This window comes from Brevundimonas sp. KH_058 (assembly GCF_057838505.1).
The window spans coordinates 1-224,098 of sequence record NZ_CM174469.1; the positions used below are offsets into that span (position 1 = coordinate 1).

At 65.9% G+C, this 224,098-nt stretch carries 220 protein-coding genes, 4 tRNA genes and 2 pseudogenes (1 of these 226 cut by a window edge); 95 read left to right on the top strand and 131 right to left on the bottom strand.

The window, feature by feature from the left end; translation table 11 throughout:
• The 5 genes from AC3ISA_RS00005 to AC3ISA_RS00025 all read left to right on the top strand — a co-directional run bounded on the left by AC3ISA_RS00005 (position 1) and on the right by AC3ISA_RS00025 (position 7,212).
• Positions 1-690: a P-loop NTPase family protein gene (locus AC3ISA_RS00005; protein WP_489178783.1), complete on the top strand. Its 690-nt coding sequence runs from the start codon at positions 1-3 to the stop codon at positions 688-690.
• A gap of 132 nt (positions 691-822) precedes the next feature.
• The gene (locus AC3ISA_RS00010; protein ID WP_489178784.1) at positions 823-1,326 is read left to right on the top strand and encodes a DUF3617 domain-containing protein; all 504 of its coding nucleotides are present in this window, start codon (positions 823-825) and stop codon (positions 1,324-1,326) included.
• A gap of 97 nt (positions 1,327-1,423) precedes the next feature.
• Entirely contained in the window at positions 1,424-3,640 is a 2,217-nt protein-coding gene (locus AC3ISA_RS00015) for an RNA degradosome polyphosphate kinase (protein WP_489178785.1), read from the top strand.
• Positions 3,640-5,127, top strand: a complete 1,488-nt coding sequence (locus tag AC3ISA_RS00020; protein WP_489178786.1) for a Ppx/GppA phosphatase family protein — start codon at positions 3,640-3,642, stop codon at positions 5,125-5,127. Before AC3ISA_RS00015 ends, AC3ISA_RS00020 begins: the two co-directional genes overlap by 1 nt.
• A 108-nt stretch (positions 5,128-5,235) precedes the next feature.
• Positions 5,236-7,212, top strand: coding sequence for a M61 family metallopeptidase (locus tag AC3ISA_RS00025; RefSeq protein ID WP_489178787.1), 1,977 nt, complete (start codon positions 5,236-5,238; stop codon positions 7,210-7,212).
• A 183-nt stretch (positions 7,213-7,395) separates the two neighbouring features.
• Here the strand turns inward: AC3ISA_RS00025 and AC3ISA_RS00030 are convergent, their stop codons facing one another.
• Complete coding sequence (locus AC3ISA_RS00030) at positions 7,396-8,076, bottom strand: type 1 glutamine amidotransferase domain-containing protein (RefSeq protein ID WP_489178788.1); 681 nt, start codon at positions 8,074-8,076, stop codon at positions 7,396-7,398.
• 121 nt (positions 8,077-8,197) lie between these two features.
• Here AC3ISA_RS00030 and AC3ISA_RS00035 point away from each other — a divergent pair, with 121 nt between their 5' ends.
• Positions 8,198-9,115, top strand: a complete 918-nt coding sequence (locus AC3ISA_RS00035) for a CE1 family esterase (protein WP_489178789.1) — start codon at positions 8,198-8,200, stop codon at positions 9,113-9,115.
• A 155-nt stretch (positions 9,116-9,270) separates the two neighbouring features.
• Here the strand turns inward: AC3ISA_RS00035 and rplL are convergent, their stop codons facing one another.
• Positions 9,271-9,654: a 50S ribosomal protein L7/L12 gene (rplL, locus tag AC3ISA_RS00040; protein WP_135193045.1), complete on the bottom strand. Its 384-nt coding sequence runs from the start codon at positions 9,652-9,654 to the stop codon at positions 9,271-9,273.
• A 62-nt stretch (positions 9,655-9,716) separates the two neighbouring features.
• A complete protein-coding gene (rplJ, locus tag AC3ISA_RS00045; RefSeq protein ID WP_372692063.1) occupies positions 9,717-10,232 on the bottom strand; it encodes a 50S ribosomal protein L10 in 516 nt (171 codons plus the stop codon).
• A gap of 318 nt (positions 10,233-10,550) precedes the next feature.
• On the opposite strand from rplJ, the gene AC3ISA_RS00050 reads away from it, so the two are divergent.
• Positions 10,551-11,258: a glutathione S-transferase gene (locus AC3ISA_RS00050; protein ID WP_489178790.1), complete on the top strand. Its 708-nt coding sequence runs from the start codon at positions 10,551-10,553 to the stop codon at positions 11,256-11,258.
• A gap of 6 nt (positions 11,259-11,264) precedes the next feature.
• Here the strand turns inward: AC3ISA_RS00050 and AC3ISA_RS00055 are convergent, their stop codons facing one another.
• From AC3ISA_RS00055 to AC3ISA_RS00065, 3 genes are all read right to left on the bottom strand, one after another.
• Positions 11,265-11,714, bottom strand: a complete 450-nt coding sequence (locus AC3ISA_RS00055; protein ID WP_372692061.1) for an NUDIX hydrolase — start codon at positions 11,712-11,714, stop codon at positions 11,265-11,267.
• 123 nt (positions 11,715-11,837) lie between these two features.
• Positions 11,838-12,899, bottom strand: a complete 1,062-nt coding sequence (locus tag AC3ISA_RS00060; protein WP_489178791.1) for an AI-2E family transporter — start codon at positions 12,897-12,899, stop codon at positions 11,838-11,840.
• 90 nt (positions 12,900-12,989) lie between these two features.
• Positions 12,990-13,406: a winged helix-turn-helix transcriptional regulator gene (locus tag AC3ISA_RS00065; RefSeq protein ID WP_489178792.1), complete on the bottom strand. Its 417-nt coding sequence runs from the start codon at positions 13,404-13,406 to the stop codon at positions 12,990-12,992.
• Positions 13,407-13,459: 53 nt separating this feature from the next.
• Here AC3ISA_RS00065 and AC3ISA_RS00070 point away from each other — a divergent pair, with 53 nt between their 5' ends.
• Complete coding sequence (locus tag AC3ISA_RS00070; protein ID WP_489178793.1) at positions 13,460-13,978, top strand: NAD(P)-dependent oxidoreductase; 519 nt, start codon at positions 13,460-13,462, stop codon at positions 13,976-13,978.
• Positions 13,979-14,072: 94 nt separating this feature from the next.
• Here the strand turns inward: AC3ISA_RS00070 and AC3ISA_RS00075 are convergent, their stop codons facing one another.
• From AC3ISA_RS00075 to AC3ISA_RS00125, 11 genes are all read right to left on the bottom strand, one after another.
• Positions 14,073-14,609 (bottom strand): DUF2059 domain-containing protein, encoded by a 537-nt coding sequence (locus AC3ISA_RS00075; protein WP_489178794.1) that lies wholly within the window; start codon positions 14,607-14,609, stop codon positions 14,073-14,075.
• Positions 14,610-14,716: 107 nt separating this feature from the next.
• Entirely contained in the window at positions 14,717-15,406 is a 690-nt protein-coding gene (gene rplA, locus AC3ISA_RS00080) for a 50S ribosomal protein L1 (RefSeq protein ID WP_159844895.1), read from the bottom strand.
• A 3-nt stretch (positions 15,407-15,409) separates the two neighbouring features.
• On the bottom strand, positions 15,410-15,841 hold the full coding sequence (gene rplK, locus AC3ISA_RS00085) for a 50S ribosomal protein L11 (protein ID WP_135193053.1): 432 nt from the start codon (positions 15,839-15,841) through the stop codon (positions 15,410-15,412).
• A 393-nt stretch (positions 15,842-16,234) separates the two neighbouring features.
• A complete protein-coding gene (nusG, locus tag AC3ISA_RS00090) occupies positions 16,235-16,810 on the bottom strand; it encodes a transcription termination/antitermination protein NusG (RefSeq protein WP_314120681.1) in 576 nt (191 codons plus the stop codon).
• Positions 16,811-16,823: 13 nt separating this feature from the next.
• Complete coding sequence (gene secE, locus AC3ISA_RS00095; protein ID WP_372692053.1) at positions 16,824-17,138, bottom strand: preprotein translocase subunit SecE; 315 nt, start codon at positions 17,136-17,138, stop codon at positions 16,824-16,826.
• A gap of 70 nt (positions 17,139-17,208) precedes the next feature.
• A tRNA-Trp gene (locus AC3ISA_RS00100) sits at positions 17,209-17,284 on the bottom strand.
• A gap of 95 nt (positions 17,285-17,379) precedes the next feature.
• Positions 17,380-18,714 carry a hemolysin family protein gene (locus AC3ISA_RS00105; RefSeq protein ID WP_372692052.1) on the bottom strand — a complete coding sequence of 445 codons (1,335 nt, stop codon included), beginning with the start codon at positions 18,712-18,714 and terminating at the stop codon, positions 17,380-17,382.
• 95 nt (positions 18,715-18,809) lie between these two features.
• Positions 18,810-18,944 carry a hypothetical protein gene (locus tag AC3ISA_RS00110; protein ID WP_372692051.1) on the bottom strand — a complete coding sequence of 45 codons (135 nt, stop codon included), beginning with the start codon at positions 18,942-18,944 and terminating at the stop codon, positions 18,810-18,812.
• Positions 18,945-19,244: 300 nt separating this feature from the next.
• Complete coding sequence (gene tuf, locus AC3ISA_RS00115) at positions 19,245-20,435, bottom strand: elongation factor Tu (protein WP_135193056.1); 1,191 nt, start codon at positions 20,433-20,435, stop codon at positions 19,245-19,247.
• Positions 20,436-20,499: 64 nt separating this feature from the next.
• Positions 20,500-20,573: transfer RNA gene (locus AC3ISA_RS00120), tRNA-Gly, on the bottom strand.
• 80 nt (positions 20,574-20,653) lie between these two features.
• Positions 20,654-20,737, bottom strand: a tRNA-Tyr gene (locus AC3ISA_RS00125).
• Positions 20,738-20,885: 148 nt separating this feature from the next.
• Between AC3ISA_RS00125 and rlmB the strand changes: the two genes are divergently transcribed.
• From rlmB to AC3ISA_RS00140, 3 genes are read left to right on the top strand one after another with little or no spacing between them, the layout of a single operon-like run.
• Positions 20,886-21,785, top strand: a complete 900-nt coding sequence (gene rlmB, locus AC3ISA_RS00130) for a 23S rRNA (guanosine(2251)-2'-O)-methyltransferase RlmB (RefSeq protein WP_489178795.1) — start codon at positions 20,886-20,888, stop codon at positions 21,783-21,785.
• A gap of 31 nt (positions 21,786-21,816) precedes the next feature.
• Positions 21,817-22,617, top strand: a complete 801-nt coding sequence (locus AC3ISA_RS00135) for a YjbE family putative metal transport protein (RefSeq protein WP_489178796.1) — start codon at positions 21,817-21,819, stop codon at positions 22,615-22,617.
• Positions 22,614-22,946 (top strand): rhodanese-like domain-containing protein, encoded by a 333-nt coding sequence (locus AC3ISA_RS00140; protein ID WP_489178797.1) that lies wholly within the window; start codon positions 22,614-22,616, stop codon positions 22,944-22,946. Before AC3ISA_RS00135 ends, AC3ISA_RS00140 begins: the two co-directional genes overlap by 4 nt.
• A gap of 6 nt (positions 22,947-22,952) precedes the next feature.
• Here AC3ISA_RS00140 and AC3ISA_RS00145 read toward each other — a convergent pair whose 3' ends face one another.
• From AC3ISA_RS00145 to AC3ISA_RS00160, 4 genes are all read right to left on the bottom strand, one after another.
• Positions 22,953-23,666: a 2OG-Fe(II) oxygenase gene (locus AC3ISA_RS00145; RefSeq protein ID WP_489178798.1), complete on the bottom strand. Its 714-nt coding sequence runs from the start codon at positions 23,664-23,666 to the stop codon at positions 22,953-22,955.
• A gap of 22 nt (positions 23,667-23,688) precedes the next feature.
• Complete coding sequence (metG, locus tag AC3ISA_RS00150; protein WP_489178799.1) at positions 23,689-25,392, bottom strand: methionine--tRNA ligase; 1,704 nt, start codon at positions 25,390-25,392, stop codon at positions 23,689-23,691.
• Between the two features lie 196 nt (positions 25,393-25,588).
• Positions 25,589-26,938, bottom strand: a complete 1,350-nt coding sequence (locus tag AC3ISA_RS00155; RefSeq protein ID WP_489178800.1) for an MATE family efflux transporter — start codon at positions 26,936-26,938, stop codon at positions 25,589-25,591.
• Positions 26,939-26,989: 51 nt separating this feature from the next.
• Positions 26,990-27,388 carry a DUF1489 family protein gene (locus tag AC3ISA_RS00160; RefSeq protein WP_489178801.1) on the bottom strand — a complete coding sequence of 133 codons (399 nt, stop codon included), beginning with the start codon at positions 27,386-27,388 and terminating at the stop codon, positions 26,990-26,992.
• 106 nt (positions 27,389-27,494) lie between these two features.
• On the opposite strand from AC3ISA_RS00160, the gene AC3ISA_RS00165 reads away from it, so the two are divergent.
• Positions 27,495-27,785, top strand: a complete 291-nt coding sequence (locus tag AC3ISA_RS00165; RefSeq protein ID WP_489178802.1) for an antibiotic biosynthesis monooxygenase family protein — start codon at positions 27,495-27,497, stop codon at positions 27,783-27,785.
• On the opposite strand, the gene AC3ISA_RS00170 is transcribed toward AC3ISA_RS00165, so the two are convergent.
• On the bottom strand, positions 27,782-29,659 hold the full coding sequence (locus AC3ISA_RS00170) for an acetyl/propionyl/methylcrotonyl-CoA carboxylase subunit alpha (protein WP_489178803.1): 1,878 nt from the start codon (positions 29,657-29,659) through the stop codon (positions 27,782-27,784). The genes AC3ISA_RS00165 and AC3ISA_RS00170 overlap by 4 nt on opposite strands.
• Positions 29,660-29,746: 87 nt before the next feature.
• On the opposite strand from AC3ISA_RS00170, the gene AC3ISA_RS00175 reads away from it, so the two are divergent.
• Positions 29,747-30,358, top strand: a complete 612-nt coding sequence (locus tag AC3ISA_RS00175; protein ID WP_489178804.1) for a TIGR02466 family protein — start codon at positions 29,747-29,749, stop codon at positions 30,356-30,358.
• A gap of 47 nt (positions 30,359-30,405) precedes the next feature.
• On the opposite strand, the gene AC3ISA_RS00180 is transcribed toward AC3ISA_RS00175, so the two are convergent.
• From AC3ISA_RS00180 to AC3ISA_RS00190, 3 genes are read right to left on the bottom strand one after another with little or no spacing between them, the layout of a single operon-like run.
• Positions 30,406-31,308, bottom strand: coding sequence for an enoyl-CoA hydratase-related protein (locus AC3ISA_RS00180; protein WP_489178805.1), 903 nt, complete (start codon positions 31,306-31,308; stop codon positions 30,406-30,408).
• A gap of 1 nt (position 31,309) precedes the next feature.
• Entirely contained in the window at positions 31,310-32,335 is a 1,026-nt protein-coding gene (locus tag AC3ISA_RS00185) for a hypothetical protein (RefSeq protein WP_489178806.1), read from the bottom strand.
• A gap of 11 nt (positions 32,336-32,346) precedes the next feature.
• Positions 32,347-33,939, bottom strand: a complete 1,593-nt coding sequence (locus tag AC3ISA_RS00190; protein ID WP_489178807.1) for a carboxyl transferase domain-containing protein — start codon at positions 33,937-33,939, stop codon at positions 32,347-32,349.
• 219 nt (positions 33,940-34,158) lie between these two features.
• Here AC3ISA_RS00190 and rpsF point away from each other — a divergent pair, with 219 nt between their 5' ends.
• From rpsF to alr, 8 genes are all read left to right on the top strand, one after another.
• On the top strand, positions 34,159-34,545 hold the full coding sequence (rpsF, locus tag AC3ISA_RS00195) for a 30S ribosomal protein S6 (RefSeq protein ID WP_489178808.1): 387 nt from the start codon (positions 34,159-34,161) through the stop codon (positions 34,543-34,545).
• A gap of 12 nt (positions 34,546-34,557) precedes the next feature.
• Positions 34,558-34,848, top strand: coding sequence for a 30S ribosomal protein S18 (gene rpsR, locus AC3ISA_RS00200; protein WP_372694448.1), 291 nt, complete (start codon positions 34,558-34,560; stop codon positions 34,846-34,848).
• Position 34,849: 1 nt separating this feature from the next.
• Complete coding sequence (gene rplI / locus AC3ISA_RS00205; protein ID WP_159850671.1) at positions 34,850-35,434, top strand: 50S ribosomal protein L9; 585 nt, start codon at positions 34,850-34,852, stop codon at positions 35,432-35,434.
• 419 nt (positions 35,435-35,853) lie between these two features.
• Positions 35,854-38,304, top strand: a complete 2,451-nt coding sequence (locus tag AC3ISA_RS00210) for a TonB-dependent receptor plug domain-containing protein (protein ID WP_489178810.1) — start codon at positions 35,854-35,856, stop codon at positions 38,302-38,304.
• Positions 38,305-38,465: 161 nt separating this feature from the next.
• Positions 38,466-38,831: a hypothetical protein gene (locus tag AC3ISA_RS00215; RefSeq protein ID WP_372694444.1), complete on the top strand. Its 366-nt coding sequence runs from the start codon at positions 38,466-38,468 to the stop codon at positions 38,829-38,831.
• Between the two features lie 144 nt (positions 38,832-38,975).
• Positions 38,976-40,466, top strand: coding sequence for a replicative DNA helicase (locus AC3ISA_RS00220; RefSeq protein WP_489178811.1), 1,491 nt, complete (start codon positions 38,976-38,978; stop codon positions 40,464-40,466).
• A gap of 37 nt (positions 40,467-40,503) precedes the next feature.
• Positions 40,504-41,223: a hypothetical protein gene (locus AC3ISA_RS00225; RefSeq protein WP_489178812.1), complete on the top strand. Its 720-nt coding sequence runs from the start codon at positions 40,504-40,506 to the stop codon at positions 41,221-41,223.
• 84 nt (positions 41,224-41,307) lie between these two features.
• Positions 41,308-42,354, top strand: a complete 1,047-nt coding sequence (gene alr, locus AC3ISA_RS00230; RefSeq protein ID WP_489178813.1) for an alanine racemase — start codon at positions 41,308-41,310, stop codon at positions 42,352-42,354.
• On the opposite strand, the gene AC3ISA_RS00235 is transcribed toward alr, so the two are convergent.
• The gene (locus AC3ISA_RS00235) at positions 42,348-42,977 is read right to left on the bottom strand and encodes a Yip1 family protein (RefSeq protein WP_489178814.1); all 630 of its coding nucleotides are present in this window, start codon (positions 42,975-42,977) and stop codon (positions 42,348-42,350) included. The two genes, alr and AC3ISA_RS00235, sit on opposite strands and share 7 nt — an antisense overlap.
• 185 nt (positions 42,978-43,162) lie before the next feature.
• On the opposite strand from AC3ISA_RS00235, the gene radA reads away from it, so the two are divergent.
• Genes radA through purF form a run of 3 tightly spaced genes read left to right on the top strand, consistent with a single transcriptional unit; the run spans position 43,163 to position 46,693 of the window.
• Positions 43,163-44,533 carry a DNA repair protein RadA gene (radA, locus tag AC3ISA_RS00240; RefSeq protein WP_426022960.1) on the top strand — a complete coding sequence of 457 codons (1,371 nt, stop codon included), beginning with the start codon at positions 43,163-43,165 and terminating at the stop codon, positions 44,531-44,533.
• A 31-nt stretch (positions 44,534-44,564) separates the two neighbouring features.
• A complete protein-coding gene (locus AC3ISA_RS00245; RefSeq protein WP_489178815.1) occupies positions 44,565-45,161 on the top strand; it encodes a CvpA family protein in 597 nt (198 codons plus the stop codon).
• 26 nt (positions 45,162-45,187) lie between these two features.
• Positions 45,188-46,693 (top strand): amidophosphoribosyltransferase, encoded by a 1,506-nt coding sequence (gene purF, locus AC3ISA_RS00250; RefSeq protein ID WP_372694428.1) that lies wholly within the window; start codon positions 45,188-45,190, stop codon positions 46,691-46,693.
• 11 nt (positions 46,694-46,704) lie between these two features.
• On the opposite strand, the gene AC3ISA_RS00255 is transcribed toward purF, so the two are convergent.
• Positions 46,705-47,019: a type II toxin-antitoxin system RelE/ParE family toxin gene (locus AC3ISA_RS00255; protein WP_372694426.1), complete on the bottom strand. Its 315-nt coding sequence runs from the start codon at positions 47,017-47,019 to the stop codon at positions 46,705-46,707.
• Complete coding sequence (locus tag AC3ISA_RS00260; RefSeq protein WP_372694424.1) at positions 47,016-47,273, bottom strand: CopG family ribbon-helix-helix protein; 258 nt, start codon at positions 47,271-47,273, stop codon at positions 47,016-47,018. The genes AC3ISA_RS00255 and AC3ISA_RS00260 overlap by 4 nt, the downstream gene beginning before the upstream one ends.
• Positions 47,274-47,343: 70 nt before the next feature.
• On the opposite strand from AC3ISA_RS00260, the gene AC3ISA_RS00265 reads away from it, so the two are divergent.
• The gene (locus AC3ISA_RS00265) at positions 47,344-48,099 is read left to right on the top strand and encodes an SDR family NAD(P)-dependent oxidoreductase (protein WP_489178816.1); all 756 of its coding nucleotides are present in this window, start codon (positions 47,344-47,346) and stop codon (positions 48,097-48,099) included.
• Positions 48,100-48,106: 7 nt separating this feature from the next.
• Here AC3ISA_RS00265 and AC3ISA_RS00270 read toward each other — a convergent pair whose 3' ends face one another.
• The gene (locus tag AC3ISA_RS00270; protein WP_489178817.1) at positions 48,107-48,991 is read right to left on the bottom strand and encodes an oxidoreductase; all 885 of its coding nucleotides are present in this window, start codon (positions 48,989-48,991) and stop codon (positions 48,107-48,109) included.
• A gap of 144 nt (positions 48,992-49,135) precedes the next feature.
• Between AC3ISA_RS00270 and AC3ISA_RS00275 the strand changes: the two genes are divergently transcribed.
• From AC3ISA_RS00275 to AC3ISA_RS00285, 3 genes are read left to right on the top strand one after another with little or no spacing between them, the layout of a single operon-like run.
• Positions 49,136-50,014 (top strand): AraC family transcriptional regulator, encoded by an 879-nt coding sequence (locus tag AC3ISA_RS00275; protein ID WP_489178818.1) that lies wholly within the window; start codon positions 49,136-49,138, stop codon positions 50,012-50,014.
• Positions 50,015-50,052: 38 nt separating this feature from the next.
• A complete protein-coding gene (locus AC3ISA_RS00280; RefSeq protein WP_489178819.1) occupies positions 50,053-50,754 on the top strand; it encodes a DUF2306 domain-containing protein in 702 nt (233 codons plus the stop codon).
• Complete coding sequence (locus tag AC3ISA_RS00285) at positions 50,751-51,569, top strand: LytTR family DNA-binding domain-containing protein (RefSeq protein ID WP_489178820.1); 819 nt, start codon at positions 50,751-50,753, stop codon at positions 51,567-51,569. The genes AC3ISA_RS00280 and AC3ISA_RS00285 overlap by 4 nt, the downstream gene beginning before the upstream one ends.
• On the opposite strand, the gene AC3ISA_RS00290 is transcribed toward AC3ISA_RS00285, so the two are convergent.
• The 9 genes from AC3ISA_RS00290 to AC3ISA_RS00330 all read right to left on the bottom strand — a co-directional run bounded on the left by AC3ISA_RS00290 (position 51,566) and on the right by AC3ISA_RS00330 (position 58,937).
• A complete protein-coding gene (locus tag AC3ISA_RS00290) occupies positions 51,566-52,192 on the bottom strand; it encodes a methyltransferase family protein (RefSeq protein WP_489178821.1) in 627 nt (208 codons plus the stop codon). The two genes, AC3ISA_RS00285 and AC3ISA_RS00290, sit on opposite strands and share 4 nt — an antisense overlap.
• A 106-nt stretch (positions 52,193-52,298) precedes the next feature.
• Positions 52,299-52,763: an NUDIX hydrolase gene (locus tag AC3ISA_RS00295; RefSeq protein ID WP_489178822.1), complete on the bottom strand. Its 465-nt coding sequence runs from the start codon at positions 52,761-52,763 to the stop codon at positions 52,299-52,301.
• A 4-nt stretch (positions 52,764-52,767) separates the two neighbouring features.
• Positions 52,768-54,390, bottom strand: a complete 1,623-nt coding sequence (der, locus tag AC3ISA_RS00300) for a ribosome biogenesis GTPase Der (RefSeq protein WP_372694408.1) — start codon at positions 54,388-54,390, stop codon at positions 52,768-52,770.
• A gap of 31 nt (positions 54,391-54,421) precedes the next feature.
• A complete protein-coding gene (locus AC3ISA_RS00305; protein WP_489178823.1) occupies positions 54,422-55,801 on the bottom strand; it encodes a PQQ-binding-like beta-propeller repeat protein in 1,380 nt (459 codons plus the stop codon).
• A 26-nt stretch (positions 55,802-55,827) separates the two neighbouring features.
• Positions 55,828-56,598 carry a tetratricopeptide repeat protein gene (locus AC3ISA_RS00310; protein ID WP_489178824.1) on the bottom strand — a complete coding sequence of 257 codons (771 nt, stop codon included), beginning with the start codon at positions 56,596-56,598 and terminating at the stop codon, positions 55,828-55,830.
• 79 nt (positions 56,599-56,677) lie between these two features.
• Positions 56,678-57,514, bottom strand: a complete 837-nt coding sequence (panB, locus tag AC3ISA_RS00315) for a 3-methyl-2-oxobutanoate hydroxymethyltransferase (RefSeq protein ID WP_489178825.1) — start codon at positions 57,512-57,514, stop codon at positions 56,678-56,680.
• Positions 57,515-57,571: 57 nt separating this feature from the next.
• The gene (locus tag AC3ISA_RS00320; protein WP_489178826.1) at positions 57,572-57,973 is read right to left on the bottom strand and encodes a hypothetical protein; all 402 of its coding nucleotides are present in this window, start codon (positions 57,971-57,973) and stop codon (positions 57,572-57,574) included.
• Positions 57,963-58,517, bottom strand: a complete 555-nt coding sequence (locus AC3ISA_RS00325) for an RNA polymerase sigma factor (protein WP_489178827.1) — start codon at positions 58,515-58,517, stop codon at positions 57,963-57,965. The genes AC3ISA_RS00320 and AC3ISA_RS00325 overlap by 11 nt, the downstream gene beginning before the upstream one ends.
• A gap of 24 nt (positions 58,518-58,541) precedes the next feature.
• The gene (locus tag AC3ISA_RS00330; protein ID WP_489178828.1) at positions 58,542-58,937 is read right to left on the bottom strand and encodes a DUF6249 domain-containing protein; all 396 of its coding nucleotides are present in this window, start codon (positions 58,935-58,937) and stop codon (positions 58,542-58,544) included.
• A 170-nt stretch (positions 58,938-59,107) separates the two neighbouring features.
• Between AC3ISA_RS00330 and AC3ISA_RS00335 the strand changes: the two genes are divergently transcribed.
• Positions 59,108-59,347 carry a DUF2188 domain-containing protein gene (locus AC3ISA_RS00335; protein WP_489178829.1) on the top strand — a complete coding sequence of 80 codons (240 nt, stop codon included), beginning with the start codon at positions 59,108-59,110 and terminating at the stop codon, positions 59,345-59,347.
• Between the two features lie 7 nt (positions 59,348-59,354).
• A complete protein-coding gene (locus AC3ISA_RS00340; protein WP_489178830.1) occupies positions 59,355-60,161 on the top strand; it encodes an endonuclease/exonuclease/phosphatase family protein in 807 nt (268 codons plus the stop codon).
• Here AC3ISA_RS00340 and AC3ISA_RS00345 read toward each other — a convergent pair.
• The 3 genes and pseudogenes from AC3ISA_RS00345 to AC3ISA_RS00355 all read right to left on the bottom strand — a co-directional run.
• Positions 60,154-60,501 carry an ArsC family reductase gene (locus tag AC3ISA_RS00345; RefSeq protein WP_489178831.1) on the bottom strand — a complete coding sequence of 116 codons (348 nt, stop codon included), beginning with the start codon at positions 60,499-60,501 and terminating at the stop codon, positions 60,154-60,156. The two genes, AC3ISA_RS00340 and AC3ISA_RS00345, sit on opposite strands and share 8 nt — an antisense overlap.
• Before the next feature lie 202 nt (positions 60,502-60,703).
• Positions 60,704-61,333, bottom strand: a complete 630-nt coding sequence (locus tag AC3ISA_RS00350) for a LysR substrate-binding domain-containing protein (protein ID WP_489178832.1) — start codon at positions 61,331-61,333, stop codon at positions 60,704-60,706.
• A gap of 70 nt (positions 61,334-61,403) precedes the next feature.
• Positions 61,404-61,583, bottom strand: a pseudogene (locus tag AC3ISA_RS00355) (LysR family transcriptional regulator); the annotation flags it as partial.
• A gap of 93 nt (positions 61,584-61,676) precedes the next feature.
• Here AC3ISA_RS00355 and AC3ISA_RS00360 point away from each other — a divergent pair.
• Positions 61,677-62,702: a zinc-dependent alcohol dehydrogenase family protein gene (locus AC3ISA_RS00360; protein WP_489178833.1), complete on the top strand. Its 1,026-nt coding sequence runs from the start codon at positions 61,677-61,679 to the stop codon at positions 62,700-62,702.
• A gap of 10 nt (positions 62,703-62,712) precedes the next feature.
• A complete protein-coding gene (locus tag AC3ISA_RS00365) occupies positions 62,713-62,874 on the top strand; it encodes a hypothetical protein (protein ID WP_489178834.1) in 162 nt (53 codons plus the stop codon).
• Between the two features lie 169 nt (positions 62,875-63,043).
• On the opposite strand, the gene AC3ISA_RS00370 is transcribed toward AC3ISA_RS00365, so the two are convergent.
• From AC3ISA_RS00370 to AC3ISA_RS00415, 10 genes are all read right to left on the bottom strand, one after another.
• Positions 63,044-63,760: a hypothetical protein gene (locus tag AC3ISA_RS00370; RefSeq protein WP_489178835.1), complete on the bottom strand. Its 717-nt coding sequence runs from the start codon at positions 63,758-63,760 to the stop codon at positions 63,044-63,046.
• A gap of 56 nt (positions 63,761-63,816) precedes the next feature.
• Positions 63,817-66,432 carry a TonB-dependent receptor plug domain-containing protein gene (locus tag AC3ISA_RS00375; RefSeq protein WP_489178836.1) on the bottom strand — a complete coding sequence of 872 codons (2,616 nt, stop codon included), beginning with the start codon at positions 66,430-66,432 and terminating at the stop codon, positions 63,817-63,819.
• 168 nt (positions 66,433-66,600) lie between these two features.
• On the bottom strand, positions 66,601-67,692 hold the full coding sequence (locus AC3ISA_RS00380; RefSeq protein WP_489178837.1) for a carboxypeptidase-like regulatory domain-containing protein: 1,092 nt from the start codon (positions 67,690-67,692) through the stop codon (positions 66,601-66,603).
• Positions 67,693-67,741: 49 nt separating this feature from the next.
• Complete coding sequence (locus AC3ISA_RS00385) at positions 67,742-68,812, bottom strand: LacI family DNA-binding transcriptional regulator (protein ID WP_489178838.1); 1,071 nt, start codon at positions 68,810-68,812, stop codon at positions 67,742-67,744.
• 351 nt (positions 68,813-69,163) lie between these two features.
• Positions 69,164-70,066 carry a 3-hydroxyisobutyrate dehydrogenase gene (gene mmsB, locus AC3ISA_RS00390; protein ID WP_489178839.1) on the bottom strand — a complete coding sequence of 301 codons (903 nt, stop codon included), beginning with the start codon at positions 70,064-70,066 and terminating at the stop codon, positions 69,164-69,166.
• Positions 70,067-70,094: 28 nt separating this feature from the next.
• On the bottom strand, positions 70,095-71,150 hold the full coding sequence (locus AC3ISA_RS00395; protein ID WP_489178840.1) for an enoyl-CoA hydratase/isomerase family protein: 1,056 nt from the start codon (positions 71,148-71,150) through the stop codon (positions 70,095-70,097).
• 52 nt (positions 71,151-71,202) lie between these two features.
• Positions 71,203-71,613 (bottom strand): type II toxin-antitoxin system VapC family toxin, encoded by a 411-nt coding sequence (locus AC3ISA_RS00400; RefSeq protein WP_372694361.1) that lies wholly within the window; start codon positions 71,611-71,613, stop codon positions 71,203-71,205.
• The gene (locus AC3ISA_RS00405; RefSeq protein ID WP_372694359.1) at positions 71,597-71,875 is read right to left on the bottom strand and encodes a type II toxin-antitoxin system Phd/YefM family antitoxin; all 279 of its coding nucleotides are present in this window, start codon (positions 71,873-71,875) and stop codon (positions 71,597-71,599) included. The genes AC3ISA_RS00400 and AC3ISA_RS00405 overlap by 17 nt, the downstream gene beginning before the upstream one ends.
• Before the next feature lie 52 nt (positions 71,876-71,927).
• Positions 71,928-73,067 (bottom strand): isobutyryl-CoA dehydrogenase, encoded by a 1,140-nt coding sequence (locus AC3ISA_RS00410; protein WP_489178841.1) that lies wholly within the window; start codon positions 73,065-73,067, stop codon positions 71,928-71,930.
• 7 nt (positions 73,068-73,074) lie between these two features.
• Positions 73,075-74,577, bottom strand: coding sequence for a CoA-acylating methylmalonate-semialdehyde dehydrogenase (locus AC3ISA_RS00415; protein WP_489178842.1), 1,503 nt, complete (start codon positions 74,575-74,577; stop codon positions 73,075-73,077).
• A 117-nt stretch (positions 74,578-74,694) separates the two neighbouring features.
• Between AC3ISA_RS00415 and AC3ISA_RS00420 the strand changes: the two genes are divergently transcribed.
• From AC3ISA_RS00420 to AC3ISA_RS00480, 13 genes are all read left to right on the top strand, one after another.
• Positions 74,695-75,585 carry a LysR family transcriptional regulator gene (locus tag AC3ISA_RS00420; protein ID WP_489178843.1) on the top strand — a complete coding sequence of 297 codons (891 nt, stop codon included), beginning with the start codon at positions 74,695-74,697 and terminating at the stop codon, positions 75,583-75,585.
• A 96-nt stretch (positions 75,586-75,681) separates the two neighbouring features.
• Positions 75,682-76,020, top strand: coding sequence for an energy transducer TonB family protein (locus AC3ISA_RS00425; protein ID WP_372694351.1), 339 nt, complete (start codon positions 75,682-75,684; stop codon positions 76,018-76,020).
• 118 nt (positions 76,021-76,138) lie between these two features.
• Positions 76,139-77,389: a TetR/AcrR family transcriptional regulator gene (locus AC3ISA_RS00430; protein WP_372694349.1), complete on the top strand. Its 1,251-nt coding sequence runs from the start codon at positions 76,139-76,141 to the stop codon at positions 77,387-77,389.
• Between the two features lie 274 nt (positions 77,390-77,663).
• Positions 77,664-79,871, top strand: coding sequence for a TonB-dependent receptor (locus tag AC3ISA_RS00435; protein ID WP_489178844.1), 2,208 nt, complete (start codon positions 77,664-77,666; stop codon positions 79,869-79,871).
• 73 nt (positions 79,872-79,944) lie between these two features.
• The gene (locus AC3ISA_RS00440) at positions 79,945-81,528 is read left to right on the top strand and encodes an alkaline phosphatase D family protein (protein WP_489178845.1); all 1,584 of its coding nucleotides are present in this window, start codon (positions 79,945-79,947) and stop codon (positions 81,526-81,528) included.
• 24 nt (positions 81,529-81,552) lie between these two features.
• Complete coding sequence (locus tag AC3ISA_RS00445) at positions 81,553-82,323, top strand: acid phosphatase (protein ID WP_489178846.1); 771 nt, start codon at positions 81,553-81,555, stop codon at positions 82,321-82,323.
• Positions 82,324-82,420: 97 nt separating this feature from the next.
• On the top strand, positions 82,421-82,816 hold the full coding sequence (locus tag AC3ISA_RS00450; RefSeq protein ID WP_372694341.1) for an STN domain-containing protein: 396 nt from the start codon (positions 82,421-82,423) through the stop codon (positions 82,814-82,816).
• Positions 82,813-83,808, top strand: coding sequence for a M16 family metallopeptidase (locus AC3ISA_RS00455; RefSeq protein WP_489178847.1), 996 nt, complete (start codon positions 82,813-82,815; stop codon positions 83,806-83,808). Before AC3ISA_RS00450 ends, AC3ISA_RS00455 begins: the two co-directional genes overlap by 4 nt.
• Positions 83,783-85,630, top strand: a complete 1,848-nt coding sequence (locus tag AC3ISA_RS00460) for a M16 family metallopeptidase (protein ID WP_489178848.1) — start codon at positions 83,783-83,785, stop codon at positions 85,628-85,630. The genes AC3ISA_RS00455 and AC3ISA_RS00460 overlap by 26 nt, the downstream gene beginning before the upstream one ends.
• A gap of 142 nt (positions 85,631-85,772) precedes the next feature.
• Complete coding sequence (locus AC3ISA_RS00465) at positions 85,773-88,580, top strand: M16 family metallopeptidase (protein WP_489178849.1); 2,808 nt, start codon at positions 85,773-85,775, stop codon at positions 88,578-88,580.
• Between the two features lie 145 nt (positions 88,581-88,725).
• Complete coding sequence (locus tag AC3ISA_RS00470; RefSeq protein WP_372694335.1) at positions 88,726-91,857, top strand: TonB-dependent receptor; 3,132 nt, start codon at positions 88,726-88,728, stop codon at positions 91,855-91,857.
• Between the two features lie 129 nt (positions 91,858-91,986).
• A complete protein-coding gene (locus AC3ISA_RS00475) occupies positions 91,987-92,613 on the top strand; it encodes an RNA polymerase sigma factor (protein WP_489178850.1) in 627 nt (208 codons plus the stop codon).
• A complete protein-coding gene (locus tag AC3ISA_RS00480; protein WP_489178851.1) occupies positions 92,610-93,578 on the top strand; it encodes a FecR family protein in 969 nt (322 codons plus the stop codon). The genes AC3ISA_RS00475 and AC3ISA_RS00480 overlap by 4 nt, the downstream gene beginning before the upstream one ends.
• A 395-nt stretch (positions 93,579-93,973) precedes the next feature.
• Here the strand turns inward: AC3ISA_RS00480 and copM are convergent, their stop codons facing one another.
• The 9 genes from copM to AC3ISA_RS00525 all read right to left on the bottom strand — a co-directional run bounded on the left by copM (position 93,974) and on the right by AC3ISA_RS00525 (position 104,730).
• The gene (gene copM, locus AC3ISA_RS00485) at positions 93,974-94,417 is read right to left on the bottom strand and encodes a CopM family metallochaperone (protein ID WP_489178852.1); all 444 of its coding nucleotides are present in this window, start codon (positions 94,415-94,417) and stop codon (positions 93,974-93,976) included.
• Positions 94,414-96,492: a heavy metal translocating P-type ATPase gene (locus tag AC3ISA_RS00490; protein WP_489178853.1), complete on the bottom strand. Its 2,079-nt coding sequence runs from the start codon at positions 96,490-96,492 to the stop codon at positions 94,414-94,416. The genes copM and AC3ISA_RS00490 overlap by 4 nt, the downstream gene beginning before the upstream one ends.
• Before the next feature lie 168 nt (positions 96,493-96,660).
• Positions 96,661-97,362 (bottom strand): methyltransferase family protein, encoded by a 702-nt coding sequence (locus AC3ISA_RS00495; protein ID WP_372694325.1) that lies wholly within the window; start codon positions 97,360-97,362, stop codon positions 96,661-96,663.
• Positions 97,359-97,961 carry a cation efflux transmembrane domain-containing protein gene (locus AC3ISA_RS00500; protein ID WP_489178854.1) on the bottom strand — a complete coding sequence of 201 codons (603 nt, stop codon included), beginning with the start codon at positions 97,959-97,961 and terminating at the stop codon, positions 97,359-97,361. The genes AC3ISA_RS00495 and AC3ISA_RS00500 overlap by 4 nt, the downstream gene beginning before the upstream one ends.
• Entirely contained in the window at positions 97,958-101,179 is a 3,222-nt protein-coding gene (locus AC3ISA_RS00505) for an efflux RND transporter permease subunit (RefSeq protein ID WP_489178855.1), read from the bottom strand. The genes AC3ISA_RS00500 and AC3ISA_RS00505 overlap by 4 nt, the downstream gene beginning before the upstream one ends.
• 11 nt (positions 101,180-101,190) lie before the next feature.
• Positions 101,191-102,408: an efflux RND transporter periplasmic adaptor subunit gene (locus AC3ISA_RS00510; RefSeq protein ID WP_372694319.1), complete on the bottom strand. Its 1,218-nt coding sequence runs from the start codon at positions 102,406-102,408 to the stop codon at positions 101,191-101,193.
• The gene (locus AC3ISA_RS00515; protein ID WP_489178856.1) at positions 102,408-103,661 is read right to left on the bottom strand and encodes a TolC family protein; all 1,254 of its coding nucleotides are present in this window, start codon (positions 103,659-103,661) and stop codon (positions 102,408-102,410) included. The genes AC3ISA_RS00510 and AC3ISA_RS00515 overlap by 1 nt, the downstream gene beginning before the upstream one ends.
• 57 nt (positions 103,662-103,718) lie before the next feature.
• The gene (locus tag AC3ISA_RS00520) at positions 103,719-104,021 is read right to left on the bottom strand and encodes a hypothetical protein (RefSeq protein ID WP_489178857.1); all 303 of its coding nucleotides are present in this window, start codon (positions 104,019-104,021) and stop codon (positions 103,719-103,721) included.
• A gap of 208 nt (positions 104,022-104,229) precedes the next feature.
• Positions 104,230-104,730, bottom strand: coding sequence for an Arm DNA-binding domain-containing protein (locus AC3ISA_RS00525; protein WP_489178858.1), 501 nt, complete (start codon positions 104,728-104,730; stop codon positions 104,230-104,232).
• Between the two features lie 615 nt (positions 104,731-105,345).
• On the opposite strand from AC3ISA_RS00525, the pseudogene AC3ISA_RS00530 reads away from it, so the two are divergent.
• Both AC3ISA_RS00530 and AC3ISA_RS00535 read left to right on the top strand, forming a co-directional pair.
• Positions 105,346-105,546: pseudogene (locus AC3ISA_RS00530) on the top strand (transposase); the annotation flags it as partial.
• Positions 105,547-105,640: 94 nt separating this feature from the next.
• The gene (locus tag AC3ISA_RS00535) at positions 105,641-107,482 is read left to right on the top strand and encodes a DUF885 domain-containing protein (RefSeq protein WP_489178859.1); all 1,842 of its coding nucleotides are present in this window, start codon (positions 105,641-105,643) and stop codon (positions 107,480-107,482) included.
• 639 nt (positions 107,483-108,121) lie between these two features.
• Here the strand turns inward: AC3ISA_RS00535 and AC3ISA_RS00540 are convergent.
• From AC3ISA_RS00540 to AC3ISA_RS00570, 7 genes are all read right to left on the bottom strand, one after another.
• A complete protein-coding gene (locus tag AC3ISA_RS00540; protein WP_489178860.1) occupies positions 108,122-108,454 on the bottom strand; it encodes a DUF1003 domain-containing protein in 333 nt (110 codons plus the stop codon).
• A gap of 261 nt (positions 108,455-108,715) precedes the next feature.
• Complete coding sequence (scpC, locus tag AC3ISA_RS00545; protein WP_489178861.1) at positions 108,716-110,233, bottom strand: succinyl-CoA:acetate CoA-transferase ScpC; 1,518 nt, start codon at positions 110,231-110,233, stop codon at positions 108,716-108,718.
• On the bottom strand, positions 110,230-110,829 hold the full coding sequence (locus tag AC3ISA_RS00550) for a DUF6544 family protein (RefSeq protein WP_489178862.1): 600 nt from the start codon (positions 110,827-110,829) through the stop codon (positions 110,230-110,232). The genes scpC and AC3ISA_RS00550 overlap by 4 nt, the downstream gene beginning before the upstream one ends.
• Before the next feature lie 83 nt (positions 110,830-110,912).
• A complete protein-coding gene (locus AC3ISA_RS00555) occupies positions 110,913-111,278 on the bottom strand; it encodes a hypothetical protein (RefSeq protein WP_489178863.1) in 366 nt (121 codons plus the stop codon).
• On the bottom strand, positions 111,278-112,369 hold the full coding sequence (locus AC3ISA_RS00560; RefSeq protein ID WP_489178864.1) for an Acg family FMN-binding oxidoreductase: 1,092 nt from the start codon (positions 112,367-112,369) through the stop codon (positions 111,278-111,280). The genes AC3ISA_RS00555 and AC3ISA_RS00560 overlap by 1 nt, the downstream gene beginning before the upstream one ends.
• Positions 112,369-112,593: a hypothetical protein gene (locus tag AC3ISA_RS00565; protein WP_489178865.1), complete on the bottom strand. Its 225-nt coding sequence runs from the start codon at positions 112,591-112,593 to the stop codon at positions 112,369-112,371. Before AC3ISA_RS00565 ends, AC3ISA_RS00560 begins: the two co-directional genes overlap by 1 nt.
• A 191-nt stretch (positions 112,594-112,784) precedes the next feature.
• The gene (locus tag AC3ISA_RS00570; RefSeq protein ID WP_489178866.1) at positions 112,785-113,618 is read right to left on the bottom strand and encodes a universal stress protein; all 834 of its coding nucleotides are present in this window, start codon (positions 113,616-113,618) and stop codon (positions 112,785-112,787) included.
• 199 nt (positions 113,619-113,817) lie between these two features.
• Between AC3ISA_RS00570 and AC3ISA_RS00575 the strand changes: the two genes are divergently transcribed.
• From AC3ISA_RS00575 to AC3ISA_RS00590, 4 genes are all read left to right on the top strand, one after another.
• On the top strand, positions 113,818-114,981 hold the full coding sequence (locus AC3ISA_RS00575; protein WP_489180132.1) for a glycosyltransferase family 4 protein: 1,164 nt from the start codon (positions 113,818-113,820) through the stop codon (positions 114,979-114,981).
• Between the two features lie 207 nt (positions 114,982-115,188).
• Entirely contained in the window at positions 115,189-115,434 is a 246-nt protein-coding gene (locus tag AC3ISA_RS00580; protein WP_489178867.1) for a c-type cytochrome, read from the top strand.
• A gap of 466 nt (positions 115,435-115,900) precedes the next feature.
• The gene (locus AC3ISA_RS00585) at positions 115,901-116,542 is read left to right on the top strand and encodes a cyclic nucleotide-binding domain-containing protein (protein WP_489178868.1); all 642 of its coding nucleotides are present in this window, start codon (positions 115,901-115,903) and stop codon (positions 116,540-116,542) included.
• Between the two features lie 26 nt (positions 116,543-116,568).
• Positions 116,569-117,117, top strand: a complete 549-nt coding sequence (locus tag AC3ISA_RS00590) for a pyridoxamine 5'-phosphate oxidase family protein (protein ID WP_489178869.1) — start codon at positions 116,569-116,571, stop codon at positions 117,115-117,117.
• Positions 117,118-117,119: 2 nt separating this feature from the next.
• Here AC3ISA_RS00590 and AC3ISA_RS00595 read toward each other — a convergent pair whose 3' ends face one another.
• Positions 117,120-117,437, bottom strand: a complete 318-nt coding sequence (locus tag AC3ISA_RS00595) for a hypothetical protein (protein ID WP_489178870.1) — start codon at positions 117,435-117,437, stop codon at positions 117,120-117,122.
• Positions 117,438-117,576: 139 nt separating this feature from the next.
• On the opposite strand from AC3ISA_RS00595, the gene AC3ISA_RS00600 reads away from it, so the two are divergent.
• The 5 genes from AC3ISA_RS00600 to AC3ISA_RS00620 all read left to right on the top strand — a co-directional run bounded on the left by AC3ISA_RS00600 (position 117,577) and on the right by AC3ISA_RS00620 (position 121,519).
• Entirely contained in the window at positions 117,577-118,617 is a 1,041-nt protein-coding gene (locus tag AC3ISA_RS00600) for a sensor histidine kinase (RefSeq protein WP_489178871.1), read from the top strand.
• Between the two features lie 11 nt (positions 118,618-118,628).
• Positions 118,629-119,348: an alternative oxidase gene (locus AC3ISA_RS00605; protein WP_489178872.1), complete on the top strand. Its 720-nt coding sequence runs from the start codon at positions 118,629-118,631 to the stop codon at positions 119,346-119,348.
• A gap of 12 nt (positions 119,349-119,360) precedes the next feature.
• Positions 119,361-120,059, top strand: coding sequence for a VIT1/CCC1 transporter family protein (locus tag AC3ISA_RS00610; protein ID WP_489178873.1), 699 nt, complete (start codon positions 119,361-119,363; stop codon positions 120,057-120,059).
• A gap of 28 nt (positions 120,060-120,087) precedes the next feature.
• Entirely contained in the window at positions 120,088-121,035 is a 948-nt protein-coding gene (locus AC3ISA_RS00615) for an L-lactate dehydrogenase (RefSeq protein WP_489178874.1), read from the top strand.
• 199 nt (positions 121,036-121,234) lie between these two features.
• Positions 121,235-121,519, top strand: coding sequence for a c-type cytochrome (locus tag AC3ISA_RS00620; protein ID WP_489178875.1), 285 nt, complete (start codon positions 121,235-121,237; stop codon positions 121,517-121,519).
• On the opposite strand, the gene AC3ISA_RS00625 is transcribed toward AC3ISA_RS00620, so the two are convergent.
• The 5 genes from AC3ISA_RS00625 to AC3ISA_RS00645 all read right to left on the bottom strand — a co-directional run bounded on the left by AC3ISA_RS00625 (position 121,516) and on the right by AC3ISA_RS00645 (position 128,013).
• Positions 121,516-122,184: a YoaK family protein gene (locus AC3ISA_RS00625; RefSeq protein ID WP_489178876.1), complete on the bottom strand. Its 669-nt coding sequence runs from the start codon at positions 122,182-122,184 to the stop codon at positions 121,516-121,518. The genes AC3ISA_RS00620 and AC3ISA_RS00625 overlap by 4 nt on opposite strands.
• A complete protein-coding gene (locus AC3ISA_RS00630) occupies positions 122,184-124,274 on the bottom strand; it encodes a copper-transporting P-type ATPase (protein WP_489180133.1) in 2,091 nt (696 codons plus the stop codon). The genes AC3ISA_RS00625 and AC3ISA_RS00630 overlap by 1 nt, the downstream gene beginning before the upstream one ends.
• A 20-nt stretch (positions 124,275-124,294) precedes the next feature.
• A complete protein-coding gene (locus AC3ISA_RS00635) occupies positions 124,295-126,631 on the bottom strand; it encodes a glycosyl hydrolase family 65 domain-containing protein (protein ID WP_489178877.1) in 2,337 nt (778 codons plus the stop codon).
• Complete coding sequence (locus AC3ISA_RS00640) at positions 126,628-127,380, bottom strand: HAD family hydrolase (RefSeq protein ID WP_489178878.1); 753 nt, start codon at positions 127,378-127,380, stop codon at positions 126,628-126,630. The genes AC3ISA_RS00635 and AC3ISA_RS00640 overlap by 4 nt, the downstream gene beginning before the upstream one ends.
• Positions 127,381-127,674: 294 nt before the next feature.
• Positions 127,675-128,013 carry a hypothetical protein gene (locus AC3ISA_RS00645; protein WP_489178879.1) on the bottom strand — a complete coding sequence of 113 codons (339 nt, stop codon included), beginning with the start codon at positions 128,011-128,013 and terminating at the stop codon, positions 127,675-127,677.
• A gap of 72 nt (positions 128,014-128,085) precedes the next feature.
• Here AC3ISA_RS00645 and AC3ISA_RS00650 point away from each other — a divergent pair, with 72 nt between their 5' ends.
• The 5 genes from AC3ISA_RS00650 (at position 128,086) to AC3ISA_RS00670 (ending at position 134,764) form a co-directional block, all read left to right on the top strand.
• On the top strand, positions 128,086-129,396 hold the full coding sequence (locus AC3ISA_RS00650; protein ID WP_489178880.1) for an MFS transporter: 1,311 nt from the start codon (positions 128,086-128,088) through the stop codon (positions 129,394-129,396).
• A gap of 49 nt (positions 129,397-129,445) precedes the next feature.
• Positions 129,446-130,681, top strand: coding sequence for a glycerate kinase (locus AC3ISA_RS00655; RefSeq protein WP_489178881.1), 1,236 nt, complete (start codon positions 129,446-129,448; stop codon positions 130,679-130,681).
• Between the two features lie 11 nt (positions 130,682-130,692).
• A complete protein-coding gene (gene pyk / locus AC3ISA_RS00660) occupies positions 130,693-132,150 on the top strand; it encodes a pyruvate kinase (protein WP_489178882.1) in 1,458 nt (485 codons plus the stop codon).
• Positions 132,137-133,309 (top strand): sugar diacid recognition domain-containing protein, encoded by a 1,173-nt coding sequence (locus AC3ISA_RS00665; RefSeq protein ID WP_489178883.1) that lies wholly within the window; start codon positions 132,137-132,139, stop codon positions 133,307-133,309. Before pyk ends, AC3ISA_RS00665 begins: the two co-directional genes overlap by 14 nt.
• 120 nt (positions 133,310-133,429) lie before the next feature.
• On the top strand, positions 133,430-134,764 hold the full coding sequence (locus AC3ISA_RS00670) for a carbohydrate porin (RefSeq protein WP_489178884.1): 1,335 nt from the start codon (positions 133,430-133,432) through the stop codon (positions 134,762-134,764).
• A gap of 630 nt (positions 134,765-135,394) precedes the next feature.
• On the opposite strand, the gene AC3ISA_RS00675 is transcribed toward AC3ISA_RS00670, so the two are convergent.
• The 3 genes from AC3ISA_RS00675 to AC3ISA_RS00685 form a co-directional block, all read right to left on the bottom strand.
• The gene (locus tag AC3ISA_RS00675) at positions 135,395-136,825 is read right to left on the bottom strand and encodes a recombinase family protein (RefSeq protein WP_489178885.1); all 1,431 of its coding nucleotides are present in this window, start codon (positions 136,823-136,825) and stop codon (positions 135,395-135,397) included.
• Positions 136,816-138,207 (bottom strand): recombinase family protein, encoded by a 1,392-nt coding sequence (locus AC3ISA_RS00680; RefSeq protein WP_489178886.1) that lies wholly within the window; start codon positions 138,205-138,207, stop codon positions 136,816-136,818. The genes AC3ISA_RS00675 and AC3ISA_RS00680 overlap by 10 nt, the downstream gene beginning before the upstream one ends.
• A gap of 150 nt (positions 138,208-138,357) precedes the next feature.
• Positions 138,358-138,768: a hypothetical protein gene (locus AC3ISA_RS00685; protein ID WP_489178887.1), complete on the bottom strand. Its 411-nt coding sequence runs from the start codon at positions 138,766-138,768 to the stop codon at positions 138,358-138,360.
• A 325-nt stretch (positions 138,769-139,093) separates the two neighbouring features.
• Between AC3ISA_RS00685 and AC3ISA_RS00690 the strand changes: the two genes are divergently transcribed.
• The 8 genes from AC3ISA_RS00690 to AC3ISA_RS00725 all read left to right on the top strand — a co-directional run bounded on the left by AC3ISA_RS00690 (position 139,094) and on the right by AC3ISA_RS00725 (position 146,801).
• On the top strand, positions 139,094-139,360 hold the full coding sequence (locus AC3ISA_RS00690; protein WP_489178888.1) for an XRE family transcriptional regulator: 267 nt from the start codon (positions 139,094-139,096) through the stop codon (positions 139,358-139,360).
• Entirely contained in the window at positions 139,360-140,622 is a 1,263-nt protein-coding gene (locus tag AC3ISA_RS00695; RefSeq protein WP_489178889.1) for a type II toxin-antitoxin system HipA family toxin, read from the top strand. The genes AC3ISA_RS00690 and AC3ISA_RS00695 overlap by 1 nt, the downstream gene beginning before the upstream one ends.
• A 315-nt stretch (positions 140,623-140,937) precedes the next feature.
• Positions 140,938-141,330, top strand: a complete 393-nt coding sequence (locus AC3ISA_RS00700; protein WP_489178890.1) for a response regulator — start codon at positions 140,938-140,940, stop codon at positions 141,328-141,330.
• 196 nt (positions 141,331-141,526) lie between these two features.
• On the top strand, positions 141,527-142,591 hold the full coding sequence (locus AC3ISA_RS00705) for a sensor histidine kinase (protein ID WP_489178891.1): 1,065 nt from the start codon (positions 141,527-141,529) through the stop codon (positions 142,589-142,591).
• Between the two features lie 182 nt (positions 142,592-142,773).
• A complete protein-coding gene (locus AC3ISA_RS00710; RefSeq protein ID WP_489178892.1) occupies positions 142,774-144,042 on the top strand; it encodes a hypothetical protein in 1,269 nt (422 codons plus the stop codon).
• A gap of 84 nt (positions 144,043-144,126) precedes the next feature.
• Positions 144,127-145,395, top strand: a complete 1,269-nt coding sequence (locus AC3ISA_RS00715) for a dipeptidase (RefSeq protein ID WP_489178893.1) — start codon at positions 144,127-144,129, stop codon at positions 145,393-145,395.
• A gap of 217 nt (positions 145,396-145,612) precedes the next feature.
• Positions 145,613-146,379 (top strand): IS5 family transposase gene (locus tag AC3ISA_RS00720; RefSeq protein WP_489180069.1). Its coding sequence is split into 2 segments (ribosomal slippage): positions 145,613-145,964 and positions 145,964-146,379, totalling 768 coding nucleotides; the frame shifts between segments, so codons are not numbered across the junction.
• A 125-nt stretch (positions 146,380-146,504) separates the two neighbouring features.
• The gene (locus AC3ISA_RS00725; RefSeq protein WP_489178894.1) at positions 146,505-146,801 is read left to right on the top strand and encodes a helix-turn-helix transcriptional regulator; all 297 of its coding nucleotides are present in this window, start codon (positions 146,505-146,507) and stop codon (positions 146,799-146,801) included.
• On the opposite strand, the gene AC3ISA_RS00730 is transcribed toward AC3ISA_RS00725, so the two are convergent.
• The 7 genes from AC3ISA_RS00730 to guaB all read right to left on the bottom strand — a co-directional run bounded on the left by AC3ISA_RS00730 (position 146,755) and on the right by guaB (position 154,093).
• The gene (locus tag AC3ISA_RS00730) at positions 146,755-148,008 is read right to left on the bottom strand and encodes a tyrosine-type recombinase/integrase (protein ID WP_489178895.1); all 1,254 of its coding nucleotides are present in this window, start codon (positions 148,006-148,008) and stop codon (positions 146,755-146,757) included. The two genes, AC3ISA_RS00725 and AC3ISA_RS00730, sit on opposite strands and share 47 nt — an antisense overlap.
• Positions 148,009-148,298: 290 nt before the next feature.
• Positions 148,299-149,855 (bottom strand): glutamine-hydrolyzing GMP synthase, encoded by a 1,557-nt coding sequence (gene guaA / locus AC3ISA_RS00735; RefSeq protein ID WP_489178896.1) that lies wholly within the window; start codon positions 149,853-149,855, stop codon positions 148,299-148,301.
• Positions 149,852-150,553, bottom strand: coding sequence for a 5'-methylthioadenosine/S-adenosylhomocysteine nucleosidase (locus AC3ISA_RS00740; RefSeq protein WP_489178897.1), 702 nt, complete (start codon positions 150,551-150,553; stop codon positions 149,852-149,854). The genes guaA and AC3ISA_RS00740 overlap by 4 nt, the downstream gene beginning before the upstream one ends.
• On the bottom strand, positions 150,550-150,930 hold the full coding sequence (locus tag AC3ISA_RS00745) for a lysozyme inhibitor LprI family protein (protein WP_372692898.1): 381 nt from the start codon (positions 150,928-150,930) through the stop codon (positions 150,550-150,552). The genes AC3ISA_RS00740 and AC3ISA_RS00745 overlap by 4 nt, the downstream gene beginning before the upstream one ends.
• On the bottom strand, positions 150,927-152,228 hold the full coding sequence (locus tag AC3ISA_RS00750; protein WP_489178898.1) for an RsmB/NOP family class I SAM-dependent RNA methyltransferase: 1,302 nt from the start codon (positions 152,226-152,228) through the stop codon (positions 150,927-150,929). The genes AC3ISA_RS00745 and AC3ISA_RS00750 overlap by 4 nt, the downstream gene beginning before the upstream one ends.
• Position 152,229: 1 nt before the next feature.
• Positions 152,230-152,631 (bottom strand): MAPEG family protein, encoded by a 402-nt coding sequence (locus AC3ISA_RS00755; protein ID WP_489178900.1) that lies wholly within the window; start codon positions 152,629-152,631, stop codon positions 152,230-152,232.
• 4 nt (positions 152,632-152,635) lie between these two features.
• Positions 152,636-154,093, bottom strand: coding sequence for an IMP dehydrogenase (gene guaB, locus AC3ISA_RS00760; protein ID WP_489178901.1), 1,458 nt, complete (start codon positions 154,091-154,093; stop codon positions 152,636-152,638).
• 127 nt (positions 154,094-154,220) lie between these two features.
• On the opposite strand from guaB, the gene AC3ISA_RS00765 reads away from it, so the two are divergent.
• Positions 154,221-154,772, top strand: coding sequence for a DUF2061 domain-containing protein (locus AC3ISA_RS00765; RefSeq protein WP_489178902.1), 552 nt, complete (start codon positions 154,221-154,223; stop codon positions 154,770-154,772).
• A gap of 4 nt (positions 154,773-154,776) precedes the next feature.
• Here the strand turns inward: AC3ISA_RS00765 and AC3ISA_RS00770 are convergent, their stop codons facing one another.
• Positions 154,777-155,502: an RlmE family RNA methyltransferase gene (locus AC3ISA_RS00770; RefSeq protein ID WP_489178903.1), complete on the bottom strand. Its 726-nt coding sequence runs from the start codon at positions 155,500-155,502 to the stop codon at positions 154,777-154,779.
• A 73-nt stretch (positions 155,503-155,575) separates the two neighbouring features.
• Here AC3ISA_RS00770 and AC3ISA_RS00775 point away from each other — a divergent pair, with 73 nt between their 5' ends.
• The 3 genes from AC3ISA_RS00775 (at position 155,576) to AC3ISA_RS00785 (ending at position 158,264) form a co-directional block, all read left to right on the top strand.
• A complete protein-coding gene (locus AC3ISA_RS00775; RefSeq protein WP_372692891.1) occupies positions 155,576-156,037 on the top strand; it encodes a peptidylprolyl isomerase in 462 nt (153 codons plus the stop codon).
• Between the two features lie 72 nt (positions 156,038-156,109).
• Entirely contained in the window at positions 156,110-157,210 is a 1,101-nt protein-coding gene (locus AC3ISA_RS00780; RefSeq protein ID WP_489178904.1) for a glycosyltransferase family 4 protein, read from the top strand.
• Positions 157,203-158,264 carry a glycosyltransferase family 4 protein gene (locus AC3ISA_RS00785; RefSeq protein WP_489178905.1) on the top strand — a complete coding sequence of 354 codons (1,062 nt, stop codon included), beginning with the start codon at positions 157,203-157,205 and terminating at the stop codon, positions 158,262-158,264. Before AC3ISA_RS00780 ends, AC3ISA_RS00785 begins: the two co-directional genes overlap by 8 nt.
• Here the strand turns inward: AC3ISA_RS00785 and AC3ISA_RS00790 are convergent.
• From AC3ISA_RS00790 to AC3ISA_RS00820, 7 genes are all read right to left on the bottom strand, one after another.
• Positions 158,204-159,430 (bottom strand): glycosyltransferase family 4 protein, encoded by a 1,227-nt coding sequence (locus AC3ISA_RS00790; RefSeq protein ID WP_489178906.1) that lies wholly within the window; start codon positions 159,428-159,430, stop codon positions 158,204-158,206. The two genes, AC3ISA_RS00785 and AC3ISA_RS00790, sit on opposite strands and share 61 nt — an antisense overlap.
• Entirely contained in the window at positions 159,406-160,593 is a 1,188-nt protein-coding gene (locus AC3ISA_RS00795; RefSeq protein ID WP_489178907.1) for an O-antigen ligase family protein, read from the bottom strand. The genes AC3ISA_RS00790 and AC3ISA_RS00795 overlap by 25 nt, the downstream gene beginning before the upstream one ends.
• A 35-nt stretch (positions 160,594-160,628) precedes the next feature.
• On the bottom strand, positions 160,629-161,543 hold the full coding sequence (locus AC3ISA_RS00800; RefSeq protein ID WP_489178908.1) for a glycosyltransferase family 2 protein: 915 nt from the start codon (positions 161,541-161,543) through the stop codon (positions 160,629-160,631).
• Complete coding sequence (gene glf / locus AC3ISA_RS00805) at positions 161,540-162,688, bottom strand: UDP-galactopyranose mutase (RefSeq protein ID WP_489178910.1); 1,149 nt, start codon at positions 162,686-162,688, stop codon at positions 161,540-161,542. Before glf ends, AC3ISA_RS00800 begins: the two co-directional genes overlap by 4 nt.
• The gene (locus AC3ISA_RS00810; protein ID WP_489178911.1) at positions 162,672-163,925 is read right to left on the bottom strand and encodes an oligosaccharide flippase family protein; all 1,254 of its coding nucleotides are present in this window, start codon (positions 163,923-163,925) and stop codon (positions 162,672-162,674) included. Before AC3ISA_RS00810 ends, glf begins: the two co-directional genes overlap by 17 nt.
• 101 nt (positions 163,926-164,026) lie before the next feature.
• Positions 164,027-164,440, bottom strand: coding sequence for a DUF2177 family protein (locus AC3ISA_RS00815; protein ID WP_372692882.1), 414 nt, complete (start codon positions 164,438-164,440; stop codon positions 164,027-164,029).
• Between the two features lie 10 nt (positions 164,441-164,450).
• A complete protein-coding gene (locus AC3ISA_RS00820) occupies positions 164,451-165,476 on the bottom strand; it encodes an SAM-dependent methyltransferase (protein WP_489180134.1) in 1,026 nt (341 codons plus the stop codon).
• A 337-nt stretch (positions 165,477-165,813) separates the two neighbouring features.
• On the opposite strand from AC3ISA_RS00820, the gene AC3ISA_RS00825 reads away from it, so the two are divergent.
• Positions 165,814-166,557 (top strand): CoA transferase subunit A, encoded by a 744-nt coding sequence (locus AC3ISA_RS00825; protein WP_489178914.1) that lies wholly within the window; start codon positions 165,814-165,816, stop codon positions 166,555-166,557.
• Positions 166,557-167,213: a 3-oxoacid CoA-transferase subunit B gene (locus AC3ISA_RS00830; RefSeq protein ID WP_489178915.1), complete on the top strand. Its 657-nt coding sequence runs from the start codon at positions 166,557-166,559 to the stop codon at positions 167,211-167,213. The genes AC3ISA_RS00825 and AC3ISA_RS00830 overlap by 1 nt, the downstream gene beginning before the upstream one ends.
• Before the next feature lie 22 nt (positions 167,214-167,235).
• Here AC3ISA_RS00830 and AC3ISA_RS00835 read toward each other — a convergent pair whose 3' ends face one another.
• The gene (locus AC3ISA_RS00835; RefSeq protein WP_489178916.1) at positions 167,236-168,015 is read right to left on the bottom strand and encodes a hypothetical protein; all 780 of its coding nucleotides are present in this window, start codon (positions 168,013-168,015) and stop codon (positions 167,236-167,238) included.
• Between the two features lie 76 nt (positions 168,016-168,091).
• Between AC3ISA_RS00835 and trmFO the strand changes: the two genes are divergently transcribed.
• On the top strand, positions 168,092-169,489 hold the full coding sequence (gene trmFO / locus AC3ISA_RS00840; protein ID WP_489178917.1) for a methylenetetrahydrofolate--tRNA-(uracil(54)-C(5))-methyltransferase (FADH(2)-oxidizing) TrmFO: 1,398 nt from the start codon (positions 168,092-168,094) through the stop codon (positions 169,487-169,489).
• A 16-nt stretch (positions 169,490-169,505) separates the two neighbouring features.
• Here trmFO and AC3ISA_RS00845 read toward each other — a convergent pair whose 3' ends face one another.
• A complete protein-coding gene (locus tag AC3ISA_RS00845) occupies positions 169,506-170,711 on the bottom strand; it encodes an MFS transporter (protein WP_489178918.1) in 1,206 nt (401 codons plus the stop codon).
• A gap of 66 nt (positions 170,712-170,777) precedes the next feature.
• On the opposite strand from AC3ISA_RS00845, the gene AC3ISA_RS00850 reads away from it, so the two are divergent.
• A complete protein-coding gene (locus tag AC3ISA_RS00850) occupies positions 170,778-171,269 on the top strand; it encodes a MarR family winged helix-turn-helix transcriptional regulator (protein WP_489178919.1) in 492 nt (163 codons plus the stop codon).
• 1 nt (position 171,270) lies between these two features.
• Here AC3ISA_RS00850 and AC3ISA_RS00855 read toward each other — a convergent pair whose 3' ends face one another.
• Positions 171,271-171,906, bottom strand: a complete 636-nt coding sequence (locus AC3ISA_RS00855) for a squalene/phytoene synthase family protein (RefSeq protein WP_489178920.1) — start codon at positions 171,904-171,906, stop codon at positions 171,271-171,273.
• Positions 171,903-172,919, bottom strand: a complete 1,017-nt coding sequence (locus AC3ISA_RS00860) for a polyprenyl synthetase family protein (RefSeq protein WP_372692873.1) — start codon at positions 172,917-172,919, stop codon at positions 171,903-171,905. The genes AC3ISA_RS00855 and AC3ISA_RS00860 overlap by 4 nt, the downstream gene beginning before the upstream one ends.
• A gap of 122 nt (positions 172,920-173,041) precedes the next feature.
• On the opposite strand from AC3ISA_RS00860, the gene AC3ISA_RS00865 reads away from it, so the two are divergent.
• From AC3ISA_RS00865 to AC3ISA_RS00880, 4 genes are all read left to right on the top strand, one after another.
• Complete coding sequence (locus AC3ISA_RS00865) at positions 173,042-173,800, top strand: tRNA1(Val) (adenine(37)-N6)-methyltransferase (protein ID WP_489178921.1); 759 nt, start codon at positions 173,042-173,044, stop codon at positions 173,798-173,800.
• 76 nt (positions 173,801-173,876) lie between these two features.
• Positions 173,877-174,350 carry a hypothetical protein gene (locus AC3ISA_RS00870; RefSeq protein WP_372692871.1) on the top strand — a complete coding sequence of 158 codons (474 nt, stop codon included), beginning with the start codon at positions 173,877-173,879 and terminating at the stop codon, positions 174,348-174,350.
• Positions 174,351-175,460 (top strand): tRNA guanosine(34) transglycosylase Tgt, encoded by a 1,110-nt coding sequence (tgt, locus tag AC3ISA_RS00875; protein WP_489178922.1) that lies wholly within the window; start codon positions 174,351-174,353, stop codon positions 175,458-175,460.
• A gap of 1 nt (position 175,461) precedes the next feature.
• Positions 175,462-175,767, top strand: a complete 306-nt coding sequence (locus AC3ISA_RS00880) for a hypothetical protein (RefSeq protein WP_489178923.1) — start codon at positions 175,462-175,464, stop codon at positions 175,765-175,767.
• 15 nt (positions 175,768-175,782) lie between these two features.
• Here the strand turns inward: AC3ISA_RS00880 and AC3ISA_RS00885 are convergent, their stop codons facing one another.
• Entirely contained in the window at positions 175,783-176,337 is a 555-nt protein-coding gene (locus tag AC3ISA_RS00885; RefSeq protein ID WP_489178925.1) for a hypothetical protein, read from the bottom strand.
• A gap of 112 nt (positions 176,338-176,449) precedes the next feature.
• On the opposite strand from AC3ISA_RS00885, the gene AC3ISA_RS00890 reads away from it, so the two are divergent.
• A complete protein-coding gene (locus AC3ISA_RS00890) occupies positions 176,450-178,879 on the top strand; it encodes a PAS domain-containing protein (protein ID WP_489178926.1) in 2,430 nt (809 codons plus the stop codon).
• Between the two features lie 93 nt (positions 178,880-178,972).
• On the opposite strand, the gene AC3ISA_RS00895 is transcribed toward AC3ISA_RS00890, so the two are convergent.
• Positions 178,973-179,049: transfer RNA gene (locus AC3ISA_RS00895), tRNA-Lys, on the bottom strand.
• Positions 179,050-179,143: 94 nt separating this feature from the next.
• Between AC3ISA_RS00895 and AC3ISA_RS00900 the strand changes: the two genes are divergently transcribed.
• From AC3ISA_RS00900 to AC3ISA_RS00915, 4 genes are all read left to right on the top strand, one after another.
• A complete protein-coding gene (locus tag AC3ISA_RS00900; RefSeq protein WP_489178927.1) occupies positions 179,144-180,226 on the top strand; it encodes a CaiB/BaiF CoA transferase family protein in 1,083 nt (360 codons plus the stop codon).
• A gap of 75 nt (positions 180,227-180,301) precedes the next feature.
• On the top strand, positions 180,302-180,568 hold the full coding sequence (locus AC3ISA_RS00905; protein WP_372692865.1) for a hypothetical protein: 267 nt from the start codon (positions 180,302-180,304) through the stop codon (positions 180,566-180,568).
• 46 nt (positions 180,569-180,614) lie between these two features.
• Entirely contained in the window at positions 180,615-182,408 is a 1,794-nt protein-coding gene (locus AC3ISA_RS00910) for an autotransporter assembly complex protein TamA (protein WP_489178928.1), read from the top strand.
• Positions 182,405-186,640, top strand: a complete 4,236-nt coding sequence (locus AC3ISA_RS00915) for a translocation/assembly module TamB domain-containing protein (protein WP_489178929.1) — start codon at positions 182,405-182,407, stop codon at positions 186,638-186,640. The genes AC3ISA_RS00910 and AC3ISA_RS00915 overlap by 4 nt, the downstream gene beginning before the upstream one ends.
• Before the next feature lie 149 nt (positions 186,641-186,789).
• Here the strand turns inward: AC3ISA_RS00915 and arsC are convergent, their stop codons facing one another.
• Positions 186,790-187,131, bottom strand: a complete 342-nt coding sequence (gene arsC, locus AC3ISA_RS00920; RefSeq protein ID WP_489178930.1) for an arsenate reductase (glutaredoxin) — start codon at positions 187,129-187,131, stop codon at positions 186,790-186,792.
• The gene (locus tag AC3ISA_RS00925; protein WP_489178931.1) at positions 187,131-187,673 is read right to left on the bottom strand and encodes a hypothetical protein; all 543 of its coding nucleotides are present in this window, start codon (positions 187,671-187,673) and stop codon (positions 187,131-187,133) included. Before AC3ISA_RS00925 ends, arsC begins: the two co-directional genes overlap by 1 nt.
• A 96-nt stretch (positions 187,674-187,769) precedes the next feature.
• On the opposite strand from AC3ISA_RS00925, the gene AC3ISA_RS00930 reads away from it, so the two are divergent.
• From AC3ISA_RS00930 to astB, 4 genes are read left to right on the top strand one after another with little or no spacing between them, the layout of a single operon-like run.
• The gene (locus AC3ISA_RS00930; protein WP_489178932.1) at positions 187,770-189,020 is read left to right on the top strand and encodes a hydrolase; all 1,251 of its coding nucleotides are present in this window, start codon (positions 187,770-187,772) and stop codon (positions 189,018-189,020) included.
• A 1-nt stretch (position 189,021) separates the two neighbouring features.
• A complete protein-coding gene (locus AC3ISA_RS00935) occupies positions 189,022-190,029 on the top strand; it encodes an arginine N-succinyltransferase (protein WP_489178933.1) in 1,008 nt (335 codons plus the stop codon).
• Positions 190,026-191,441, top strand: coding sequence for a succinylglutamate-semialdehyde dehydrogenase (astD, locus tag AC3ISA_RS00940; RefSeq protein WP_489178934.1), 1,416 nt, complete (start codon positions 190,026-190,028; stop codon positions 191,439-191,441). The genes AC3ISA_RS00935 and astD overlap by 4 nt, the downstream gene beginning before the upstream one ends.
• Positions 191,438-192,775, top strand: a complete 1,338-nt coding sequence (gene astB / locus AC3ISA_RS00945) for an N-succinylarginine dihydrolase (RefSeq protein WP_489178935.1) — start codon at positions 191,438-191,440, stop codon at positions 192,773-192,775. The genes astD and astB overlap by 4 nt, the downstream gene beginning before the upstream one ends.
• A gap of 106 nt (positions 192,776-192,881) precedes the next feature.
• Here astB and phhA read toward each other — a convergent pair whose 3' ends face one another.
• Both phhA and hspQ read right to left on the bottom strand, forming a co-directional pair.
• Positions 192,882-193,757 carry a phenylalanine 4-monooxygenase gene (gene phhA / locus AC3ISA_RS00950; protein WP_489178936.1) on the bottom strand — a complete coding sequence of 292 codons (876 nt, stop codon included), beginning with the start codon at positions 193,755-193,757 and terminating at the stop codon, positions 192,882-192,884.
• A 55-nt stretch (positions 193,758-193,812) separates the two neighbouring features.
• A complete protein-coding gene (hspQ, locus tag AC3ISA_RS00955; RefSeq protein ID WP_372692855.1) occupies positions 193,813-194,121 on the bottom strand; it encodes a heat shock protein HspQ in 309 nt (102 codons plus the stop codon).
• 146 nt (positions 194,122-194,267) lie between these two features.
• Here hspQ and AC3ISA_RS00960 point away from each other — a divergent pair, with 146 nt between their 5' ends.
• A complete protein-coding gene (locus AC3ISA_RS00960) occupies positions 194,268-195,368 on the top strand; it encodes a Ppx/GppA phosphatase family protein (protein ID WP_489178938.1) in 1,101 nt (366 codons plus the stop codon).
• A gap of 157 nt (positions 195,369-195,525) precedes the next feature.
• Here the strand turns inward: AC3ISA_RS00960 and AC3ISA_RS00965 are convergent, their stop codons facing one another.
• The 5 genes from AC3ISA_RS00965 to gyrA form a co-directional block, all read right to left on the bottom strand.
• Positions 195,526-196,401, bottom strand: a complete 876-nt coding sequence (locus tag AC3ISA_RS00965) for a peptidylprolyl isomerase (RefSeq protein ID WP_489178939.1) — start codon at positions 196,399-196,401, stop codon at positions 195,526-195,528.
• Between the two features lie 28 nt (positions 196,402-196,429).
• The gene (locus tag AC3ISA_RS00970) at positions 196,430-197,305 is read right to left on the bottom strand and encodes a peptidylprolyl isomerase (protein WP_489178941.1); all 876 of its coding nucleotides are present in this window, start codon (positions 197,303-197,305) and stop codon (positions 196,430-196,432) included.
• Between the two features lie 6 nt (positions 197,306-197,311).
• The gene (gene coaD, locus AC3ISA_RS00975; RefSeq protein ID WP_159850458.1) at positions 197,312-197,800 is read right to left on the bottom strand and encodes a pantetheine-phosphate adenylyltransferase; all 489 of its coding nucleotides are present in this window, start codon (positions 197,798-197,800) and stop codon (positions 197,312-197,314) included.
• A 53-nt stretch (positions 197,801-197,853) separates the two neighbouring features.
• Entirely contained in the window at positions 197,854-198,702 is an 849-nt protein-coding gene (locus AC3ISA_RS00980; protein ID WP_489178942.1) for an aminotransferase class IV, read from the bottom strand.
• 174 nt (positions 198,703-198,876) lie between these two features.
• Positions 198,877-201,657 (bottom strand): DNA gyrase subunit A, encoded by a 2,781-nt coding sequence (gene gyrA / locus AC3ISA_RS00985; RefSeq protein ID WP_489178943.1) that lies wholly within the window; start codon positions 201,655-201,657, stop codon positions 198,877-198,879.
• Positions 201,658-201,779: 122 nt separating this feature from the next.
• Between gyrA and AC3ISA_RS00990 the strand changes: the two genes are divergently transcribed.
• Complete coding sequence (locus AC3ISA_RS00990) at positions 201,780-202,355, top strand: superoxide dismutase family protein (protein ID WP_489178944.1); 576 nt, start codon at positions 201,780-201,782, stop codon at positions 202,353-202,355.
• A gap of 39 nt (positions 202,356-202,394) precedes the next feature.
• Here AC3ISA_RS00990 and AC3ISA_RS00995 read toward each other — a convergent pair whose 3' ends face one another.
• Entirely contained in the window at positions 202,395-202,928 is a 534-nt protein-coding gene (locus tag AC3ISA_RS00995) for a DUF1003 domain-containing protein (protein ID WP_489178945.1), read from the bottom strand.
• Between the two features lie 31 nt (positions 202,929-202,959).
• Positions 202,960-203,898: a DMT family transporter gene (locus tag AC3ISA_RS01000; RefSeq protein ID WP_372692847.1), complete on the bottom strand. Its 939-nt coding sequence runs from the start codon at positions 203,896-203,898 to the stop codon at positions 202,960-202,962.
• Between the two features lie 96 nt (positions 203,899-203,994).
• On the opposite strand from AC3ISA_RS01000, the gene AC3ISA_RS01005 reads away from it, so the two are divergent.
• Both AC3ISA_RS01005 and AC3ISA_RS01010 read left to right on the top strand, forming a co-directional pair.
• Complete coding sequence (locus tag AC3ISA_RS01005) at positions 203,995-204,273, top strand: hypothetical protein (RefSeq protein ID WP_372692846.1); 279 nt, start codon at positions 203,995-203,997, stop codon at positions 204,271-204,273.
• Complete coding sequence (locus AC3ISA_RS01010; RefSeq protein ID WP_372692845.1) at positions 204,270-204,650, top strand: type II toxin-antitoxin system VapC family toxin; 381 nt, start codon at positions 204,270-204,272, stop codon at positions 204,648-204,650. The genes AC3ISA_RS01005 and AC3ISA_RS01010 overlap by 4 nt, the downstream gene beginning before the upstream one ends.
• A gap of 4 nt (positions 204,651-204,654) precedes the next feature.
• Here AC3ISA_RS01010 and AC3ISA_RS01015 read toward each other — a convergent pair whose 3' ends face one another.
• From AC3ISA_RS01015 to AC3ISA_RS01110, 20 genes are all read right to left on the bottom strand, one after another.
• Positions 204,655-205,125, bottom strand: coding sequence for a DUF2269 family protein (locus AC3ISA_RS01015; RefSeq protein ID WP_489178947.1), 471 nt, complete (start codon positions 205,123-205,125; stop codon positions 204,655-204,657).
• Positions 205,122-206,423: an SDR family oxidoreductase gene (locus tag AC3ISA_RS01020; protein ID WP_489178948.1), complete on the bottom strand. Its 1,302-nt coding sequence runs from the start codon at positions 206,421-206,423 to the stop codon at positions 205,122-205,124. The genes AC3ISA_RS01015 and AC3ISA_RS01020 overlap by 4 nt, the downstream gene beginning before the upstream one ends.
• A complete protein-coding gene (locus AC3ISA_RS01025) occupies positions 206,420-206,875 on the bottom strand; it encodes a thiol-disulfide oxidoreductase DCC family protein (RefSeq protein ID WP_489178949.1) in 456 nt (151 codons plus the stop codon). The genes AC3ISA_RS01020 and AC3ISA_RS01025 overlap by 4 nt, the downstream gene beginning before the upstream one ends.
• Before the next feature lie 27 nt (positions 206,876-206,902).
• Entirely contained in the window at positions 206,903-207,403 is a 501-nt protein-coding gene (gene ssb, locus AC3ISA_RS01030) for a single-stranded DNA-binding protein (RefSeq protein WP_489178950.1), read from the bottom strand.
• Positions 207,404-207,566: 163 nt separating this feature from the next.
• The gene (locus AC3ISA_RS01035; RefSeq protein ID WP_489178951.1) at positions 207,567-207,989 is read right to left on the bottom strand and encodes a hypothetical protein; all 423 of its coding nucleotides are present in this window, start codon (positions 207,987-207,989) and stop codon (positions 207,567-207,569) included.
• Positions 207,989-208,660: a hypothetical protein gene (locus AC3ISA_RS01040; protein WP_489178952.1), complete on the bottom strand. Its 672-nt coding sequence runs from the start codon at positions 208,658-208,660 to the stop codon at positions 207,989-207,991. The genes AC3ISA_RS01035 and AC3ISA_RS01040 overlap by 1 nt, the downstream gene beginning before the upstream one ends.
• A gap of 73 nt (positions 208,661-208,733) precedes the next feature.
• Entirely contained in the window at positions 208,734-211,430 is a 2,697-nt protein-coding gene (locus AC3ISA_RS01045; protein ID WP_489178953.1) for an NHL repeat-containing protein, read from the bottom strand.
• A 60-nt stretch (positions 211,431-211,490) separates the two neighbouring features.
• Entirely contained in the window at positions 211,491-212,339 is an 849-nt protein-coding gene (locus tag AC3ISA_RS01050) for a flagellin (RefSeq protein ID WP_489178954.1), read from the bottom strand.
• Positions 212,340-212,475: 136 nt separating this feature from the next.
• Complete coding sequence (locus AC3ISA_RS01055; RefSeq protein ID WP_489178955.1) at positions 212,476-212,682, bottom strand: flagellar protein FlaG; 207 nt, start codon at positions 212,680-212,682, stop codon at positions 212,476-212,478.
• A 158-nt stretch (positions 212,683-212,840) separates the two neighbouring features.
• Positions 212,841-213,638, bottom strand: coding sequence for a flagellin (locus AC3ISA_RS01060; protein WP_372692835.1), 798 nt, complete (start codon positions 213,636-213,638; stop codon positions 212,841-212,843).
• A 113-nt stretch (positions 213,639-213,751) separates the two neighbouring features.
• On the bottom strand, positions 213,752-214,489 hold the full coding sequence (locus AC3ISA_RS01065) for a flagellin (RefSeq protein WP_372692834.1): 738 nt from the start codon (positions 214,487-214,489) through the stop codon (positions 213,752-213,754).
• 144 nt (positions 214,490-214,633) lie between these two features.
• Positions 214,634-215,452 (bottom strand): flagellin N-terminal helical domain-containing protein, encoded by an 819-nt coding sequence (locus AC3ISA_RS01070; RefSeq protein WP_372692833.1) that lies wholly within the window; start codon positions 215,450-215,452, stop codon positions 214,634-214,636.
• Between the two features lie 145 nt (positions 215,453-215,597).
• On the bottom strand, positions 215,598-216,341 hold the full coding sequence (locus AC3ISA_RS01075) for a flagellin (protein ID WP_489178956.1): 744 nt from the start codon (positions 216,339-216,341) through the stop codon (positions 215,598-215,600).
• 285 nt (positions 216,342-216,626) lie between these two features.
• Complete coding sequence (locus tag AC3ISA_RS01080) at positions 216,627-217,442, bottom strand: flagellin (protein WP_372692831.1); 816 nt, start codon at positions 217,440-217,442, stop codon at positions 216,627-216,629.
• Between the two features lie 369 nt (positions 217,443-217,811).
• Complete coding sequence (locus tag AC3ISA_RS01085) at positions 217,812-218,291, bottom strand: hypothetical protein (protein ID WP_489178957.1); 480 nt, start codon at positions 218,289-218,291, stop codon at positions 217,812-217,814.
• Entirely contained in the window at positions 218,288-218,671 is a 384-nt protein-coding gene (locus AC3ISA_RS01090) for a M15 family metallopeptidase (RefSeq protein WP_372692829.1), read from the bottom strand. Before AC3ISA_RS01090 ends, AC3ISA_RS01085 begins: the two co-directional genes overlap by 4 nt.
• Positions 218,668-218,937 (bottom strand): hypothetical protein, encoded by a 270-nt coding sequence (locus AC3ISA_RS01095; protein ID WP_489178958.1) that lies wholly within the window; start codon positions 218,935-218,937, stop codon positions 218,668-218,670. The genes AC3ISA_RS01090 and AC3ISA_RS01095 overlap by 4 nt, the downstream gene beginning before the upstream one ends.
• A complete protein-coding gene (locus tag AC3ISA_RS01100) occupies positions 218,934-219,089 on the bottom strand; it encodes a hypothetical protein (RefSeq protein WP_489178959.1) in 156 nt (51 codons plus the stop codon). Before AC3ISA_RS01100 ends, AC3ISA_RS01095 begins: the two co-directional genes overlap by 4 nt.
• A complete protein-coding gene (locus AC3ISA_RS01105; RefSeq protein WP_489178960.1) occupies positions 219,086-220,537 on the bottom strand; it encodes a DUF2793 domain-containing protein in 1,452 nt (483 codons plus the stop codon). The genes AC3ISA_RS01100 and AC3ISA_RS01105 overlap by 4 nt, the downstream gene beginning before the upstream one ends.
• Positions 220,538-220,681: 144 nt before the next feature.
• Positions 220,682-221,143, bottom strand: a complete 462-nt coding sequence (locus AC3ISA_RS01110) for a DUF4112 domain-containing protein (RefSeq protein WP_489178961.1) — start codon at positions 221,141-221,143, stop codon at positions 220,682-220,684.
• 68 nt (positions 221,144-221,211) lie between these two features.
• On the opposite strand from AC3ISA_RS01110, the gene AC3ISA_RS01115 reads away from it, so the two are divergent.
• Positions 221,212-222,168 carry an endonuclease/exonuclease/phosphatase family protein gene (locus tag AC3ISA_RS01115; RefSeq protein WP_489178962.1) on the top strand — a complete coding sequence of 319 codons (957 nt, stop codon included), beginning with the start codon at positions 221,212-221,214 and terminating at the stop codon, positions 222,166-222,168.
• On the opposite strand, the gene AC3ISA_RS01120 is transcribed toward AC3ISA_RS01115, so the two are convergent.
• The 3 genes in view from AC3ISA_RS01120 to AC3ISA_RS01130 are tightly spaced (each overlapping or abutting the next) and all read right to left on the bottom strand, a layout consistent with a single transcriptional unit that may run on beyond the window.
• Positions 222,143-223,360 (bottom strand): CCA tRNA nucleotidyltransferase, encoded by a 1,218-nt coding sequence (locus tag AC3ISA_RS01120; protein ID WP_489178963.1) that lies wholly within the window; start codon positions 223,358-223,360, stop codon positions 222,143-222,145. The two genes, AC3ISA_RS01115 and AC3ISA_RS01120, sit on opposite strands and share 26 nt — an antisense overlap.
• Positions 223,357-224,019 carry a CoA pyrophosphatase gene (locus AC3ISA_RS01125; protein ID WP_489178964.1) on the bottom strand — a complete coding sequence of 221 codons (663 nt, stop codon included), beginning with the start codon at positions 224,017-224,019 and terminating at the stop codon, positions 223,357-223,359. Before AC3ISA_RS01125 ends, AC3ISA_RS01120 begins: the two co-directional genes overlap by 4 nt.
• A protein-coding gene (locus AC3ISA_RS01130; RefSeq protein ID WP_372692821.1) for a DUF1285 domain-containing protein crosses the window boundary here: on the bottom strand, positions 224,016-224,098 show its 3' end. 463 nt of this gene lie beyond the right edge of the window; 83 of the gene's 546 nt are visible here — the last part of the coding sequence; the start codon falls outside the window, past its right edge; its stop codon occupies positions 224,016-224,018. Before AC3ISA_RS01130 ends, AC3ISA_RS01125 begins: the two co-directional genes overlap by 4 nt.

Below are 224,098 nucleotides of genomic sequence, written 5' to 3' on the forward strand. Positions count from 1 at the left end.
ATGACCGCGCTGAGCGCCCTGCCCCGTCCGACCGCCGAACAGCTGCGTCTGCCGCTGGAGCGTCATGTCGTGGGCGAGGCCTTCGTGACATCCGACAGCAATGCCGAGGCGGTGCGTGTGCTGGCGCGCTGGCCCGACGGCGCGGGGGCGGTGCTGGCCCTGCATGGGCCGGCGGGATCGGGCAAGAGCCGCCTGGCCGCCGACTGGGCCGAACGGGTCGGGGCCGTGCCGCTGAACGGCGCCGAGGCCGCCGTGATCGATCCGCTGGAGCTGGAAGGCCGGCCCGTGCTGCTGGACCGGGCGGCGGATGCGGACGACGAGAGCCTGTTTCACCTGATCAACCTGGCCAACAGCGGCGGGGGCGCGCTGCTGCTGGTTTCGCGCTCCGCGCCGCGTCAGTGGTCGGTGGACCTGCCCGATCTGCGTTCGCGTCTGGACGCCGTGCGCGCCGTCTGCATCGCCACGCCCGACGACGCCGTCCTGTCGGCCATCCTGCGCGCCCGGTTCGCCGAGCGCAGCATCACCCCGGCCGACGACGTGATCGACTATCTGGTGCGCCGCCTGGATCGGTCGGCCGACACCGCCGCCATCGTAGTGGAGCGGCTGGACGCCCTGCATCGCCCGGTCACCCGCGTCCTGGCCCGCCAGGTGCTGGATGCCATGGATGGCCCGCTCGACATCGAGGCCTGAAGCCGACAAAGCCCACATATCGGGATATGCACAGCTTTGCCGTGAAATCGCGCGTGGATTTTGAACGCACAGCTTGGCCTTGTCGTTGAGCCTGCGGAGCGGCAAAGCGCTCCACAAACAGGAAACGTCCAAATGCGTGTTCAGCTTGTCCTGATTTCCGCCGTCGCCCTGCTCGCGGCCTGTTCCAATTCAGAAGACACCAAGACCGCCGCCAATGGCGAGCCTGCTGCGGCCACGCCTGCCGCCTTGGCCGCGCCCGAACCGGGCCTGTGGCAACAGACGGTGTCCGGCGCCCAGATGCCACAACCGATGACGGTGAAAATTTGTGTCGGCGAAACGGCGCCGGGATCAAACCCCTTCAACGCCCCGCAAGCCGGCGTGACCTGTAGCGAGAACACGGTCAAATCCACGCCCGGCGGCGCCGAGTTCCATGCCGTCTGTAACGCCCAGGGCATGACCGTCACCTCGGACGGCAAGGTCACGGGCGACATGCGCACCGCCTACAAGGTGGACATCACCACCAGGACCACCGGCCCCAACGTTCCGCCCACGATGGCGGAAATGAAGATGAGCGTGGACGCCAAACGCCTGGGCGACTGCCCCGCCGGCGTCGCGCCGAACGCCGTGGTTCAGTAATCGAAGGGGATCGGGGCGACATCGCGTCGCCCCGATCATCTCACGATTTTCGACGCACCCGCTTGCGGCCGTCACAGACGCGCGCGAGAACCGGGTCATGACCGACGCCGCGATCGATGACGACACCCGAGGCGAGGAGGTTCCCGCCTCTCGCGCCCCCCAACTGGCGCTGAGCGAGGAGCTGATGGCCTCGCCGACCCGGTTCTTCAACCGCGAGATCTCGTGGCTGGCGTTCAACGAGCGCGTGCTGGAAGAGGCCGCCAACCCCAATCACCCGCTGCTGGAGCGGCTGCGGTTCCTGTCCATCTCGGCCAATAACCTGGACGAGTTTTTCATGACCCGCGTCGCCGGCCTGAAGGGCCAGCAGCGCGAGCGGCTGCGCGTCCTGTCGTCGGACGGCCTGACGCCCGGCGAGCAACTGGACCAGATCAACGTCTCGGCGGGCGAGCTGATGGCCGAGCAGCATCTGCGCTGGCGTCAGCTGAAGAAGGAACTGACCGTCGCCGGTATCGAGGTCGTCGATCGCCAGCGCATCACCAAGACCGAGCGCGAACGGCTGGAGCCCGAGTTCCTGAACCAGCTGTTCGCCGTCCTGACCCCGCTGGCTATCGACCCAGCGCACCCCTTCCCCTTCCTGCCCAACCTAGGCTTCTCGCTGGCGCTGAAGCTGAAGCGCAAAGGCGAAACCAAGACGTTTTACGCGCTCGTGCCGGTACCGACCCAGGTTCAGCGGTTCTGGCAACTGCCCACCGACGGTCGGTCCACGCCGGGGCATAAACGCTTCATCACGCTGGAAAACGTGCTGCTGCTGTTCATCGACCACCTGTTTCCCGGCTGCGACGTCATGGAGAAGGGCGTGCTGCGCCTGATCCGCGATTCGGACATCGAGATCGAGGAAGAGGCCGAGGACCTGGTGCTGGAGTTCGAGGAGGCGCTGAAACAGCGTCGCCTGGGCTCGGTCGTGCGGGTCAAGATCGAGGCCTCCATGCCTTCCGATCTGCGCACCTTCATCGTCGGCGAGCTGGAGGCCGCGCCCCAGGACGTGGTGCTGGTCGACGGGATGCTGGGTCTGGCACAGTTGTCCGACCTGATCCCCGGCGGCCACCCGGACCTGAAGTTCAAGGGTTATGAGCCCCGCTATCCCGAACGCGTCCGCGACAACGGCGGCGACGTCTTCGCGGCCATCCGCGAAAAGGATTTGCTGATCCACCACCCGTTCGAGAGCTTCGACGTTGTGGTTCAGTTCCTGCGTCAGGCCGCCCGCGATCCCAACGTCATCGCCATCAAACAGACGCTGTACCGCACCTCCAAGGACAGCCCCATCGTCGCCGCCCTGATCGAGGCGGCCGAGAACGGCAAGAACGTCACCGCCCTGGTCGAGCTGAAGGCCCGGTTCGACGAGGAGGCCAATCTGCGCTGGGCGCGGGCGATGGAACGGGCCGGCGTCCACGTCGTCTTCGGCTTCGTCGAATACAAGACCCACGCAAAGGTCAGCGTCGTGGTCCGTCGCGAGGGCGAGGCGCTGAAGACCTATTGCCACTTCGGCACCGGCAACTATCACCCGGTGACGGCCAAGGTTTACACCGACCTGTCGCTGTTTTCCTGCGACCCCGTGCTGGGGCGCGATGCGACCAAGGTGTTCAACTACATCACCGGCTACGCGACGCCCGATCATCTGGAGGCGGTGATCGTCTCGCCGTTGAACATGAAGTCCACGCTGATCGAACTGATCGGAAAGGAGATGTCGGCCGCCGCCATAGGCAAGCCCGCCGCCATATGGGTCAAGCTGAACTCGCTGGTCGATGTCGAGATCATCGACGCCCTGTATCGCGCCAGCCAGTGGGGCGTGCGCATCGACCTGGTGGTGCGCGGCATCTGCTGCCTGCGTCCCGGCGTGCCGGGTCTGTCGGAGAACATCCGGGTCAAGTCCATCGTCGGACGCTTCCTGGAACACAGCCGCATCGTCTGTTTCGCCAACGGCAAGGATCTGCCGCACGACAAGGCCAAGGTCTTCATCTCTTCGGCCGACTGGATGACGCGCAACCTGGACCGCCGGGTCGAGCTGATGACGCCGATCCGCAACGCCACCGTCCACGACCAGGTGCTGGACCAGATCATGGTCGCCAATCTGAAGGACGACGCGCAAAGCTGGGTTCTGGACGCAGAAGGGCGCTATACCCGCGTCTCCCCCGCCGACCCGGAGCGGCCGTTCTCGGCCCACAAATACTTCATGACCAACCCCAGCCTGTCGGGACGCGGCCGCAAGGCCAAGAGCCTGCCTGCCGTCCTGCGCTATGAGCGTCCGGGCCGTTGATGCCCACCGACACGCTTACCGACCGCGACATCGCCGCGATCGACATCGGTTCCAACTCGGTGCGGCTGGTGCTGTACAGGCTGGAAGGCCGCGCGATCTGGACCGTCTACAACGAGAAGGTTCTGGCCGGCCTGGGCCGCGACCTGCCGACGACGCGCAGGCTCTCGCCCGAGGGCGTCGTCATGGCGATGACGGCCCTGCGCCGTTTCGCCGCCGTGCTGGAAGGCGTCCGCCCCGACACGACCCTGATCGCCGCCACCGCCGCCGTGCGCGAGGCCATCGACGGGCCGGAGTTCTGTGAACGCGTCGCCGCCGAGACCGGCCTGACCATCCGCGTCCTGTCGGGCGAGGAAGAGGCGAAATACGCCGCCATGGGCGTGCTGGCCGGCGCGCCTCTGGCCCATGGCGTCTCGGCCGACATGGGCGGCGCCAGTCTGGAGCTGACGCGGCTGAACGGTCACGGCGTCGAAAACGGCCTGACCCTGCCGCTGGGGCCGTTCGCCCTGGCCGAGGGCAAGGGGTTCGACGCCGACCGCATCAAGGTCCGCATCGATCAGGCCCTGAAACCCGTCGCGGCACAGTTCCAGAGCGAGCGCCTCTATGCCGTCGGCGGCGCCTGGCGGACCCTGGCCCAGGTGCAGATGGCGCTGAAATCCTATCCGCTGAAGGTCGTGCATCAGTATCAGATGTCGGCCGAGGACGCGCTGGAGACCGCCCGGCTGGTCGCCCAGCAATCGGTCGCCGGCCTGACCAAACTGCCGGGCGTGTCCAGGAAACGGGCCGAGACCCTGCCCTATGCCGGACTGGTGCTGGAGGGGTTGATCAAGCACCTGGGCCTGAAACAGATCGAGATGTCCGCCTGGGGCGTGCGCGAGGGCCTGTTGTTCGAGACGCTGGACGAGGCGACGCGCACGGCCGATCCGCTGCTGGCCGGCTGCACGGCCCTGGGCGGACGGCAGGGCGTGGCCCCGACCCTGCCCGGCGCCTTGAACGGCTGGATTTCCGAGATCGTCGCCGCCCTGCCAGAGGTCTTTGGCGAGGAACGCGACGCGGTCCTGGTCGGCGCCGCCTGCCGTCTGGCGGACCTGGGCGCACGCCTGCATCCCGATCACCGGCTGGAGCTGGTGTTCGACCAGGTGCTGCGCGCGCCGGTCGCGGGCATCAGCCACGTCGAGCGCGCCTTTCTGGCCAGCGCCATGAACGCCCGCTACGGCGGCGGCCCCGCCACGCCCCAGCCCGAGATCATCGACCGGCTGCTGAACGGCGACGCCGCCAAACGCGCCCGCGCCATCGGCCTCGCCATCCGCCTGGCCTGCGACCTGTCAGGCCGCTCGCCGCAACTGCTGGCCAATGCGACCGCGCGGGTGAAAGGCGGCGACCTGCGCCTGACGGCGACCGAAGGCTATGCCGACGTCCTGCTGGGCGAACAGACGAAGAAACGCGCCAAGGCCCTGGCCGAAGCGATGGACCTGGGACTGAAAATCTAACGACGACCGTCTCCTCCCCGCTTCGCAGGGAGGAGACACAACGCCACGCTTGACGCATCGCGCCCCGCCCCCGACGGTGCGGCTTCCCCTGCCGACCCGGATGACCTGATGCCGCGTACCCGCCTGACCGCCGCCTGCCTCGCCGTTCTGATGACGACCGCCGCCGCGCCAGCGATGGCCCAGACCTTCCAGTCCACCCCTGTCGTCACCGATGCGACCCAGGCGCCGCTGGCCCTGCCCCGCGCCCAGCCGGCCATCCCCGCGCCGCAAGACAAGCCCTATCCCGGCGTCATCCAATACCGCGCCGACATCACCGATCTGGACCGCCGCATCATCAGCGTCAGCCAGACGATCCCCGTCGCCGGTCCCGGCCCGCTGACTTTGCTCTATCCGAAGTTCCTGCCCGGCAACCACGCCGCCACCGGCCCGATCCAGCTCATCTCCGGCCTGACCGTGACCGCCAACGGCCAGCGGATCGAGTGGCTGCGCGACACGCTGGACCCCTACGCCTTCCACCTCGATATCCCGGCTGGCGTCACCAGCATCGAGGTCGCCTTCCAGCAACTGACCCAGCCCGACAGCTCGAACTGGCGCGTGCTGATGACCCCGGCCATGGTCAATCTTCAGTGGGAGAAGGCCATCCTCTATCCGGCCGGCTATTTCAGCCGCCAGATTCAGGTCGCGCCGACCGTGGTCCTGCCCGCCGGCTGGAAATACGGCACGGCCCTCACGACCTCGTCTCAGGACGGCGACGTGGCGACCTTCGCCCCCACCGACCTCTACACCCTGATCGACAGCCCCATCTTCGCCGGCGCCCACTATCGCCGCGTGGACATCGACCCCAGCGGCGACCGCGTCCACCTCAACATCCTGGCCGACGAAGCCAAGGGCCTGGCCGCTACCGACGAGCAACTCAAACTGTTCGAGAACATGGTCCAGCAGGCCGACCGTCTGTTCGGCGCCCGCCACTTCGACGACTACGAGTTCCTGTTCGCCCTGACCGATCAGATGGGCGGCATCGGGCTGGAGCATCACCGCTCCTCCGAGAACACCGGCGCCCCCGACTTCTTCACCAACTGGACCAAGAGCGCCGGCGACCGGGGCCTGCTGCCGCACGAATACACCCACTCCTGGAACGGCAAGTTCATGCGTCCGGCGGACGAACTGACCGCCAACCACAATGTCCCGACCCAGAACACCCTGCTGTGGGTCTATGAGGGTCAGACCGAATACTGGGGCGACGTGCTGGCCGCCCGCGCGGGCCTGCATTCCAAGGAGGTGGCGCTGGCCACCCTGGCCAGCGTCGCCGCCTTCTATGACGAGCAGCCGGGTCGTCAGTGGCGCGCGCTGCAGGACACCAACAACCACAATCTGCTGGGCTACCGCGTACCGGGCCAGTTCACCTCGTGGATGCGCGGCACCGGCGACTACTACCGCGAAAGCCTGCTGGTCTGGCTGGACGCCGACACCCTGATCCGCGAGAGCACGAACGGGCGCAAGTCCCTCGACGACTTCGCCAGGGGCTTCTTCGGCCACGACGACGGCGAATGGGCGCCTCAGGGCTATACGTTCGAAGATGTGGTCGCGGCCCTGAACGCCGTCTATCCGCACGACTGGGCCGGGTTCCTGCGCAGCCGCCTCGACGCCGTCGGGCCGGACGCCAAGGCGCCCCTGGCCGGGATCGAGCGTGGGGGGTGGCGACTGACCTACACCGACACGCCGTCGGCGGCGGAGAAGGCGGTCCAGAGCGGCTGGGCCAATGACTTCCAGTATTCGCTGGGCTTCACCCTGACGGCGGACAAGCTGACCAACATCCGCTGGGGCGGCCTCGCCTTCGAGCAAAGGATCGGCGCCGGCTGGAGCCTGGTCGCCGTCAATGGCAAGGCCGGCTCGGCCGAGGTTTTGCGCGACGCCGTGACCGCCGCGAAAGGGACCGACGCCCCCATCGAACTGCTGCTGAAATCCGGCGACCGCTTCCGCACAGTGGCCTTCGCCTACCACGACGGCCTGCGCTATCCGCGCCTGGAGCGGATCGAGGGCACGCCGGACCGCCTCTCGGACATCCTCGCTCCAAGACGGCGCTAAGACCGTCTCCTCCCCATCGGCGAAGGCCGATGGGGAGGACAGGCGATCGCGTCAGCGAGCGCCAGGAGGGGGCGACACGGTGGCTGAAGCTCTTGGGGTCATCCCCACCGTCGGAGTCGCACCCTCCTGATCGCTAGCGCGATCTGTCCTCCCCACGCGCCTCCGCGCGAGGAGAGGTGAGTTTTACGCCTTCAACAGCCCCAGCAGGGCCTCGGCCGCTTCACGCGACGAACCCGGGTTCTGACCCGTCACCAGCTTGCCGTCGGTCAGCACATACGACCCCCAGTCCGGCCCCTTGGAATAGTCGCCGCCATTGGCGATCAGCACGTTCTCGACCAGGAACGGCACCACGTCCGTCAGGCCCACCGCCTCCTCTTCGGAGTTGGTGAAACCCGTCACCTTGCGGCCGTTGACCAGCGGTTTGCCGTCCGCACCGTTCACCGACTTCAGCACGCCGGGCGCATGGCACACGAAGCCGGTCGGCTTGTCCGCCTTGGTGAAGGCCTCGATCAGGGCGATGGAGTCCGCGTCATTGGCCAGATCCCACAGCGGCCCGTGACCGCCGGGATAGAAGACGGCGTCGAAATCATCGGCCTTCACCGACGACAGGACGACGGTCGAGGCCAGGGCGGCCTGCGCCTCGGCATCGGCCTTGAAGCGGCGGGTGTCGTCGGTCTGGGCGTCGGCGTCGTCGCTCTTGGGGTCCAGCGGCGGCTGACCGCCCTTGGGCGAGGCCAGCACGACCTCAGCGCCCGCATCCTTCAGCGCGTAATAGGGCGCCGCCAGCTCTTCCAGCCAGAAGCCTGTCTTCTTGCCCGTGTCGCCGAGTTGATCGTGCGACGTCAGCACCAGCAGGATGTTCATAGGGGATGGCTCCGTCTCTTGGGGTGTCCACAGATGGGAAGCCCTACGCCGCCCCTCAAGGCTGGCCTCCACGGCGAAATCCCCTCACCCTGCCGGCTGCATTCACCAGAGGCGAAGTCGCATGAAGCGTTGGATCGGACTGCTCGCCGCCCTGCTGGGCCTGATGACTTTCACCCAGGCGGCCCAGGCGTCAGCCCCCTGCGGCATCGGCCAGGCGGGCGCGACCCAGGCCGTCGCCATCGGCCGCACCGGCCGCACGATGCTGCTCCACCTGCCCGCCGGCTTCGATCCGAGCAAACCCGCGCCCCTGGTCTTCCTGCTGCACGGCAGCGGCGGCACGGGCGAGAAGATGCTGGCCTCGTCTCGGCTGGCGGAAACGGCGGACCGGCACGGCTTCATCGTCGCCGCGCCCGACGCCGGGATCCCGGTCGAGCGGGGCTTCGTCTGGAACATTCCCGGCGTCCCGACCATCACCGGCGCGGTTCCCGGCCCCAACGACGCCGACGACGTCGCCTATCTGACGACCGCCATCCGCTATCTGGCGGACCAAGGCTGCGTCGACGACAGCCGCGTCTATGCCACCGGTCTGTCGGGCGGCGGGCGGATGACGTCCTGGCTGGGATGTGTCGCCGCCGACCGTTTAGCCGCCATCGCCCCGGTCGTGGGCCTGCGCGCCGGCAATCCGAGGAAGGACCGCCCGGAAGAGCCCGATCCCGCCACCTGCCGCCCCTCGCGCCCCATGCCGGTCATCGCCTTCGCCGGCGACGCGGACACGACCAATCCGATTCAGGGCGGCGGCGCAGGCTATTGGCATTACACCATGCACGCCGCCGAACAGCGCTGGGCCCAGATCAACGGCTGCACGCAAATTCGCGACACCCGCTGGGTCGCCGATAAAGTCTATGAGGAAGGCTACGCCGCCTGCCGCGACGGCGCGGACGTGGTGGGCCGCATCACCGCCGGCGGCGGCCATAGCTGGGTCGCCGACAACGACACCATGTGGGCCTTCTTCGCCGCCCGCACCCGACCGCAAAACTGAGGTAAGGGCGCCCCCAAGACGCTTCGTTCCCAAGCCAAACGACTAGGCCCAAACGGCCTCAAGTAGCGCTCCGCGCGGTAGGCCCCACAAACAAAAAGACCCGGCGGTTTCCCGCCGGGCCTTTCCGATATTCAGCAAATGCCGAAAGTCAGATCTTACTTGATCTGGACCTTGGCGCCGGCTTCCGTCAGCTTCTTGGCGACTTCGTCGGCGTTCTGCTTGGAGACGTTCTCGACGACGTTCTGCGGAGCGCCTTCGACCAGGTCCTTGGCTTCCTTCAGACCCAGGTCCGAACGCACGCCACGGACTTCCTTGATCACGTTGATCTTCTTGTCGCCACCGTCCAGCAGGACGACGGTGAATTCGGTTTGCTCTTCGGCAGCTTCAGCCGGAGCACCGCCACCGGCAGCCGGAGCAGCCATGGCGACGGGAGCAGCGGCGCTGACGCCCCACTTTTCTTCAAGCAGCTTCGACAGTTCAGCGGCTTCGAGAACGGTCAGAGCGGACAGGTCTTCGACGATTTTGGCGAGATCAGCCATTGTCAGTTTTCCTTCGGAGGATTGGTTTTAGAGAGTGATGCAGAGATGAAAGGCTGGGCCGCTTACGCGGCTTCCTTGGTGGCGTAGGCGTTGAACACGCGAGCCAGCTGACCGGCGGGTGCTTGCAGCACGCCGGCGATACGAGTCGCAGGCGCGTTGAGCAGGCCGATGAGTTGGCTGCGGACTTCGTCGAGCGTCGGGAGCTTGGAAAGAACTTCCACGCCCTTTTGATCGACGACGGTGTCGCCCATGAAGCCGCCGATGATCTTGAAGCGATCATTGGCCTTGGCGAACTCGGTGGCGACCTTGGCGGCCGTACCGGGGTTCTCGGAATAGGCGATGCCCACGGGACCCTTGAACAGGGCGTGGAATTCGCTGCCTTCTTCGGCTTCGAGCGCCTTCAGCGCCAGGCGGTTCTTGACCACCTTGAACGCGCCGCCTTCTTTACGAAGACGACCACGCAGATCTTCCATTTCCGCAACGGTCAGACCCAGGTTTTGGGTCACGACCACGGAGCCGGCGTCGGCGAATACGCCCTTGAGCGTTTCGATCGACTCGGCTTTTTGAGCGCGGTCCATTGCGGTCTCCAGTCTTGGTATTCGCCGCCGGGCTTATTCCCGACGACGGATTGGCCAAAGCGCCGTGCATCGCTGCAAAGCGTTAAAGCCGGTCGTATTGTCCGAAGGATGCGTCTGACGGCGTCCGTCCCGGAATGCGGGCTGACAGCGCAGGGTCGCGTCCCCATCTCCCCACGGCGTCAGAGGGCTCTCTGACAGTTATGGCCTGGGTGACCCCCACGCCCCGAAGTTCTCGGACAGGACCGTCAAGGGAATGAACCAGTGACGGGAAGCGGCGCTCTTACAGGGACGGATCACGGAAATCAAGGCAGGGATCGCATGGCCTATGAACTCTATTACTGGCCGACCATCCAGGGCCGGGGCGAATTCGTCCGGCTGGCGCTGGAGGCCGCCGGCGCCGACTATGTCGACGTCTCGCGCCAGGACGACGGCGAGGCCATGATGGCGCTGATGGCCGACGCCGCCACGCCGCCCTTCGCCCCACCCTTCCTGCGCCTGGGCGACCGCACCATCGGACAGGTCGCCGCCATCCTGGCCTGGCTGGGTCCGCAACTGGACCTCAGCCCGAACGGCGACAGTGACCGCGCCTGGCTGAACCAGATCCAGCTGACCTTGGCCGACCTGGTCGCCGAGGCGCACGACACCCACCACCCGGTCGATCTGATGGCCTATTACGACGATCAGAAGCTTGAGGCCGCCAGACGCGCCGAGGGCTTTCGCAAGGATCGGATCGCCAAATTCCTGGGCTGGGCCGAACAGGTGCTGGACCGAAACCCGTACGGCTCGGACTGGATGGTCGGCGACCGCCTGACCTATGCCGACCTGTCGCTGTTTCAGGTGGTCGAAGGCCTGACCTACGCCTTTCCCAAGGCGTCGGCGCGCGTCCTGAAGACGACGCCCCACGTGGTCGCCGTCCGAGACCACATCGCCGCCCTGCCCCGCATCGCCGCCTATCTGGCCAGCGAACGCCGCATCCCCTTCAACGAAGACGGCATCTTCCGCCGGTATCCCGAACTGGACGGCTGAGGTCGCTCAATCTTCCAGGGGCGTGGCGTCGAAGTCGCGGATCAGAGTGGCCAGATCGGGTTCGTGCACCAGATCCGCCGCCTCGCTCAGGCTCATCCAGCGGCGCTCGCGCTGGTGCGCCTCGGGCCAGGCGCCCAGCTGGACCAGCACCTGAAGCGGATAGACCGAAACCACGCACTGGCGCGCGCCGCCGTCCTTCAGTCCCTTGGCGTAGCGGAAGACGCCGATGGAGGTCTGGTCCATCTCGCCTCGCACTCCGGCCTCTTCCATGGCTTCCTGAGCGGCCGCCTCGGGATCGGTCTTGCCGACCATCCGGCCGCCCTTTGGTATGACCCAGCGGCGCGTCTCGCGCGAGGTGATCATCAGTATCTGACGACCGTCTTCCGTCTGGCGCCACGGCAGTGCCGCGACCTGACGGGTCTCGGACCGCGCCGTGCGTTTGGTGCCCGACGGCATCAGGCGCGGTTCCGCGAGGATCGGGTCTTGGGACAGGCCATGCGACGTTTTGCACCAGCGAAAGGATCAGCGCGTTCCAAAGGTGATCGCGCCGCCTGCGTCAAGCGAACTGACGCAGGCGTCCTATTTTTCGCCGGGCGCCTTGGCATCGGGATCCCCTAGGACGTCCTGTCGATACAGCATGGTGATCAGGGTGTGCAGCACCAGCGCCAGCGGTGTGGCGAACAGCACGCCCAACGGCCCGAACAGGGTGCCGATCCCCACCACGGCGAAGATGCCCAGAACGACCGGCAGGTTCGCCACATTCTTCTGCACCATCGGCGTGATGAAGTTGCTCTCCAGCTGGGACACCACGACATAGAGGGCCAGGGTCATCAGGGCGGTTTCCCACCCCTGGGTCGCCCCCACCAGAACGGCCGGAACGGTGGAAACGATCGGCCCGACGATCGGCACGAACTGCGCAAGGCCCGTCAACAGGCCCAGGCCCAGGGCCGAGGGCACGCCGATGATCGTCAAGCCTACGCCCGTCAGCGTGCCGACCAGCACCATCGAGAACAGTTGCGCCTTCAGCCAGCCCTTCAACGCCTTGCCGCAACTGTTCAACACCTCGCGCAGGCGCGGCCGGCGGTCCATCGGAACCATCGACAGCAGGCCTTCGCGCGACTTTGCCGGTTCGATGGCCAGGAACACGCCCGCGACGATCACCAGCACCATGGTCGTGACGCCCGAGGCGAAGCCCAGCGCGAACTTCTGCGCAACCTGCAGAGCCTGGCCGGCGCGCCCGCCCAGACCTTGCAACTGCTCCAGCAACTGGGCGGCGTAGGGCTGGGCCTGGATCCACGACTGAACCTGGTCCCACCCCTGAGGCACTACGGCGGACAAAGCCACGACCTGCTCGGTGATCTGGGCGCCGAACAACGTCAATATTCCCGCCAGCACGGCCACAACGATCAGCAGAGACAGAAACACCGCCAGCGGATCCGGCGCCTTCAGCCAGCGCACGATAGGGTCGGCCAGCGCCCGCAGGATCACCGCCACCACGATGGCGCCGAAGATCAGCAGCCACAGCGTCTGCAACGTCACGATCAACTGGACCGCGAAATAGGCCGAGACCAGCACGATGGCGCCGAACGCCAACCGCCCTTTCCACGGGTCATGGCCACCCACGCCAGGCTTGTCGCCCATCAATTTTCCCAGTCCGAACATGTCGCCCCCTTCAAGGTCGCGACAGGAACGCAGTTCGAACGTGGCCGTTCGCCGCACCCGATAATAAAGTCAGTGGGGGTCGGGCGACCGCGCGTCATAGGCCGTTTGGGCCGCCGCGACCTGGGGCATCTGGGTCTCGGCCCAGTCGATCATCGACTGCATGGCGGCCATCAGGGTGCCGCCCAATGGCGTCACCGCATAGGTCACGGACACCGGCACCGTCGCCACGACGGAGCGCGACACCAAACCGTCGCGCTCCAGCGACTTCAGCGTCTGGCTCAGCATCTTCTGCGACACCCCATCGACCCGCTGCTTCAGCGCGTTGAACCGGATCGGCCCCTCGCCCAGCACGATCAGGATCAGGGTGCTCCACTTGTCCGCGATCCGGTCGAGCAGTTGCCGCGTCGGACAGTTCGCCGCGAACACGTCGCCGCGCGTCCAGGTTTCCTGAAGGTGACCAGGTGTGTGAAAGGTGCCGTCTTGCATGGCTGCATCCCATAGCGCACCTGGTATCCATTGTATACCTAGAGGAGCCTTCCATGAAAGTTACAGTCCTCGGCGCCAGCGGTCGCGCCGGCTCGGAAATCACCAGGGAACTGGCCGCGCGCGGCCATTCCGTTACCGCCATAGCGCGCAAGCCCGAGGCCATCCCCGCCGCCGACGGCGTCACACCCGTCGCGGGCGACGCCTCGGACGCCGCCGCGCTGGCTCAACTGATCAAGGGTTCGGACGCCGTCATCAGCGCCCTGCATTTCGACGTGCCCGCCGAGACGGTTCTGAGCGCGCTCAAGACCGCCGGCGTGCCGCGCCTGCTCGTCACCGGCGGCGCCGCAAGCCTGGAGGTCGCACCCGGCGTCCGCCTGATCGACACGCCCGAGTTCCCCGAGGAATGGAAGGTCTTCGCCCAGGGCGGCATCGTCTTCCTGGACGCGCTGCGCCACGAGACGGACATCGACTGGACGTTCTTCTCGCCCGCCGCCGTCATCGAGGAAACGCCCCGTCTGGGCCATTTCCGTACTGGAACAGATCGAGCTGGTCGTGGACGACAAGGGCGATAGCAAGATCGGCTTTTCCGACTACGCCATCGCCATGGTGGACGAGCTGGAAAACCCCCAGCACAGCCGCGCCCGCTTCACTGCGGCCTACTGAAAACTATTGCGCCGCCTGGCCGCGCGCTGCGACGGCCATGGCGGCCTTCATCTCACGCCTCTGCTCCGGCGAGCATTCCAATCGAATGCACATCTGGTCGCCCATATCGGCCATCAGTTCCGGCATGATGCCTTGGATGGCCGTCGCGATCCGGGGCGCCGCCGCATAACTTTTGCTCATCAGCGAGCGGCCGACGTCGCTCTGGTAGAAGGCGACGAGAGCCTGCAACTCCTCCAATGTGAAGATATCGGCGTAAATCGGCGCACTGACCTCGAACATCCGGGGCAACATGCTCGCGGTCGCCTCAGCCATCGCCTCGCGAACCTCTGCCGCCTGTTCCCCCGACAGGGTGGTCGATTCCGGCACCATCATCGCCATCATCTGACCCAACGACGCACCCAACTGCTCGCCCTGGATCAGCGCGATGAACTTGTTGGCCAGAGCCAGTTTTTCGGCCGAAACGTCGGTCGTCTCGGCCATGGCCGCCGGCGCGGTCAGCAGGGTCAAGGCCAGGAGCAGGCCGCCGATCAGTCGTTTCATCTTATCCCCCAGTCAGGCGCGCATCCTGACGGCTGGGACCATATCCGGGCAAGAAAAAACGGCGGGGATCGCTCCCCGCCGTTCTTCATTACCGGTTGTCTTTAGGCTTAGGCGCCCAGCGAGGACGGGTCGACCTTGAAGCCCGGGCCCATCGTCGAAGACAGGCTGATGCGCTTCACATAGGTGCCCTTGGCGCCCGACGGCTTGGAACGCACCAGGGCGTCCACGATGGCCTTCACGTTGGCTTCCAGAGCGTCCTGGGTGAACGAGACCTTGCCGATGCCGGCGTGGACGATGCCCGCCTTCTCGACGCGGAACTCGACGGCGCCGCCCTTGGCGTCCTTGACGGCCTGGGCCACGTTCGGGGTCACGGTGCCGACCTTGGGGTTCGGCATCAGGCCGCGCGGGCCCAGCACCTTACCCAGACGGCCGACCAGGGCCATCATGTCCGGCGACGCGATAACGCGGTCGAACTCCATGAAGCCGCCGGCGATCTTCTCGTACAGATCTTCGGCGCCGACGTGTTCGGCGCCGGCTGCGGTGGCTTCGGCGGCCTTGGCGTCCTTGGCGAAGACGGCGACGCGAACGTCACGGCCCGTACCCGACGGCAGGTTCACCACGCCACGGACCTGTTGGTCGGCGTGACGGGGATCGACGCCCAGGTTGACGGCGATCTCAAGGGACTCGTCGAACTTCGACTTTGCGTTTTCCTTGGCCAGCTTGATGGCGTCGGAGAACGGCAGCAGGTCTTGGCTGACGCCGGTGCGGGCTTTTTGAGCCTTGGTTTGCTTGGCCATGGTTTAGCCCTCCACCACTTCGAGGCCCATCGCGCGGGCGGAGCCTTCGATGATCTTGGTCGCGGCGTCGAGGTCGTTCGCGTTCAGATCTTTCATCTTCTTTTCAGCGATCTCGCGCAGTTGCGAAACCTTGACCGTACCGGCCGTTTCACGACCGACCAGCTTGGAGCCCGACTTCAGGCCCGTGGCCTGCTTCAGGTACCAGGTCGCCGGCGGCGTCTTGGTCAGGAAGGTGAACGACTTGTCCTGATAGACGGTGATCACGGTCGGAAGCGGGGTGCCCTTGGCTTCCTTCTCGGTGCGCGCATTGAACTCCTTGCAGAAGCCCATGATGTTCACGCCGCGTTGACCCAGAGCCGGGCCGATCGGGGGCGAAGGCGTGGCCGAACCGGCCGGCACTTGCAGTTTGATATAGCCGAGAATCTTCTTGGCCATTGGTCTCTCCTATGAATGACCCGACGAACGAACGCAGGGCCGGTGAGCCGTGGTGCGGCATGGCTGCCTCCCACGGATTTGCCGCCCCACGAACCGAGGCCCGCCGAGCGAAGGCGCGCGTGTAACAGAGAGGGGGCGCAAAGGCAAACGGGGTGGACGAACGTCACCTCCCCGTCGGCGAAGGCCGATGGGGAGGACAGGCGGCGCGGAGCGACGCCAGGAGGGGGCGACTCGGTCTCTGACGTGGGCGTGGTCATCACGGCTGACGGAGACGCCCCCTCCTGACCGCTACGCGGTCTGTCCTCCCCATGCGCCTCCGCGCATGGGGAGGTGAAACGAAAGAAGCCGCGCCCTTTCGGACGCGGCTTCAAAATCTCGACGGACGCGTGAGCCTCAGCCCGCGACCTTCTCCACCTGGGCGTATTCCAGCTCGACCGGCGTGGCCCGGCCGAAGATGGACACCGCGACACGCAGGCGGGCGTGTTCTTCGTCCACGCTCTCGACCGAACCGTCGAAGCTGGCGAACGGGCCGTCGATGACCTTGACCTTCTCGCCGATGTCGAAGCGGATGGTGGGTTTCGGACGTTCGACGCCCTCTTCCACCTGGCCGATGATGTTCTGAACTTCACGTTCCGAGACCGGCAGGGGCTTGGTGCCGCCCGCGGCGCCCAGGAAGCCCGTGACCTTCGGGGTGTTCTTGACCAGGTGATAGGCCTGGTCGGTCATTTCCATCTTCACCAGCACATAGCCGGGGAAGAACTTGCGTTCCGAGTTCACCTTGCGGCCGCGACGGATCTCGACGACGTCCTCGGTCGGAACCAGGATTTCGGAGAAGGCGTCTTCCAGGCCCTGCTGCTTGGCCTGATCGCGCAACTGTTCAGCGACCTTTTTCTCGAAGTTCGAGTAGGCGTTGACGATATACCACTTGTGGCGCGGATTGGCGGGCTTTGCGGGCGCTGCATCGGTCATGGGCGCGTCTTTCTCAGGATCCGAGAGCGATGATATAGCGGAAGGCGAAGCCCAGGCCGGTGTCCACGATCCAGAAGAAGATCGCGGCGATGATCACCATGATGAAGACCATCACCGAGGTGATCCAGGTCTCCTTGCGGCTGGGCCAGACGATCTTGCGGCCCTCGGCGCGAACCTGGCTGAAGAACTGGCCAGGGCTGGTGCGGGGCTTCTTGGGCTCGGGCGAATCGACCGTGATGGCGGCGGCGCCCGCGGCTTGTGGCTTGGCGCCGATCTGCGGCTTTGCGTTGCCCTGAGGCCGCTTGCCGGGAGTTTTGGCCTTGGCCATCAGTTGCTCTTCACACAATTGTTCCTGTCGCCCCAGATGGGAAATCCCATCCGGAAGCGACAGGGGGGATTGGCAGGAGTTGGGGGACTCGAACCCACGACCCCCGGTTTTGGAGACCGGTGCTCTACCAGCTGAGCTAAACTCCTAGACAACCGCTCGAACCCGGAGGTCCGTGCGTTCGCCAGAGGGGGGCGTATGCCCGACACCGCCCTGCATTTCAAGGGCGATGTGACACTTGCGACTAGTCTTCCAGATGCGCGGCGATGGCGGCCCGCTCGTCCTGGGCTTTGACCAGTTCCTTGAAGATCAGCTTGTCGATGCGGCGGTCGTCCATATCCACGACCTCGACCTCGAATCGGCCGACCTGCAGCACTTCGCCCTCGTCCGGCACGCGCGAGATCTGATGCAGAATCAGGCCGGCGACGGTGTGATAGCCTTCGTGCTCGCCGAAGTTCTCGCCCAGCTTGTCGGCCAGTTCGTCCAGATCGGTCTGGCCGTCGACCAGCCAGCTGCCGTCGGCGCGCTGATGGATCCAGGCCTGTTCCTCGTCGTGACCCTCGTTGAAGTCGCCGGCGATCATTTCCAGGATGTCGGTGGCCGTCACCACGCCTTCGAAGGCGCCGTATTCGTCGACGATGAAGGCCATGTGGACCTTGGAGCCCTTCAGGATCTCCAGCGCCTTCAGCACCGAGGTCGACTGGGGAATGAAGGCCGGTTCGGCGACCAGCGGCTCGATGTCGAACTTGCCATGCGTCAGCAGGCTGTCCAGCAGGTCCTTCTTGTGGACCACGCCCAGCGGATTATCGACGTCGCTCTCCCGCGCCACCACGATCCGCGAATAGGGGCAGGTGCGAATCTCTTCGCGCAGCATCTCCTCGGGGTCGTCCAGCGCGATCCAGAACACGTCATGGCGCGGCGTCATGGCCACCCGCACCGGACGGTCGCCCAGGCGCAGGATCTCTTCGATCATCACCTGTTCTTCGGGTTCGATCAGGCCGGCCGAGGTGCCTTCCGCCAGGATGGTCGCCACCTCTTCCTGGGTCACGTCCGAACCGTCGCGGTCCTTGACGCCCAAGAGCTTGAGGATGCCCGAGGTCGAGGCCGTCAGCAGCAGGACGAAGGGTTTCAGCACGATCGCCAGTTTGGAGATCGGGGCCGCCATCTTGGACGCCACCGCCTCGGGGAAGATCAGGGCGATACGTTTGGGCACCAGTTCGCCGATGATCAGCGACACATAGGTGATGCACACGACCACCAGGGCCGTGGCGAAGAATTCTGTGTAGGCGGTCAACGCCGGAAAGGCGACTTCCAGAATGCGGTCCAGCTCGCCGGCGATGGTCGCCTGGCCGTAAGCGCCCGCCAGAATGCCGATCAGGGTGATGCCCACCTGAACGGCGGACAGGAACTGAGTCGGTTCTTCGGACAGCTTCAACGCCGCCCTGGCCCCCCGGTCTCCCCGTTCCGCCCTCGCCTGAAGTTTGGATTTCCGCGAGGAGACGACCGCCAATTCAGTCATGGCGAACAAGCCGTTGAGCACCACCAGGAGCAGAACGACAGCAATAGCGATGAGTAACATCTAGGGGGTTTTGGGGACCGACGCGGCGCAACAGACGGCGTCCGCAACGCTACATTAGGGCAGGATCGCGTCCAGCGCCACGTTTTCCTTGAGCCTCAGCCCGCCCGCCCCGCCTCAACCGAGCCATAGGCCCCCGAAACCGGCCGCCCGTCCGCATCATACTGGGTCGCGCAAGCGCTCATGCCCAGGACGGTGCCGATGAAAAGACCCAGTCGGATGGCGCGTCGCATTTGGTTGCCGAAAAGTTAACGTCCGTTCCGAACGTAAACCCCGGTTCCCGGTTGCAGGCAAGACGGCTCGCGCGAGGCGCGAACAACCCATTCCCCTTCTCCTCCCCTCTCCCATTGGGAGAGGGCTTGAGCGACCGAGAGCACAGCGACCGGCCTTGCGCGAAAGGGTGAGGGCCGTCCGTACAACCGGTCCAAAGCAAAACGGCCCCCGAATCGCTCCGGGGGCCGCTCTGTTACGCTTACCGTGTCTCTTGGCCTCAAGCAGCGCGTGAGCGCGTCAGGCCAAAAGGATGTGTCTTGCTACTCGACGATCTTGGCGACGACGCCGGCGCCGACGGTGCGGCCGCCTTCACGGATGGCGAAGCGCAGGCCCTGGTCCATGGCGATCGGCGTGATCAGCTCGACGTTCAGCTCGGCGTTGTCGCCCGGCATGATCATCTCGACGCCTTCCTTCAGGTGAACGATGCCGGTCACGTCCGTCGTGCGGAAGTAGAACTGCGGGCGATAGTTCGTGAAGAACGGCGTGTGACGACCGCCTTCTTCCTTGGTCAGGATGTAGGCTTCGGCCAGGAACTTGGTGTGCGGGGTGATGGAGCCCGGCTTGCACAGCACCTGGCCGCGCTCGACGTCTTCACGCTTGGTGCCGCGCAGCAGAACGCCGACGTTGTCGCCGGCCTGACCCTGGTCCAGCAGCTTGCGGAACATTTCCACGCCCGTGCAGGTCGTCTTCTGGACCGGACGGATGCCGACGATCTCGACTTCCTCACCGACCTTGACGATGCCCTTCTCGACGCGGCCCGTGACCACGGTGCCGCGGCCCGAGATCGAGAACACGTCTTCGACCGGCATCAGGAACGGCAGGTCGACCGGACGTTCCGGCTGCGGGATGTAGGCGTCGACGGTTTCCATCAGGGCCAGAACGCGCTGTTCGCCGATTTCCGGGTTCACGCCGTCGGTCGCGGCCTTGGCCGAACCCTTGGTGATCGGAATGTCGTCGCCGGGGAACTGGTACGAGCTCAGCAGCTCGCGCACTTCCATCTCGACCAGCTCGAGCAGTTCTTCGTCGTCGACCAGGTCGACCTTGTTCATGAAGACCACCAGGGCCGGCACGCCGACCTGACGGGCCAGCAGGATGTGCTCGCGGGTCTGCGGCATCGGGCCGTCGGCGGCCGAAACCACCAGGATCGCGCCGTCCATCTGCGCCGCGCCCGTAATCATGTTCTTCACATAGTCGGCGTGGCCGGGGCAGTCGACGTGCGCATAGTGACGGTTGGCAGTCTCATATTCCACGTGCGCGGTGTTGATCGTGATGCCGCGCGCCTTTTCTTCCGGCGCAGCATCGATGTCCGCATAGGCCATAGCCTTCGCGCCGCCGGCCTTGGCCAGCGTCATCGTGATCGCAGCCGTCAACGTCGTCTTGCCATGGTCAACGTGACCAATCGTGCCGATGTTGCAGTGCGGCTTGTTCCGTTCGAACTTTTCCTTGGCCATGGCCAAACTCCTGATGGCCCGGGTCCGTCAGCGGAGGGGCGCGATGCTGATCTTTTTAAAAACCTGGAGCGGGTAGACGGGATCGAACCGACATCCTCAGCTTGGAAGGCTGCTGCACTACCATTGTGCTATACCCGCGCGGAGACTGCGGAAGTTCGCGAGGGAACGCCGCAGCCGATCCTCTTCGGGTCCTGATCCGTCGTATCCGTCAAGGCGCGTGGTGGGGGAAGTAGGACTCGAACCTACGAAGCTTACGCAGGGGATTTACAGTCCCCCCCCTTTGCCACTCGGGACATTCCCCCAGCGCGCCTTGTCGAACCGTCGGACCCCTCGTTTCCGCTATAAAGAAGCGGGACGAAACAAAAGCCTTCGGCTTGTCGCCTCCTCTAGGATAGAGGGGGCGCCCAGACCCGAAAGCCCTTGGGGCTCCAAATCGGAGGGCGTCTTATAGTGTCGTCGAAAACAGAACGCAACGACCGTAGAAGCGGTAAAAAACCGGTCTTCGGAAACCGGCCTGAAGGGCCGCGCGACAAGGGTCAAAAGCCCACCGCGCAAGGGTTTGGCGGGCGCGACGATGCGCCCCGCCCGCCCCGTGCGCCTGATCGGAACAAGTCGGACGCCGATAATTTTCTGTGGGGCCGCCACCCCGTCCTGGCCGCTTTGGCGAATCCCGCGCGTCGCGGCACGGGTCGCCTGCTGGCCACGGCCGAGCGCGCCGCCGAGATCGAAGACGGCAAACTGGCCCACGGTCACAAGATCGAGGTGGTCGAGGTCCAGGCCCTGACCCGGATGCTGCCCCCAGGCGCCGTGCACCAGGGTCTTGCCTTCAAGGTCCAGCCGCTGGAAGGCGTGTCGCTGGAAGAGCTGGCCGATCCGGCGCCCAAACCTGGAGAAGGGGGGATCATCGTCATGCTGGACCAGCTGACCGATCCCCAGAACGTCGGCGCCATCTTCCGCTCGGCCCTGGCCTTCGGTGCGCGAGGCATCATAGTCCAGGACCGCCACGCCCCGGCCCTGGCCGGCGCCCTGGCCAAGGCGGCGGTCGGCGCGACCGAACGCCTGCCCCATGCGCGGGTGACCAACCTGTCGCGCGCGCTGGAGCGGCTGGCCGACCTGGGCTGGCGCGCCGTGGGTTTGGACGGGACGGGCGAACAGACGCTGGAAGAAGCGCTGGATCGCCAGCCCACCGTACTGGTCATGGGGTCCGAGGGCGACGGCATCCGCCGCCTGGTCGCCGAACACTGCGACGTCCTGGCCAAGATCCCCATGCCGGGCGGTTTCGAGAGCCTGAACGTCTCAAACGCCGCCGCCGTCGCGCTTTATGAGGCGGCGCGCGCGCAACGCGGCTGACAGAAGGTCGCACCGGCGTTAGAGAGCGGAAATGGAATTTTTCTCGTCTCCCGAATTCGCCAGCCAGGCCGCCGCTCTGGGCCAGGTCCTGCTGATGGATCTGGTCCTGGCCGGCGACAACGCCGTCGCCGTGGGTCTCGCCGCCGCCGCCCTGCCCCAGGACCAGCGCAAGAAGGCCATCCTGATCGGCCTGGCCGCCGCCGTGGTCATGCGCATCGGCTTTGCGCTGATCACGGTCCAGCTTCTGGCCCTGGTCGGCCTGCTGCTGGCCGGCGGCCTGCTGCTGCTTTGGGTGTGCTGGAAGATGTGGCGCGAACTGCAGGAGCAGCGCACGCATAACCAGGCCGAGGCCGAGAAGGAACTGGAACTGGCGCTCAGCATCGAGCACGGCGCCGGCCCCTCGCCCGAGGAACTGGGCGTCAAGCGCAAGACCTTCGGCGCGGCCCTGCTGCAGATCATGGTCGCCGACATCACCATGTCATTGGACAATGTGCTGGCCGTCGCGGGCGCCGCGCACGAACACCCGTGGATCATGGTCTTCGGCCTGGTCCTGTCGATCGCCCTGATGGGGATCGCCGCCACCTATATCGCCAAGCTGTTGCACCGCTTCGCCTGGATCGGCTACGTGGGCCTTGTCGTCGTCCTGTACGTCGCCCTGCACATGATCTGGGACGGCGGGCGTCAGGTGATCGTGCGCACCGGTCATATGGAACAGTTCAACGCCTCGGCCCCCGCCTTCCTCGATATCGGTGAGAAGGAGGCCGCCAAACACCTGGGCCGGAAGCGGACCGAGACCAGTCCGACGCCGGCGCCTGCGGTTCCCGGCGCATGACGGTCGCCACGGTCACGGTCGAGGAGGCCGCCGCCTGGCTGCAAGCCGGCGAGGCGATCCTGATCGACGTGCGCGAGCCGGACGAGTTCGCCGCCGCCCGCATCGACGGCGCCATCCTGGCCCCGCTCAGCCAGATGCCCGCCGCCTGGGAGGCGCTGGACCTGCCGGCTGACAAGAAGATCATCGTCCAGTGCCTGAAGGGCGGCCGCAGCCACCAGGTCTGCGCCTTCGTCGGCCCGACCGGCCCGGAGGGTCAGCCCCTGTTCAACCTGACCGGCGGCATCCAGGCCTGGCATGCGGCAGGCTTGCCGGTCGTGTTCGCCGAATAGTCCTGATCAGCGGCCCCTGAGCCACCCCGTGACGGAAATCCGATCCGCCCCCGCCGATAGGGCGACCTGGGTCACCGAATGGGGCGCCGGCACCTTCAGCAGGTTCAGGGTGTTGAAGCGCGGCGTGAAGGCTTCGGCGACATTGCCGTCGGTTCCGTGGACGGCCAGCAGGCCACCCCACTCGATCCGCCAGGCCGGCGTCAGGTTCAGCACATAGGCGAGGAAGCGGTTCTTGCCGTCCGCATGGTCGTCATGCTCGGTCAGGAAATGTCCGGCGCGAAAGCGCGTTAGTTGCGCGTCCGCCAGGGCGATGCGCGGCTCGCCGGTCACGTCCCGCATCAGGCCCAGGAACGCCTCGCCGTTCAGGAAGGCCAGCAGGTCGGACCACACCGGCGCCGCCTGCCCCGCCTCGACCAGATCGTAGATCGGGTGATTGTCGTACAGATACTGAAAGTCGGTCTGGGCCGAGACCTGCACCGCCTGCCCCAAAGCCTGTTTCTGTCCCGGCTGCAGTGACGCCAGCCAGGCGGCGGGCAGATCGACATGCCCCGTCCCGCGTCGCGTCACGACATTGTAGTCAGCGGTCGTCGCCGCTTCATACAGTCCTTGAGCGTCGGCCGGGGTCAAGACGCCGTCGATCTGCGTCCGGCCTGTGCGCGCCAATCGCTCGCGAATCGCGGCGCGCCGTTCTTCGTTCAGGGGCGTCAGGGTCGGCGTCATCGCATATCCCCCACCCGCCCGATCAGGCGTCCGCGCCGCCGAAGCGTTCGGACCATTCTGCCACCTGGACGTCCTCGATCTTGGCGAACAGCACGCCTTGGGCGGCGACCGGCTGACCGACAGTCAGCACGTTCAGCACATCCTCGTCCGCGCCGGGCCAGCTCAGATCGCTAGCGCTCACCGAGGCCGCGATCTTCTCGGCCGAGAACGGCAGGATCGGCGCGGCCAGACGCGCGAACAGGGCCACCAGATTCAGGCCTGTGCGCACCCCCACCGCCGCGCGGTCGCGGTCGGTCTTCAGCGCCGTCCAGGGCGCCGCGACCTGCAGATATTCGTTGCCCAGCACCCAGACGGCGCGCAGGGCCTGGGCCGCCTTCCTGAACTCCATGGCCTCGAACTGTTCGGTCGCTTCGGCGATGCCCGCCTTGATGTCGGCCTCCAGTTGGATTTCGACCGGACCGGCCTCGCCGCCCTCGGGCACGACGCCGTCGAACTTCGACTCGGCGAACTTGACGATCCGGTTGACGAAGTTGCCCAGCACATCGGCCAGGTCCTTGTTGGTCGAGGCCTGGAAGTCCTCCCAGGTGAAGGCCGAATCCGCGTGTTCCGGGCCGTAGGCCGTCAGGCGCCAGCGCCAGTAGTCGGCCGGCAGCAGCTCCAGCGCCTGGTCCATGAAGACGCCGCGCTTCTGGCTGGTCGAGAATTTCCCGCCGTACCAGTTCAGCCAGTTGAAGGCCTTAAGCTGGTCCACCGTCTTCCAGGGTTCGCCCGAGCCGATGATGGTCGCGGGGAACGACACAGTGTGGAAGGCCACGTTGTCCTTGCCCATGAACTGGACATAGCGAACGTCCTCCGCCCCTTCGTCCAGCCGCCACCAGTCGCGCCAGGTGTTGCCGGTCGCCTCAGCCCATTCCTCGGTCGCGCCGATATATTCGATGGGGGCGTCGAACCAGACGTAGAAGACCTTGTCCTCCATGCCCGGACGCGGGAATCCGTCCTTCAGCACCGGCACGCCCCAGGCCAGGTCGCGGGTGATGCCCCGGTCGATCAGCCCCTCGTCCAGATGCTTGTAGGCGATGGACTTAGCCAGCACCTGCCAGCCGCTCTTGCCATCGACCCAGGCGCGGATCTCGGGCTCGATCTTCGTCTGCAACAGATAGAGGTGGCGGGTGTCGCGCACCTCCAAATTCCTGGACCCTGACACCGACGAATAGGGATCGATCAGGTCGGTGGGATCCAGCAGGCGTCCGCAGTTGTCGCACTGGTCCCCGCGCGCGCCGACATGGCCGCAGTGGGGGCAGGTCCCCTCGACATAGCGGTCGGGCAGGAAGCGGGCGTCGTCGATCGAATAGATCATCCGATCCACCCGCTCCTCGATCAGGCCGTTCTTCTCCAGCGCCTCGGCGAACTGCTGGGTCAGGCGATGGTTCTGCGGGTTGGACGACCGGCCGAACCAGTCGTAGCTCAGGCCGAACGCCAGGCCCGCAGCCTTCTGGATCTCGTGCTGTTCGTCGCAATAGGTCCGCACGTCCTGCCCGGCGGCGGCGGCGGCCAGCTCGGCCGGGGTGCCGTGCTCGTCCGTGGCGCAGATATAGAGCACCTCATGACCCTGGGCTCGCTTGAACCGCGCCCAGACGTCGGCCGGCAACATCGAGCCCGCCAGATTCCCCAGGTGCTTGATGCCGTTGATGTAGGGCAGCGCCGAGGTGATGAGGATGCGGGCCATGATCGTCCAGGAGTTCGGGGAAGCGCAGGGATATAGAGAGCGGAAGCGGCGACGTCACCTCTCCCTCCCCTTCATGGGGAGGGACGATCGCGCAGCGATCAGGGTGGGGCCCGAATGGGCTTGGGCGGAGTTCTAACTTCCCCACCCCGGCTCCGCTACGCTTCGCCGCCCCTCCCCATGAAGGGGAGGGAGAATTCTAAGGCAATCGACGCGCTACGCGGACAAATCGTCCCGTAAGCAGGGTCGAGGACGCCAGGCTGGCGATCACCACCGCCCAGACCAGGCCGTCGATGCCCATCTGGTGCGCCAGCACCCAGCCCAGCGGCATCATCACCGCCCCATAGGCCGCGAAATGCATGATGGTAGGCCACCAGACATCCCCCGCGGCCCGGTTCGCCTGGGCCGCCACGACCTGGATGCCGTCCGCTACGAAGAACAGGGTCGCCAGAACCAGGGCCGGCGCCGCAATGGCCAGCAGGGCCGGGTCGCGGTTGTAGGCCCCGACGATCAGATGCGCGCTGGGCCAGACCAACAGCGCCACGACCAGGGTCATGGCCGTGACCACCCCCAACCCGACCAGTCCCGCGCGCAACACCCCTCGCCCGTCGCCGGCGCCATAGCTGCGCCCCACCAGCACCGCTGTCGCCGACGACAGCCCCATGGGCAGCATGAAGACGATGGCCGAGACGTTCAGCACCACCGCCCAGGCGGCCGTCTCCGCCGTTCCGATCTGACCGGCGAAGAAGGTGAAGCCGGAAAAGGCCCCGACCTCGATGAAATAAGATGCGCCGGCGCCCAGGCCGACCTTGACCTGCTCGCGCGCCGCCTTGGGATCGTGCTCGGGCTTGTCGAAGATACCCAGCGATCGCGCCTCGGGCAGGCGCAGGATGTAGATGACAAGAAAGACCGCCAACGCCGCCCGGGCCCCGAACGTCGCCCAGGCCGAGGCGAAGGCGCCGTCGAAACCGATGCCCAGCAGGTCCGGCACCAGCACGATGTTCAGCGCCAGATTGACCCCGTTCGCCACCCACATGGCGACCATGCCGGGCTTGGGCCGGCCCAAGGCCTCCAGGAAGAACTGCCCTGTCACCGAGATCAGATAGAAGGGCATGGACAGGGCGAAGACGACCAGGGCCGGACCCGCGCCTTCCGCCAGTCCGTCCTCAAGCCCCAGCTTGCCCAGCCCCCAAGGGCCGATGGCGATCAGGGCGATCATGGAGATCACGCCGATCTGCAGCGAATAGGTCAGCCCGCGACGCAGCACAGAGCCGACGGCGTGCCGACGCCCCTCGCCCAGCATGCGCGCCGTCATCACCTGTACGCCCAGCATCAGGCCCACCGCCGTCGTCACCACGATCGACGTCGGCGCCCAGGCCAGCGAATGAAACGCCAGTTCCTTGCTGGAGAAGTTGCCCACCACGATGGCGTCGGTCAGACCCATGGTCATGATGCCGATCCGCGCCAAAATCACCGGCCATGCCAGGTTGAGCAGGTCGTGGAAGGCGGAACGGGTCTGGGGGCTGAGCGCGATCATCGGACGCGGCACAGGCCACGCGGACCCGCCGGGGTCAACTCCCAAAAACTTTGCGGGCTTGGCCTACCAGGCGCCCAGTTCGCGAAGTTGCCGAACCAGCTCCTCCGGCGCCTCGCCTGCATCCAGTTCGGTCAGATCGACGGGCGCGTCCTTGGGTTCAAAATAGCGCCAGCCCTGGAACGGGCGTCGCGCCATCGGCGCCGTGCGGACGACCCTGGGCTCCAGGGTGATCTCGCAGCGGCTTTCCTTGCCCTCGCCCAGGGTGGCGATGTCGAGCACCGGCTGACGGCAGACGATCGTGCCCTTCACCACCCAGTATAGCGACCCGCCGTCCTCGATCTCGGAGGCGCGTTTCGGCGTCATTCGCGTGTGGACCACCAGAGGCCCGCCCTTGGCGGCGCGGGTCTCCAGCCATTCGACGTCCGGCACCCCGACGCCCAGCTTGATCATGTGAAGCGGCATTGGCCCCACGTAGTGGCCCTTAGGCGCATTGGCCAGATTCTTAATCTACAGGGCCTAAGCATGATCGCGCGCCATCTCCCCTCGTCAGGCGCGACACAGGACCAGAATGTACGGATTGATTACCCGCCTGACGGCCCATCCCGGTCGTCGCGACGAACTTGGGCTGTGCCTGCTGGACCCCAATCTGAGACGCCCCGGCTGCCACAGCTACGTCCTGGCCCACGATCTGAACGACGCCGACGCCCTGTGGGTCACCGAGGTCTGGATGAGCAAGGCCATGCACGACGCCTGGTCGGCCAATATCCGCGAAACCCACGAACTGCTGCCGGCCCTCGGCCTGATCGCCACCTTCGGCGACACCGTCTTCACCCGCCCCATCGGCGGCGTGGGGCTTTAATCGGCCTTCACCACCGCCAGCACGGCCGCCTCGACCACCTGATCGCCCAGCGTCGCCACGCTCTCGACAACCCCGTCGAACGGCGCGGTCAGGGCGTGTTCCATCTTCATGGCCTCCAGCACCACGACGGGCTGTCCCTTGGTCACGGCGTCGCCCGCCTTGACCGGCGTGGCGACGATCTTGCCGGGCATGGGGGCGCGAAGGGAGCCGTCGGAGACGGCGTCTGCCGCGCTATTTCGGGGAGCACGACGCGAAACTTCATAGGCATCCCCCCCATAGAAGACGACGAAGCCGCCATCATTTTGCGGGCCATAACGGATCACCGGCTGGCTATTTAGATAGCCGCCTTGATATGCTGCGCCGTTAATAAAAAACGTGTGCTTCGTTACCGGAACCGCATTGAGGCGAAGGCCAACCACACCGTATTCAGTGTCCCATGCATCGGCTGAATTCACAGACCTCGAACGCCAGACCAAGTCGCTGGAATCGTTGATCACTGATTTCGGAATTACAGAGCGCGATAGATTCGCCTCTTCCGCCGCGATGAAGCCTGTATCCACGTCACCCGCCATGAAGCGCGGATGCTCCAGGCAGCGTTTCAGGAAGCCGGCGTTGGCCTTGACCGGCCAGACCTCGACCTCGCCGGCCGCCTCGGCCAACCGCGCCGCCGCCGCCTCGCGCGTGTCTTCGTGCACGATCAGCTTGGCGATCATCGGGTCGTAGAACTGGCTGACCTCGCCGCCCTGCTCCACGCCTGTATCGACGCGGATGCCGTCCGGCATGACGAAATGCTCCAGCCGGCCGATGGAGGGCAGGAAACCGTTGGCCGGATCCTCGGCATAGAGGCGCGCCTCCATGGCCCAGCCGTTCAGTTTGATCTGATCCTGCTTCAGCGGGATCGGCTCGCCCGCCGCGACGCGGAACTGCCACTCGACTAGATCGACGCCGGTCACGCTCTCGGTCACCGGATGCTCGACCTGCAGCCGGGTGTTCATCTCCATGAACCAGATGCCGTCCGCCTTCAGCCCGTCCGAGGCGTCGGCAATGAACTCGATAGTCCCGGCCCCGACATAGTTCACCGCCTTGGCCGCCTTGATCGCCGCGCCCGTCACGGCGGCGCGCACGGCCTCGCTCATGCCCGGCGCCGGCGCCTCCTCGATCACCTTCTGATGGCGGCGTTGCAGCGAACAGTCGCGCTCGTACAGGTGGACGACATCACCGTGCTTGTCGCCAAACACCTGCACCTCGATGTGGCGCGGGCGGGTGATGTAGCGTTCGATCAGAACACGGTCGTCGCCGAAGGCCGCAGCCCCCTCGCGCTTGGCGCTGGCCAGGCCGGCGGCGAAATCGGCCGGATCATCGACCCGCTTCATCCCCTTGCCGCCCCCGCCCGCGACCGCCTTGATCAGCACCGGATAGCCGATCCGCGCCGCCTCGGCGGTCAGGGTCGCTTCCGACTGGTCCGCGCCCTGATAGCCCGGCGTCACCGGCACGCCGGCCTGGATCATCAGCTCCTTGGCCGCATCCTTCAGCCCCATCGCCCGGATCGAGGACGGGTCCGGCCCGATCCAGATCAGGCCCGCCGCCGCCACGGCCTCGGCGAACTCGGCATTTTCAGACAGGAAGCCATAGCCGGGGTGGATCGCCTCCGCCCCCGTCGCCTTGGCTGCCGCCAGCACCTTGGCGCCGTCCAGATAGCTTTCACGCGCCGCCGCCGGGCCGATCAGCACCGCCTCGTCGGCCTCGCGCACATGCAGGGCGTTTGCGTCAGCCTCGGAATAGACGGCGATGGTGCGTAATCCCATCCGCTTGGCGGTTCGGAAGACACGGCAGGCGATTTCGCCGCGATTGGCGACAAGGACGGACTTGAACATGAAGCGTTCTTAGCCGGATCGTGCGAGGCAGGCGAGAGGCTGCGCACGACCCTTCTCAGGCGCCTCCGCAGGCGTTAAGCCCCTCCCATGTCCCTGCGCCCCCTTTTCGTCACCCAGGTCTATGAGGCCTCCCTCGCCGACGGCCGAGGCTGGCCCGACTTTAACGAGCAACTGATCGACGTCATCCGCATGATGTCCGACGAGGACGCCGCCGGGCGACAATGGTGCAAGGCCAACGCCTATCGCGGCTACACCTCCTACGGATCGCTGAACGACCTGCCCCAGCGGTTTCCCGAGTTCGCGGAGCTGAAGCGCCACCTGGATCGGCACGCCGTGGCCTACGCCAAGGCGCTGAACTTCGACCTGGCGAGGAAGCCGCGTCTCGACAATCTGTGGGTCAATATCCTCAAGCCCGGCGGCGGCCATACCGGCCATATCCACCCGCACGCCTTCCTGTCGGGCACCGTCTATATCGACATCCCGGACGGCGCCTCGTCGCTGAAATTGGAAGACCCCCGCCTGCCCTTCATGATGGCCCGCCCCTCGGTGACCGAGGAGGCGTCGGAGGCCGAACGACCGTTCGTCTATCTGAAGCCGCAAGCCGGCACGGTGCTGATGTGGGAAAGCTGGCTGCGGCACGAGGTGCCGACCAACCTGGCCAAGGCCGACCGGATATCGATCAGCTTCAACTACGCCTGAATCTTAAGGCTGAACCGGCCGCCGCTAACGACGGCCGGTCAACGCAATCAGACCGTCCAGTTGGCCTTGCGTTTTTCCAGGAAGGCCAGCACGCCCTCGCGGCCTTCGTCGGACACGCGGGCGCGAGCGATGCGTTTGGCGGTCTCGTCCAACAGCCCTGAGTCGATCTTGTGGTGGGCGATGTCGTTGACCAGACGCTTGGCCTCGCCCATCGCGCCGGGCGCATTGCCGGTCAGGCTGTCGCTCAGCATCGAGATGAACTCTTCTACCGAACCCTCGGGCAGGACCAGGTCGATCAGGCCGGTGTGGGCGGCGTAGTCGGCGTCGAAGCTGTTTCCGGTCAGAAACAGCTGGCGGGCGCGGCGGGCGCCGATGGCCTCGACGACATAGGGGGCGATGGTCGCCGGGATCAGGCCCAGCTTGACCTCGGAGAAGGCGAAGCGCGCGCCCTCGACCGCCACGGCCATGTCGCAGGCGGCGACGATGCCGGCCCCGCCGCCCATGGCGTTGCCCTCGACCACGGCCACCGTCAGGGCCGGAATGTCGTGCAGCGCCTTCAGCATTTTCGCCAGGCCCATGGCGTCGTCGCGGTTGTCGCTCTCGGACCAGCCGGCGGCGTCGCGCATCCAGTTCAGGTCGGCCCCGGCGCTGAAGGTGCCGCCCGCCCCGCGAATGAAGACGGCGCGCACGCGGTCTGCGCCGTGCAGGGTCTCGAACGTCTCGTGCAGGGCGGCGATGGTCGCGGCGTCGAAGGCGTTCTTCTTCTCTGGCCGGTTGATGGTGACGAAGACGATGCCGTCCGTCGTGGAATCGATCTGCACCAGATCGTCGTTCGCATCCGGCGCGGGGTCCGCGACCAGCGGCTGGGCGATGGAATTGATCTCGGCCGCCTCCGCGTCGGTCACATCCAGGGCGTTGAGATCGGTGTCGGTGGGTTTTTCGGCCATCATTTCAATCCTTGAACTCAATCTTGATCTTCTCAACCAGTTTGGCGTCAACGCATGAGCGAATGTTGTCGATTTCCGCCAAGCGCAAAATAATCTGTGCAGTAGCTCCTCTGATCGCGATCACCTGCGCGATCCGAAAGTCCCCAGGCACTAAACTAGGGGGATCAAGGTCTTCAAATATGGCCCCGACCTCACATAGCCAACGGTTTCCTGTTGCGTAGAGAAGCTCAAACGTTGCGTAGCCCTTTGCGTCGAAGGTCCGTGTCCCGGTCTCGGCTCGATCCATAATCGTCTCGCCGATCGCTGATTGCCAGTCTCGGTAAATCCATGCCTGTCGAGCAGATAAGATCTTACAGGCCTGATGCGCGGTGGTGTCGATGAGAATGGGCTGTGGAGCAAGTTCGCCTAATTCTCGTGCGAAGTAGCTTGCGACTTTAACCAACATTGCCGTCTTTTGATCATGTGGGAGCGCACAGATTTCGCTTCTTCGGATGACATGAGGCGGACTGATATTGTCCACCAAACTATCTAGATGCGCACCGATCCTTCCCGCAGCAGCTTCATCAGGGGCATCGAACTCCCAAAGCGAAGCGAGTTCCTTGACCATCCAGCTTTCGACTTCGTCGCCGTTAGCAAGGGCAGATTCGAACTGCAAAAATACTTCGTGTAGAGAGTATTTCTTATCCGTCACTTCCGCCAAGAGCGATTGCTCTGTGCGTATTGCCCAAATCCAGCCAATTAGCTTGGCAAGGCGATAGATAGAACTATTGAACTTATAGACGTGATAGGAAGTCGGCTTGCTTTCAGTGTGAAGGTATGCGTGACGTCCAGACGTAACGATCTCAGTCAGTCTATAGTATAGCCCCTCAGCAGATGAGCCTAATGCAGGCGCATAGCGCTCAAGAATATCTCTTTTTTGCTCACGCGACTTAAAAATCTTAGCGACTACCGGAGCCAAAATAGATTGGATCAGGAGGGTAAGGCCCGCAGCGCCTGCGCCGATTAGGGCGCCGGTAATCTCGTCGCTCAAAATCTCTTCTCCTACATCCTGAACAGGCCGAAGGTCGTCTCGGGGATCGGGGCGTTCAGGCTGGCGCTGATCGCCAGGCCCAGCACGTCGCGAGTCTGGGCCGGATCGATGATGCCGTCGTCCCACAGGCGGGCGGTGGCGTAGTAGGGATTGCCCTCGTCCTCGTACTTCTGACGGATCGGCGCCTTGAAGGCCTCGGCGTCGTCCGCGCTCCAGGTTTCGGCGTCGCGGTGGACGGTGGCCAGGACCGAAGCCGCCTGTTCGCCGCCCATCACGCCGATCCGGCTGTTGGGCCAGGTGAAGAGGAAGCGCGGGGAATAGGCGCGGCCGCACATGCCGTAGTTTCCGGCCCCGAAGCTGCCGCCGATCAGGACGGTGAACTTGGGCACTTCGGCCGACGCGACGGCCGTGACCAGCTTGGCGCCGTCCTTGGCTATGCCACCCGCCTCGTACTTGCCGCCGACCATGAAGCCACTGATGTTCTGCAGGAACAGCAGCGGAATCTTGCGCTTGCAGGCCAGTTCGATGAAGTGCGCGCCCTTCTGGGCGCTCTCGGAGAAGATGACGCCGTTGTTGGCCAGGATGGCGACCGGATAGCCCCAGACGCGGGCGAAGCCGCAGACCAGCGTCGAGCCGTACAGGGTCTTGAACTCGTCGAACTCGGACCCGTCCACCAGTCGGGCGATGACCTCGCGCACATCATACGGTGCGCGCACGTCGTCGGGGATCAGGCCATACAGCTCTTCGGCCGCGAAGGCCGGCGCGCGGGGTTCGCGTACATCCATGTCCACGGCCTTGGTGGTGTTCAGATTGGCGACGATGGACCGCACGATCTCCAGGGCATGTTCGTCGTTCTCGGCCACATGATCGACCACGCCCGAGCGACGGCCGTGGGTCTCGGCCCCGCCCAGTTCCTCGGCCGAGATCACCTCGCCGGTCGCGGCCTTCACCAGGGGCGGGCCGGCCAGGAAGATGGCGCCCTGGTTCCTGACGATGATCGTCTCGTCCGACATGGCCGGCACATAGGCGCCGCCGGCGGTGGACAGGCCCATGACGCAGGCGATCTGGGCGATGCCCTTGGCGCTCATCCGGGCCTGGTTGAAGAAGATGCGGCCGAAATGGTCGCGGTCGGGAAACACCTCGGCCTGGTGCGGCAGGTTGGCGCCGCCAGAGTCCACCAGATAGACGCACGGCAGGCGGTTCTGCTCGGCGATCTCCTGGGCACGCAGGTGCTTCTTCACCGTCATGGGGAAGTAGGCGCCGCCCTTCACCGTCGGATCGTTGCAGACGATCATGACCTCGCGGCCCGAGACCCGGCCGATCCCGGCGATGACGCCGGCCGCCGGCGCCTCGCCGTCGTACATCTCATGCGCGGCCAACTGACCGACCTCCAGGAAGGGCGAACCGGGGTCCAGCAGCCGCTCGACCCGGTCGCGGGGCAACAGCTTGCCGCGGGCGACGTGACGCTCGCGCGACTTGTCGGACCCGCCGCGCGCGGCCTTGGCCACATGGTCGCGCAGTTCGGCGACCAGAGCGCTGTTGTGCGCGTGCAGGGACTTGTATTTGGGGCTTTGCGGATCGACCGCTGACGTCAGCTTCGGCATGGGGTTGGTTTAGGCGGGGTCGCGAGGCGTCACAAGCACCTGCCGCCATCCTTGCCTCCCCGCTCCTTTTCCCCTATAGGCCCCGCCTTTCCAGGGCTTCGGTCCTGTCGCGGAACACCAAAGGGTTGGACGTTCGGTCCGGCCGCCGCGCCAGGAGCCATCGTGGGGATCGACTTACCCGGTCGTTTCCACGCCGATGCTCACAAGGGAGAATACCGCATGGCTCTTTACGAGCACACGGTCATGTCGCGCCAGGATATCTCGGCGCAACAGGCCGAAGCGCTGAACGACACCATCAAGGGCTTGATCGAACAAGGCGGCGGTTCCGTCGCCAAGATCGAGTACTGGGGTCTGCGCAACCTGACGTACCGCGTGAAAAAGAACCGCAAGGCTCACTATTCGCTGCTCGCAGTCGATTGCCCGCCGGCCGCCATGGCCGAGGTCGAGCGTCAGCTGTCGATCAACGAAGACGTGCTGCGTTGGCTGACCGTCCGTGTCGAGGAACTCGACCTGGAACTGTCGCCGCTGCTGGCCCGCCGCGAGCGTGAACGCGAGCGTGAGCGCGAGCGCACCCCGCGCGATGACGCCGCCGCCGACGCCGAATAAGGAACCCGGAACATGACCGATACCCCCATCAGCTCGGGCGCCCCGACCCCGGGCGCTCCGGCGGGCTCCGGCGCCGCCGGCCGCCGCCCCTTCTATCGTCGCCGCAAGGTCTGCCCGTTCTCGGGCGCCAATGCGCCGAAGATCGACTACAAGGACGTGAAGCTGCTTCAGCGTTACGTCTCCGAACGCGGCAAGATCGTGCCTTCGCGCATCACCGCCGTCTCCCAGAAGAAGCAACGCGAACTGGCCAAGGCCATCAAGCGCGCTCGCTATCTGGCCCTCCTGCCTTACGTGGTGAAGTGAGATGAAGGTCGTTCTGCTTGAACGCGTCGAGAATCTCGGCGCCATCGGCGACGTCGTGTCCGTCAAGGACGGCTTCGCCCGTAACTTCCTTCTGCCGCGCGACAAGGCCCGTCGGGCCACCGCCGCCAACCTGAAGGCGTTCGAACTCGACCGCGTCGCCATCGAGCAACGCAACGACAAGAACAAGGCCGATGCACAGAAGGTCGCCGACAAGATCGACGGCCAGACCTACATCATGATCCGTCAGGCCGGTGAAACCGGTCACCTGTACGGTTCGGTCGCCGGCCGCGACGTCGCCGAGGCCATCCAGGCCGAAGGCGGCAAGGTCGAGCGTTCGCAAGTCGTCCTGAACACGGCGATCAAGAACCTGGGCGTCCACGAAGTGCCGGTCCGCCTGCACGCCGAGGTCCGCGCATCGGTCAAGATCAACATCGCCCGTTCGATGGATGAAGCCGAGCGTCAGGCCAAGGGTGAGGACGTGATCCGCAGCCAGTTCGACGATGAGCGTCAGGCCGCCGAGCAATCGGCCCAGGAACTGATCGAAGGCGGCGCCGGTCAACAGGAAGGCTTCGGCGACGAAGCCTGATTGACCCCGGCCTTCGGGCTGGATCGCCAAGACATCAAGGGCGCGTTCCGCAAGGGATGCGCCCTTTTTGCTGCTTAAAAATTGAGCGTCGCTGCGCACACCCCTTCGGCGCAATCACTGGCTGACTCACCACAGGTGATAGATTTTCTATTGCTCGCCGCAGAAAACATGGCGCGCTGCGCTGATTGACCCGCCGCACCTTCGCCCTGATATGGCCATGACCGCCGGGATCTCCCCGACCGTGCGGTTGGAGACGGCGATGACGACTACCCCTTATCTCGTGGCGATGCCGCCCGACCGTGGGCGATGTTGCGGCTGAGGCCGCACGACACCTGAACTTCAGATCGACTTCAAAGCCCGCCGCCATCAGCGACGGCGATGCGCGCTCGCGCCAAAAACAAGCCTTAGGAAATCTCTCAATGCGCAATACCCTGCAACGGGCCGCCGCCCCGGCCCTGTTCGCGACCGTCTCAACGCTCGCCCTGCTGACCGCCGCTCCCGTCTTCGCCCAAACCGCTGAGCCGACCGCCGATGACGCCGCCCAGGTGGACGACATCGTCGTCACCGGCACGCGGGTCCAGAACCGCTCGCGCCTGGACACCCTGGCCCCCGTGGACGTGGTGACGGCGCAGGCGCTTCAGACGCGCGGCACGACCGAGTTCGCCACCGCCCTGGCCCAGGCCGTGCCGTCGCTGACCTTCCAGCGCCCGTCTGCCAACGACGGCACCGACTCGATCCGCCCGATCACCCTGCGCGGCCTGTCGCCGGATCAGACGCTGGTGCTGGTGAACGGCACCCGGCGTCACGCCTCGGCCCTGGTCAACGTCAACGGCGTCGTGGGTCGCGGCTCGGCCGCCGTCGACCTGAACACCATCCCGACCGGCGCCCTGGACCGGGTCGAGGTGCTGCGCGACGGCGCCTCGGCCCAGTACGGTTCGGACGCCATCGCCGGCGTGGTGAACCTGCGGCTGAAAGAGGCCTCCAGCGGCGGCGGCGCCAGCGTGACCTACGGCCAGTATTTCACCACGGTGAAGACCGCGCGCGGCGAACGCGACGAACAAGACGGCGGCACGGTGACGGCCTCGGCCTGGCAGGGCTTCTCGCTGGGCGACGACGGCTTCCTGACCCTGTCGGCCGAATATCTGAACCGCGAATCGACCAACCGCTCGGACTACGATCCCCGCGCGGCGGCGAACGGCGCGATCACCGCCCGCTTCGGCGACCCGGACGTCGAGCAATGGACGGTCTTCGCCAACGCCGGCAAGGGCCTGGGCAATGGCTGGGAGGCCTATGGCTGGGCCGGCTATCAGGACCGCGACAGCGAGGGCGCCGCCTTCCCTCGCCTGTCCGACAACGCCAACAATGTCGCCGCCATCTATCCGAACGGCTTCCTGCCCAAGGTGGCGATCAACTCGAAAGACGCCTCGCTGGCCGGCGGACTGCGCGGCGAACTGGCCGGCTGGAACACGGACGTCAGCCTGACCTACGGCCGCAATGCGCTGGACTTCCGCACCGAGGACTCGCTGAACTCGACCTACGGCGCCGCTTCGCCGACCAGCTTCGATTCCGGCAGCCTGATCTATGACCAGCTGGTTCTGGGCGCCGACTTCAGCCGTGAGTTCGAGGTCGGCCTGTCCGGCGGCCCGCTGAACTTCGCCTGGGGCCTGGAGCAGCGCTGGGAGAACTACAAGATCGAGGCCGGTCAGCCCGAAAGCTACAATCGCGGCCCGCTGGGCGCCAATACCGCCCTAACCGGCGGCGCCCAGGGCTTTGTCGGCTTCCAGCCTTCGAACGCCGTCGATGTCGATCGCAACAACTTCGCCGCCTACGCAGACGTGGAAATCCCCCTGACCGACAAGCTGCGTGTCGAGGGCGCCGTGCGGTTCGAAGACTATTCCGACTTCGGCGACACCCAAACCGGCAAGCTGTCGGCCCGCTATGACTTCACGCCCAGCTTCGCCCTGCGCGGTTCGGTCTCGACCGGCTTCCGCGCCCCGTCGTTGCAGCAGTCCCTCTTCACCTCGACCGCCTCGGTGATCCAGAGTGGCGTGGTGGTCGAAACCGGCACCTTCCCCGCCACCAGCGCCGTCGCTGCGGCCCTGGGCGCCCGTCCGCTGAAAGCCGAGACCTCGACCAACTATTCGTTAGGCGCGGTGGTGCGTCTGGGCCGGTTCGATCTGACCGTGGACGCCTACAAGATCGATATCGACGATCAGATCGTTCTGTCGGAATTGATCAACCGTTCCTTCTCGGCCGAAGTCGCCAATCTGCTAGATCCGCAAGGCATCCAGGCCGCCCGCTTCTTCCTGAACGGCGTTTCGACCACGACGCAAGGCGTAGACATCGTCGGGCGCTATCGTCTGCCGACAGACACGCTCGGCGACTTCGACTTCACCGTGGCGGCCAACTTCAACGACGTGTCGGTCAACAGCGTGCCGACCTCGTCGTCGGCGCTGACCTCGACACCGACGTTGTTCTCGCGTCAGCGCATAAAGACCATAGAGGACGGCACCCCGGCGTCAAAGGTCTCGGCGTCGGCGGATTGGAGCCGGGACAAGTGGGGCGCCACCGTCCGCGCCACCTACTATGGCGACGTGATCCAACCTGCGTCGCTGCCAGAAAACGACTATCGAACCGGCGAAAAGACCGTGATCGATCTGGAAGGCCGATTCCAGATCACCGAACGCGTCGGCCTGGCGATCGGCGTGGACAATGTCTTCGACGAATACCCGGACAATGTGCCGATCAGAAACCCGAATTCGCCCCTCGGAACTGACCTGACGTCCAACGGCGTGCTGGGCTTCCCCTACTATTCGCCGTTCGGGTTCAACGGGCGTTACGGCTATGCGCGCGTCAGCCTGAAATGGTGAGGTCGAGCTGACGAGCTATGAGGCAAGGGCGCTCTGCGGAGCGCCCTTTTCCTTGATCGGATTACGAAAACTTCAGCTTAGCCCCTCCACCGCGCCGCAGTTGCGACACATATCGGCGTTCAACCTTGGCCTTGCCAGAGGGGGCTCTGGAGGGGACCGACATGAAGACCAGAACCATCGCAGCAGGCGTCGTCGCGCTGTCGCTCATCGCCGGCGCGGCCCAGGCCATGACGGTGCAGGAGTTTCTGACCACCGCCAACGCCATCCCTCAGAACCCGACGGCCCTGCTGCGCTCGGACACGCGCCGGCTGATGGCCGAGTTCCGTGGCGCCGCCCGCACGGTTCGCGCCGAACAGACCGCCGCCACGACGGCCGGACGACCGCCCGCGACCTGTATGCCGGAAAAGGTCGGCTTCTCGCCGGACCAGATCCTGGCCCGCTTCAACACCATTCCCGCCGCGCGTCGCAACATCAGCGTGACTCAGGCGATGCGCGAATGGATGGCGGCGGAGTATCCCTGCCGATAGGGTCAGGCGGATCGACGATCCTTCGCAGGACGGACGAAGTCCGATTGAGGAATTCCGGTTCGTCCCCAGCCCCAACAATCTGTCCACGGTGCAGGCGACGTCCTCGTCTGACGCAGGCGTATGGGACGGCTAAAGCGTTAATCGATGAACGCCTTCGCCCCCATGCCCTTCTCGTCCTCGCCCATGGAAAACGGCGGCGTCAGTTCGATGCCGCACAATCTGGAAGCCGAGCAGGCGCTGCTGGGCTCGCTGATGTTCGACAACGCCGTGTTCGAACGTCTGAACGACCGGCTGCGGGGCGTGCACTTCTACGAGCCCTTCCACCAGCGGCTGTTCGAGGCGGTCGAGGATCACATCCGCCAAGGCATGCTGGCCGAACCCACCATCCTGATGGAGCGGTTCAAACAGGATCCGGCCTTCCAGGAGTTCGGCGGCCTGCGCTACCTCGCCGACCTGGTGGACCGCGCCCCCCCGGCCGCCAACGCCCCCGACTATGCCCGTGTCGTCTATGACCTGGCCCTGCGCCGCGACCTGATCCGCATCGGCGGCGAGATCATCAAGGAGGCCCCCAACCCCGAGACGCCCGCCGACGAACAGATCGAACAGGCCGAGCAGACCCTCTATTCGCTGGCCGAGACGGGCAAGCCCTCGTCCGGTTTCGTCAGCTTTTCCCACGCCTTGTCGGGCGCCGTTCAGATGGCGGCCGAAGCCTATCAACGCGAGGGCAAGCTGGCTGGTCTGGCCACGGGCCTGAACGACCTGGATCGCAAACTGGGCGGCCTGCACCCCTCCGACCTGCTGATCCTCGCCGGCCGCCCGTCGATGGGCAAGACGGCGCTTGCCACCAACATGGCCTTCAACGTGGCCCGCGCCTATCAGTGGGAACCGACGCCCGAGGGCCGCAAGACGGTCAACGGCGGGGTGGTCGCCTTCTATTCGCTGGAAATGAGCGCCGAACAGCTGGCCATGCGTATCCTGGCCGATGCGTCCGGCGTGTCGTCGGACAAGCTGCGCAAGGGCGAGATCGACGCCACCGACTTCGGCAAGCTGCGCGACGCGGCCGTCGAGATCGGCGAAAGCCCCCTCTACATCGACGACACCGGCGGCCTGTCCATGTCCAAGCTGGCCGCACGGGCGCGCCGCCTGAAGCGGACGGAACAGGGGCTGGACCTGATCATCGTCGACTATCTGCAACTGATCACGACCGGCAACACAGGCGGGCAGAAAAACCGGGTGCAGGAAGTGTCCGAGATCACGGGCGGGTTGAAGGCCCTGGCCAAGGAGCTGTCGGTGCCGATCATCGCCCTGTCGCAGCTGTCGCGTCAGGTCGAGCAGCGCGAGGATAAACGCCCCCAGTTATCCGACCTGCGCGAATCCGGCTCGATCGAGCAGGACGCCGACTGCGTGATGTTCGTCTATCGCGAGAGCTACTACCTGGGCCGCGCCGAACCGCGCGAGGGTTCCGAAGAACACCTGCAATGGCAGCAGGACATGGACCGCCTGCAAGGCCAGGCCGAGGTCGTCATCGGCAAGCAACGCCACGGCCCCATCGGCATCGTCAAACTGGCCTTCGACGCCGACACTGTCCGCTTCGGCAACCTGGCGCACGGCTATGAAGAGGTCAGTTACGAGTAGCTCTATGGCTGGACAAGCTTAGCTTTTGGCTTGAACGATGATCGCCATGATCACGACGTCCGCTTCTCCAAAATTTTCCCAGCAAGTCTTGGCCGAGTTCGGCATCTTTCCGCTTAAGGGCATCCTCTGCCTCGCCTCGATCAGCGCAGTGGCCGCAGCTTTCGGCCTGTTGTTTTGGAAACAGGACGTGTGGGGGCCCGGCTATGCCTTTGCCGTCGTAATCGCCCTTGGGTGGTTCGGCGTCCTTTACGCGACGGCATCGACGATGCTGGACGCTCGCCCTTCCCTTCTGGGCCTGGCGAAGTTTCTTTTGACGCTTGCCGCCATGGCCGTGCCAATTGGCTTGGCCATCTTTTTGGTAATCGTGGGGATCAAGGACTCCATTCCGGCAGCTTTCCTTTCGGGAGGTCTGCTATTGCTCGGTGGAATGGCGCACGTAGCTCTTTTACCCGCTTGGCCAATCACCCACGCCATATCGCAGAACTGGGTGAGCCCACTGGCCGCCTTGCGCGCGACAAAGGGTCATCGCGGCGGCCTGATCTTCGTGGCCCTGCTGCTCGGGGCCTTCAATCGCCTCATCCCCAGCATAGACACCACCGCAAGCTTTACAGCTGCATGCGTCATGGCCGTCGTGGGCGCGATTGGCAGCGTCGCATGGGCGATGGCCTTTGTGAGTATCTCGGTCGCATCATCGAAGCTCATGAGCCGAAACTTGGCGGCGAACCAACTTGGTCAGTCGAAGACGCGCGCGAACTGACACCCAGCCCGTTTCGACCAGCGCACCAAAACCCCATTTTGCGTCGCCTCTTCCATCGGCGCGGTGATGGCGCATAAGGACGCCATGACCGCATCGACCCCCGCCGTCCTCTCTGTCGATCTGAACGCCCTGGCGCGCAACTATCATACGCTGGAGGCCGTCAGCGGCCAGCCGGTGCATCCGGTGGTCAAGGCGGACGGCTATGGGCTGGGCGCCCAGGCTGTGGCGACGCGGCTGATGGCCGAGGGGGCGCGGACCTTCTTCGTGGCGCGGGCGGCCGAGGGCGTGCGGCTGCGCGCGGCCTTGGGCGCCGATGGTCCCGTCATCTATGTTCTCGACGGCTGCCACGGCGATGATGCCGGGATGCTAAAGGCGGCGGACCTGCGTCCGGTGCTGAACCATCCGGCGCAGATGCAGGCCTGGGCGGCAGCGGGCGGCGGCACGTGCGGCCTGCAGATCGACACCGGCATGAACCGGCTGGGCGTCCGGCCCGAGGATGCGCCCGAGGCCTTCGACGGCCTGGCCCTGGTCCTGACCCACCTGGCCTGCGCCGATGAACCCGCCAATCCGATGAACCGGCGCCAGCGCGACGCTTTTGCGGGCGTGGTGGATCGCTATCCGGGCGTGATCCGATCCTTCGCCAACTCCAGCGGTTGTTTCCTGGGCCCCGAGTTCGCCTTCGACGCCGTGCGGCCGGGCATCTGCCTGTACGGCGGCGGACCGGAGGGGCGGCCTGATCCCCGGATCGCGCCCGTGGCTGCCCTGACGGCTCAGGTGCTTCAGGTGCGCGACGTTCCGGCGGGCGAAAGCGTCGGCTATTCGCGCGGCTTTATCGCCAACCGCCCGATGCAGGTCGCGACGGTGGCGGCAGGCTATGCGGATGGATTGCTGCGGTCCTATTCGCCCCAGGGCGCGGTCTGGATCGCGAACGAGACCCGACCGCTGCTGGGTCGGGTCTCGATGGACGTCTGCGCGGTGGACATCACCGGCCTGGACGTCGCGGTCGGCGATCCGGTCGAGTTGTTCGGCCCGAACCGGCTGTTGGACGACGCGGCGGCGGCTGCGGGGACCATCAGCTACGAGCTGCTGACCTCGATCACCCCCCGCGTACCGCGCGTCTATTCTCAGTAGCCTGCGCCCATCGCGGCGAGACCGGCGGTCGAGGCGACGAAGGTCAGGGCGATAGCGCCGAGGATGGCGGCCATCACCATGCCCAGCACGATGCCGGCGATCAGGATGACGATGAAATAGACGACCTTCTTGTCTTCCGGCACCTTCATCAGGATCGGCAGACCCAGGAACAGAAGGACCAGGCTGTAGATGCCGCCGATGATCGACACCCATCCCAACAGCGGGATCAGGTTGAACACGCCGGCGATCCACGACGCGGTCGAGGCGTAGACCGCCAGCTTCATCGCCTGGACCGGATTGGGAGCGCCGCCGAAGCTGGACGCCAGGGCGTTGATGATGATGCCCAGAATGAAGACGCTGGCCAGCGACAGGCCATACGACACGATGGCGAGGACCAGAGCGCTGACGATCGAGGCATGGCCGAACACCACGCTGCCGATCAGCGTCGCGACCGGACCGATGGCGGCCAGGATCATCGCATAGCGGGTGAACAGGCTCTTGGTGGTGGCGAACTCACTGTCGATGCGCAGCCACTCGATCTTGGGCTGAAGCAGGATTCCCTTGACCCGAGCGATCAGGGCGGGATCGACGGCGGGTTGGGAATGGGTCGTCGGATCGGTCATGGCGCGCCTCGGCGATTGATGTGTGTCGAATGTTGACGTTGCGTCGCCTCAAGAAGCAAGGGCGTGCGACGGGTTCTCAATACCTTGATATGGCAAAGGTTGCGTGTACGACCGAAACTGTCGTGGAAACAGGCCATGCGCTGTCGAACAGGCGGCCCAGACCGTTCGATCTGCTAAGGAAGCCCATGGCTCGCGATTCCGCTCTCTATGTCTGTCAGTCCTGCGGCACGGTCCACGGCAAATGGTCGGGCCAGTGCAGTTCCTGCGGTCAGTGGAACACCCTGAGCGAGGAAAGCCGTTCGGCCCCGCCCGGCGCGATCAAACCCTCGGCTGCGACCTCGGCCCGATCGCGCGGCATTCAATTCGAGACCCTTCAGTCCGACACGCCCGAACCGCCGCGCATCACCACGGGCGTGGCCGAGTTCGACCGCGTCTGCGGCGGCGGCGTGGTGCCGGGATCGGCCATATTGCTGAGCGGCGACCCTGGCGTCGGCAAGTCGACCCTGTTGCTGGAGGTCGCGGCCAAGGCGGCGCTGAAGGGATCGCGCGTGGCCTATATTTCGGGCGAAGAGGCGGTTGAGCAGATCCGGGCGCGTGCCAAGCGGATGGGCCTGGCCGATGCGCCGGTCAATCTGGCGGCAGCGACGGCCCTGCGTGAAATCCTGGGCACGCTGAAGCGCGAGCATTTCGACATCGTCATCGTCGATTCGATCCAGACCCTGTGGTCCGACGTGCATGAAAGTGGCCCCGGCTCGATCACCCAGGTCCGGGCCTGCGCCGGCGAAATGGTGCGGCTGGCCAAGTCGCAAGGCGTCGCCGTCATTCTGGTCGGTCACGTCACCAAGGACGGCCAGGTCGCCGGCCCTCGCGTGGTCGAACACCTGGTCGACGCCGTCATGACCTTCGAGGGCGAGCGCGGCTATCCGTTCCGCATCCTGCGCGCCGGCAAGAACCGCTTCGGCGCCACCGACGAGATCGGGGTGTTCGAAATGGGCGACAGCGGCCTGCGCGAGGTCGCCAATCCGTCCGCCCTGTTCCTGGGCGAGGGCAAGGAGCGCGCGCCGGGCGCCGCCGTCTTCGCCGGGATCGAGGGCTCTCGACCCGTGCTGGTCGAGATGCAGGCGCTTGTGTCCAAATCCGCCTATGGCACCCCGCGCCGCGCCGTGATCGGCTGGGAAACAGGACGCCTCGCCATGGTGCTGGCCGTGCTGGAGGCCCGCTGCGGTTTCGGCTTCGGCGATCAGGACGTCTATCTGAACGTCGCGGGCGGCCTGCGCATCAACGAACCGGCGGCTGACCTCGCGGCGGCGGCGGCCCTGATCAGCTCGGCGACCGGCGTCTCCCTGCCCCAGGGCTGCGTCGTCTTCGGCGAGATCGGCCTGTCGGGCGAGGTCCGCAGCGTCGGCCGCGCGGAGGCCCGCCTGCGCGAGGCGCAAAAACTGGGCTTCGATCAGGTTCTGAGCCCGACTTTGACCGCCAAGACCAAGGGGGTGAAGGTGACGTCGGTGACGCGACTGACGGATGTGGTCGAACGAATCTCGCAGAACCGCTATTAGACCCTCGTAGCAGCCGCAGGATCCCGAACGCGTGACCGGATACGACGTCTTCGCCATTGTGGTGATCCTGTTTTCCGTCGCCGCCGGTTGGGTGCGCGGCGGGGTGCGCGAGGTCATCACCCTGCTCAGCGCGACCCTGGCCGCCCTGGTGGCGCTGATCAGCCTGCCATGGACAGCCGGCATCGGCCGGTCGTTCGTGGATCCCGAATGGGCCGGGTCGATCCTGGCGGCCGTCCTGACCTTCTTCGTCGTCTATTTCGGCCTGCGCCTCGTCGGCTCGATGATCTCCAAGAGCGCCAAGGACAATCCGCACCTGGGCGGCGTCGACCGCGTGTTCGGTCTGCTGATCGGCGGCATCCGCGCCCTGGTCCTGATCGGCGCCGTGCATCTGGTCGTCGTGGCGGCCCTGCCGGGCGAGCGGACGCCGCGCTGGCTGACCAATGCGGCCCTCTATCCGGTCAGCGCGATGGGGGCCCGCGCCATCCAGATCGTCCTGCCCAGCCTCGGACGCGGCGCCGACGCGATCACCCCCGTGGTCGATTCGTCCGTGCGCAGGGGATTTTCGGACGACGAAGCCTTGCCCCCGACGCAATCAGAGCCTAACTCGCCGCGCGAAGCCGCCCCTTAAGTTTCCCCGGTCATCGGAGCCCCACGATGCGCCACCATATCGCCGATCCCGTCGTCCACCGCGAGCACTGGCGCGAGCCGGAGGACGATCAGCTTCGTCTGGAATGCGGCGTCTGCGGCGTCTGGGGCGCCGATGCGGACGAGGGCTCGGCCATCGTCGCCCTTGGCCTGCACGCCCTGCAGCATCGCGGCCAGGAAGCCTGCGGCATCGCCAGCGTCAGGGACGAGCGTTTCCACACCGAACGTCACCAGGGCCTGGTGGGCGAGGCCTTCGGCGGCGCCGACCTGATGACCCGGATGCCCGGCAGCGCGGCCGTGGGCCACACCCGTTATTCGACCGCCGGCGGTTCCTTCCTGCGCAACATCCAGCCGATGTTCGCCGACCTGGACCAGGGCGGCATCGCCCTGGCGCACAACGGCAATCTGACCAACTTCAAATTCCTGCACAGCCAGCTGGTCAGCGAAGGCGCAATCTTCCAGTCGACCTCGGATTCCGAAGTCATCCTTCACCTGATCGCCCGCAGCCGCAAAGCCAAGATCGTCGACCGCTTCATCGACGCCCTGGCGCGGATCGAGGGCGGCTATGCGCTGGTCGCGCAGACGCGCACCAAGATGATCGGCGCGCGCGACCCGCTGGGCATCCGGCCGCTGGTTCTGGGTCAGGTCGGCGAGGCCTGGGTGCTGGCGTCCGAGACCTGCGCCCTGGACATGATGGGCGCCACCTTCGTCCGCGACATCGAGCACGGCGAGATCGTGGTCATCGACGACAGCGGCCTGCGGTCGATGAAACCCTTCCCGGCGCGCGTGGCTCGCCCCTGCCTGTTCGAATACGTCTATTTCTCGCGCCCGGATTCGGTAGTGAACGGTCGTTCGGTCTATGAGGTCCGCAAGGAGATGGGCCGGGGCCTGGCCCGCGAGCTGGGCGTCGATGCAGACATCGTCGTGCCGGTGCCCGACTCGGGCGTGCCGGCGGCTCTTGGCTATGCCCAGGAAAGCGGCATCCCCTACGAGATGGGCATCATCCGCAGCCACTATCTGGGCCGCACCTTCATCCAGCCCAGCCAGGGCGCCCGGCAGAAGGGCGTGCGGATGAAGCACAGCCCGAACAAGTCGGCTCTCGCCGGCAAGCGCGTCGTGCTGATCGACGACTCCATCGTGCGCGGCACCACCTCGCTGAAGCTGGTTCGCGCCGTGCGCGCCGCCGGCGCGACAGAGGTCCACCTGCGCTCGGCAAGCCCCCAGATCCTCTTCCCCGATTTCTACGGCATCGACATGCCGGAGCGCGCCCAGCTGCTGGCCGCCAACAAGACGCTGGAAGAGATGCGCGACCTGCTGGAGGTCGATTCGCTCGGCTTCCTGTCCATCGACGGCCTGTATCAGGCGATGGGCGAGACCGGCCGCAACAACGCCGCACCCCAGTTCACCGACCACTATTTCACCGGCGACTACCCCACCCGCCTGCTGGATCGCGAGATCGAGGAAGGCGGCCGCGAGTTCGGCGCCAAACAGTTGTCGCTGCTGGTCAGCGCGTAGGGCTTGTAGGCTTAGACTTCTTCGTCGGGCATCGGCGACCAATCGGTCCAATTCTGGGCGGTGTGATAGACGCGCAAGACACGCAAGCTGTCGTTCGCACCGCCGACCAGGCTGTAGATGATGATGTAAGACGTGCGCAGCACCGCCTTTTCATAGGTGCCTGATCGCTCGCCGGGACGACCGATCGGGCGACGCGCTAAAGCATCTATCGTGCTTCGGATACGATCCGCCACATCCTGCGCCGCATCGGGGTTACGTTCCGCGAGATAGTCGATGGCGGAATGGTATTGAGCCAGTGCGACCTGCGACCACTCGACATGCCTCAAACGGTTTTCCGATGCTTGTCGATAGTTGCCTGGATCTGACGCATGGCCTCTTCGTGAGCCACGACGCGCCCATGTTCGAAATCGTCGAGCGCGGCGTCGATAGCGATCTGCATTTCCATTTCACGATCAAGGAACGCTTCAAGGCCGCGTTCGGCGACCGCCGAAGGCGAACGCTGAGTCTGCTCGGCATAGCGGCCCAGCTTGTCCTTGAGTTCTTGGCTGACCCGGAGGGTGAGCGTCGCCGACTTCGCCATGATCGCCTCGCTTGAATGTCATGCAATGTAACACATTGACCCGTCGCGTCGCCACTCCTACCACCCGAGGATGACCGACGCCTTCCCCCTGCACGACCGTATCGCCCTCGTCGTCGGCGCCTCGCGCGGCATCGGCTATGAGAGCGCCCTGGCCCTGGCCAAGGCGGGCGCGCACGTCATCGCCACCGCCCGCACGCAGGGCGGGCTGGAGGAACTGGACGACGCCATCTTCGCCGCCACCGGCCGCCACGCGACCCTGATCCCGTTCGACCTGGTGGACGGCGGGGCCATCGACCGGCTGGGCGGGGCGATCTTCGAACGGTTCAAGAAACTGGACATCTGGGTCCATGCCGCCGCCACCATGGGGCCTTCGGGCCTGACGCCGGTGTCCCACGCCGATCCGCGCGAGTTCGCCAAGATCGAGAAGACCAACTTCACCGCCGTCTATCGCCTGATCCGCTCGCTGGAACCGCTGTTGCGCGCCTCCGACGCCGGCCGCGCCATCCACTTCACCAGCAGCGTCGCCAGCGCGCCCAAGGCATTCTGGGGCATGTACGCCGCGACCAAGGCGGGGGCCGAGGCCCTGGTGAAGGCCTGGGCCGACGAGATCGAGAGCACGCCTGTGCGAGCCAGCATCGTCGATCCGGGCCGCATGCGCACCGCCATGCGCGCCCAGGCCTATCCAGGTGAAGACCCGTCCGGCCTGCCCCACCCGTCCGAAATCGGGCCTCTTGTCGTCGATCTGGCCAGCGGCGACGCCACGCCCCCGCTGACGATCCGGTTCCGCGACTGGAAGGCCGGACCGACGACGGAAGCGCTGATCTAGGCCTAGGTCAGCCCCAGGCGCTGGCGCCCGGTTCCTCGCGGAAAGAGAAGTCGCCGTCGGTCGAGACCGACAGGTCGCGCCAGGTCTCAAGCTCTGTCGTCAGGCCAGCGATCTTGCCCTCGATCATGCCTACCGCGTCCGTTCCGGCCGCCCATCGCACGGGCGGATTTTCAGCATTGGCCAAGGTCACCAGCGCTTGACCCAGCTTGGCCGGATCGCCCGCCTGGTTGTGGCTGCGGGCCTCATAGAAGTCGCGCAGTGCAGCCGAGGCCTGGGCGTAGTCGGCAATGGGATTGGCGGCGTAGACGACCGAGGTCGCGTCCAGGAAGTCGGTGCGGAAGAAGCCCGGCTCGACGATGGTGACGTGGACGCCGAAGGGGCTGACCTCCTGGGCGATCGACTCGCTGAAACCCTCGATGGCGAACTTCGAGGCGCAATAGATCGATCCGGACGCCCCGCCCACCATGCCCCCCACGGACGAGACGTTGAACACATGGCCCGAGCGCTGGGTGCGCATGACCGGCAGGACGGCGCGGGTCATCTCGAACAAACCGAAGACATTGGTGTCGAACTGGCTTCGCGCGTCTTGGGCGGTCGTCTCCTCGAAGATGCCGAGATGGCCGTAACCGGCATTGTTGACCAGCACGTCGATGCGGCCGAAGCGGGCCACGGCGGCCTCGACGGCGGCGGCGATGGCGGCCGCGTCCGTGACGTCCAGCGCGATGGACAGGACCGCGTCGCTATCGGGGCCAAAGGCCTTGATCAGGGCGTCGCGATTTCGACCGGCGACGACGACGCGGTCGCCGGTGTCCAGGGCGGCGCGGGCGATCCCGGCGCCCAGTCCACGGGCCGCGCCGGTGACGAGCCAGGTCTTTTGAGTTGTCGATGTCATGGGAAGTCTCCTCTGTCTGACGGGACGGAGAAGACGCCGTTTCAGCTTCCTCGCGTTAGGGCGATCCGGGCGAAGTCTTGCACGATCCTGTCAAACTGTCCCCGCCCGCTTGCGCGCACGCGACGACGGGCGTTGGATGCGTCCATGAGCCTCTTGCCCGAAATGACCGACATCGTCGCGCGCCACGCGCCGTCGGATCTGTCGCGATCCGCCGTGCCGGGCCTGCGCCTGTATGGCAGCGACGCGCAGACGCGGATGATCGCCGTCGCGTATGATCCCATGCTGTGCCTCGTGGTGTGCGGCGCCAAACAGACCATCCTGGGAGAGACGGTCTATTCCTATCGGGCTGGCGATTGTCTGGTGGTGTCGGCGGAACTGCCGGTGTGCGGCAGCATCATCAAGGCGCCGTATCGCGCCCTCAGCTTCGACCTGAACCGCGCGACCATCGCCGGCCTGATGCTGGAGATCGACGCCCCCGGCACCTCGGATCAGCCGCCGCCGACCGGCATCCACGTGACTCGACTGGAGGACGAACTGCTGGAGCCCATGGCGCGCCTGCTTCGCCTTCTGGACCGGCCGGGCGAGATCGCCGTCATGACGCCGATGATCGAGCGCGAACTGGTCTGGCGCCTGCTCCACAGCCGGCACGCCGCCACTGTGCGCCAGATCGGCTCAGCCGAAAGCCGCCTGTCGGGCGTCAGCCGCGCCATCAGCTGGATACGCGCCCACTACGCCGAACCGATGCGGCTGGAGGCCCTGTCGGACATGGCGGGGATGAGCCTGTCGACCTTCCACCGCCATTTCCGCACCGTGACGACGATGAGCCCGCTGCAGTTCCACAAACAGGTGCGGCTGCGAGAGGCGCGCGCCCGACTGCTGACCGGCCTGGATGGCGCGGCCGAGACCGGTTTCGCCGTCGGCTATGACAGCCCGTCCCAATTCAGCCGCGAATACGCCCGCCAGTTCGGCCTGCCTCCGGGCAGGGATGCTGCAAGGATGCGCGAAACCCTGATGGTCGGCTGACCATTCGCCCCTGACGGCTGCATCCGGTCCCAGGCGCCTTGCTGCAGGTCGAGCGCAGCGGTCATGGGCCGGACATGACCCTGCTCCAGCCTTTCCTCGTCCTGCACATCTCGACCGGCATGGCCGCCGTCCTGGTCGGCTTCGCTCCGTTGTTGACCGCCAAGGGGTCGCGCGCGCATCGACTGTGGGGCCGCGCCTTCGTGGTGTTGATGACGACCCTGCTGGCCTGCGCCTGGGTGATGACGGCTTTGCGTTTCAACACCTACTTCCTGGCCCTGTCGGCGACGGCGTCCCTGACCCTGTTTTCGGGTGTGCGGGTGCTGGAGCGCAAACGGCCGGACATCCGACCGCAGGACCGGGCCAGGCCGCTGGACTGGGCGGCGACGCTGGGCGCGTTGGGCATCGGCGTCTGGGTGCTGGCCTTGATCGCCCTGGGCCGCTCGGACGGCCCGCCCGTGGTCTCTGCTGCCCTGGCTTATGGGGCGCTGTCTGTCGCAGCGTGGGATCTGTGGCGCTTTTCACGCCCCAGCGACTGGCCTTTTTCGCCCGACTTGTGGAGATACGAGCATCTGGTGAAGATGTTGAGCGCCCACGCGGCGGTGCTCAGCGCCTTCTCCGGCAACTTCCTGACCTTCCTGCCCCAGCCCTGGAGCCAGCTCTGGCCGACCGTCCTGTTCCAGTCGATGGCCGTGATCTGGACGGCGACCCTGATCCTGCGGCGCCGCGCCCTACAGGCATGAGGACGCCGTCGGTCGCCGTCGTCATGATGGGGTTCACAGCCTATTCCTATGCGGCGACGGTGGCGTCCGTCGCCTGGTACCTGCGACGGGATCGGCCAAACCTGACTCTGCCGACATCCTTGCTGTGGGCCGCCTTGACCTATGCGCCGTGGCTGGTCGTCGGCCTGATGGTCTGGCTGGTGATGCGGCGATGGGGCGCCGGTTGGAAGGCGGCGGGCGTCCTGACCGGGCTGATGGTCGCCGTCGTGCCGCTGATCGCCGCCCTCGGCGCACGGATCGACCTGACCTTCCTGCATCTGACCCCCACGCCGGATGACTGGATCAAGCGGATCATCGACCGGCTTCCGGTCGCCCTGCTGCTCTATACCGCAACCGTCGCCGTCGGCCTGGCCGCCGCCCAGTGGCGCAAGGCGCGCGAGGTTCAAGGTCGCCTCGACCACCTGACCCGCGCACTGGCCCTTGCCCGACAGGTTCAGCCCGACGACGCCCGCCTGCTGGTCTCGACCGGCAGAAGCCGCGCCTCGGTCGATCTACAGGCCGTGGAATGGTTCGCCTCGGCCGGCAACTATGTGGTGGTGAACTGGGACGGGCGCGAGGGCTTGGTCCGCGACACCCTTCAGGCGCTGGAGACGCGTTTGGACACGCGCCTGTTCGCCCGCATCCACCGCTCCACCCTGGTCAATCTCGCGCGGGTCGAGGGTGTAAAGCCCCTGTCGGACGGGTCATGGCGGCTGACGATGCAGAGCGGCGCCGAACTGGTGGTCAGCCGCACACATCGCGACGCCGTTTTGGTGCGGCTGGGTCGCGCGCCTTAGGGCAGCCGCGCCAGAACCCGCAGCCAGCCCTCGGCCTGGGCCAGGTCGATGGCCTCGAACAGCGGGATCGCCAGCAGGAAGACCATGCCGTCGCGGATGGTGGTCAGGAAGAAGGACGGACGCACCGACAGTTCCGCCTCGTCGCGCCACAGGGCGATGTTGGGCCAGAAACGCGGCGTGCGTGCCTTGTACGCCGCATAGTCTGCGCCGAAGGTCGCGCCCAGCCAGGCCTCTTCACGGCGCACCGTCAGATAGAAGACCGCCAGCGACGCCAGGGTGAACAGCACCGCCAGGGTCAGGCTGCCGCTCTGGGCGCCGATGCCGAAGGCGCCGAAGAAGCTGAAGATATAAAGCGGGTTGCGGCTGATCGAATACGGGCCGCGCGAGACGATCTCGGCCTTCTTGCGCCCGCCGATATAGAGCGAACACCAGGCGCGGCCGACGATGGCGAAGACGATGGCGGCCAGGCCCACGGCCTCGACGCCCTCATGCAGCGGACTGTCCAACCCGGTGACCGACTGGGACACCATGGTCAGTCCGACCAGTGCCAGCAGGGCGACAAGGACGGCGCCCTTGCGGATCTTCTGCACCGCCTGAAGGTCGAACACCTGGGTCGTGGTCATGAATCGCTCCGGATTGATCTCAAATCCAAGCGCCGCTTTCAACGGACGAGCAAGCGGTATGTTTGCGAGCGAAAATCGGTCTCGAAACGTCGGGGGACGGACGGTTTCAGAGGTTCGACAGAATATCCGCCAGTTCCGCCGGCCAGATCGTCTCGGTGGAGGCGAAGATGTCGGCGGGGCTCCACCACCGATGATCGACCAGAACGCCCTGCTCCTCCTCAGTCCAGCCGGCGGACGACAGGTCGAACGCCTCGGTGCGCAACAGGAAGAACCGCTGATCTACATCGGCCATCCGGCCGTCGGGCAGGCGGAAGCTGACGCGGACCTGGGCGACCTGGGGGCCGGGATCGTCAACGACCAGCCCCGTCTCCTCGAACAGTTCGCGACGGGCGGCGTCCTCATAGGTTTCGCCCGGTTCGCAGCCGCCGCCGGGCGTGGCCCAGAAGGCCGTGCCAGCCAGAGGTCCCTGGGAAAAGACGAAGTGCAACAGCAGCACCCGCCCCTGCCCGTCCAGGATCAGCCAGCGCGAGGTCGGCCGGTCGGGAAGGACGGGGGCGACCGCGTCGGTCATGCCGTCACTTCTTGGCGCCGCCCTTTTGGCCCGTACGAATCCGGCCGGAGCGCGAGACCTGACGGGCGCCGCCACGGGCGCCCTTCTGGACCGCGATGGACGAGCCGGCCTTCTTGGAGGCGCTGGATTTCAGCCCGGCCAATATCTTGGGCTGGGCCTTGCGAGTCTTCTTCTGCTCCAGCGCCTTGCCGGGCAGTTTGGACAGCGCTTCTTCCTTCTCGGCCTTCTTGATCACGCGGCGCGGCGCGGTCTTGGCGTCGCCCTTGTAGCGTTCCGGCCCGGACTTGGCGCCGCCCTCGGCATAGGGGTTCACGCCGCTGGACTTGACGTTCAGGCGGATCGGCGTGCCCGGCAGGTCGAAACTCTCGCGGATCGAGTTGACCAGATAGCGCTTGTAATGCTCCGGCATCGACTCGGCGCGATTGGCCATCAGCACGAAGGTCGGCGGACGGGCCTTGGTCTGGGCGATGTATTTCGGCTTGATGCGCTTGCCGTCCACGGCGGGGGGCGGGTGCCGCTGGGTGGCCATGGACAGCCAGGTGTTCAGGTCCTTGGTCTTCACCTTGACCGACCAGGTGTCATAGGCCTGAAGCACCGCCGGCATCAGACGTTCGACGCCCCGGCCACTATGCGACGACAGGACGACGAAGGGTGAACCCTTCAGTTGCGGCAGCTTGTCCTCGGCCATGCCCTTCAGCTTGGCCATGCGCGCCTGGGGCTCGTCTTCCAGGTCCCACTTGGACGCTACGTAGACCAGGGCGCGGCCTTCGCGCTCGACCAGGTCGGCCAGCTGCAGATCCTGGGTGTCGAAGGCGTCGTCCTTGTCCATCATCAGAATGACGACTTCGGCGAAGGTAATGGCGCGGATGGTGTCGGCGACCGACAGCTTCTCCAGCTTCTCCTGCACCCGCGCCTTGCGACGCATCCCGGCCGTATCGACCAGACGGATGTTCTTGCCCTCGAACACCCAGTCAACCGAGATGGAGTCGCGGGTGATGCCCGCTTCCGGCCCGGTCAGCAGGCGGTCGTCGCCGATCAGGCGGTTGATCAGGGTCGATTTGCCCGCGTTCGGACGGCCGATGACGGCGATGCGGATCGGCTTGTCCGGCTCGTCGATCTCTTCGATGAAGATGTCTTCCGAGGCTGCGCGGATGGCCTTGTAGAGGTCGGCCATGCCCTCGCCGTGCTCGGCCGAGATGGCGACGGGTTCGCCGAAGCCCAGGGCGTGCGCCTCGCCGACGCCGCCGCCGCTTTCGCGGCTTTCGGACTTATTGGCCAGCAGGATGATCGGCTTGTGCACCTTGCGCAGGCGCTCGGCGAAAATCCGGTCCAGGGCGGTGACGCCTTCGCGGGCGTCCATCATGAACATGACCAGTTCGGCGTCGTCCAGCGCAGCCTCGGTCTGCTCGCGCATCCGGGCTTCCAGGCTGTCGTCGGTGACATCCTCGTAGCCGGCCGTGTCGATCAGCGTCAGATCCATGTCGCCGATGTTGCCGTCGGCATAGCGCCGGTCACGGGTCACGCCGGGGCGATCGTCGACAAGCGCGAGGCGCTTGCCGACGAGGCGGTTGAACAGTGTCGATTTGCCCACATTGGGGCGGCCGACGATGGCGACCTTCAGAGCCATGTCGGCTTTCTAGCTTAGTTCGGGCTGAAAATCAGCGGATGCAGATCAGCTGACCGTTATCGGTCAGCACGTACAGGGCGCCGTTATAGGCGGCGGGCGCGATATAGGCGGGCGCACCCAGCTTCAAGGTCGTCTGCGCAGCGCCGGTCTTGGGATCAAAGGCCACGGCCTCGCCGAACGAGTTGACCATCACCAGGCGGTTGGACGCCAGCAGCGGACCAGACCATTGCGGCGTCAGTTCGCGGTCGAAGAAGCCGAACAGACCGCCTTCCTTGCGGACGCGTCCCTCGTTCAGCTCGCGCGTCCAGTAGATCTGGCCCGTGTCGCGATTGACGGTGATCAGCTGACCCGACTTGGACACGACGAAGACGGCGTCGCCGACCGGCAGCGGCGCGTTCACGCCCGTCACCGGCAGTTGCCACTTGGCCTGGCCCGAACGCAGGTCCAGCGCCGACAGGACGCCCGAGTGGCTGACGCCATAGACCATGCCGCGGCTGATGACCGGACGGCCCGCCACGTCGCGAACTTCCGACAAGGCGCTGGTGCGGCTAGTGCGCGACAGGGTTTCTTCCCACACGGCCTGACCGTTCAGGGTGCTCAGCGCGACCAGTTGGCCCGAGGCGAAGGGCGCGACGACGGTGTTGCCGCTGACGGCCGGGCTGGAGGCGCGCATGACGCGCGCCGGCTCGGCGATTCCGCGATAGGTCCAGTCCTGGGCGCCGGTGGCGGCGTCGAAGGCGAACAACTGGCTGTCCACATCGACTACGAAGACGCGGTTGCCCGACACCGTCGGGGCGCCGTGGATCGGGGCGTCCACCCGCTGGGTCCAGACCACCGCGCCGGTGTTGGCGTCCAGCGCCGACATCGAACGATAGCCCGAAGAGACGAACACCTTGCCGCCGCTCACGGCGACGCCGCCGCCGAAGCCGCCGTTGCGGTCACGCTCGGTGTTCTTGACGTTCACCTTCCACAGAATCTCGCCGGTGTCGGCCGACACGGCCGAGACGGTCGATTCGCCGTCCAGCACGAAAATCTTGCCGTCGGCGGCCACGATGGGCGCCATGACGTTGCCGACGCGGGCCGAGCCCTCGCCGATGTCGCGCTTCCAGGCGATCTGGAAGTTCGGCGCCGCGATGACGTGTTCGACCAGGTTCTCGGACGTACCGCCCGGCTGCGTCCAGGCCGTCACGGCCTGCGGACCAGGCAGGAAGAAGTCGCGGCCCGACAGGGCGGCCGACGGCGTCAGGCTCTGTTCGAACTCCAGCACAGAAATCCGCTGACCGGCAGAGGCGGTGGCTCCGGCCTCTTCCTTGCCGCCCAGACCGAACGGCAGGTTGCGACGCACGGTGCCGCAGGACGCGACCGTGGCGGCCACGCCGCAGATCAGCGCGACTTTCAGAACTCGGTTCATCGGGGGCGTCCTGTAAGGGGTCGTCACTATTGGGCGGCCGGCGCGGCGGCGGGAGCCGCTACAGGCGCCGAGGGGGTCATTGCGTTTGCTGCGCCGGGCGCGGGCGGCGTGGCCTTGGCGGCGGCGTCGATGATTTTCTTGATCGCGGCTGCGGTCCCGGCGTCGATGCTTTCGACCGCGATCTGGGCGCGCTGGCGGATCGAGTCCGGCACGTCCTGACCCAGTTGCAGCAGGACGAAGGCCTCGCGGGCTTCCTTGGTCTTGCCGTGCTGGAGGCGCGCCAGGGCCAGGGCTTCCTGGGCGAAGGCGCGCAGAGGGCGGTCATCCTCGGCCAGCGGCGTCAAGCGGGCCTCGATATCGGCCAGGGGCGCGGTGTCCATGATCAGGAAGGCGGCCTTCAGCGCGGGCGGATCCGACAGCAGCGGATCGCTGGACGCCTTGGCGGCTTCGTCGAACAGGCGGACCGCGTCGGGGAACTTGTTGGCGCTGACGGCCAGGCCGGCCTGCTGCTGCAGAGCCATGACCTTGTAGGCGCCGTTGCCTTCCTTGACCGCTTCCTCGAAGGCGGCGCGGGCGTCCATAGGCTTGTCGGCCCTCAGGGCCTCCATGCCGCGATCATAGGCCTCGGCGCCCTTGCCGGCCTTGCTGGTGTTCAGGCTGTCCCAGCCCCACCAGCCCAGGGCGCCGATCAGGGCGACCACCAGAACCACGCCGAAGACGGGCAGCCAGGTCTTGGCCAGACGCTTCACCTTTTCGGAGCGAAGCTCCTCCTCGACCTGCTCGAAGACATCAACCACTGAAACGTCGCCCCAAAATCGCTAAAAGCAAACCGGCGCGGACCCTAGAAGGTCGGCTCCTCGCCCGCAACGTCGTCCGTTACTGCGAAGCCGGCTTTTTCGAGAAGTAGGTCTCGACTTCGGCAGGAAAACGGCGGGTTTTCACATCGGCGGCGAAAGCGGCGGCCGCGCGGTCGATCTCTGTGCGCAGATCCGCGTATTTCCGCACGAACCGCGGCGTCCAGTCGAACATGCCCAGCATGTCGTTGATCACCAGCACCTGACCGTCGCAGGCGGCCGAGGCCCCGATGCCGATGGTCGGGGTGTCGATGGTTTCGGTGATCTCGCGCGCCAGCGATTCGGCGACGCCTTCGATGACGATGCAGAAGGCGCCCGCCTCTGCCGTGGCCCTGGCCTCGGCCATGACCCGTTCACGCTCGTAATCGGTGCGCCCCTTGGCCTTGAACCCGCCCTCGGCCAGGATCGCCTGGGGTCGCAGGCCGACGTGGCCCATGACGGGAATGCCGCGTTTGACCAGGAAGGCGACGATCTCGGCCAGTTCGATGCTGGTTTCCAGCTTCACCGCCTGGGCGCCCGTCTCCTGCATCACCCGCACGCAGTTGGCGTAGGCGACCTCCTTGCCGCCCTCGTAGGAGCCGAACGGCATGTCCACGACCACCATGGCCCGCTTGGCGCCGCGCATGACCGCCTGCCCGTGCAGGATCATCATCTCCAGGGTGACGCCCACCGTATTGGGCAGGCCGTGAACCGCCATGCCCAGGCTGTCGCCGACCAGCAGCACGTCGCAGTGCGGGTCCAGCAGAGCCGCCATCGGCGCGTCATAGGCGGTCAGGCAGACGATCGGCTCGCCGCCCTTGCGACCCGCGATATCGGGTACGGAAATCCGTTTGACGGTCTCTTGGGTATGGACGGACATCGCCGGGTCTCCTGACGTGAAGCGGTCAGATAGGCCCGCCGAACGGTGAAGTCACCTTCAGACGTCCTGCGACAACCGCGCCGCGCCCGCCGCCAGCACCGCAGCCATGGCCCCGGCCACGATCCAGAAGGCCAGAACGCCCGTGCCGCTGGACAGATCGACCGAGCCGACACCCAGGCCATCCAGCCCCGACTGGGCCGCGCCCTGCGCCGTCGCCGCCGCCGCGCGCAGCCCCTGGTCCAGCGTCGTCTCGCCGTTAGCGGCGAAGTTCACGGTCATACCCTCGCGAATCGCCAGCGCGCCGCCGACCAGCCCGGCCGCCGTCAACGCCAGCACCCGCCAGCGCGACTGCTTCTCCATCCGCGCTTGCAACGTCGCCAGGAACAGGGCCTCGTCGGCCAATCGCGGGCTTTGCGCGAACAGCCGCTCGATCGCGGGATCGAATTCATCAGCCGACATGGATCGACCTCCCGTCGCCCTGCGCCGGTTGAAGCCGCGCGCGAAGTTTATCCAGACCACGTTTGACATGGGATTTCACCGTTCCGAGCGGCAAATTCATGGCCGCCGCGATTTCGGGATGTGACATCCCCGCGCCATGGCACAGGGACACGCACACCCGCTCGGTTTCGTTGAGCGTCTTCAGCGCCTCGTCCAGATCCATCAGGCCGCCGCGATCGAACACGACATCCGCCTGATCCGTCTCGACCTCGGCGACATAGCGGGCCTCCTTGGCGACCCGCTTCAGATAGAGCCGCGCGGCGATCTTCTTGATCCAGCCTGCAAACGTCCCCTGCCCCCGGAACTCCGAGCAGCGCTGGAACCCTTGCAGGAAGGCGTCCTGCGCCACGTCGTCGGACAGGGACGGCGTGGCCCCCATGCGGCGCAGCAGCCCGCGCACCGCCGACCCATGCCGACGGACCAGTTCGCCATACTCGCGCCGTCCGCCGGCCGCCGCCTGGGCGGCCAGTTCGACATCGTGAAAGTCTGTAAGTGTCTTGACCATGACGTTTCCCCCTTCCGGCGGACGTCAGTCTTTGTTCGGGTTGAAGAAGCCCAGGATGATGAAGGCGATGCCGATGGCGGCGGGAATGCAGGCGATGCCCAGCAGAGGCCCCTCGCCGTTTCCTCCCCATTGGCTGGTGAACCCACCGACCGTGAACGCAAATCCGGCGATGCCCACGCCGCTCGCCAAGCTAAGGACGCCCTTGCGAATGTCCTTGCTGCGGGACGGCAGCCCCTTCTGGACGTCCTTGGTCATGGCGTCGATCAGCTCGGGCGGCAGAGTCTGGCCCTTGTCCACCGCATGGCGGACGGTCAACTGCACCTCACGCCGTTCGCGGTTCTTCAGATAGCTTGGCCCGACCACGACCGCGACGATCGAGGCGAAGATGGTGAAGACGATAAAGACCGGGGTCCATTCCATGACGGTTCTCTCTTTGTGTGCAGCAGCCTGATGCGGCGGCCTTCTGATCACAAGAGGCTGCAGGATGCGCCCACGGATGCGCCGCCTTACGTGAAATCTTCGTAAGGTCGCCGTTCCAGCCGCCGTCTGTTCGGTCTAGGATCCGAACATCAACCTCAGGAGCGCGTCCCATGGCCCATGTCACCTATCGCATCGTCGAACACGACGGCGGCTGGGCCTATACGTCCGGCGGCACCTATTCCGAGACTTATCCCACCCATGACGACGCCAAGGCGGCCGCCGTCCGCGCCGCGCGCGAGCAGCGGGTGCCCGACGAGACCGCCGCCATCGAATACGAGACCGCCGACGGCAAGTGGGTGACCGAGAGCGCCGACGGCCACGACCGCCCCAGCACGGACGTCGAGGGCTGAACACGGCGTGATCCAGCGCCGCACCCTGCTGGCCGCCGCCTTTGCGCCGCTGGCGGCCTGCGCCACGACCCCGGCGGCCCACACCGACGCCGGGCTGAGGCTCGTCACCTTCAACATCTGGCACAATCTCGGCGACTGGACCGCCCGCCGCCCGCTGCTGATCGCGGCGCTGAAGGCCCAGGACGCCGACGTCATCGCCCTTCAGGAAGTGCTGGAGGACGCCAACGTCGGGCTTGAAAACCAGGCCCGGATGCTGGCGCGCGAGCTGGGCGGCTATCACGTCGCCTTCGTCTCGACCGACCCCGAGGGGAAGCCGCGCCGATACGGCAACGCCCTGCTGACCCGCCTGCCGGTTCTGGCCGAGGATTCGATCAAGCTGGAGCCGCTGGACGACTTCCGCACCGCGCTCCGTCTTCGGGTCTCGGTTCAGGGACGGCCGGTCGATGTCGTCGTCACCCACCTGGCCTGGCAACTCGACGCCGGCCCGGTGCGCGCGCGTCAAATCTCGTCCCTGCTCAGCTGGCTGCCCCAGGAGGGCGTGCCGCTGATCGTCATGGGCGACTTCAATGCGACGCAGGACGACCCAGGCCTGGCCACCATGACCGGCCCGCGCTTCCTCAGCGCCCTGCCCCGCGGCTCGGTCGCCACCACCCTGAACCCGGCCAAGAGCCACCCGAACCGCGTCATCGACCACATCTTCGTCGAGTCGGAGTTCTTCGCCCCCGTCGAGGCTCATATCTTTGGCGCTGCGCCGATCAACGGCGAATACCCCTCCGACCACTTCGGCGTCGCCACGACCGTCCAACTCAGGTGAGCGCGGCGGCATAGACCTCGGGCTTGAACCCCACCAGCCGCCGATCCCCCAGGTCCAGCACCGGCCGCTTGATCATCGACGGCTGCGCCAGCATCAGCGCGATGGCCTTGGCCTTGTCGATGTCCGCCTTGTCCGCATCCGGCAGCTTCTTGAACGTCGTCCCGGCCCGGTTCAGCACCGTCTCCCACCCATGCTCGTCGATCCACAGTCCCAGCAGCCCCGCATCGGCCCCGGCCTTCTTGTAGTCATGGAAGACATAATCGACCCCCTGCTGCTCCAGCCAGACCCGCGCCTTCTTGACCGTGTCGCAGTTGGGAATGCCGTAGAGGATGTAGGTCATGGGTGTCTCGAAGGCCGGATTCCTGCGGGCGAGTTCATAGCTGATTTCGACACGTTGCCGACTTTGCGCCACGCCCCGCCATTGCCGTGCTTAACCTCAAAGGCATCGTTCGCAATTTCTGATGCTTGGCGGCACACAGCGAAATGTTTGTCGCGGCGGGTGGCGCGCAGGATTCAGGTGAAAAATCGTCGTACTTTCGCATTCACCTCAGAGCATCGATCAGGCTTCGGAGCGTCGCAGAGACATGGTGGCGGCTGCTGTAGTAGAGAAACAGTTCGCCTATCGAGCTTTCCCAGGATTCAAGGCATCGGACGAGCTTTCCACTATCGAGGTGTTCCTGGGCGAGATGTGTGAAAACAAGCGCCAACCCTCCTCCAGACAACGCCGTTTCTAGCATCATTCGCTGATCATCAAGGGTTATCTGCCCTGTGACAGGCACACTGAACGTTTCACCGGACCGTTCGAACTCCCATGGAAATACAACACCATTCGCAAGTCGATAACGGATACAGTTCTGGGACAGAAGATCCTTTGGCGTCTGAGGAAAACCCCGTTCACGGAAGTAGGCGGGACTTCCAACTACAACGAAGAGAAAGCTAAATTTCAAGCGAACGGCGATCATATCCGGTTGCAAACTTCGACCGAAACGAATGCCTGCATCGTATCCTTCCGCCACGATGTCTACCAATCGATCATCACAGGATACTTCTAGGGAAAGTCCTGGATTCGCTGCTGTCATCTGCGTCAGGAGAGGCGCCAGAATAGCATGCGCAACAGCGCGTGGCGCCGTCACGCGCAACGAGCCTGTAGGAGAGCCGCGATAGCGATTCAAAATCCTCCAGCGCACTCTCCACTTCCTCGAACGCGGGTCTGAGGCGCTGAAGCAAGTGTCGACCCGGTTCCGTCAGGCTGACAGCGCGCGTGTTGCGGTTCAACAAACGAACTCCGAGCGCATCTTCCAGGGTCTTTATGGTGTGGCTAAGGGCCGATCGGGTAACACCCCGCGCTATCGCAGCCTTCTGGAAGCTGAGCAATGTGGCGACCGAGACGAAAGCATCGAGCTCGTTCATACGCGTTTTCATGGTGAGCACAGCTCATCAGCGCGTCAAATTTGTCAAGATTATCGTAAGCGCTAGATAGGTTTAGATTGGCGTCATCAGAAGTTAGGACATGCCATGCGCGCTTATGAAATTGGAGAACGGGACGGACTCGACACCTGGATCCCGGTTGAACGCAACGAGCCTCAGCCTGCCGCTGGTCAAGTCGCGATCCGCGTTCACGCTGCGTCGTTGAACTTTCGAGACGTACTGCTCGCCAACCGCGGCTATGGTTTTCCAGTAGCCAGCGCCCGGACGATCCCTGTGTCGGACGGCGCGGGTGAGATCATCGCTGTCGGTGACAACGTAACCCGGTGGAAAGTGGGGGACCGCGTTGCTGTCAACGTCGTGCAGAACTGGATCGGCGGTCGCCAGCCCGACGACGCCTTTCTACACATGCTCAGTGGTGCGCGCGATGGAATGCTGGCCGATGTTGTGGTGCAGGACGCGAGCGCCGTTGTAGCGATACCTGAACATCTATCCTTCATTGAAGCTTCGACACTGCCCATCGCCGCTGTCACGGCCTGGAACGCGCTCTACGGCCTGAAACCGTTGCTTCCGGGACAGACGGTCGTAACCTTGGGCACAGGCGGTGTGTCTATATTCGCCCTGCAGATCGCGAGTGCGGCCGGGGCACGCGTCATCGCCACCTCGTCCAGTGACGAAAAATTAGAACGCGCACGCTCGTTGGGCACCACCGACACCATCAACTATCGAACGATCCCTGACTGGGATCAGGAAGTGCGTCGCCTGACGAACGGAGTCGGAGCCGACCACGTCATCGAGACAGGCGGCAAGGGAAGCCTTGCCCGCTCCATCGCCAGTACGCGCTCCGGAGGCATCGTAAGCCTCCTAGGTGTTCCTCCTGGGGAAACTATCGACGCGACCGGACTATTGATGAGCAGCGCGGTGCTGCGAGGGATGAATGTCGGCTCCCTTGAGATGTTCGAGGGACTGAACGCCTTTGTGACACGCACCCGCCTGCGCCCCGTCATCCACCGCGTCTTCGCTTTTGAAGAGTCGAAGCGAGCACTCCACGCCCTCGCCGAAGGCTCGCATATGGGCAAAATCGTCATTGATGTCAGCGGCCGCAATACACACTGAAGGAGCAGACATGGACATCCAACAACATCGCAATGGAAAGTCTGCTTTTCGCCCGCCACCTGAACAGGGTCAGTGTGATGTCGACGGCGTTTATCGCCGCTCCCATCCTAATCCCGCGACCAATCCGTTGCGTTTTCAGTCCCTTGGAATCCAGCAGCGTCAATCGACCTGACGCCCCTTCAAACCGCGCTATAATCCCGGCCGGTCTTTGAAAACGTCAGCGCGCTCGCAAATTGCACCTTCTTGCACTTTGCACTCGTTTTCGGGGTGCAGTGCAATTTCGTCCGCCGCCGATTTCAGACGAAGTGCACAGATTGCACCCTGTTTTTCGGGGCGGTCCGCTAGGCCGCCAACCCGGCGACCACGCCGATCACGATCACGATGACCGTCCCCAACGCCCCCGACAGGCCTATGGCTCCGAACAGGATCAGGGCCTTGCCGACGCCCGGCAGGACGCCGCGATACCACCGCCCCCGTCCCATACGCAGGAAGGCGGCGAAGCCCAGCACGGCCATCAGCAGGCTGGCGATCAGGGCGGCCGGTCCCGTCCCGAACACGAACCAGGACAGCGGCAGCATCGGCACGGTCCAGGCGTTCAGATAGGCGAACGACGCCCGGAACCCCCGGCGCACGCCCAGGTCTTCGGCGTCCCACAATCGAAACAGCGGCATGGCCGCCAGGGCGTAGAGCGGCGCCATCACTGGGATGGTCAGGAACGACATCCACCCGTCGGCGTCCGCCATGAAGGCGTCGCGCGACTTGCCGGCCTGTGCCAGCAGCGGGTTCAGCATCTCCGCCGGCATGCCCTCCAGATAGCCGCTCAACCCGCCCTTCAGAAAGACGATCAGCATGATGATCGCGTTCAGCGTCAGATACAGCTTCAGCGGCTTGGCGTAGCGCCCGCCGCCAGTTGGCCCCTCGATCATCCAGGCCTGCAGCACCAGGCGCGGCCGCACCAGCAGGTCGCGCGCCGTGCGCACCTCGGCCCCGCCAAAGCCCAGCGTATCCTCGGACAGGTCCCGGATCGCCTGTTTGCGCGTCGTCTCGCCGTCGGTCATCGGATTCTCCCCAGAGCGGATGCATACACCGCCCGGTTGACCGCGCAAGGCGAGGATCAGAACCGCTTCGTCAGGCCGATGCTGAAGACCCGCCCGCGCGGATCGGCCACTACGGGATCGTAACCCAGGGCGAACTGCGCCAGCGGCGGCGCCTTGTCGGCGACATTGACCACCCCGACCGCCAGATCGAGATCGGCGCCTATGATGCGGCTATAGAGCAGATCGACCGTCGTCTGGCTGGCGATGCTGGCGTCCGTGATCCCGCTGCGGTCGTTGGCGTAGGCGTCTGTATAGTGGACCAGAGCCGTGACCGCATGCGCGCCGCCGCTCCAGCCAACGGCGAACTCCCCGCGATTGCGCGGCAGGGACCGGCCGATGTTGTTCAGATTGGTCGAACCGACCCCCGAAACCTGGGCCGCCGAGGCGTTCAGCCGGATGTCATAGGCGTCCACATAGGTCCAGGTCGCCGAGGCCGTCGCCTCTCCGCCCCACAGGCCGTGACGATACCGGGCCGACATGTCGATCCCTTGCGTCTCGATGGACGAGGCGTTGACGAAATAGAGCTGGATGAAGGTCAGGGCGCCGCTGGGCGAGCGGGTGATGCGGCCCTGCGCATCCGTGCCGGTCAGGCCCGCCGTCGTATCGGCGGTCGCCTGGTTGATGATGGCCTGCGCCGATTCCTTGACCACCTGATCGGTGTAGTCGAACCGCCAGGCGTCCAGGCCCAGCTCCAGCCCTTCCATCAGCTTCCAAAGCGCGCCCAGGCTGAGGCTCTCGGACTTCTCGGGCTTCAGGTCGGCCCGGCCCGAGGTCAGGGTGTTGACGAAGACGAACGCGCCCCGGTCGAACACCGACGGTTGCGACGCCTGGGCGCCGGACTGCGCATAGACCGACGGGGCGCGGAACCCCTGCCCCCACGAGGCGCGCAGGGCCAGGGCGTCGGTGACGTCCCATCGAATGGCGGCCTTGGGACTGAACCGACCCTCGTCGCCGTCGTAGGACTCATAGCGGCTGGCCAGTTGCGCCTCGACCCGGTCGCCCAGATGGATGCGGGCCTCGGCGAAGGCGGCCAGCGCCTCCTGGTCGCCCTCGAAGTCGGGCGACACGCCCGCCGTCAGCAGGTCGCCTGCATTGACCAGATCGCTCCAGTCGTGGCGGAAGGCGCTGCGGCGATACTGGGCGCCGACCGCGACATCGACCGACCCGCCGGCCCAGGCATAGGCCTCGCCGCTGGTCGAAGCGTCTGCGGTCGTCAGGGTCGAGGCGCCACGCAGGCCGGTCGAGCCGATCAGGCTGTCGATCAGCGCAGCGCTGTTGGCCGTGCCGGTCCCCAGATAGGCGCTGCCGAACGGATTAAAATACTGACAGGCCCCGACGCCGGGCGCGCCGCTCGCCGGATTGCAGCCCGCCCCGCCCAGGCCGTTCAGGGCGTTCTGCAAGGCGCTGCCGATGGTGTCGGGCTTGTCGTATGCGACATGCTGACGGCTGCTGGTCGCGCTCAGGTTCCAGGCCCAGCCGTTGGAAAACCGCCCGTCCAGACCGCCGGCGATGCGCCAGGTGCGATAATCGAACTCGGCCTGCGACGCCCCCGCTTCGGCGCCCAGCAGACGCCCCCGGAACAGCACCGCCTCACCGAACGGATTGTCGGGATGGGTCGCCGGCACCGTCAGCGACCGCGCCAGGATCGGCAGCGACGGCGACTGGCGCGCGATGGTGTTCGTCGCCGACCACGCCGCCTGCAGCGACAGGGTCATCTCGCCCACGGGCCGACGATAGTCGGCGAACAGTTGCGTCCGCGTCTCCTCCGGCGTCAGGTCGAAGAAGTCGGAATAGTCCAGCCGACAGAACACGTCCGTGGCCGAGTTCCGATAGGCGCTGCCGAACGCCGGATTGCCACAGGCCGGATCGGGCGAGAACCCATTGCGGCTGGGTCGGAAATAGGAACCCGGCTGGCCATAGCTGGTCACGGCGGTCCAGGCGGCGCGGCCATAGCGTTCCGCCTGGGTGAAGTCCCGCTCGTCCGAGCTCAGGGCCGACCGGTGGAAGTGCGACGCCGCCAGCGTCAGGTCGCCGCCCAGCAGCTTAAACCCGCCGATGGCCTCGATCACGCTCTCTTCCGACCCGTCGGCGACGGCGTATCTGGCGCTGACCTCAGGCCGGTCCACGCCGCGCCGGGTGATGAAGTTGACCACGCCCGCCACCGCGTCCGAGCCATAGACGGCCGAGGCGCCGTCCTTGACCACCTCGACCCGCTGCAGCGCGATCATCGGCACGAGCGAGTTGATGTCGACAAAGGCCGAGCCATCCACCGCCACCACCGCGCTGTTGGTCCAGCGCTGGCCATCCACCAGGACCAGGGTCGAGCCGAGGCCGAGATTGCGCAGGTTGAACTGGGCCGTGCCCGAACTCTGCGGCTGGTTCAGCTGATCGACCTGGGCTTCCGAACCCGAGTTGGCGGTGACCAGGCGGACCAGTTGCGACGCGTCGGCGATCCCGGCGGCGGCGATGGTCTCGCGTCCCACCGTCTCGACCGGCGCGATGCGATCTCCGCCCGCGATCCGCGAACCGGTGACGACGATGTCCTCGACCTGAGACGCATCCTGCGCCTGCACGGCCGAGGCCGCCAGCCACGCGACCGAAGCCGTCGCCATCAGAAATTTGCGCTGCGTCATCTCATGCTCCCCGCGATCAGTGGCGGGCTTCTAGCCAGCGCCAAGGTTTTGCGAAAGACCATTTTTGCAGTTTTGCAAATTCGATTGCGGCTGAGACCTATCGCGCCATTGATCCGGCGATGTAACCGGTTACGGTGCGACAAAACAGAAACGGCCCAAGGAACGGGCCTAGGAACGGGCAAGGGAAGCAGGAAGCATGGCGAACGTCCGTCTGGTCGACACTGTGCCAAGATCCGCCGCAAAGAAGTCTTGATACTCGGTGCGGTTCAGGAAGGATTGAGCGATCCGTTCTTCGTCCTTGCGCTCATAGGCGCCGAAGAAGTGGAGACGATCCTGGATGATCGGTCCGCCCAGGCTAGCGCCGTATTGAAGACGCCGTACTGGGGCCTTTTCGCGGCCGTCACGCTCGGAAATCTGGTCCTGCGCGACCCAGTCCGGGTCCTGGTAGAAGACGAAGGCGTCGCCATGAAACTCGTTGGTGCCTGAGCGTGTGACAGCGGTGATGATGGCCGAACCGGCCTGCTCGTACTCGGCCTTGAAGTTCTGGCTGATGACCCGGAACTCTTGCACCGCGCCCTGCGGGAAGGGCGTGCCGCGGCTGTCGTCCTGACCGGCTACACCGCCGTCGTTGATCAGCGACTTGCGGTTCTGGCCATCGATGAAGACGTTGATCGCCTGGGCGGTTTGGCCGCCGGCTGAGATCGTCCGCTCGGTGTTGTCTTCCGTCACCCGCAGGCCGGGAGCCAGAGCGGCGAAGTTCAGGAAGTTGCGGCTGATCTGCGGCAGGTTGTTGATCTGCTGCTGCGTCACATTGGTGGCGACCTCAGGCGTGCGAACCTCAAAGACGCGGCGACCGGTGACGACAATGTCGCCCAGCTCCGTCGCGCCATCCGTCGCCGCGCCGGTCGTGGCGGTCGCCGCGACGTCCAGGTTCAGGGTTCCGACCTGGCCCAGGGCGAGGGTGACGGTCTCTTCCGCCGTCTGACCGTCCGCACTGGTCACCTGCACGCGGTAGGTGCCGGGACGCAGGCCCGACAGCACGTAACGACCGTCGCCGCCGACGCGCGAACGCGTGGCATACCCGGTGGAAACTTCGGTCGCGACGACCGTCGCGCCGGCTTCCGCCGTCTGACCGTCGAAGACGGCGCCACGCAGCGTCGTCGTTGCATTCTGCGCCTGCGCGGCGCCGACGAACGCCATGCTTATGGCGATGGCCGATGCGGCGGCCAGGGCGGCCTTACGCGTGTTGAACTGGTTCATCCTGAGCTCTCCCCTCCTGATGGGATCGGTTTTCAGCGACATGGCTGGCCTACCCTTTGTTGAACCTGGCGGACGATGCCGCCGCGGTGGATTGGCGTTCGACCAGGATCGGCCGAACGATTTCGCAAGCGGTGTCCGGGGCCTCGGCGTTCTGGCCGGCCTGGACGAGGCCGATCAGGCGTTCGACGCCTCGACGGCCGATTTCCGCGATATTGACGCGCATGGTGGTCAACGCGGGCCTCATCAGGGCGGCGATGGGCACGTCGTCAAAGCCGACGACCGCGATGTCCTCGGGGCAGCGGACGCCCGCCTCCTGGAAGGCCAGAAGCGCGCCGACGGCCATCATGTCGTTGGCGGCGAAGACTGCGTCGGGCCGCTCAGGCATGGCCAGCAACCGGGTCGCGGCGCGGTGGCCCGAGGCCTGGGAGAAGTCGCCCTCGACGATGATGGGGGCATGACCATCCAGCGCTGCGGCATAGCCCGCCGCGCGGGTATCGGCCTCGATGTTGCCGGCGGCGCCGCGAATGTGGGCGATGCGACGACGGCCGGTGGCGATCAGATGTTCGACGGCGGCGACGGCGCCCCCGTGGTTGTCGATCATGATGGCGGCGCGTCCCGCCTCGGCCTTGCCGCCGTTCATCAGCAGCACTGGCATGCGGCCCGCGAACTCGGACGCCAGGTTCGCGGCGCCCAGATGGGGCGACAGCACGATCATGCCGTCCACCCGTCCCCGCATCGACCGAACAGCGGCCAGGGTGTCATCGGCGCCGTCATGCGAACTGGAGACGATCAGGTGTTTGCCATGGGCGCGCGCGGCCAGGTCCATGCCCCGGATCAGCTCCGAGAAGAACTCGCCAAACAGGTCGGGCAGGATCACGCCGATCGTGTCGTTCTTGCTGGTCGACAAGCTGCGAGCGCCGAAGTGCGGGACGTAGCGCAGGCCCTCGACCGCATCGAGCACGCGCTGGCGCGTCGCATCGGAAGTGACGCCCAATCCGTTCAGCACGCGAGAGACCGAGGCCACAGAAACCTGCGCGCGTTCGGCCACGTCGCGCATGGTGGCGGCCTTGGCGAAGGGCGGGCCCTCCTGCCGTGCAGACGCAGCGCTGGGCGCGGCCATGTCCAATCGGATTCTCCCTGCTCCCTACCGTCCCGGCCCCTTATCGAAGATCCGTCGATAGATGATGTAAGCGGTTACATGACACAGGAGCAATGTGAGCCGCAAGCGCCGTTCAGCCACATTTTAGGCTATTTCTCGCCGAAGGTCGGTCATCGAGAACGACGGAAAGCAAGTAAAACGTTGTGGAAGCGAAGGTTTTTGCTCACGCCACACCTGCCTGCAAAAATGGCGGTGCGTGTCGGCCGCGCGTCTTGGCCGCACCGCAGGACGACAGAACGAATCGCTGGGCAGACATGAAAAAGGTCTGCATCACCGAACGATGCAGACCTCATTTCGACGATGCGTCGATCCTCAAGCGGGGTCGAGGTCCGCCAGCCTGCCGCGTAACATCTGCAGCATGGCGGAAAAGTCGCGACCGCCATAACCGATGCCGTCGAACAGGGCATACATGGCCTCGGCCTGTGCGCCCAACGGCGTCGAGGCGCCCGACTTCGCCGCCGCGTCCTGGGCAAGCTTCAGGTCCTTCAGCATCATGGCCGTGGCGAACCCGCCCTGATAATCGCGGTTTGACGGCGCGGTCGGCACCGGGCCGGGCCAGGGATAATAGCTGCTGACACTCCAGCATTGGCCCGATGACTTGGACGCGATCTCGAAGAAGCGTTCGGGATCCAGGCCCAGCTTCTCGGCCAGGGCGATGGCCTCGCAGGTGCCCAGCATGGAAATGCCCAACAGCATGTTGTTGCAGATCTTGGCCGCCTGACCGGCTCCGTGGTCGCCGGCGCGGATGGTGATGCGGCTCATGGGCTCCAGCGCCGCCTCGACCCGGTCGAAATCGCCTTCGTCGCAGCCGACCATGAAGGCCAGCGTGCCTGCATCCGCCGCCGCCGTGCCGCCCGACACCGGCGCGTCTGCAAAGGCGTAGCCAGCGGCCTTCGCCAGACCGGCGACCTTGCGCGCCGTCTCCACGTCGATGGTCGAACAGTCCAGCAGCAGGGCCGACGACGGCGCCGCGCCGATGATCTGTTCCGAATAGACCTTCAGCACATGCGGGCCGGCGGGCAGCATGGTGATGACGACCTCGGCGTCTTTCACAGCCTCGGCGACCGAAGCGGCCGAGCCGCAACCCGCCGCGCTGGCCCGCTCCAGCGCGGCGGGCGACAGGTCGAAGGCGGTGACCGCATGGCCCGCCTTGGCCTGGTTCGCGGCCATGCCGCCGCCCATATTGCCCAGGCCGATGAAGGCGATCTTGGTCATGGTCTCTCTCCCTATATCGGCGTCGCTGTCAGGGCAGCGGCGTCCATTTTTCATTGTCCGGCAGCGACGCGAACAGCGCGTCCAGCGTCGAGGGCGTAACGCCCGACAGGTCCGCCGGGGACCATTGGGGCGCGTTGTCCTTGTCCACGATCACTGCCCGCACGCCTTCCTGGAAGTCGTGGGTCCGCACCACGCGACCGCCCAGGGCGTATTCCATCGCCATGTTCTCGGCGAAGCTGGCCAGACCTGCGCCGGTGCGGATCTGGCGCAGCGACACCTTCAACGACTGGGGCGACTTGGTGTTCAAGAGCGCCAGTTGTGCCAGGCCCCAGTCCGAGCCGTCCGCCTCCAGGGCCGCGAAAATTTCCTCGACCGTGTCGAAGCCGAACAGCCGGTCGATGGCCTCGCGGTGGGCGTTCAGCGGCGCCTCTTCCGGCTCGGTCGGGCAGGCGTAACGGTCCGCTTCTTCAAGCGGATCGGTTGGATTCGACAGCAGCGCCCCTTTGAATCCTTCGATGTCGATCAGGGGGATGAAGTGGGTGTGGATGCCCAGCGCCACCGTGTCCGCCGCCTTCAGCCGCGCGCCCGTCAACGCCAGCCAGACGCCGGTCTGGCCGGGCAGACGCGGCAGGAACCAGCCCCCGCCCACGTCGGGAAAGAGGCCGATCCCCGTCTCGGGCATGGCGTAGGTCGTCCGCTCGGTCGCCACGCGGATGTCCGCCGGCTCAGAGATCCCGACTCCGCCGCCCATGACGATGCCGTCCACGATGGCCGTGATCGGCTTGGGATATTCGAACATCAGATGGTTCAGCCGGTATTCGGCCAGGAAGAAGGCCCTGGCCTCAGACGCATCGCCCGCCCCGCTCTCGGCGATCATGCGGATGTCGCCCCCGGCGCAGAATCCGCGCTCGCCCGCATGGTCGATCAATACCGACTGCACCGAGACGTCGTCGCGCCAGGACAGCAGCGCCTCCGTCATCGCCTCGCACATCGACCGGTTCAGCGCATGGATCGCCTTGGGCCGGTTCAGAGTGATGCGTCCGACGCCGTTCTCGATACGGATGATGATTTCAGGTTCGGTCATGACTTCGACGTCATCGCCATGTGTCCCTTTTCATTGATGCGTCTCATGACGGTCAGTCGCGCAGGTCAAAAACATCCACGCCGGCAGCCATGGCGGCCTTCAGCAAGCCGGCGTCCCGGCTCGCCAACCCACCGCCGTGACCAAGGGCGTGCAAGAGGTAGGCAGTATCGAACAAAGTCAGGTCGTGCTTCATCGCGGCGTCGATGAAACCGAACACGTTTTCGCTGGTCGGCGACGATGCAATCTCGATCCCCAGTCCCGCCAGACGATCGATCAAATCGCCGGGTTCGAGATTTGCGCGACGCGCCCGCGTTGCAATCAGGTTGCCTACCTCCCATGCGAATATGCCAGGCGCCGCGAAGCGGCGATCAGCGCTGCTGGCCAGAAAAGCGTCAGCGGCGGCCGAGGCTTGGCGCGGGAAAATCCAGGAGGCCGCCGCCGATGCATCAATCGTAACGATCATCACCGCGCGCGATCCGTTTCAATTCATCCCAACTGAGGTCGTCAAAGCCCGCCACGACCGGTTGAGCATCCCGACGCGCGAGAATGCCCTCGACCACCTGTCGCCACGTCTGTGGATCGCGCTGCGGAATCTGACTAATCGGTACAATCTTCGCCGCCGCGCGGCCATGTCGCGTCAGTACGATCCCCTCGCCTGTACGTTCGACTTCCGCCACGAGACCGGACAGGCCAGTCTTAGCTTCCAGTATCCCGACTTCACGCATCACAGGCTCCTGACCATTATGGTCAGAATAGCAGATGGCGCACGCAAGGTCATCATCCCCGCGCCATCTCCCGCGCGATGATCACGCGCATGATCTCGTTGGTGCCTTCGAGGATACGGTGGACCCGCAGGTCGCGCACGATCCGTTCCAGCGGATAGTCCTTCAGATAGCCGTAGCCGCCATGCAGTTGCAGCGCCTCGTCGGCGATCTGGAAACAGGCGTCGGTGGCCTGGCGCTTGGCCATGGCGCACCATTTGGTCTTTTCCGGGTGGTCGTTGTCGATGGCCCAGGCGCCGCGCAGCACCATCAGCCGCGCCGCCTCAAGGTCCGTCGCCATATCGGCCAGGCGGAACTGCAGCGCCTGGAACTCGCCGATCGGACGGCCGAACTGCTTACGCGTGGCCACGTAATCCTGAGCCGTCTCCAGCGCCAGCCGCGCCCCGCCCAGCGAACAGGCGGCGATGTTCAGCCGCCCGCCGTCCAGACCGGCCATGGCGTAGCGGAAGCCCGCGCCTTCCTCTCCCAGCAAGTTGGCGACCGGCACGCGGCAGTCGTCGAACTGGACGATGGCGGTCGGTTGGGCGTTCCAGCCCATCTTGCGTTCCTGCGCGCCGAACGACAGGCCGGGCGTCCCGGCCTCGACGACGATGGCGGACACGCCCTTCGCGCCCTCCCCACCTGTGCGGACCATGACGACATAGAGGTCGCTGGTCCCCGCGCCCGAGATGAAGGCTTTGGATCCGTTCAGCACATAGTGGTCGCCGCCGCGCACCGCCGTGGTCCGCAGCGCCGCCGCGTCGGAGCCTGAGCCGGGCTCAGTGAGGCAGTAGCTGGCGATCTTCTCCATACCGACCAGATCCGGCACGAACCGGCCGCGCAGATCGTCCGACCCGAAGCGGTCGATCATCCACGTCGCCATATTGTGGATCGAGATGAAGGCCGCCGTCGCCACGTCGCCGCGCGACAGCTCCTCGAAGATCAGTGCCGCCTCGACCCGGCCCAGGGCCATGCCGCCGTGCTCCTCAGCCGTGTAGATGCCGCAGAAGCCCATCTCGGCAGCCTGCTTCATCACATCCACGGGGAAATGCTTGTCCTCGTCCCAGCGGGCCGAGTGCGGCGCCAGTTCGGCGTCGGAAAAGGCGCGGGCCGCGTCCTGAATGGCGCGTTGGTCGTCAGTAAGGGCGAAATCCATAACGGCCTCAGCGCATCGTCGGAATGACGAACGAACTGTCCGAATGCTCCAGCGCCGAGTCCGGCCAGCGGGCCGTCACGGTCTTGGTCTTGGTCCAGAAGCGGACGCCCTCCATGCCGTGCTGGTTGATGTCGCCGAAGGCCGAGCGCTTCCATCCGCCGAAGGTATGATAGGCGACCGGCACCGGGATCGGCACATTGATGCCGACCATGCCGACATTGACGCGGGCGGCGAAGTCGCGGGCCGCGCGGCCGTTCTGGGTGAAGATGGCGACGCCGTTGCCGTACTGATGGTTCGACGGCAGGGCCAGCGCCTCCTCAAACGTCTCGGCGCGCACGATCTGAAGGACGGGTCCGAAGATCTCCTCCTGATAGGACGACATCTCGGGTTTCACATGGTCGAACAGCGACGGGCCGATGAAATAGCCCTTCTCGTGCCCCTGTAGGCTGAAATCGCGGCCGTCCACGACCAGTTCGGCGCCTTCCTGAACGCCCTTCTCGATCCAGCCGGCGATACGGTCGCGGTGCTGAGCGGTGACGACGGGGCCATAGTGGGCGCCCGCGTCGGTCGAGACGCCGACACGCATCGACGGGATTTCCGCTACCATCCGCTCGCGCAAAAGGTCAGCTGTTTGCTTGCCGACCGGCACCACGACCGGAAGCGCCATGCAGCGTTCGCCCGCCGAGCCATAGGCTGCGCCCGACAGATCCTTGATCACCTGATCCATGTCCGCGTCAGGCAGGACGATGCCGTGGTTCTTGGCCCCGCCCATGGCCTGGACCCGCTTATGGTTGGCGGCGCCGGTCTGATAGACATAGTGGGCGATGTCGGACGAGCCGACGAAGCTGACGGCGTGGACCAGCGGATGGGTCAGGATGGCGTCGACCGCCGTCTTGTCGCCATGCACCACGTTCAGCACGCCGTTCGGCGCCCCGGCCTCCAGCATCAGTTCGGCCAGACGCACCGGCAAGGACGGATCCCGCTCCGACGGCTTCAGCACGAAGGTGTTGCCGACCGCGATGGCCACGCCGAACATCCACATCGGGATCATGCCGGGGAAGTTGAACGGGGTGATGCCCGCGACCACGCCCAGCGGCTGGCGCATCGAATAGACGTCGATGCCGGGGCCGGCGCCTTGCGTATACTCGCCCTTCAGCGCGTGGGGGATGCCGCAGGCGAACTCGATCACTTCCAGCCCGCGCTGGATGTCGCCCTTGGAGTCGGCGATGACCTTGCCATGCTCGCTGGACAGCAGTTCGGCCAGTTCATCCATCCTCGCCTCGACCAGGCGCTTGAAGTCGAACATGACACGGGCGCGGCGCTGGGGATTGGTGCTGGCCCAACCATCGAAGGCGTTCTGCGCCGCCTGGACCGCGCGATCGACCTCGCCGGTCTTGGCCAGTTGCACGCGCGCCTGCACGTCGCCCGTGTTGGGATCGAACACGTCGCCGAAACGACCGGATGCGCCATCGAAGGCCGCACCGTCGATGAAGTGGCGAATGTCGCGCATGGCCTGGATCTCCCTGATCGTTCTTTTGTTTGCCTATGGCTATCACCCCGCACCGCAGGTCGATAATGCAAAGTTGCAGACAGCTTTCTGCATTTTTGCATGACGGGATCATTCGCCATGTTTGACTGGGACGACCTTCGCATCTTCATCGCCGCCGCGCGGGCAGGATCGCTGGGCGGCGCGGCCGTGCGGCTGGGCGTGGATGCGGCTACCGTCGGGCGACGCGTGGCGCGGCTGGAAAGCACGCTGAAATCCACCCTCGTCGTCCGGTCCACCACCGGCCTTCAGCTGACGGCGGCCGGCGCCCAGTTGCTCGACATGGGGCTGGAGGCCGAAAGCGCGATGGAGGCCGCCGCCCGCGTGACCCAGTCCGACACCCTGGCCGGCGTCGTGCGAATCAGCGCCTCGGAAGGGTTCGGCGTCAGCATCGTGGCCCCCGCCCTGCCCGCCTTGCGCCGCACCAGTCCCGGCCTGCGGATCGAGCTGGCGGCCACCTCCGGCTTCCTGTCGCCGACCCGGCGCGAGGTGGACATGGCGATCACCCTGGCCGCGCCTGACGCCGCGCGTCTGATCGTCGAGCCGCTGACGCCCTATCAGCTGGCCCTCTACGCCTCGCCCGACCATCTGGCGCAGCATGGCGCGCCCCGGACTGTCGACGACCTGGCCGCCTTCGACATCGTCGGCTATATCGATGACCTGATCTATGCGCCGGAGCTGCGATACCTGGACGAGGTGCGCCCCGGCCTGACGCCCCACGTCGCCTCGTCCTCGATCCGCGCCCAGAAGGAGATCATCGCGGCCGGCGGCGGCATCGGCGTCCTGCCCTGCTTCCTCGCCAAAGGCCTGGTGCGCGTCCTGCCGTCCGTCCTGATCGAGCGCCGCTTCTGGCTGGCCACCCACAGGGACGTTCACGACACCGCCCGCATGCGCAGCGTGCGAACCTGGCTGAAGACCTTGTGCGACGCTCGCCAGGCCAGCCTCAGACCCTATGCGCCGCTCGCGGGTTAGCGTCACAACAGTTCGGCCACACCTTCCAGGACAATTCCGCGTTCGAGGGAACAGAGGTCGCCGTCAAATCTTAATGTCAGGCGAGCGAGATTTGCCATGACCCTGATCCTCAGCCTGACCTTGATGACCACCCTGCTGGGCGCCCCCAATGCCCCAATGCTGCGTGACGCAGATCTCGAAGCTGCAACCACCCCGGCCATCGAGCGCACATCTGTTCAGCAGCCCGCCGCCGACCACTTCAGCGTCCGCCTGCGCTGCACGGCCCTGGCGTCCGGCCGCGTCACCGACTGCGTTGTCTTGGAAGAAAGCCGCCCCGGCCTGGGCTTCGGCGAAGCCGCCCTTGCCCTGATGAGCGATGCCGAGGTCACCCCGATCACTGAAAACGGCCGCGCCGTCGATGCCCCTTTCGAACGCACCATCGACTTTACGCCCTGATCTCTAAAACAGCGAGGTCGCTCCTGTTTGGTCAGGAGTTCGGTGCGCCTTCTGAACACGTCGTTGCAGTGCTCGATCGCACTCGACACACGCCAGTCTGCCCGGCATTGAAGCCCTCATGCTCGCTCCCGCAACGACCAGCCGCGCCATCGACGCCCAGCAGATCGTCGAAGCTGCGATCGCGCATGCGACCGCAGAGGGGCTGAACAGCCTTACCTTGCGCGATCTGGCCCAGGCCGTCGGCAAGAGCACGACCGTCATAGTCAATCTGTTCGGCGCCAAGTCCGGCCTGATCCAGGCGGTGGGCGAAGAGGCCCTGCACCGGGACGCGGCGTTTCACGACAGGTTTTTCCAAGCCGTCGCCGGCCTGCCCGTCGAACGGGACAACTTGCTGGCCTTGATCCAGCACTATCTGAGCCTGCGCGCCAGGTCTGAGGCGGGTTTCGTGCGGATTTGGGAAGCCCTGCTGCTGGACGCAGAAGCCGGGCCTGAACGTCGCGATCTAATGGCCCGGTGGGACGCGCTGCGGTGCGAGGCCTGGCGCAATCATTTGGCCGTCGATGACAGGTTGGCCGAGTTCGCCGGACCGCTCGTCGCCTGGCTGACCATGGAGCAGTTCTATGCCGGCGCGCTTTCGGGGCGCACCGACTATGCGATCATCGTCGCCGAGGGTTTGGGCGGTCTGGTCGATCACGTCTTCGGGCGTCCCGACGGCCCGGCGACCGCGACCTTGTGGCGGCGTGAAAATCTGGTGCTGCCCAAGGCGCCCGCCGAAGGTCTTGAGCCGGAGTCCATGCGGCGCAAACTTCTCGACATCGCCGCCGACCAGATGCTGGCCGGCGGAGTGACGACGGTCACCAACCGTTCGGTCAGCGTCGTCGCCGGCACCTCGACCTCGACCATCGCCTATCACTGGCCCGACATGCGGCGGTTCGTTCTCGATGCGGTGTGGCACAGCGTGTTCCGCGACATGCCCCGCTATCTCGCCGGTCAGCGGCCCGAGGGTGATCCCGCTGCGGCCGATCTGGACAGTTGGGCGCGCATCATGGCGCCGACCGTGTCGATCCAGCCGGAGGCCGAGGGCTTCTACGTTCGCTACGCCCGGCTGATCGCGAGCGCCTGTATAGAGGCGCGGCGAGACCCGTCCCTGCAGGATCTGGCCATGCTGCTGCGCGGGCCGGAAGGCGGGGGCACCTATTACAACAGCGTCGGCGTCTGGCCCTCAGAGTTCGACCTGAATCGTCTGGCGGCTACGCGCTTCGCCCTGTGGATCAAGGGCGCCGCCCTGACGGCGCGCGCGACAGGCGAAGACATCACGGCGACGGACTTACAAAGGGGTGCGTTGCGACTGGTTACGCGCCGCACGTGACAGAACACGCGTTATCCGAGAAATGCCGGCCGAATAGCCACGCCTGACAGAAACACTTCAGCTAAGCGTCACAAAAGCATCGCTGCTGCGGCCTAATGGCGCATCGTTGTCGAACAGTTGTTTTTCTGGCGCGGCGAAGGCGGCTTCAGCCTCCTCCCCTGCGCTTGTCGTCGCCCCGCCTGACCGCCGGATCACGACTGTTCGACAGCACCCCGAAACGCTTCGGCGCGCGAGGGAGGGGGTCTCCCCGCGCGTCGCCCGAAGGATGGTCAACATGCAACGTCTTCTCCTCGGCGCCTCCGGCGTCGTGCTCGCCTTTGCTGCTATGCCCGCAGCGGCCCAAACCGCTTCCGAGGCCCACACCGCGACGGTGCAGGACATCGTCGTCACCGCCCAGCGCCGCGAACAGTCCAGCCAGGACGTCGGCATAGCGCTCACTGTCGTCGGCGGTCAGGACCTCGACGAAAAGGGCGTCAACGTCATCAACGACATCGAAAACGTCGTCCCGAACATGGAGGTCGATAGCCAGTTCGGCAGCGGCCAGCCCAGCTTCCGCATCCGCGGCATCGGCACGCGCGAATACTCCTCGAACAACGCCTCGACCGTCGGCATCTATGTCGACGAAGTCGCCCATCCCTATACGATCACCACCCAGGGCGCGATGTTCGACATCTCGCGACTGGAAGTGCTGCGCGGGCCGCAGGGCACCCTGTACGGCCGCAACACGACCGGCGGTGCGGTTAACATCATCACCAATGCGCCGACTGTCGATCAACGCGCCGGCTTCTCGGCCGAATACGGCTCCTATGACCGCTACAAGGTCGAAGGCTATGTCTCGGGCCAGATCGCACCCGGCCTGTTGGGTCGTTTGGCCGCCGTCACCGAACAGGGCGGCGCCTGGCAGTACCACCGCACGACCGGCGAAAAGCTGGGCGATCGCGACAAGACCGCCCTGCGCGCCCGCCTGACCTGGGACGCCTCGCAGGACGTCACGGTCGATCTGTCCGCCACCTATTCGGTCGACAAGTCGGACGGCCTGGGCTTCCGCCTGCGCGCGCCCTACCCGGTCTTCGACGGCAGCGTGACCTACCCTGCCGATACAGCGCGCCGGATCACAGGCTGGCAGATCTCGCCGGCCCTTGCGGCCGTGTCCGGTCGCAGCCTGAACGCCAAGCCCGGCCGAGACAATGACGGCCTGGACCTCAGCGCCCGCGTGCGCGCCGACCTGGGCTGGGCCACGCTGAACACCATCACCGCCTATCAGACCTTCAGCCGTTCGGAATACAACGACTGGGACGGCACGCCGGCGGCGGAATCGGACGTCTACTTCTACAACGACATCAAGGCCTTCTCTCAGGAGGCCCGGCTGTCGAACGAGGCGGGCCGCCTGAACTGGATGGTCGGCGCCCACTATGCCGACGAAAGCGTCGACGGCGGCTTCTACACCGAGTTCCGCGGCGCCAACCGCAACCTGATCAACACGCCCTACGATCAGTCGGTCCAGGCCATCGGCGTCTTCACCCACAACAGCTTCGCCCTGACAGATCGCCTGAGCCTGATCGCCGGCCTGCGTTACGAGAACGAGGACCGCAGCCTGACCACGACCGGCACGCGCCGCCTGAACGTCGCCGTCGGCCCGGAGGCGACATTCGAGACCTCCCTGTCGGAATGGACCGGCCGCTTTGGCCTTGAATACGACCTGGCCGACAACGCCCTGCTCTACGCCAGCGTGGCGCGCGGCGTAAAGTCGGGCGGCTTCACCACCTACAACGGCCAGTCGCGGACGTCCTTCAAGCCGGAAATCGTCATCGCCTATGAGGCCGGCATCAAGTCGGACCTGTTCGACAATAGCCTGCGCGTCAACGGCGCCGTCTTCTACTACGACTACGAAAACCAGCAGATCCAGGGCAACGAATACAGCCGCGAGACGGGCCAGCTGGGCAAGATCACCAATGTGCCCAAGTCCGAAATCTATGGCGGCGAGATCGAGCTGACGTGGACGCCGTTCTCGGGCCTGACGATCAGCCAGAACTTCGGCTATAAGGAAGGCAAGTATAACGAATACTTCGCCATCGACCCCACCGCGACCAACGCCGCCAACCCGGTCAACGGCCCATGGGACATCATCATCTCGAACGACCGTTCGGGCGAACCACTGCAGTTTCCCAAGTTCAACTATGGCGGCTCCATCGCCTATGATTGGTCGATGGCAGGCGTCGCCCTGCGGGCAGAGACCAACTACAATCAGCGCGACGGCATCTACAACGCGTCCTCGGCCTCGGTCCTGCCGGGCTATTGGCTGTGGAACGCCAATCTGAGCGTTGGGCCCGAGAACGCCAACTGGCGCGTCGGCCTGTGGGCGCGCAACCTCTTCAACACCGAATACGAAGAGACCCGCAACAACTTCAACGGCGGCGCCCGCCCGACCAGTTCGCCGAACGAAGGCCGCACCGTCGGCGTGCGCCTGACGATGGACTTCTAGGCCAGGTCGCTATCGGCGGGTCGGTTCGTCCGGCCCGCCGCCCTCTTGCTTTCGCCTGCCGGGACCGTCGCCGATGCTGATGCTCAAACCTTCGTTGTCGCTGAGCCGCCGCGCCCTGATCGCGGGCCTGGTCGCCGCTCCGGTCGTGCTGCGTTTCGGCCAGGCGCAGGCCGGCGGCGCCTATCTGTTTCCGCTCGGCGTCGCCAGCGGTGATCCCTGGCCCGACGGCTTCGTCCTGTGGACGCGTCTGGCGGCCGATCCCGTCGCGCCCGATGGCCTGGGCGGCCTGTCGGCGCCCATCGAGGTCGTGTGGGAAGTCGCGACGGACGAAGGCTTTGGCCGCATCGCCGCCTCGGGACGCGCGACGGCGGACGTCTCTGCCGCCCATGCCGTTCACGTCGAGGTTCAGGGCCTGCGCCCCGGCCGCCCCTATTGGTATCGCTTCACCGCCGCCGGCCAGCAAAGTCCGGTCGGCCTGGCGCGCACCGCGCCCGCACCGAACGCCGCCGTCGACCGGCTGCGTTTAGCCGTCGCCTCCTGCTCGAACTGGGAGTCGGGCTATTTCAGCGCCTATGGCCACATGGCCGACGAGGCGCCGGACCTGACCCTGTTCCTGGGCGATTATATCTACGAATACAGCCGAACCGGCGCCCAGGCGGCCAATGTCGTTCGCCCCTATGGGCTGGAAGAGGCCACGACCCTGGCCGGTTATCGCAACCGTTACGCCCTGCACCGCACCGACGCCGACCTTCAGCGTCTGCATGCCGCCGCGCCGTGCCTGGCGGTGTGGGACGACCACGAGATTCAGGACGACTATTCCGGCATCTGGTCCAAGACACCGGGCGTCGCGCCGAGCGACTTCCTGCGTCGTCGCGCCGCCGGCTATCAGGCCTTCTACGAGGCCATGCCGATCCGCCGCACGCGGCTCGACGCTCGACTTCAGATGCCGATCCACCGCCGCATCCGATACGGAAATCTGGCCGAGTTCTTCATGCTGGACGGCCGGCAATATCGATCCAGACAGGCCTGCAGCGACGGCCCGAACGGCGGCAAGGGGCAGGTCGTCACCGACGCGGCCTGTCCCGATCGCCTGGACCCCTCGCGCACCTTCCTGGGCTTCGAACAGGAAAACTGGCTCTATGACGGCCTGGCCAGATCGCAGGCGCGCTGGAACATCCTGGGCCAGGACCTGGTGATGGCGGGGTTGCGGTTCGGAAACGGCGATGCGCAGACGCGCTACTGGACCGACACCTGGGACGGCTATCCCGTCGCCCGCGACCGCATGACCGAGGCTCTGGCCACCCTGAAGCCGCGCAATCCCGTCGTACTCAGCGGCGACTACCATTCCTTCTGGACCAACGACGTGAAGCGCGTCAGCGCCGATCCGTCGTCGGCGACGGTCGCCACCGAATTCGTCGGCACCTCCATCTCGTCCTCGGGCCCGCCCTACGACTCCCTGATGGCGAACATGCCAAACAACCCGCAGATCAAATTCTTCGACAGTCGCGTTCGGGGCTACATGTCCATGGACATCACGCCGCGCCTGATGACCACGCGGTACCAGGCCATCAGCGACGTCCGCGATCCCAGGGCGACCCTGTCCACCCTGAACACCTGGGTCGTCGAGGACGGCCGTCCCGGCGCCCAGCTCGCCTGAAATCCAACAGTCCCAGAGTTCCCAATGCGTACATTTTCCCACGCCCGTCTCCTGACGGCGACGGCCCTGGCGTTCGCCCTCGTCGGCTGCGCCAGCGCGCCTGCATCCGCCCCCACCTTCTGGACCGGCTTCCGCGACCATCCGCACGGCTATCTGGCAAAGGACGACGCCCCGAACGCTGCCGCCTTCCTTCCGCCTCCGCCGCAAGCCGGTTCGCTGCGCGAACAGGACGACATCGCCGTTTATCGCGCCACGCGCGCGCTGAAGGACACCCCGCGCTGGGCCCAGGCCCGCGCCGACAACGAGATCGAGACCCCCAGCGCGCCCCGCGTCTTCGACGAGGCCTTGGGCATCACCTTCACTCCGGAACGCATGCCCACCCTGACCCGCCTGCTGGGCCGGATGCTGGGCGACCTGGAGACCATCCAGACCCCCGCCAAGCGCGGCTTCATCCGTCCGCGCCCCTTCGTGACGGAGCCCGCCGAGACCTGCATCACGCCCGAGCCATGGTTGGCCGCCAGCGGCTCCTACCCCTCAGGCCACTCCGCCCTGGGCTGGGCCTGGGCGCTGGTCCTGTCCGAGATGGCGCCCGACCGCGCCGACGAGATTCTCGCGCGCGGCCTGGCCTATGGCGAAAGCCGGATGATCTGCGGCGTCCACTACGCCAGCGACGTCGAGGCCGGCCGCATCGTCGGCGCCGCCCTGTTCGCCAGCCTGAAGGCCGACCTGGCCTTCCAGTCGGATTTCGTCATCGCCGCCCGCGAACTGGCCGAGGCGCGCGCCGCCGCCCGCTGATCGGCCGACGCCACGAAGGGCCTCTCTGTAAGGAAACGGGTCGCCGCTTCGTTGGACTCATGCGCGATGCTCTTGGGTCGCCGCATGTTCGGGGCACATGGTGCATTGGTTGCGATCACTCACGCTGGTTCCCGCCGTGGCGGTTTGCCTACTCGGCGCCGCCCGTGACAGCGAAGCCTGGCGGTTCAACATCCCTGCCCAGAGCGCGATCGGCGGGCTGAACGCCTTCTCGCGCCAGGCGTCGACGGTCCAGATCCTGATGTCGCACGAAACCGTCAGGGCGCGCCGCACGAACGCGCTGAAAGGCGACTACACCGCGGATGCCGGATTGAGCGTGCTCCTGCGAGGCAGCGGACTTCAGTCTCGAAGAACCGGTCCATCAACCTATTCGATCGTGGTGGCCCGTGATCAACGCCGCACCTCTGCGACGCTACAAGCACGGCCGGGCGAGCACAGCCGAGTTTCCGTCCTGGCGAAAGGCGATCAACGATGACGATGCGTTCCGGGGGCTGCGCGCTCATGTTTCTCCTCGCCTGTTCCAGCCTGACGTCGCCCGCGATTGCGGCGGTCCGCAGCGATGCGTCCTCAGTCGTCGATGTGAAGCCGACACCGATCGCGGATGTCGTGCGAGAGATTTCGATCCCCTACGAGACCTTCACTCTTCCGAACGGGCTGCGGGTGATCGTTCAGCCCGATCACCGATCCAGTCTGGTGACGATCCAGGTCGACTATCTGGTCGGATCAACGTCCGAGCCCCCCGAAAGGACGGGTTTTGCGCACCTGTTCGAACACCTCATGTTCAACGGCAGCGAGAATGCGCCCGGCGACTACAGCCTGTGGTTCCAAGAGCTTGGTGCGGACTTGAACGGCGTCACGAGCGCAGACAGAACCGCCTATTACGAGCGAGTTCCGACGGCCGGTCTGGAACGAGCGCTGTTCCTTGAAAGCGACCGCATGGGCTATCTGCTCGGCGCCGTCAGCCAGACCACGCTCGATGAGCAGAGAGGGGTAGTCCAGAACGAAAAGCGGCAGGCCGACGATCGGCCGCTGGCCAGGGTGCGGGACCATGTTCGTGAAGCCGTCTATCCGGCCGGACATCCCTATGCGCACACCGTCTTCGGATCGATGTCGGATCTCAACGACGCCAGCCTCGACGACGTTCGGGCGTGGTTCAAGGCGCACTACGCGCCCGGCAATGCGATCCTGACCCTTGCCGGCGACATCGACGGCCCCACGGCGCGGCGACTGGTCGAACGCTATTTCGGCGCGATCCCGGCCGGCCCTATAAGCACGCCTCCACCCGCACCCGTGCCTGAGCCGTCCAGCCGTCGCGAGGAGACGATGACGGATCGCATCGCCTCGCCGCGCCTGTTTCGCGCCTGGGCCACGCCAGGAGACGACGACCCGCAAGCGCTCGCTCTCGACGTCGCCCTGGGCGTCATGGCACGGCCGTCGACGAGTGAATTCAAGAAGCAGCTCGACTGAAGGGGATTCGACCTTCAGCACCCTGACCGTAAGCTTCGATCTGGGTGATCGGGGCGGATTGATCGTCATCGAAGGCTCTGTCCGCGAAGGCGTGGATCCGGCCGTCGCCAGCGCACGCCTCGACGCCGCCATCGCCCAGATGCTGTCGCTCGGCGCGGCGCAGGACGACATCGACAGATATGTCACCGACCTTGTGTCCCAGCGAATCCGCACACTGGATTCCAGCGGCGCGAGTCTGCTGGCCGCCGCCATGCGCACGACGGGCGATCCGGCGAACTACCGGTCGCAGTTGGACGGGCTGGCCGGCCAGACACCGGCCAGCGTAACGACCGCCGCGCGTAAATGGCTGGGCCTCCCCGCCTATGCGCTCACCGTACTCCCAGGCGCGGCGGCGCCGTTCGAAGTGGTCGGTCCCGTTCGTGCGCCGACGAGTTCGACGGCCGAGACACCGGCGCCGCGTGTCAGCCGCGGCGGCCTGCCCCCGCTCGGCGCCTTCGAAGACCTCGCCTTCCCTGCGGCCGAACAGGCGCGCCTGAGCAACGGCATCGAAGTCATCTACATGAAGGGTTCCGAGACGCCGTTGACCCAGGTGGACGTCCAGTTCGACATCGGCGAATCCGAAGCACCGTCTGCCTCGGCTTCGCTCCTTCCGGTTCTGGTCGGTCTTTTCACCGACGGCTCTGCACAGCGCAGCGAAGCGGAGATGTCGCTGGAACGCGACGCTCTGGGCGCGACCTTCAACGTGACCTCGCAGGGCGACCAGACGCTCGCCAGCCTGTCGGCGCTGAGCCCGAATCTACAGTCCTCTCTGGACCTGATGGCGGAATCGCTGATGACCCCGTCGTTCACCGACCAGAGCCTGGATCGCCAACGACAGGCGCGACGCGACGCCATGCAGGAGGCGCGTCTGGAAGGCGCAGACGTGCAGGGCGCAATTTCCAAACTGGTCGAAGGACGATCCGACGCCCCGACCCAGGCGTCGGACAACGACTGGTCGCGCGAAGCTATCGTCGCCTATCACAATGCGTGGATCCGACCTGACAAGGCGACGCTCTATGTCGCCAGCGACAAACCTCTGTCGGAGGTTCTGCCGATGCTTGAGCGTTCTTTCGGGCAATGGGGCGCCGAAGGGCAGCCGGGCGTTCCGGCATCCCCGTCACGCTCGGCGCCGGCTGCGCCGGGCATCTATCTCATCCACCGCGCAGACTCGGACCAGGCGCTGATCTTCGGCGGCCAGGACATCGTCTTCCGCGACGACGACCAGCGGCTGGCCGCCACGGTCGCGAACAGCGCCCTGGGCGATAGTTTCTCCAGCCGCCTCAACACTGACTTGAGGGAAACGCGCGGGTGGAGCTACGGCGTGCAGGGACGTGTCGAGACGCGCCCGCACGGCGACCGCTATGTCGTTTCCGCCCCCGTCCAGCAGGATCGCGCGGCCGACTCCCTTGCGGCCATCCAGACCGATATCTCCGACTTCCTGACCACCGCCCCCCTTACCGATCAGGAGTTCCATCTCGCCGTGAACAATCAGGTCCGCGCCCTGCCCCTGACCTACAACGATGGACAGTCCTTCCTGGGCGCCATCCGGGAGAACAGGCGACTTGGACGGCCTGACGATTATCAAGGCGGCCTGGCTGCGCGGTATCGGGACATGACCGTCGATAAGGCGAGATCGGCGATCGCGGCCGCGATCCGCGCCGATCGCTTCATATGGGTGATCGTCGGCGACAAGGCCCTGATCGGACCACAGCTCGAACAGCGGGGACTTGCGTTCAATGTCGTAAATGACGAGCCCGGGACCGCGCTTCTTGCAGAACGCTGAAGTCAGCCAAGGGCTGCCCCTTCGGCCGTCACGATACAGAGCGGCTCGATAAGGAAAGCCTGTTCGCCTTCGTCGGAACTAGGCCCGCACGCCGGCATCGCCGTAGCAACAGAACGGGCTCATTTCGGGGAGCTTCTAGACCATGACTTTCAGACGCATCGCACTCGCGGGCACGGCGCTTGTCGCGCTCGGCCTGTCCCAACCGGCCTGGGCGTCGATGCAGGACGCCGTCCCCGTGCAGACGCTGGTTCAGTCTGTAAGCATTCCGTACGAAAGCTTCACGCTGGACAACGGCCTGCGGGTCATCGTCCACACGGATCGAAGCGTGCCCCTGGTGTCCTTCCACGTGATCTATGACGTGGGCGCCCGTCATGAGCCTGCAGGCAAGAGCGGCTTCGCCCACCTGTTCGAACATTTGATGTTCAGCGGAAGCGAGAACGCCCCTGGCGACTTCTTCACGCCCCTGAAGGCCGCAGGCGTCACGGCGAACAACGGCATGACCCAGGCGGACAAGACCAGCTACTACGAGACCGTGCCTACGCCTGCACTCGAACGCGTCCTGTTCCTGGAGAGCGACCGCATGGGTCACCTGCTCGGCGCCATCACGCAGCAGCGCCTTGATGAACAGCGGGCTGTCGTGAAGAACGAAAAGCGTCAGGGGGACAACGAGCCGGCCGGACTTGTCGAATACAAACTGACGGAGGGGCTTTATCCCGCCGACCACCCCTATGGTCACAGCGTCATCGGTTCGATGGCGGATCTGGATGCGGCGACGCTGGATGACGTCAAAAGCTGGTTCCAGGCGCACTATGGCCCCAACAACGCCACTGTGACCCTGGCCGGCGACATCGACGTCGCCACGGCGCGGCGACTGATGACCCAGTATTTCGGCGACATCCCATCGGGGCCGCGCGTCGTGTCGCCTCCCGTGACAGTCCCGACCCTGCCCGCCCGCAAAGACGAAACCATGACCGATCGAGTGTCCGCGACGACACTGGTGCGAGCCTGGGCGGTGCCCGGACGGGACGATCCTCAAGGCGTGGCGCTGGAAGCGGCGGCAGGCCTTCTCGGCGCGCTCGGCTCATCGCCACTTCAGCAAATCCTGGTTCGGGACGAAAAGCTGTTCACGGGCGCATCGGCAAGCGCGAGCCTTTCCGATCGCGGGGGCATGTTCGTCGTCGCCGGCGAACTGGCTGAAGGCGTCGATCCCGTCGCCGCCGGAAAGAGGCTCGACGCCGTGATCGCCGACTTCCTCGCGAAAGGCCCGACCGCGGACGATCTCCAACGCTACATCACCCTGGACGTGACCGGCAGCCTTTCGGGCATCGACGCGGTGTCCGACCGTGGCTACGCCCTAGCGGACGGCAGCTTCCTCAGCGAGGGACCGGACTATTTCAAGGATCGCCTGGTCAGCCTGGCGGCACAGACGCCCTCCGGCATTCAGGCCGTCGCCAAACAATGGCTTACACGGCCCGTGTATGCCTTGACCCTCGCGCCCGGCCCGCGCGTGGGTTACGTCGAGTCCGACGCGGCCGATGTCGTGGCTTCGACCAAGGCGGCGCCTCAGGACGTCGCCCCGCCGCGCGTAAGCGCCCGTGGCCCCCTGCCTCCCGTCGGCGATGCGCCGACCCTGAACTTCCCGCAGGTCGCGCGTCCGACGCTGAGCAATGGTCTTGGGGTGGAATACGTCCACCGCGCCGCCAGCCCGATCAGCTATGTCTCGCTGGAGTTCGACGCGGGTTCGGCGGCGGAGCAGCCCGGCCGCATCGGCGCGCAGACCATGCTCCTGGACCTGCTGGATCAGGGAACCCTGACCCGAAGCCAGAGCCAGTTCGCCAACGAGTTGGAACGTCTTGGGGGCGACATCCGTCGCGGCGCGTCGAAAGACCGAACCAGCATCACCCTGTCGGTCCCCACCGGAAACCTGCCGGCGGCCGTCGTTCTTCTGGCCGACATGGCCAGGAATCCGGCCTTTGCTGCGGATCGGATCGAGCTCCAGCGCACCAGTCAGCTGGCGGCCATCGCCGATGAGGCGACCGATGCTCGAACCCTTGGCGACCGCCGCCTCATCGGGCTGCTCAACGCCGCCTCTCCCTACGTCAACGATCACGGGGCGGGAGACGAAGAGGCGGTTCGCGCCCTGACCCGCGACGATCTGGTCGCCTTCCAGCACGCCTGGCTGCGGCCGGACAAGGCCAGGCTCTTCGTGGTCAGCAGCGCCCCACTGGACGTGGTCCAGCCCCTTCTGGAAGAGCATTTCGGCGACTGGCGTCCGACCGGACCCGCCGGCGTGAAGGACTTCACCCGGCCAGCCCAATCGGCGGCGCCGCAACTGGTCCTGATCGATCGTCCCGACTCGGCCCAGTCCGTCATTCTTGCCGGTCAGTACACCGGCCTGCGCAACATCGACGACATTCTCACCGTCGATGTCGCCAACGACGGTCTCGGCGGCGGCATTCTCGGCCGGCTGAACACCGACCTGCGCGAGCGAAAGGGCTGGACCTATGGCGTCAGCGCGGGCTTCCGCGCTCAGGCCTATGCGGCGAACTATATGGTCGCCGCACCCGTACAGTCCGACAAGACCGGCGCAGCGATCCAGACCATTCGGGAGATCGTCGCGAGCTACATCGGCGACCAACCGATGACCCAAACCGAGCTGACGCTTTCCGTCGATAGCCGAATGCGTTCGATGCCGGCTGAGTTATCGACATCGAAATCCATTCTGGACGCCCTGCGCTCGAATGCGATCTACCAACGTCCCGACAGCTATTTCTCGGATCAACTGGCTGCGCTCGGCGCCCTTCGTCTCGACGACGCGCAGTCCGCCATCCGAAACGTCGTCAATCCGGACAAGTTCGTCTGGGTCGTCGTTGGCGATGCGGAAAAGATCCTACCTCAGCTTCAGGATCTGAATCTGCCCATCCAGGTCGTGCGGTCTGACGCCGACTAGGGTGACGCCAGCGTGAAATGCGGGGTGCAGTCACACCCCGCATTTCATATTTTAACCTTTCGCGACATATTTTTGTAAGGAAGCATACAAATCCTTCGTCGATCTTCACAGGACAAGTACGTCCTGATGGATTTGGGGGCAAATCATGCGGTGCAGGGGTTCCATTCACGCCTATCTGGCGGCAGCCGTTCTGACCTCGATGTCGGCGGCTCCGGCCATTGCGGTCGCGCAGACCCGCACGTTTTCGGTGCCTGCCGCTCCCGCACAGATCGGGATCGGTATTTTCGCCGGCCAGGCCGATACGCAGGTTCTGATCAGCGAAGATGACGCTCGCGGCATCACCACCCGAGCCGTTTCCGGCGACCTGACCGTCGATCAAGCCTTGACGGCCCTGCTTGATGGCACCCCCCTCGACTGGCGCAAGACCGCCCCGAACAGCTATTCGATCGTCGATAGAGAGTATGTCGAGGCTGGCGCCTTGCCCGACATCATCGTGCAGGGCACGCGAAACTGGACCCTGAACACCGGCATTAGACGCAGCGCCGACGACAGCCAACCCTTCGTCGTCATCGATGGCGAGGCCATCCGGCGCTCCGGCGCCCCCGACCTCGAAACCTTCCTGCGCAATCAGTTGAGCGTCAACGCCTCTCCAGGAACCTCGGATCAGGCCGATTCCGGCTCACGCAACACCAGCAGCATCAATCTGCGTGGCCTGGGTTCGCGCGAAACCCTGATCCTGGTGGACGGGCGGCGGTTGGCGGGCACGACGAGCAGCGACGGAAGCCTGGGCCAGACCAGCATCGTCGGCATCCCCCTGGCCGGGATCGAGCGAATTGAAGTGCTCGCATCCTCGGCGTCCGGCATCTACGGCAACGGCGCCACCGGCGGGGTGATCAACATCATTCTTCGTCGCGACTACCGCGGCGCCGAGGTATCCACGACCTACAGCAACACCTTCAAGGGCGGCCGGGCCGGCAAGCGTTTCGACGCCACGGGCGGCCTGTCGCTCGAAGACGGGCGAACCAACATAACGTTCACGGGCAACTGGACTCAGACCGATCCCCTCTTCTATCGGGACCGCGAAGACCTGGTCCTCGCCAGCCGTCGGCAGGGCCTGGCGAACAATCCCGATTTTTATCGCTTCGCCGCCCCGCTGGGTACGACGCCGAATATTCGTTCCCTGGACTTCTCGCCTCTTCAGTTGGACCCGATCTACGGTGGCGCGACGCTGGGATCCTTCCGCACCTTCGTCCCGGCCGGTTTCCGAGGCGTGGCCACGGACGGCGTCGCGCCTCTGGTCGCCGGCATCGACGGCTATTCCTTGGGGCTTGCAGAGAATGCGGCTCCTGGGGGCGGAGATCGCGAGATGCTGTATGGCATCGATCAGATGGCGGCTTCCATCGCCGGCCGACGCGAGTTCACCTCGTGGCTCAGGGTCTATGCGGAAGCGGCCTGGACCCGTTCCGAAAGCCTCGCGCGAACGAACTCGGTGCCCCTGAACATAAATCTGGCGGCTGACGCACCCAATAATCCGTTCACGCAAGACATCCAGGTCACGGTGCCCTTCATCGGGGCCAACTACGAGTCCAACAAGTCCATCGCCGAAACCTACAGAGGCGTCCTGGGCGCGATTGTGAAACTGCCGGGTGACTGGCAGGCCGTGCTCGACTTCTCTCGTGGCCGCAACAAAACCTCTAGCGACCCCTCTCCCGCCAACATCGACCAAAGCAGCCTGATCCAGTTCCAGAACGGCAGTCAGGACATTCTTCGCGATGTGCGGCTGCCACCCGCTTTCAACTACGTCTACCAGCCGGTGCCCTACAGCTATAACAACGGTCAGACTCGTAACGACATCACCACCACGTCGCTGCAACTGGCCGGCCCGGTGCCGGTGAGCTTGCCCGGCGGCAAACCCACTGTGACCCTGCGCCTCGAACGGACGAGCCAGGACCAGGCCGCGAATTATGCCGCGCAGAACACCCAGAACTTCTCGGTCGTCAACTACTCGCCGCGCGGCCATCAGCAAGTCGACGCCGTCTATGGCGAAATCAATCTGCCGATTTTCGGCGAGGGCCGCACGCTTCCCCTGATTGAGGAACTGCTGCTCACCGTTTCCGCGCGTTACGAGCGCTACAGCGAGACCGGGTCGCCCGCCTTCCAGTGTTTCGTTACGGAGGGCCCCCTACCTTCGCTGAACCTGCCCTCGCTTTGCACTGCCCCCATTGTCGAGGCCACGACCGAACAGTCCAGTATCAATCCCAGCTACAGCGTCCGCTGGCGTCCGGTCGCAGGGGTCACCCTGCGGGCCTCCTATGCGACGGGCTATCTGACGCCCAAGCTGACGGATCTGGTCAAGGTTCCGCAGGAACGCCTCTACACCACGGCCCTGGATTCTCTTCGCGGCAACGAGGTGATCGGCATCGAGGACATCGACTTCCCAGGCAACTTCTATGTGCCGGGTTTCCGTGGAGGCAACACTGACGTCAAACCCGAGACATCTAAAACCTTGACGGCCGGGGCGATCTTCACGCCGGCCTTCGTTCCGGGTCTTCGAGTTTCGGTCGATTGGACGCGGATCACCAAGCGCGACAACTACTTCGATCCCAGCCAGCTGCTGTTCCCCGGCTTCACCCCCGGAGGTCAGGCCGCCTTCGACTCCTTCCTGACGCGTTACCCGGATCGCGTCACCCGCGCTGCGCCGTCCGATGGCTTTGCGGTCGGCCGCATCACCAGCATCGACGCGTCGATCGCAAACCTGGTGGGTTCGGAGAGCGAGTCCATCGACTTCGTAGCCAGCTACACGCGCAGTCTGTTCGGTGGCGATCTGAACTTTGACGCCAGCGCCACCTACGTCAGCAAGCTTGAGCTTCAGGAAGTGCCGCAAGGGCCCACCATCGATTACGCGGGTGTGATCAGCGACGACTTCCTGGGCCTGAGGGCCGGGTTCGGAACGATGAAGTGGAAAGGGGCTGCACGTGTGCAATGGACAGGCGAGAAGATCAGCCTTGCCTGGCAGGCGCGGTACTTCGACTCCTATTTCGTCAACGCAGACCGCAGCGTGTCGCTGAACCAGGGCTCGGCCACCATCGGCAGCCAGATTTATCACGATTTGTCGGGCTCCTATATCTTCGGACACGGCGTCACCTTGCGCGCCGGAGTGAACAATGTCTTCAACATGCGACCGCCGGTCGACAGCGTCTTTGCATCGCGAATCTACAGCACCTTCGGTGATCCGCGGTTGGCGAACTACTATCTTACCCTCGTGAAGAGCTTCTGATGGTCGATGCTGGCGAGCCCCCTGTCCGGTCGTTCGGTCCTATTGGCCGGACGACAGGGCTGAGGATCGACGGAACCTCCAGCAGATACGGGCCCAGGATTGACCTGCGGAAAGACAGGTGGCGCTGTCATGGCCGCGTCGGATAAGAATGGGGCGTCATCCCTCTTGGGACCGGGAGATTTGGTTGGTGTGAACCGGCAAGCGCCGACGACTGAGACGTCCCGCAACCGCCTCGCTGGCTGGGTGGCAAGGGAAGTCATGCCCCACGAGCCGGCGGTGCGGGCGTGGTTACGGCAACGTGGCCGAACACCCGAGGACATAGACGACCTCATTCAGGAGGCCTACGCCAAGCTGTCCAGCCTCACCGCGCTCGAAGCGGTCGCCCGCCCCGGCGGTTACTTCTTCCAGATTGTCCGCAACCTGTTGATCGACCATATTCGACGCTCCAAGGTCGTGCGCATCGACGCCGTCGGTGAAATCGGCGACCTGCCCGGCCATGCCGACGATCTGAACCCGGAACGGATCACCTCCGACAGAAACGAACTGGCCCAGGTGCTCGCGCTCATAGAGACCCTGCCGCCGCGCTGCCGCGAGATCTTCAAGATGCGCAAGATCGAAGGCCTCTCCCAGAGGGAGATCGCACAGCGGCTGAATGTGACAGAAAGCGTCGTCGAGAATGACGCAGTGAAGGGATTGGCCTTGCTGGTTCGGGCAATGGCGACCAGATCGCCTCATTTTGACGGAGGTCGACCGTGAGCGCGCGCGAAACTGCCGATCAGATCGGCGAAGATGCGGCCCGTTGGGTCATGCGGATCGACCGTGAAGGCCACACGCCGCAGGTCGAGCAGGAGTTGAAGGTCTGGGTGTCGCAAGATCCCCGACGCGCCGGCGCCCTGCTGATGGCCGAAGCCTCGTGGGGCATGCTGGACGATCTCGGACAGCCTCAACACCAGACGGACCACAAGCGTGGCGCCGGGCGACCCACGCTGACGCGCCGGACGCTCTGGACGGGGGCAGGCGGCGCGATCGCCGCCTCTCTCGGCGCCGCGAGCCTGTTTATTCTGCTAAATCAGGGACAGGTCTACGTCACAGAAGTGGGCGAAATCCGTCGGGTGCCGCTAGCTGACCGATCGACCATGGCGGTCAATACGGCCAGCCAGATCAAGGTCGAATACTCGGATGCGCGCCGCGCCGTCGTCGTGGACTCCGGCGAGGCCTGGTTCCAGGTCGCCAAGGACAAGACCCGCCCCTTCGTCGTCTCGGCAGGCGATGTTCACGTTGAAGCGGTCGGCACGGCGTTCTCGGTGAGGCGACGCGAGGCGGGCGCGGATGTGATGGTGACCGAGGGCGTGGTTCAGGTCTGGGTGGGCGATTCACGCGCAAACGCCGTCTTCGTCACGGCCGGCTCTGCGATCTACGCCGCGAACACGGCCCTGATCCGCCTGGAGCCCGAGATGCCGGCGCCCACGATAGAACGAAAGCTGGCCTGGAGAAGCGGCCGCCTAGATCTTCAAGGCGAAACCCTGCAGGCCGCCGTCGACGAGTTCAACCGCTACAACGCCACTCCCATCGTGGTGACCGATCCGGCCCTGGCGCAGGAGCGGCTGTATGGGGTGTTTCGTCTCGACGATGCGTCCGGCTTCGCCCAGACGGCGGCCGTGACGCTCGACGCCACCATCAGCGTCGACGGCAATCGCATTCTTCTGACGCGGCCCGATTAGGGCCTAACGCCGTGACCGGAAAAAACAACCGCACTCCATCAATGCCACTCACGAAGGATTGGACCGCACGCGCTCGGAGGGCGAGGCGAGGGCTCGGTCAGGGCGGCTTTGGGCCTTCAGTCACCCTTCCGTGACGCAGACCCCGCAGTGGCGCTGTGGTGCTCATGTGGGTGCCGTACCCAAAATGCAGCGGCGCCTTGTAGGCGCCGAGCAACCGAAGAGCCATGCAGAAGACGACGCCACCCACGAACAGGCTGACTCCTATGGCGATGAGCGTATCGAGCACCGGCCGCGGCTTCAGCGGTCGTTTCGGGCCGCCCCTCCGTCGTTTGCCGTAGCGGCCTTCTCGCCAATGAATGCTCCGGCCACGCACAATGAAGCGTGCCGGCCATGCGTCAGGGCCTGGCGTCGGGCGCGGGCGTGTCCTCATGACGCGCGAGGAGGATTCTCATGCGGATGATTTCGGCTTCCTGAGCCACGATGATCTCATCGGCCAAATTGCGCACGTCTCGGGCTTCGCCATACGCGACGGCGATTTTGGCCATCGCAAGCGCACCCTCGTGGTGGGCGATCATGCCTCGAAGGAAGTCGATGTCGGCGTCGCCCGTGTAATCGATGCTCATGGCCTGGTGCATCTGCGCGCTGGCCTCGCGATAGGCGCGGGTCGAAGCGTTGTCGGTCGGCGCGACGACGTGGCTCGCCTCGGTGTCGATCGGACGGGCTTCGACGGGCGGACCCGCCGATGGGGCTTGGCGGGTCTGGCGCGAGATCATGCCGAAGGCGAAGGCCGAAACGACGAGAAAGACGGCGATGACGGAGATCCATCCGAAACGCTTCATGCCGATGTCCTCGGAAGATCCGGCGAGACGACGGGGCCGGCCGAGATTGCGGTTGGAAAGGTTGGCCGGCTACGGTCGCGGTAGCCGAGCAGACGCAGGGCGTTAAACACCACCAATAGTGTGGACCCCTCGTGGAGCGCCACCGCCGGACCTATGCCGAGGCCAAGGATGGTCGCCGGCACCAGAAAGGCGACGACGCCCAGGCTGACGTAGAGATTCTGAAGAATGATCCGGCGGGTTTGTCGACTGAGGCCGACGGTGAAGGGCAGCTGCGACAGATCGTCGGACATCAGGGCGACGTCGGCGGTTTCAAGCGCGACGTCGGACCCCGCCGCGCCCATCGCGATGCCGACGGTCGCGGTGGCCATGGCCGGCGCGTCGTTCACCCCGTCGCCCACCATGGCGATCTTGCCGTCTGCAAGGAGGCGTTTGATGGCGTCGACCTTGTCTTCCGGCATGAGGTCGCCCCAGGCTTCCGTCAAGCCGACCTGTCCGGCGATGGCCTGGGCGGCCTTTTGGTTGTCGCCCGAGATCATGATCATCCGCCCCACGCCGAGGGCGCGAAGAGCCGTTAGCGTCGACCGTGCCGCCGCGCGAGGCGTATCGAGAAGCCCGATGACGCCGAGATCCCGCGTGCCGCGTCGCACGACCATCAGGGTCCGTCCCTGGAGTCGCAGCAGCGTCACGACAGAGGTCGCTTCGTCGCCGAGGGGCGCCACGCCGTCGACGCCGAACATCTCCGGCTTCCCGATCCAGATCGTCTCGCCGCCCAACTGAGCGGTCACGCCCTTGCCCGTCAAACTCTTTACGTCGCTCGCGACCGGGATCGCGATATCGCCCAACCGTTCGACGCCGTCGCGCACGATGGCCTCCGCCAGCGGGTGGTCGCTGAGCCTTTCGACCGCTATGGCGGCCGCCAGAAGATCGGCTTCCTTCGTCCCACGCACGGTCATGATCTCGGTGATGCGTGGGCGACCCTCCGTCAGAGTGCCGGTCTTGTCGAAGGCGATCGCGTTGAGCGAGCCGAGGTTTTCCAGAGGTGCCCCCCCCTTGATCAGAACCCCCGCGCGGGCCGCACGGGCGACGCCGGAGAGAACAGCGCTCGGTGTGGCGATCGCCAGCGCGCAGGGACTTGCCGCGACCAGAACCGCCATCGCCCTGTAGAAGCTGTCGCGGAACGGTTCATCGATGACGACCCAGGCGAACAGCAATACGAAGGCCAGAATCAGGATCACGGGCACGAAGATGCGCTCGAACCTGTCCGTGAAGCGCTGGGTCGGAGACTTCTGCGTCTCGGCTTCGCTCACCATACGGACCACCTTGGCCAGGGTGGTGTCGCTCGATTTGCGGGTGGTCTCGATCTCGATGGCGCCCGAGCCATTGATGGTGCCCGCGAAAACGAGAGACGCCGATCCGACCTGGGCCGGTCGCTCGCGCGCCGCAACAGGGTCTGCGACCGGCTGCTTGTCGACCGGCATGCTTTCGCCGGTGACGGGGGCCTGGTTGATGCTCGTGGTTCCGACCACGAGGAAGCCGTCGGCGGGCAGTCGTTCGTTCGGACGCACCACTACGGTATCGCCCACCACCAGCTCTTCGACAGGCAGTTCGACGACCTGCCCATCACGTCGTACATGAGCGGTTCGCGGAGCCAACTCGGCCAAGGCCTCGATCGCGCGCTTGGCGCGGCCCATGGCGTAATGTTCGAGCGCGTGGCCGATGCTGAACAGAAACAGCAAGAGCGCGCCTTCGGCCCAGGCCCCGAGCGCCGCCGCGCCAGCGGCGGCGACCAGCATCAGGGTGTCGATCTCGAAACGCTTCTGACGGAGGTTCTCATAGGCCTCCCGCACCGTGAAGAAGCCCCCGAAGATATACGCAGCCACGAACAGGGCGATGGGGATCCAGCCGGGAAGCCCTTCCACCAGTTTTTCGAGGGCGAAGCCGACGCCCAGGGTGAAGCCGCTGCTCAGGGCGAAGATCAGTTCGGTATTGGAGCCCAGAATGCCGCCGTGATCGTGGTCGTGATCGTGATCGTCGGACGCGCCTTCGGCATGGTCCGGTCGTGTCGTGCTGGTCATGAACAGAGTTCCGGCTTGGGGGCGGCCCTTGCGGGTCGGCTGTTGCAGTCGATCTCGGCGACCGACATGATCGAAAGAGCGGGATCGCGTCGTGGCTTGCGAAGGCGCGCCCTGCAAGTCGGCCTCGGCGTCATTCGCTCGGACGTCGTCATCCCGGCTCTCCCGACCTCAAGGCAGCGGCACAACGGCGCCGAAGCCGCCGAGTCGCTGAAGTTGTTCGAGCGCTCCGAACAGCGGAACCGCCAGGAGAAAGAAGAAGCCGTCACACACCGTGCGAACGAAGAAGACGGGCCGGACGAGGACTTCGGCTTCGTCTCGCCACAACGAGGGCTTGGGCAGGAACCGTGGAGTGCGCTCGCGATAGTTCTGATATTGGCTCCCGAAAGCATCCGTCAGGAAGCGTTCCTCGCGACCGACCACGATCCGAAAGACCACCCAGCAGGCGAACGCGAAAATCAGGCCGATGCTGAAGCTGCCCGATTGGGCGCCGATGCCGAACGCGCCGATGAAACTGAAGACGTACAGCGGATTGCGGCTGACCGAATACGGCCCTGCAGACACGATTTCCTGCTTTTTTCGACCGCCGATGTAGAGCGAACACCATGCCCGGCCGACGATGCAGACCAGGATGGCGATCAGACCCAACTGCTCGACAGGATGTTCGAGCACGGGCAAGGGTGCGACGAGCGTCGTGCAACCGACGAGCAGCAGACCGCCGACGAGAATGCCCGCCTTGCGCCACCTTTGGACGGATTGGATGTCGATCGTCGACCGTTGATCACTGTCAAGTTGAAGGGTCGCAGGAGTATCCACATTCACGTCCTGCCGCGCATCGGCAGGGACGCTATTGGATGGATCGTAGGGTATCATGTCGGCTCACCTGCGTCTGGAAGGTTTCTGGCCGCGTCGCGCAGGATATCGATGCCGCCCTTCACCGCGATGGCGGCGACGAGCACGCCGACAATCAGGTCAGGCCAGGCTTGATTGAGCCAGAGCACCAGCCCCCCGGCGACGAGGATGCCGCCGTTGGACGCGAAGTCGTTGAAGCTGAAGGTTTCAGCCGCCCTCATATTGATGTCGCCGCTCTTCTGGCGACGGATCAGTTGCAGGCAGATGAGGTTGATGACGGCTGCAACCAAGGCGAGAACGATCATGGTTGGGCCGATAGGTTCGGTTCCGACAAGGAAACGGCGACCGGCGTCCAAAAGGACGCCGGCGCCGAATATAAGCAGCATGACGCCGGAGAAACGCGCGGCCCCGCGTTTCCATGAAGCCGCACGGCCGACCGCAAAGAAGCTGATCAGATAGACTGCGGCGTCCGAGGCGTTGTCTACGGCGTTGGCCAGCAAGGCGCTGGAGTCGGCGGACCAGCCGCCGACCCCGAGCGCAACCGCGAGGCCTGCATTGAGCGCCAGAACCGTCAGCAGCGTACGCTGCTGCTGACGGTCGTCCTGATTGCGAGCAATCAATCTTCGATCCCTTCATCCTTGCGGTGACGGACTGCCTTGGCTGCAAAGGTCGGAAGGACCAGCAGGGTCAGGGCGGTTGCGGTCAGCAGCCCGCCGATCACCACGGTCGCCAGAGGCTTCTGCACCTCGGCGCCGGCGCCCTGGGCCAAGGCCATCGGGATGAAGCCGACGATGGCGACCATGGCGGTGGTCAGGACAGCCCGCAGACGACTGGACGCCCCGTCGATCGCGGCGTCACGCGGAGTCTGACCCAGTTGCAACCGCTCGCGAATGGCCTGCATCAGGACCAGACCGTTCAGTGTCGCCACCCCCGAGACGGCGATGAAGCCGACGGCGGCGGACACCGAGAAGGGCATGCCCCTCAGCAACAGGGCAAGCGCGCCACCGATCAAGGCCAGCGGGACACAGGCGAAGACCAGACCGGCCTCCGCGAACGATCCCAAGGCCATGAACAACAGCACCCCGATCAGGATGAAGACGATCGGAATGACCAGACCCAGTCGCTGCTCTGCGCGCTTCAGGTTCTCGAACTGCCCGCCCCAGGTCAGGCGAACGCCTGGCGGAAGCTGGATCTGATCGACCTTCGTCTGGGCATCCGTGACGAAACCGCCCAGATCGCGTCCCCGGACATTGGACTGGACCACCATCCGGCGACTGCCGTCGTTGCGGCTGATCTGGTTCGGACCTTCCGCGCTCTGGATACTCGCTACCGAGGACAGGGGCACGGTCACCCCTGTCGCGGTCACGATCGGCAGGGCCGCCAGGGCCGCCGGATCGTTACGCGCGCCGTCGGGAAGTCGGACGACGACATAGAACCTGCGATCCCCTTCGAAAATACGACCTGCCTGGGCGCCGCCGATCGCCGCCGAGACGGCTTCGGAGACGTCGGCCGCGGACAGGCCGTAGTTGGCCGCCGCGAACCGGTCGACGCTGATGGTCAAGGTCGGCAGGCCAGAAGCCTGTTCGACCCGGACGTCGGCGGAACCTGTCGTCTGGCGCAGGGCGCCGGCGACCTGATCTGCAACTCGCTGCATGGTGGCGAAGTCATCGCCATAGACCATAACGGCAAGGTCAGTACGCACGCCGGAGATCAGTTCGTTGAAGCGAAGTTCGATCGGCTGGCTGAACTCGAAGTTGTTACCGATCTGTTTGGAAGCCTCGGCTTCGAAACGTGCGATCAAATCTTCTTTGTTAAGCTTGGGATCCGGCCAGTCCTTGCGATCCTTCAGAACGATCACGCTGTCGGAGATGTTGGGCGGCATGGGGTCGACGGCGGCCTGTGCGGTGCCGGTCCGCGAGAACATGGTCTCCACTTCGGGCTGGGCGGTAATCACCCTTTCGAGGGTCATCTGCATCGCCAGAGATTGCTCCAGCGAGGCGGAAGGCACGCGAAGCGCCTGCATGGCGACGTCGCCTTCGTCCAGCGTCGGAATAAACTCCCGGCCAAGGGTCGTGAAGACCACACCACCGACGACCAGGGCGCCCAGCGCAGAGACCAGCACAATCATGGGACGATCCACGGCTGCGCGGATGGCGGGCTGGATCCAGCGGCGCGCAAAGCGAAGCAAGAACGTCTCATGTTCGTGGGCGTGGCCTTGCTCATCGACCTCGACCGTCTTGGGGTCACGCACCAGCAGCGCCGTCATCGCCGGCACGAAGGTGAAGGAGAAGATGAAGGCGCCGACCAGGGCCAGCATCACCGTTGCGCCCATCGGCACGAAGGTCTTGCCTTCGACACCTTCCAGCATAAGCAGCGGCGTGAAGACCAGCAGGATGATCAGCTGACCGAAGGCGGCCGGTTTGACCATCTGCCGCGCCGCCTGCATGGCGACGCCGAGCCGTTCGTGCCGGGTCAGCATCCGGCCCGCTTCCGCTCGACGCTGACTGAGCATCAGCAGGGTGTTTTCGACCACGACGACCGCCCCATCGACCATCAGGCCGAAGTCCAGGGCCCCCAGGCTCATCAGGTTTCCGCTGATCCCGAACCGGTTCATGCCGATGACGGCGAACAGGAAGCTGATGGGGATCATCAAGGCGGTAATGGTCGCCGCCCGGATATTGCCCAGCAGCAGGAACAGCACGACGATGACCAGCAGTGCGCCCTCGATAAGGTTGCGCGCCACGGTGGAGATGGTCGAGTTGACCAGGGCGCTACGGTCAAGGACCGTCACCGCCTCGATACTTGCGGGCAGAGACTTGCGAACCTCTTCAAGGCGTTCGCCCGCAGCCTGCGCAACAGTCCGGCTGTTGCCGCCGGCGATCATCAGGGCCGTGCCGAGAACAGCCTCGTGGCCGTCACGGCTGGCGCCGCCGAGACGCGGCGCCTGACCGATCTCGACAGTGGCCACGTCGGCGACGCGAACCACCAGCCCGTTTCGGTTTACGACGGGCGCCTGGGCCAGATCCTCGATGGTCGAGGCCAGGGCGTCGGTGCGGACCGTCAGCGCTTCGCCGGCGCGCTGGACATAGCCCGCACCAGCCTGGATGTTGGCTCGGTCGAGCGCCTGGATCAGATCGCTCATGCCCAGGCCGTAACTCGCCAGTCGAGCCGTATCGGGCCTGACGGCATACTCCTTCACATAACCGCCGACCGTGTCCACGCCGGCCAGACCAGGGGCCGTGCGCATCTGGGGCACGACGATCCAGTCCTGCACGGTTCGCAGATAGGTCGCCCGTTTCTCAGGCGTGGTCAGCAGGTCGCCTTCCGGGGTTAGATACCCCCCGCCCGCCTGCCAACCCGGCTTGCCGGGCTTGGCCAGATTGGCGCTGTTGAAGGGTTTGTAGTCGATGGTCCACATCAGCACCTCGCCAAGGCCGGTGGTGATGGGAGCCAGTGTCGGCTCCACACCGTCCGGCATCGCTTCACGCGCACCGGCCAGACGTTCGGCGACCTGTTGGCGAGCGAAGTAGATGTTCGTCTGATCGGTGAAGATGATCGTGACCTGGCTGAACCCATTGCGGCTCAGGGATCGGGTCGTGGTCAGACCGGGAATTCCGGCCATGGCCGTCTCGATCGGATAGGTGACCTGCCGTTCGATCTGTTCCGGCGCGAGCGCGGGGGCGACCGTGGTCACCTGGACCTGGCGATTGGTGATGTCCGGCACGGCGTCGATGGGAAGCCGTGTCAGTTCGAACAGTCCGTAAGCCGCGACGAGCGCCGTGGCCAGGACGATGAACCATCGGAATTTGACCGATAGCTCGATGATGAATTTGAACATGCGTCGCGCCCCTAGTGACCGTGCTCGGCCTCGCCCTTGGCGAGTTCGGCTTTGAGGAGGAAGGCATTGGTGCCGGCGATACGCTCAGTGCCTGTCAGGCCGCGCAGGATTTCTGTCCGCCCTCCGGCTTGCCGTCCGGCGAGCACAGGGCGCGCCTGGAAGCCGTTCGGAACCTGTACGAAGACGACGGCATTGCCATCGACAGTCTGGACGGCCTCCGTCGGCACAGTCAGGCCGCCGGCGGTCTGGTCGGTGACGATTGCGCCGGTGACAGCAGAGCCGGCCGGCGGAAGAGCGCCCCCGGTCGGTCGCGCCCTTATGACGGTCGCACCGCTTTCAGCGCCGGCGCCCGCCGCGACACCCGTGACGACAGCGTCGAAATCTCCAGCCGGGCTGCCGACCCGGAGAGGTGCGCCTGCACGAACCGTGGCCGCCAGCGCCGGCGGCGCGTTGAACACCATCTCGACGCGCGCCGGGTTGGTCACCTCGGCTACGACGCCGCCTTGGGCGACGAATCCGCCCGGTCCGACCTGAACATTCGTGACGACACCCGAGATCGGGCTCGTCACGCTGAGCCGCCCGGACGCATTGGGAGCCCCCGCAGCGCTTGATCGAGCCCGTGCGGCGCGGGTGTTCGCCTCGGCGCTCAAGAGTTGAGCGCGCGAGGCTTCGACTTCCTGGCGTGAGACAACGCCCTGATCGGCGAGGTTGCTGTTGCGTTGATACACTTGCCTCGCGGCCTCTGTTCCAGCTGCAGCAGCGTCGGCATCCGCTCTGAATGTCGCTGCTTCGCCGCTCACGATGCTGGCCAGGGGCTGTCCGACCCTTACCGACTGGCCAGGAGCCACGAGCACGCGCTCGACGCGGCCTCCGACAGACGCGGCAACTGCCGCCCGTGCGTCGATCATGGGTTCGACACGTCCGGAAAGTCGGGTTTCAGCCCCCCCTCCCCGGCCGACGCCGACGACAACCAGATTTGCAGCCTGGGCCTGGGCAGCGCTGAGGGCGACGAACCCTTCAGGCGCTTCGGCTTCGGCTCCGCCCTCGGCATGTGGGGCTTCGCCTTCGGCATGGCCGGCCTCTTCGGCGGCCGGTGCAGCCTTTTCTGCTGCAGCGGCGGGAGCCGGATCGGATCGACCGAAGGCCATATAAAGACCCGCCCCTCCAAGAAGAACGAGTGCGGCGACGCCGCCGATCAGCAGGGTTTTGTTGGATGTGCGCTTGCGCATCATTGGGCTCCTTGGAAGGGGGCGCGGCCGTCCTGGCGCGCGAGTTCGATTTCAGCCCGAACCCGTGCAAGACGGGCATCGACGGCAGAGGTTCTGGCGGCGACCAGAGCCGTTCGGCTGACCCGCAGTTCGAGCTGCGAGATCCGGCCGGCTTCGAAGCCGATGCGAGACAGTCGGTAGGCTTCGTCGGCAGCGGTCACGCCCGCGTCGGATGCCGCGACACGACTTGCCGATGCCGACAGTCGAGCACGAGCCGCCGCCCTGTCAGCCTGGGCATTCTGGCGCGCAGTCAGAAACCGAGCTTCAGCAGCTCTGAAATCCGCTTGCGCCGCTTCGATGTTGCCGCGGTTGCGATCGAACAGCGGCAGCGGCAGGCTGATGCCCAATGTGAGGGCGGTCGCATCCTCGACTTCGTAACGCCGCACACCGACGCTGGCCGTGACGTCGGGACGGCTGCGGATGCGCTCTATGGCTATGCGTCGCTCGGCAGCATCGCGCTGTGCGGATGCGACCCGCACCGTGGGGGCCTCCGCCGGGGCGGGAATCGCACCGGCAGGGATCCTGTTCAGCAAGCTGGAGTCTATCGTGGTGACCGGATCCGGCAGCATGGCCACCGCCGTCAGCCGCGCGAAGGCGGCTTCCTGTTCGGCTATGGCCTCATCGCGACGGGCGCGGGCTGCGGCAGCCTCGCTTTCACCCTGAATGCCCCGCAGAAGCGGCTCTCGGCCCTCTTCAACGAGCGCCAATGCGGCGCGCGCATCCGCGACGGTGAGCGTCAGGTTTTCCTCGGCCAGCACCGCCTGTCGTTGAGCGGCCTCGGCCTCCGCATAGGTAAGGGCCAGCCGCCCTGCCGCATCGACGATGGCAAGATCGCGTTGCAGGGAGACCGTACTCGCCTCGGCGCGCGCGAGGTTTATCCGCGCCGTCCGTCGACCCCAGAGTTCGAGACTCTGGCTTAAAGACAGCGTGGTTTCGGCATTGGAGTAGCCCGAGAACGGACCGGTGCCGAAGGCGTTCGCCGATTCGAGAGCGATCGTCGGATTGGGCCTCACACGGGCCTGACGGACTCGTGCTTCGGCGGCGTCAGACAGGGCGCCGGCTTCGAGGGTGGCGGGAGTTTGATCGAGCTGTGCGAGCAGCTCGGCGAATGACGGAGCAGGGTCAGCCCAGGCGGGACTGGCCAATACGGCCGCCAATGCGGCCAGCGCGCAGCCGACCGCGAAACGCTGCGGCCTGCGATATGAGGGAGGCATGATTCATATTCCAGAGGTTTGACACGAGATCGCGCGCACGGATGCGCAGACGCCGGGTCAGACTCTGGGAGGGCGCTTCAGGCCGTCGGGCGAGATCGACGACGGAGAATCACTGGAGGGGAAGGCGTGAACCGGGCGTGCGTAGATCTGCATCGCGATGTCGTCGGCGACATCCGCGCGCGCGGTTCCGTTATGGTGGCAGTGCCCGTGGGCGCAGTATCCGTGGCCGCCTTCAAGGTCGCCTTGGTCGCTATCGCCCGTATCCTGACCGACCACAGCGTGAGCCGAGGGCGTCTCGGGAGCGCAGGTCGCGGCGTCAGCGATCTGGGCGACGAAAAACACGGCGGCGACCAAGGTCACAGCCAGAATCAGTCTTGCCCATGTCGCCATTGACGAGGTCATCACGCGCTGGATACTTTTATTCGGCCGGAGGAGCAATCTGTTACAAAGTCCGCTTGATGCGACGGTTTTACTGCTCCGCAAGCAGACCTCGCCCGGCGAGCGATCGACGCACGCCGAACAGGGGCCCTGCCTGGATCTCCGCCATGGAGTTCCGTTCGCCGAGATCCTAGGTGGACAGCTTGCGGAGGTCCCCTCCTCGGATTCCCCGCTTCGGGAGGGCCGATGAACTCCGTGATATTCTATGCGGGGATCGTGGCCAGGGCGACGCCCGTCTGGGCATATGCGGGCTAGGCGTTAGACAGTTGAAGTCTCGATAGACCTCATTTGGCGAACTCGCATTGATCACTGCCGTGGCGGGCGACACCACGTCCGCGATCGCCTTCTTCACCTCGATCAACCGCTCGCGGGCTTGGGCCAGCGTCAAGCCGGCCCTGCCGTAACGCCCGAGCGTCAAGGTCTCTCGACGACCGTTGAACCGATAGTCGTAGCGGAATGAGATTGCGCCGCCCGTCGAGACATAAACGTACATACAGCCCCTGTCGGTACTCTTGTAAGCCCTTGCTTTCAGAAGCAAATTCTTCAGGGTAGTGTGGGTAAGCACGGTATAATCGCCTCTGTCCGTCGGTCCTCGAATTCTGTCGCGCCGAGACGGTTTTTTCCTATTCATCTCAACGACTTGCTCGAAATGAATACCGACAGGGCGTAGCCCCGATGTCAGGACGGTATGAGCCAGGGTCCGCAAGATCAATGCAGCGGCGCACCGTCGGCCAGTCCAACAAAACGAAAAAGACCCTCCGAATGGCTCCGAAGGGTCTCGACAGAATTCACAATGTTGTCAGGTTGTTAGAGTCCGCCTCGAAAACAATACCGAATGCTACCGAAGGGTCGAGACTATTCCCACTCGATCGTGCGCCACCAGCATAACTAACTAATTTCCTTGGCCAAAATATTTTTTATGTTTTGAGATGCCGCTGTATGTGCCGTCAAAAAATCGAGCTGTTGATTTCATTGGCGAATTTTACCTCCTCTTGCAGACCGGCATGTCGAGATCAATCGCTGTCTTTCGGCCCATTGGTCGCATTTTCGTTACGCGATCCAGATTTGACTGGGATCCAAACACTCCAAAGAATACCGTCAAACGCACCAGTGCAGCTTCTCCGGTCGGCTGCGAGATGATGCTGTAAGACGACTCTACGGCCATAGAAGAACTGGGATTATCGCGCATCTCAGATGCGTGATAATCTAGGCAGCGCATGTCTCGGATTGATCCCGGACCGAGCCTATCCGTTACAACAAGCGCCGGTTCAGAACCCGCAACCGCATAGAAATGATGTTCGGCAGGCTCAAAGACTGGCGTCGCGTCGCCACTGGCTACGATCGATGCCCGACCGTCTTCCTGTCCGCCATCGCCATCGCGATGGCAGTGCTCTTCTGGCTATGTGCCCTGAGCCTGTACCCTGAATTAGCCGCCGTTGATGATTAGAAGAACTTGAAAGCCCAGAGGGGAATAGTGGCGCATTGCCAACTGCCGCGCGCCGTGCAACCAAAAAGCGTTTTCCAAGAGTGAGGGGCGAACAATGTCGGCACTGGCGCGGCGCCAATTCCTTCTGTCCGGCAGTGCATTGGCGGTGCTGCAATTGGCACCGGCCAGGGTGCGGGCTGCCGGAGAGACAGGCGGGGCGGATGCGGCTTCGGAGCGGGTTCTTGCCGGGGTCGCCGAAGCACTACTGGCGGAATATCCCGAGAACGCCAGCGCATTGGGATTGGATACAGGTGCGCGCGCCGCGTTGAAGTCCAACCTGACCGATCGTTCGCTCGACGGCGTACAAAAACGGGCGCAGGCAACCAGGCAGAGGCTGACGCAGCTGCAAGCGATCAACCGGGACGAGCTTGGACCGGAGGCACGCACCCACGTAGCCGTCGCTACCACTGCGCACGAGCTGGCGGCGGAGGGTTTCGCCTTTGGCATCGGTGAAATGTCGATCCTGAACGGGCTCTTGTATTACCGAAACGGTCCTTACGCGGTTGCGCAGAACGTGGGGGCCTTCGTCACGATCCCCAGCTTCTTGAACGACATCCACTCGACTGCAAATTCAGCGGACGCGGACGCCTATCTGGCGCGAATGGAGGCCTATGCCACGGCGCTGGATGGGGAGACCGAGCGACTTGCGCACGACAGGGGCGTCGGCGTGGTTGCACCCGACTTCCTGCTGGACAGGGCGCTCAGGCAGTTGCGGGCGGCCCGGGTGCAGCCGGTGCAGGACTGGGGCATAGTTGCTACGTTTGCCAGCCGAATCGCCGACATGCCCGGCGATTATGCCACGCGCGCAGCGAAGCTGGCGAGCGACCGGATCGCCCCCGCGCTGGACCGGCAGATCGCCGAGCTGGCGCGCCACCGCAGCGGCGCCACCTCTGACGCCGGGGTGTGGAAACTGCCGCGCGGCGACGCTTATTACGACTGGGCGCTGCGGGCATCGACCACCTCCTCCATGCCTGCGGAGGAGATGCACAAGCTGGGGCTCGAACAGGTAGAGGCGCTGAATGCGCAGATGGACGGCCTGTTGCGCGCGCAGGGGCTGACACAGGGCACGGTAGGCGAGCGGATGACGGCGCTGGGCAAGGATCCGCGCCATCTGTTCCCCAACACCGACGCCGGACGGGCGCAGATTCTGGACTATGTCACCGGCCGCATCACCAACATCCGTGCCCGGTTGCCGCGCGCCTTCGCCACGCTGGTGCCCGGCAAGCTTGTGGTGAAGCGAGTGCCGCCGGAAATTGAGGCTGGCGCGTCCGCCGGATCGGCGAAGGCAGGCACTGCGGACGGGAGCGTCCCGGGCACCGTTTTCATCAACCTGCGGGACACGGCGAATATCCCGCGGTTTGCGATACCGACGCTGGCCTATCACGAAGGCATCCCCGGACATGTGTGGCAAGGCGAATACAGCTACAAGCTGCCGCTGATCCGATCCCTTCTGGCATTCAACGCCTATTCTGAAGGGTATGCGCTGTATGCCGAGCAGCTGGCGGACGAGTTGGACGCCTATGCCGACGATCCGTTCGGGCAGCTGGGTTATCTGCAATCCATATCGTTTCGGGCATGCCGGGTGGTGGTGGATACCGGCCTGCATGCCAAGCGATGGACGCGTGAGCAGGCGATCCGCTGGTTCGTCGCGACCAACGGATCCAGTGTTGATTACATCACGAGCGAGGTGGACCGTTATTGTGCCTGGCCCGGGCAGGCCTGCGGCTACAAGGCAGGGCAGAACGAAATCAACCAGCTCCGTCGCAAGGCCATAGCCGAGCTGGGCGCGCGCTATGATCTGCGGCAGTTCAACGACTGGGTGGTGAAGGCAGGTGGTATGCCGATGACCGTGCTGGAGCAAATTGTGGAAGCCAAGATCGCCGAAACACGCGGCTAAAGCGGTTTTAGGCCAAATTGAGCCACCGGGATCGCCGAGGGGTATTGAGGCGTTCAACTCCGCCGTTTGCCGCCAAACACCGCCGTCTCTGCTACCCCTCACTCCCATTCGATTACTGTATGGTCCCCAGCGCATTGAATTATCGACGTAATTCCTCAAACACCGACAATTTCGCCGACTAGAAGACCGACGTATCACACTGCTATTGAAATGATTGAAGAAAAGGCGAATATAAAATTTCGGTGATGTCGGTATCTTTTGTCACCGTTTGGGACATCAGCACCGATCTCGAGAGCAATCTGCATCCGATTTGAGTCGCGGGCCCGAATCTCATCTCTTCGTAGCATGATCTGTCGAAAAGATTGTTGTGCGCCCCGTCGCAACTCCATTGATCATCGTCCGACGGCCGCCATCGAGCGCAGTTCGATTGCACCGCGACGTTGAGGTTTGGATCGGGAAGCGGCTTACGCGTCTGTCCAGACTTGGGAGTGCGAGCTATGCGCGAGCGTGGTGATCCCAATCCAAGATGAAGCCTCCGCAGGAGATTTCGGCGGGATGTTCTGGCCCTCTTTAGCTGGGGCCTCTCATTCTCCAAGGCAAACCCAAGAACGTTTGCTCGAGCGCCCCGCCAAGGTCCGTTTAACTCGTGCGCGGAGACAGCGTCGCCAATGCAGCCTCGATCCGCCCCATCTGACCCTCGTTGAGCAAGAGCTTGTCGTGCAGCCGCATGATCTCCAGCTCGGCCCGGAGGTTGACGGTGTAGTCATGCTCGGCCGCGAGGCGGTCCCGCACCGCCTGTCGCTTCTGGCTCATCATGATGACGGGAGCCTGCAGGGCGGCGACTGCCGAAAGCATCAGGTTGAGGAAGATAAAGGGATAAGGATCGAAGGCCATCGCAAAGCGGGCGAGCAAAAGGTTTAGCGCGGCCCAACCGACGAGGATCAGGCTGAATATATACCTATGAACGCCCACGAACCGCCGACATCGGCGACCGTATCCGCCAGGCGCTCCCAGAAGGTTCGATCGTCAGTCGCGAGGGTGGGGCTTGCGCCCGACGGCTCCTCGCTCACCATCAGGTCGACGACGCTCCTTTGGACCGGGCTAAGCGATGCATACGACATGCCGAGGAGGCCTTGAGAGCTCCTCCTGGCGAAGTTCAAGCTTCACGCGACATCTCCAACCAGGGACCGGGTCCGGCAGCGTGGCGACGGGCCGGATGCGTTGGGGCCGCGGTCAAGCGTACGCCATCGTGCCGGTGCGGACGAACCGCGCGTGCCATGACAGCGCCTCGTCCAGGAGCATGGGCGTCTGGAGGCCGTAGGACCCAACCTGCGCGCGCTGGAAATAGTCCGCCAGCATCGGCTGGTAGTTCGGGTGGGCGCAGTTTTCGATGACCACCCTCGCCCGCTGTTTCGGCGACAAACCGCGCAGGTCCGCCAGGCCCTGTTCGGTGACGACTACCTGGACGTCCTGGTTGATGTGATCGACGTGCGACGCATGAGGCACGATGGTCGAGATCGCGCCGCCCTTGGCCGTCGAGGCGCTCATGAAGATCGAGATGTAGGCGTTTCTGGCAAAGTCGCCGGAACCGCCAATGCCGTTCTGGATGCGCGAACCCATGATGTGGGTCGAGTTGACGTTGCCGTAGATGTCGGCCTCGATCATGCCGTTCATGGCAATGACGCCGAGCCGCCGGATCAGCTCCGGGTGATTGCTGATCTCCTGCGAGCGCAGGATGATCCGGTCGCGATACTCGCCCATGCGCCGATTGACGCTCTCGCTGAGGTCCGGACTGAGGCTGAGCGCCGTCGATGACGCCATGGCCAATTTGCCGCTGTCGAGCAGGGCCATCATCCCGTCCTGGATGACCTCGGTATAGGCGGTCAGGTTTTCGAACGGCGCATCGATCAGGCCGGTCAGGACCGCATTGGCGGTGTTGCCGACACCGGACTGGAGCGGCAGCAGCGACGGCGGCAGGCGGCCCTTCCTGACCTCATGCTCGAGGAACTCGAGCAGATGTCCCGCGATCGCCAGATCGTCGGCGCCCGGGATCGTGAACCCTGCGTTCCGGTCCGGGCGATCGGTCTCGACGATGGCGACGATCTTGTCGGGGTCGCAGCGGAAACAGGGCTCGCCGATGCGGTCGCCTGAGCGGATCAGCGGAATCGGCACGCGGTTCGGCGGCAGGGCCGCGCCATAGTAGATGTCGTGCATCCCCAGCAGTTCGGGGTTCTGCCAGCGGTTGACCTCGAGGATCACCTGACCAGCCCGATCCAGCCAGGTCTTGTTGTTGCCGACCGAGGACGCCGGGATCAGGGCTCCATCCTCGCGAATGCCTGTGACCTGAATGATCGCCGTGTCGAGCGGTCCCAGGATGCCCTGCCAGGCGGCGGGCGCCACCTGGCTAAGGTGCATGTCGAAATACTCCATCTGGCCGCGATTGATCTTGTCGCGGCAGGTGGGGTCAGAGTTGTAGGGCAGCCGAAACTCGATCCCGTCCGCCTTGGCCAGCGCCCCGTCGAGTTCCGGCCCGGTCGAGGCGCCGGTCCAGATGCGCAGCTTGAACGGCCGCCCCGCCGCGTGCTCGGCCTCGATCCGGGCGGCCAGCGCCAGTGGCACCGCCGTCGGATAGCCTGAGGCGGTGAACCCGCTCAGGCCCACCGTTGTGTTGGGCGCAATCAAGCTGGCCGCGTCTTCGGCGGACATGATTTTGGCGCGATGACCGACACTGCCGATGCGGGAGGTGTTCATGATAAGCTCTGGCTCCAGTCTTGAATGCGGCCCTGCCAGTAGGTCCAGGCGCTCTCGCCTTGGCCCCACGCAACCTCGGCTGCGAAGGGCAGCCATCGTCCCTGATGCAGTCGGTAATCGCCGAACCGGCCTCGCCACGGCATCGAAATGAAAGCGCCATCGGCGAGGAAGCCGCGATCGGGCGAGTAGACCTCGGCTATGCGACCTTCGGGGTTCAGCGCCACGGCCACTTGAGCTTCCGTAGCGCCGGATCCGGCAGCGACCCGCAGACTGCCTGTGGCGTCCACAATCCATCGGAGCTCACGGTTGGTCAAAATGGCGTCGGGCGACCAAGCAAGCTCGGCGAGATAGCGGATCACCTCGCCGCGCGTCAGAGCGCTCGAAGGACCGAGATGGGCGATCGGGAGTATCCCGAGAACGCGGACGTCCAGGCGCCCCTCTCCGTCGACAAGGGCATCCCGGATTGCGAACGAGCCGAGCGGGCCGCTGCGCGCGTTCCACTCGAATGCGCACTCGTGTTGGGAGATGGTCTGGTTCGCCGTGAAGTCCCGCCAGGCCGCAGTCGCCGATGACCGCATCCGGCCGGTCTGCGACAAATGGACGGTCGGTCCTGCTCCAAGCCGGGCCCCGAGACGGCTTGCGAGCTCTATGACCGCTTGCGGCTGTGATCTGAAGGTGTTCACAGGCGAGACCCTTCCCCAAGCATACCGACCCAACGGGCTGCCAGCAGCATCAATGCAGCCGCCAGAATGGGGCCGAAAATCACCAGGGTGTGGCGGGTTACTCGTTCCGGAAGGTAGGTGTCGGCGACATGTTCGGTGTCGCCCGCAAGGTGGTCGATGAAAGCGGTAAGCGGGCACTTCAGGCCACCCGCCGCAAAGGCGACGATTTCGATCGCGATCAGGGGGAGAAACACCCAGAGGCTGACCATCGGCCGGCCGCTTACGCCGACGTAGAGCAAGGCCAGCGTCGAGAAGGCCATCACGACATAGATGGCGGTGTGAATGCATCGGGCTGCGGCCAGCGCCGGCGACCTCGTGCTCATCAGGCGATGACCAGGGGCGGCCGACGCGCCGAATATGGCAGGGACGGACCATATCCGAACCGCATCACCAGATCCGGCCGACGGCCAGGTAACCCGATCAGAGACGCCAGCTCGGGGCGCAGGGCTGCGACTTCGACGGGCTGGTTGATGTAGGCGACCTTCAGTCCAAGCGCGGTCGCCTGGAGGGCGAAACGCTGGCTGGCGCGCCCGACGCGGGTCCAGTGATCTCGGTCCTCACGTTCGCCGACGAAGACGGCGACCCCGCCGGATGAGGCGATCTGGCTTGCGTATTTGTCATTCTCCGCCTCGGCCTTGAAGGTGGCGTCGAACAGAGCCCGTCCCAGCCAGGTCGGCAGGGGCGGGCTGCCACTCGTCACGCTGAAGAGGCCATCTCCGGTTTCGATCGCCGAGCGAGGATTGTATCGAATCCAGGACTTGAGCTCGCGGACGAAGGCAGGATCGCGAAGTTGCGCGTCGTTTCCCTGCACGACCACATCCCGGACCCGTTGGAGGGCGGAGCGATTGGTCAAAAGGATGAGATCGACGCCGGGTGTTTGAGCGGCGGCCGTGAGCCGTCTCAAGTCTGCGGCGCTCACAGATCGCCCGTCATAGTCGGCGCGGGTCGACTGTCGTCGCGGGATGGCGTCGAACAGCTCGGAGGCAGAGGGCTGACCCTGTCCATAACGATAGGTCAGCCCGCCAGGGTCGGTCTGATCCAAGACGACCTCGCCGGGTTTCCCACGCGCAGCGCCCGCCAGCGCGAGGGTCTCGGCCGCCCCCCCGAGGCTGACGAACAGATGATGGTCGTCGGGATCGACCACGGGCGTGCGCTTCGAGCGGTCCGGCAGGACGTCGATCCGGCTGTCGCCCAGGCGGAAGCGCCAGGGTTGAGCGTTGTGCCCGTTGGGAGCCAGGGTGGCGTAGCGCAGGAGAGCGACCAGGTCGGGCTGGACCGGCAAAGCCGAACGCGTCGCCGCAACCGCTCCCTCATAATCCGACAGATTTCCCATACGGTAAGAGGCCCACCCGGCGGCCCCCGCCCCTGCCGCAAGGGTCAGACCTCCGCCCATCATCATCGCTCGCCGGTTCATCAGGCGAACGGCTCGACGACTTCAGGGGTATCGGCGACAAGGGAATGATTTCGCTCGAGGCCGAAGGTGCGGCCGTCCCCGTCAGGCGTCACGATGGATACCCACCCACCTATCTCGAAAAGGCCGGAGACCAGCTGGTAGGCGTTTTCAGCCGGGGCGTTGTCCGGCTCCAGATCGAAGATCCAAGGGCCCTCGGGGTTCTGGCGCAGGTGACCGCTGGCCACGGTCGCGTCCCTGACAAAACGACTGCCTCGGCGCCGCGCCGCATCTGCCCGGCAGGCGTCAAGGTCCAGCCGACCGTGATCGTCCAGAGCGACGACAATATCCCAGCCTGTGCGCGGATCCCCGTGAGGGTGACCCGGTTCCCGAGCCAGTTCGAGACGAAGTTGAGTGAAGAGGGACATGAGTTGTCCTGCTAGTGGCTGACGATCAGACTGACAGGACTGTTCGCCATGAGCCCGTGGGTCACGCCGCCCATGACCCATTCACGCATCCGGGCATGGCCGTAGCCGCCGGCGACGACCAGGCCGGCGCAGAGATCCTCGGCGAAACCGATAATCTGCTCTGACCTCGCCGATCCGTCGCCCTGAAGGGCCTGGGCGCTGGCGACGATGCCGTGGCTGCTAAGGTAATCCGCCACATCTGTCGTCCGCAAGGCAGCCCCGTCGAGCAGGGCTTCGGGTGCAATCTCGACAACATGCACCCGCGACGCCGCCTTCAGCATGGGCAGCGCGCACTGAACAGCGCGCCGAGCTTCGCGACTGTCGGTCCAGGCGACGACGGCGGGCTCGCCGAGAGGCCCACGTGCAGGGTACGGCGGCACGATGAGCAGAGGTCGTCCCGCGATCATCAGCAGGTCGGCCGGATCGATGGCATGGGGAGACAAGGCGTCGGGGTCGCGCCGGCCCATGACGATGACGTCCGCAGCCCGCAAGGCATGGCTGACCACATCGCCCGGAAAGCCGGTTTGACCGCGCCATTCGAAACGGCAGGAATGAGCATCCGCGCCCTTCCAGAAAGCAATTTCCGCGTTCTTTACGTCAACGATTGCAATGTCCTGGAAGAGGGTCGCCATTTCGCCCAGCATCGCTCCGCCTGTGTAGACGTCCGGTGTCGGGGATCCCGCCGCGCTACCCACAATGCCCAAAACTCGCCCGCCGAAATGGGTGGCGATCTCGACGGCAAGAGCCAGCCTGGCTTCCCCGATCACATCGTCGTCCACGTAGACCATCACATTCGCATACGTCATCGCTCGACATCCTGTTCAGGACATCAGAGCGCCTCGCGAGTTCGGCTGCATTGATCGGGATCAAAGACTGGGGTCGGCCCAGGGGTCATCCTGTGCGTCATTCCGAAGGAGACGCTCCGTGCCCCCCCTGACCAATCTCAAGACACCAGCGGCGGCACGTTCCGCGTCAACCCGTCGGGTTAGCGGTGTTCCGCTCAGGATCGCGCAAGTCACCCCGCTCTACGAAGCCGTACCGCCCAAGCTCTATGGCGGGACCGAGCGGGTCGTCGCCCATCTGACGGACGCCCTCGTCGATCTCGGTCACGACGTCACGCTCTTCGCCAGCGCCGACGCCCAGACCAGGGCGCGTCTGGTGCCCGTCCGTGATCAGGCCATCAGGCTGGACCCGTCACCCCTGAAATCCGATCTGGCCGCCCATATGGCGATGTTGGGAGAGGTCCTGGACCGCGTGGACGATTTCGACGTCATCCATTTCCATACCGACATGATCCAGTTTCCGATGTTCAAACCTTTTGCGGACAAGACCCTGACGACGCTGCACGGGCGGCTGGACATGAAGGATCTGCCGGGCGTCTACCTGCGCTGGTCGGAGTTTGCCCTGATCTCGATTTCCGATCACCAGCGTCAGCCCTTGAGCTTCGGTAACTGGCAGGCGACCGTTCATCACGGCATGCCAGCGGCGCTTTATGAGTTCGTTCCCGAGGCCGAGGGCTACCTCGCCTTCCTCGGCCGGATATCGCCGGAAAAGCGCCCTGACCGCGCCATCGAAATCGCCACCCGCCTGGGGAAACGTCTCAAGATGGCGGCCAAGGTCGATGCGGCAGACCGGGTTTATTTCGAGACCGTCATCAAGCCGATGATCGACGCCAATCCGCTGGTCGAGTTCATCGGAGAGATTGGCGATCAACAGAAGTCCGAGTTCCTCGGCGGCGCGGACGCCCTGCTCTTCCCCATCGATTGGCCTGAACCGTTTGGCCTGGTGATGATTGAGGCGATGGCCTGCGGCACGCCCGTCGTCGCATTTCGCTGCGGGTCCACGAGCGAGATCATCGAGAATGGCGTGACCGGCTTTCTCGTGGACACCCTGGACGAGGCCGTCGATGCGGCGCGGAACGCTCCACAATTGGATCGAAAGGCGGTCCGCGCGGAGTTCGAACGCCGCTTCTCCGCCGCGGCCATGGCCCGGCGATATGTGGTCGAGTACGAAACGCTCCTCTCGCAGAAACCCAGATTGACCATCATGCCAGACAGATCTTACCGGTCGGCTGCCATGCTGGCCGCAATGGCTCCTTCAGCCGCAGAGCTTGTCTCAGCCCCAGGGTTGATCGGTCGACCCCACGCCGACCCGCTTCTGCAATCCTGACACCATCCGGCAATTGATCGGGATCAAGGATTGGCGCGGTCAGCGCGGTAGAGGATCGGCCCAGCCGCCGGAGTTCCGCCGTGAAAATCGATCTCAGTCGTATGCCTCGCTATGGTCCTATGCGCCTGTGCGCCTGCCCCGGACCTACGCGGCACGCACGCCTCGGCAGCCGAGCCGCTGCCGCCTGGACCACCCTCAGCGTCAATTATGCGCGGCGCTGAATTTGCGCAGACCAACTGTTCGAGCTGCCATGCCCTGGTCTTTGGAGACCTCAGCCCGCTGTCGGCGGCCCCGCCGTTGCGAGAGATCAGCCGCCGCTATCCAGTCGAGCAGTTGGGCGAAGCGTTTGCGGAGGGATTTGTTTCGACCCACTCCACCATGCCCGAGTTCGTGCTCGACGCGGGCCAGAACCGGGACCTCCTCGCCTATCTGGCCTCGATCCAGACAGAGTAAAGGCCGGTTAGCGATGAGCGGGACGTGGCTGGCGGTGCGCCCGCATCCTGGGCGACGGCATCCGCTGGATGCCCCACGCCAAAGCGCATCCCAGGGCGGCGGCGACGCCTGTGATGGATAAGGCGATGGCAACGAGATGAAGCGACATCGTAGTTCTCCCGACTGAACTCCCTGGTCGCAGAAAATCGCAAGCTCTACATTGATCAGCATCAAAAGCGGTGAAGTTTGAAGCCGAAGTCATTTGATCCAGATCAAACATAGGATGGGGTGAATGCGGCGTGGAAGCCTATGATGAACTATGGTCGCCGTTCCGAAGCCTCTGCTTGTGCCGCGATCACCTCCGCCTCCCGGATGTGTCGAACGGCCTCAAACCAATGACTGCGGGAGCTGTGGCGCTCGGGCATTGACGGTTTGCGGCGCTGTGGAGGACCCCGACCTCGATCGTCTCAGCGAGCTGGCGGAGGTCATGAAGCTGAAGACTGGAGCCGTCCTGGCGCGTGAGGGCGAGCCGGCCCCGCACGTCTTTACGATCACCTCCGGATCCTTGCGGGTCTACAAACTGCTGCCGGACGGGCGCAGACAGATCACCGGCTTCCTGTTTGCGGGGGATTTTCTCGGCCTGGCGATCGAGGAGGCTTACGTCTTCACGGCTGAGGCAATGGAGCCGTCCACAGTCTGCCGGTTCAGGAAGGGCCCGTTTCGGGCGCTGGTGGATAGCTCGCCGCCGCTGGAACATATGCTGCTGCACCGAACGATGCACGAACTCGCCGCCGCGCAGAACCAGATGCTGCTGCTCGGCCGCAAGACTGCGATCGAACGTATGGCGTCGTTCCTTCTGGACCTGCCCGGTCATGATCCTGCCAGGCCCAGCGCACCGGGGCATGTCCGGCTGCCGATGAAGCGGGCCGAGATCGCCGACTATCTCGGCCTGACGATCGAGACCGTCAGCCGGGTCCTGACGCGGATGAGGATCAAGGGCCTGATCTCGATGCCGTCGCAAAGTGAACTTATTGTCGAACGTCCCGATCGATTGCGCCAGCACGCGCGCGGCGAGGTCGATCCGCTCACTTTGAGCCAGATCAAGGCTCTCGCCGCCAGAGCGCGGTAGTTGGCGGCGCCAACGGAGCGCACACTATGCCGACCTCAGAGACCTGCCCGCCCATTCACGGCCGCGCCGTGGAGACAATCGAAAGCCTTTTGACGCACGAGCGTCTGATGAGCATCGGCGTCAATCGGCCTGACGGCTGGCCCCAGGTGACCACCGTGGGCTACATCAACGACGGATTGAATCTGTACTTCGTTACCAGCCGCGACAGCCAGAAGCTGGCCAATATCCAGGCGGATCCTCGCGTTTCCGTCTCGATCCATTCCGACGTGAAAGTTGAGGGAGCAGTCGGTGTCTCGATGGCGGCACGAGCGGTCGAGGTGAGCGATCCGGTCGAGGTCGAGCGGCTGAACCGCATGATGTTCGATCGGTGGCCGATGGTCAGTGTCTACAGCCCGGCGACCAGTTCCATCGCGATCGTGCACCTCAAACCCGAGTTGATTTGCGCCATCAGCGTTTCGGCCGGACGCAGCAAGACGGAATGCTTCTCGCTTGGCGACGCCGGTGTTTCGTACCCCGTTGGATCCCCCGAGGCGGCAAGCCCCGACGCCATGAGCGCCGAGGCTCGCCTTTTTTAACTTCAGACTTGGGACAGGCGCACCAGGGCAAAGGTCGCCAGGAGGGCGACGAAGGCGCTGGTCACGAAGCTGGTGATCACGCCGGCGGCGGCGGGATGGTCGCGAACCGTCGATGATAGATGTTCACGGGTGTTCGCTGCGGTTGCTTCTGCCTCTTCACGCAGCCGATCGGCCGCGCGGGTGATGGCGTGGGTCGAACGCGTGACGGCGTCGCTCGCCTCTGAGCCGGTTTTGCTGGCGGCGTCCTTGAGGTGATCGGTGGCCTCGTCGGCGAAAGCATGCAGGTCGTGGCTGAGGGTGTTCAGGGTCGATTTGGTCATGGGAGGCTCCGTTGAGATGACACCTCATCCAAACCGATCGCAGACGCTCTGTCGGTGATCTGGATCAAAGTCATTCTCGTTGGGCCGCCCTAGTCTGGCCTGACACAGCCTCGTTCTGGCCCCTTGGGGTGGACCATCCATGCCTGCAACATTGCTAGACCCGCCGTCCGACATCGCGCTCAATCTTGCGCTGTCGCTGATATCCGCATCGGTTGCGCCGGTGCTTCTGCTCGATGGCGACCTGTCAATCGTCGCCGCCAGCCAGTCGTTTCGTGACGCGTTCAACGTGGGGCCGGAAGACATTCCCGGCGCACGTCTGGCGGACCTCGGTAATGGCGAATGGAACAGCCCGCAGCTCTGGTCTCTCCTTAAGGCGACAGCCTACGGACAGGCCTCGATCCGCGCCTACGAGATGGACCTGACGACGCCGGAAGGCGTCAGACGGCTCATCCTGAATGCGCAACGTCTGGACAATGGGATTGGCCGAGGCATTCGGCTGTTGCTGTCGATCCAGGACATCACGGAAGCTCGGGCTCAGGCGCTGCAAAAGGACGACCTCATCCGGGATAAGGCCGTCCTGGTCCGTGAGATCCAGCACCGCGTTGCTAACAGCCTTCAGATCATCGCCAGCGTATTGATGCAGGGCGTCCGCAAGGTTGGCTCGGATGAAAGCGGCAGCCATCTGCGCGACGCCCACCAGCGGATCATGTCGGTCGCCGCCGTCCAGCGCCAGCTCGCCAGCTCTGAACTCGGCGACGTCGAGTTGCGCAGCTACTTCACCGACCTGTGCCGCAGCATCGGCGACTCGATGATCCGCGACCGCCACCGCGTCAGCCTGAGGGTCAGCGTCGATGACAGTGTCGCCTCGTCGGGACGGTCGGTCAGCCTGGGCCTGATTGTCACCGAACTGGTGATCAACGCGCTCAAGCATGCCTTCCCGCAGGATCGCGAAGGTCTGATCACCGTCGAGTACCGCAGCCACGACACAGGCTGGACCTTGATGGTTTGCGATGACGGGGTCGGCATGCCGACGGATCCGGCAGCTGCCAAGCCCGGCCTGGGGACCGGCATCATCGAGGCGCTCGCCAAACAACTCGGTGCGACGGTCGAACATGCAGACGGCAAACCCGGTCTGCGCGTGTCGATCATTTGCGCCCCAACACCCACCAACGCGTCCTGAAAGGACCACCCATGGCCAACTCCATCCTGACCCCCGACCGTGCAGGCCTCGCCGAAGAGCGTGAGGCCCAGCCCGTGATCCACCACACGCCGCAGGGCTTCTCGGACCATTTCGCTCTCGGCTTCACCAAGCTCCTGCGCTTTTCGGCCGACACGTTTTTCGCCAAGCGCTACGGCCACCGCGCCATCGTGCTTGAAACGGTCGCAGCCGTGCCCGGCATGGTCGGCGCGACGATTCAGCATCTGACCTGCCTGCGCCGGATGAAGGACGACGACGGCTGGATCCGCACCCTGATGGAGGAGGCCGAGAACGAACGGATGCACCTGATGACCTTCATCGAGGTGGCCAAGCCGACCTATTTCGAGCGGCTTGTGATCCAGCTCGTCCAAGGCATCTTCTACATCATCTTCTTCCTGCTCTACCTCGTCTCGTCGCGCACCGCACACCGGCTTGTCGGCTATTTCGAGGAAGAGGCCGTCATCAGCTACTCCCTGTATCTGAAGGAGATCGACGAGGGTCGGTCGCCGAACGTGCCCGCGCCTGCGATCGCCATCCACTACTGGAAGCTTCCGGCTGACGCGACGCTGCGCGATGTTGTGGTGGTGGTCCGCGCCGACGAAGCCCACCATCGTGACGTCAACCACGGCTTCGCCAGCTCCCTGAATGGCGAGACCGTCGATAAGACGCTCTCGGCGCCCTATCCTGACCACGCCGTCGAGCTACACGCCTAGGGACACCGCGGGATGCCCAGAAACCGACATGTCGAACGCCACCTGATCGGCCGGATGGGTTGGTTGAGGGCGGCCGTGCTCGGCGCCAACGATGGGATCGTCTCGACCGCGAGCCTAATCGTTGGCGTCGCCGCGGCCGATGCCGGCCGCAGCGGCATCCTGGTCGCCGGAGTCGCTGGGCTGGTCGCCGGGGCGATGTCGATGGCGGCAGGCGAATACGTCTCCGTCAGTTCGCAGTCGGACGCCGAGAAGGCTGACCTCGACCGTGAACGCGGCGAGCTGGCGTCGGCGCCGGAGACCGAGCTTCGGGAACTGGCAGGGTTCTACGTCGCGCGCGGCCTAGCCGAGGACTTGGCTGGCCAGGTCGCGGCCCAGTTGACGGCGACGGATGCCCTGGCGGCCCACGCCCATGATGAGCTGGGCATATCGGCCCACACCACCGCCCGTCCGATCCAGGCGGCCATCGCCTCAGCGGCGGCCTTTTCGGTCGGTGCCGCCGTGCCTCTGCTTGTCGCCGTCGTTGCGCCTTCGTCGATGACGGTCGTTGCGGTGACAGGAGCCGCCGTCGTAAGCCTCGCGGTCCTCGGCGCCGTTGGGGCCAAGGTCGGCGGCGCGGCGATCCTGAAACCAATCGTGCGCGTCACGCTCTGGGGCGTCCTCGCAATGGCGATCACTGCCGGCATCGGCCGGCTTTTCGGGGCGATCGTGTGATCGGTCTCAACGCGACCAAAGGAACGCCATGGCCGATCCGAACAGAATAGCGATCATCGGCGCGGGGCATGTGGGCGCGACGGCCGCCTATGCCCTCATGCTCCGGGCGCTGTTCCGTGACATCGTGCTGATCGACAGCAACCCTAGCCTGGCTGCGGCGGAAGCCGCCGACATCGCAGACGCCAACGCCCTGGCAAGACCCGCGCGGATCCGGGCAGGCGACTACGCCGACGCGGCGGGTGCCCGCATCGCTGTGATCACAGCCGGAGGGGCGACCCATGGATCGCAGACACGGCTCTCCGTGGCCGCCGAAAGCGTGACGATTGTCTCCGACTGCGTCAGACGGCTTATGGCGGCCGGCTTCAAGGGCGTCCTCGTCGTCTCGGCCAATCCCGTCGATCTCATGACCCTCGTCGCCGCCCATTGGTCGGGGCTGCCGTCGGCACAGGTCATAGGAACCGGCACTCTGCTCGATACGAGCCGCCTCAAGCAGACCCTGTCCCAGGTTCTTAATGTCGCCGCCGGCTCCATCGAAGGGTTCGTGCTGGGCGAGCATGGCGACAGCGAGGTCGCCTGCTTCTCCACGGTTCGGATTGGCGGGCAAACCCTCGATCAGTTCTGTGCCGATCATGACGGCCTGGACCGCACTTTGATCGCCCGTCAGGTCCGTGACGCCGGGTATGACATTGTCAACGGCAAGGGTTACACCTCCTGGGGCGTGGCGACCGCCATCGTCCGCATTTGCGAGGCCATCGTGCGCGACGAGCGCGCCGTTCTTCCGGTATCGACCCTGCTGGCTGGGCAGTACGGCCTGTCAGGACTATGCCTGAGCCTTCCCTGCGTCCTCGGCGCCAGCGGCGTCATGCAGATTATCACGCCCGACCTCACTTCGGACGAGGCAGCAGGCCTGGCCGCCTCGGCGGCGGTCCTGCAGACGGCCTTCGCCGCCCTGTCGACCACAGCGGAAATTGCTTGAGGCGCCGTTGACCTGCATCAACGACGCAGGCGGAGTAACGGGCAGTCTGTGGGACATGTCCCTACGCACCTCGATCGCCAAAGTCGCCGCGGCCTCGGCCCTCTTGCTTCTCGCATCCTGCGAGACTTCCGACAGAACGCCTGACGGATCGCCAGCCGCCACGGCCGAGGCGACGGGGTTGCCCTCGCTTTCGGGGACCATGGATGCGGAAGCCGCATCTCGCGGTCGAGCGATCGCAATCGTCGGCTGCGCGAGCTGCCATGCCATAAACTCCACCGGCGCCAGCGCTTTTGCAGCGGCGCCGCCATTTCGAGATGTCGTCCGTCGTCGATCTCTGGACGATCTCGAGACGGCCTTCGCCACCGGACTGGTGACCACCCATCCCGCGATGCCGCCCTATGTCTTCAGGGCCAGCGAGATCGACGATCTGATCGCCTACTTCGGAACCCTGAAAGCGGCGCAGCAGGCCCCGCGCCGCGACTAGGTCGCTTCTCTTCGCTGCAAACTCGTTTTGCCGTCCGGTCCCATCAGGATGGTGACGACCGTGAGCATCGCCATAACGGCGACGGCCCCCGCCAAGGCATTCACGCCGAAACTGCGATAGGCCAACGCACCGATGATCGCCCCGAGCAAAAGGCCGCTCCAAAGCAGCAGGAACGGCGCCCAGCCGTAGGGGTCGCCTCCGAGACCTGCGGCTACCAATCGCTTCCCAACCTTCACCAGGGTCCCGGTCATATAGGTCAGACCGATCCGGACCTCGCCATCCTCGGCGAAGACGGTGTTCTCCGCCCCCATGGCGAGCACCATCGGGATCGCCACAAGCGCGCCAAATCCCATCCAGTGCAGGCCGACGGCTGCCGCCAGCAGCGCGGTGACCAGGCCCAGAACCGCCGGTCGCCGATGAACCTTTGCGATCCGACCGGTGATCGCGCCCGTCATCACGCCGACGACGAAAGTGACGATCAGGGCGGCGGCGATGCCGGCGCTTGACGAGCCTTCCGCAAGACCGATGCCGAGCCGTGTCGAGTTGCCGCTCATGAAGGAGACGAAGAAGCCTCCGGTGACGAGAAATCCAATTGCGTCCACATAGCCGGCGACGCCCGAGAAGCAGGCGGCGAGAGCACGAACGCGGCGATCATATCGCTGCATCAGAGCCGGACCGACCGAAGCCGAAGCGCGTTGGCGATGACACTGACCGAGGACAGCGCCATAGCCAGAGCCGCGAGCGCGGGAGAGAGCATCCATCCGAACGTCGGATACAGGACACCGGCCGCCACCGGGATGCCGACTGCGTTGTAGCCGAAGGCGAAGATCAGGTTCTGCCGGATATTGCCCATCACCGACTTCGACAGACGTCTGGCCTTCACAAGTCCCTCCAGGTCGCCGCCCAACAGGGTGACGCCGGCGCTCTCGATGGCGACGTCCGAACCCGTGCCCATGGCGACGCCCACATCGGCAGCCGCAAGCGCCGGCGCATCGTTGACGCCGTCGCCCACCATGGCGACCACCCGGCCCTCGCGGCGCAGTCGGGAAACGACGGCGGCCTTGTCCTGTGGCAGGACCTCGGCCTGAACCTCGTCGATGCCAAGACCTCGAGCGACGGCCTCGGCGGTCGTCCGGTTGTCTCCGGTGATCATAACCAGCTTCAATCCAGCGGCCTTGAGCGCAGTGATAGCGTCCGACGTCGTCGATTTGATCGGGTCGGCGATGCCGAGGATGCCTGCGGGCCTGCCGTCCACCGCCACAAAGATCGCCGTGGCTCCTCTTGCACAAAGGTCGTCGGCCCGGCCCTCCATGGCGGAGACATCGACGGAGTGGTCCTTGAGAAAAGCTGCGTTACCGAGGACGATGGCCCTCCCCTCGACCACGCCGGATACGCCGCGTCCGACGGGGCTGTCGAAGTCCTTCGCCTCGACGAGATCGAGCTTCCGATCCGTCGCCGCGCGGACGATGGCGTCGGCCAACGGATGCTCGCTGCCGCGTTCCAGGCTGGCGGAGAGCCGCAGCAGTTCTGTTTCGTGGAAGCCGGTGACGGGCAGGATCGTCGTGACCGAAGGCCGTCCCTCGGTCAGGGTGCCGGTCTTGTCCAGGATCAGGGTGTCGACCTTTTCGAGCCGCTCCAGCGCTTCAGCGTCACGGATCAGGATGCCTGCCCGCGCCCCGCGTCCGACGCCCACCATGATCGAGATCGGCGTCGCCAGGCCGAGCGCACAGGGGCAGGCGATGATCAGCACCGACACGCCCGCCAGCAAAGCGTAGGACAGCCGAGGTTCCGGTCCGACCCAGCCCCAGACGACAGCCGCGATCCCCGCGACGCCGATCACCAGGGGAACGAACCCGCCTGAGACCGTATCGGCCAGCTGCTGGATCGGCGCCCGGCTTCGCTGGGCCTGGGCGACCATCTGGACAATCCGCGCCAGAAGCGTGTCCGAGCCGATCCGGTCGGCCCGCATGATAAAGGAGCCGGTGGTGTTCAATGACCCCGCCACGACGGCGGCGCCCACACCCTTCGTCGCGGGCATGGACTCGCCCGTGATCAACGACTCGTCGATGGCGACCCGGCCTTCGAGGATCTCGCCATCGACCGGAACCTGCTCCCCGGGACGGACGCGCAGCCGGTCGCCAATCGCAATCGAGGCCAGAAGCACGTCCTCGTCCGATCCGTCGTCTCGAACACGGCGCGCCGACGTCGGAGCCAGGCTGAGCAGAGCCCGGATCGCGCCCGAGGTCTGTTGCCGCGCCCGAAGCTCGAGGATTTGTCCCAGAAGAACCAGCACGATGATCACCGCCGCCGCCTCGAAATAGACCGGCGCGCTGCCGTCCATCTGGCGCAGCGCAGGCGGGAACAGGTCCGGCTTCAGGACAGCAAGCACGCTGTATGTCCAGGCTACGCCGACGCCCATGGCGACCAGGGTAAACATGTTCAGACGCTGCGTTCTCAGCGAGGTCCAGGCGCGCTCGAAGAATGGCCAGCCGCACCAGAGAACGACCGGTGTCGCGAGGCCGAACTGGATCCAGTTCGATACCTGCCCCGGGACGATGCGGTGCAGGTTCAAGACGTGCCCGCCCATCGCAAGGGCGAAGACCGGGGCCGTCAGGGCGAGACCGATCCAGAAGCGGCGAGAAAAATCGACCCGCTCGGGATTGGCCGTCGGCTCGGCCGTCGCCAGTTCAGGTTCCAGCGCCATCCCGCAGATCGGGCACACGCCCGGCGTGGGAAGCCGGATTTCCGGATGCATGGGGCAGGTGAACATGAGGTTCAACGTCCCTGCCCCACAGAGGCATCTAGACGGGATGACAACGCTCTCGTCCAAGGTTTCAGGTCAATCTGGCGGGACTGCCCGGGCTCCAGCCAGTAGCGCGCATCGCCGACGTAGGCGGCCATCGCCTCGCCGGACGTCACGAGAACACGGATGCATCCTTCACCAGCGTCGATTTCGATCGCCACTCGCCGACCGCGCCATTGCAGCGGAAACCGCATGGCGGTCCAGACGTCTGGCAGCTGGGGGCTGATGCTGATCCCATCCTCACGGAATGTTATTCCGGCGAAGCCGAGCACGGCCATCAGCCAGACGCCCCCCAGGGCTGCGATATGAACGCCGCCGCCGATCGCCGCCTTGTCGTCGCCGAGGTCGATCGCAGCCGTTCTTCGAAAATAGTCCAGGGCCTTGTCCGTCAGCCCCAGACGGGCGGCCGCGAGACCGTGCATCGCCGTGCTCAACGAACTGCCATGGCTGCACCGTGGTTCATACCAGACGAAGTTCGCAGCATCGGCGGGGCCAGGAAAACTCTCCGGCAGAAGGACAAGGAGGGCGACGACATCCGCCTGTTTGATGACCTGCGACCGGGCGATTCGTTCACGCCCCAGAACGACATCCATCGGCACCGAGCGGCCGGCATAGGCCGCTAGGTCGATCGGTTCGAGGCCGGCATAGCCTTCGAACTGTTCGAACAGGCCCGTCGAAGGATCCAGCCCGGTTGCGATGGTCCCCTCGAACGCCTCCCAGGCGTTTAGTTCGGCTTCTTCGATCGCCAGGCTTTGAGCCAGCTCAGCCCACCGATCGGACCAGCGTGTCCGCAGGAGTTCGACGACTTCCAGGCCGCGTTCGACATTCCAGCGCGCCATGACGTTGGTGAAGGCATTGTCGTCGATGGTCTCGTGATACTCGTCGGGACCGATCACCCCGCGGATGTGCCGTTTGCCGTCGGCTTCCAGACCCGCCCGGCTGACCCAGAACCGGGCGGTCTCCAGCACGATCTCGGCGCCGGCGTCGCGCATGAACGTCTCGTCGCCCGTCAGCGTCCAGTATTGCCACACGGCATAGGCGACATCGGCGCTGATATGCTGCTCCTGGGTCCCGCAAAGGATGTCGAGGACCTGGCGATCAGGACCCACGGCATGCGGCGGTGTCACGTCTGCGCCAGTGTCCGCCGACTCCCAGGCGTAAAGCGCACCGCGCCAGCCAAGGCGTTCGGCTTTCGCCCTCGCGCCGTCGAGCGTGTGAAACCGATACATCAGAAGGGCCCGGGCCGCGGCGGGCCAGGTCAGGCAGTAGAAGGGAAGCAGGAAGATTTCCGTGTCCCAGAACACATGGCCCGCGTAGTCGTCCCCCGTCAGCCCGCGCGCCGCGATGGAGACCGATTCATCGTCCGGGTTGGCGGCCCCGTTCAAATGATAGGCCGCGAACCGCAACGCCTGCTGCGCCGCCGGATCGCCGTCGATCTCGATGTCGCTGGAGGCCCACCGATCAGCCCAGGTCGCTTCGTGCTGCTCCACGATTGCGGTCCCACCCATGACGACAGCCGCCCTGAGATCCGCGAGCACGCCTGCCGCCTGGGTCGTGTCGTCGCCACTTCCACGTCCAAAGGCGACCAGACGTTCGAACTCCACGACCTGGCCGACGCGCCCGCGCCATGCCCCGGACGCGCCCAGCGCCCCAACGGCGGTCGGCGCCATCACGTCGCCATCGATCCGGACCGAGGCCGAAACCGCCATCACCAGCGTCTTGCCTGACCGACGGGTGCGCCATTGCACGAGACCGGGCTCTTCGTAGTCGGCGATCAGGGCGGCGTCGGCGGCGGCGACCTCGGCGTCCAGACAGAGATCCGTCTCACCGTTCCGGACCTCGAATTGGATACGCTGAAGGCCGATCGCGCGCCGGCTCGCGGAAACGAGGCGCAACTCGCGTGTCCGCGACAGGGCATCGTCGCTCGAATGATCACATTCGATCAGGAGCATGCCCCGCTTCATGTCGAGACAGGTCCGCCGGGGCGGGACCTCGCGTCCGCGGAGCCCTCCGCCTCCCGACTCTCGAATGCGGACTTGAAGCCAATCGGGCGCCAGGACCAGCCTTGGCACGGCGTCGGCCGCATCGGAGGTATCGAACAGACCTGCGACCGACGTCCTGGACGGTCTCCTTCGGCAGTTTTCACGGGTCATCGCGCCTTCGCCACGAACGCCGAGGAAGCCGTTGCTCAGAGCGAAGCGGGACTGCCGACTGCTTTCGCGCAAAGGATCGTCACCCACGGCGTCAAGACGCCAGGCGGGGTCCGAGGTCACGTCGAACGCGATTATGGACGAGGCGCGCGTCGTCATGCCGCCTTCCCCGTCAACCGACCCGCGACCAGGGCGGCGATATCGACAGCGTCAAGTGTCGCGACCACCAGATCGGCGCCCGCAGCCGCCAGCAGCGCGGTTTCGCCATTGCGGGCGATGCCGAGCGCCCGCATGCCCGCCGCCTTCGCGGCCTCAATCCCGGCAGGCGAATCCTCGACCACGAAACAGTCTGCGGGCTGCGATCTCAATTCCGTCGAAGCGAGCAGGAAGATGTCCGGAGCGGGTTTCCCGTGTGCCACGGCCCGCCCGGACACATCGGCATCGAAGGCCTTCAGGAAGGTGTCGCCATTCTCCAACCGGATCGACCGCATCATCGCCGTGGCGTTCTTGGACGACGAGGCTGCCGCCATACGGATGCTCCTAGCCCCCAAGGCCTGGACGAACCGCACGGCGTCTGGGAAGGCCTTGATGCGCCCCGCACGGATGAGGGCTTCAAGCCGGGCCTGTTTGCGGATGGCATAGACGCCGGACCTCGACTCGGCGTCGGGTACGCCGAGCACGACGAGCGCGGCTAGCGCGCCGTCAAGCCGCGGCTTGCCCGCCACTTCGGTCCGGTACATCTCCGGCGTGAACCGCGCGGGGTCGCATAATCCCTTGAGCGCCTCGCGCCAGGCCTGTTCGTGCGGCGACGCCAGCAGCACGCCATCGACGTCGAGGATCGCAGTTGTAAGAAATGACATCCTTCGAGGATGTGCTCGCCCGGACCTTAACGCCTTGAGCCAGATCAAGGACGGGTCATGTTTTTGCGTTCAGCGCATGGCGATGAGTGCGCCTCCCGAGGCCAACATCGTATTTCGCACAAGTAGTTTCTTCGACGCTCAGACTACAGCCGAGAATACCGAGAGCCTCCACGGCCTAGAAATCGTCGGAGCACCCCGCCGTGGCCTCACAGACCACGCTATCGGCAGAGGCACCACGACGCTCGATCCGCAAGGCTCAACCATCCCGATCTCAACGCCGCTCAAAACACCGACGAATCCATACCGACACGTTGGCAATCTCATTGAGACGATCCCGTCATCTCACTCACCATCCAACGTCGTCAAAGCGCTAGAAGCGGCCTCTAGTTTGATCGAACACGCAACATTCAGTGGGCCGTCGCGGTGCAGGCGCTCAAGTGTGCCCGACAGGCTCAGCCGGGTGTGGTTCACCCCTTCCGTCTCAGGTTCAGGCGCATCGGCCTCGGCCTGCCGCGAGGCTCCTCTTCGCTGGCCGGCCCCATCAGGCTCAAGCCGCGTGCACAGCGGAGTGAGTCGCAGGGCGTGTCGACGCGCCCGAAAATCAGCGATATGCCTAACTAACCCGTAAAAAACAAACATCAAACTTGTGTGAATGCCCAATGCAGGATCGTCGTCGTCCATCTACGGTCGAGTGGCCACCAGCTGATACGGGAGGCCAAAAGATATAAGCAACGTCCTAGGGAAAAGACGCCGATGGTTTCGCTGACAGTGGGAAGCGCGGGGGATGCACGCCTGAGCGCCGTGTATCGCAAGAACATGCTGCGGCTCATCCCGTTCATATTCGTCTGCTATCTGTTCAACTACCTCGACCGGGTGAACGTCGGATTCGCAAAGCTTCAGATGCTCGATGATCTGGGCATGAGTGAAGCCGTGTACGGCCTGGGCGCCGGCATCTTCTTCCTCGGCTATATCGCCTGCGGCGTGCCCAGCAACATGATGCTCAAACGGTTCGGCGCGCGACGCTGGATCGCGACGATCATGATCCTGTGGGGCCTGCTGTCGACGGCCCTGATGTTCGTCCGCACGCCGGAAGGCTTCTATGCCCTGCGCCTGCTGACCGGGGCCGCCGAAGCCGGCTTCTTCCCCGGCGTCGTCCTTTATCTGACGCAGTGGTTTCCATCTGCCCGACGCGGCCGGGTGATGACCCTGTTCATGGCCGCCATCCCGATCTCCGGCGCACTTGGCGGACCGTTCTCGGGCTGGATCCTGAGCCACTTCTCGGCGGCGCAAGGCGGCCTTGCGGCCTGGCAGTGGCTGTTCCTGCTGCAGGGATTGCCCACCGTCGTTCTGGGCGCAGTGGCTTTCTTCGTCCTCAAGGACAGCCTGCACAGCGCGCCCTGGCTCGACGCCGAGGAAAGGGCCACCCTCAGCGCCGATCTGGAAGCCGACGAAGCCCGCGCGCCCGGCAAGGTCGTCGGCGCCTTCAGCCAGGTCATCCGCAACCCCATCATCTGGGGCCTCGGCGGCATCTATTTCTGCATCCAGGCCGGCGTTTATGCGGTCAACTTCTGGATGCCGTCCCTGATCAAGGCCAGCGGCTTTGCCGATCCCGGCGTGATCGGGTGGCTGAGCGCCATCCCCTACACGGCCGCCGCCGTCTTCATGATCGCCATGGGCCGATCCTCTGACGCCCGGCAGGAGCGCCGTTGGCACGTCGTCGCCTCCCTGGCGATCGGTCTGGCCGGCCTTCTGGTCGCCGCCGCCTTCTCCGGCAATCCGGTGATCGTCATGGCGGGTCTGACCTTCGCCACCATGGGGGCGATGACAGGCCTAGCCCTGTTCTGGCCCCTGTCCTCCGGCGTGATGGGTGCGGGCGCGGCGGCGGTCAGCGTCGCCCTGATCAACTCGATGGGACAGTTCGCTGGCTTCGCCAGTCCTTATTTCATCGGCTGGATCAAGGACGCGACCCACAGCACAAACCTCGCCCTCTACAGTCTGGCGGCGGTGATGTTCGTCGGCCTGATCCTGGTGATGCGTTCGCGGATCGCCGGACAGGGCCGGTGATCCGCCCCCTGCAGCACCGGCTCGACACAGATACGCACTGGATAGCTCGATGAAGATCGTCATCGCCCCCGACTCCTTCAAGGAAAGCCTCTCCGCCGCCGAGGCCGCCGACTGCATCCGCCTTGGATTCGAGGCGGTCTTCCCGGACGCCGTCATCGTCGGTGTGCCCGTCGCGGACGGCGGAGAGGGCACGGTCGAAGCGCTGGTCGCCGCCACCGGTGGCCGTATCGTGCGCCGCCAAGTAACCGGCCCCTTGGGCGCCGCGACCGACGCCTTCTTCGGTGTGACCGGCGATGGCCGGACCGCAGTGATCGAGACGGCGGCGGCGGCCGGGCTGATGCTGGTCCCGCCGGAACAGCGCGATCCGTGGATCACCACCAGCTACGGTGTCGGCGAACTGATCCTGGCGGCCCTCGACGAAGGCGTGGATCATCTAATCATCGGCCTCGGCGGCAGCGCCACCAATGACGGCGGCGTCGGCATGATCCAGGCCCTCGGCGGCCGGCTGTCGAACGGACAGGGCGTGGAACTGCCCTTCGGGGGCGGCGCGCTCGACACGCTCGCCCATATCGACCTCGCCGATCTCGATGACCGTCTCCGGACTTGCCGGATCGACGTGGCCTGCGATGTCGATAATCCTCTGGTCGGACCTGACGGCGCCTCGGCGATCTTCGGCCCGCAGAAGGGCGCCGATGCGGACATGGTCGAGCGGCTGGATCAGAACCTGCGCCATTATGCCGAAGTGCTCAGCCGCGACCTCGGCCTGTCGCTCGCCGATCGTCCGGGTGCCGGCTCCGCCGGTGGGCTGGGCGCGGCCCTTCTCGTGCTTGGCGGACGTCTGCGGCCCGGCGTCGATATCGTTACCGAGGCCGTCGGCCTGGACGCCGTCATCGCCGGGGCCGACCTCGTCATCACCGGCGAAGGCCGGATGGACAGCCAGAGCGCGCGCGGCAAGACGCCCGTCGGCGTGGCGCGGATCGCGAGGGCGCACGGCGTGCCGGTGATCGGCATTGCGGGCTGCCTCGGACAGGGCGCAGACGCCTTGCGCGACCACGGGGTAGGCGCCGTCTTCAGCGTCCTGACGCGCGCCTGTTCGGTTCAGGAAGCGCTCGACGAGGCGGCCGTGAACCTGCGTGGCGCGGCGCGCAACATCGCATCGGCGCTCAAGATGGGTTTCGACCTGGCTCGCGCGCACGATATCGCCGGCGGCGCCTCGCTGCACGGCTCATCTCCCCCTCTCTCGGCCGCACAGCCGTCCATTCCTGTTTCCGAGGCTGTCCAATGAAGAACGCACCGATGCGTCGCCTCCGCCAGACCCGGATCGTGGCCACCTTGGGACCGGCGACCTCCGACCTCGAAACGATCCGCGCGATCTTCGACGCCGGAGCCGACGTGTTCCGCCTGAACTTCAGCCACGGGAACCACGCGGACCACGCCGACCGCATCGCCATCCTGCGTCGCCTTGAGCACGAAAGCCGTAGCCCGATCGCCATCCTGGCCGATCTGCAGGGCCCCAAGCTTCGGCTGGCGACCTTCGCGGACGGACCGGTGACGCTGAAGGCGGGACAGGCCTTCCGTCTCGATCTTGACCTGACCCCCGGCGACACGACCCGCGTGGGCATGCCCCATCCCGAGATTTTCGCAGCCCTGGAGCCCGGCGCCGAGCTGCTGCTCGACGACGGCAAGGTGCGGCTGCGCGTGACCGCCTGCGACGCCGCCTCGGCCGACACAGTCGTGGTCAGCGGCACCCGCCTCTCGGATCGAAAGGGTGTGAATGTGCCGGGCGTGGTGCTTCCGCTGTCGCCACTGACTGCCAAGGACCGGGCGGATTTGACCTTCGCTCTCGACGCCGGCGTGGACTGGGTGGCGCTCAGCTTCGTTCAGCGTCCCGAGGACGTCGAGGAGGCGCGCATCCTGATCGGCGAACGCGCCGCCATCCTCTCCAAACTGGAGAAGCCGCAGGCGCTGGATCACCTCGACCGGATCATCGCATTGTCTGACGCCGTCATGGTGGCGCGTGGCGATCTCGGCGTCGAGGTGCCGCCAGAGGACGTTCCGGCGATCCAGAAGCGCATCGTTCGTCAGAGCCGTTTGGCCGGAAAACCCGTGGTGGTCGCCACCCAGATGCTGGAATCGATGATCTCGTCGCCCTCTCCGACGCGGGCCGAGACCTCCGATGTCGCCACGGCTGTGTTCGACGGCGCCGACGCCGTCATGCTCTCGGCCGAAACGGCGGCGGGCGACTATCCCGTCGAGGCGGTCTCGATGATGGACCGGATTGCGCGCCGGGTGGAACACGACCAGCTCTACGGCGCGCTGGTCGGGGCCCATGCCGCACCGCCAGCCCGCAACGCCTCCGACGCCATCACGACCGCAGCGCGTCAGGCTGCGGAAGCCACCGGAGCCTCGGCCATAGTCACCTTCACCACCTCGGGCGCCACGACCCTGCGCGCCGCGCGCGAACGACCGACCGTTCCAATCCTGTCCCTGACCGATGTCCTGGCGACTGCCCGTCGTCTGGTTCTGGCCTACGGGGTCCATCCGGTCTGGATGGAGCGGATGTGCAGCGAACTCGACCTGGTCAGCACCGCCTCGACCTATGCCGTCAGCGAAGGCGTCTCCCAGCCGGGCGACCACCTCGTCATCACCGCCGGCACGCCCTGGGGCCGGTCCGGGTCCACCAACGTCATGCGGATCGCGGTGATCGAACCGGTCCAAACCTCGCGCAGGGATCACGAGCGTGCTGCAGCTTGATCGTACCCTGGCCCAGTCCATCGTCGATCGGGCGATGGAGATCGTGGGCGGCAACGTCAATGTGATGGACGCCCAAGGCGTCATCATCGCCAGCGGTGATCGCGACCGTATCGGTCAGGTCCACTCCGGCGCCCTGCTCGTCCTGTACAAAGGCGCATCCGTCGAGATCGATGACGCCCTTGCCGAAAAGCTCGGCGGCGTCAGGCCCGGGGTCAATCTCGTCCTGCGCGCCGAAGGCTGCGTCGTCGGCTGCGTCGGGCTCAGCGGTGAACCGGAGGCGATCCGCCGATACGCCGAACTGGTCCGTCTGGCGGCCGAATCCATGCTGGAACAGGCTCACCTACTGCGCCGTCTCGCCCGCGATGCGCGCCAGAAGGAGGAACTGGCCCTTACCCTGGTCCGCGAGGAGACGCTCTCTCCCGCGCTGATCAGCTGGGCCGACCAGTTGGGGGTCGACGTCCGGCTTCCCAGGGTGGCGGCGGTCATCGAGGTCGACGGCAGCGCCTTGTCGACCGACGCCGTGCTCGAGGAAATCCAACGGCTGCATGTCCTGTTGTCGACGCCCGAACGCGACAATCTGATCGCCACCGTCTCGCTGAATGAACTGGTCGTCCTGAAGCCCGCGCTGAACCGCAAGGGGGAATGGGACCTGCCCGGGCACCGTCGCCGTGCGGAGGCCCTGCTGGCCCGGATGCGTGAGAGCAGTCCGCTCCCCGTTCGCCTTGCGCTCGGCCGCTTTTTCCCTGACGCGACCGGCCTCGCCCGATCGTTCGAAGTGGCTCGTTCGACCATGAAAGCCGGCAAGATCCGCGATCCGCAGGGTTCGCTGTACGTGTTCGAGGACATGGTCCTCCCGGTGCTTCTCGACGGACTGAACCAGGGCTGGCAGGCCGAGGAACTGGCGCATCCCCTGGAAGATCTGGCCCTGCAGGACCGCAAGGGGCAACTGCGCGAGACCCTGGCGGCCTGGTACGCCAACGGCATGCGCCTGACCCCCACTGCAGAGGCGCTCGGGATTCACCGCAACACCCTCGAATATCGCCTCAAGCGGATTGAAGCGCTCTGCTCCGTGGATTTCGGCCAGACCGAGGACTGCATGCGCCTGTATCTCGCGCTGCAGATTCAGAGCGTGAAGGATCGCGTCCAGACACCCCCCTAAGCATTCTGAACAGCTGTGACGCGCAACGCCTCCCTCCCAATGCGCGAAAGGCCCGCTCGCGCCGAAACCAGAACGCTCGGCAGGGGCGTCGGGCGAACGCTCAGGAAACAGGAACTCAAGATGCGACGCACTCCCGCAATCGCCCTTCTGGGCGGACTGATGACGGCTGCCCTTGCGACATCCGCCATTGCACAGACCCCACACACCGCCGTGAGCGGGACGTCGGACATCTGGCGCAGGTCACAGCTGACCGTCGACTGGGGTGGGTGGCGTACTCAGCTTGCGGACCACGGCGTCATCTTCACCGGAACCGAACTGCTGGAATCGGTTCACAATTTCAACGGCGGCGTCCGTAACGAGACCCGCGCCGCCGGTCAGCTCTGGCTGGGGGCCACCATCGACACCGAAAAGGCCTGGGGCGGTCCCGGCGGCAAGCTCCAGATCACCCTTACCCAGAGGCACGGGAACAGCCTGACCAACGACGCGGGGCTCGATCTCCTGCAGGCCGTCCAGACCCTGTACGGGCGCGGCGAAATATGGCGGCTCAGCCAGTTCTGGTACGAACAGACCGTCAACGGAGGCGCGACACAGGTGAAGCTCGGCCGCCTGACACACGGGGAGGATTTCGGAGCCAGTCCTTGCGGCAATGTCTCGAACTTCACCCTGTGCGGCGCCGCCTCCAGCCAGGTCGTCAGCGGCTATCTCTACAACATCCCCGTCAGCGCCTGGGGCGTCCGACTGCGCCAGAGGATCACGCCTCGGCTCCACGCCAATCTCGAGATCATGGAGTCCAACCCCGTCAATCTGCGCGAGGACCACGGCTTCTATCTGGGTACGGCCGGCGCGACGGGGGTCATCTACGCCGGTGAGCTTCAATGGACGCCCACCTTGGGCTCGTCCGGAGATCTGCCTGGGACCTACAAGATCGGCGGCTGGTACGACACCAGCGATTCCGACAACGTCGTCACGGATGCCGGGGGCGGCCGTCAAGCCGTGACCGGCCTGCCCTTCGCGCGTGAGAACCACCACTCGGGCATCCACGCCAACATGCTTCAGCAGCTGGTCGCGCCGCGCGCGGACGGATCGCACGAACTGTCTGTCGCTGCCAACTTGGCCCTCGTGGACCTTCGGACCAATCGTCTCGGCGGCAAGGCGGCCGTGATCTTCAGTCGGACGGGTCTGTTCGCGGGCCGGGCCAGGGATGACCTGACCTTTGGCGTGGGCGCCGTCTTCATGAATCCCCGGGTCACCGACCTTCAGCAGGCCCAGCGCGATGCGGGACTGCGGGCCGACGCCGCTCAAGACATCCAGTATTCCGCCGAGCTCAACTACGGCTATCGCCTGACGCCTGCGATCACACTGCGTCCAGGACTTCAGTTCATTCATAATCCGGGAGGCCGATCGGATCGGGATGATATCTTCGTAGGCGGACTGAAACTCAGCCTGGCACTTTGATGGGCGCCGCGCGGTGGCATCTTCCCGTTTGGTCGTCGACCTGTCGCCGCCCCTTTTGGTTCCCGCAAAAAGTATTTTCACAAGATGCTTTCAATCTTGAATGACAGAGTTGAGTTGAACTTTGCAAGGGCTCGGCGAGGTCATTCGCCGTCGAACTGGGCATCGGGGATGGCGGTTCTGAAGGCCGTCAGCTCGATACAGGCGGCCTCGATCGCCAGCAGACGCGGCCAGCGCAGTTCGACGTTAAACTGACGGGCGTTGCCGAGCTCGGGACACGAGGGAGAGGTCGGCCAGACCAGGGACGTTACCGAAGGCGAACGGACCTTCGGTATCGGTCAGCAGTCTGTTCACGGTGCCGAGACCATCGTCGATCACCGTGGCGGCCCAAGCGGTGATCAGGCTAACCGGCACCGAGTGGCGGAGCGCCCTACCCGCCGGTATCACGCAGTTCCCACCGGCCAAGCGGAAGCCGCCTCCGGCCGAGGTCGAGGCTGCGGCTGATCGTCGGATATCCTGACCGATCCGGACATTCGGTCCATGGCGACGTCGGGTCTCCCCGTCGGCGACGGCAGCAAAGTGACCACAGAGATTTTCTCAGAAAGGCAGATTCCTCCACTCCTTGGCAAGGTCCTATACTGGTATGGCTTTTCCCTTGGCTTCGTCATGAGCGCCTTGAGGAATGACCTGCGCCCCCCTGCCCCAAGGAAGCGCTGCTGCGGAATAGGCAGCCGGCATAGAGCCGAAGATCGCCCGAATGTGGGACGGCGGCGGCATGGCCGGGTCAGCTTTAATCAACCGGATAGAAACCCTTCCATTCCGAGCCCGCAGGGTGCGTAGGGCAGCGATGATCTGGTCGCGGTCAAACGGGGTTCCGTCCGAATTCAGAGCGCGCCGATGAGGATGATAAGAATAGCCGACCGTCTGATAGGCCTCGCGCATCGAGCCAAAACGATCCCTGTAAACTGCCGCGCAGGGAGTGTCCGCCGCAGCATCTATCTCACGAATGGAAAGAGCGACCCCCCGTTCGACAAGCCGCTTCAGTCCCCTAATGAGCTCGTCATCCGTTGCACCTTGCCCTCGAACAAGCGCGCCCAACCTGACCTGTGCTGCGACGAAGGTGTCGATGTCGATGAGCGGCGGTAGCACGCGCCTGTACCGCCACCGAGAGCGGTCGTTGACGTACTCCGTTTCTCCGAGCACGACATTCGTCTTGCCGTAGGCCTGCAGCCCGACCATCAGCTCCCGCCTGAGGATTTTCTGAACGCGGTCGCCGTTCCAGGGCGTGCCGTCTCGCCAAACAACCCCGTCAGCGCAGAGACGGCGAGAGATTTCGGTCTGACCGACACCGTTGTGGACGAAGAGGTCAAAGATGCGATTCAGAACCTGGCCTTCTTCAGGAGGGCCCCAGACATAGCGCACCTCCTGGTCGAAACGCCCCTTTCTCTCACCATCGGCCAGAACCGGCCCGTCGCTCCCGTCAGCATTGATGATACGGCGTCGGAAACCGTAAATCGGCAACCCACCCAAGGCGCGACCTCTTTCAGCCTTGCTGAGCCGGCCAGACCTCACTTTGATCGAAAGATCCCGACTATACTCGCCCGCCATGACGCGCTTGAGCTGCTTGAGCACCGATCCCATGGTGTCGTTGGCGAAAGGTTCGGAGCAGTAGTGGATCGAAAGACCAGCCTCCCGACACAGAAATTCGTAGTGGGCGGCTTCGTCAGGATCCTGGAACCGTCCCCAGCGACTGACATCCATCACAAGGATTGAAGCGAAGGGCGCGTTTCCTGAAAGAACATCAGCAAGAAGGGCCTTTAGTCCGTCGCGGCCCCGCGCCGTGACACCGCTGCGGCCTTCGTCATCATAAGATCGGACGATCTCGTAGCCATGCCGGGACGCATATCGATCAACCACGACGCGCTGGTTCTCCAGCGAATAACGCTGATGGTCCGTGGACACCCTGAGATAACACGCTGCTCGGAGGTCTGTAAAAGTCTCGTCCGGGACCTGCTTCCCGGGTTCATCCCTGACCGGAAAGATGTCTGAGAGGCTCAACGACATGACACGCCCGCCGCTGCATAGGCCGCGCCGATTGAGCCGAACGTTACGCGCAGGACGTGGATGGACGGAAGGCGTCGATCCGACTGCAACCGGGTGACATTGATCACCCCTTGCTCTGAGTGCAGACGACGTAAGCCGTCGAGGATGCCTTCTCTGGAAAGCGGATCACCGTTCTCATCGGTCCCACGGGCCAGCCTAGGACGCACAAATCCGACCTGCCGATATGCCTCTGCGAGTGTTCCAAAACGCGCTTCATAGGCCCGCGCGCACGCCATACCCCGTGCGCCATCGATCAGTGCGGCGGACAGGCGGCCATACATCTCAAACAGATTTCCAATATCTGTGATCAACTCAGTGTTTGTTCGTCCCCGGGCGCCAGAGAGCTCGCAAAGTCTACGCTGGGCCGCTTCAAAAAGCCTTTGAGACACAATGGCGGGGAAGACCATGACGCTGCCCCAGGATTCGCGATCCAAAATTTCGTAGCGAACGCCGAGTCGGGTTTCGGTCTTGCCAAACATCTGGCGCCCGGTGACGAGATCGCACCGAAGCACCCGGAAAACCCTCCGACGTGTCCAAGGTGTGCCATCGCTCCACGGTTTGCCTGAGGTATTGAGAGTGCGCGCGATGTCGCTGGGTGTCCGTCGGTGACAAACAAATAGACGAAAAATCCGGCGGAGGACGTTGATCTCCTCGGACCCGGTTGGGACGAAACGGGCATGTTGGTCAGGATGCGATCGGGTCTCATGGCGTGCGAGCACCCGACCCGCGCTCCCGTCGCGGTGGACCAGTTGGCGGCTGAATCCATAACCTGGCGAGCGACCCACCGTTCTCCCCGCCCGGACGCCGAGCCGCTTTCCGAGCCTGACTTTCTCGGAAAGTTCACGAGAATATTCGGCGGCCATGACTCGTTTGACCTGTTTGGCCAAAATGCCGGTGGGACCTTCGAAAAGGTCTCTGCAATAGCGAATGGAAACTTGGTTCAACTTGCAGAGGAACTCATAGTGTCCAGCTGCATCCAAATCCTGAAAGCGGCCCCACCGGCTCACGTCGAGCACCAGGACGGTGCTGAACGGCGCACGGCCTGTGGTGATGTCGGAGAGAAGACCCTTCAAGCCTTCGCGCCTTGCCAGTGTCAGACCACTGCGACCGGAGTCGATATAGGTGGCGACAATCTCGTAGCCGTGTTCGGCCGCGTGAGCCTGTATGAGGGCGGCCTGATTATCCATTGAATGGCGCTGACCCGAAGTCGATACCCGCAGATAGCGCGCTGCGCGCATGTCCGGCGGTGTTTCACCCGATCCACGCGGTTCGGGCTTGATCTGTTCCACAAGCCAGTCGTCGCCGCAAGAATGTGAGGTTTCTCTTCGTATTGTCGTGTCCAAGGCGCGTTACAATCCTTACCCAGCCCGATGCCGCGTAAGGAGACGCCCGAGTAGCCCCGAACCCCTCACGTCGGTCATTATTTCGTGCCGCACTCCGATCGGATTCCAAACAAGCGGACGGTCGGTCACACCTCGGTCTAGAAAGCGGGGTCAGTTCAACACCGAGAGGGACGCGGCGGCGCGGCGGCTAGCAATGTATTCCAGCGCGCTTTCGATATCAGACTGTCCGCCCGTTACGCCCTGCTCTGTGAGATGCCTCACGATCGCTCGAAGGAAGCCCTCCACGACGGGCAGGCGAGAGGTTGCAGCGGACCCGATGGACAGCGCCTCATCTACGGCAATCATCCACGATGCTTCATGTGGGTAGTGGCCGAACGCATCACGATAAAGCTGCATCGCCTCTGCCAGCGCCGCGGTCCGCTCTCGGACTTGGTCCGCAGATTTTAAACTGTAGGCGAATTGGGCAAAGCTGGCGCCCGTATCCGCCATTGCAAGGTCGAACTGCAGTGTTGCGCGAACTTGGTCATCATTAGACGTCGAGATAGATCCACATCTTTTCATATCAGCGCTCCCGGACCACAGACGCCTCGCCTGAACCTTCAAGGCGACAGCAACTATCGCGTCCACGGTAGAGACGTTGAGTTGGACGCTTTCCCCTCAGATTGCGGAGCCTAGATTCCCACGCCGCCTGCGGACAGGCTCCGCATTCCCAGCCGGACATCCGACCAATGAACAATAATCTGGACTTTAGACCAGATATTGATTAGTAAAATGGCCATAAGGTTTGGACATGAGAACAACACCTCCCCTCCCCCTGCCGGCCCGACGAGCGCTCGCCAAATTGGGAGCGGACATTCGAAGCGCCCGCATCCGGCGCCGTATCCCCATGATGCTCATGGCGGAACGCGCCTTCATTTCGCGAACGACCCTCGGTAAGGTCGAAAAGGGCGAGCCCGCCGTTTCTCTGGGCGTCTACGCCACTGTGATGTCGCTTCTGGGCATGGCGTCCCGTCTCGCCGACCTGGCGGACGTCCGCTCAGACGATGTCGGTCTCTCGCTTGACGAAGATCGCCTTCCCCAACGCGTTCGCTTGCCCGGCAGTCGCGTGAGCGCCAAGGCTTCAACGAAGCCGACTGAACCTGAAGCGGACTGATGGATCAGCGCCTGTATGTGCATGCTGAGGCAGGAGGCCGCTCGCAACGAGTGGGGCATCTGTGGACGCGGTTCGCCCGAGGGCGAAACTCTGCAACCTTCGAATATGACCCTGCTTGGCTGGCGTCACCCGATCGCTATGCGATCCAACCCAATCTCCCGCTCGGGCGAGGCGCATTCCATACCGCCCAGGGGCGAGACCTCTTCGGCGCATTCGGGGACTCAGCGCCTGATCGGTGGGGTCGCCTCCTTATCAAACGAGAGGAAGGCCGAAAGGCGCGCGAGGAGAACCGGCAGGGCAGAAGCCTGGCCGAAGCTGATTTCCTTCTCGGGGTGGGTGATGTCGCGCGTCAGGGCGCGTTGCGATTCAAGGACAGCGAAGACGAGGACGCGCCCTTTCTGGCTACCGGAAATGATCGCCAGGTTCCGCCATTGGTTCAACTCGGCGCTCTGCTGAATGCTGCAATGAACGTAGAGGCCGACGGGGGATCCGACGATGATCTCAAGCTTGTTCTGGCTCCGGGCGCCTCGCTTGGCGGTGCCCGTCCAAAGGCTTCGGTGCTGGACGCCGATGGCGCGCTTTCCATCGCCAAATTTCCCAAAAGGGACGAGAGGACGCCCGTCAATGAGTGGGAAGCTCTGGCGCTCACCCTGGCGCGTAAATCGGGGATCACCACGGCCACATTCCGCCTTGAAACCGTAGGGGATCGCTCTGCGCTCATCCTGCGGCGTTTCGATCGACAGGGAGGCCTTAGAACCCCTTACCTCTCCGGCATGAGCTTGATCGACGCGGTGGACAACGAGACCCGCAGCTATCTGGAACTAGCCGACGCTTTGCGCCAGGACGGCGCTTCGCCCAAGGCGGACTGCGCAGAACTCTGGCGGCGGATCGTGTTCTCGATCCTGATTTCCAACACGGACGATCACCTGAGAAATCACGGCTTCCTCTATGACGTCGTCGGGGGCGGCTGGCGGCTCGCGCCGATCTTCGACGTCAATCCGACTTCGACGGCCGATCAACCTCGGATCACCCAGACAGCCATAGATGAACACGACACCACAATGGACCTCCACCTCGCCCTGAGCGTAGCCAGTCAGTTCGGGCTGTCCAAAACCTCCGCAGAGGAGATCGTTCGCGAGGTCGGGAGAGCCACGGCGTCGTGGCGGGCGGAAGCCGCGCGGATCGGTATTGCCAACCGCGAAATCGACCGGATGGCTTCGGCGTTCGAGCATGACGACCACACGATGAGCATCACGATCTAGAAAAGGTCATTCCCTGCCAACCTCTAGCCGACGAAGATTCGGGAATCCCAAGCCCGCAAACAAAATCGATCCGCGCAGCCCGATGGCGGCAACGGCGCCCTTGGGCGCAAACAAGACATTCAGCACGCGTTCGAAGTCCGCTTTTCGGCCGACGGCTAAGACGGTCGCCGACCCAAAGCGATCGTACATTGAGTCAGCCTCGGCGCCGAACGGCCGAATTGTCACGACAACAAGGCAAAGCGAGCCTATGTCGGCTTTCGTACGCAACTGACTCTTAGGCCAGGGCTTACGGTCCCACACCAGGACGTCGCAGACATGGATAGGCCAATCGTTCTCATCGTTGATGATGAGCCCCTGATCGCCGCCATGGTCGAGGTGACTTTCGAGGACGCAGGGTTCGAGATCCGGTCGGTTATGAATGCCGCCGAGGCCGCCGATCAAATCGCTGAACTCGGGGCAAGGCTGTCGGCAATCGTAACGGACATACAGCTTGGCGCAGGCCCGAACGGATGGGCCGTCGCCGTCGAGGCGAGGACGCAGTTACCCCTGTTGCCGGTCGTCTACATGACTGGGGACAGCGCGTCGGACTGGACGGCGTTCGGCGTGCCAAAGAGCGTCTTGGTTCAGAAGCCGTTCGTCGGCGCACAAGTCCTGGCGGCGGTTACCACGCTGATGAACTCCGATAACAGCGATGCCAGCAATGCCTGATAGGTAACGACAACCTGTGAACACGCCCTGCGGCGCTCATCGTCGCTGGCATAAGATAGGGTGAGCCGGGCCGTCGCCCGAGGTGAGGCGTATCTATACCGTTTGGGACCTGCTAGACTCCAGACTTCGGCGACGTTTCCGAATGGCTGCAGTCAGGCTTTCGCTTTGAGAGTCTGTCCAGCCGGGAAGGGCCGCCATGGCTCACGCTCCGATACTTCCTCCTGATGTGGGCGCATCGCTGGCGCTCGCCGTGATCAATGCGTCGCAGGCACCCTTGCTGCTGCTGGATGGCGATTCGCAGGTCATCGCCGCAAGCGACTCCTTCTTGCGGTCGTTCTGTTACGCCTCTGGTGCGGTTCGAGGACGATCCCTGTTCTCACTCGGGACCGGCGAGTGGGACTTGCCCAGGCTGCGCTCGCTGTTATCCGCCGTTGGGTCCGGTGAAGCCGTGGTCGACGCCTATGATCTGGACTGGAACGGGCCACATGGGCGACGAAGCCTGATCCTCACGGCCGAGCGGCTGAATTTCACCGAGGGTCCGTCGATCCGCGTCATGCTGACCGTCGTCGACGCGACGGAAGCCAAGGCTGCGGAGAAACTGAAGAACGACCTGATCCGCGATAAGGACATCCTGCTTCAGGAGATCCAGCACCGGGTTGCCAACAGCCTGCAGATCATCGCGAGCGTGCTGCTTCAGAACGCAAAGAAAGTCAGTTCCGAGGAAAGCCGCGTTCACCTGCGTGACGCACACCAGCGGGTCATGTCTGTGGCGGCGGTTCAACTTCAGCTGGCGGCCTCAAGCCTTAGCGATGTGATGTTGAAACCTTATCTGACTCAGCTTTGTCAGAGCATCGGCGCATCCATGATCGAAGATCACAGCCTAGTGTCGATCAAAGTCGAAGGCGATGGAAGCGCCACGACTGGTGAGGTCTCAGTCAGCCTGGGCCTTATCGTCACCGAGCTCGTCATCAACGCCCTCAAGCACGCTTTCCCGCCAGGTCGCGCCGGAGTGGTCAGTGTGGACTATCACTCCGAACACGCAGGTTGGGCTCTGTCTGTCTGCGATGACGGCGTGGGGATGCCGGCGTCCACAGAAGAGGCGAAAGCTGGCCTCGGCACCGCGATTGTTCAGGCCTTGGCTTCACAACTCTCGGCAACGATCACCGTAACCGAACTCAACCCCGGCACTGGGGTGTCGGTGGTTCATCGCAAACCGTCTGGCTTGGCAAAAGAGACAGAACCCGAGTTGCGCGCGGTGTGAGTTTCGAGTGCGTCCCACCCGTGGCCGAAGTTGGATACGTCGGCTACCGGACAGGGCCTGCAAGGTCTGCTTTAGGCCAGATGGCAAGGTCTCAAAGCGACCCATCGCGGAATCTGACGGTGATTTAACTTGTGGCCTTCAGAGATCAACGCGAGGACGCTCCAGATTGCGGGATGATTGATATGAAACTGAAACCGATTGCGGTGGCCTTGACGCTTGCCAGCCTGTCCGCGGCTTCCGCCCACGGCCAGACCGGTGCGTCGCCCACGTTTGCTGAGCGACTGGCGCAGGCAGGGTCGCCGCTGAGCGTCCAGCCGGAGGGGTTCTCTGGTCCAGGAGCCGCGATCCTGTCGACAGCTATAGACGCCAGCCGATATGTCCTTCTCGGCGAGAGCCACCTGTCGCGCGAGATCCCCGCCTTCACCACGAACGTCTGTCGATTGATGGCGCCCGGCGGCCTGACGGCCATGGCCGTCGAGATCGGGCCGGAGGCGGCCGGTGCGGTCAACGCACGGCTGAGAGCGCCGGACCGGGAACAGCAGATTTCAGACTTCATGCGCGCCCATCCCGACGCCATGGCCTTCCTCAACGGCCGCGACGAAGGTCAGACGGCTGCGGACTGTGCCGCCGCCGCCGGGCCGGACTTCGAGCTGTGGGGGCTGGATCAGGAGTTCTTCGGCGCGAGCGGCTATCTGTTCGAACAGATGCGCGCGGCCGGTCCAGGGCCGCTCGCCCGGGCGCAGATCGAGGCTTTGGCCAAGCAGGAAAGGACGGCGATGCAGGCCGCACTCGCTTCCGGTTCGCCCGGGGACCTGTTCCTGAACAAGGTCACCGATGCGACGCTGGATCAGGCGGGGACCGCCATCGACCAAGACGGCGGCGACCGGGCCAGGGCGCTGTTCGCCGCCTTGCGCGAAACCCGCGCCATCTATCAGGCCTCGCAGTCTGGCCGTGGCGATCCGAACGGGCGCCGGGCAAGGCCGATGAAGCGGACGCTGACGGCCCATTTCGCCGAGGCGCCGCAGGCGCGTGTGCTGATGAAGTTCGGCGCTTGGCATCTCTACAAGGGCTACAATCCCCTCGGCCAGCGCGACGTGGGCAATTTCGTCGCAGAACATGCCGATGGCGAGGGCGTGAAGTCCCTCAACATGATCGTCGTCGGCGCGAGAGGCGTGGAGGCCGGATACAACGGCGTCGGTCGCCAGGTGAACGTGCACGACTTCGATGCGACCACGGGCGAGGACAGCGACTGGCGCAAGGATGTGTCGCTGGCGCGGCCGTCGGACATGGCGCCGGGCGACTGGTTCCTGGTGGATTTGCGCCGCTTGCGCAGCGCCGATCTGGAAGCCTTGACGCCCGAGTGGCGCGAGCTCATCCGCGGCTATGACCTTGCCGTTGTGGCGCCGGAACTGTCTGCCTCCACAGTGCTGGGGGTTCATGACACCCCCTAGCGGGTGTCCGGTTTGAGCACGGGGCAGCGTCGCAAAGCCCCCCTTGCAGAACTTTGGAACGTCCAGTTCAGGACACTCAGCCGAATGTCTGGGCTCCGGCAGGCTGCCAAGTTCGCAAACCGCGGCCTGCGCTTGTGGCGATTCAGAGGGTTTGGCGGCCATCCAACCAAGGGCGTTCTCAACTGTCCGCGTTACAGCAATTTAACTCGTGTTCCCTGGACAACCATCTCAAAGCTTCGACTTTGGAGGGCTTCTCGCATTAACCGACGTGAAATGATGGGCTCTCTTGTCGGAGGCGCGGCGATGGCCAGCTTCGGTACCGCGATTGCTCAGACCTCGCCCTCAGGACGGTATGTCGTGGATGCGTTGGCGATTGGAGGAGCAGGATCGGTTGATGGTCCTGAAGTTCTGGCCGCCAAGATGGATGCTCTCGTTCTGGATCTAACAATTTTTCCCCGCGCGCTGCCCCAAGCCACGGAAGCTCTGGCGGCGTGGACTGCTCGCGTGGGCGAGGCGGGCACGGCTCTACACCTAATTCGCAATGGCCAAGACTTTCAAAAGGCTCGTGCGGACAACAAATTGGGCGTCGTGATTGCCTGCCAAGACGCATCGGTCCTGGGGCCATCGGTGATCTCCTATTCCGATCAAAACCTCGAAAATTTGAGGACGATGCATGCTTCCGGGCTTAGAATTCTCCAGTTGACCCACAACGAGAGAACCGCTGCGGGCGACGGTTTCATAGAGCTTCACGACGGCGGCTTGTCATCGCTCGGCGCCCGGGTCGTGGAGGAGATGGGTCGTCTGGGTGGGCTGATCGACCTATCCCACTGCAGCGACCGAACGACCATCGAGGCTATTGGCCTATCCAACGGACCGATCGCCATCACCCATGCGGGTTGCCGCGCTCTGAACTCCAGTCTGCGCAATAAGACCGACGAAGCGATCCGGGCTCTTGCGGACAAAGGAGGCTTCTTCGGCGTCTTCATGATGAGCCGCTGGCTCACGGACCGCGATACCTCCTCGGTCGAAGATGTCGTGGATCACATCGATCACGTGGTGAAGATCGGCGGCGTTGAAGTTGCAGGCTTCGGCAGCGATCAACCGGCAATGGGAGACGACAGCCCTCAAGCCAGCAAGATCGCCCGGTTGGCAGAATATCAGGCCAGGAATTTGGGGCGGCCCGGAGCCGAGCCCCTCCACGGCCACGTAACCTGCGCAGACATGGATGGCCCGGATCGGATGACGGTGCTGGCCCAGGCTCTGGACCGAAGAGGCTACGTCGCTTCGGACATCGACAAGATCGTGGGCGGAAATTTCGTAAGAATCTTTAGCGATGCCACTAGCAACGCTTAGTCTGGTTACGCTGGCGTCCGCTAACCACCCTTTTCGGACAACAAGGGCGTCCGCTTCTGGTCGCAGTGCCAGCGCTCCCTATTCGCTCCGCGTTGAGCGTGTGCTGGCCCGCCTGCATATCTACACAGGTCGCTAGGCCCAATCGACATTCAGTGATTCCCGAGCGTCCTGATGCGTGATTCATAGGTCTCCGTGTTGGCGGAGGTCTTTGATGGGTGTGAAGCGTTACGAACTCGACGATGCGCAGTGGGATCGGATAGCGCCGTTGTTGCCGGGCAAGACTTCGGATCCCGGCCGGACCGGGGCGGACAACCGACTGTTCGTGAACGGTGTGCTGTGGGTCTTGAGGTCTGGCGCGCACTGGCAGAACCTGCCCGAGCGCTATGGCAAGTGGAAGACGGCGCACAAGCGCTTCAGCCGATGGGCAGCGGCCGGGGTGTGGGAGAAGGTCTTCGCCGATCTCGTCGAAGATCGGGACAACCAGTATCTGATGCTCGACTCGACCCTGGTGCGGGCTCACCAGCAGGCGACGACCGGCCGGGGCAGCGGCTCAAAAAAGGGGGCCTCGATCCGGCTGTGGGGCGTTCCCGAGGTGGACTGACGACCAAGATCCATATGGCCTGCGACACGCTGGGACGGCCGGTCCGCTTCCTGATCGCGCCGGGGCAGAGCCACGACATTCTCGCCGTCCCGGCGCTTCTGGAGGGGTATCGACCCGCCGCCGTCCTCGCCGACCGGGCCTACGACGCCAACAGCCTGCGCGCCTATCTGGCCAGCATCGGAGCCGAGGCGGTCATCCCCTCCACCCGCTCGCGCAAGACCCCGATCCCGCACGATCCCCTGATCTACAAACTACGGAACCGCGTCGAGCGCTGCTTTAACAAGCTCAAGCACTTCCGACGCTTCGCCACACGGTTCGACAGGCTGGCGCGTCACTACCTCTCCTTCGTCCACATCGCCGCCTCCATGCTCTGGATGCGGTGAATGTCGATTCGTCCTAGTTCCTCAATCCGTAGGCTCACGGTTGCGAAGCTCCCTAGGCAAGGATGCGGATTTCGTCGTCGCCAGCTTTCGGATTCCCTTGAGTCGTATCCAAGGGAGTTTTTCCGATGGCCCAGGCGAACGAACCGCTGCTGAAGCGCACGATCAAGAAGAACCAGCTACGCCAGATCATACCGCTGGCTGACAGCACGATCTGGGAGATGGAACAGCGGGGTCAGTTCCCCAGGCGGTTCCTGTTGACGCCTCGCTGCGTTGTCTGGGACCTCGGAGAAGTGGAGGCCTGGCTGGCCCTGCGCAGGGCAAAGCCGATCGCACGGGCCGCGCCGCCGGATGTTCGCAAACGCATCAGCCGCCCCGTCAAATCCTTGGATCGAAGCGAGGCCCGCTCGTTTCTGGAACCGTGAGGACCGGCGTGAACGGCCTCCCCGCTTCCCAAGCGTCGACGGCGTCCGACCACTGTTGGGCCATGTGTCGCCGTTGGTTCTCGAATTCTGCCTTGTTGTAAACGCCGCGAGAAGACCGCTCCTCGTGGGCGAGACATTTCTCGATCCAGTCGGAGTTGAAGCCCATCTCATGAAGAAGGGTCGAACCCGTGCGACGCAGGTCGTGGACGGTGAAGGGCTCCAATGGCAATCCGTTCTTCTCGGCTCGCTCGGCGATCGCCGTGGTCACGCGGTTGAAGGTGGCGCGAGACATCGGCGCGTCGGCGTCATAGCGGGACGGCAGGATGTAGTGGGAGTTTCCCGCGCAGGTCTTTAGCGCGATCAGGATGTCCAGCATCTGGGTCGAGAGGTAGACGTTGTGCGGTCGCGACCGCTTCATCCGCTCCTTGGGGATCGACCAGACCGCATTCTCGAAATCGACCTCGTCCCAGACGCCGTCCTGGAGCTCGCTCTTGCGAACCATGCTGAGCAGGATGAACTTCAGGCCAAGGCGGATCGTCGGCAGCGTGGCCACGTCCCCCAAGAGGCCAAGCATGATGCGGACCTCCGACGGCGACAGAGCGCGGTCGCGGGGTCGGAAAGTAGCGATCGAAGACGGCCCGACGTCATCGGCGGGATTGGCGATCTTCTCGCCATGCAGGATCGCGTAGCCGTAGATCTGTTTGACGATGTCCCGGACGTGAATGGCCGTCGCCGGCGCACCGCGCTCGACGATCGACAGACAGTGAGCGCGCAGGTCATTCGGCGTGATTTCGTTCAGGAGCCGGTTCCGCCATTGCGGCAACACCTCCCGAACGAAAATGGACCTGCGCATCTGACGGGTGCTGTCCGCCATCGTGGCGTGATCCATCCAACGGTTAGCCACCTGTTCGAAGCTCTGGGCCTCTTTGAGCCGACGCTTCACGCGCTGCTTGTCCAGCGCCGGCGACACGCCCTCAGCGATCTGGCGCTTGGCGTCGATCAGCTTCTCGCGCGCCTTGGCGAGTGACAGACCCGCCGGTCCGTAGGTGCCGAAGGTGACCGTCTCGCGCCGCCCGTTGAAGCGGTAGTCGTACTTGAAGGCGATGCCTCCTGACGGTGTTACGAGCACGTACAAACCGTCCCTGTCGGTCTTTTTGTACTGTTTTGATTTTCCTCGCGTATTTCGCAGTTCAGTGTCGGTTAGCATGCCATTTTTGCTCCAAAAGACCGTCAGGCGCTTTCGGGGTTTTTCGGCAGCTTTTTCTTCAACCAAATCCATAGCTTGGATCAAAAAAAAGACCGTCAGAACACCCTCAGCCCTATGACGGTATGAATCGAAGCCGTCGAAGGCAATGGGAGGAAGACCGTCTGGCAGGCCGACAATTGCGTTCGCTGCCCCTCGATAGGTACCGAGAGGCAGCGAAGCTATTTATCTTGTAAGTCAGTGATTTAGTGATAGATTCGGAAGTGGCGTCGAAAGATGCCGAAAACCCTGAATCATTCCCATTCGATCGTCCCAGGCGGCTTGGATGTCACGTCGTAGACCACCCGGTTCACGCCCCGCACTTCGTTGATGATGCGCGTCGCGGTCTTGCCCAGGACATCCCAGGGGAATTGGTAGAAGTCGGCGGTCATGCCGTCGGTGGAGGAGACGGCGCGCAGGGCCAGGACCTTTTCGTAGGTGCGGGCGTCGCCCATGACGCCGACGGTCTTGACGGGCAGCAGGACGGCGAAGGCCTGCCAGATCTGGTCGTAGAGACCGGCCTTGCGGATTTCGTCCAGATAGATGGCGTCGGCCTGTTGCAGGGTCTCGACGGCGTCGGGCGTGATCTCGCCGGGGATGCGGATGGCCAGGCCCGGTCCGGGGAACGGGTGGCGACCCACGAAGGCGTCGGTCAGGCCCAGTTCGCGACCCAGAGCCCGGACCTCGTCCTTGAACAACTCGCGCAGCGGTTCGACCAGCTTTAGCTTCATATAGTCGGGCAGGCCGCCGACGTTGTGGTGGCTCTTGATCACATGGGCCTTGCCGGACGATGACGACACGCTCTCGATCACGTCGGGGTAAAGCGTGCCCTGGGCCAGGAATTCGGCGCCTTCGATCTTGTTGGCCTCGCGGTCGAAGATCTCGATGAAGACACGGCCGATGATCTTGCGCTTGGTTTCGGGGTCCGACTGACCCGCCAGCTCGCCAAGGAATTCCTTCGACGCATCAACATGCACCAGCGGGATGTTGTAGTGCTCACGGAACAGGGTCGTGACCTGTTTCGCCTCGTCCTTGCGCAGCAGGCCGGTGTCCACGAACACGCAGGTCAGCTGGTCGCCGATGGCCTCGTGGATCAACACGGCCGCGACCGAACTATCCACGCCGCCCGACAGGCCGCAGATCACCTTGGCGTCGCCCACCTGTTCGCGGATCTGGGCGATCTTCTCGTCGCGATAGGCGGCCATGGTCCAGTCGCCCTTCAGCCCGGCGATGCCGTGGGTGAAGTTCTTCAGCATCTGATGGCCGCGCGGGGTGTGCATCACCTCGGGGTGGAACTGCACGCCATAGAAGCGGCGGGTCTCGTCGGCGATCACCGCATAGGGCGAGCCGGCCGAGGAGGCGACGACGTCGAAACCGTCGGGAATGGCGACGATCTTGTCGCCGTGGCTCATCCAGACGGTCTCCTCCTCGCCGACTGGGGCCAGGTCGGCCAGCAGGGGCGAGGCCTTCTCGACGGTGATCTCGGCGCGGCCGAACTCGCGCGTGTGGCCGCCCTCGACCTTGCCGCCCAGCTGTTCGCATATGGTCATCTCGCCGTAGCAGATGCCCAGCACCGGCACGCCCGCCTCGAACACGCCCTGCGGCGCGCGGGGGCTGCCCTCTTCATGGACGCTCTCGGGACCGCCCGACAGGATGATGGCCGCCGGGTTCATGGCCGCCAGTGCGGCCTCGGCCTTCTGGAACGGATGGATTTCGCAATAGACGCTGGCCTCGCGCAGACGGCGCGCGATCAACTGCGTCACCTGGCTGCCGAAATCGACGATGAGAACCTTCTGGTGCGGCGTGGTCATGGCGTGATCGAATCCGGGGAGAGATGGGCGGGGTCTTGGCCGGGTGCGGCCGGGATATCAAGAGCGGCGAGGCCGTCGGCCTCCAGCACGGCGATCAGACGATCCAGGGCGGCGGCCAGGTTCTCGTCCACATGATGCAGGGTCGAGGTCCAGTCTTCCAGCGCCTTCAACTCGGCGCGGCCGTCCGACACGCCGCGCAGGGCGATCAGAGGCACACCGAAGGTCTGGGCCGACCGGACCAGGGCCCAGGTCTCCATGTCCACCATCTCGGCGTCGATGGCGTCATAGGCGGCGCCGGAGACGACGTTGGCCCCCGTAGACAGCGCAGCGGTCGGCACACCGGGGATCGGGCACGGCAGAGACAGGATCGCGGGCTGGTCCAGCAACGGCGTCACCCCCTTGGCGAACCCCAGAGCGCTGGCGTCCATGTCGCGATAGGCGACCGACGCGGCTTGATAGACGCAGGCGTGTTCCAGCACCCTCGACCCGCACGACCCCAGCGACACGATCAGGTCCGGCAGATCGCCCGCCGCCTCCAGTAGCGCCAGGGCGGCGGTCAGGGCCACGGCGGCCTCGACCGGGCCGACGCCGGTCATCAGCGGCTGGATGCGGGCCTGAAGATGCAGGCCGTATTCGGCGGGCGCGGCCATGACGCACAGGACGGACACGGGTCCGAACCGGTGCAGGCCGTGGCTCACTTGCGCGACCCCGTCAGATAGGTGTTCTCAAGCCACAGGCTTCGCTCCGCCGTCCAGGTCAGCAGGCAGTCGGTGCGCGTAGCCATCGCCGCTGCCGGCTCCGACTGATCCGCCGCGCGACTGTCGCAGGCCGCGTCGCGCGCCCGAATCCAGGCGCGTTGGCGGTCGCGCAGTTGCAGCGTCTCGGCCCGGTCCAGACCCTGCCGCGCGGCGCGGTAGGTCGCGTTCAGCGCGCGATCCTCGTCCGCCAGGGCATTGTCGAGACAGGTCTGAAAACCCGCGCCCTTGGACTGCGCCTGACAGGTGAAATAGGTATCCGAACGATCCTGAACCGCCATGGGGCCGGTGATCAGGGCCAGAACCAGAGACAGGATCATGCCGTGCGCTCGTAAACGGCGGCGAAGAAGCCGTCGGTGTCGGCCGAGGCTGGCGACAGGCGCAGACGCGCGCCGGACGCCAGTTCGGCGAACCTCGCGCGGGCGGCGTCGGTCAATTGCGGCGCCGACAGGACATCGGCGACGGGGACGGGGCGGAACTCGGGATTGGCGGCCTCAAAGGCGTCGGCGCTGGCCTCGTTCTCGCGCGCCAGCATCGAACAGGTGACATAGACCAGACGGCCGCCCGGCTTCACCAACTTGCCGGCCTGCCCCAGGATGCGGACCTGAAGCGCATGCACCTTGTCGACCTCTTCGGCCGTCAGACGCCAGGCGTCCTCGGGGCGACGCCGCCAGGTGCCCGAACCCGAGCAGGGCGCATCCACGAAGACCAAATCGGCCTGGCCGTTGACGGCTTCCAGCCCGCCGCCGTTCTGGCCGATCAGCACCAGGTCCGCCTCTACGCCCGCGCGTTGAAGGCGGGGACGGATGTTCTCCAGCCGCTTGTTGACGACGTCGGCGGCGATCAGCTTGCCCTGCCCCGTCATGGCCTGGGCCAGACCCAGAGTCTTGCCGCCGCCGCCGGCGCAATAGTCCACCACCGTCGTGCCGGGTTGCGCCCCCGCCAGCCAGCAAACGACCTGGCTGCCTTCGTCCTGAATCTCGAACTTGCCGGCCTTGAAGCCGTCCAGCGCCTGGATGTTGGGCGGCGGCTCCGACGGGACGCGCAGGCCCAGCGTGGACCATGGGGTGCGCGAAACCTCAAGACCTGCCGCCTTCAGCTCGGCCTCGACCTCGTCCAGCGTGGCCTTGGCGTCATTGACGCGCAGGTCGATGGGCGCGCGCGGGGCCATCAGGGCGTGGGCCTCTTCGGTCCAACGCTCGCCGAAGGTGGCCTTGAAATCCTCGACCACGAACTCGGGCAGGCCGGCGGCGACCCAGCCGGGCAGTTCGCCCTGCCCGCCCATGATACGACTGCGTTCCTGTTTCGACAGCGGGCGCGGGCCATAGCCGTCGCCTGAGTGCAGGGCCTCGATCTCTTCCACCGACAGGCCGTCGATGGCGTGCAGCGAGCCGATCACCAGGGCCCGGCCGTCCTCGCGCCCCCCCATGATCCACGACAGCCGGCCGCGCGCACGCAGCACCTTGTAGACATGATCGGCGATGGCCCGCCGGTCCTTGGACCCGGCGTATCGGTTGGCGGCCCCCCAGGCCTTCAGAACGGTTTCCGCCGGTTGGCGGCCCTGGGCCATGGAGTCCAGGACAGAGGCGGCGGCGGCGAGGCGGGCGGCTGGGGTCAAGTCAGGCTTTCAGGAAAAACAGGGACGCCAGGACCATGACCAGTCCCGCAAGCGAGACCACCCAGACCAGCGACCGGACATAGGGAACGCCAAAGGCGTAGAGCGGCACATAGACAACGCGCGCCCAGAAATAGAGCGCCGTCCCCCACAGGGTTAGCGGACCGGCCGCGCCGATCACATGGGCGATCAGCACGGCGCCGATGAACAGCGGCAGGGTCTCGAACAGGTTGGCCTGGGCGCGTTCGAGACGGCCGGTCAGCGGCTTCGTCGCCGCCGGCGTCTGGTCGCGCGCACCCGCATTCCACTTCGAGCCGAACTCGACCGTCCGCGCCCCGGCCGGCAGGAAGACCTGCACCAGCGCCAGGATCAACGTCAGGGCCAGATAGGTCAGTTCGGTCGTCATGGCCTTATCCCTGTCTGTAGTTCGGCGCCTCACGCGTGATCATCACGTCGTGGACGTGGCTCTCCCGCAGGCCCGCGCCGGTGATGCGAACGAAGCGCGCGCGCTCCTGGAAGTCGGCGATGGTGCCAGCGCCCACATAGCCCATGGAGGCGCGCAAGCCGCCGACCATCTGGTGCAGGACGGGGCTGATCGGCCCCTTGTACGGCGTCTGACCCTCGATGCCTTCGGGCACCAGCTTCTCGGACGAGACTTCCTTCTGGAAGTAGCGATCCGCCGAGCCGCGCGCCATCGCGCCGACCGAACCCATGCCGCGGTACGACTTGTAGCTGCGGCCCTGATACAGGAACACCTCGCCGGGGCTTTCGTCGGTGCCGGCGAACATCGAGCCCATCATGGCCACGTTGGCGCCGGCCGCGATGGCCTTGGCCAGGTCGCCGGAATATTTGATGCCGCCGTCGGCGATGACCGAGGCGCCGGTGCCGCGCGCGGCCCGTGCGGAGTCCATCACCGCCGTCAGTTGCGGCACGCCCACGCCCGCCACGATACGGGTCGTGCAGATGCTGCCCGGACCGATGCCGACCTTCACCGCATCGGCGCCCGCGTCGATCAGGGCGCGCGTCGCATCATAGGTGGCGACATTGCCGGCGATGATCTGCAGCCGATTGTTCTCGCGCTTGATGCGCTCGACCACCTGGGCGACCGAGGCCGAATGGCCGTGGGCGGTATCGATCACCACCACGTCGCAACCCGCGTCGGCCAGGGCCATCGCCCGCTCGTAGCCGGCGTCGCCGACCGTCGAGGCTGCGCCCACCAGCAGACGACCCTGATCGTCCTTGGCCGCATGGGGGAAGGCCTGGGCCTTCTCGATGTCCTTCATGGTGATCAGGCCGACGGCCCGATAATCCTCGTCCACCACGATGACGCGTTCGATCTTGCGGGTCTTCAGCAAGTCGCGCGCCTCGTCGCGACCGGCGCCTTCGCGCACCGTGATCAGATCGCCCGTGGTCATCAGCGAGGCCGCCGTGAGGCTCAGATCGCTCTCGAACCGCATGTCGCGGTGGGTCAGCATCCCGACCAGCTTGCCCGTCGCCGGATCGACGACCGGGAAGCCGGTGATCTTCTTGCGCGCCACGATCTCGCGCACTTCGCCCAACGTCGTCTGCGGGCCGACCGTCACCGGGTTGACCACCATCCCGCTCTCATAGCGTTTGACGGCGCGGACCTCGTCGGCCTGCTCCTCGATGGTCATGTTGCGGTGCAGCACGCCCAGGCCGCCGGACTGGGCCATGGCGATGGCCAGGCGGCTTTCCGTCACCGTGTCCATGGCGGACGACAGCAGCGGGATGTTCAGTCTGATGTCGCGTGTCAGCTGGGTCGAGACATCGACCATCGCCGGCATGAACTCGGACGGGCCGGGTTCGAGCAAAACATCGTCGAAGGTCAGTCCTTCGCGTATCTCCATAGGGAGTCTCCGTTTTGCGGGCCGCGTATAACGGTCAGGAGGGGTCAACGGCAAGGGTCTTGCGGCTTATGGACCCAATAGATTTTATTGCTTTGCAACCCGCAGGGCCGACCACCATTCTTTTCGCATGGTCGGCGTCATCCTCAGCACCGCACGCAAACTGGCTCTGAAGATCGCCAGCTACGGTGTCATGCACCTGGTCGTGGCCATCCTGGTGGCCTTCGCCATCACGCGCGATTGGCGCATCGCCTTGGCCGTCGGCATGGTCGAGCCGATCTTCCAGACCATCGCCTACACCGTCCACGACCGCGTCTGGCACCGGGTCGAGCGGCGCCGCATGGCCTCCAACATCGAAGAAGCGACCGAGGCCTTCACCGCCCGCCTCGACATCATGTCGCCCGAGGAACAGCAACGTTCGCACGACGCCCACGGCCATCGCGGCCACAGCCACGCCCTGCCCCGCTCCCTCAAACAGGTCGCGCTGAAGACCGTGACCTATGGCGTCATGCATTTCACCGTCGCGGTCACGGTCGCCTACGCCCTGACCAATGACATCCGCACGGCCCTCGCCATCGGCATGATCGAGCCGCTAGTCCAGACGGTCTTCTTCACCTTGCACGACCGCATCTGGGCCCGGATCGAAGACCGCCGGGCGCGTGAGAGCACGGCGACCGCCTGACGCCTCATCGCTTGTTCAGCGCCACCAGGAAGACCTCGGCGCTATTCTTGCGGCTCGATTCCGGCTTGACGTATTTCACCGTCTCGAACTCCTCGCGCAACCGCGCCAGAACCCCTCCGGCGTCGCCGCCCTGGAAGTTCTTGGACACGAAATTCCCGCCCGGCCGCAGGGTGCGGATGGCGAAGTCGGCGGCGATCTCGATCAGGGCGATGATCTTCAGGTGGTCGGTCTGGCGGTGACCGACCGTGTTGTGCGCCATGTCCGACAGCACCAGGTCCGGCGCCCCGCCGATGGCGTCGATCAGTTGCTGGTCCACGCCCGGATGGGTGAAGTCGGCCTGCAACAGCGTCGAACCGGGGATCGGCTCGATCATCAACAGGTCCACGCCCGCCACCGCCCCGGCCCCGCGATTGACCGCCACCTGGATCCAGCCGCCCGGCGCCGCGCCCAGGTCGATGACCTTGCAGCCGCGCTTGATCAGGTGAAATTTGTCGTCGATCTCGATCAGCTTGAAGGCCGCGCGCGAACGCCAGCCCTCGGCCCGCGCCTTCTCCGACCATTTGTCGGCGAGTTGCCGTTTGATCCACTGCTGGCTCGACATGGACTTGGTGTCGGCCGTCTTCATCTTGGTGCCCATGCCGCGCCCGGCGGCGGTGCCGCCCGTGGGCGGTTTGACCATGCGGCGGCGTTCCCCAGACTTTTGATTCGCGGGCTTTTCGTCTTCACTCATCGTTCCCACATAGCCCCGACCGGCGTTGCGGGCTATGTCCCGCCTCAAATCAACCCCCAAGAGGACGACCGAAATGGCCGAAACCCTGACCTTCACCCTGGACACCGGCGACGGCGAAGCCCGCGACGTGGTCATCAAACTGCGCTCGGACCTGGCTCCCGGCCACGTCGAACGCATCACCGAACTGGCCTCGGAAGGCTTCTATGACGGCGTCGTCTTCCACCGCGTGATCCCGGGCTTCATGGCCCAGGGCGGCGACCCGACCGGCACCGGCACCTCGGGCTCCAAGAAACCCAACCTCAAGGCCGAATTCTCGGCCGAGCCGCACGTGCGCGGCGTCTGCTCGATGGCCCGCACCTCGGATCCCAACAGCGCCAACTCGCAGTTCTTCATCTGCCTGGACGACGCCACCTTCCTGGATCGCCAGTACACCGTCTGGGGCGAAGTCGAATCCGGCATGGACCACGTCGACGCCCTGCCCAAGGGCGAGCCGCCCCGCGCGCCCGGCAAGATCGTCAAGGCGACGGTCAACTAAGACGACAATCTTGACGTTTCTCGATGATGGCCTTCAGTTGCAAGACTGAGCCATCGTCGGGGGACGCCATCCTTGCGCATACTTCTGGTCATCGAGCCGTCTGGCGGCGGCTCGGGGCGTCACGTGGTCGATCTGGCCCGCGCTTTGATCCAGAGCGGCCATCAGGTCTCCCTGATCTATTCCCCGCGACGCGCCGACGCCTGGTTTCAGATCGAGGTCGCCGCCCTTTCCCTGCACGCCCTCGAACGCCTGCCGATGCGACGCGGCGTCGGTCCGTGGGACATCGCCTGTCTTCACGCGCTCAACAGTCTGATCGCGCGTCTCGGCCCGTTCGAGATCGTGCACGGCCATAGCGCCAAGGCCGGCGCCCTGGTTCGCCTGGCCCACGCGCCCGGCGCCGCCCGCGTCTACACCCCCCACGCCCTGCCGATGATGAGTCCGCCCGGCCCGTCGAAGACCGTCGCCGGCATCGCGGAGTTCCTGTTGACGCAAGCGGGCGGCGACGCCGTCATCGCGGTCTCCGACGAGGAAGCCGCCGTCGCACGCCGCTGGGGTCTGACTTCACATCGCCTCCACGTCGTCCCCAACGGCCTTGCCGCCCTGCCGTCCACAGATCGTCACGCGGCCCGACGGGCGTTGGACCTCCCCGACGACGCCCTCGCGGTCGGTTTCGTCGGTCGGCTTTGCGCGCAGAAGGACCCCGTTCGCTTCGCCCACGCCGTGCGTCTGGCGAACGCCGCCGATCCGCGCGTCGTCGGCGTGTTGATCGGCGACGGCGATCTGGCCCAGTCCGTCAAGGCCGCCGGTGGCCGGGCCGTGCGGCTGATGGGCGGCCGCGACGCTCGATCTTTGATGGCTGGCTTCGACCTGTTCGCCATGACCAGCCGCTACGAGGCTGGTTCCTACGCCATGATCGAGGCCGCCGCCCTGGGCCTGCCGATCGTGACCACAGATGTCGGCGGCATTGCTCACCTGATCCAGGCCGGCGCCCGCATCGACCGCCTGCCCCAGGACGCCGCGCCGGACGATCTGGCCCAGGCGATGCTCGCCGCGCTGCAAAGCCGGGTGGTCCCCTTGCCTGTTGCGAAGACCGCCCTGTGCGCGTCGCGCATGGCCGAACAGACGGTCCAGATCTACCGCGACGCCTTCGCCCTGAAGCGCCTCGGTGGCTGAGCCGATCTTCGTCAACGGCCGCTTCCTGACCCAGCCCATGAGCGGGGTGCAACGCTATGCCCGCGAGATCGTCCGCGCCCTGGACCATCGGCCCGGCGCCGCCGACCGCTACGTCCTGCTGACGCCCGTCGGCGCCGACGATCTCAAGCTTACGAACATCCCGGTCCAGACCGTGCCGGGCGGATGCGGCCATCTGTGGGAGCAGACCGCCCTTGCCTGGGCCGCGCGCCACGGCCGCCTCTTGTCGTTGGGCGGCTCAGGCCCCGTTCTGCATCCCCGTCAGGTCGTCGTCATCCACGACGCCGCCGTCTTCCGTCGTCCCGATCATTTCCGTCGCGGCTACGCCGCCTTCCACCGCATCCTCGGCCGGCTGCTGGCGCAGCAGGCTCAACTGGCCACCGTGTCCGAGTTCTCCCGCCGAGAGCTGGCGACGGCGCTGAACCTGCCGCCAGCCGACATCACCGTGGCCCCGAACAGCGCCGATCATCTTCGCAACATCATGCCAGACCCCGCCGCCATCGACAGGTTCAACCTGACGGGCCGTTCCTATTTCGTGGCCCTCGGCAATCTGACGTCGAACAAGAACCTTTCCGTCGCGATCCGCGCCCTAACTCACCTTGCCGACCCGACCGTTCGACTGGTCCTGATCGGCGCACGTGCGCCTAAAATCTTCGATCAACCGACCATCCAGACCGACCCGCGTCTCATCTTCGCCGGCCGGCGTTCCGACGTCGAGATCGCGGCCCTGCTCCGCGGCGCGCGCGGCCTCATATTTCCCAGCCTCTATGAAGGTTTCGGCATCCCTCCGCTGGAAGCCTTCGTCCACGGCTGCCCGGTCATCGCCTCGGACATCGTCGCGACGCGAGAGGTCTGCGCCGACGCCGCTCTCTATTTCGCCCCCCACGACGACGCGACCCTGGCCGTCCACATGACCCGTCTGCTGACCGCAACAGACCCCGCCCGCCGCAACGCCGGCCTGCGCCGCGCCGTGCTCTATTCCTGGTCCCGCTCGGCTGAAATCCTCGACGATCTTCTGACCAGCACCTGGCGATAGATCGCCCTGTGGGCCTCGACGATTGAGGCCTCGGTCCACATCGGCGCGCCACCCCCGGCGAACCGCCAACGCTCCGGCCCTGCCAGCACCTCGCCAATGGCCCGCGCCAACGCACCCTCGTCGCCCGGCTCGACCAAGATCGCCGCCCCCGCCCCGCTGGTCGCCTCGGGCAGCCCCCCGATGCGTGACGCAATCACGCCCCGCCCCTGCTGCACCGCCTCGACCACGACCCGACCGAACGGCTCGGCCCAGACGGACGGCGCGACCAGGACATCGACGGTAGGCCAGAAATCCGCCGCCTCCACCTGCCCCAGCCAGACGATGCGCGGATCGGCATAGGCCCGCCGCAGCCGCTCCACATAGGCGGCCTCGCCCCGCCCCGCGATCCTCAGCCGCCAGTCGCCCTCCAGCCCCGTCGCCGCACGCAACAGGACTTCGATCCCCTTCTCCGGCTCGACCCGCCCCATGAAGCCGAACGTCACGACCGGATCGTCCGCCAGCGACGGCCGAGCCGAAACCACCGCCTGTGCCGCCGCATTGCCGATCACCGACGCCGCAGCGTCCCGAAAATACCCGGCGGCCCTATGCGCCTCCAGCACTGGCTGGCTCAGCCCGATCACATAATCCACCGCCTGCGCGCGCTTCGCCGCCGTCAGCACCACGCACGACCCGCACCGCCGCTCGCAGCGCCGCCCACGCCGAAACATCGACGCCCGCGCGCACATCATCGACCAGTCCCGCAACGTCTGCACCAGCGGCAGGTCTCGCCGCGCCGCCGCCCGATAGACCGACAACGAAAACCCCGTCGTCAGATGCAGATGGACCAGGTCGGGACGCACCCGCTCCACGACCCGATCCACGGCCCCGTCCATCCACGGATTGGCGGCCTCAAGCCCATGCCACACGGCTCGCCGAACCGCTGATCTGCGCGCGCCGTCATAGGGCCAATAGACGTTGTTCAACGGCAGGCGATGCACCGGAACGCCCCCGACCACCGCCTCGACAGCTTCCCGTCCCGACTGAAGCGTCAGCACCGACACATCGGTCCCCGCCCGCACCAGCCCCTGTGCCAACTGCGCCACGCTGCGTTCTGCGCCCCCGACCTGGGCCGGGGGATAAAGAGTGTTGACGATCAGCACCCTCACGGCGCCACCGGCCGTCGCCACGCCAGCGCCCCGACCAGGCAGGACAGAAAGACGAACCCCGCCCCCTGCGTCAGGTCCTCGCTGAACAAGGTCATCAGCATATAGACTGACAGCGGCGTCAGGGCGTCCAGCCGCGCCGCCGACCACAGATGCAGCCCCAGCATGACCAGGGCCGCGATCACCCCCACCGTCCGCGCCATGAACAGATACCCGTTGTGGCTGACCGACAGCGCCCGAAACGTCCCCATCTCGTCCGCCGACACCCAGCCCGCGCCCAGCGGCCGTTCCAGCACCAGATCGACGGTTCGTCCCCACGTCGCCATCCGCCCCGCCAGGTTATACTCCAGCGCCGGCCGGTCGAACCGATTTGCAAACCGGCCGGTATCGATCTCGGACCACCCGAGTTGCACCACCAACACTCCCGAAATGAGCATGCAGACCGCCAGAACCGCCGACAGGGGCTTGATCCGCTGCCGCCACCGCCATCCCACGACGATGCGGGCCAGAGCCGCCAGAACGCCTGCCGCAATCCCGCCCCGCGACAAAGTGCTGACGAAGCCCATGATCGCCAGGGCGCCTCCGCCCCATGTCGTCGTTCCTGCCATCCAACGCCGACCCGCCAGGATCACCCCGGCCGGAACCGCAAGGCCGATCATCGCCATGGCCGCGTTCGGATGCTCGGCCAGGGTCGTGATCCGAACCTGAGCGGACGCCGTGGTGACGACCGCGCGCGGCGACGCCAGCCCGATCCCCTGCAGCGTCTCCAACCCGACCAGCAGCGTCAGCCCATAGGTCGCCAGATGCCCCGCCGCCCCGATCAGGATCGCCGTAAACAACAACCGCCGCCGCGCCGCATCCCTCAGGATCAGGCTCGCCACCGCCGGCGCGACCCCAGCCGACGCGATCCAGCGAAACCAGAAGGCTGCGTCCGACGCATTCAACCGCTCGCCGACCCACGACGCCTGAAGCAACAGCGTGACCATCAGAAAAAAGACCGCGACTGCCCCCGCCGCCTTCAGCACAGCCGTCATCCGCCGCCATTCCACGCCGATCAACGGCAGAGCAAGCAGCAGCGCCAGATCGCCTAAGCGCGGCCCGATGACATGTCCCGGCGCCAGAAAGATCGGCAGCGTGACGCCCAACCCGAGCAGGACCAGCACCGCCCGTTGATAGGCCGCGCTCACCTGCGACCATCGCAGGCCCGTGCGCCGCCTCGACCCTAGGACGGCGTGCAATGCTCGACCTTCGGATCGAACCGCGCCCCGTCCACGACGCCGGCCACCAGCACCCCGGCCTTGCCCCACCGCCCCTGCAACGCCAGCCGGCCGGCGATCCGCAAACGCGACGCGACATAGCGCAGGGCCGACGCCTGCCCCTCATGCCGTCGCTTGGCCAGGATGACGTTGCGGGTCAGATACCGGTGCAGACGCTCGCGCCCCGGATCGGCCTCGGTCTCGATGGTCAGATGTCCCGGCGCCGCGCGCACATGCACCACCCGACTAGCGGCCACCAGATAGCCCGGCCCATCCCGCGTCAGCCGCAGCGTATATTCCGTATCGTCGCCCCAGATGAACATGGGCGCCAGCGGCAGGCCGTGCCGCGCCACCGCCGCCCGGCTGACCATCACCGACACGAAGGTCGCCTGGCGCACCGGGATCACCCCCTGCTCCAGCCGCTCACTCCAGTCGGGATAGCCCAACACATTCCAGCGCCGGTCGATCTCCGGCGTATTGGTCAGATGCCCATCCGGCGAGCGCACGCTGGAGCACATAAATGCCGGCGTCACCCCCTCGCCCTCCAGGATCGTCTCCGCGCGCAACAGCGCCTCCAGCGCATCGGGCGCGGCCAGCACGTCGTCGTCCATCAGCCAGACCCGGTCCGCCCCGGCCTCAACCGCCGCCCGGATCCCCGCGTTGAACCCGCCCGCCCCGCCGGTGTTGACCGGCATCCGCACAACCAGCGCCTTGCCCGCCCAGGCGTCGGCCAGCATCTCGGCCGTGCCGTCGTCGCTGGCGTTGTCGACCACGACCACCCCGTCGCACTGACGCGTCTGGGCGATCAGATGCGCCAGACACCGCTCCAGCAGCGCGCGTCGGTTCCACGTCACCACCACCGCCCAGACCGAACGCTTCACGCCGCCATCCTGGACACGGCCGGCGCCAGCGACTTCTCGACCAGGCTCAGCGCCCGCCCGACCGCCTGGTCCATGTTGTAATACTGAAAATCCGCCAGCCGCCCGGCGAACCAGACCTTGCCCGCCAGCGTCGCCGCCATCTCCCGATACTGCGCCGCCAAGCCGCGAGAGGCCTCGGACAGAACCGGATAATAGGGTGCGTTCACCCCGACCTCATACGCGACCGGATACTCGGTCACGGTCGCCGTCGTCGCGCCCCGCTCGCCGGTCAGGTGGCGAAAGTCGGTGATCCGCGTGAAATCGAACTCATTGGGATAGTTGACGGTCCCGACCGGCAAGCCGTCTTCCACATCGACGACCTGATGCTCGAACCGCACGCTGCGATAGGGCAAGTCCCCCGCCGACCGCTCGAAATAGTCGTCCAGCGCCCCGCAATAGACCATCCGGTCCCACGTCTGCGCCCCGACCTGATCCATGCCGGTATTCAGCGACACATGGATGTTGGGGTGATCCAGCAGCCGGTCGAACAAGGCCCCATACCCGTCGCGCGGCATGGCCTGATATCGGTCGGTGAAATACCGGTCGTCACGGCTGATCGCGACCGGCACCCGCGCCAGGACCGACGCGTCCAGGGCGTCGGCGGCCACGCCCCACTGTTTGGCGGTGTAGTTGGCGAACAGCTTGTCGAACACATAGTCCGCCAGGAACCTTAGGTCCGCGTCGTCCGCCGCCTGTCTCAGATCATGAATGCTGGGTCGCGCGCCGAACCCGAACCTCTGGACCAAGGTGTCGGACAGCCGGTCCGCCATCCGTTCGGGGAACAACAGCCGCATCGAATCCAGATTGAACGGCACGGGAACCAGCCGCCCGTCCACATGACCCCGGACCCGATGGAAATAGGGCCGCCACGCCGTGAACTGGCTCAGATAGTCGAAGATCCGCCCGCTGTTGGTGTGGAACACATGCGGCCCATAAGGGTGGATCAGCCGCCCGCCGTCGTCGAGCCGGTCGTGCGCATTGCCGCCGACGTGGTCGCGCCGGTCGATCACTAGCACGGTCTGATCCAGCCCGCGCGCCAAACGCTCGGCGACCACAGCCCCGGTGAATCCCGCCCCGACGATCAGCCAGTCATACCGCCGGGACATCACGCCTCCCGCCGCTCTGGAACAGCGACGCCCAGTGCGGCTTCAGGCAGATCAGACAGGCGACCACCACCGCCATCTCCCCGACGATCCGCGCCCACGCCATGCCCGCAGCGCCATAGGTCGGCGTCAGCAAAACCGCCGGTCCCAGCGTCGCGACGCACCCCACCCCGACGATCAGGGCGAACCGCCGGTCCATGCGAAGCGGCGTAATCAGATGCAGCCCCAGCACCTGGCTGATCGCCACCAGCGGCAGAACCCAGGCCAGCATCCTCAACACCTCCACCGCCGGCGCGAACCCCTCCCCGAACAGCAGCCGCACCAGGATCGGCGCCCCCAGCGTCAGACCCGCCGCCAGCACGACGAACGCCGCTGCCGACAGCCCCAACACCCAACGCGCCGTTCGAAAGGCCGCCCCCGCATCCTCGACCAGCAGCCCCGCGATCCGGGGCGCGATCAGTCCGCCCAGCGGCCGCATCAACGACCCCGACGCCGCTACCAGCCGGTCCGCCACGCCATACAGCGCCGCCTGCACCGGCCCGGCCAGGGCCGCGACCATCAGAACTCCCGCCCCGGTGTAGGCGACGACTGCCGCCCGGCTGGCGAACAGAGGCGCGCCCTCGACCAGCGCCCGCCGCACGAACCCGCGCCCGGGGGCCGTCACCTCATGGCGCCGAAACAGCAGCAATGCGCTTGTGGCTGCCCCGGCCAAAACGCCCACCGCCTGAACCGCCATCACCCCGCCGACCGTCAGGTTGGGCCACGCCAGCACTGCGACCGTCGCCGCCAACGCAAACCCGACCTCCAGCACCGCCGCCGGCGCTGGATCGCGAATTCCCTGAAAGAACCACAACAGGCTGGCGCCCTGGCCCACACCCAGCAAGATCGCCATCGCCACGACGACGCCCGCGCCGTCCAGAACAGGATTGATCATCGCCAAACTAACGCCGACGACGACGGCCGGCGCCGCCAGCACGACGCGCATCGCCAGCGCCTGACCAACGATGGCGCCCCGCCCCTCGACCGTCCCGGCGATGTCGCGCGGACCCGAGATCGAAAGCCCGTAATCGACCACCACCGCCACGATCAGCGCCAGCGCGATCCCCGCCGCATAGACCCCGAACCCATCCAGCCCCAGCCGCCGTGTCAGAACGGGATAGAGCAACAGGGGCGAAACATACCGGGCGACATGCGCGCCATACAGCCAGCCGGCGTCGGCCACGCCGCGCGCAGACAGCAATCGGTGACCGCCTTCTCCCAACTGCCGCCCCCGCGATCAACTCAGGGATGAGCTTTAGACACGCATAACCCTGTTCGCAAGCGCGGTGTCAGACGGGGTCTTCAGCCGAAACGGCCTTCGGCCCAGCGCGCGGCGAAATAGCCGCCCGTCGCCGACACCATCGTCAAGGTCGTGCCCCAGATCAGGTCGATGATCGTCAGCCTGGTCTGCCACACCGCCAGCGTCGCCTGATTGGTCAGGTCGTAGGTGGCATAGGCCACGAACCCCAGGACCGCCCCATTGATCGCCGCCCGCGTCCAGTTCCCTTCTTTCAGGGCAGGTGCGATGGCCAGGAACACCGTCCCCGCGATGGAGATCAGGTAAAAGGCCACCGCCGCCTTCATGTCCGGCTTGTCCAGCATGATCGGCCCCAGCACCGGCTTGTAGAGCCGGTCGGTCATGGTTGTCAGCCAGACGAAGTCGATGGCTGCGAACGTCAGGCCCGCCCCAAGGTATGCCGCGACATATTTGATCATGCTCGTCTCCTCAGGCGGGTTTCAGGCGATAGTGGCCGACCGCCCAGGTGCGGCCCTCGTCGTTTCCGAACAGACCGGCCGTCGCCAGGTAGAAGCGCCGCCAGCGCCGGGTCCACAGTTTGGCGTCGTCGCCATAGGTCTCGCGCATCAACACCGCGACCCGGTCGGAGTTCCTGTCCATGTTCGCCAGCCAGTCGTTGGCGGTCTTCGCATAGTGGCCGCCGCTCCAGGTCCATTCCTGCTCGACCGCAAACAGGTCGGGGAACTGCCGGATCAAGCCGTGGCTGGGCATCACCCCACCGGTGAAGAAATGCTGGGCGATGAAGTCGCCGCTGTCGGTATGGTCGAACCGGTAAGGGGCGTCGCGGTGCGTGAAGACGTGGATGAACATCCGCCCGTCGTCCTTCAGCCAGCCCCGCGCCTTGGTCAGAAGGGCGCGCCAGTTGGCCATATGCTCGAACATCTCCACCGAGACGATGCGGTCGAACCGCTGCTCGGTGTCGAAGGCGTTCATGTCCTGGGTGATGACCGTCAGATTGGTCAGGCCCCGCTGCGCCGCCTGGGCCTCGATATGGCCGCGCTGCCCATGGCTGTTCGACACCGCCGTGATCTTCGAATTGGGATATTTCTCGGCCATCCACAGCGACAGCGAGCCCCAGCCGCAGCCCATCTCCAGGATCGTCTGCCCATCGCTCAGCTCGGCATGGGCGCAGGTTTCCGCCAGCGCCGCCTCCTCGGCCTGATCCAGCGTCTCGCGTCCGGTGGGATATAGGCAGCAGGAGTATTTCAGCCGCTTGCCCAGGCACAGCTGGAAGAACTCGGGCGGCAGTTCGTAATGCTGTTCGTTCGCCGCATCGGTGTGTTCGGCGATGGCGCGCTGGGCCATCGCCTGCGCAAACGCCGCCTCGTCGTGCGGGCCGTCGCGATCCAGCCGCTTGCGCGCCTCCGTCACCAGGCTGTCGATGGCCGGGCGCGTCACGAAATCCGGAAACGGCGCGTCCTGAAGCTGGCGAATGGCGACATTGGTCAGGTTCATCAGGGCGTCCTTGGCGATCAGGCGGAGCTTGCAGGTGTCATGGAATACGCCGTCCCGCCCCATGCGGATGCATCCGCCCTTGAACACGGCGCCGACGATGACAACATCAGGTCCCGAGCCTGCATGATTTCAGACGAAGTGCACACTTTGCACTCTGTTTTTACGAAGCCAGGTCGCCGTCGTTTCGGACCAATTAGACGAATTAGACTCTGTTTTTCGTGTCGACTGTCTGAAATCGCCGCGTCGGATCGACGCCGCGTCTTGCCCCTCGCCTTCCCCCGCGTTAGGCGTGGTCCAAAGCGCCGATATTCATCAGGCAATGAAAAAAGGGAGAGCGATGGGAAAGATCTACGCTGACGTCACGTCCGCGCTGGAGGGGCTGACCTTCGACGGCATGACGGTCATGTCCGGCGGCTTTGGCCTGTGCGGCATCCCCGAAAACCTGATCGCCGCCCTGCGCGACAGCGGCGTCAGGGGCCTGACGGTCATCTCCAACAACGCCGGCGTCGACGGCTTCGGCCTGGGCCAGCTGCTGGGCACGCGCCAGATCGCCAAGATGATCTCGTCCTACGTCGGCGAGAACAAGGAGTTCGAGCGCCAGTATCTGGCCGGCGAGCTGGAGCTGGAGTTCAACCCCCAAGGCACCCTGGCCGAGCGCATCCGCGCCGGCGGCGCCGGCATCCCCGCCTTCTTCACCGCCACCGGCGTCGGCACCCTGGTCGCCGAGGGCAAGGAAGTCCGCAACTTCGACGGCCGCGACTACGTCATGGAGACCGGCCTGATCGCCGACCTGTCCATCGTCAAGGCCTGGAAAGCCGACGAGCGCGGCAACCTGGTGTTCCGCAAGACCGCCCGCAACTTCAACCCGATGATGGCCACTGCCGGCAAGGTCACGGTCGTCGAGGTGGAAGAGATCGTCCCGGTCGGCTCGCTTGATCCCGACCACATCCACACGCCGGGCGTCTACGTCGACCGCCTGGTCCAGACCGTGTCCGAGAAGCGCATCGAACAGCGCACCGTGCGTCCCCGCGCGACGGCGGGCTCAAGTAGCGAAGCGGTAGCCCGCAAGGAGCAAGCATAATGCCCCGCACCCGCGAACAACTCGCCGAACGCGCCGCCAAGGAACTGCAGGACGGCTTCTACGTGAACCTGGGCATCGGCATCCCGACCCTGGTGGCCAACTACATCCCCGCCGGCATGACCGTGACCCTGCAGTCCGAGAACGGCATGTTGGGCATGGGTCCCTTCCCCTATGAGGGCGACGAGGATCCCGACCTGATCAACGCCGGCAAGCAGACGATCACCGAGATCCCGGAGTCGTCCTATTTCAGCAGCGCCGACAGCTTCGCCATGATCCGCGGCGGCCATATCAACCTGTCGATCCTGGGTGCTATGGAAGTGGCCCAGAACGGCGACATCGCCAACTGGATGATCCCCGGCAAGCTGGTGAAGGGCATGGGCGGCGCGATGGACCTGGTCGCGGGCGTCAAGCGCGTGGTCGTGGTCATGGAACACGCCAACAAGCACGGCCAGTCCAAGGTGCTGAAAGCCTGCACCCTTCCCCTGACCGGCACGGGCGTCGTCAGCCGCATCATCACCGACCTGGCGACCTTCGACGTCAAGCCGGATGGTGCAGGTCTTGAGCTGGTCGAACTGGCCGACGGCGTCACTTTGGACGAGGTCGCCGCCAAGACCGAGGCCGCCTACACCGTCGCGGCGGGCTTGCAGGCCGCCTGACACACCTGCCGCCGCCTCGGGACTACCGGGGCGGCGCAGGCTCCAGCCGGCGATAGGCCGCGCCGACGAAGGCCATCGTCAGCGGCGTCTGAAGGCCCGTCAGCACGACGGCGAATACGATCCAGCCCGTCGTTCCGGACAGCAGTCCCGCGCCCCACAGCAGCGCCAGAGCGATCTTGGGCGCCGCCGTCACGATCAGACCGACCAGCAAGGGCCAGAAGGCCCCGCGCGCGATGCTCATGCTTTGCAGCGACACCATATGCCCGCGCCCGATCGTCGCCGGCGCGAACAGGGACAGCCGCACGGTGAAGGCGACGACGGCGAACAGGGCGAAGGCCGTCACCACGGTCAGCAAGATCAGCTTCCACAACGGCCCGACAGCTCCCCACTGACGCAGCTCAATGGCCTGGGCGTTCAGCTCGGCCATGCCGAAGACGGCCAGCAGAACCAAGGCGACGACCGACAGGATCATGGCCATGAAGACTGCGCACAACAGGCTCGCCCCCAGCAGCCGCAGTTCAGGCCGTCCGAACTGCAACCCGACCGGCCCCAGGTCCAACCGCCGCGCCTCGATCAGATCGTCCGTGATCGAAATCCGTGCGAGCGCCCCGGCCAGCACGAGCGTCGAGGCCAGAGCGCACGCCGCCCAGACCAGGCCCACAGCGCCCACCGCCAGCGGCTTGACGCTCCAGACCACGGCCGCCAGCAGGATCGCGCCCCAGGCCCCGCGCCACAGCCGAGGCAGAGCCGAAACCGTCGCCGACAGCGTCTCGCCCAGTTGCAGAACCTGATGCCCGTTCAAATCTCGCCCCCGATTACCGGCGGCGGATATAGCAGGGGACCATGACACCACGCCACCCGCCCGCTAGAAGGCCGCGATGAGCGCTTCCTCCACCTCCCCCTCCCCCATCCACGTCATCGGCGGCGGCCTGGCCGGCTCCGAGGCTGCCTGGCAGATCGCCCAGGCCGGCGTGCCCGTCATCCTGCACGAGATGCGCGGCGTGCCCGGCGTCAAGACCGACGCCCACCACACCGATGGCTTAGCCGAGCTGGTCTGCTCCAACTCCTTCCGGTCGGACGACTGGGAGCACAATGCCGTGGGTCTGCTGCATGCCGAGATGCGCGCGCTGGATTCGATCATCATGGTCTGCGGCGACATCAATCAGGTGCCGGCCGGAGGCGCCCTGGCCGTGGACCGCGACGCCTTCTCCCAGGCCGTGACCGCAAAGCTGTCGGCCCATCCCCTGATCACTATCGTGCGCGAAGAGATCGCCGGCCTGCCGCCGGAAGACTGGCACAATGTCATCGTCGCCACCGGCCCCCTGACCTCGCCCGCCTTGGCCGACGCCATCCTGAAAGCGACCGGCGAGGAGAGCCTCAGCTTCTTCGACGCCATCGCCCCCATCGTCCATGCAGACTCGATCGACTTCGACATCGCCTGGCGTCAGTCGCGCTATGACAAGGAAGGTCCGGGCGGCGACGCCGCCGCCTACGTCAACTGCCCGATGGACAAGGCCCAGTACGAGGCCTTCATCGACGCCCTGCTGGGCGGGCCGAAAGCCGAGTTCAAGGAGTGGGAGAACGTCCCCTATTTCGACGGCTGCCTGCCCATCGAGGTCATGGCCGAGCGCGGTCGCGAAACCCTGCGTCACGGCCCGATGAAACCCGTCGGCCTGACCAACCCGCGCGATCCGCTGGTCAAGGCCTACGCCATCGTGCAACTGCGCCAGGACAACGCCCTGGGCACCCTGTTCAACATGGTCGGCTTCCAGACCAAGCTGAAGCACGGCGCGCAGGCCGAGACCTTCCGCATGATCCCTGGCCTGCAGAACGCCCAGTTCGCGCGCCTTGGCGGCCTGCATCGCAACACCTATCTGAACAGCCCGCACCTGCTGGACCGCCAGCTGCGCCTCAAGGCCATGCCGCACCTGCGTTTCGCCGGTCAGGTGACGGGGGTCGAGGGCTATGTCGAGAGCGCCGCCATGGGCCTGTTGACCGGACGTCTCGCCGCCGCCCAGGCGCTCGGTCGCGACCTGTCGCCCCCGCCGCCCGAGACCGCCATGGGCGCCTTGGTCGAACACATCACCGGCGGGCATCTGGCGGGCTCGAAGTTCCAGCCGATGAACATCAACTACGGCCTGCTGCCGCCACTGGAAGCGCCCAAGGTGGACGAGGCCGGCGTCAAGATTCCGCTCAAGGAACGCGGCCGGGCCAAGAAGCGCCTGATGAGCATCCGGGCGATGGAAAGCCTGAAGGCCTGGCGCGACGCGGGCTGACCCCAGGCCGGGTCGCTCAGCGCAGCTTTGGCAAGCCCGGCCGGAACCCCAGCGTCATCACGCCCAGCAGCACCACGCCGACGCCCATCAGCACCCAGGCCTGGGTCAGATCGGCCATGTGGTCCCGCAACAGGCCGGCGCCCAGCGGCGACAGGCTGGCGATGATGTAGCCGCCGCCCTGGACGAAGGCGAGCAGGTCGCCGGAGCGCGCGGGATCGTCGATCTGATCCATCGCCAGGATCAGGCTCAGCGGGAAGACGGCGCCGATCCCCAGCCCAAGCACCAGCACCACCGGAACCGCCAGGCTGACCGGCGCGACCACCAGTCCGGCCAAACCGATCAGGGCCAACACCAGCGCCGTCAGGATCGGCCCGCGTCGATCCGGGAAACGCCCTATGGTCAGCGACACCAGAAGGCCCGCCGCGACCTCGGCGCCGGTCATGCCGCTGAGCAGATAGCCCGCCGTCGCCCTCGGCTGACCCAGATCGATATAGAAGGGCGGCAGCCAGGCCAGCACCAGCGTATAGGCCGATGTGCCCAGCCCCATGATCAGGATCAGCCGCCACGCCCGTCCCTGACGCCAGAAGGGAAGCTCCGGGTCCGTCGCCTCGACCACGGCGGCGCGGTTCGGCTCCTCGGCCGCCGGATCGCGTGAAGCGGCCAGCCAGATGATCGCGGCGACGAAGGCGGGCGCGCTCCACAGCGCCAGGGTTCCGGCCCAGCCGACCGCGTCGGCCAGGCCCGCCGCCGTCGCCGCCGCAATGGCCGCGCCGCCCATGATGCCGGTGGTGTAGAGCGCCATGACCGTGCCGAACTGCGCCGGAAAGGCCCGTTTGATGACGACCGGCGCCAGCGCCTGGATCAGAGCCACCCCGACGCCGACGACCGCCGCGCTGGCGATCAGGCCGGCCGTATCGCTCAGCACCGCCCGCGCCAGGCAGGCCCCGCCGATCAGCAGCGCGCCCAGCAAGATCCCGCGCCGCTCGCCCAACCGCCGACGCAACGGCCGGATCGACAGGGCGCCCAGACCGATCATTAAAACCGGCAAGGTGGTCAGCAGGCTGGCGGCGGTCGACCCCATGCCCGTCTTGCCCTCGATCAGGTCCAGCAGCGGCCCGACCGCCGCCATCGCCGGCCGCAGATTCAGCGCTAGTGCGACGATGGCCGCCAGCAACAGCAGCGACGCGCCACGCGTCGGCGTGGCGTCCGGTCGTGCGGTCATGATGAGGACTCCCGCTGAAAATCGCGCTAGTCTCTCGACCTCAAGTATCTCGATGTCAAGATAGCCATGCCCGACAGAGCCTCCCGCGCCGCCGCCCAATGGGCCGTGCAACGCCCCGACCTGGACATGCTGCCTATGGAGGTGCTGGGCCGGCTGAACGAGGCGTCGCAACTGGTGATCCGCGAGCGCCAGACGCCGCTGTTCGCGCGCTATGGCTTGCAACATGGCGAGTTCGACGTGCTGGCGACGCTGCGTCGCTCGGACGAGCGCGAGGGCCTGACGCCTACGGCTCTGTTCGAGGCGGCCATGATGTCGTCCGGTGGCATGACCGCCCGCATCGACCGGCTGGAAAAGGCGGACTTGGTCGAGCGTCGCCCGCATCCGAGCGACCGCCGGGCGACGCTGGTCCGCCTGACGGACAAGGGGTTCGAGCTGATCGATTCGATCATGCCCAGCCATCAGGACACGGCGCGAGAGGCGCTGGCCGGCCTGTCGCCTGATGAACAGAAGACGCTGAACACCCTGCTGGCGCGCCTGATCGCGGGCCTGAACGGCTAGGTCAGATCCGTCCGCGCAGCACGGCCCACAGCAGACGCAACCGCTTCAGCGGCTCGGGCCGGTCAGGATCAGCCAAGGCGGCGTGGGCGATGGCGGGAAAACCGACAGGCGGCAGACGCTTCAGCGCGGCGTTGGCGGCGGATCGCAGGGCCGCCGCCTCTTCCGACCGTCCGGTTTGCGCGAGCCCCCAGACACGGCCCGCGTCCGCGACGGCCGCATCATGGCCCTCGCCCGCCAAGATCCTCACCCCGACCTGCATCGGGGCGACGTAGAAGGCGTCCAGATCGTGCGGCTCTTCGCGCACCCGGCCGATGTGGGCGTCGATCAGGGCGTCGAAAAGCGTGCGATCAAGGGCGTGACGCGCGGCGAGATCGGTCAGAGCCTCCAACACCGGATGACCCTTGCGCGGCACACCCGCGAAGACGCCGTCCATCTGTTCCGCCCACCAAGTGTAGCGCATCTCGGCCAGCAGGGGCTGGGTGACACGCGTCGGGATGGTCATCAGCTCGGCTTCAAAGGCGTAGAGCGCGATCAGGTCGGCGCGAGCGCGGTCGTCCGTGACCAGGCGGCTGGACAGCCAGCGGTCGAGGTCGGCGGTGCGGACCTGTTGGTCGAGCGTATCCGCAGACTCGGTCAAGCGGCGCGCGACACCGCGAAATCGGCGAGGTCTTCCAGCGCGATGCGCCAGTCGCTGAGCGGCAGAACCGACAGGGCCGCCTTGGCCTGATCGGCATAGTCGCCGGCCAGGTCCAGAGTCGCGCCGATGGCGCCCGAGCCGATGATTAGTTCGCGGGCGCGAGTGAAGTCCTCGGGCGTGCGCTCGCCCTTGGTCACGGTGCGCTCCCAGAAGGCCTCTTCGCGGCCTTTGGTGCGGGCGACGGCGAGCAGCAGCGGCAGGGTCGCCTTGCCCTCATTGAAGTCGTCGCCGGCGTTCTTGCCCAGGGCCTCGGCCGTGGCGCCATAATCCAGCGCGTCGTCGGCCAGCTGGAAGGCGATGCCCAGAGCCATGCCGTAATCGCGCAGCGCCTTGATCGCGACCGGATCTGCGCCGACGCCCACGGCGCCCGCCTCGGCGGCGGCGGCGAACAGTTCGGCGGTCTTGGCCGAAATGATCTGCAGATAGGTGGCCTGGTCCAGGTTCAGGTCGTGGGCGCGGGTCAGTTGCAGCACCTCGCCCTCGGAGATCACGCGCGACGCCTCGGCCAGAATGCCCAGGGCGCGCATCGAATCGGTCTCGACCATCAGCTCGAACGCGCGGGCGAACAGAAAGTCGCCGACCAGAACGCTGGTGGGGGCGCCCCAGATCAGGTGGGCCGCGACCTTGCCGCGGCGCAGCTCGGACGCATCGACGATGTCGTCATGCAACAGGGTGGCGGTGTGAATGAACTCGACCGCGGCGGCCAGCTTCAGCGGCGCGTCGATGTCGCCCTGGGCGCCCACAGCGCGGGCGGCGGCGACGGTCATCAGCGGGCGCAGACGCTTGCCGCCCGCCGACACCAGATGCTCCGCCAGCCTGGGGATGATCGGCACGTCCGACTGCATCCGGTCCAGGATCAGGGCGTCAACGGCGGCCATGTCGACCTCAGCCAGCCGGACAAGGGCGTTGACGTCCCCCTTCGGGCGGGGAGCGGCGGCGATGGCGACGTCCAAGCGGATACTCTTTCACTGGCGCGGCGGACCGCGTCGAAGGATTTTGCAGACGGGCCGTCTTGCCCCCGCGAGTTGCGGCGCACAATGATGTTCGCCCCCTTGAGGGTCAAGGAGATTGAGGCTTGGACGCAGTCGAAACCCTGCCGACGGAAATCGTCGAGAACGGCCTGTTGAACGGCCGGGTGCGCCTGCGTCAACCCGCGCGCGGCTATCGCGCCGGGATGGATGCGGCCCTGCTGGCGGCGGCGGTCCCGGCCCAAGCGGGCCAGAGTGTGATCGAGGCCGGATGCGGCGCGGGCGCCGTCCTGATGCAGATCGCGGCGCGGCGGCCGGGCGTCGTCCTGACGGGACTGGAGCGCGATCCGGGGATGGCGGCTCTGGCGGTGGAGAACGCGGCCCTGAACGGGCTGGCCGTGACCACCGCGATTCGACAGGGCGACGTGGCGGCGGGCTTCAGGGCGCTGGGGGTCGAACCTGGCGACTGGGCCGTGTCCAATCCGCCTTTCTTCGACGACGCTGGCGCCTTGCGCGCGCCGGCCGAGGGCAAGCGCGGGGCCTGGATGGCCGACGATGGGCTGAAGGCCTGGACCGACTTCCTGCTAAAGGCGGTGAAGGAAGGCGGGCGGATCGTCGTGATCCACCGGGCGGATCGGCTAGCGGACCTGCTGGCGCTGTTGGGGGAGAAGGCCGGATCCTTCACCATACGGCCCATCCATCCCTTCGCCGACGAACCGGCCAAGCGGGTGCTGGTCCATGCCATCAAGACCGGGAGGGCGCCGCTGCGACTGCTGCCGCCGCTGGTGCTGCACGACCGCGAGGGCGGCAAGCACACCGAGCAGGCCGAGGCCATCCTGCGCGGCGAGGCGGCGCTGGACTGGTGATCCGACGCGGCGCTCGGGTGGTCAATCGCCGCCGGAACGCCTAAATGCCGCCTCCTGACGAAAACGAGCGCGACCCGTGTCAACCGACGACCTCCCGCATGAGCTTCAGGACGGCCTGGTCGCCGTCGGCGAGGCCGCGCACGATTTGCGTGACCCGTGGTGGATCTTCGGCGGAGCGGCCATGGCCCTGTATGGCCTGACCGATCTGCACGTGCCCGACATCGACGTCCTGTGTTCGCCCCGCGACGCACGCGCCCTGCTGGCCGCGCTGGACGGCGAGGTGGTGGCCGATCCGGGTGAAGGCCTGTTCCGCTCGGCCGTCTTCGGTCGCGCGCCGGACCAGCCGATCCTGGTCGAGGTCATGGCCGATTTGGAGACCCGCGACGGCGCCGAATGGCAGGCCGTCGGCTTTACGTCGCGGCGTCGCGTCTTCATCGACGATATCCCGCTGTTCGTGCCCGACATCCGGGACCATATCAACCTGTACCGCCTGTTCGGCCGCCCCAAGGATCTGGTGCGGGTCGAGCAGCTTGAACGACTGATCGCCTGAATGCCCTTTCCTTTCGACATCTCCGCCACCGAAGGCCGCGCCCGCACCGGGGTGTTGAAGACCGCGCGCGGCGACATTCGCACCCCCGCCTTCATGCCGGTGGGCACCGCCGCGACGGTCAAGGCGATGACGGCGGATCAGGTCAAGGCGACCGGCGCCGACATCCTTCTGGGCAACACCTATCACCTGATGCTGCGCCCCGGCCCCGAGCGGATGGAGCGTCTGGGCGGGCTCCACAAATTCATGGGCTGGGACAAGCCGATCCTGACCGACAGCGGCGGGTTCCAGGTCATGTCCCTGGCCGGGATTTCGAAGGTGAAAGAGGAGGCTGTGACCTTCTCCAGCCACATCGACGGCTCCAAACACGTGCTGACGCCGGAACGCTCGATCGAGATCCAGGCCGACCGGATCGGCGCCGACATTTCGATGCAGTTGGACCAGTGCGTCGCCTATCCGGCCGAGAAGGATGCGGCCAAGAAGGCGATGGAGCTATCGATCCGCTGGGGCGCCCGCTCCAAGGCCCGGTTCGGCGAGCGTGAGAACCAGGCCCTGTTCGGTATCCAGCAGGGTTCGACCTTCGAGGACCTGCGCCGCCAGTCGTCGGAACAACTGCAAGAGATCGGGTTCGACGGCTACGCCATCGGCGGCCTGGCTGTGGGCGAAGGTCACCAGGCCATGTGCGAGGTGCTGGACTATGCGCCCGAGTTTCTGCCCAGGGACCGCCCCCGTTATCTGATGGGCGTGGGCAAGCCGGTCGATCTGGTCGAGGCGGTGTATCGCGGCGTGGACATGTTCGACTGCGTCCTGCCGACCCGCGCCGGTCGCCACGGCCAGGCCTGGACCTGGGACGGCCCACTGAACCTGAAGAACGCTCGCTTCGCCGAGGATCATGATCCGCTGGACCCGAGCATCGACGGCCCGTCATCGCAGTATTCGAAGGCCTATCTGCACCACCTGATCCGCGCCGATGAAATCCTCGGCAAGGTGCTGCTGAGCTGGCACAATATCGCCTTCTACCAGGCGCTGACCGCGGCCATGCGCGCCGCGATCTCGGGGGGCCGGTTCGAAGCCTTCCGCCGCGACTTCCACGCCCGCCACACGTCGAACTGACATGCGTATCGAGAAGTCAGGCTTCCACGCCTACAACACCTATCTGGAGGAGCCGCCCCGCGACGAGGGGAACGAGACGGCCCTTCACCGCCACGTCATCATCATCGGCGGCGACAAATATGCGTTCTTCGCCCACTGGTCCGGCAAGTTCGCGCACAAGGGCGAGCGCATCTCGTTCGACTGGGACTGGGACCGAACCGGCGAGTTCAGGAACATCGAAAAGTCGTCCTTCGAGGCCTTCGCCAAGGACGGCACGGTCCAGATCAGGGGCGACCGTCGCGACAGGCGACGCACTTTCGGCCGTTAAATCCCGTTGACTGAGTCAGCGCTGCGACCGCCCGGCGGGTCGGAACCAGCTAGGGGCCGCAGGCGGGGCGCAGTTCCGTTGCATACCCATGCCCTTCAGGAAGGCGCGGCGCATCCGGCCGGACTGGATGGCGGACTGGACGTGGCGGCTGTGCTGCTCTGCGCCGCTCAAGCGCCGTATCCAGCTGCGGCCGGGGATGAAGTCGGTCGTGGTGTCGCGGATGGCGTTCAGCGCCGCCTTGGCGGCCGCATCGGCGGCGCGCTCGCTCAGAAACGAACCGTCCTGACGCGGCGGCTCGTCCGTGTCCGGCCCCAGCGCTTCGTTCAGCCGCGCCACTTCGGCGCCGATGGTGGCGCACTGGTTCAGGTTGCGCAGATCGTAGGGGTTGGCCTCCGCCTGCAATAGCACTGTCGGGATGATCTGTCGGCGCAGGTTGAAATCCTCCAGCGGCGCGGACGCCGCCGCCGCGAACCCCGCCCCCATCTGCTCTGCCCCGCCGACGGCCGACCGTCCGGCGTTGCAGCCCGATAGCGCGAGCAAGAGGACGGCGGGTAGGAAAACAGTCTTCATGGGCGGGCTTAGACCATGTCGCGTGCTGCAATCAAAGCTTGGCGATTTAGCATTTCGGTAACAAAGAATTCTCTGATCGATGGCACTTTGAGCGCAGTCGTTGGAGTTCACCGTGCCGTATATCGCCAAGAGTCTCGAAGCCCTGAACGCGCCCGCCGGCCCGTTTCAGCGCCTTACGGAACTGGCGTGCCGGCTGTTCGATGCCCCGTCGGCCGTAGTCACCCTGATCACCGGCGACAAGGCCGTGCTTTGGTGCAGTGACTGCATGATCGTCCAGACGATGCCGCGCGAAAGAACCCTGGGCGACCGCCTCATGCGGCAGGGCGCGGGCGCCGTCATGGTGGTGGAGGACGGCCTGGCCGATCCCGTCGCCCGCGATCATTTTCTGGTCGCCGCGCCCTACAACCTGCGCTTCTACGCAGGTGTGACGATATGCGGACCGGACGGCCGGCCTGTCGGCGCGTTCGGCGTGATGGACCGCCAGCCCCGCGCGCATCCGTCGGACGCGGACATGGCCACGCTGAAGACGCTGGGCCGAATGGCCGAGGACATCATCGCCATGCTGGAAGTCAGCCGGATCAGCGAGGAGCGGCACGGCACTCTTGAACTGGTCGAGCAGATAGCCGGGGTCGGCCACTGGCGGCTGGATCTGTCCAGCGGCGCCGTCGAATGGTCCGATCAGGTGTTTCGCATTCACGGCCTCGACCGGGCCAGCTTCGATCCCCACGTCGATTCCGCCATCGACTTCTATCATCCCGAAGACCGCGCCGAACTGCTGGCCGCCATAGAGAAGACCGTGGCCACGGGCGAGGGCTATGATCGCCGTCTTCGGCTGATCCGCGTGGATGGCGAAGAACGCATCGTCCTGAGCCAGGCGCGGGCCGAGCGCGACGATGCGGGCGTGGTGAAGGCCCTCTACGGCGTCTTTCAGGACATCACCGACCAGCAGAACCAGATCGCACAGGCCAAGCGGGACGAGGCGCGCTATCGGCTGCTGGCCGACAACATCGGCGATGTCATCACCCGCATCCGCCCGGACGGCACCAGCAAATACATCTCGCCCGCCATCGAGGCCCTGCTGGGCTGGACCTTCGAGGAGATGAGCGGCACAGCGCTGGACTATATCCACCCCGACGATCAGGAGCGGGTGGCCCGGTCCGTGCTGGAGACCATGCACACCGGCAAGCAATGCCGGCTGGAGCACCGCGCCGTCCACCGCGACGGCTCCACCGTGTGGGTCGAATGCACCTTCCGCGCCCTGGCCGCAAAACCGGGTCAACCTTCGGAAGTCGTCGCCGTCATCCGCGACATGACCGACCGCAAGGTTCTGGCCGACGAACTGCTCGAAGCCAGGGACCGCGCCGAGGCGGCGGCTGCGGCCAAGAGCGAGTTCCTGGCCAACATGAGCCATGAGCTGCGCACACCCCTGACCAGCGTCATCGGCTTTTCCAACCTGCTGAAGGCCAGCCAGGCCCTGCCCGACGAGGAACGCGGCTATGTCGCACGCATCGCCACCGCCAGCGAGGCCCTGCTGTCGGTGATCAACGACGTGCTGGACTATTCCAAGCTGGAAGCCGGCGCGATCGAGCTGGAGCCCCAGCCCTTCGATCCGGTCGCCCTGGCGCGCGAGACGGCCCAGATGATGGAGGCGCAATGCTTCGCCAAGGGCTTGTCGCTTCAGGTCGAGCTGGCGCCGGACCTGCCCCCGTGCCTGATGGGCGACGAGGCGCGGTTGCGACAGATTCTGCTGAACCTGCTGGGCAACGCCGTGAAGTTCACCGCCAAGGGATCGGTGGGCCTGTCGCTGGGCGGCGATCAGGGCGAGGACGGCGTGTGGCGGTTGACGGCGGCGGTGACGGACACGGGCATCGGCATGAGCCCGGAAGCCCTGGCTCATCTGTTCGAGCGATTCTCGCAGGCAGACCGCTCGACGACGCGTCTGTATGGCGGCACAGGGCTGGGGCTGGCGATCTCGCGGCGGCTGGCGCGGGCGATGGGCGGCGATATCCTGGTCACCAGCCAGCCGGGCCAGGGCTCGACCTTCCATCTGACGGCGCCCCTGCTGATCGCGGATGGCGAAGCGCGGACGGAAAGCCCCCAACTCTCCGCCATGCCGGAAGGCCGGATCCTGGTGGCGGACGATTCGCCGGCCAACCGCGAGCTGATCAATGTCATCCTCAGCGGCCTGGGGCTTGAGGTCACGACCGCCTGCGACGGCGCCGAGGCCGTGCACGCCGTCCAGTCCAAGGCCTACGACGTGGTCCTGATGGATATGCAGATGCCGGTCATGGACGGGCTGACGGCGACACGGGAGATCCGGCGCCTGGAACAGGGAACCGGCCGTCGGCTCGCGATCATCGCCCTGTCCGCCAACGTCCAGCCGGACCAGATCGTCCTGTGCCGCGAGGCCGGCATGGACGATCACCTGGCCAAGCCGCTGCAACTGCCCGCCCTGGTCGCGGCCCTGTCGAAACACCTCGCGGCGGTCGAGGTCGTCGCCACGGACGATCCGGCCATACAGATGCGCGATTCCCTGAACTGACCGAAGTCACACGTGTGACTTTCTGAAAGTCACAAAAGTTCGCTTTTGTTCTGCGTCCTAAACAGCAAAAAGCCCGCCGAAGCGGGCTTTAAATGGTACGCCCTCTCGGGCTCGAACCGAGGACCCTCTGATTAAAAGTCAGATGCTCTAACCAACTGAGCTAAGGGCGCACCGCGCGACGTCCGGGCTGGCCCGAACCGTCGAAGGGCGCCTTCTGTTGTAATCCGGCCTTCCGGTCAAGACCCGGTCTGCTACTCATGTGCGATGCAACCGTTAAATGGCGTCCGCATCATCGAAATCGACGGCCTGGGGCCGGTCACCTTCGCCGGGATGATGCTGGCTGACCTGGGGGCGGATGTGGTGCGGCTGACGCGCGACGCCTCGGCCGGGCCTGCGGCGTTCGACGAGGTCGGCGGTGCGGTGATGCATCGGGGGCGCGTCGCCGTGCCGGTCGATCTGAAATCGCCCGACGATCGCGAGCGTATTCTGACATTGGTCGATGGCGCGGACGCGGTGATCGAGGGGTTCAGGCCCGGCGTGATGGAGCGATTGGGCTATGGGCCAGAGGTTCTTCAGGCGAAAAAGCCCGCGCTGGTGTTCGGTCGGGTGACGGGCTGGGGTCAGACGGGACCGCTGGCGCATGCGGTGGGGCATGATCTGAACTACATCGGCCTGTCGGGGGTGCTGCACGCCATGGGCGAGGCGGATCGTCCGCCCTCCCCGCCGTTGAACCTGGTGGGCGACTATGGCGGCGGGGCCATGCTGCTGGTCGTCGGGGTGCTGGCGGCGCTTGTGGAGGCCAGGACCACCGGGCGGGGTCGCGTGGTGGATGCGGCCATGACCGACGGCGCGGCCCTGTTGGGCGGGCTGTTCCAGGCCCTGCGCGGTCAGGGGATGTGGAGCGACCGGCGCGGGGCCAATCTGCTGGACGGCGGCGCGCCCTTCTATCGTTGCTACGAGTGTCGCGACGGCGGGTTCGTGGCGGTGGCGGCGCTGGAGCCGCGGTTCTACGCCGCCCTGCTGGCGGGATTGAACATCGATCCGGGCGAGGCGGTTCAGTATGATATCGCCGCCTGGCCGGCCTTGCAGGCGCGGCTCGCCGCCCTGTTCGCGAGCCGCGACCGTGACGACTGGAGCGCCCATTTCGCCGGAACCGAGGCCTGCGTGACCCCGGTCCTCAGCCTGGCCGAGGCGCCCGACCATCCGCACAATCAGGCCAGGGGGACGTTCAAGGACGGCCTGCCGCGCCCCGCGCCCCTGTTCGACGGCAAGGCGGCGGAGCCCGGACCCAAGTCCGCAATGACGTTGGAGCAAATGGTCACAAAATGGTCCGATCACGCGGGATGACCGGCGCAGTTTTCGGCGCTAAGGGAACGGCTTAGCGCCACAGGCGTTGCATCGGCGAAGACCCGGGGACTTTCCATGACACGCTCGACATTCGTTCTGGCCGCCGCTGCGTTGAGCGTGCTTGCGCTCTCGGCCTGCGACGACCGGCCGTCGCGCTCGGACGACGATTATCGTGAGATGCCGGTCGAGACGGCGCCGCCTCCCGTCAAGGAAGAAGTCCCCCCGCCTGCGCCCGAGGTGCAGGACCCGACCCCCACGCCCCCGCCGTCCAGCAGCCTTCCGCCTGATGAACGCACGTCCGAACAGACGGTCCAACCCGAGAGCGAGACCCTGTTCTACTAAGAAGGACAGGTTTGCCGGGGGGCGCAGTTTTGACGAGAGATCGAGTTTGACGTTCAGGCCTAACCTGCTGGTCGCGACCCTCGCGGCCTTTTCGGCCTGCGCCCATGCGGCGGCGGCGGACCCCCGCGCCCAGATCCGCGGCGACATGGACGCCGAACTACGCCGGGCCCTGGAACGCGCCGTGGGCGAGGTCGATGGGGCGCCGTCCAGCCGGTTCGAGGCCCGCCGTCGTGCTGAAAGCGCCGTGACCTCGGCGACGGCTCTGCTGCGCTCGGAAGCCTATTATCAGCCGGTCGTGGAAGACATCGTCGAGGGCGAGGAGACCCCGATCGCCATCGTCTCGGTCCAGCCGGGTCGACGTTTCCTGCTGACCGATCCGACCATCCAGTGGGTCGATCCCGCGCCCGAGACCGAAGCGGCGGACAAGGCCAAGACCGCCATCGCCCTGAAGGCCGGCGATCCCGGTCGGGCGGTGGACGTCATTTCGGGCGAGGGGCGGCTGGTCGCGGCCCTGGTTCGCGACGGTTACGCCGACGCCAAGGCCGATCCGCGCCGGGTGGTGGTGGACCACGCCGCCTTCACCGTCGCGCCGGAATACCGCATCGCCTCGGGAGCCCTGGTGCGGCTGGACGGCGTGAGACTGTCGACGCGCGGCCGGACCAATCCCGACTGGGTCGCAGGCCTAGCGCCGTGGAAGGAAGGCGACCGCTACGATCCCGATCAGGTCGCGGAGCTGGAGCGTCGGCTGCTGGACACCGGCGTCTATGACGGCATCGGCGTGGCCCTTTCGCCGCTGGACCAGGTCACCGCCGGCGGTCTGCGTCCCGTCATCGTAAGCCTGCAGGACCGGCCGCGCCGCGTGCTGGAAGCGGGCGCCACCTGGTCCACGGCCGAAGGGGCGGGCGTAGACGTGATCCAGACCCGCTACAATCGCTTCGGCCGGGCCGACACCCTGCGGCTTGAAGCACGGCTGGCGGACATCAACAGCCGGGTCGGCGCGGACCTGTCCCTGCCGCATTGGCGCCGGCCCGGCCGCACGCTGAAGCTGGGCGCGGCCATCGTCAACGAGGACACCGACGCCTATCTGCGCACCGCCGTCGCCCTCTATGCCGACCTGCAGCAGCGGATCGGCAAGACCTCCTATTTCAACTATGGCATCGGGCTGGACGCGGGGCGGTACAGCGAGACGCGCTACGACTTCACCACCCTGCCTGCCCAGCGCGTGACCTTCGACCGCGACCTGGCGATCGTCACCGCGCGGACCAGCGCCTACATCGACCACTCGAACAATCCGCTGAACCCGACCAAGGGCTGGCGCGTCAACGTCGCTGTCCAGCCGACGGCCGTGACGGGCGAAAGCAACATCCTGTTCCTGCGTACGGAAACGCAAGGCACGGCCTATTTCCCGCTGGCGAAGGATCGCACAATCCTGGCCGGGCGGCTGCGGATCGGCTCCATCGTCGGCGGCAGCGAGTTGAACGTGCCGTCGGACCGCCTGTTCTATTCCGGCGGCGGCGGATCTGTGCGGGGCTATTCCTATCAGGGCGTCAATCCCGAACTGCCGGACGGGACGCCGCGCGGAGGACTGTCGCTGTTCGAGACCTCGTTCGAGGTGCGCCAGTCGATCGGTCAGAGCTTCCAGGCCGTCGCCTTCGTCGATGCCGGGGCCATCGGTTTCCAGGAGACGCCGAACCTGACCAACATGCGTTACGGCGCGGGCGTGGGCGTGCGCTACATGCTGCCGTTCGGGCCGATCCGGGCGGACGTGGCCATGCCGTTGAGCAAGCGTGAGGGCGACTCGGCCTTCCAGATCTACATCAGCATCGGGCAGGCGTTTTGACCGACACACCGCCTGAAACCACGCCTGAAGAGACGACGCCGACCAAGGCCGCGCGGCCGGCGAAGACGCGTCGCGGGCTGATCAAACGCATCGTCATCGTCACCGGAGCGATCCTGGCTGGCCTGCTGGTGCTGATCGCCGCCGCCCTGGTGGGCGGGCGCTACTACATCGCCTCGGACGGCGGTCGCGAGATGGTGTTGCAGCGGATCCAAGACCTGAAGATCAGCCGCTATGGCCGGCTGAAGGTCTATGGGCTGAAGGGCGACCTGCTGAGCGATTTCAGCATTGATCGCATCACCCTGGCCGACAGTCAGGGCGTCTGGCTGGAGGCGAACAACCTCAGCATGGATTGGTCCTATCTGGCGCTGGTGGGTCGCAGCCTCCACGCAAACGACATCAAGGCCGAGACCATTCGCGTCCTGCGTCGGCCCGTGGTTGAGCCGCCCAGCGGCGAACCGCCCAGCCCGCAGCCGATCTCGGTTCGGATCGACAAGTTCTCGGCCAATATCGAACTGATGGAGGGCTTCTCCAAGGAGTACGGCCGCTGGAGCTTGTCGGGCGACGCCAGCCTGCCGCGCGCCGGGGCCAAGAGCGCCACCGTCAACGCCGACAGCCTGAACCGGCCCGGCGACTATCTGCGCCTCGCGGCGACCTTCGGCGGCAAGCTGGAAGACACGCGCCTCAACCTGCGCGCCAACGAGGTTCAGGGCGGGCCGCTGGCCGGCGCATTGGGCTACTCGCCCGATCAGCCGTTCTCGGCGGCCGCCGTCCTGAACGCCGATGTCGTCAACGCCCGCGTCCAGACGGGGCAGTTCGTCCCCCTGATCGTCCAGGGACATTTCGGCGACAAGGGATCGCGCGTCTCGGGCTTCGCTGACTTCAGCGGGTCGGACCTCCTGGAGCCGTTCGTCACCCGCATTGGGCGCACGGCGCGGTTCGGCTTCGCTATGGTTCCGACGCCGGACAAGGCCAGTCAAGGCGTGGCGTGGAAGCTGATCTCCGACAACGTCCAGTCCGAAGCGCGCGGCCTGATCCGAAACTCTGACCGCAGTTCCCCGGACGGTATCACCCTGAACATCCAGACCGCGTCGCTGAGCCGGCTGGTCGGATCGGACATCGCCGGGCCGGCCGCCTACTCCGGCCTGTTCAAGGGCGACGCTCAGACCTGGAGCCTGAATGGTCAGGCGACCCTGCTGAACGCAAACGTCGCCAGCTATCGCGCGACCCGCATCGCCGGGCCGCTGAACGTCGCGGTCAAGAACGGCCGTATGGACTTCGACGGCGACATCCGCGCGACGGGCGGTTCGGGCGAAGGCATCATTGGCGGCCTCTTGGGTTCGGCGCCGCGCGTGCAGATGCAGGCGGCGCGGATGAAGGACGGCGCCATCCTGCTGGAGAAGGTCGATCTGCAAGGCCAGGGACTAGCGCTGAACGGATCGGGTTCGCGCAACCTGCTGGGCGGAATGAGCTTCCGCGGGAATGCGCAACTGACGGACGCCTCGCGCGTCCTGCCCGAGGCGCGCGGCGCCTTCGGCGGGCCGATCCGGGCGTCGTCGGCGCGGGCTGGCGCGCCCTGGGTGCTGAATTTCGACGGGCGGGGCCGGAACCTGACCGTCGGCATGGCCGAGCTGGATCGCCTTCTGGGCAAGACGCCCCGCCTGCAACTGGCCGGCCAGCTGAACGGCGGACGGATCGAGATCGAGCGCGGCGAACTGACCGGCGCGGCCGGTCGCGCGGGCGCCAAAGGCATTATCGATACGGCGGGCGACCTGCGGCTGGCGCTGGACTGGAACGCGCGCGGTCCGTTCGCGGCCGGGCCGGTCGAGATCGACGGCGACATGAACGGACGCGGCGCCCTGACCGGCGCCCTGTCCCAACCGCGCGTCGATCTGACAGCTGGCTTCCAGCAGGTGACGGCCGGCGCCCTAACGCTGAACAACGCCGACCTGACGCTGAGCTTCCGCAAGGGCGCGGATGCGTCGGATGGGCGGATCACGGTCGTTAGCGGCTCGAACTATGGTCCCGCACGCGCCTCGGGCAACTTCTTTCTCGGCGGCAAACGCATCCGCCTGAGTGATCTGGACGTGGATGCAGGCGGCGTGACGGCCAAAGGGGCTGTCGCCCTGTCGAACAACATCCCGTCCAGCGCAGACCTGACCTTCTCGGCGCGCGCCGGGGCCTTCCTTGCCTCCGGCGAGGCCAATGGGCGGGTGCGTCTGACGGACGGCGGCGGATCGGATAGCGCCATCTTGGACGTCAGCGGACGCAATGTGCGCCTGGCTGGCCAGAGCTGGATCATCCGCACCCTGGACCTGGACGGGCGCGGCACGCTGAGCAACCTGCCCTTCACCCTGGCGCTGGACGTGGGCGGGCCGACGCCGGCCCAGTTCAACGGTACGGGCGTCTATTCGCGCCAGAACGAGACGCACGGCATGACGCTGCGCGGCGGCGGTCGGGTGCGCGAGGTGGCCTTCACCACCCGCAGCCCGGCCTCGATCACCCTGAACGGCGCGAACCGCACGGCCCATCTGGACTTGGGCGTCGGCGGCGGCGTGCTGCTGGCCGACCTGCGCCAGGATGCGCGAACAGTCGCGGTCCAGGCCGACCTGACGCAGGTGAACCTGGGGTCGATCTCGCCCGAACTGCGGGGCAGCGTGACGGGCCAGGTCGCCATGCGCGGAGCCGGAAGCGACCTGTCGGGAACGGCGAATGTCGCGCTTCAGAACGTGCGCAGCATAGATGCGCCGCGCGGCCTGGCCGTGGACGGACGTGTGGACGCCACCCTGGCAGGCGACCGGCTGACCATCAAGGCGACGGCTGTGGACGAAGGGGCGGTGCAAGCTTCCGCCGACATCGTCCTGCCGGTCGAGGCCTCGGCCGCGCCGCTGCGTCTGGCCATCGCCAGAACGCGCGAGATGTCGGGCCGGGTGTCGATCAACGGCCAGATCCAGCCGATCTGGGACCTGTTCCTGGGCGGCGAACGCAGCCTGGCGGGCCAGGTCAGCGGTCAGGCCACCCTCGCCGGCACGCTGAACGCGCCGCGCCTGAACGGCCGGTTCGACCTGAGCCAGGGTTCGTATCGCGAGAATGCGGTGGGACTGGTGCTCAGCGACCTGACGCTGAGGACGCGGTTCGACGACACGACGGCCCAGATCGAGACCTTCTCGGCCAATGACGGCTCGGGCGGGACCGTGTCCGGTCAGGGCCGCATCGGCCTGCGCCAGGGATCGGGATCGAATGCGCAACTGACGCTGAACCGCTTCCGCGTCATCGACAACGACATCGCCGAAGCCCGCGCCTCGGGGCCGATCACCATCGTTCGCGGGGCGGACGGCAATATCCAGCTGGGCGGTCAGATCAACGTCGACGAAGCCAAGATCGAGCCGGAACTGCCCGGCGCGACCGGCATCGTCGGGATGGATGTCATCGAGATCAATCGCCCCGGCGGCGATCCGGTCGAGACCGAACAGAAGGCGCGCGGCCCGCAGATCGGCATGGACATCGCCCTGCGATCGACCGGCGGCAAAGTGCGGGTCGATGGGCGCGGCCTGAACGTGGTGCTGGACATAAACGCCCGCGTGCGCGGCACGATCGCCCAGCCGCAATTGACCGGCACAGCCAATGTGGTGCGCGGCGATTATGAGTTCGCGGGCAAGCGGTTCGTGTTCAAAGACACCGGCCGGGTCACCCTGTCCACCGATCCGAAACAGATCCGGCTGAACCTGGCGGCGACGCGAGAGGATGCGGCCCTGACCGCCTCCATCAACGTGACCGGCACGGCGGCCGAGCCGAAGATCGCCCTGACCTCGACTCCCTCCCTGCCCCAGGACGAAATCCTGTCCCAGGTGCTGTTCGGGCGGTCGGCGTCGCAGCTGTCGGCGTTCGAGGCGGCGCAGTTGGCGGCGGGGGTCGCGGCCCTGGCCGGCGGCGGCGGGTTCGACGTGATCGGCAACCTGCGCGAACTGGCGGGGCTGGACCGGCTGTCCTTCGGCGGCGACGCCTCGGCGGTGACGGTGGCCGGCGGTCGCTACATCACCGACGACGTCTACCTGGAGGTCATCGGCGGCGGTCAGAACGGCGCGGCGGTCAAGGTCGAATGGCAGCCCCGACGCAACATCGCCGTCGCCTCGCGGTTCGGCGGCCAGGGCCAGACCAGCCTTTCGATCCGCTGGCGCCACGAAAGCCGCGAGGCCGGCGACCGTCGTCCGAACCGGGACCGTCGCACCCGTTAGATTGCAGGTCTTTAACGCCCCATCCCAGTCGTCATCCTAGGCCTTGTGCCTAGGATCCATAAAATCAGACCTCGCCGATCGAGCCCCTCTCCAAACACCGGGCGTATGGATCCTCGCCACAAGGGCGAGGATGACGGCTTTTAGATAACCTAGAGAACCTCCAGCGCCCGCTCCGGCGGGCGACCGATGACGGCGCCCTTGTCGGTCTCGACGATGGGACGCTCGATCAGGATCGGCTGGGCTATGGCCGCCGCCAGTATGGATTCGTCATCGGCGCCGGCGTCCAGCAGAGCCCTGGCGTCGGCCTCCTTCTTGCGCAGCAGGCCCGCCAGACCGACGCCGGTCCTGGCCGCCAGCCGCTCCAGCGTCGCGCGGTCCCAGCCGGCCTTCAGATACTCGACCACAGTCGGTTCGACGCCCTGCTCGCGCAACAACGCCAGGGCGTTGCGCGATGTGCCGCATTTCGGATTGTGAAAAATGACGACGGTCATCAGGGCTCGTTCCGAAGGCGATGCAGCAGCATGGCGCCCTGCAGCGACGCGACATAGATCACGGCCGACACGATGGTCGCCGGCCAGGTGGTCAGCATGATCCACAGCGGAAGATCCGGGGTCGGCATCGTGCCCAGCAGCCGCATGCCCAGATTGGCCACCAGACTGTAGGCGATCATGGCCAGCATGATGATGGGAATGGCCCGCGTCATCACCCGCCACTGCACTATCGCCAGTACGCCATAGAGCGCGACGGAGAAGACCGCGCCAATGCCGATGGCGAAGGGCCAGATGACCTTCATGAACTCGCGCTGCATGGCGACCTGATCGGCGGACAGGCCCATGCGGGCGTATTCTGCGCTCATCGCGGTCTCGAACCAGCCCGAGGTGAACATCCACCAGGTGGGAATCAGGCCGACGATCAGGGCGATGCCCAGGCCGATCACCATCGACCGCGCCGACCGCTGCGCCTCGGCCATGCCGCGCGGTAACATCAGCGGGTTCATGGCGCGAAGCCAAAGATCGATCATCGTGCGTGTCATGTCGCGTCCCCGTTCGGGCGGAAACTAGCGGTGATCGGCGATGACTTACAGACCCCCACCTTCACCTTTGCAGTCTGGGCGTCTAGGGTCCGGCCGATGCGGATTCTGACCTCGGACCAGGCCGTCCTCGACCACGTCGCCACGCGACGCGAGACGATCATCGGCCGTACCACTGACTGGGCGAACATCAACTCCGGCAGCCGAAATGCGGCCGGTTTGAACGCCGTGCTGGATGTGCTTGCGGCCGAGGCGCGCGCGCTGCCCGCCACAGTCGAACGCATCCCGATGCAAGGCTCGACCAGCGTCGCCGACGACGGATCGGTGCGGACCGAGGCCCATGCCGACGCCCTGAAGATCACAGCCCGGCCCGAAGCGTCAATCCAGGTCGTTCTGACCGGCCATTACGACACCGTCTTCCCGGCCGACAGCCGGTTCCAGGCCGTGACGACGCGGGCGGACGGCGCCCTGAACGGTCCCGGCGTGGCGGACATGAAGGGCGGGATCAGCGTGCTGCTGGCCGCGCTGGAGGCGTTCGAGACCCATCCTGATCGACACGGCGTCGGCTGGACCGTGCTGCTGAGCCCCGACGAGGAGATCGGCTCGCCGGCCTCCGCGCCGCTGCTGGCCGAACTGGGCGCGCGGGGGCATCTGGGCCTGACCTATGAGCCGGCCCTGGCTGACGGGACGCTGGCGGGGGCGCGCAAGGGCAGCGGCAACTATCATCTGATCGTGACGGGTCGCGCGGCCCACGCCGGGCGGGCTTTCGAAGAGGGCCGCAATGCGGTGGCGGGCGCGGCCATCATCGCCGCCGCCCTGCACGGGCTGAACGGTCAGCACGAGGGCGTCACCGTCAATGTGGCCAAGATCTCGGGCGGGGGCGCGCTGAACGTCGTCGCCGACAACGCCGTGGTGCGGTTCAACGTGCGCGTCCCGGACAAGGCCGCCGCCGACTGGATCGACGCCTCGGTGCGGGCCATCGCCGCCGCCCCGCCGTTCGAGGGACTGACGCTGGACCTGCACGGCGGCTTCACCCGCGCGCCCAAGCCGATGGACGCGGCCCAGACCGCCCTGTTCGAAGCGGTGCGCGAAGCCGGCGCCCTGCTGGGCCAGCCCATCGCGTGGAAGCCGTCAGGCGGGGTGTGCGAAGGCAACAATCTGCACGCCGCCGGCCTACCCAACATCGACACCCTGGGGGTGCGGGGCGGCGAGATCCATTCGGACCAGGAGTTCGCCTGGCCCGACAGCTTCGTCGAACGCGCCCAGCTGAGCGCCCTGATCCTGTGCAAGATCGCCTCAGGCGAGATCGACGCGGCCAAACTGAAATCCCTGCGGATGGAAACTCTCTAGAATGCTCGTCGTCCGTCCCGCCGGCCCTGCCGATCTCGATCATCTGCTGGAGCTGGCCATCCTGTCCGGCCCCGGCTTCACCAGCCTGCCCGAAGACCCCGACGCCCTGTCCGACCGGCTGGAGCTGAGCCAGGCCAGTTTCCGGGGCCAGGTCACGCCGCAGGAGGCCTGGTACACCTTGATGCTGGAAGACGGCGACACCGGCGACATCGACGGGGTCGGATCGGTCAAGGCGACCGTGGGGCTGAAGCGGCCGTTCTTCTCGTTCCGGGTGGTGAACAATACGGCGCAATCGCCGTCGCTGGGGGTCAAGCTGGATCACCAGACCTTGGTGCTGGTCAACGAATGCACCGGCTGGACCGAGGTCGGATCGCTGTTCCTGAAGGCCGACCGGAGGAAGGGCGGCGCGGGGCGGTTGTTGAGCCAGTCGCGCTATATGCTGATCGGCGCCCAGCCCGAACTGTTCGCCGAGAATGTGCTGGCGGAGTTGCGCGGAGTGTTCACCCCCGACGGCGCCTGTCCGTTCTGGGACCATGTGGCGCACAAATTCTTCCCGATGGAGTTCGACCACGCCGACCGGATGAGCGGCTCGACCGACAAGCAGTTCATCCTGGACCTGGCGCCGCGCCACCCGATCTATACCGAGTTGCTGCCCGAACCCGCCCGCGCCGTGATCGGCAAGGTGCACCCGCAAGGGGTGCCGGCCATGGCGCTGCTGGAAAGCGAAGGCTTCCGGCCCAATGGCCTGGTGGACATCTTCGACGCCGGTCCGACCGTGTCGTGCGGGCGCGACAACATCCGCACTGTGCGCGACGCCCGCCGCCTGACGGTCGAGATCGTCGGGTCGGTCGAGGCCGAACTGCCGGCCCTGATCTCGACAGACAGCATCGCCGCCTTCCGGGCCGTGCGGGCCAAGGCCGACATCGAGGACGACACCGTGCGCCTGACCGCTGAAACCGCTGCTGTGCTGAAGATCAAGGCCGGCGCCACCGTCCGCGTGAAATCATGACCACATTCAAATCCATCGACCCCGCCACCGAAGCCACCAACTGGGAGGGCGAGGCCGCCAGCCCGGCCCAAGTCCAGGCCGCCGTTGACGCCGCCCGCGCCGCCTTCCCCGCCTGGGCCGACGCGCCACGCGCCGAGCGGATCGACGCCGTCAAACGCTATCAGGCCGTGCTGAAGGACCGCGCGCCCCAGATCGCCGAGGCCATCGCCCGCGAGACCGGCAAGCCGCTGTGGGAGACGAAAACTGAGGCCGCCGCCATGATCGGCAAGGTGGACATCTCGATCCGCGCCTATGACGAGCGCACAGGCGAGCGGTCGTCCGATACGGCCTTTGGGCGCGCCACCCTGCGGCATCGTCCGCACGGGGTGGCGGCGGTGCTGGGCCCGTTCAACTTCCCCGGACACCTGCCCAACGGCCATATCGTCCCGGCCCTGCTGGCGGGCGACACGGTGGTGTTCAAGCCGTCGGAGGAGACGCCCCTGGTCGGTCAGGTGATGGCCGAGGCCTTCGCCGCCGCCGACCTGCCGACCGGCGTGGTCAATGTGGTTCAGGGCGGTCGCGAGACGGGGGCGGCCCTGCTGGACGCCGGGATCGACGCCCTGATGTTCACCGGCTCGGGCGCGGCGGGCGCGCATTTCCGCAGGAAGTTCGCCGACGATCCGCACGTCATCCTGGCGCTGGAGCTGGGCGGCAACAATCCTCTGGTCGTCTGGGATGCGGCGGATGCGGAAGCCGCAGCAGGCATCGCGGTACAGTCCGCCTTCATCACCACTGGCCAGCGCTGCTCGTGCGCCCGTCGCCTGATCGTGCCGGAAGGGCCTCAGGGCGACGCCATCATCGAAGCCATCGCCGCCCTGTCCGACCGTCTGGTCTTCGGTCCTTGGGACAGCGATCCCGAACCCTATGCTGGGCCGCTGATCTCGGCGCGCGCAGCCGAGGCGGTGCTGAAGGCCTTGCAGGAGCGGATCGACAGGGGGGCAAAGGTCATCCGCGCCTCGGGTCCGGTCGCCAATCTGCCCGGCGCCTTCGTCAAGCCGGCCATCATCGACGTGACCGGGATCGACGTGCCGGACGAGGAGATGTTCGCGCCCTTCCTTTCGGTGACGCGCGTCGCCAGCTTCGACGCCGCGATCCAGGCGGCCAATGCGACCCGATACGGCCTTTCGGCGGGCCTTGTCAGCGACGATCCGGCCAACTGGGACCACTTCATCCGCCGCATCCGCGCGGGCGTGGTCAACTTCAACCGGCCGACCACCGGGGCGGCGGGCGACATGCCGTTCGGTGGCCTGGGCGCCAGCGGCAACCACCGGCCCAGCGCCTATTATGCGGCGGATTACTGCGCCTATCCGGTGGCGAGCTTCGAGGCCGATGCGGTCGCGAACATTGAGGGCGAGATCAAGGGGTTGCGATGACTGTCGCCGTTGAAGCCAACGCCGATGGCCTGATCGGGCCGACGCACTCCTACGCCGGGTTGTCGCCGGGCAATCTGGCGTCCAGCCTGAACAAGGGCGAGGCGTCGAACCCCCGCGCGGCGGTGCTGCAGGGGCTCGACAAGATGAAGACCCTGGCGGACCTGGGCCTGCCCCAGTTCGTCCTGCCGCCGCACGAGCGGCCGAACATTCCCTTCCTGCGGACGCTGGGGTTCACGGGATCGGACGCCCGAGTGCTGGAGCGGGCGTGGAAGGATGCCCCCAGCTTCGCCGCCGCCGCCTGTTCGGCCTCGCCCATGTGGGCCGCCAACGCCGCGACGGTGACGCCCAGCGTGGACGCGGCGGATGGCCGGGTGCATTTCACGCCCGCCAATCTGATTACAAACCTGCATCGGTCGCTGGAGCATCAGCAGACCAAGCGGGCGCTGGACGCCCTGTTCCCCGACGCCGACCTGTTCGCCGTCCACGACGCCCTGCCCTCGGTCGCGCATCTGGCCGACGAGGGCGCCGCCAACCATGTGCGGCTGTGCGCCGAGCATGGAGCGCCGGGCGTCAATCTGCTGGTCTGGGGGCGAGACGCCTTCACGCCGTGGGACGGCCCCTACCCCGCGCGCCAGACGCATGAGGCGTCAGCTGCCATCGCACGCCGTCATGCCGCATCGGGCGCCGTGCTGGCCCAACAGTCCAAGGCCGCCATCGCGGGCGGGACCTTCCACAACGACGTGGTCTGCGTCGGGGCGCTGGAGACCCTGTTCTTCCACGACTTGGCGTTCGAGGACACCGCCGGAACCCAGGACGCCATCCGCCGCGCGGCCGATGGTTTGTTCGAACCGATCTTCGTCGAGGTCTCGTCCGCCGACCTGCCGCTAGCCGATGCGATCAGCTCTTATCTGTTCAACTCCATGCTGATCCAGATCCCCGGTGAGGATCGCCTGACCCTGATTTGTCCGACCGAAACCCGCGACAACCCCCGCAGCCATGCAGTGGCGCAAGGTCTGGCCGCGTCGAACGGCTCCATCGGCCGGATGCAGTATGTCGATGTGCGCCAGTCGATGCGCAACGGCGGCGGTCCGGCCTGCCTGCGTCTGAGGGTCGTGCTGAACGAGGCCGAACTGGCAGCGACCAATCCGGCCATGCGGCTGACCGACGCCCTGCACGCACGGCTGTCGAACTGGGCCGGCCGCTGGTATCGCGACGAACTGCGGCCCGCCGACCTGGCCGATCCCGACCTGCTCACCGAGAGCCGGGGGGCGTTGGACGAACTGACGGGCATTCTGGAATTGGGTGGCGACTTCTATCCGTTCCAGGGCGCTTAGAGCGAACAACGATCACCATTCCCGGTTTCAAAAGCGGTGCGCGGCGCCCAACTCCGGAAGTCTGGATCCTCGCCACAAGGGCGAGGATGACGGATTTAGAAAGAGATCAGGCCGCGAACCGGCCACCGCGCTGTGCGTAGGCCTGGGTGCCGCGCGTGAAGACCTGATCTGTCGGCAGGACGGTTTCGATGGGCAGGTCGTCCTGGCCCTTCAGCACCGCATAGACCGGGCCGAAGTCCTTGAGCGTCTCGTCCTTGAGGGCTTCCAGGCTGTCGATGACGAAATAGACCTGCTGGAAGTCGTCGATCCGGTAGAGGGTGCGCATCACCCGCTCCAGATCGAAGCCCAGACGGTTGGGTGATGGGTCGTCCAGAGCGAAGACGCTCTCGGTCGCCGAAGACACGATGCCGGCGCCATAGATGCGCAGGCCGTCCGTGTCCTGCATGAGGCCGAACTCCACCGTATACCAATACAGACGCGCCAGATTGGGCAGCATGCCCAAACCCGCCGCGCGTTGGCCGCCCTTGCCATAGGCCTCCATATAGGCGGCGAAATCGGGGTCGGTCAGCATGGGCACGTGGCCGAAGACGTCGTGGAAGATGTCGGGTTCCTGGAGGTAGTCCAGCTGGTCCGGCTTCCTGATGAACTGGCCCGAGACGAAGCGGCGGTTGGCCAGATGGTCGAAGAAGACTTCGTCCGGCACAAGGCCCGGCACGCAGACCACGGTCCAGCCGGTCAGGGCCTGAAGCTTGGGATTGATCACGTCGAAGTCGGGTATGCCACCGGCGTTCAGATCCAGCGCGTCGAGGCCACGCAGGAAGGCGTCGCACGCACGGCCCGGCAGGATCTTCATCTGGCGGGCGTACAGGGTGTCCCAGGTCTGGTGCTCGACCTCGGTATAGGCGGCCCAGTTCTGGGGAATGGTCCAGTCGGCGGCCGCGCCCTCGGGCGGTTGTTCGAAGACGTGTTCGAAGTCTGACATGGGGCGTTCCTCTTTTGGCGGCATTCTAGCCCGGCCCGGCCGCGCCTTCCAACTGTCAGTGCAGTTGTTCGTCCAGAGGCGCGTGGTGGCCCAGGCCGTCTGTCGTGAACCAGCGATCGGCGTCGTCGGGCAACAGGACGGATTGACCGTCTTCCAGCACGCCCTCGGCGGCATAGGCGACGAAACCGCCATCGTCGCCCAAAGCATAGACGCGGTAGAAGGGCTGATCCGGCGCGACCAGGCCGGTCTCGCCGGCCGGGCCGTCATAGGCGTGATCCACGTCCATCACCACGCCGCGAAAGGCGTCGTCGCGATGGCGGACGATCTGGCCGATGGCGAAACGGGCTGTGTGAATCTGGGTCATCGGTCCTGATACGACCCAGTGGATGACCCAGACGCTTGCTGGTCTGTTCATCTTCCTGACAGAATGGCTTGGCGCGGACGATCTTCGCGGGTTAGGCTGATCGGGACGGGCGCCGTTTTGGACCGCCCACATCGGAATGACGACCCATGCCGGAGACCCACGGCGCGCCCCGACGGCGCGACGAGCGGTCCCAGCCTTCCCGTTCGCGGGATGCGTCGGGTCGGGATGCGCCGCTGTATGGCGCGCTCGATCTGGGGACCAACAATTGTCGGCTGCTGATCGCGCGGCCGTCGCGCGAAGGCTTTCGTGTCGTCGATAGCTTCAGCCGCATCGTGCGCCTGGGCGAAGGCCTGTCGCGCACCGGATTGCTGGACCCGCGCGCCATGGACCGGGCCTATGACGCGCTTGCCCTGTGCGCCGAACGGATCGTCAGGAAGGGTGTGGACTCGGCCCGCCTGAGCGCCGTCGCCACCCAGGCCTGCCGCGCGGCCGAGAACGGCACCGAGTTTATCGACCGGGTGCGCAAGGGAACGGGTCTGCGCCTGCGGATCATCGACCCATCGGAAGAGGCGAAACTGGCGGTCGAGGGGTGTCTGAACCTGATCGATCCCAAAGCCGAAGCGGTGCTGGTGATCGACGTTGGCGGCGGCTCGACCGAGATGTCTTGGCTGAAACGCAGCGGGGCCGACTGGACCACCAGCGCCTGGATGTCGGCGCCGGTGGGGGTCGTGACCTTGGCCGAGCGGCACCCGGAGCCCGAGAACTCGGGGGAGGCCTGGTACGAGGCCATGGTCGCGGACATGGGCGAGGCGATCGCGGCCGGCGGCATCATCGACGACCCCATGCTGGAGCTGTTTCGCCAGGACCGGGCGCATCTGGTCGGCACCTCGGGCGCGATCACCAGCCTTGCGGGCATTCACCTGAACCTGCCACGCTACAATCGCGACCGGGTGGACGGGTTATGGATGACGCGCGGCGACTGCGAGGCGGCGGCGGATCGGCTGAAGGCTCTCGGGCCGGACGGGCGGGCGCGTGAGGCCTGCATCGGCCCCGACCGGGCGGACCTGGTACTGGCGGGCGCCGCCATCCTGGAGGCGGTCCAGCGGGCCTGGCCGTCGGAGCGGGTGCGGGTCGCGGATCGGGGCCTGCGCGAGGGGCTACTGCTGCAGCAGATGAGAGCAGACAAGAAGCCGGCGAAGAGCCGCAGGCGCCGGCGCGGTCGGGGCAGAGGGATGGCGGTGAGCTGAAGCAACCTGTCCCCTCCCCATTTCATGGGGAGGTGGCGCGGCGCGCCTTCGCGCCGTGACGGAGGGGTTCTTCACCGCATCACAGACGCCTGTGGGACTTTAAGAGCCCCTCCACCACTTCGTGGTCCCCCTCCCCATTTCATGGGGAGGAGAAGATTTAGCTCGCAGGCGTGATCCGCACCGGCAGTTCAATGTCACAGACCGAGAAGTCCGCGCCGCGCGCCTGACGCGCCTGCTGCACCAGGGTCTGGAATGTCGCGGAGTTGGTGTTCAGCACGGCCGCTGTGGGGCGTTCGGCAGCCGGCAGATCCGAAGCGACACGGACGCGGGTCATCTGATCCGGCCCCTGGACCAGACCGTCGGGCGTGCCGCTCGCCTTCAGCGACCGCACCACGTCCAGCCCGGAGACGACGCGGCCCCAGACAGTGTAGCGCTTGTCCAATGCCGGATAGGCCTGGCGCATCAGGAAGAACTGGCTGTTGGCGGTGTCGTTGCCCTCGTCGCGCGCCATGCCGGCGACGCCGGGACAGTACAGAGCCCAGCCGTGGACCTTGTTGTCGCCGGTGCCCGACATCAGGGCGTCGGGCTGGGTCTGGACGGGAATGGAATCGACGAAACCGACCAGGGCGCCGACGGGGGCCGCGACGGGCGTGAAGGCCATGTCCGCGCCACGCCGGAAGGTGAACTCACCCTTCAGATCGGGATACCAGCTCTGGCCTTCGCCGGTGCCCAAGGGGTCGCCCGTCTGGGCCATGAACCAGTCGATGACCCGGTGCCAGACCAGGTTGTCGTAGAAGCCCCGCGACGCCAGCAGCTTGATCCGCTCGACATGGGCCGGGGCGATCTGGGGCGCCAGTTCGACCAACACCTGACCTTTGTTGGTGTCGATCACCAGCAGGTTCTCGGGCGCGATGGTGCGCCATTCGGCCGGAGGCGGTGGGGGCGCTGGCACGGCGGTCGCGTCCTGGGCCGGGGCGGCCCCGGCCGTTGTGGTCAGCATGGCCGTGGCGATCATCAGTGTGCGAATGGTCATCGTCCCCTCCCCCGTCATCTTGAAAGCGTCAGCCGCCGACGACCTCGGCAACCGGCTGAACGTCACAGATGCTGAAGCCGTTACCGCGCGCAGCGCGGGTGGCGGCGATCCGTTCGGCGAAGGCGGCGCTGCTTGCGTTCAGGACACGCACCGTCGGGCGACTGGCTTCCGGCATCGCCGAGGCCATGCGAACGTGGGTCATGGTGTCGGGGTCGGTCACCTTGCCGTCCTCGGCGTCCGAGCCCTTCTTCAGCTTGCCGACGACATCCAGGCCGGAAACCACGCGGCCGAAGGCGGTATAGACGCCGTCCAGTTGGTCGCGGGCGCCCATCATCAGGAAGAACTGGCTGTTGGCGCTGTCGGGCGCGCCCGAGCGGGCCATGCCCAGAACGCCGGGGCAGAACAGGCCGTGGGCGTCGACCTTGAAGTCGGCGGTGACCATCATCTGGGCGTCGGGCTGGGTCTGGACCGGCAGGTCGCCGACCAGGCCGCGCACGCCGGGGCCGGTACTGGGCACGGCGACGAAACCGGCGTCGCGACCACGCCGGAAGTTGAACTCGGCCTTCAGGTCGGGAAGCGCGCTGCCGCCCGCGCCGGTGCCTTGCGGGTCGCCGGTTTGCGCCATGAAATTAGGGATGACACGGTGAAACTTCAGACCGTCATAGAAGCCCTGGTTGGCCAGGGTGCGGATGCGTTCGGCGTGGTTGGGCGCGGCCACCGGAACCAGCTCGACCAGCACGCGGCCCTTGGACGTGTCGATGACCAGCAGGTTTTCCGGCGCGATGGTGCGCCAGTCGGAGGCCGTCGGTGTGGTCTGAGCCACGACCGGAGCCTGCACCTGGGCCTGGGCCACGCCGCTCGCCAAAAGGGCGGCGACGGTCGCCGCGATGATCGCCTTACGCATAGTCTATCAAATCCCGTTCTTGACCTTGGCCCGCACGCGCTCGGCGATAGCGGGGCTGACGAAACTGTCGATCGCGCCGTCCAGACGGGCGATTTCCTTGACCAACCGCGAGGCGATGGCCTGGTGGCGCGGATCGGCCATCAGGAATACGGTCTCGATGTCCTGATTGAGGCGCTGGTTCATGGCCGTCATCTGGAACTCGTATTCGAAGTCGGCGACCGCGCGCAGCCCCCGGATGATGACGTTGGCGTCCAGCTCTTCCGCAAAATGCATCAGCAGGGTCGAAAAGGGCTGGACCACGATGTCGCCGCCGAAGCCCGCGACCTCGGCCTTGAGCATCTCGACGCGCTCGGCGGTGGAAAACAGAGGCCCCTTGTCGTCGTTCTGGGCCACGCCGATGACCAGCCGGTCCACCAGCTTCAGCGCGCGCTTGATGATGTCTGTATGCCCGTTCGTCACCGGGTCGAAGGTGCCCGGATAAAGCCCGATGCGCATGCGTGTCTCCCCAGCCTGTCGCGTGCCGTTCGCGTCGTTTAGCAGGTGCGAAATCAGCGGCCTAGCCGGCTGACGCCATCGTCATCGTCGCGGGCGTCATCCTCGCGGGTCACGATGGGCTGCGGCGGCTGGGCGGACCAGGCGGCCTCGATCCGGGCCAGCAGGGCAGGATCGTTGGCGAAGGCGACATCGTCGATGGCGGTGATGGGACAGACGGGCGTGGCGCTGTTGCACAGGAAGGCGGCGTCGAAGGCGGCAAGTTCGGAACGATGCACTGGCTGTGTCTGCGACGATAGGCCCAGTCCGGCCAAGCCGCGCGCGATCAGGATCTGGGTCACACCCGCCAGCATCGGCGCCTGGGGCCAGACGATGCGATTCCCTTGGACGAAGCCGATGTTCCAGGTCACGCCTTCGGAGACGTGGCCCGCGCCATCTACGAACAGGGCGTCGTCGAAACCGGCCTCGCGTGCGGCCCGGCGCATGCGCGTCTGACTGAAGGTGGCGACGTGTTTCAGTTGCGCCACCTCGCGGACATGGGGGACCGCCTTCACCCGCATACTGGTCGCCAGCGGCGGCGGCGGGGGCGAGACGACGGTCATGACCTTGGGGCGTCCGATGAAGGATGGGTTGCGATGGCCGATCTCGGGTGAGAACAGGCTGACGCGCAGCCAGCAGGCGTCGCGGCCGGCGACGGCGAGCGCCATCAGGCGGCGTAACTCGGCCTCGCCGGGGCTGTCGCCAAACAGTTCGACGGCGGCCTGGTCCAGGCGGGCGAGGTGGAGGTCGAGGCCGCGTGCGGCGTCGTTCTCGACGCGGAAGGAGGTGTAGGCGCCGTAGTTGACCAGGGCCTGGTGGGCGAGGTCTTCAGGCGCGGCGGGGTGGCCGTCGATCAGGATGTCCACTGGCCGCTCCCGTTCAAGTCTTTCCTTCTCCCGTTGGGAGAAGGTGGCCCGAAGGGCCGGATGAGGGTCGGCCGGTTGGCCAAGTCGCACCACCTGCCCCTCACCCTTTCGCGCAGACCGATCGCTTCGCTCCCGCGCGCTCAAGCCCTCTCCCGCTGGGAGAGGGTCTTGGTCTTAGGCTTCGGTCTCGCCGCCCTCGTCTGCGACGTCCGCCTCATCCGAACCGCCACTGTCCGGCAGGCGTTCGACCGAGACGACCTTTTCGTCCTTGCCGGTGCGGAAGATGGTGACGCCCTGGCTGGAGCGGCCGACGATGCGGACCTGGTCGATGCGGGTGCGGATCATCTGACCGCCCGAGGTGACCAGCAGCAGGTCGTCGGTTTCCTCGACCGGGAAGGCCGCCGCCAGGCGTGTGCCCGCGCGACCGCCCAGGCCGTGGGCCGTCAGGCCCTGACCGCCGCGACCCGTGCGACGATACTCGTAGGCCGAGGATCGCTTGCCGAAGCCGGTCTCGGTGACCGTCAGGATGAACTGTTCGGCGGCGCCCAGTTGGGCGATCCGCTCAAGCGAGATCGGCGCATCAGCAACATCGTCTTCAGCCTCGGCGGGAACCGCAGCATCCTCTTCCGCATCAGCCCCCAACAGGGCTTTCCGTGCGGCGTTGGCGTGTTTGACGTAGGCCGAACGTTCCTCCGGTGTCGCATCGACGCGGCTCAGGATGGCCATGGAGATGACTTCGTCGCCGTCTTGCAGGCGAACGCCCCGGACGCCGGTCGAATCCCGGCCCTTGAACACGCGCACGTCGTCGGCCTTGAACCGGATCGCGCGGCCCATGGCCGTGGTCAGCAGGATGTCGTCGTCGGCGGTGCACAGGCCGACGCCGACCATGCGGTCGTCGCCTTCCAGCTTCATGGCGATCTTGCCGGCGCGGTTGACCGTGGCGAAGTCCGACAGCTTGTTGCGACGCACGTCGCCCGCCTGGGTGGCGAACATGATGTCGTAGTCGCCCCAGGTGGTCTCGTCCTCGGGCAGGGGCAGGACGTTCATGATGCTGTCGCCCGGCTCGATGGGCAGCAGGTTGACGAAGGCCTTGCCGCGCGAGGTCGGATTGCCCAGCGGCAGGCGCCAGGTCTTCAGCTTGTAGGCCTTGCCGTTGGTGGCGAAGAACAGGACCGGGGTGTGGGTCGAGGCGCTGAACACGCCGGTGATGGCGTCCTCGTCCTTCATCGTCATCCCGGACTTGCCCTTGCCGCCGCGATGCTGGGTCCGATAGGCGTTGAGGGCCACGCGCTTGACGTAGCCGCCGTGGGTGACGGTGACGACCATGTCCTCGCGCGGGATCAGGTCTTCGTCCTCCATCTCGCCGTCGCCTTCCCCAATGAGCGTGCGGCGGGGCGTGGCGAACTGATCCTTCACCGCGATCAGGTCGTCGCGAATGATGGCCAGGACGTTCTTGCGGTCCGACAGGATGGTCAGGTGGCCCTGAATCGTATCGGCCAGGCCGCGCGCCTCGCCGAAGATGTCGTCACGGCCCAGGCCGGTCAGACGAGACAGGGTCAGTGCGAGGATGGCGCGGGCCTGTTCGTCGGTCAGGCGGATCTTGTCGCCCTCGACGATGACGCTGCGCGGATCGGCGATCAGCTCGATCAGCGCCATCATGTCGCCGACGGGCCAAGACTTGGCCTGCAACCGCTCGCGCGCCTCGGTCGGATCGGCCGAGGAACGGATGATGTGGATGACCTCGTCGATATTGGCGACGGCGACGGCCAGACCGACCAGGACGTGGCCGCGGTCACGGGCCTTATTCAGCTCGAACTTGACGCGGCGAACGACGACTTCCTCGCGGAAGTCGAGGAATATCTGCAGAAGGTCGCGCAGGCCCATCTGCTCGGGCCGGCCGTGGTTCAGCGCCAGCATGTTGACGCCGAACGAGCTCTGCATCGCCGTGTAGCGCCACAGCTGGTTCAGGATCACGTCGCCGGACGCGTCGCGCTTCAGCTCGATGACGATCCGCATGCCCTGGCGGTCGGATTCGTCGCGGACGTCTGAGATGCCTTCCAGACGCTTTTCGCGCACCATTTCGGCGATACGCTCGATCAGGGTCTGTTTGTTGACCTGGAACGGCAGTTCGGTGACGACGATGGCTTCGCGATCCTTGCGGATCTCCTCGACCGAGGCGCGACCGCGCACGATGACTGAGCCACGACCGTCGCGCAGCGCATTGCGCGGCGCCGTGCGGCCCATGATCTCGCCGCCCGTCGGGAAGTCGGGGCCAGGCACGATGTCCAGCAGGGCGTCGTCGGTGACGTTGGGATCGTCCAGCAGGGCCAGGGCCGCATCGACGACCTCGCCCAGATTATGCGGCGGGATGTTGGTCGCCATGCCGACGGCGATGCCGCCCGCGCCGTTGACCAGCAGGTTCGGGATCCGGGCGGGCAGGACGACCGGCTCCAGCTCCTTCTCATCGTAGTTGGGCTGGAAATCGACGGTGTCCTTGTCGATGTCGGCCATCAGGGCGACGGCGGCCGGGGCCATCTTGGCCTCGGTGTAACGCATCGAGGCGGGCATATCGCCGTCGACCGAGCCGAAGTTGCCCTGGCCATCGACCAGCATCAGCCCCATCGAGAAGGGCTGGGCCATGCGAACCAACGCCATATAGACCGAGGCGTCGCCGTGGGGGTGGAACCGGCCCAGCACGTCGCCGACCACGCGGGCGCATTTCGAATAGCTGCGCTCGGGCGTCATGTTCAGATCGTGCATCGAATACAGGATGCGACGGTGAACCGGCTTGAGCCCGTCACGGGCGTCAGGCAGGGCGCGGCTGACGATCACGCTCATGGCGTAGTCGAGGTACGAACGCTTCAGTTCGTCCTCGATCGTGATCGTGGAAATGTCGGAGCCGCCGCCCCGGCCGTTGATCGGAGTTGCGGCGTTTTCGTAGCTGTCGTCGGTCAATGAAGCGTGGCTTTATGCGGCCGGAATCGGAACGTGATCCACTGTGACGATTTCTAGCATTCCAGGGGCTCGGTGGCAAAGCGACGTCGCCGTGAAAGCCCGTCTCTGAAAGGACTTTCCTTATGCGCCTCCACACCCTCGCCGCCGCCCTCGCGATCGCCTCGCCGCTGGCCCTGACCACGGCCTGCGCCGCGACCGGCAACGCGCCTGGCGCCGTCGCCGAACGCGCCCCTGTCGGCGCGACAGGACAGGCGATCCTGATCAACGCCTCGGGCGCCAACATCGGCCGCGTCGACCTGCGCCAGGGGCCGACCGGCCTGGTAATCAAGATCGAGGCCTCGGGCCTGACGCCCGGCTGGCACGGCATCCACATCCACGCGACCGGCGAATGCGCCGCACCCTTCACCTCGTCCGGCGCTCACATCAACCACGGCGAGCCCAAGGCCCCGCACGGGCTACTGAACGCGGCTGGCCCGGACGATGGTGACCTGCCCAACATCTATGCCGGCGCGGACGGCAAGGTGAACGCCGAACTGTTCACCCCCCGCGCCCGCATCTCTTCGGAAGGCCCCGGCCAGTGGCTGTGGGACGCAGACGGCTCGGCCATCATCATCCACGCCAATCCCGACGACCATTCGACCCAGCCCATCGGCGGCGCGGGCGACCGGGTCGCCTGCGCGGCGCTCAGCGCGAGCTGAGCCTTCCCTAAACGTTGAAGATGGCCCGCTGAACGCCGTTCAGCGGGCTTCTTTTTGCGCCAGAAGATGGCGGATCAGTTCCGTCTGCTCTTCCTGGCGTGCGGTCAGGTGCTCGACTTTTTCTAGCAGAGCCATGATCTCTATCTCGGCCTTCAGATTGACCTGATAGTCGTTGCCGGCGTCCAGCCGATCCTTCTGCGCCTGACGGTTCTGGCTCATCATGATGATCGGCGCTTGCGCTGCCGCGATCATCGACAGCATCAGGTTCAGGAAGATGAAGGGATAGGGGTCGAAGGCGTCGCGCCGCAGGATCAGGTTCAGCACGGTCCAGACCACCAGGAACAGGCCGAACGCGATCAGGAAGGTCCAGGACCCGCCGAACTCGGCGACCCGGTCCGCCAGCCGCTCGCCGAAGGTCTGGCGGTCGTCGAACGTCTCGTTGATGTCTTCGGAGATCGGGCGGCGTTCGGCGGCGCTACGGACCACACTTGCTTCGTTCGCCGGCAGGTCGTGCGTCGCCTTGCCCAGCCAGCGGCGGGAGACGTGGTCGGCGTCGAGGGGGGCGTGGGGCATGGCGGTCTCCTGAATCGCGCTCAGGAACAGATCAAGCCTTGGCGGCCCCCGCGCGCAAGCCCCGTTCGGCAAGAGCCACCAGCGCCACCCCACCCATGGCGATGGCCGAACCTGTCAGGATCTGAGGCGTCAGGATGTCGCCCATGAAGCCCCAGCCGATCAGCATCGACACCACCGGCGTCACCAGCAGATAGGGCGTCACCCGCCCCGCCTCGCGTCGCTGAACCAGCCAGAACAGCAGGGTCGTCGCCAGAACCGACGAGACGATCCCAGCCCACAGCAGCGAGGCCCAGACCATGGGCGTGGCGGTCTTCACCGCCTCCCATTGCCCGTGTTCGAACACGGCCGAGCCAAAGGCCATGACCGGAAAGGCGCCCAGCGCCAGCAGGCCCTGCATCTTCAGCGGCGGGATGGAGGTGGTCCGACGCGCCACCACCGTGGTCACGCCCCAGGCCGCGCCGGCCGCGATGGCGACCAGAATTGCCTTCCAGTCCTGAAGCGCATGGGCGTCCAGCGTCATCCAGGCCACGCCGACGAAGGCCACGCCCATGCCGACCAGGGCCGCCTTGGACAGCCGCTCGCCCAGGATCAGGAAGGCGAACAGGGTGGTGAAGGGTATCCACAGCTGGTTGGCGACCGTCACCGGGCTGACGTCGGTCGCCAGCCAGTAGGCGGTATAGGCCAGGCCGTACTGGATCGGGCCGCCGACGATGACGATCAGCATCAGGCTCTTCCAGTCCGGGAACGGCGGCCGCACGAAGGCGATCAGACAGGCGCTGGCGATGCCGAACCGGATGGCCCCGACCAGCAGAGGCGACAGATGCTCGGTCGCCAGCTTGGCCCCGGCGTTGTTGACGCCCCACACGACGATGATCGCCACGATGGCGCCGATCTCCAGCCCGGTCAGGGCGTGGGGCTTTGCAGGAAATGGCGCGGGTGCGGGCCCAACTTCAGGATTGGCGTCGGTCATACTTGCCCTATGGCACGGCGCGGGCCTGTGCGCCCTTCACATGCCATGTCCGGGCGTTGCATTGACATGTACGTCTTCCACAACCAACATGTACATATGACCGAAGTCACCCTGACCGCTCTACGCAAGGACCTGTTCCGGCTGGTCGATAGCGTCCTCGCGACCGGCGAGCCGCTGGTGATCCGGCGCGGCGAACGGCGGCTGACGCTGGTCGCCGAGGCGGTCGAACGCAAGATCACGCCGGAGGAGCGCTGGGACGCCTATATGGCGCAAGGCGTTCGCGAAGGCGCCGACGACTGTCCTGACGACATCGACACCAACAAGAGCCACTGGACCTGGGATCCGGACGCCAAGTTCGACTTCGGCGACAAGTGATCCACCTCGATACCCAGGTCGCCCTCTGGCTCTATTATCGTCTGGAGCGGCAGATCAGCCGTCGTGCGCAGCGGGAATTGGCGCGCGGGCGCGAGCTTTGCCTGTCGCCGCTTGTGTTGGTCGAGATCGAAATCCTGATCGAAATCGGTCGGGTGAAGCTGCCGACCGCCGATCTTCTCCTGACGGACCTTCAGGACCGGCTCGACCTGTCCTTATCTGACGCCTCGACCGCCGCCGTATCGGACGCCGCCTGCCGCTTCGCCTGGACGCGCGATCCGTTCGACCGGCTGATCGTCGCCAACGCCATGGCCGACGGGGCGCAGTTGATCACGGCCGACCAAGTGATCCTGCGTCATTTCGACCAGGCGGTCTGGTGACGGCTCAGAACTCTGGCTTGGCGACCATCAGCCAGTAGATGGCCAGGACGCCGGCGAAAGCAGGCCAGCCCAGGGCGAACCACCAGCGGAACAGGCGATGATAGGCGGGCGGCAAAGACGCGCCCTGCCCTGCCGCCTGTTCGGCCAGCTTCATCATCCGGTACTGTATCCACACGACCGGCAACCAGCAGACGCCGATCAGGACATAGAGCCCATAGGCGGCCAGCAGCCACGAACTGGTCAGGGACCAACCTTGCAGGTGGATCAGGGCCAGGCCACTGATCGGCTGGATCACGACGGCGGTCGCGGTGAAGACGAAGTCGGCCAGAACGACGATGCGACCGACCTCGGCGACCGTCTTCGCGTCCTTGGACGCATGCGCGCGCAGCATGAAGAAGGCGATGCCCGCGCCCGTGCCGAACAGCACGGCGCCGGACAGGATATGGACGATCTTCAGCAGGATATACAGGCTCATCGGCGCGCGTCCGTCGCCGCCACAAACAGGCACAGGGCCATCATCGGCAACACCTTGAGCCACGGCCCCAGCGGGTCGATCCAGAAGTGCGGCAGGCTGAGCGTCGCGGCCGTCAGATAGCCGACGGTGGCCAGGCACATGAAGATCGCCACGCGCGAGGTCCACGGCCGCACGAACAGCATCAGCCCCAAGACCACGTCCAGCAGCGCGCCCCACCAGGCGATGGGTCCGGCCATGCGGCCGTAACCGCCCTCATGCAGGATGGCGACGGCGCGGTGCCAGCCTGGCCCGAAACTGATCAGGCCGGTGATCAGCCAGAACAGGCCCAGGGTCACAATGGAGACCGGCCGCACGAACCAGAGCCGGGCATGCCAGACGTCCTGAACCGAGGCCGGGGTCTCGGCCAGGAAGCGGGTGAAGCCGCGCGAAGGCACACCCAGCGCTTGGGCCCAGCCGCTGTCGTGACCCGACACGTCATGGTCCATCTGTCTGATCGCCGTCGTGCGGATCGGCGAGGACCAGCCGAGCCGACCCAACAGGTCGCCAATGGCGAGGGCAGGCGCAGCCAGAGCGCGCGGCACGCGAACGACCGGCGCCGGGCTCAATCCCATCCAGCCGCGATACAGACGCACCGTCTCGACCATGGTCACCGGCTCTGGTCCCGGCATGTCGAGCGACTGGCGCGACGGAGCGCCCGGTTCCAGCGCCGCGACGACGGCGACGGACAGGTCGCCCAGCGGGATCGGGCGGAAGGTCTGGTCGCCGCCCACTACGGGGCTGAACAGTGGAAAGGCCGCCAGCGCGCGGATCAGGCCCGTGCCGCCAAAGGACGCGCGGTCCACCACCAGCGACGGCCGCAGGATGAGCCAGTCGAGCGTGCTGGCGGCGACCATCCGCTCTGTCTCGGCCTTTGTCCGAGCGTAGTCGGTGCCGGCGTCATCGTCCGCCCCGACGGCTGAAAGATGCACGAGCCGTTTTACGCCTGCCGCCTCGCAGGCCTTGATCAGGGCGTGAGGGCCGTCGATGTGGGCGGCGCGGGTGCTGTCGCCCGCACCGTTCTGGAGCACGCCGACGCAGTTCACCACCGCATCTACGCCGACCAGCAGCGGCGCCCAAGCCTCGGCCGTGGTCAGCTTGGCGAAGTCGGCGACGACCCAGTCGAAGCTGGGCGCGCGACGGGCGGGTTCGGCGATACGGCGAGCCCCGGCGCGGATGAACCAGCCTGCCGACGACAGAGCGGCCGCCACATGCGAACCGATGAAGCCGTTGGCGCCGAGCACCAGCACGCGTCCGTTCATCCCAGCACCCGGTCCGTCAGATCCACGCCTTTCGGCGGCATGGCGCACCAGGTCGCGCCGGGAAGGCGCCGGCGCCGGCGCGCGATGAAATCATAGAGGGTGTCGCGGACGATCCTCGGCACGATCCGCCCGACGACCGCCAACCGATAGGGCGGCGGCAGCAGGGCCGCGATGCCCAGGACGCCGTCCGACCGTTCGCGCGCCACGCCGTCCTGGATCAGCAGCATCGTATAGGGATCGTCGGGATCGACGCCGTAGTGGATCAACAACGCCCGCCCCAGCGGCGACTGAGTCGGCGCCAGACGGATGCGCCCGGCCCGGTCGTGCTTCAGGATCTTGCGCGCAGAGCCCGAGCAGAGCGCGCAATCGCCGTCAAACAGAACCAGAGGCCGGTCGTCCATGAAGGCCGGAACGGCGGGATCCTCACGATAGCTGTAAGGCCCCCGCCCCATTTCCGAACCCCTAGAACGGCCGAACCCTTAGAACGGAATGTCGTCGTTCAGGTCGTAGCTTTCCTTGGGTCCGCTGGGCTTGTTGGCGCCGCCGGTGGAGAAGCCCGAGGAATAGTCGTCGTCGCCACGACCGCCGCCGCCGCCGGCATAGCCGCCGCCTTGCGATCCGCCTTCGGCGCGGCCGCCCAGCATGGTCAGTTCACCCTTGAAGCGGCTGACCACGATCTCGGTCGAATATTTTTCGACGCCCTGCTGGTCGGTCCATTTGCGGGTCTGGAGCGCGCCTTCGATATAGACGGTCGAGCCCTTCTTCACATAGTTCTCGACCACCTTGACGATGTTGTCGTTGAAGATGACGACCCGGTGCCACTCGGTCTTTTCCTTGCGCTCGCCCGAGGACTTGTCGCGCCAGGTTTCCGAGGTCGCGATCGACAGGTTGGCGATCCGGTCGCCGTTGGGCATGGAGCGGATTTCGGGGTCGCGACCCAGGTTGCCGACCAGAATGACCTTGTTGACGCTGCCCGCCATGGAAACTTCCTTCTCGTGTGAGGCGGCGATTCCATCGCCTGCCTCGTCAATTCAGTCCGATGTCTGACCGGGGCGGAGGCTTATCGCCAGCCGCTTTCGACACCCAACCCGCCAAACCAGTGGATTAACGAAATGTTCCACTTTTGTTCACGTCACGCAAGTCCTACTTCGCGGCCGGGTCCGCAGCGATGGCGATGGGACGGCCGGTTTCGTCACGCTGGATGGCGCCGGGGATCGCCAGTCGGCCGTCGCCGGTGCGGGCCATAGCGAAGAAGCGGCTGCCGTTCAGGCTCTTGCCGATCTTGACCCCCTCGCGGTCGATGAAGATGAACCGACCCTGATAGGCGCCCGCCAACTCCTGGTTCGAACCGCCCATGCGCAGGAAGCGCAGACGCATCTCCTCCAGGCGGGCGGCGCACTGTTCCAGCTGGGGCTGATCGTCGGCGATCTTCTGCAGGCGCGGCGGGGCGTTGTCCGGCGTCGCCACGAAATAGCAGGCGCCTTGGGCGAACTCATACTTGGGTTCATTCGAGCAGGCCCCCAGCAGGGCGGTCCCGGCGACGGCGGCGAGAACGACGAGGCGCATCAGTTCATCCCAGGAAATTGGCAGTTGCGATCCTGCTCGGCCAGGGTCCGGAAACGAGAATTGTCGCCCGACTGTTCCACCCGGCGCGGCACCAGACGCAGCGTCGTGTCGCCCCAGCGGCCGTACTGGGCGTCGCCCGGTCCGACACAGGTCCCGGCGTATAGGGCCTGGACGCAGGCGTTCAGGCTCATGTTCGGCGACAGGGTGCGCCAGTCCGAACCGCTGTGGCGCAGGCAGGGGCTGCCGTTGGCGACCGGCGTGGGACGCGGCGCGGGACTCTGCTCAATGTCGGCGGGCGGCGCCGTCTCGGCCATCTCGACGGCCGGCAGTTCCGGCGGCGGGGCGAAGGCGGCGGTCGGGGCGGCGGCCAGTGCGCCGGTCGCATCCAGCCCCACGTCCAGCGCATCGGTCGCCAGGCCGTTGCGCTGGGCGCAGACGGCCAGGGTCGCCATGCCGACGAACTGACCATCGACGAAGCAGCGCAGCTCGCGCGTCGGCTCCAGCGAGGGGGCGTCGGCCAGATTGACCACCAGCCCGCCCTTGGACGCCGGCGGCGCCTCCGGCGTCTTGTCGCCGCCGCCGGTGAAGATCAGGGCCAGCACGACGGCGGCGATGATCACCAGACCAGCGCCGACCACGATGATGACGCGGTTGTCTTTCGGAAGGGCCATGAAGGGGCTTTCGCGGATGAGGGGGCCAATAACTCCGACCCGACGCCGGGCGTCAACCGCGAAGGACGACCGATCAGGCCATGAGGCGGTTCAGGGCGGCCTGATAGTTGGCGAGTTGCGTCTGCTGATAGGCGTTCGACGAACCCTTGCCGGTCTGGGTGTTGGTGATCGTGCCCGTCGACGGCGCCAGCGATCGATAGGACGAACGCACCGCCGTCATCGCCTGGGCCAGCGAATCGATGGCCGCCTTGATCGAGGCGGGGTCGTTGAGGGTCAGCTTGTTCGAAAGGTTCAGGCCGAAGGTCTTGGTCGCGTCCTTGTCCGGCTTGACCGGACCGACATAGCCGGGCGTCAGGCCCAGCGCACCCAAGGCGTCCTTGCCGACCGCCCCGGCGGAGATGATGGCCCCCTCCTTGTTGGCGGCCGTCTTGATCTCAAGCCGCTGGACCACGGGCCTAGCCTTGAGGTCAGTGATCACTTTGGCTTCGAGCTGTCGGCCGGACGCGGTGCCGATCTTCTTGGCCAGGGATTCCAGCGTGTCCTTGGCGTCGATGGTCACGGTGACGGCGCGGCCGCCGCCGGCGGGAGTGATGGAGAACTGATCGCCGACCCGCGCCGAGGTGGCGACGGTCAGCAGTTTGGAATCCGCCTGCATGATCTGGCCTTGCGGCAGGCCCAGCCGATCCAGCACGCTGGCGCCGCCCGCCGCGATGCTGAGGCTGGTCGGCTTGGCCTGGTCGCCGTCGGCGCGCCAGGTCTTGTTGGACTCCACCGCCCCGGTCGCCAGGTCGATGCGCGCCAGATAGGCCGAGGTGGGATCGTCCTTGCCCGCGCCCTCGGCCCGGTTCGTGCCGGTGATCCAGACCTTGCCGTCCTTGATCGCGACATCGGCGGCGGTATCCGCCCCCGCGCCGCCGAAATAGGTCAGGCGATCGTCGCCGGACGCCTGAATATCCTCCGACAGCGTGGCGACGAAGACGTCGCTGCCGCCCGCGTGGGCGTTGGTGACCGTGCCGATATCCAGGGCCGCATTCTCGGTCTGGCCGGTGACGACGACCTTGCCGTTCTCGACCGAAATGCCGGCGATGGCGCCGCTGGCGAAACCGAGGTCGCGGGTCGAGGCCAGGGTCGGCGCGCCGTCGGCGTTCAGGGTGAAGCGACGCACGACCGCCTTCCCGTTCTCGACACCCGCCGTATAGAGGTCGTTGCCCGACACCGTCATGGCCTGGACTGCATCGTCGCCGACAGTGCCGAACTGAAGCGTCGAGACGTTCACCCCGACATCCGGGCCATTGATCCTGGTCGGCTTTTCCTGGAACGCTTGAAGATAGGAATCCCAGCCGCCGATGGCCGCATTGCCCGGCATGGCCGATTTCGAGCGACCGGCGACATAGACCATGCCGTCGGCGCCGAACCGAACCTCGGTCGCCTCGTCGGCCGCCTTGGCGCCGCGACGCTGGGTCCACAGCTCCTTGCCTGAACTGTCGAACACGGAAACGAAACTGTCTGCGACGGCGGCGTTGTCACCGCTCTTGCCCGGCTCCAGCGCGCCGGTCACGGATCCGGCCAGAGCCACCCGACCGTCGTCGTCGATGGCGATGGAGAAGCCGTTGGCGCTGGACGCCGCGCCCAGCAGCTTGGTCTGCATCAGGTTGCCGGCGGAATCGTATTTCATCATGGCGACGTCGCGCGTGCCCTTGATCGGCTGATTGGCGTCGCCCGCCGTCAGTTCGGCGACAACCCAGACGGAGCCGTCGGGCGCCACGGCGCTGGCCTTCACGGCGGCGACGCCGTCGGGCAGGTCGGTCTGACCCACCCTGCCCTCGACCCAGAACGGATCGTCCACGCCCTGCTGGGCGGCGGGGGCGGCGCCGCCATCGGCCTGGAATTTCAGCAACTGACCCGCGCCGGTCTTGCCGACCCCTTGCGTCACATAGACGGCGTCGGAGGTATCGACGGCCTGGAAGCTGATCGCCTCGCCGGTCCCGCCCGTCACCTTCAGCGCCCATTTGTCCGGCCCGGCCGGCAGGGTGATGGTCTTTGCGCCGCTCTTGATCGTGCGCGGCTCGGCGGGGATCAACTGATTGCCGATACGCGTGGAGACGCCCGCCGCCTCCAGCTTGCCGTTCATATAGCCGACGACGGTCATCATCGAACGATCGGTCCCGCCCATCTCGGACAGGTCCATGTTGATCGTCCGGGTTCCCGCCGTGGTCTTGACCGTCATGGCGAACTTCACGTCGCCCTGAAACGCCTTGACCGGGGAAGCCGCGGCGCCGTCGTGGACGGGCGCGGTGACGAAGGTGGTCGGCGCGCGCTCGACCGCGAATGTGCTCTTCACCGCCGTCTGGGCCACGCCCTGGACCAGGCGAACGTCCTCGAATTTCGCCGCGCCGAGATAGGCGGACAGGTCGGCCAGGCCTTCGCCGAACCGCTTGGACAACTGGGTGGACTCAGACGCGGTCAGCCCCTTGACCCCGGCCCGGTCAGCCAGGGCGCCCAGCGTATTCAGGCCCTGATACAGGGCGAACATCTTGCGGTAGTCGCCCGAGGCGCCGGCCAGATCCAGGCTGACATTGTTCTCGTCGATCAGCTTGCGACCGGCCAGTGCGGCGCGCACAAGATCGCTGGCCTTGGCCGGGGTCGTCGTCGAGGACCACGGCGCCGTCGGCTGAGTCTTCTTCTTGGCGGCGGACGTGGTGGCTCCGGTCAGCGACGACGAGTCCGTCGACGCCCCGTAAAGACCCAGCAAATAGCTGTTGTTGATCATTCAGACGGCTCCACCCCTATCGTGCGGCGGCGCCCGATAACGAACCGTTAAGCGGCGCGGTTAGCCCTTAAACAGGGACAGGATGACCTGCGGCGCCTGGTTGGCGATCGACAGGGCCTGGACGCCCAACTGCTGCTGGACCTGCAACGCCTGAAGGCGGGCGCTTTCCTTGGCCAGGTCGGCATCGACCAGATTGCCGATGCCGGCCTCCAGCGCGTCCGACAGCTTGCCGACGTAGGTGGTGTGGCGTTCGATCTGCTTGGACTGGGCGCCCAGTTCGGCCAGCCGCGCCGTGCTTGTGGAGATGGCGGTGTTGATCCGCGTCAGGGCGTCGTCGGCCTTGACCTTGGTCAGCAGGTCCGGCGCCGCCGCGACCGGGGTCGTCGAAGCCGCAAGGCCCAGGCCCGCCAGCGTCAGGTTCTGACGGTTCAGGGTGATGGTCTCGGCGCCGTCGGCGCTGGCCAGGAAGTTGATGCCGGCGGTGGCCGAGCCGTCCAGAATGTTCGAACCGTCGAAGATCGCATTGTCCGCGAACGACTGGATCGACTTCAACAGCGACTGGAACTCGTCGTTATACGACGTCCGCATCGCCAGGGTGGCGCTTTCGTCGGAAGCGGCGGTGGCCTTGCCCTTCAGCTCGATCAGCAGGTCCGAAATCTGCTGCCCCGCCGCCAGTGTCACGTCTGCGATGGATGTGGCGCGGTTCAAACTGGTGGCCACCGCTTCCAGCGAGCCGCGATCGGCGCGCTGTCCCTGGGCGACGGCCCAGACTGCGGCGTTGTCTCTGGCGCCCTGGACCTTCAGGCCCGTGTTCACCCGGCTCTGCGTCGAAGCCAACTGTTCGTTGGTCCTGTTCAGATTCTGCAGGGCGATCATCGCCGAGGTATTGGTGTGGATGCTGGTGGTCATGGCTTCAAGCCCCGGACGTTCTGTTCCCGTCAGTATTAACCATGAGTCGTGAGCGGAGGGTTAACGCGCCAGAAACCATAAATCCGCCGCCCGGCGAGCCGGCGGCGTTAACGATACCAGAACCGACAGACGGCCGTCAGACCGCGGTGTCGACCACCCTTCCTCCACGATAGGTCGGATCGCTGTGCAGTTTCTCGACATCCTCGCGCGGCAACTGACGGATCACTTCACCCGTCACGCGGTCCAGGACCTTGTAGACGAAACGATTGTCCCCGATCGCCTCGATGGTCAGGCGATAACGGCTGGCGTCGTCGTTGTCGTTCCGATGCGTCGGCTCAGGCAAGGCCGAATTGGGCGAAACGGCGTCGATAGGAACGGTCTGAGGTACGCTTACTAATCTCGCGACATTGTCTGTCATGGCTCCATGCGCGGGTCGGCCCACGCTCCCTTGAGGATTGAACGGTCAGCCGGAGCGGTCGAAAAACCGCTCCGGCCGCTCGCTTAGCGGAACAGGCCGAGCAGAACCTGGCTCGACGAGTTCGCGATCGACAGCGCCTGCACACCCAGCTGTTGCTTGGTTTGCAGAGCGGTCAGCTTGGCGCTTTCCTTGGCCAGGTCGGCGTCCACCAGATTGCCCACGCCGGCTTCAAGAGCGTCTTGAAGCTTGTTGGCGAAGGTGATGCTGCGTCCCACCGACTTGGACTTGGTGCCGAAGTCGGACAGGACCGCCGAGAAGGCCGAGATGGCGCTATCGACGGTGGCGACCAGGGTGGCCGCATCGCCGGCCGCAGCCGTCGCCGTGGTCGCGACCGCCGTATCGGTGGCTGCGATGGCCTTCAACGTGGAGGTCGACGATGTGCCGGTCTGCACGGTGATGGCCGCGGCGTTGGCCTTGAACAGGTTGACCCCGTCGAAGGTGGCGCCGCCCAGAGCGCTGGAGATTTCAGTGCCCAGCGCATTGTATTCCGCCAGATACGACGCCTGAGCCGTGCCCGTGGAAGACGCGATGCTGACGGCCAGAGACTTTTGCTCTTCCAGGGCCGTCGTGATGGTGTCGCCGGCGGCCAGGGCCACATCGACGATGGACTGACCGCGTTGCAGCGAAGTGCGAACGGCGTCCTGGGCCGAAGCGTTGGACCGTTGCGACGTGGCGATCGAGAAGATCGCCCCGCTGTCCTTGGCCGACGAGACCTTCATGCCGGTGTTGATGCGGTTTTGCGTCCGCTCCAGCTCCGAGTTGGTCTTGTTCAGGTTTTGCAGCGCGATAGCGGCGCCGTAGTTCGTATTGATCGAAGCCATTTTGGCTGTCCTTCTTCACTTCGTGATGGCCGTCGTCGTTTTGACGACGGGAGCATTTTGCTCAGGGGTCGAGACCTGCGATCCGGCCGCCGGGGCGACCGGATCTCCGGGCCTTAGCGGAACAGGCCGAGCAGAACCTGGCTCGACGAGTTGGCGATCGACAGCGCCTGCACACCCAGCTGTTGCTTGGTTTGCAGGGCGGTCAGCTTGGCGCTTTCCTTGGCCAGGTCGGCGTCCACCAGATTGCCCACGCCGGCTTCAAGAGCGTCCTGAAGCTTGTTGACGAAGGTGATCTGACGACCCAGCGACTTGGACTGGGTGCCCAGGGTGGCCAGGGCGCCGGTCGTGGCCGTGATGGCCGCATCGACGTTGGCGGTCGTGGCGTTGGCGGCGGTGACGGAGCCAGTGTTCACGGCGGTGATCGCCGCATTCGCACCCAGCGTCGTCAGGCTGTTGACGCCATCGAAGCTCGCGCCCGAAATCGCGCCGGAGATTTCTGTGCCCAGCGCATTGTATTCCGCCAGGTAGGAAGTCTGCGCAGCACCGGTCGACGATGCGATGCTGACTGCCAGAGACTTCATCTCTTCCAAAGCGGTCGTGACGGTGTCGCCGGCGGCCAGAGCCACGTCGGTGATCGATTGCGTGCGTTGCAGGCCGGAGCGAACCGCGTCTTGCGAGGCGGCGTTGGCCCGTTGTGACGTGGCGATCGAGAAGATCGCCCCGCTGTCCTTGGCCGACGAGACCTTCATGCCGGTGTTGATGCGGTTTTGCGTCCGCTCCAGCTCCGAGTTGGTCTTGTTCAGGTTTTGCAGCGCGATGGCGGCGCCGTAGTTCGTATTGATCGAAGCCATTTTGGCTGTCCTTCTTCACTTCGTGATGGCCGACGCCATTTTGGCGGCGGGAGCGTTTTGCTCAGGGGATGGCGACGGTCGGAGACCGACGCCGGTTCAAGACCTTGGGCGCGCGCCGCCGAAGCGACCCGCGCCCTCCGGGCCTTAGCGGAAGAGGCTCAGCAGCACCTGGCTGGAGGAGTTGGCGATCGACAGCGCCTGCACGCCCAGTTGTTGCTTGGTCTGCAGGGCGCTCAGCTTGGCGCTTTCCTTGGCCAGATCGGCATCGACCAGGTTGCCCACGCCGGCTTCCAGGGAGTCCTGGAGCTTGTTGACGAAGGTGACGCTACGACCGATCGACTTGGACTGGGTGCCGATGGTGGACATGGCCGTGGTCACGGCCGAGATGACCAGATCCACGTTGGCGACAGTGAAGTCGGCGACCGCAGGGGTGGCCGCGGTGAACTTGGCCAGGTCCGTGTTCGCACTCAACGCCGCCGTGGTGCCGACGGTCTTGGTGTCGGCAGCGCCCGTACCCGTCTGGACCTTGACCTCGGTGGCGCCCGTGGACGCGGTGGTCAGCAGGTTGACGCCGTCGAAGCTGGCGCCGTCCAGAGCAGATTTGATTTCCTTGCCGAGGGCGGTGAACTCCGACTCGTAGGAGGTCTTGGCCGCACCTGTCGAGGAGGCGATGCTGACGGCCAGGGACTTCATCTCTTCCAGGGCGGAGGTGATGGTGTCGCCGGCGGCCAGGGCCACATCGACGATGGACTGACCGCGTTGCAGCGAAGTGCGAACGGCGTCCTGGGCCGAAGCATTGGCCCGTTGCGACGTGGCGATCGAGAAGATCGCCCCGCTGTCCTTGGCGGTCGAGACCTTCATGCCGGTGTTGATGCGGTTTTGCGTCCGCTCCAGCTCCGAGTTGGTCTTGTTCAGGTTTTGCAGCGCGATGGCGGCGCCGTAGTTGGTGTTGATACTCGCCATGGGGGCGTTCCTTACTCACTTCGTGATCGTCGCCGTGATCGGGCGACGTGAGCGTTTTGCTCGGGGATGGACGACGGTCAGGAACCGCCGGCCGTTACTGAAAGCCATGAAAGGGGAACCGCCTAGGCGACCCCCTTCCCGGCCCTTAGCGGAACAGGCTCAGCAGCACTTGGCTGGATGAGTTGGCGATCGACAGCGCCTGCACACCCAGCTGTTGCTTGGTTTGCAGGGCGGTCAGCTTGGCGCTTTCCTTGGCCAGATCGGCGTCCACCAGATTGCCCACGCCGGCTTCAAGAGCGTCCTGAAGCTTGTTGACGAAGGTGATCTGACGACCCAGCGACTTGGACTGGGTGCCCAGGGTCGACAGGGCGCCGGTGACGGTGGCGATGGCGGTGTCGACATTGGCGGTGGTGGCGGCCGCACGGGCCTTGCCGCCGCCGCTGACATCGGTCAGGCCGGCCACGCCCAGGGGCGTCGTCAGGCTGTTGACGCCATCGAATGAGGCGCCGGAGACCGCAGCGGTGATTTCCAGACCCAGCGCATTGTATTCGGCCAGATAGGAGGTCTCGGCGCTGGAACCGGCAGCCGACGACTGGATCGAGACGGCCAGGGACTTCATCTCTTCCAGAGCGGTCGTGATGGTGTCGCCGGCGGCCAGAGCCACGTCGGTGATCGATTGCGTACGTTGGAGGGTGGAACGAACCGCGTCTTGCGAAGTGGCGTTGGCGCGTTGGGCCGTGGCGATCGAGAAGATCGCCCCGCTGTCCTTGGCGGTCGAGACCTTCATGCCGGTGTTGATGCGGTTTTGCGTCCGCTCCAGCTCCGAGTTGGTCTTGTTCAGGTTTTGCAGCGCGATGGCGGCGCCGTAGTTCGTATTGATAGAAGCCATTTTGGCCGGTCCTTTTCACTTCGTGAGGGCTGTCGCCGTTTTGGCGACAGGAGCTTTTTGCTCAGTGGGTAAGAAGCAATTGCCGGGCCAGTCAGCCCGAACAATTATCAGGGTAACTATCTGATTTCATGTATTTACTATTGATTTACCCTCCTTTCCGCCCGGCAGTTCTTGCCGTGCGGGGTCGCTTACCCGGCAAGAACTGCCGGGCTTGCTTCAAGTTGGATGAGGCGGACGGCGTGAAGATGCGCCCGGGTGCGAACTGACGAGACGGGATCCCTCGCCTTAGTTACGGAACAGGCTCAGCAGGATCTGGCTGGACGAGTTGGCGATCGACAGCGCCTGCACGCCCAACTGTTGCTTGGTCTGCAAGGCGGTCAGCTTGGCGCTTTCCTTGGCCAGGTCGGCGTCAACCAGGTTGCCGATGCCGGCTTCGGTGGCGTCCTGCAGCTTGCCGACGAAGGTTAGCTGACGACCGACCGACTTGGACTGGGTGCCCAGGGTCGACAAGGAAGCGGTGACTTCGGCGATGGCGGCATCGACAGCGGCGACGGTAGCGGCCGTGGCGGCGATCGACTGGTTGGTGATGGTGGTGATGTCCGTGTCGGCGGCCTTGCCACCCGCAGCGGTGAAGCCGATGGCGGTCGTGCCGCCTGCGACATCCTTGATCAGGTTCGTCGGCGTCGCGGCGGTCCACAGGTTGACGCCGTCGAAGGCGGCGCCTGCCAGTGCGGCGGTGATCTCGGCGCCCATAGCCTTGAATTCATCCAGATAAGACGTCTGGGCGGCGCCCGTCGACGATTGGATGGACACGGCCAGAGACTTCATTTCTTCCAGCGCAGTGGTGACCGTGTCGCCGGCCGCCAGGGCCACGTCGACGATCGATTGTCCGCGCTGAAGCGAATTCTTCACGGCGTCCATGGCGCCCATGTTGGCGCGCTGCGTCGTGGCGATTGCGAAGATTGCGCCGCTATCCTTGGCGGTCGCGACTTTCAGTCCCGTGTTCACACGGTTTTGCGTGCGCTCCAACATGGCGTTGGTCGCATTGAGGTTTTGCAGGGCGACAGCTGCGCCGTAGTTCGTATTGATGCTCGTAGCCATTTTGGCTTTCCTGTTCACTTCGTGTGATGTCCGGCGCCATTTTAGCGCCAGGAGCGTTTTGCTCGGTCTCTCTAAGAGCAAGGGCGGGGCCAGTCAGAAACGGGGCGCCAACCCGACGCTGTTACTGATTTCATTGAACTTATCTCGGCGTTTTGTGAAACGACCCGGCAAACCTGCACCTGAGGCGGCAGAAGTTGCCGAGGCGTTTTTGCAGGGCGTCAGCCGCCAGGCCGTTTCAGGCCATATTGCGCGTCCTGCATCGCCCGTTCGGCCAGTAGCGTTTCCACCGCCAGCCGCCGCGCCCCGTCACAGGCCATGATCTGGGCGCCCCGCAGCACATAGGCCGTGTCCAGATCGCCTGCCGTAGGCTCAGCCGGCAGAATCGCCAGAGCGCAAGACCGCTTCGCCGCCTCCGGCAGCACCAGCCGCGCCGGCGCAACCGTCGAGATCGGGGGCGAGCCGGCACAGCTCGTCGTCATGGCCGCGCAGGCGATCAGCGCGGCGGTCTTCCAAAGGATTGTTGGCGTCATCGGCGCTCCTGGCCTGTGCGACGGCGGTCGCGGTCGCACGCTCGGCCGCCGTCGTCCTGTGTTGATAGTGATCGACGCGCCGGGCCTGAGCCGCCGCGCCTTCGGTTTCGAGCCGCCGGGCGTTGGCTTGCGCATCCGCGGTTGCGGCGGCGTCGCGCGCCTGAGTTTGGGCGGCCGCGAGGCGCTTCTGCTTAAGATTCAGCGGGTCCCAACGAAAGCCGAGGCCGCCCAACAGGGCGAAAGACAGGGCCAACACCGCCACGCCGGCCGCCAGCCAGCCCAGCGGCGTCAGCGCGCGCAAGATCGACCTGACGCTCATGGAAAGGCCTTTCGATCCAGCTCGAAATGCGGGCCGTCGCGCAGCGTCTTCCAGTCGCCACCCCAGATCAGAGGCGTCTTCAGGTCAAGCGCCGCCGCCTTGAACGCCTCGGCGATCCGGCCATACAAGGGCCAGTCCCACCGCACCTGCCCGTCAACCAATGCGGCGACATCGACGGCATGGCCGGTCAGGTGGCGCGAGCGCATCGTGCGGCTGGCCCCGGCCTTGACCAGCGCCGCCTGGCGCACCGCCGTGCGCACCCCCTCGGTGATCATGAAGTCCACGGGCGTGCGGGCGATGGCCGCCTCGACCACCGCCGTCAGCGCCGGATGCACGCCCTCAAGCCGCGTGCGCGACCGGCTGGACAGCCGAAAGCTCATGGCCGGCCTCCCGTGATCTTCAGGCGCGCGTTGGCGATCAGGGCGACCAACTGCTGGGCGGTGGGCGCCACCAGATAGAGGACCAGGATCAGGGCCAGCAGCCCCATCAGCCCGTCCGTCATCTTCGGCAGCATTTCGGGCGGCATTCGCCCGACGGTGCGCATCAGCAGCACCCACAGCCCCGCGCTGACGGCGAAGGCATAGAGCCGCCGAAACAGCCAGCGTCCTTCAGCCAAGGGGATCGGCCCCTGCACACTTCGGGTCATTGTTCGTCCTCCTTGTCATAGGTTTCGACGGCGCAGCGGCCGTCCCAGCCGGAATGGGCGCGCCATTCCCCGTCGCTGAGGCTGTCGGGCGCTTCCCACGCCTCGGCCTCCAGCACTTCGACCGGCTCGGCCGGATGTCGCCGCCGGCTCATCCGACGGCCGTGATGCGAACGACGCCCGCAGCGCCTGAACCGCCCTGGCCGGCGACGGTCAGGCCAGCGCCTCCTCCACCTCCGCCTGCGCCAAAGGTCGCGCCTGCGCCGCCGGGACTTCCGGCGCCGCTCGCCGAAGCGTTTCCGCCCCCGCCGCCTCCGCCGACCATCGACAGAGACGGCTTCGCAGAGGCCTGACCCGCAGCGCCAGCGACGCCCCCGGCCGCGCGAAGGCCCGACCAGCCGCCGGCGCCGCCCGGTCCCCCGGATCGCGAGACATTGGCCGCGCTCAGTCCGCCGCCCCCGCCTCCCCCGCCCGGCCCATCGGCACAGGCGGTTTCGCCGCCCGTCGCCCCCGCCATCGTGATCGACGAACCGCCGCCGAGATTGGCGGCGCGCAGGCCATGTCCGCCCGCGCCGCCCAGACCCTCGCTGGACGTTCCCGTGGCTCCACCGGCCCCGCCCGACGCGCGCAACAGGACGGTCCCGCCCGACGCGATCCGGCTCTCGCCGCCCGCGGCGCCGCCTGCGCCGCCCGTCCCGACAGTGATCGCCAGCGCGTCGTCCAGGTCTTCGATGGACCAACGGCCATGCGTCAGACCGCCCGCGCCGCCCCCGCCACCGCCGAAACGTGCGGTTCCCTCCGGTCCCGACAGTCCTGCGCCTCCGCCTCCTCCGCCGCCGACGCAGGTGACTTCGATCCATCGCGCCCAGGGTGGCGGAGCGTACTCACCGTCGTTGGTGAGCAGGACCGTCTCGCGCCTGACCGCGCCTTGATCAAAGGCGATGCGGCCCGTCGTGCGGTCCACGCGGAACACAGGCCGCCACGTCCCGGCGTCGTCGCAGGCCTTGAGGCCCAGATCGTCATCGCCGATCAGGCCCAACTCCGCTCGGGCGGCGTATCCGCTCTGGAACAGCAACGACAGGACATCGCCCGCCGCCTGCTTGTTCAGCGTCAGACGGAGGTCGCCGTCGCCGCCCTCGTCCACACCACGCGCGGTGAACAGGGCGGCGTTGATCTTGGCCGCCAGGGGGGTGTCCGCATCGGCGGTCGTGCCCAGGCCCAGCAGCGCCAGACCCTGCACCTCGCCCAGACGCTCGCCCAGCGCGACCCAGCCTGCATCGACCCGCACCACCACGACGCCTTCGTCCAGCACGACGGCGATCACGCCGTCGGGGGTCGGCACGATGGTCCAGCCGTCCGCCTCGAACCGCATCAGGGTTCCGACTGCTCGCCCGGCCCAGGCCGTGCCCTCCGCATCGTCCGGCAGGATATAGAGGTCGCCGTCGGACGCATCGCCCGGCTGAACCGCTGTCGTCCGGCTGACCACCGCCGTCTGCAACAGGGCGTCCAGCCGGGTCAGGGCGGTGTTCAGGGTCACATGTTTCTGCATCTGCCCCGCCGCCAGATAAGGCAGGGCCAGACGCGCGCTGAAATCGTCGCTCATTCTTCTCTCCGTTGTCGTCGGAGATCAGTCTGGGCGCGCGGCTAACTCAGGCCGGAAGACGGTCGATGCCGTCGATCAGACCCTTGATTTCATGAGATTTCGTTTCGGCGAATGCGATGGCTAGAGCCGCTCAGCCCGCACATCTCAGTCGTGAAGATAGACAATCCGCTTCAGCGTCTGGTCGTTCTGAACCCGCGCCTCGTGCATCTCGTGATCGCCGCTGGCGCGCGCATTGGCCTCGGTGTCCTCGACCCAGTGGGTGCTTTCGATGTGTTTTTGCAGCGCCCGCGCCGCCATCAGCTGGCCGGGGAAAAAGGTGTCCACGATGTCACCCGCGATGGGCACCGTTCCGGTCGCTGTGTCGATGGCCATATAGGCCCCCATCCGCGCCAGGGTCGCCGGCGTCGCCCTGGCCCGCACGGCCTGAAGCATCAGCCAGCCGCCGGTTCCGACCGTATAGACCGTGCCCACCACTGGCACCCAGGTCAGCATGGCGTCCAGCCCCAGGCCAAACGGGCCGATGCCGATCACGCGGTCGGACAGCTTCTTTACGCCCTCGACATTGGACCAGATGTTCTCGATATCCCGGATCGACCGTCTGGCCATGTCGCCCTCCAAAGCGTCGCCTTAACGCGGCGCGACGCTTCGCGTTCAATCCGAGAGATACGTCTTCGATGACCCTGATCAAGCTGGCGGCGAATGTGACGCCAAGCGCCCTTCTGCTGGGGCTCGCGACATTCGGCGTGGCGGCCCTCAGCGGGATCGGACATCGCTGGGTCGACATCCTGGCCCAGTTCACGTCGCCAATGCTGCTTGCGGCCGTCGGCGTGACCCTGGTCTGTCTGATTCTACGACTGTGGCCGGCCTCGATCATCGGAGGATTGGCCTGTCTGGTGCTGGCCATCGCCGTCTGGCCCCAGTGGACGCCGAAGAAGGGCGCGGCCGTGCCCGAGCAGCCCATCGTGCGGGTCTATTCCGCCAATCTGTGGGTGTTCAACACGGATGTAGAGGCGATGCGCCGGTCCATTTCCGCCGCCGACGCCGACATTCTGGTGCTGGTCGAAATGGGCCAGGCGCCGGCGTCGCAGTTGGAGACGCTGCTGCCGGACTATCCTCACCGCGCCCTAATCGGCCAAGCTCGGCCGGGCGATCATGCGCGCTCAATCATCGCCTCGCGCTATCCGATCCTGCAACGACTGCCCGACCGCAACGACGGCCTCAGCGCCGTTGGCGCGGTCGTCCAGACGCCCATCGGCCCGATCAACGTCTTCGGCGTCCACCTGACCCGGCCCTGGCCCTATCAGTATCAGTGGGGGCAGATCAGCCAGGTCATGGCCCTGACCGAGCGTCGCAAGGCCGCGCCGGATCACCCGGTCATCGCCGCCGGCGATTTCAACAGCGTCTCGACCGCCCGCATCGGTCGTCAGATCCAGGCGGACATGGGCCTGATCCCCGCGCCCGGCTGGCCCGCGACCTGGCCCAGTCAGGCCCCGGCCTTCGCCGGCATCACCATCGATCAGGTCTATCGCTCGCCGGATCTGGCCCTGATCACGCGACACCTGGGCCAGCCGACGGGGTCCGACCACCGCCCAGTCATTACAGAGTTCACACGCGCCCATCCGCCGCGATAAGCGCCTTCAGCCGCGCCTCATGCCCGTCGGCCGGAAAGTCGTCAGCGACCCAGCCGTCCTCGAACGCCTTGATCAGCCGGCCCGTCTCAGGCCCTGCGGCGAGGCCCAGCCGCGCCAGATCGCGGCCGCCGACCGGCATCTTCGGCGGCGTCCACTCGGCGGCCAGCGAACGCAGCCGCGCCCCGTCGCCCTCGCCTGCCGCCTCGGCGCGCATCAGCCGATCTTCGAACGCCCTGCGTCCCAGCCGATAGATCGCCGCCCGCGCAGCATTGGCGTCGCTCATGCGCGGCGACACAGCCTGCCCGTCCCCAACCGCCGCCGACAGCCGGTCCCGCACCGCGTTCGACAGGCGTAGAGTGCTTGCGATCCCGACCACTGCCGCCGCATCGGCGGGCAGCAAAGCCGACAACCGCATCACCGGATCGTCGGTCAGACCGCACATCGCCTCAAACAGCGGCAGCGGCTGCACCTGCGGCAGCACCTGGGCCAGCACGCCCGTTTCGGCCATCGCCCGCACCGCCGCACGCGGATCGCGCGCCGCCAGCAGTTTCAGCAGCTCCTTGGACACCCGTTCGGCCGACAACTGCGCCATGCCCGCCTTCAACGCCGCACAGGCCGCCAGCCCGACCGCGTCAGGCGCGCCCCGCCCGTACCAGGCGTAGAACCGGAAGAAGCGCAGGATACGCAGATAGTCTTCGCGGATGCGCGTCTCCGCCTCGCCGACGAAGACGATCCGCCCCGCCGCCGCGTCGTCCAGCCCGCCGCCGGTCGGGTCGAACACCGTCCCGGCCGCATCGGCATAGAGGGCGTTCAGGCGGAAATCCCGCCGTGCCGCATCCTCGGCCCAGTCGTGGGTGAAGGCGACCACCGCGCGGCGCCCATCCGTCTCGACATCGCGGCGCAGGGTCGTGATCTCATAGGGTCGCCGCTCCGACACGCCTGTGACGGTGCCGTGTTCCACCCCGGTCGGCACGGCCTTCAGCCCCGCCGCCTTCAGCGCCGCGATGGTCTCCTCAGGCCGCAACCGCGTGGCGATGTCGATGTCGTCGACCGACTGGCCCAGCAGGCTGTTGCGCACGCAGCCGCCGACGAACCGCGCGCAGCCCGGACCGCCCGCCGCCTCCAGCGCCGCGATAACCGCCCGCGTCGCTTGGCTTGCCAGCCATGGCTGCCCCGCCATCGAGACGCTCATGCTGCGTCCTCGTCCGCCGCGACTTCGGGCGCGGCCTCATCGCCATAAAGCCGGACGTGCAAAGCCTTCAGGATTCCCGCCGTCACGCCCCAGATATAACGCTCGCCCCAGGGCATGGCCCAGAACCAGCGCCGCAGCCCCTCGTCCATGTCGTAGAAGTCGCGCCTGTGGTTGGCGGCGTCCATCAGGAAGTCCCAAGGCGTCTCGAACACCTCAGCCACCTCGTCCGGCGAGGGCGTCGTGACCGGCGCCTCGCGCAACCAGCCGATCACCGGCGTCACCAGGAACCCCGTTCCCGTCTCATAGGCGTCGGACAGGCCCAGCACCTCGACCGCAGCCGGGTTCAGCGCCACCTCCTCGTCCGCCTCGCGCAGGGCCGCCTGGACCGCGTTCTCGCCCAGATCCAGCCGTCCGCCCGGAAAGGCGATCTGGCCTGTGTGCCGCGCCAGGGTGTCGGCCCGCCGCGTCAGCAGAACGGTCGCACCCTCGGGCCGCGCCACGATCGGGATCAGCACAGCCGCCGGCCGAAGCTCCTTGGCCGTCCGTGTCGCCTGGGGGTTCAGATCGAAGTCCGAACGCGCCGCGACCAGCTCCGGCCGCCAGGTCTCGACCGGCGCCAGCCGTTCGACCAGCCGGTTTCTCAGTGTCTCCAGGCTCACGTCACGGTTCCCAGCGAGAAGGCCTTACCCCCTGAACGCACCACCAGCCGCCCATCGACCTCCTCGGCCATCTCGACCA

What these genes read in the sequence shown, in the direction of transcription:
- AC3ISA_RS00005 (WP_489178783.1), top strand. Translation starts at nt 1, where the DNA reads ATGACCGCGCTGAGCGCCCTGCCCCGTCCGACCGCCGAACAGCTGCGT.
- AC3ISA_RS00010 (WP_489178784.1), top strand. Translation starts at nt 823, where the DNA reads ATGCGTGTTCAGCTTGTCCTGATTTCCGCCGTCGCCCTGCTCGCGGCC.
- AC3ISA_RS00015 (WP_489178785.1), top strand. Translation starts at nt 1,424, where the DNA reads ATGACCGACGCCGCGATCGATGACGACACCCGAGGCGAGGAGGTTCCC.
- AC3ISA_RS00020 (WP_489178786.1), top strand. Translation starts at nt 3,640, where the DNA reads ATGCCCACCGACACGCTTACCGACCGCGACATCGCCGCGATCGACATC.
- AC3ISA_RS00025 (WP_489178787.1), top strand. Translation starts at nt 5,236, where the DNA reads ATGCCGCGTACCCGCCTGACCGCCGCCTGCCTCGCCGTTCTGATGACG.
- AC3ISA_RS00030 (WP_489178788.1), bottom strand. Translation starts at nt 8,076, where the DNA reads ATGAACATCCTGCTGGTGCTGACGTCGCACGATCAACTCGGCGACACG.
- AC3ISA_RS00035 (WP_489178789.1), top strand. Translation starts at nt 8,198, where the DNA reads ATGAAGCGTTGGATCGGACTGCTCGCCGCCCTGCTGGGCCTGATGACT.
- rplL (WP_135193045.1), bottom strand. Translation starts at nt 9,654, where the DNA reads ATGGCTGATCTCGCCAAAATCGTCGAAGACCTGTCCGCTCTGACCGTT.
- rplJ (WP_372692063.1), bottom strand. Translation starts at nt 10,232, where the DNA reads ATGGACCGCGCTCAAAAAGCCGAGTCGATCGAAACGCTCAAGGGCGTA.
- AC3ISA_RS00050 (WP_489178790.1), top strand. Translation starts at nt 10,551, where the DNA reads ATGGCCTATGAACTCTATTACTGGCCGACCATCCAGGGCCGGGGCGAA.
- AC3ISA_RS00055 (WP_372692061.1), bottom strand. Translation starts at nt 11,714, where the DNA reads ATGCCGTCGGGCACCAAACGCACGGCGCGGTCCGAGACCCGTCAGGTC.
- AC3ISA_RS00060 (WP_489178791.1), bottom strand. Translation starts at nt 12,899, where the DNA reads ATGGGCGACAAGCCTGGCGTGGGTGGCCATGACCCGTGGAAAGGGCGG.
- AC3ISA_RS00065 (WP_489178792.1), bottom strand. Translation starts at nt 13,406, where the DNA reads ATGCAAGACGGCACCTTTCACACACCTGGTCACCTTCAGGAAACCTGG.
- AC3ISA_RS00070 (WP_489178793.1), top strand. Translation starts at nt 13,460, where the DNA reads ATGAAAGTTACAGTCCTCGGCGCCAGCGGTCGCGCCGGCTCGGAAATC.
- AC3ISA_RS00075 (WP_489178794.1), bottom strand. Translation starts at nt 14,609, where the DNA reads ATGAAACGACTGATCGGCGGCCTGCTCCTGGCCTTGACCCTGCTGACC.
- rplA (WP_159844895.1), bottom strand. Translation starts at nt 15,406, where the DNA reads ATGGCCAAGCAAACCAAGGCTCAAAAAGCCCGCACCGGCGTCAGCCAA.
- rplK (WP_135193053.1), bottom strand. Translation starts at nt 15,841, where the DNA reads ATGGCCAAGAAGATTCTCGGCTATATCAAACTGCAAGTGCCGGCCGGT.
- nusG (WP_314120681.1), bottom strand. Translation starts at nt 16,810, where the DNA reads ATGACCGATGCAGCGCCCGCAAAGCCCGCCAATCCGCGCCACAAGTGG.
- secE (WP_372692053.1), bottom strand. Translation starts at nt 17,138, where the DNA reads ATGGCCAAGGCCAAAACTCCCGGCAAGCGGCCTCAGGGCAACGCAAAG.
- AC3ISA_RS00105 (WP_372692052.1), bottom strand. Translation starts at nt 18,714, where the DNA reads ATGTTACTCATCGCTATTGCTGTCGTTCTGCTCCTGGTGGTGCTCAAC.
- AC3ISA_RS00110 (WP_372692051.1), bottom strand. Translation starts at nt 18,944, where the DNA reads ATGCGACGCGCCATCCGACTGGGTCTTTTCATCGGCACCGTCCTGGGC.
- tuf (WP_135193056.1), bottom strand. Translation starts at nt 20,435, where the DNA reads ATGGCCAAGGAAAAGTTCGAACGGAACAAGCCGCACTGCAACATCGGC.
- AC3ISA_RS00135 (WP_489178796.1), top strand. Translation starts at nt 21,817, where the DNA reads ATGGAATTTTTCTCGTCTCCCGAATTCGCCAGCCAGGCCGCCGCTCTG.
- AC3ISA_RS00140 (WP_489178797.1), top strand. Translation starts at nt 22,614, where the DNA reads ATGACGGTCGCCACGGTCACGGTCGAGGAGGCCGCCGCCTGGCTGCAA.
- AC3ISA_RS00145 (WP_489178798.1), bottom strand. Translation starts at nt 23,666, where the DNA reads ATGACGCCGACCCTGACGCCCCTGAACGAAGAACGGCGCGCCGCGATT.
- metG (WP_489178799.1), bottom strand. Translation starts at nt 25,392, where the DNA reads ATGGCCCGCATCCTCATCACCTCGGCGCTGCCCTACATCAACGGCATC.
- AC3ISA_RS00160 (WP_489178801.1), bottom strand. Translation starts at nt 27,388, where the DNA reads ATGCCGCTTCACATGATCAAGCTGGGCGTCGGGGTGCCGGACGTCGAA.
- AC3ISA_RS00165 (WP_489178802.1), top strand. Translation starts at nt 27,495, where the DNA reads ATGTACGGATTGATTACCCGCCTGACGGCCCATCCCGGTCGTCGCGAC.
- AC3ISA_RS00170 (WP_489178803.1), bottom strand. Translation starts at nt 29,659, where the DNA reads ATGTTCAAGTCCGTCCTTGTCGCCAATCGCGGCGAAATCGCCTGCCGT.
- AC3ISA_RS00175 (WP_489178804.1), top strand. Translation starts at nt 29,747, where the DNA reads ATGTCCCTGCGCCCCCTTTTCGTCACCCAGGTCTATGAGGCCTCCCTC.
- AC3ISA_RS00180 (WP_489178805.1), bottom strand. Translation starts at nt 31,308, where the DNA reads ATGATGGCCGAAAAACCCACCGACACCGATCTCAACGCCCTGGATGTG.
- AC3ISA_RS00190 (WP_489178807.1), bottom strand. Translation starts at nt 33,939, where the DNA reads ATGCCGAAGCTGACGTCAGCGGTCGATCCGCAAAGCCCCAAATACAAG.
- rpsF (WP_489178808.1), top strand. Translation starts at nt 34,159, where the DNA reads ATGGCTCTTTACGAGCACACGGTCATGTCGCGCCAGGATATCTCGGCG.
- rpsR (WP_372694448.1), top strand. Translation starts at nt 34,558, where the DNA reads ATGACCGATACCCCCATCAGCTCGGGCGCCCCGACCCCGGGCGCTCCG.
- rplI (WP_159850671.1), top strand. Translation starts at nt 34,850, where the DNA reads ATGAAGGTCGTTCTGCTTGAACGCGTCGAGAATCTCGGCGCCATCGGC.
- AC3ISA_RS00210 (WP_489178810.1), top strand. Translation starts at nt 35,854, where the DNA reads ATGCGCAATACCCTGCAACGGGCCGCCGCCCCGGCCCTGTTCGCGACC.
- AC3ISA_RS00215 (WP_372694444.1), top strand. Translation starts at nt 38,466, where the DNA reads ATGAAGACCAGAACCATCGCAGCAGGCGTCGTCGCGCTGTCGCTCATC.
- AC3ISA_RS00220 (WP_489178811.1), top strand. Translation starts at nt 38,976, where the DNA reads ATGAACGCCTTCGCCCCCATGCCCTTCTCGTCCTCGCCCATGGAAAAC.
- AC3ISA_RS00225 (WP_489178812.1), top strand. Translation starts at nt 40,504, where the DNA reads ATGATCGCCATGATCACGACGTCCGCTTCTCCAAAATTTTCCCAGCAA.
- alr (WP_489178813.1), top strand. Translation starts at nt 41,308, where the DNA reads ATGACCGCATCGACCCCCGCCGTCCTCTCTGTCGATCTGAACGCCCTG.
- AC3ISA_RS00235 (WP_489178814.1), bottom strand. Translation starts at nt 42,977, where the DNA reads ATGACCGATCCGACGACCCATTCCCAACCCGCCGTCGATCCCGCCCTG.
- radA (WP_426022960.1), top strand. Translation starts at nt 43,163, where the DNA reads ATGGCTCGCGATTCCGCTCTCTATGTCTGTCAGTCCTGCGGCACGGTC.
- purF (WP_372694428.1), top strand. Translation starts at nt 45,188, where the DNA reads ATGCGCCACCATATCGCCGATCCCGTCGTCCACCGCGAGCACTGGCGC.
- AC3ISA_RS00260 (WP_372694424.1), bottom strand. Translation starts at nt 47,273, where the DNA reads ATGGCGAAGTCGGCGACGCTCACCCTCCGGGTCAGCCAAGAACTCAAG.
- AC3ISA_RS00265 (WP_489178816.1), top strand. Translation starts at nt 47,344, where the DNA reads ATGACCGACGCCTTCCCCCTGCACGACCGTATCGCCCTCGTCGTCGGC.
- AC3ISA_RS00270 (WP_489178817.1), bottom strand. Translation starts at nt 48,991, where the DNA reads ATGACATCGACAACTCAAAAGACCTGGCTCGTCACCGGCGCGGCCCGT.
- AC3ISA_RS00275 (WP_489178818.1), top strand. Translation starts at nt 49,136, where the DNA reads ATGAGCCTCTTGCCCGAAATGACCGACATCGTCGCGCGCCACGCGCCG.
- AC3ISA_RS00285 (WP_489178820.1), top strand. Translation starts at nt 50,751, where the DNA reads ATGAGGACGCCGTCGGTCGCCGTCGTCATGATGGGGTTCACAGCCTAT.
- AC3ISA_RS00290 (WP_489178821.1), bottom strand. Translation starts at nt 52,192, where the DNA reads ATGACCACGACCCAGGTGTTCGACCTTCAGGCGGTGCAGAAGATCCGC.
- AC3ISA_RS00295 (WP_489178822.1), bottom strand. Translation starts at nt 52,763, where the DNA reads ATGACCGACGCGGTCGCCCCCGTCCTTCCCGACCGGCCGACCTCGCGC.
- der (WP_372694408.1), bottom strand. Translation starts at nt 54,390, where the DNA reads ATGGCTCTGAAGGTCGCCATCGTCGGCCGCCCCAATGTGGGCAAATCG.
- AC3ISA_RS00305 (WP_489178823.1), bottom strand. Translation starts at nt 55,801, where the DNA reads ATGAACCGAGTTCTGAAAGTCGCGCTGATCTGCGGCGTGGCCGCCACG.
- panB (WP_489178825.1), bottom strand. Translation starts at nt 57,514, where the DNA reads ATGTCCGTCCATACCCAAGAGACCGTCAAACGGATTTCCGTACCCGAT.
- AC3ISA_RS00320 (WP_489178826.1), bottom strand. Translation starts at nt 57,973, where the DNA reads ATGTCGGCTGATGAATTCGATCCCGCGATCGAGCGGCTGTTCGCGCAA.
- AC3ISA_RS00325 (WP_489178827.1), bottom strand. Translation starts at nt 58,517, where the DNA reads ATGGTCAAGACACTTACAGACTTTCACGATGTCGAACTGGCCGCCCAG.
- AC3ISA_RS00330 (WP_489178828.1), bottom strand. Translation starts at nt 58,937, where the DNA reads ATGGAATGGACCCCGGTCTTTATCGTCTTCACCATCTTCGCCTCGATC.
- AC3ISA_RS00335 (WP_489178829.1), top strand. Translation starts at nt 59,108, where the DNA reads ATGGCCCATGTCACCTATCGCATCGTCGAACACGACGGCGGCTGGGCC.
- AC3ISA_RS00345 (WP_489178831.1), bottom strand. Translation starts at nt 60,501, where the DNA reads ATGACCTACATCCTCTACGGCATTCCCAACTGCGACACGGTCAAGAAG.
- AC3ISA_RS00360 (WP_489178833.1), top strand. Translation starts at nt 61,677, where the DNA reads ATGCGCGCTTATGAAATTGGAGAACGGGACGGACTCGACACCTGGATC.
- AC3ISA_RS00365 (WP_489178834.1), top strand. Translation starts at nt 62,713, where the DNA reads ATGGACATCCAACAACATCGCAATGGAAAGTCTGCTTTTCGCCCGCCA.
- AC3ISA_RS00370 (WP_489178835.1), bottom strand. Translation starts at nt 63,760, where the DNA reads ATGACCGACGGCGAGACGACGCGCAAACAGGCGATCCGGGACCTGTCC.
- AC3ISA_RS00375 (WP_489178836.1), bottom strand. Translation starts at nt 66,432, where the DNA reads ATGACGCAGCGCAAATTTCTGATGGCGACGGCTTCGGTCGCGTGGCTG.
- AC3ISA_RS00380 (WP_489178837.1), bottom strand. Translation starts at nt 67,692, where the DNA reads ATGAACCAGTTCAACACGCGTAAGGCCGCCCTGGCCGCCGCATCGGCC.
- AC3ISA_RS00385 (WP_489178838.1), bottom strand. Translation starts at nt 68,812, where the DNA reads ATGGCCGCGCCCAGCGCTGCGTCTGCACGGCAGGAGGGCCCGCCCTTC.
- mmsB (WP_489178839.1), bottom strand. Translation starts at nt 70,066, where the DNA reads ATGACCAAGATCGCCTTCATCGGCCTGGGCAATATGGGCGGCGGCATG.
- AC3ISA_RS00395 (WP_489178840.1), bottom strand. Translation starts at nt 71,150, where the DNA reads ATGACCGAACCTGAAATCATCATCCGTATCGAGAACGGCGTCGGACGC.
- AC3ISA_RS00400 (WP_372694361.1), bottom strand. Translation starts at nt 71,613, where the DNA reads ATGATCGTTACGATTGATGCATCGGCGGCGGCCTCCTGGATTTTCCCG.
- AC3ISA_RS00405 (WP_372694359.1), bottom strand. Translation starts at nt 71,875, where the DNA reads ATGCGTGAAGTCGGGATACTGGAAGCTAAGACTGGCCTGTCCGGTCTC.
- AC3ISA_RS00410 (WP_489178841.1), bottom strand. Translation starts at nt 73,067, where the DNA reads ATGGATTTCGCCCTTACTGACGACCAACGCGCCATTCAGGACGCGGCC.
- AC3ISA_RS00415 (WP_489178842.1), bottom strand. Translation starts at nt 74,577, where the DNA reads ATGCGCGACATTCGCCACTTCATCGACGGTGCGGCCTTCGATGGCGCA.
- AC3ISA_RS00420 (WP_489178843.1), top strand. Translation starts at nt 74,695, where the DNA reads ATGTTTGACTGGGACGACCTTCGCATCTTCATCGCCGCCGCGCGGGCA.
- AC3ISA_RS00425 (WP_372694351.1), top strand. Translation starts at nt 75,682, where the DNA reads ATGACCCTGATCCTCAGCCTGACCTTGATGACCACCCTGCTGGGCGCC.
- AC3ISA_RS00430 (WP_372694349.1), top strand. Translation starts at nt 76,139, where the DNA reads ATGCTCGCTCCCGCAACGACCAGCCGCGCCATCGACGCCCAGCAGATC.
- AC3ISA_RS00435 (WP_489178844.1), top strand. Translation starts at nt 77,664, where the DNA reads ATGCAACGTCTTCTCCTCGGCGCCTCCGGCGTCGTGCTCGCCTTTGCT.
- AC3ISA_RS00440 (WP_489178845.1), top strand. Translation starts at nt 79,945, where the DNA reads ATGCTGATGCTCAAACCTTCGTTGTCGCTGAGCCGCCGCGCCCTGATC.
- AC3ISA_RS00445 (WP_489178846.1), top strand. Translation starts at nt 81,553, where the DNA reads ATGCGTACATTTTCCCACGCCCGTCTCCTGACGGCGACGGCCCTGGCG.
- AC3ISA_RS00450 (WP_372694341.1), top strand. Translation starts at nt 82,421, where the DNA reads ATGGTGCATTGGTTGCGATCACTCACGCTGGTTCCCGCCGTGGCGGTT.
- AC3ISA_RS00455 (WP_489178847.1), top strand. Translation starts at nt 82,813, where the DNA reads ATGACGATGCGTTCCGGGGGCTGCGCGCTCATGTTTCTCCTCGCCTGT.
- AC3ISA_RS00465 (WP_489178849.1), top strand. Translation starts at nt 85,773, where the DNA reads ATGACTTTCAGACGCATCGCACTCGCGGGCACGGCGCTTGTCGCGCTC.
- AC3ISA_RS00470 (WP_372694335.1), top strand. Translation starts at nt 88,726, where the DNA reads ATGCGGTGCAGGGGTTCCATTCACGCCTATCTGGCGGCAGCCGTTCTG.
- AC3ISA_RS00475 (WP_489178850.1), top strand. Translation starts at nt 91,987, where the DNA reads ATGGCCGCGTCGGATAAGAATGGGGCGTCATCCCTCTTGGGACCGGGA.
- copM (WP_489178852.1), bottom strand. Translation starts at nt 94,417, where the DNA reads ATGAAGCGTTTCGGATGGATCTCCGTCATCGCCGTCTTTCTCGTCGTT.
- AC3ISA_RS00490 (WP_489178853.1), bottom strand. Translation starts at nt 96,492, where the DNA reads ATGACCAGCACGACACGACCGGACCATGCCGAAGGCGCGTCCGACGAT.
- AC3ISA_RS00495 (WP_372694325.1), bottom strand. Translation starts at nt 97,362, where the DNA reads ATGATACCCTACGATCCATCCAATAGCGTCCCTGCCGATGCGCGGCAG.
- AC3ISA_RS00505 (WP_489178855.1), bottom strand. Translation starts at nt 101,179, where the DNA reads ATGTTCAAATTCATCATCGAGCTATCGGTCAAATTCCGATGGTTCATC.
- AC3ISA_RS00510 (WP_372694319.1), bottom strand. Translation starts at nt 102,408, where the DNA reads ATGCGCAAGCGCACATCCAACAAAACCCTGCTGATCGGCGGCGTCGCC.
- AC3ISA_RS00515 (WP_489178856.1), bottom strand. Translation starts at nt 103,661, where the DNA reads ATGCCTCCCTCATATCGCAGGCCGCAGCGTTTCGCGGTCGGCTGCGCG.
- AC3ISA_RS00525 (WP_489178858.1), bottom strand. Translation starts at nt 104,730, where the DNA reads ATGAATAGGAAAAAACCGTCTCGGCGCGACAGAATTCGAGGACCGACG.
- AC3ISA_RS00535 (WP_489178859.1), top strand. Translation starts at nt 105,641, where the DNA reads ATGTCGGCACTGGCGCGGCGCCAATTCCTTCTGTCCGGCAGTGCATTG.
- scpC (WP_489178861.1), bottom strand. Translation starts at nt 110,233, where the DNA reads ATGAACACCTCCCGCATCGGCAGTGTCGGTCATCGCGCCAAAATCATG.
- AC3ISA_RS00555 (WP_489178863.1), bottom strand. Translation starts at nt 111,278, where the DNA reads ATGAGCACGAGGTCGCCGGCGCTGGCCGCAGCCCGATGCATTCACACC.
- AC3ISA_RS00560 (WP_489178864.1), bottom strand. Translation starts at nt 112,369, where the DNA reads ATGAACCGGCGAGCGATGATGATGGGCGGAGGTCTGACCCTTGCGGCA.
- AC3ISA_RS00570 (WP_489178866.1), bottom strand. Translation starts at nt 113,618, where the DNA reads ATGACGTATGCGAATGTGATGGTCTACGTGGACGACGATGTGATCGGG.
- AC3ISA_RS00580 (WP_489178867.1), top strand. Translation starts at nt 115,189, where the DNA reads ATGCGCGGCGCTGAATTTGCGCAGACCAACTGTTCGAGCTGCCATGCC.
- AC3ISA_RS00585 (WP_489178868.1), top strand. Translation starts at nt 115,901, where the DNA reads ATGAAGCTGAAGACTGGAGCCGTCCTGGCGCGTGAGGGCGAGCCGGCC.
- AC3ISA_RS00590 (WP_489178869.1), top strand. Translation starts at nt 116,569, where the DNA reads ATGCCGACCTCAGAGACCTGCCCGCCCATTCACGGCCGCGCCGTGGAG.
- AC3ISA_RS00595 (WP_489178870.1), bottom strand. Translation starts at nt 117,437, where the DNA reads ATGACCAAATCGACCCTGAACACCCTCAGCCACGACCTGCATGCTTTC.
- AC3ISA_RS00600 (WP_489178871.1), top strand. Translation starts at nt 117,577, where the DNA reads ATGCCTGCAACATTGCTAGACCCGCCGTCCGACATCGCGCTCAATCTT.
- AC3ISA_RS00605 (WP_489178872.1), top strand. Translation starts at nt 118,629, where the DNA reads ATGGCCAACTCCATCCTGACCCCCGACCGTGCAGGCCTCGCCGAAGAG.
- AC3ISA_RS00610 (WP_489178873.1), top strand. Translation starts at nt 119,361, where the DNA reads ATGCCCAGAAACCGACATGTCGAACGCCACCTGATCGGCCGGATGGGT.
- AC3ISA_RS00615 (WP_489178874.1), top strand. Translation starts at nt 120,088, where the DNA reads ATGGCCGATCCGAACAGAATAGCGATCATCGGCGCGGGGCATGTGGGC.
- AC3ISA_RS00620 (WP_489178875.1), top strand. Translation starts at nt 121,235, where the DNA reads ATGGATGCGGAAGCCGCATCTCGCGGTCGAGCGATCGCAATCGTCGGC.
- AC3ISA_RS00625 (WP_489178876.1), bottom strand. Translation starts at nt 122,184, where the DNA reads ATGCAGCGATATGATCGCCGCGTTCGTGCTCTCGCCGCCTGCTTCTCG.
- AC3ISA_RS00630 (WP_489180133.1), bottom strand. Translation starts at nt 124,274, where the DNA reads ATGCATCCGGAAATCCGGCTTCCCACGCCGGGCGTGTGCCCGATCTGC.
- AC3ISA_RS00635 (WP_489178877.1), bottom strand. Translation starts at nt 126,631, where the DNA reads ATGACGACGCGCGCCTCGTCCATAATCGCGTTCGACGTGACCTCGGAC.
- AC3ISA_RS00645 (WP_489178879.1), bottom strand. Translation starts at nt 128,013, where the DNA reads ATGGACGACGACGATCCTGCATTGGGCATTCACACAAGTTTGATGTTT.
- AC3ISA_RS00650 (WP_489178880.1), top strand. Translation starts at nt 128,086, where the DNA reads ATGGTTTCGCTGACAGTGGGAAGCGCGGGGGATGCACGCCTGAGCGCC.
- AC3ISA_RS00655 (WP_489178881.1), top strand. Translation starts at nt 129,446, where the DNA reads ATGAAGATCGTCATCGCCCCCGACTCCTTCAAGGAAAGCCTCTCCGCC.
- pyk (WP_489178882.1), top strand. Translation starts at nt 130,693, where the DNA reads ATGCGTCGCCTCCGCCAGACCCGGATCGTGGCCACCTTGGGACCGGCG.
- AC3ISA_RS00670 (WP_489178884.1), top strand. Translation starts at nt 133,430, where the DNA reads ATGCGACGCACTCCCGCAATCGCCCTTCTGGGCGGACTGATGACGGCT.
- AC3ISA_RS00675 (WP_489178885.1), bottom strand. Translation starts at nt 136,825, where the DNA reads ATGTCGTTGAGCCTCTCAGACATCTTTCCGGTCAGGGATGAACCCGGG.
- AC3ISA_RS00685 (WP_489178887.1), bottom strand. Translation starts at nt 138,768, where the DNA reads ATGAAAAGATGTGGATCTATCTCGACGTCTAATGATGACCAAGTTCGC.
- AC3ISA_RS00690 (WP_489178888.1), top strand. Translation starts at nt 139,094, where the DNA reads ATGATGCTCATGGCGGAACGCGCCTTCATTTCGCGAACGACCCTCGGT.
- AC3ISA_RS00695 (WP_489178889.1), top strand. Translation starts at nt 139,360, where the DNA reads ATGGATCAGCGCCTGTATGTGCATGCTGAGGCAGGAGGCCGCTCGCAA.
- AC3ISA_RS00700 (WP_489178890.1), top strand. Translation starts at nt 140,938, where the DNA reads ATGGATAGGCCAATCGTTCTCATCGTTGATGATGAGCCCCTGATCGCC.
- AC3ISA_RS00705 (WP_489178891.1), top strand. Translation starts at nt 141,527, where the DNA reads ATGGCTCACGCTCCGATACTTCCTCCTGATGTGGGCGCATCGCTGGCG.
- AC3ISA_RS00710 (WP_489178892.1), top strand. Translation starts at nt 142,774, where the DNA reads ATGAAACTGAAACCGATTGCGGTGGCCTTGACGCTTGCCAGCCTGTCC.
- AC3ISA_RS00715 (WP_489178893.1), top strand. Translation starts at nt 144,127, where the DNA reads ATGTCTGGGCTCCGGCAGGCTGCCAAGTTCGCAAACCGCGGCCTGCGC.
- AC3ISA_RS00725 (WP_489178894.1), top strand. Translation starts at nt 146,505, where the DNA reads ATGGCCCAGGCGAACGAACCGCTGCTGAAGCGCACGATCAAGAAGAAC.
- AC3ISA_RS00730 (WP_489178895.1), bottom strand. Translation starts at nt 148,008, where the DNA reads ATGCTAACCGACACTGAACTGCGAAATACGCGAGGAAAATCAAAACAG.
- guaA (WP_489178896.1), bottom strand. Translation starts at nt 149,855, where the DNA reads ATGACCACGCCGCACCAGAAGGTTCTCATCGTCGATTTCGGCAGCCAG.
- AC3ISA_RS00745 (WP_372692898.1), bottom strand. Translation starts at nt 150,930, where the DNA reads ATGATCCTGTCTCTGGTTCTGGCCCTGATCACCGGCCCCATGGCGGTT.
- AC3ISA_RS00755 (WP_489178900.1), bottom strand. Translation starts at nt 152,631, where the DNA reads ATGACGACCGAACTGACCTATCTGGCCCTGACGTTGATCCTGGCGCTG.
- guaB (WP_489178901.1), bottom strand. Translation starts at nt 154,093, where the DNA reads ATGGAGATACGCGAAGGACTGACCTTCGACGATGTTTTGCTCGAACCC.
- AC3ISA_RS00765 (WP_489178902.1), top strand. Translation starts at nt 154,221, where the DNA reads ATGGTCGGCGTCATCCTCAGCACCGCACGCAAACTGGCTCTGAAGATC.
- AC3ISA_RS00770 (WP_489178903.1), bottom strand. Translation starts at nt 155,502, where the DNA reads ATGAGTGAAGACGAAAAGCCCGCGAATCAAAAGTCTGGGGAACGCCGC.
- AC3ISA_RS00775 (WP_372692891.1), top strand. Translation starts at nt 155,576, where the DNA reads ATGGCCGAAACCCTGACCTTCACCCTGGACACCGGCGACGGCGAAGCC.
- glf (WP_489178910.1), bottom strand. Translation starts at nt 162,688, where the DNA reads ATGTCCCGGCGGTATGACTGGCTGATCGTCGGGGCGGGATTCACCGGG.
- AC3ISA_RS00815 (WP_372692882.1), bottom strand. Translation starts at nt 164,440, where the DNA reads ATGATCAAATATGTCGCGGCATACCTTGGGGCGGGCCTGACGTTCGCA.
- AC3ISA_RS00820 (WP_489180134.1), bottom strand. Translation starts at nt 165,476, where the DNA reads ATGAACCTGACCAATGTCGCCATTCGCCAGCTTCAGGACGCGCCGTTT.
- AC3ISA_RS00825 (WP_489178914.1), top strand. Translation starts at nt 165,814, where the DNA reads ATGGGAAAGATCTACGCTGACGTCACGTCCGCGCTGGAGGGGCTGACC.
- AC3ISA_RS00830 (WP_489178915.1), top strand. Translation starts at nt 166,557, where the DNA reads ATGCCCCGCACCCGCGAACAACTCGCCGAACGCGCCGCCAAGGAACTG.
- trmFO (WP_489178917.1), top strand. Translation starts at nt 168,092, where the DNA reads ATGAGCGCTTCCTCCACCTCCCCCTCCCCCATCCACGTCATCGGCGGC.
- AC3ISA_RS00845 (WP_489178918.1), bottom strand. Translation starts at nt 170,711, where the DNA reads ATGACCGCACGACCGGACGCCACGCCGACGCGTGGCGCGTCGCTGCTG.
- AC3ISA_RS00850 (WP_489178919.1), top strand. Translation starts at nt 170,778, where the DNA reads ATGCCCGACAGAGCCTCCCGCGCCGCCGCCCAATGGGCCGTGCAACGC.
- tgt (WP_489178922.1), top strand. Translation starts at nt 174,351, where the DNA reads ATGCCCTTTCCTTTCGACATCTCCGCCACCGAAGGCCGCGCCCGCACC.
- AC3ISA_RS00880 (WP_489178923.1), top strand. Translation starts at nt 175,462, where the DNA reads ATGCGTATCGAGAAGTCAGGCTTCCACGCCTACAACACCTATCTGGAG.
- AC3ISA_RS00885 (WP_489178925.1), bottom strand. Translation starts at nt 176,337, where the DNA reads ATGAAGACTGTTTTCCTACCCGCCGTCCTCTTGCTCGCGCTATCGGGC.
- AC3ISA_RS00900 (WP_489178927.1), top strand. Translation starts at nt 179,144, where the DNA reads ATGCAACCGTTAAATGGCGTCCGCATCATCGAAATCGACGGCCTGGGG.
- AC3ISA_RS00905 (WP_372692865.1), top strand. Translation starts at nt 180,302, where the DNA reads ATGACACGCTCGACATTCGTTCTGGCCGCCGCTGCGTTGAGCGTGCTT.
- arsC (WP_489178930.1), bottom strand. Translation starts at nt 187,131, where the DNA reads ATGACCGTCGTCATTTTTCACAATCCGAAATGCGGCACATCGCGCAAC.
- AC3ISA_RS00925 (WP_489178931.1), bottom strand. Translation starts at nt 187,673, where the DNA reads ATGACACGCACGATGATCGATCTTTGGCTTCGCGCCATGAACCCGCTG.
- AC3ISA_RS00930 (WP_489178932.1), top strand. Translation starts at nt 187,770, where the DNA reads ATGCGGATTCTGACCTCGGACCAGGCCGTCCTCGACCACGTCGCCACG.
- AC3ISA_RS00935 (WP_489178933.1), top strand. Translation starts at nt 189,022, where the DNA reads ATGCTCGTCGTCCGTCCCGCCGGCCCTGCCGATCTCGATCATCTGCTG.
- astD (WP_489178934.1), top strand. Translation starts at nt 190,026, where the DNA reads ATGACCACATTCAAATCCATCGACCCCGCCACCGAAGCCACCAACTGG.
- astB (WP_489178935.1), top strand. Translation starts at nt 191,438, where the DNA reads ATGACTGTCGCCGTTGAAGCCAACGCCGATGGCCTGATCGGGCCGACG.
- phhA (WP_489178936.1), bottom strand. Translation starts at nt 193,757, where the DNA reads ATGTCAGACTTCGAACACGTCTTCGAACAACCGCCCGAGGGCGCGGCC.
- hspQ (WP_372692855.1), bottom strand. Translation starts at nt 194,121, where the DNA reads ATGACCCAGATTCACACAGCCCGTTTCGCCATCGGCCAGATCGTCCGC.
- AC3ISA_RS00960 (WP_489178938.1), top strand. Translation starts at nt 194,268, where the DNA reads ATGCCGGAGACCCACGGCGCGCCCCGACGGCGCGACGAGCGGTCCCAG.
- AC3ISA_RS00965 (WP_489178939.1), bottom strand. Translation starts at nt 196,401, where the DNA reads ATGACCATTCGCACACTGATGATCGCCACGGCCATGCTGACCACAACG.
- AC3ISA_RS00970 (WP_489178941.1), bottom strand. Translation starts at nt 197,305, where the DNA reads ATGCGTAAGGCGATCATCGCGGCGACCGTCGCCGCCCTTTTGGCGAGC.
- coaD (WP_159850458.1), bottom strand. Translation starts at nt 197,800, where the DNA reads ATGCGCATCGGGCTTTATCCGGGCACCTTCGACCCGGTGACGAACGGG.
- AC3ISA_RS00990 (WP_489178944.1), top strand. Translation starts at nt 201,780, where the DNA reads ATGCGCCTCCACACCCTCGCCGCCGCCCTCGCGATCGCCTCGCCGCTG.
- AC3ISA_RS00995 (WP_489178945.1), bottom strand. Translation starts at nt 202,928, where the DNA reads ATGCCCCACGCCCCCCTCGACGCCGACCACGTCTCCCGCCGCTGGCTG.
- AC3ISA_RS01000 (WP_372692847.1), bottom strand. Translation starts at nt 203,898, where the DNA reads ATGACCGACGCCAATCCTGAAGTTGGGCCCGCACCCGCGCCATTTCCT.
- AC3ISA_RS01005 (WP_372692846.1), top strand. Translation starts at nt 203,995, where the DNA reads ATGACCGAAGTCACCCTGACCGCTCTACGCAAGGACCTGTTCCGGCTG.
- AC3ISA_RS01015 (WP_489178947.1), bottom strand. Translation starts at nt 205,125, where the DNA reads ATGAGCCTGTATATCCTGCTGAAGATCGTCCATATCCTGTCCGGCGCC.
- AC3ISA_RS01020 (WP_489178948.1), bottom strand. Translation starts at nt 206,423, where the DNA reads ATGAACGGACGCGTGCTGGTGCTCGGCGCCAACGGCTTCATCGGTTCG.
- AC3ISA_RS01025 (WP_489178949.1), bottom strand. Translation starts at nt 206,875, where the DNA reads ATGGGGCGGGGGCCTTACAGCTATCGTGAGGATCCCGCCGTTCCGGCC.
- ssb (WP_489178950.1), bottom strand. Translation starts at nt 207,403, where the DNA reads ATGGCGGGCAGCGTCAACAAGGTCATTCTGGTCGGCAACCTGGGTCGC.
- AC3ISA_RS01035 (WP_489178951.1), bottom strand. Translation starts at nt 207,989, where the DNA reads ATGCGCCTCGTCGTTCTCGCCGCCGTCGCCGGGACCGCCCTGCTGGGG.
- AC3ISA_RS01040 (WP_489178952.1), bottom strand. Translation starts at nt 208,660, where the DNA reads ATGGCCCTTCCGAAAGACAACCGCGTCATCATCGTGGTCGGCGCTGGT.
- AC3ISA_RS01045 (WP_489178953.1), bottom strand. Translation starts at nt 211,430, where the DNA reads ATGATCAACAACAGCTATTTGCTGGGTCTTTACGGGGCGTCGACGGAC.
- AC3ISA_RS01050 (WP_489178954.1), bottom strand. Translation starts at nt 212,339, where the DNA reads ATGACCACCAGCATCCACACCAATACCTCGGCGATGATCGCCCTGCAG.
- AC3ISA_RS01060 (WP_372692835.1), bottom strand. Translation starts at nt 213,638, where the DNA reads ATGGCTTCGATCAATACGAACTACGGCGCCGCTATCGCGCTGCAAAAC.
- AC3ISA_RS01065 (WP_372692834.1), bottom strand. Translation starts at nt 214,489, where the DNA reads ATGGCTTCGATCAATACGAACTACGGCGCCGCCATCGCGCTGCAAAAC.
- AC3ISA_RS01070 (WP_372692833.1), bottom strand. Translation starts at nt 215,452, where the DNA reads ATGGCGAGTATCAACACCAACTACGGCGCCGCCATCGCGCTGCAAAAC.
- AC3ISA_RS01075 (WP_489178956.1), bottom strand. Translation starts at nt 216,341, where the DNA reads ATGGCTTCTATCAATACGAACTACGGCGCCGCCATCGCGCTGCAAAAC.
- AC3ISA_RS01080 (WP_372692831.1), bottom strand. Translation starts at nt 217,442, where the DNA reads ATGGCTACGAGCATCAATACGAACTACGGCGCAGCTGTCGCCCTGCAA.
- AC3ISA_RS01085 (WP_489178957.1), bottom strand. Translation starts at nt 218,291, where the DNA reads ATGAGCGTCAGGTCGATCTTGCGCGCGCTGACGCCGCTGGGCTGGCTG.
- AC3ISA_RS01090 (WP_372692829.1), bottom strand. Translation starts at nt 218,671, where the DNA reads ATGAGCTTTCGGCTGTCCAGCCGGTCGCGCACGCGGCTTGAGGGCGTG.
- AC3ISA_RS01095 (WP_489178958.1), bottom strand. Translation starts at nt 218,937, where the DNA reads ATGACCCGAAGTGTGCAGGGGCCGATCCCCTTGGCTGAAGGACGCTGG.
- AC3ISA_RS01100 (WP_489178959.1), bottom strand. Translation starts at nt 219,089, where the DNA reads ATGAGCCGGCGGCGACATCCGGCCGAGCCGGTCGAAGTGCTGGAGGCC.
- AC3ISA_RS01105 (WP_489178960.1), bottom strand. Translation starts at nt 220,537, where the DNA reads ATGAGCGACGATTTCAGCGCGCGTCTGGCCCTGCCTTATCTGGCGGCG.
- AC3ISA_RS01110 (WP_489178961.1), bottom strand. Translation starts at nt 221,143, where the DNA reads ATGGCCAGACGGTCGATCCGGGATATCGAGAACATCTGGTCCAATGTC.
- AC3ISA_RS01115 (WP_489178962.1), top strand. Translation starts at nt 221,212, where the DNA reads ATGACCCTGATCAAGCTGGCGGCGAATGTGACGCCAAGCGCCCTTCTG.
- AC3ISA_RS01120 (WP_489178963.1), bottom strand. Translation starts at nt 223,360, where the DNA reads ATGAGCGTCTCGATGGCGGGGCAGCCATGGCTGGCAAGCCAAGCGACG.